Origin of the sequence: Neorhizobium sp. CSC1952, assembly GCF_030378245.1 — a bacterium.
Classification (GTDB): domain Bacteria; phylum Pseudomonadota; class Alphaproteobacteria; order Rhizobiales; family Rhizobiaceae; genus Neorhizobium; species Neorhizobium oryzae_A.
In genome coordinates this window covers 2557844-2784142 of the sequence record NZ_CP128416.1, presented here as the reverse complement: position 1 = coordinate 2784142, position 226299 = coordinate 2557844, and the positions used below count along the sequence as shown (strand labels likewise).

210 protein-coding genes, 3 pseudogenes and 1 riboswitch (2 of these 214 only partly in view) are annotated in these 226299 nt (G+C 63.4%); of the genes and pseudogenes, 95 read left to right on the top strand and 118 right to left on the bottom strand.

The window, feature by feature from the left end:
• The 8 genes and pseudogenes from QTA58_RS13550 to cysG form a co-directional block, all read left to right on the top strand.
• Positions 1–520: the 3' end of a CmpA/NrtA family ABC transporter substrate-binding protein gene (locus QTA58_RS13550; RefSeq protein WP_289669244.1), read on the top strand. Its footprint begins 779 nt before the window's first position; 520 of the gene's 1299 nt are visible here — the last part of the coding sequence; its start codon lies off the left edge, out of view; it ends in the stop codon at positions 518–520.
• Between the two features lie 182 nt (positions 521–702).
• Positions 703–1593 carry a nitrate ABC transporter permease gene (gene ntrB / locus QTA58_RS13545; RefSeq protein ID WP_289669242.1) on the top strand — a complete coding sequence of 297 codons (891 nt, stop codon included), beginning with the start codon at positions 703–705 and terminating at the stop codon, positions 1591–1593.
• Positions 1594–1662: 69 nt separating this feature from the next.
• Positions 1663–2460, top strand: coding sequence for an ABC transporter ATP-binding protein (locus tag QTA58_RS13540; RefSeq protein WP_289669240.1), 798 nt, complete (start codon positions 1663–1665; stop codon positions 2458–2460).
• 7 nt (positions 2461–2467) lie between these two features.
• The gene (nirB, locus tag QTA58_RS13535) at positions 2468–4918 is read left to right on the top strand and encodes a nitrite reductase large subunit NirB (RefSeq protein WP_289669239.1); all 2451 of its coding nucleotides are present in this window, start codon (positions 2468–2470) and stop codon (positions 4916–4918) included.
• 5 nt (positions 4919–4923) lie between these two features.
• Complete coding sequence (gene nirD, locus QTA58_RS13530) at positions 4924–5259, top strand: nitrite reductase small subunit NirD (RefSeq protein ID WP_085420488.1); 336 nt, start codon at positions 4924–4926, stop codon at positions 5257–5259.
• Between the two features lie 237 nt (positions 5260–5496).
• Positions 5497–7104, top strand: a pseudogene (locus tag QTA58_RS23975) (molybdopterin-dependent oxidoreductase); the annotation flags it as partial.
• 201 nt (positions 7105–7305) lie between these two features.
• Positions 7306–8322 (top strand): annotated as a pseudogene (locus tag QTA58_RS23970) (molybdopterin dinucleotide binding domain-containing protein); the annotation flags it as partial.
• Positions 8294–9919: a siroheme synthase CysG gene (gene cysG, locus QTA58_RS13520; RefSeq protein ID WP_289669237.1), complete on the top strand. Its 1626-nt coding sequence runs from the start codon at positions 8294–8296 to the stop codon at positions 9917–9919. The pseudogene QTA58_RS23970 and the gene cysG, both read left to right, overlap by 29 nt.
• A gap of 31 nt (positions 9920–9950) precedes the next feature.
• On the opposite strand, the gene QTA58_RS13515 is transcribed toward cysG, so the two are convergent.
• The 9 genes from QTA58_RS13515 to QTA58_RS13475 all read right to left on the bottom strand — a co-directional run bounded on the left by QTA58_RS13515 (position 9951) and on the right by QTA58_RS13475 (position 21298).
• Positions 9951–12305 (bottom strand): polysaccharide biosynthesis tyrosine autokinase, encoded by a 2355-nt coding sequence (locus tag QTA58_RS13515; protein ID WP_085420489.1) that lies wholly within the window; start codon positions 12303–12305, stop codon positions 9951–9953.
• A gap of 71 nt (positions 12306–12376) precedes the next feature.
• Entirely contained in the window at positions 12377–13282 is a 906-nt protein-coding gene (locus QTA58_RS13510; protein WP_289669236.1) for a UTP--glucose-1-phosphate uridylyltransferase, read from the bottom strand.
• Positions 13273–14286, bottom strand: coding sequence for a glycosyltransferase family 2 protein (locus QTA58_RS13505; protein ID WP_289669235.1), 1014 nt, complete (start codon positions 14284–14286; stop codon positions 13273–13275). The genes QTA58_RS13510 and QTA58_RS13505 overlap by 10 nt, the downstream gene beginning before the upstream one ends.
• Positions 14283–15212: a glycosyltransferase family 2 protein gene (locus tag QTA58_RS13500; RefSeq protein WP_289669234.1), complete on the bottom strand. Its 930-nt coding sequence runs from the start codon at positions 15210–15212 to the stop codon at positions 14283–14285. Before QTA58_RS13500 ends, QTA58_RS13505 begins: the two co-directional genes overlap by 4 nt.
• Complete coding sequence (locus QTA58_RS13495) at positions 15212–16222, bottom strand: glycosyltransferase family 2 protein (protein ID WP_289669233.1); 1011 nt, start codon at positions 16220–16222, stop codon at positions 15212–15214. The genes QTA58_RS13500 and QTA58_RS13495 overlap by 1 nt, the downstream gene beginning before the upstream one ends.
• A gap of 8 nt (positions 16223–16230) precedes the next feature.
• Positions 16231–17424 (bottom strand): glycosyltransferase, encoded by a 1194-nt coding sequence (locus QTA58_RS13490; RefSeq protein ID WP_289669232.1) that lies wholly within the window; start codon positions 17422–17424, stop codon positions 16231–16233.
• Between the two features lie 75 nt (positions 17425–17499).
• The gene (locus tag QTA58_RS13485) at positions 17500–18297 is read right to left on the bottom strand and encodes a glycoside hydrolase family 16 protein (RefSeq protein ID WP_289669231.1); all 798 of its coding nucleotides are present in this window, start codon (positions 18295–18297) and stop codon (positions 17500–17502) included.
• 2 nt (positions 18298–18299) lie between these two features.
• Positions 18300–19409: an acyltransferase gene (locus QTA58_RS13480; protein ID WP_289669230.1), complete on the bottom strand. Its 1110-nt coding sequence runs from the start codon at positions 19407–19409 to the stop codon at positions 18300–18302.
• A gap of 404 nt (positions 19410–19813) precedes the next feature.
• Positions 19814–21298: a lipopolysaccharide biosynthesis protein gene (locus QTA58_RS13475; RefSeq protein ID WP_289669229.1), complete on the bottom strand. Its 1485-nt coding sequence runs from the start codon at positions 21296–21298 to the stop codon at positions 19814–19816.
• 100 nt (positions 21299–21398) lie between these two features.
• On the opposite strand from QTA58_RS13475, the gene QTA58_RS13470 reads away from it, so the two are divergent.
• Together QTA58_RS13470 and QTA58_RS13465 are read left to right on the top strand one after the other, a co-directional pair.
• Positions 21399–22367 (top strand): glycosyltransferase family 2 protein, encoded by a 969-nt coding sequence (locus QTA58_RS13470; RefSeq protein ID WP_289669228.1) that lies wholly within the window; start codon positions 21399–21401, stop codon positions 22365–22367.
• A 43-nt stretch (positions 22368–22410) separates the two neighbouring features.
• A complete protein-coding gene (locus QTA58_RS13465) occupies positions 22411–23361 on the top strand; it encodes a polysaccharide pyruvyl transferase family protein (protein WP_289669227.1) in 951 nt (316 codons plus the stop codon).
• Here QTA58_RS13465 and QTA58_RS13460 read toward each other — a convergent pair.
• Complete coding sequence (locus QTA58_RS13460) at positions 23352–24356, bottom strand: glycosyltransferase family 2 protein (protein ID WP_289669226.1); 1005 nt, start codon at positions 24354–24356, stop codon at positions 23352–23354. The genes QTA58_RS13465 and QTA58_RS13460 overlap by 10 nt on opposite strands.
• A gap of 106 nt (positions 24357–24462) precedes the next feature.
• Positions 24463–24753 (bottom strand): exopolysaccharide production repressor protein, encoded by a 291-nt coding sequence (locus tag QTA58_RS13455; RefSeq protein ID WP_085420499.1) that lies wholly within the window; start codon positions 24751–24753, stop codon positions 24463–24465.
• A gap of 729 nt (positions 24754–25482) precedes the next feature.
• Here QTA58_RS13455 and QTA58_RS13450 point away from each other — a divergent pair.
• From QTA58_RS13450 to QTA58_RS13435, 4 genes are all read left to right on the top strand, one after another.
• Positions 25483–26163: a sugar transferase gene (locus QTA58_RS13450; RefSeq protein ID WP_085420500.1), complete on the top strand. Its 681-nt coding sequence runs from the start codon at positions 25483–25485 to the stop codon at positions 26161–26163.
• 110 nt (positions 26164–26273) lie between these two features.
• On the top strand, positions 26274–27530 hold the full coding sequence (locus tag QTA58_RS13445) for a polysaccharide biosynthesis/export family protein (protein WP_085420501.1): 1257 nt from the start codon (positions 26274–26276) through the stop codon (positions 27528–27530).
• Between the two features lie 7 nt (positions 27531–27537).
• Complete coding sequence (locus tag QTA58_RS13440) at positions 27538–28812, top strand: O-antigen ligase (protein ID WP_289669225.1); 1275 nt, start codon at positions 27538–27540, stop codon at positions 28810–28812.
• Positions 28813–28867: 55 nt separating this feature from the next.
• On the top strand, positions 28868–29881 hold the full coding sequence (locus tag QTA58_RS13435) for an acyltransferase (protein WP_289669224.1): 1014 nt from the start codon (positions 28868–28870) through the stop codon (positions 29879–29881).
• Between the two features lie 5 nt (positions 29882–29886).
• On the opposite strand, the gene QTA58_RS13430 is transcribed toward QTA58_RS13435, so the two are convergent.
• The 3 genes from QTA58_RS13430 to QTA58_RS13420 all read right to left on the bottom strand — a co-directional run bounded on the left by QTA58_RS13430 (position 29887) and on the right by QTA58_RS13420 (position 33424).
• On the bottom strand, positions 29887–31524 hold the full coding sequence (locus QTA58_RS13430) for a GMC oxidoreductase (protein ID WP_289669223.1): 1638 nt from the start codon (positions 31522–31524) through the stop codon (positions 29887–29889).
• Between the two features lie 213 nt (positions 31525–31737).
• Positions 31738–32427 (bottom strand): superoxide dismutase, encoded by a 690-nt coding sequence (locus tag QTA58_RS13425; RefSeq protein ID WP_289669222.1) that lies wholly within the window; start codon positions 32425–32427, stop codon positions 31738–31740.
• An 88-nt stretch (positions 32428–32515) separates the two neighbouring features.
• A complete protein-coding gene (locus QTA58_RS13420) occupies positions 32516–33424 on the bottom strand; it encodes a LysR substrate-binding domain-containing protein (protein ID WP_085420506.1) in 909 nt (302 codons plus the stop codon).
• Positions 33425–33722: 298 nt separating this feature from the next.
• On the opposite strand from QTA58_RS13420, the gene QTA58_RS13415 reads away from it, so the two are divergent.
• The 4 genes from QTA58_RS13415 (at position 33723) to QTA58_RS13400 (ending at position 38115) form a co-directional block, all read left to right on the top strand.
• Positions 33723–35327 carry an ABC transporter substrate-binding protein gene (locus QTA58_RS13415; protein WP_289669221.1) on the top strand — a complete coding sequence of 535 codons (1605 nt, stop codon included), beginning with the start codon at positions 33723–33725 and terminating at the stop codon, positions 35325–35327.
• An 82-nt stretch (positions 35328–35409) separates the two neighbouring features.
• Positions 35410–36519 (top strand): FAD-binding oxidoreductase, encoded by a 1110-nt coding sequence (locus QTA58_RS13410; protein WP_289669220.1) that lies wholly within the window; start codon positions 35410–35412, stop codon positions 36517–36519.
• Positions 36520–36604: 85 nt separating this feature from the next.
• The gene (locus tag QTA58_RS13405; RefSeq protein WP_085420509.1) at positions 36605–36955 is read left to right on the top strand and encodes a RidA family protein; all 351 of its coding nucleotides are present in this window, start codon (positions 36605–36607) and stop codon (positions 36953–36955) included.
• A 5-nt stretch (positions 36956–36960) separates the two neighbouring features.
• Positions 36961–38115 carry an alpha-hydroxy acid oxidase gene (locus QTA58_RS13400; protein WP_289669219.1) on the top strand — a complete coding sequence of 385 codons (1155 nt, stop codon included), beginning with the start codon at positions 36961–36963 and terminating at the stop codon, positions 38113–38115.
• Between the two features lie 3 nt (positions 38116–38118).
• Here the strand turns inward: QTA58_RS13400 and QTA58_RS13395 are convergent, their stop codons facing one another.
• Positions 38119–39954 carry an ABC transporter ATP-binding protein gene (locus tag QTA58_RS13395; RefSeq protein WP_289669218.1) on the bottom strand — a complete coding sequence of 612 codons (1836 nt, stop codon included), beginning with the start codon at positions 39952–39954 and terminating at the stop codon, positions 38119–38121.
• Positions 39955–40234: 280 nt separating this feature from the next.
• Positions 40235–41431 carry an aminotransferase class V-fold PLP-dependent enzyme gene (locus tag QTA58_RS13390; protein WP_289669217.1) on the bottom strand — a complete coding sequence of 399 codons (1197 nt, stop codon included), beginning with the start codon at positions 41429–41431 and terminating at the stop codon, positions 40235–40237.
• Positions 41432–41560: 129 nt separating this feature from the next.
• Between QTA58_RS13390 and QTA58_RS13385 the strand changes: the two genes are divergently transcribed.
• Positions 41561–42400 (top strand): IclR family transcriptional regulator, encoded by an 840-nt coding sequence (locus QTA58_RS13385; RefSeq protein ID WP_289673157.1) that lies wholly within the window; start codon positions 41561–41563, stop codon positions 42398–42400.
• Between the two features lie 10 nt (positions 42401–42410).
• Here QTA58_RS13385 and QTA58_RS13380 read toward each other — a convergent pair whose 3' ends face one another.
• The 8 genes from QTA58_RS13380 to QTA58_RS13345 all read right to left on the bottom strand — a co-directional run bounded on the left by QTA58_RS13380 (position 42411) and on the right by QTA58_RS13345 (position 51023).
• Positions 42411–42923 (bottom strand): RidA family protein, encoded by a 513-nt coding sequence (locus QTA58_RS13380; protein ID WP_289669216.1) that lies wholly within the window; start codon positions 42921–42923, stop codon positions 42411–42413.
• A 31-nt stretch (positions 42924–42954) separates the two neighbouring features.
• Positions 42955–44163 (bottom strand): amidohydrolase/deacetylase family metallohydrolase, encoded by a 1209-nt coding sequence (locus tag QTA58_RS13375; protein WP_289669215.1) that lies wholly within the window; start codon positions 44161–44163, stop codon positions 42955–42957.
• Position 44164: 1 nt separating this feature from the next.
• Positions 44165–45043, bottom strand: a complete 879-nt coding sequence (locus QTA58_RS13370) for an ABC transporter permease (protein ID WP_289669214.1) — start codon at positions 45041–45043, stop codon at positions 44165–44167.
• Positions 45044–45056: 13 nt separating this feature from the next.
• On the bottom strand, positions 45057–45998 hold the full coding sequence (locus QTA58_RS13365) for an ABC transporter permease (protein ID WP_085420515.1): 942 nt from the start codon (positions 45996–45998) through the stop codon (positions 45057–45059).
• A gap of 82 nt (positions 45999–46080) precedes the next feature.
• Entirely contained in the window at positions 46081–47607 is a 1527-nt protein-coding gene (locus QTA58_RS13360) for an ABC transporter substrate-binding protein (protein ID WP_289669213.1), read from the bottom strand.
• A 167-nt stretch (positions 47608–47774) separates the two neighbouring features.
• A complete protein-coding gene (locus QTA58_RS13355; RefSeq protein WP_289669212.1) occupies positions 47775–49127 on the bottom strand; it encodes a hypothetical protein in 1353 nt (450 codons plus the stop codon).
• Between the two features lie 172 nt (positions 49128–49299).
• Positions 49300–50244: an ABC transporter substrate-binding protein gene (locus QTA58_RS13350; RefSeq protein WP_289669211.1), complete on the bottom strand. Its 945-nt coding sequence runs from the start codon at positions 50242–50244 to the stop codon at positions 49300–49302.
• On the bottom strand, positions 50241–51023 hold the full coding sequence (locus QTA58_RS13345; RefSeq protein WP_289669210.1) for an ABC transporter permease: 783 nt from the start codon (positions 51021–51023) through the stop codon (positions 50241–50243). The genes QTA58_RS13350 and QTA58_RS13345 overlap by 4 nt, the downstream gene beginning before the upstream one ends.
• Positions 51024–51155: 132 nt before the next feature.
• Positions 51156–51258: riboswitch (TPP riboswitch) on the bottom strand.
• 430 nt (positions 51259–51688) lie between these two features.
• Between QTA58_RS13345 and QTA58_RS13340 the strand changes: the two genes are divergently transcribed.
• From QTA58_RS13340 to QTA58_RS13270, 15 genes are all read left to right on the top strand, one after another.
• Positions 51689–53473 carry an IucA/IucC family protein gene (locus tag QTA58_RS13340; RefSeq protein ID WP_289669209.1) on the top strand — a complete coding sequence of 595 codons (1785 nt, stop codon included), beginning with the start codon at positions 51689–51691 and terminating at the stop codon, positions 53471–53473.
• On the top strand, positions 53457–55193 hold the full coding sequence (locus QTA58_RS13335; RefSeq protein ID WP_289669208.1) for an IucA/IucC family protein: 1737 nt from the start codon (positions 53457–53459) through the stop codon (positions 55191–55193). The genes QTA58_RS13340 and QTA58_RS13335 overlap by 17 nt, the downstream gene beginning before the upstream one ends.
• Positions 55190–56470, top strand: a complete 1281-nt coding sequence (locus QTA58_RS13330) for an AMP-binding protein (protein ID WP_289669207.1) — start codon at positions 55190–55192, stop codon at positions 56468–56470. Before QTA58_RS13335 ends, QTA58_RS13330 begins: the two co-directional genes overlap by 4 nt.
• On the top strand, positions 56467–57777 hold the full coding sequence (locus tag QTA58_RS13325; protein WP_289669206.1) for a DUF6005 family protein: 1311 nt from the start codon (positions 56467–56469) through the stop codon (positions 57775–57777). The genes QTA58_RS13330 and QTA58_RS13325 overlap by 4 nt, the downstream gene beginning before the upstream one ends.
• Positions 57778–58024: 247 nt before the next feature.
• A complete protein-coding gene (locus tag QTA58_RS13320; RefSeq protein ID WP_289669205.1) occupies positions 58025–58540 on the top strand; it encodes a sigma-70 family RNA polymerase sigma factor in 516 nt (171 codons plus the stop codon).
• Positions 58541–58638: 98 nt separating this feature from the next.
• On the top strand, positions 58639–59613 hold the full coding sequence (locus QTA58_RS13315) for a FecR family protein (protein ID WP_289669204.1): 975 nt from the start codon (positions 58639–58641) through the stop codon (positions 59611–59613).
• Positions 59614–59810: 197 nt separating this feature from the next.
• Entirely contained in the window at positions 59811–62066 is a 2256-nt protein-coding gene (locus QTA58_RS13310) for a TonB-dependent receptor (RefSeq protein ID WP_289669203.1), read from the top strand.
• Positions 62067–62189: 123 nt separating this feature from the next.
• Positions 62190–62489: a DUF2218 domain-containing protein gene (locus QTA58_RS13305; protein WP_289669202.1), complete on the top strand. Its 300-nt coding sequence runs from the start codon at positions 62190–62192 to the stop codon at positions 62487–62489.
• Between the two features lie 53 nt (positions 62490–62542).
• Positions 62543–63430: a siderophore ABC transporter substrate-binding protein gene (locus QTA58_RS13300; RefSeq protein ID WP_289669201.1), complete on the top strand. Its 888-nt coding sequence runs from the start codon at positions 62543–62545 to the stop codon at positions 63428–63430.
• Positions 63427–64404 carry an iron chelate uptake ABC transporter family permease subunit gene (locus QTA58_RS13295; protein WP_289669200.1) on the top strand — a complete coding sequence of 326 codons (978 nt, stop codon included), beginning with the start codon at positions 63427–63429 and terminating at the stop codon, positions 64402–64404. The genes QTA58_RS13300 and QTA58_RS13295 overlap by 4 nt, the downstream gene beginning before the upstream one ends.
• A complete protein-coding gene (locus QTA58_RS13290; RefSeq protein WP_289669199.1) occupies positions 64397–65338 on the top strand; it encodes an iron chelate uptake ABC transporter family permease subunit in 942 nt (313 codons plus the stop codon). The genes QTA58_RS13295 and QTA58_RS13290 overlap by 8 nt, the downstream gene beginning before the upstream one ends.
• Positions 65335–66093, top strand: a complete 759-nt coding sequence (locus tag QTA58_RS13285) for an ATP-binding cassette domain-containing protein (protein ID WP_289669198.1) — start codon at positions 65335–65337, stop codon at positions 66091–66093. Before QTA58_RS13290 ends, QTA58_RS13285 begins: the two co-directional genes overlap by 4 nt.
• Positions 66094–66220: 127 nt before the next feature.
• Positions 66221–66808 (top strand): cupin domain-containing protein, encoded by a 588-nt coding sequence (locus tag QTA58_RS13280; RefSeq protein WP_289669197.1) that lies wholly within the window; start codon positions 66221–66223, stop codon positions 66806–66808.
• A gap of 74 nt (positions 66809–66882) precedes the next feature.
• Positions 66883–68190: a 4-aminobutyrate--2-oxoglutarate transaminase gene (gene gabT / locus QTA58_RS13275; protein WP_289669196.1), complete on the top strand. Its 1308-nt coding sequence runs from the start codon at positions 66883–66885 to the stop codon at positions 68188–68190.
• Between the two features lie 45 nt (positions 68191–68235).
• Positions 68236–69789: an acetolactate synthase large subunit gene (locus QTA58_RS13270; RefSeq protein ID WP_289669195.1), complete on the top strand. Its 1554-nt coding sequence runs from the start codon at positions 68236–68238 to the stop codon at positions 69787–69789.
• Here the strand turns inward: QTA58_RS13270 and QTA58_RS13265 are convergent, their stop codons facing one another.
• The 11 genes and pseudogenes from QTA58_RS13265 to QTA58_RS13215 form a co-directional block, all read right to left on the bottom strand.
• Positions 69790–70170: a RidA family protein gene (locus tag QTA58_RS13265; RefSeq protein ID WP_289669194.1), complete on the bottom strand. Its 381-nt coding sequence runs from the start codon at positions 70168–70170 to the stop codon at positions 69790–69792. It abuts the gene before it with no gap.
• A 15-nt stretch (positions 70171–70185) separates the two neighbouring features.
• Positions 70186–71250: an ABC transporter ATP-binding protein gene (locus tag QTA58_RS13260; protein ID WP_289669193.1), complete on the bottom strand. Its 1065-nt coding sequence runs from the start codon at positions 71248–71250 to the stop codon at positions 70186–70188.
• Positions 71251–71265: 15 nt separating this feature from the next.
• Positions 71266–72069 carry an ABC transporter permease gene (locus tag QTA58_RS13255; RefSeq protein ID WP_085420534.1) on the bottom strand — a complete coding sequence of 268 codons (804 nt, stop codon included), beginning with the start codon at positions 72067–72069 and terminating at the stop codon, positions 71266–71268.
• Positions 72070–72075: 6 nt separating this feature from the next.
• Positions 72076–72924, bottom strand: a complete 849-nt coding sequence (locus QTA58_RS13250; RefSeq protein ID WP_289669192.1) for an ABC transporter permease — start codon at positions 72922–72924, stop codon at positions 72076–72078.
• A 194-nt stretch (positions 72925–73118) separates the two neighbouring features.
• The gene (locus tag QTA58_RS13245; RefSeq protein WP_289669191.1) at positions 73119–74159 is read right to left on the bottom strand and encodes an ABC transporter substrate-binding protein; all 1041 of its coding nucleotides are present in this window, start codon (positions 74157–74159) and stop codon (positions 73119–73121) included.
• Between the two features lie 15 nt (positions 74160–74174).
• Complete coding sequence (locus QTA58_RS13240; RefSeq protein WP_289669190.1) at positions 74175–75146, bottom strand: membrane dipeptidase; 972 nt, start codon at positions 75144–75146, stop codon at positions 74175–74177.
• The gene (locus QTA58_RS13235; RefSeq protein ID WP_289669189.1) at positions 75143–75910 is read right to left on the bottom strand and encodes a hypothetical protein; all 768 of its coding nucleotides are present in this window, start codon (positions 75908–75910) and stop codon (positions 75143–75145) included. Before QTA58_RS13235 ends, QTA58_RS13240 begins: the two co-directional genes overlap by 4 nt.
• Positions 75907–77616 (bottom strand): hypothetical protein, encoded by a 1710-nt coding sequence (locus QTA58_RS13230; protein ID WP_289669188.1) that lies wholly within the window; start codon positions 77614–77616, stop codon positions 75907–75909. Before QTA58_RS13230 ends, QTA58_RS13235 begins: the two co-directional genes overlap by 4 nt.
• Positions 77617–77621: 5 nt before the next feature.
• The gene (locus QTA58_RS13225; RefSeq protein WP_341850261.1) at positions 77622–78380 is read right to left on the bottom strand and encodes an IclR family transcriptional regulator; all 759 of its coding nucleotides are present in this window, start codon (positions 78378–78380) and stop codon (positions 77622–77624) included.
• A 291-nt stretch (positions 78381–78671) separates the two neighbouring features.
• Complete coding sequence (locus QTA58_RS13220; RefSeq protein ID WP_289669186.1) at positions 78672–80279, bottom strand: ABC transporter substrate-binding protein; 1608 nt, start codon at positions 80277–80279, stop codon at positions 78672–78674.
• A 68-nt stretch (positions 80280–80347) separates the two neighbouring features.
• Positions 80348–81489, bottom strand: a pseudogene (locus QTA58_RS13215) (enolase C-terminal domain-like protein).
• A 283-nt stretch (positions 81490–81772) separates the two neighbouring features.
• Between QTA58_RS13215 and QTA58_RS13210 the strand changes: the two are divergent.
• Both QTA58_RS13210 and QTA58_RS13205 read left to right on the top strand, forming a co-directional pair.
• Positions 81773–82558: a FadR/GntR family transcriptional regulator gene (locus tag QTA58_RS13210; protein ID WP_289669185.1), complete on the top strand. Its 786-nt coding sequence runs from the start codon at positions 81773–81775 to the stop codon at positions 82556–82558.
• Positions 82559–82624: 66 nt separating this feature from the next.
• Positions 82625–83743, top strand: coding sequence for a glycoside hydrolase family 88 protein (locus QTA58_RS13205; RefSeq protein WP_289669184.1), 1119 nt, complete (start codon positions 82625–82627; stop codon positions 83741–83743).
• Here the strand turns inward: QTA58_RS13205 and QTA58_RS13200 are convergent.
• The gene (locus QTA58_RS13200; RefSeq protein WP_085420544.1) at positions 83740–84759 is read right to left on the bottom strand and encodes a 2-dehydropantoate 2-reductase; all 1020 of its coding nucleotides are present in this window, start codon (positions 84757–84759) and stop codon (positions 83740–83742) included. The two genes, QTA58_RS13205 and QTA58_RS13200, sit on opposite strands and share 4 nt — an antisense overlap.
• A gap of 214 nt (positions 84760–84973) precedes the next feature.
• Between QTA58_RS13200 and fdxA the strand changes: the two genes are divergently transcribed.
• Positions 84974–85318 (top strand): ferredoxin, encoded by a 345-nt coding sequence (gene fdxA, locus QTA58_RS13195; protein ID WP_289669183.1) that lies wholly within the window; start codon positions 84974–84976, stop codon positions 85316–85318.
• On the opposite strand, the gene QTA58_RS13190 is transcribed toward fdxA, so the two are convergent.
• The 17 genes from QTA58_RS13190 to QTA58_RS13110 form a co-directional block, all read right to left on the bottom strand.
• Complete coding sequence (locus tag QTA58_RS13190) at positions 85315–86718, bottom strand: amidohydrolase family protein (RefSeq protein WP_289669182.1); 1404 nt, start codon at positions 86716–86718, stop codon at positions 85315–85317. The genes fdxA and QTA58_RS13190 overlap by 4 nt on opposite strands.
• Entirely contained in the window at positions 86715–87638 is a 924-nt protein-coding gene (locus QTA58_RS13185) for a LysR family transcriptional regulator (RefSeq protein ID WP_085420547.1), read from the bottom strand. Before QTA58_RS13185 ends, QTA58_RS13190 begins: the two co-directional genes overlap by 4 nt.
• A gap of 33 nt (positions 87639–87671) precedes the next feature.
• Positions 87672–88448, bottom strand: a complete 777-nt coding sequence (locus QTA58_RS13180) for an enoyl-CoA hydratase-related protein (RefSeq protein ID WP_289669181.1) — start codon at positions 88446–88448, stop codon at positions 87672–87674.
• Complete coding sequence (locus QTA58_RS13175) at positions 88445–89617, bottom strand: CoA transferase (RefSeq protein WP_289669180.1); 1173 nt, start codon at positions 89615–89617, stop codon at positions 88445–88447. The genes QTA58_RS13180 and QTA58_RS13175 overlap by 4 nt, the downstream gene beginning before the upstream one ends.
• Positions 89614–90972, bottom strand: a complete 1359-nt coding sequence (locus QTA58_RS13170) for an FAD-dependent oxidoreductase (protein ID WP_289669179.1) — start codon at positions 90970–90972, stop codon at positions 89614–89616. Before QTA58_RS13170 ends, QTA58_RS13175 begins: the two co-directional genes overlap by 4 nt.
• Positions 90973–90998: 26 nt before the next feature.
• Positions 90999–91829: an ABC transporter permease gene (locus tag QTA58_RS13165; RefSeq protein WP_085420551.1), complete on the bottom strand. Its 831-nt coding sequence runs from the start codon at positions 91827–91829 to the stop codon at positions 90999–91001.
• Positions 91826–92641 (bottom strand): ABC transporter ATP-binding protein, encoded by an 816-nt coding sequence (locus QTA58_RS13160; protein ID WP_085420812.1) that lies wholly within the window; start codon positions 92639–92641, stop codon positions 91826–91828. Before QTA58_RS13160 ends, QTA58_RS13165 begins: the two co-directional genes overlap by 4 nt.
• Positions 92642–92646: 5 nt before the next feature.
• Positions 92647–93681 carry an ABC transporter substrate-binding protein gene (locus tag QTA58_RS13155; protein WP_289669178.1) on the bottom strand — a complete coding sequence of 345 codons (1035 nt, stop codon included), beginning with the start codon at positions 93679–93681 and terminating at the stop codon, positions 92647–92649.
• Between the two features lie 627 nt (positions 93682–94308).
• Entirely contained in the window at positions 94309–95193 is an 885-nt protein-coding gene (locus QTA58_RS13150) for a DUF2865 domain-containing protein (protein WP_289669177.1), read from the bottom strand.
• Entirely contained in the window at positions 95190–95459 is a 270-nt protein-coding gene (locus QTA58_RS13145; RefSeq protein ID WP_289669176.1) for a hypothetical protein, read from the bottom strand. Before QTA58_RS13145 ends, QTA58_RS13150 begins: the two co-directional genes overlap by 4 nt.
• A 12-nt stretch (positions 95460–95471) precedes the next feature.
• The gene (locus QTA58_RS13140) at positions 95472–95795 is read right to left on the bottom strand and encodes an SH3 domain-containing protein (RefSeq protein WP_234810937.1); all 324 of its coding nucleotides are present in this window, start codon (positions 95793–95795) and stop codon (positions 95472–95474) included.
• Between the two features lie 303 nt (positions 95796–96098).
• Complete coding sequence (locus QTA58_RS13135; protein ID WP_289669175.1) at positions 96099–96401, bottom strand: hypothetical protein; 303 nt, start codon at positions 96399–96401, stop codon at positions 96099–96101.
• A 37-nt stretch (positions 96402–96438) separates the two neighbouring features.
• On the bottom strand, positions 96439–99213 hold the full coding sequence (locus QTA58_RS13130; protein WP_289669174.1) for an autotransporter outer membrane beta-barrel domain-containing protein: 2775 nt from the start codon (positions 99211–99213) through the stop codon (positions 96439–96441).
• A gap of 596 nt (positions 99214–99809) precedes the next feature.
• Entirely contained in the window at positions 99810–100610 is an 801-nt protein-coding gene (locus QTA58_RS13125) for an SDR family NAD(P)-dependent oxidoreductase (protein ID WP_289669173.1), read from the bottom strand.
• An 11-nt stretch (positions 100611–100621) separates the two neighbouring features.
• The gene (locus QTA58_RS13120; protein WP_289669172.1) at positions 100622–101791 is read right to left on the bottom strand and encodes a zinc-dependent alcohol dehydrogenase; all 1170 of its coding nucleotides are present in this window, start codon (positions 101789–101791) and stop codon (positions 100622–100624) included.
• A 164-nt stretch (positions 101792–101955) separates the two neighbouring features.
• Complete coding sequence (locus QTA58_RS13115; protein WP_289669171.1) at positions 101956–102483, bottom strand: DUF4142 domain-containing protein; 528 nt, start codon at positions 102481–102483, stop codon at positions 101956–101958.
• Between the two features lie 115 nt (positions 102484–102598).
• Entirely contained in the window at positions 102599–102886 is a 288-nt protein-coding gene (locus tag QTA58_RS13110) for a hypothetical protein (protein ID WP_085420560.1), read from the bottom strand.
• 121 nt (positions 102887–103007) lie between these two features.
• Here QTA58_RS13110 and QTA58_RS13105 point away from each other — a divergent pair, with 121 nt between their 5' ends.
• Positions 103008–103163, top strand: a complete 156-nt coding sequence (locus QTA58_RS13105) for a hypothetical protein (protein ID WP_200814026.1) — start codon at positions 103008–103010, stop codon at positions 103161–103163.
• A gap of 79 nt (positions 103164–103242) precedes the next feature.
• On the opposite strand, the gene QTA58_RS13100 is transcribed toward QTA58_RS13105, so the two are convergent.
• The 4 genes from QTA58_RS13100 to QTA58_RS13085 are packed head-to-tail and all read right to left on the bottom strand — an operon-like array spanning position 103243 to position 104204.
• Entirely contained in the window at positions 103243–103377 is a 135-nt protein-coding gene (locus tag QTA58_RS13100) for a hypothetical protein (RefSeq protein WP_289669170.1), read from the bottom strand.
• Between the two features lie 41 nt (positions 103378–103418).
• Entirely contained in the window at positions 103419–103616 is a 198-nt protein-coding gene (locus tag QTA58_RS13095) for a hypothetical protein (RefSeq protein WP_289669169.1), read from the bottom strand.
• 58 nt (positions 103617–103674) lie between these two features.
• On the bottom strand, positions 103675–104007 hold the full coding sequence (locus QTA58_RS13090) for a four-helix bundle copper-binding protein (protein WP_289669168.1): 333 nt from the start codon (positions 104005–104007) through the stop codon (positions 103675–103677).
• A 47-nt stretch (positions 104008–104054) separates the two neighbouring features.
• Positions 104055–104204: a hypothetical protein gene (locus QTA58_RS13085; protein WP_289669167.1), complete on the bottom strand. Its 150-nt coding sequence runs from the start codon at positions 104202–104204 to the stop codon at positions 104055–104057.
• Here QTA58_RS13085 and QTA58_RS13080 point away from each other — a divergent pair.
• Positions 104192–104683, top strand: coding sequence for a nuclear transport factor 2 family protein (locus QTA58_RS13080; RefSeq protein WP_289669166.1), 492 nt, complete (start codon positions 104192–104194; stop codon positions 104681–104683). The two genes, QTA58_RS13085 and QTA58_RS13080, sit on opposite strands and share 13 nt — an antisense overlap.
• 163 nt (positions 104684–104846) lie before the next feature.
• On the top strand, positions 104847–105254 hold the full coding sequence (locus QTA58_RS13075) for a low affinity iron permease family protein (protein ID WP_289669165.1): 408 nt from the start codon (positions 104847–104849) through the stop codon (positions 105252–105254).
• A 142-nt stretch (positions 105255–105396) separates the two neighbouring features.
• On the opposite strand, the gene QTA58_RS13070 is transcribed toward QTA58_RS13075, so the two are convergent.
• From QTA58_RS13070 to QTA58_RS13060, 3 genes are all read right to left on the bottom strand, one after another.
• Entirely contained in the window at positions 105397–106389 is a 993-nt protein-coding gene (locus QTA58_RS13070) for a TIGR03885 family FMN-dependent LLM class oxidoreductase (RefSeq protein WP_289669164.1), read from the bottom strand.
• Positions 106386–108029: an alpha-amylase family protein gene (locus tag QTA58_RS13065; RefSeq protein ID WP_289669163.1), complete on the bottom strand. Its 1644-nt coding sequence runs from the start codon at positions 108027–108029 to the stop codon at positions 106386–106388. Before QTA58_RS13065 ends, QTA58_RS13070 begins: the two co-directional genes overlap by 4 nt.
• A 167-nt stretch (positions 108030–108196) precedes the next feature.
• Positions 108197–109105, bottom strand: coding sequence for an AraC family transcriptional regulator (locus tag QTA58_RS13060; protein WP_289669162.1), 909 nt, complete (start codon positions 109103–109105; stop codon positions 108197–108199).
• A gap of 165 nt (positions 109106–109270) precedes the next feature.
• Here QTA58_RS13060 and QTA58_RS13055 point away from each other — a divergent pair, with 165 nt between their 5' ends.
• The 9 genes from QTA58_RS13055 to QTA58_RS13015 all read left to right on the top strand — a co-directional run bounded on the left by QTA58_RS13055 (position 109271) and on the right by QTA58_RS13015 (position 119142).
• Positions 109271–110677 carry an alpha-galactosidase gene (locus tag QTA58_RS13055; RefSeq protein WP_289669161.1) on the top strand — a complete coding sequence of 469 codons (1407 nt, stop codon included), beginning with the start codon at positions 109271–109273 and terminating at the stop codon, positions 110675–110677.
• Positions 110674–111558 (top strand): sugar ABC transporter permease, encoded by an 885-nt coding sequence (locus QTA58_RS13050; RefSeq protein ID WP_289669160.1) that lies wholly within the window; start codon positions 110674–110676, stop codon positions 111556–111558. The genes QTA58_RS13055 and QTA58_RS13050 overlap by 4 nt, the downstream gene beginning before the upstream one ends.
• A gap of 3 nt (positions 111559–111561) precedes the next feature.
• On the top strand, positions 111562–112470 hold the full coding sequence (locus QTA58_RS13045; RefSeq protein ID WP_289669159.1) for a carbohydrate ABC transporter permease: 909 nt from the start codon (positions 111562–111564) through the stop codon (positions 112468–112470).
• A 5-nt stretch (positions 112471–112475) separates the two neighbouring features.
• Positions 112476–113588 (top strand): ABC transporter ATP-binding protein, encoded by a 1113-nt coding sequence (locus tag QTA58_RS13040; protein WP_289669158.1) that lies wholly within the window; start codon positions 112476–112478, stop codon positions 113586–113588.
• A gap of 32 nt (positions 113589–113620) precedes the next feature.
• Positions 113621–114877 carry an ABC transporter substrate-binding protein gene (locus tag QTA58_RS13035; RefSeq protein WP_289669157.1) on the top strand — a complete coding sequence of 419 codons (1257 nt, stop codon included), beginning with the start codon at positions 113621–113623 and terminating at the stop codon, positions 114875–114877.
• A gap of 5 nt (positions 114878–114882) precedes the next feature.
• Positions 114883–116397 carry a glycoside hydrolase family 28 protein gene (locus tag QTA58_RS13030; protein ID WP_289669156.1) on the top strand — a complete coding sequence of 505 codons (1515 nt, stop codon included), beginning with the start codon at positions 114883–114885 and terminating at the stop codon, positions 116395–116397.
• Positions 116398–116402: 5 nt separating this feature from the next.
• Complete coding sequence (locus tag QTA58_RS13025; RefSeq protein WP_289669155.1) at positions 116403–117548, top strand: glycoside hydrolase family 88 protein; 1146 nt, start codon at positions 116403–116405, stop codon at positions 117546–117548.
• Positions 117549–117577: 29 nt separating this feature from the next.
• Positions 117578–118426, top strand: a complete 849-nt coding sequence (gene kduI / locus QTA58_RS13020; protein ID WP_289669154.1) for a 5-dehydro-4-deoxy-D-glucuronate isomerase — start codon at positions 117578–117580, stop codon at positions 118424–118426.
• 137 nt (positions 118427–118563) lie between these two features.
• Positions 118564–119142 carry a helix-turn-helix transcriptional regulator gene (locus tag QTA58_RS13015; protein WP_289669153.1) on the top strand — a complete coding sequence of 193 codons (579 nt, stop codon included), beginning with the start codon at positions 118564–118566 and terminating at the stop codon, positions 119140–119142.
• A 4-nt stretch (positions 119143–119146) separates the two neighbouring features.
• Here QTA58_RS13015 and QTA58_RS13010 read toward each other — a convergent pair whose 3' ends face one another.
• Positions 119147–119482 (bottom strand): LysR family transcriptional regulator, encoded by a 336-nt coding sequence (locus QTA58_RS13010; RefSeq protein WP_289669151.1) that lies wholly within the window; start codon positions 119480–119482, stop codon positions 119147–119149.
• Between the two features lie 671 nt (positions 119483–120153).
• Between QTA58_RS13010 and QTA58_RS13005 the strand changes: the two genes are divergently transcribed.
• Positions 120154–122124, top strand: coding sequence for an EAL domain-containing protein (locus tag QTA58_RS13005; protein WP_289669150.1), 1971 nt, complete (start codon positions 120154–120156; stop codon positions 122122–122124).
• Positions 122125–122145: 21 nt separating this feature from the next.
• Here QTA58_RS13005 and opgC read toward each other — a convergent pair whose 3' ends face one another.
• The 3 genes from opgC to QTA58_RS12990 form a co-directional block, all read right to left on the bottom strand.
• Positions 122146–123336, bottom strand: a complete 1191-nt coding sequence (gene opgC, locus QTA58_RS13000; RefSeq protein WP_289669148.1) for an OpgC domain-containing protein — start codon at positions 123334–123336, stop codon at positions 122146–122148.
• Positions 123337–123477: 141 nt separating this feature from the next.
• Positions 123478–124947: a flagellar hook-associated protein FlgK gene (gene flgK / locus QTA58_RS12995; RefSeq protein ID WP_289669147.1), complete on the bottom strand. Its 1470-nt coding sequence runs from the start codon at positions 124945–124947 to the stop codon at positions 123478–123480.
• A gap of 108 nt (positions 124948–125055) precedes the next feature.
• Complete coding sequence (locus QTA58_RS12990; protein WP_289669146.1) at positions 125056–127626, bottom strand: DUF1217 domain-containing protein; 2571 nt, start codon at positions 127624–127626, stop codon at positions 125056–125058.
• A 271-nt stretch (positions 127627–127897) separates the two neighbouring features.
• Here QTA58_RS12990 and QTA58_RS12985 point away from each other — a divergent pair, with 271 nt between their 5' ends.
• Positions 127898–128617, top strand: a complete 720-nt coding sequence (locus QTA58_RS12985) for a response regulator transcription factor (protein ID WP_289669145.1) — start codon at positions 127898–127900, stop codon at positions 128615–128617.
• Here QTA58_RS12985 and QTA58_RS12980 read toward each other — a convergent pair.
• Entirely contained in the window at positions 128614–128982 is a 369-nt protein-coding gene (locus tag QTA58_RS12980) for a hypothetical protein (RefSeq protein ID WP_289669144.1), read from the bottom strand. The two genes, QTA58_RS12985 and QTA58_RS12980, sit on opposite strands and share 4 nt — an antisense overlap.
• Before the next feature lie 190 nt (positions 128983–129172).
• On the opposite strand from QTA58_RS12980, the gene QTA58_RS12975 reads away from it, so the two are divergent.
• A complete protein-coding gene (locus QTA58_RS12975) occupies positions 129173–130609 on the top strand; it encodes an ATP-binding protein (RefSeq protein WP_289669143.1) in 1437 nt (478 codons plus the stop codon).
• Between the two features lie 109 nt (positions 130610–130718).
• On the opposite strand, the gene QTA58_RS12970 is transcribed toward QTA58_RS12975, so the two are convergent.
• Positions 130719–132584 (bottom strand): TRAP transporter large permease subunit, encoded by a 1866-nt coding sequence (locus QTA58_RS12970; protein ID WP_289669142.1) that lies wholly within the window; start codon positions 132582–132584, stop codon positions 130719–130721.
• Positions 132585–132658: 74 nt separating this feature from the next.
• Positions 132659–133717 (bottom strand): LacI family DNA-binding transcriptional regulator, encoded by a 1059-nt coding sequence (locus tag QTA58_RS12965; protein ID WP_289669141.1) that lies wholly within the window; start codon positions 133715–133717, stop codon positions 132659–132661.
• Positions 133718–133825: 108 nt separating this feature from the next.
• Here QTA58_RS12965 and QTA58_RS12960 point away from each other — a divergent pair, with 108 nt between their 5' ends.
• From QTA58_RS12960 to QTA58_RS12945, 4 genes are all read left to right on the top strand, one after another.
• The gene (locus tag QTA58_RS12960) at positions 133826–134842 is read left to right on the top strand and encodes a TRAP transporter substrate-binding protein (RefSeq protein ID WP_085420586.1); all 1017 of its coding nucleotides are present in this window, start codon (positions 133826–133828) and stop codon (positions 134840–134842) included.
• Between the two features lie 77 nt (positions 134843–134919).
• On the top strand, positions 134920–135459 hold the full coding sequence (locus QTA58_RS12955) for a VOC family protein (protein WP_289669140.1): 540 nt from the start codon (positions 134920–134922) through the stop codon (positions 135457–135459).
• Positions 135460–135469: 10 nt separating this feature from the next.
• Positions 135470–136741, top strand: a complete 1272-nt coding sequence (locus QTA58_RS12950; protein WP_289669139.1) for a RuBisCO large subunit C-terminal-like domain-containing protein — start codon at positions 135470–135472, stop codon at positions 136739–136741.
• The gene (locus QTA58_RS12945; RefSeq protein WP_289669138.1) at positions 136738–138000 is read left to right on the top strand and encodes a four-carbon acid sugar kinase family protein; all 1263 of its coding nucleotides are present in this window, start codon (positions 136738–136740) and stop codon (positions 137998–138000) included. Before QTA58_RS12950 ends, QTA58_RS12945 begins: the two co-directional genes overlap by 4 nt.
• Before the next feature lie 113 nt (positions 138001–138113).
• Here QTA58_RS12945 and QTA58_RS12940 read toward each other — a convergent pair whose 3' ends face one another.
• Complete coding sequence (locus QTA58_RS12940) at positions 138114–138791, bottom strand: GntR family transcriptional regulator (RefSeq protein ID WP_085420590.1); 678 nt, start codon at positions 138789–138791, stop codon at positions 138114–138116.
• 340 nt (positions 138792–139131) lie between these two features.
• Between QTA58_RS12940 and QTA58_RS12935 the strand changes: the two genes are divergently transcribed.
• From QTA58_RS12935 to atzF, 10 genes are read left to right on the top strand one after another with little or no spacing between them, the layout of a single operon-like run.
• A complete protein-coding gene (locus tag QTA58_RS12935; RefSeq protein WP_289669137.1) occupies positions 139132–140259 on the top strand; it encodes a BMP family ABC transporter substrate-binding protein in 1128 nt (375 codons plus the stop codon).
• Between the two features lie 20 nt (positions 140260–140279).
• Complete coding sequence (locus QTA58_RS12930; RefSeq protein ID WP_289669136.1) at positions 140280–141410, top strand: ABC transporter permease; 1131 nt, start codon at positions 140280–140282, stop codon at positions 141408–141410.
• Positions 141410–142336: an ABC transporter permease gene (locus QTA58_RS12925; protein ID WP_289669135.1), complete on the top strand. Its 927-nt coding sequence runs from the start codon at positions 141410–141412 to the stop codon at positions 142334–142336. Before QTA58_RS12930 ends, QTA58_RS12925 begins: the two co-directional genes overlap by 1 nt.
• 12 nt (positions 142337–142348) lie before the next feature.
• Entirely contained in the window at positions 142349–143365 is a 1017-nt protein-coding gene (locus QTA58_RS12920) for a formamidase (protein WP_289669134.1), read from the top strand.
• A gap of 28 nt (positions 143366–143393) precedes the next feature.
• Positions 143394–144095 (top strand): isochorismatase family cysteine hydrolase, encoded by a 702-nt coding sequence (locus tag QTA58_RS12915; RefSeq protein WP_289669133.1) that lies wholly within the window; start codon positions 143394–143396, stop codon positions 144093–144095.
• Positions 144095–145150, top strand: coding sequence for a ring-opening amidohydrolase (locus QTA58_RS12910; RefSeq protein ID WP_289669132.1), 1056 nt, complete (start codon positions 144095–144097; stop codon positions 145148–145150). Before QTA58_RS12915 ends, QTA58_RS12910 begins: the two co-directional genes overlap by 1 nt.
• A gap of 1 nt (position 145151) precedes the next feature.
• Positions 145152–146702, top strand: a complete 1551-nt coding sequence (locus QTA58_RS12905) for an ABC transporter ATP-binding protein (RefSeq protein WP_289669131.1) — start codon at positions 145152–145154, stop codon at positions 146700–146702.
• Entirely contained in the window at positions 146702–147370 is a 669-nt protein-coding gene (locus QTA58_RS12900) for an isochorismatase family cysteine hydrolase (RefSeq protein ID WP_289669130.1), read from the top strand. Before QTA58_RS12905 ends, QTA58_RS12900 begins: the two co-directional genes overlap by 1 nt.
• The gene (locus QTA58_RS12895; RefSeq protein ID WP_085420598.1) at positions 147363–147716 is read left to right on the top strand and encodes a cupin domain-containing protein; all 354 of its coding nucleotides are present in this window, start codon (positions 147363–147365) and stop codon (positions 147714–147716) included. The genes QTA58_RS12900 and QTA58_RS12895 overlap by 8 nt, the downstream gene beginning before the upstream one ends.
• Positions 147713–149545 (top strand): allophanate hydrolase, encoded by a 1833-nt coding sequence (atzF, locus tag QTA58_RS12890; protein ID WP_289669129.1) that lies wholly within the window; start codon positions 147713–147715, stop codon positions 149543–149545. Before QTA58_RS12895 ends, atzF begins: the two co-directional genes overlap by 4 nt.
• A 67-nt stretch (positions 149546–149612) precedes the next feature.
• Here atzF and pqqE read toward each other — a convergent pair whose 3' ends face one another.
• From pqqE to QTA58_RS12850, 8 genes are all read right to left on the bottom strand, one after another.
• Positions 149613–150710, bottom strand: a complete 1098-nt coding sequence (gene pqqE / locus QTA58_RS12885; protein ID WP_289669128.1) for a pyrroloquinoline quinone biosynthesis protein PqqE — start codon at positions 150708–150710, stop codon at positions 149613–149615.
• Entirely contained in the window at positions 150707–151009 is a 303-nt protein-coding gene (gene pqqD / locus QTA58_RS12880) for a pyrroloquinoline quinone biosynthesis peptide chaperone PqqD (protein ID WP_289669127.1), read from the bottom strand. Before pqqD ends, pqqE begins: the two co-directional genes overlap by 4 nt.
• A complete protein-coding gene (gene pqqC, locus QTA58_RS12875) occupies positions 151006–151761 on the bottom strand; it encodes a pyrroloquinoline-quinone synthase PqqC (RefSeq protein WP_289669126.1) in 756 nt (251 codons plus the stop codon). Before pqqC ends, pqqD begins: the two co-directional genes overlap by 4 nt.
• Entirely contained in the window at positions 151758–152696 is a 939-nt protein-coding gene (pqqB, locus tag QTA58_RS12870; RefSeq protein WP_289669125.1) for a pyrroloquinoline quinone biosynthesis protein PqqB, read from the bottom strand. Before pqqB ends, pqqC begins: the two co-directional genes overlap by 4 nt.
• A gap of 66 nt (positions 152697–152762) precedes the next feature.
• A complete protein-coding gene (locus QTA58_RS12865) occupies positions 152763–152963 on the bottom strand; it encodes a hypothetical protein (protein WP_289669124.1) in 201 nt (66 codons plus the stop codon).
• A gap of 102 nt (positions 152964–153065) precedes the next feature.
• Complete coding sequence (locus QTA58_RS12860) at positions 153066–153923, bottom strand: substrate-binding domain-containing protein (RefSeq protein WP_085420604.1); 858 nt, start codon at positions 153921–153923, stop codon at positions 153066–153068.
• A 4-nt stretch (positions 153924–153927) separates the two neighbouring features.
• On the bottom strand, positions 153928–154449 hold the full coding sequence (locus tag QTA58_RS12855; protein WP_085420605.1) for a c-type cytochrome, methanol metabolism-related: 522 nt from the start codon (positions 154447–154449) through the stop codon (positions 153928–153930).
• 176 nt (positions 154450–154625) lie between these two features.
• Positions 154626–156506: a methanol/ethanol family PQQ-dependent dehydrogenase gene (locus QTA58_RS12850; protein ID WP_085420606.1), complete on the bottom strand. Its 1881-nt coding sequence runs from the start codon at positions 156504–156506 to the stop codon at positions 154626–154628.
• Positions 156507–156951: 445 nt separating this feature from the next.
• Here QTA58_RS12850 and QTA58_RS12845 point away from each other — a divergent pair, with 445 nt between their 5' ends.
• Entirely contained in the window at positions 156952–157302 is a 351-nt protein-coding gene (locus tag QTA58_RS12845) for a hypothetical protein (RefSeq protein ID WP_143531495.1), read from the top strand.
• 6 nt (positions 157303–157308) lie between these two features.
• Here the strand turns inward: QTA58_RS12845 and QTA58_RS12840 are convergent, their stop codons facing one another.
• From QTA58_RS12840 to QTA58_RS12830, 3 genes are read right to left on the bottom strand one after another with little or no spacing between them, the layout of a single operon-like run.
• Entirely contained in the window at positions 157309–158058 is a 750-nt protein-coding gene (locus QTA58_RS12840; protein ID WP_289669123.1) for an ATP-binding cassette domain-containing protein, read from the bottom strand.
• Positions 158018–158794, bottom strand: a complete 777-nt coding sequence (locus tag QTA58_RS12835; RefSeq protein ID WP_289669122.1) for an ABC transporter permease — start codon at positions 158792–158794, stop codon at positions 158018–158020. The genes QTA58_RS12840 and QTA58_RS12835 overlap by 41 nt, the downstream gene beginning before the upstream one ends.
• Positions 158795–158833: 39 nt before the next feature.
• Positions 158834–159778: an ABC transporter substrate-binding protein gene (locus QTA58_RS12830; RefSeq protein WP_289669121.1), complete on the bottom strand. Its 945-nt coding sequence runs from the start codon at positions 159776–159778 to the stop codon at positions 158834–158836.
• Positions 159779–160372: 594 nt separating this feature from the next.
• Here QTA58_RS12830 and QTA58_RS12825 point away from each other — a divergent pair.
• Positions 160373–160762 carry a cytochrome c family protein gene (locus tag QTA58_RS12825; RefSeq protein ID WP_085420611.1) on the top strand — a complete coding sequence of 130 codons (390 nt, stop codon included), beginning with the start codon at positions 160373–160375 and terminating at the stop codon, positions 160760–160762.
• 62 nt (positions 160763–160824) lie between these two features.
• Here the strand turns inward: QTA58_RS12825 and rpe are convergent, their stop codons facing one another.
• Genes rpe through QTA58_RS12785 form a run of 8 tightly spaced genes read right to left on the bottom strand, consistent with a single transcriptional unit; the run spans position 160825 to position 169450 of the window.
• Positions 160825–161514: a ribulose-phosphate 3-epimerase gene (rpe, locus tag QTA58_RS12820; protein WP_289669120.1), complete on the bottom strand. Its 690-nt coding sequence runs from the start codon at positions 161512–161514 to the stop codon at positions 160825–160827.
• Positions 161511–162446, bottom strand: a complete 936-nt coding sequence (gene cbbX, locus QTA58_RS12815) for a CbbX protein (protein ID WP_289669119.1) — start codon at positions 162444–162446, stop codon at positions 161511–161513. The genes rpe and cbbX overlap by 4 nt, the downstream gene beginning before the upstream one ends.
• A complete protein-coding gene (locus tag QTA58_RS12810; RefSeq protein ID WP_289669118.1) occupies positions 162439–162858 on the bottom strand; it encodes a ribulose bisphosphate carboxylase small subunit in 420 nt (139 codons plus the stop codon). The genes cbbX and QTA58_RS12810 overlap by 8 nt, the downstream gene beginning before the upstream one ends.
• A gap of 10 nt (positions 162859–162868) precedes the next feature.
• Entirely contained in the window at positions 162869–164329 is a 1461-nt protein-coding gene (locus QTA58_RS12805; protein ID WP_289669117.1) for a form I ribulose bisphosphate carboxylase large subunit, read from the bottom strand.
• A gap of 34 nt (positions 164330–164363) precedes the next feature.
• Positions 164364–165443, bottom strand: a complete 1080-nt coding sequence (gene fba / locus QTA58_RS12800; RefSeq protein ID WP_289669116.1) for a class II fructose-bisphosphate aldolase — start codon at positions 165441–165443, stop codon at positions 164364–164366.
• A 15-nt stretch (positions 165444–165458) separates the two neighbouring features.
• Positions 165459–167501: a transketolase gene (gene tkt, locus QTA58_RS12795; protein WP_289669115.1), complete on the bottom strand. Its 2043-nt coding sequence runs from the start codon at positions 167499–167501 to the stop codon at positions 165459–165461.
• 10 nt (positions 167502–167511) lie between these two features.
• A complete protein-coding gene (locus tag QTA58_RS12790; RefSeq protein ID WP_289669114.1) occupies positions 167512–168384 on the bottom strand; it encodes a phosphoribulokinase in 873 nt (290 codons plus the stop codon).
• Positions 168385–168400: 16 nt separating this feature from the next.
• Complete coding sequence (locus QTA58_RS12785; protein WP_289669113.1) at positions 168401–169450, bottom strand: class 1 fructose-bisphosphatase; 1050 nt, start codon at positions 169448–169450, stop codon at positions 168401–168403.
• Between the two features lie 117 nt (positions 169451–169567).
• On the opposite strand from QTA58_RS12785, the gene QTA58_RS12780 reads away from it, so the two are divergent.
• Entirely contained in the window at positions 169568–170512 is a 945-nt protein-coding gene (locus QTA58_RS12780) for a LysR family transcriptional regulator (RefSeq protein WP_289669112.1), read from the top strand.
• A 21-nt stretch (positions 170513–170533) separates the two neighbouring features.
• On the opposite strand, the gene QTA58_RS12775 is transcribed toward QTA58_RS12780, so the two are convergent.
• The 5 genes from QTA58_RS12775 to QTA58_RS12755 all read right to left on the bottom strand — a co-directional run bounded on the left by QTA58_RS12775 (position 170534) and on the right by QTA58_RS12755 (position 175429).
• Complete coding sequence (locus QTA58_RS12775) at positions 170534–171346, bottom strand: formylmethanofuran dehydrogenase subunit C (RefSeq protein ID WP_289669111.1); 813 nt, start codon at positions 171344–171346, stop codon at positions 170534–170536.
• Positions 171343–172251: a formylmethanofuran--tetrahydromethanopterin N-formyltransferase gene (gene fhcD, locus QTA58_RS12770; RefSeq protein WP_289669110.1), complete on the bottom strand. Its 909-nt coding sequence runs from the start codon at positions 172249–172251 to the stop codon at positions 171343–171345. Before fhcD ends, QTA58_RS12775 begins: the two co-directional genes overlap by 4 nt.
• On the bottom strand, positions 172239–173870 hold the full coding sequence (locus tag QTA58_RS12765) for a formylmethanofuran dehydrogenase subunit A (protein WP_289669109.1): 1632 nt from the start codon (positions 173868–173870) through the stop codon (positions 172239–172241). The genes fhcD and QTA58_RS12765 overlap by 13 nt, the downstream gene beginning before the upstream one ends.
• The gene (locus tag QTA58_RS12760) at positions 173864–174955 is read right to left on the bottom strand and encodes a tungsten formylmethanofuran dehydrogenase (protein ID WP_289669108.1); all 1092 of its coding nucleotides are present in this window, start codon (positions 174953–174955) and stop codon (positions 173864–173866) included. The genes QTA58_RS12765 and QTA58_RS12760 overlap by 7 nt, the downstream gene beginning before the upstream one ends.
• A gap of 81 nt (positions 174956–175036) precedes the next feature.
• Positions 175037–175429, bottom strand: coding sequence for a 4a-hydroxytetrahydrobiopterin dehydratase (locus QTA58_RS12755; RefSeq protein ID WP_085420624.1), 393 nt, complete (start codon positions 175427–175429; stop codon positions 175037–175039).
• 114 nt (positions 175430–175543) lie between these two features.
• Between QTA58_RS12755 and QTA58_RS12750 the strand changes: the two genes are divergently transcribed.
• The 7 genes from QTA58_RS12750 to fae all read left to right on the top strand — a co-directional run bounded on the left by QTA58_RS12750 (position 175544) and on the right by fae (position 181955).
• On the top strand, positions 175544–176548 hold the full coding sequence (locus tag QTA58_RS12750) for a beta-ribofuranosylaminobenzene 5'-phosphate synthase family protein (RefSeq protein WP_289669107.1): 1005 nt from the start codon (positions 175544–175546) through the stop codon (positions 176546–176548).
• Positions 176545–177441 carry an NAD(P)-dependent methylenetetrahydromethanopterin dehydrogenase gene (locus QTA58_RS12745; protein ID WP_289669105.1) on the top strand — a complete coding sequence of 299 codons (897 nt, stop codon included), beginning with the start codon at positions 176545–176547 and terminating at the stop codon, positions 177439–177441. The genes QTA58_RS12750 and QTA58_RS12745 overlap by 4 nt, the downstream gene beginning before the upstream one ends.
• Positions 177419–178546: an ATP-grasp domain-containing protein gene (locus QTA58_RS12740; RefSeq protein ID WP_289669103.1), complete on the top strand. Its 1128-nt coding sequence runs from the start codon at positions 177419–177421 to the stop codon at positions 178544–178546. Before QTA58_RS12745 ends, QTA58_RS12740 begins: the two co-directional genes overlap by 23 nt.
• Positions 178543–179502, top strand: a complete 960-nt coding sequence (gene mch, locus QTA58_RS12735; protein WP_289669102.1) for a methenyltetrahydromethanopterin cyclohydrolase — start codon at positions 178543–178545, stop codon at positions 179500–179502. The genes QTA58_RS12740 and mch overlap by 4 nt, the downstream gene beginning before the upstream one ends.
• Entirely contained in the window at positions 179495–180427 is a 933-nt protein-coding gene (locus QTA58_RS12730) for a RimK family alpha-L-glutamate ligase (RefSeq protein ID WP_289669101.1), read from the top strand. Before mch ends, QTA58_RS12730 begins: the two co-directional genes overlap by 8 nt.
• Entirely contained in the window at positions 180424–181287 is an 864-nt protein-coding gene (locus QTA58_RS12725; protein ID WP_289669100.1) for a triphosphoribosyl-dephospho-CoA synthase, read from the top strand. Before QTA58_RS12730 ends, QTA58_RS12725 begins: the two co-directional genes overlap by 4 nt.
• A gap of 161 nt (positions 181288–181448) precedes the next feature.
• Complete coding sequence (gene fae, locus QTA58_RS12720; RefSeq protein ID WP_085420818.1) at positions 181449–181955, top strand: formaldehyde-activating enzyme; 507 nt, start codon at positions 181449–181451, stop codon at positions 181953–181955.
• Between the two features lie 249 nt (positions 181956–182204).
• Here the strand turns inward: fae and QTA58_RS12715 are convergent, their stop codons facing one another.
• Positions 182205–182906: a HisA/HisF-related TIM barrel protein gene (locus tag QTA58_RS12715; RefSeq protein ID WP_289669099.1), complete on the bottom strand. Its 702-nt coding sequence runs from the start codon at positions 182904–182906 to the stop codon at positions 182205–182207.
• A 31-nt stretch (positions 182907–182937) separates the two neighbouring features.
• Between QTA58_RS12715 and QTA58_RS12710 the strand changes: the two genes are divergently transcribed.
• Complete coding sequence (locus QTA58_RS12710) at positions 182938–184002, top strand: hydantoinase/oxoprolinase family protein (RefSeq protein ID WP_289669097.1); 1065 nt, start codon at positions 182938–182940, stop codon at positions 184000–184002.
• Positions 184003–184024: 22 nt separating this feature from the next.
• On the opposite strand, the gene QTA58_RS12705 is transcribed toward QTA58_RS12710, so the two are convergent.
• From QTA58_RS12705 to QTA58_RS12685, 5 genes are read right to left on the bottom strand one after another with little or no spacing between them, the layout of a single operon-like run.
• Positions 184025–184588 carry a DUF447 domain-containing protein gene (locus QTA58_RS12705; RefSeq protein ID WP_289669096.1) on the bottom strand — a complete coding sequence of 188 codons (564 nt, stop codon included), beginning with the start codon at positions 184586–184588 and terminating at the stop codon, positions 184025–184027.
• Positions 184585–185982, bottom strand: coding sequence for a DUF6513 domain-containing protein (locus tag QTA58_RS12700; RefSeq protein ID WP_289669095.1), 1398 nt, complete (start codon positions 185980–185982; stop codon positions 184585–184587). Before QTA58_RS12700 ends, QTA58_RS12705 begins: the two co-directional genes overlap by 4 nt.
• Entirely contained in the window at positions 185975–186526 is a 552-nt protein-coding gene (locus tag QTA58_RS12695) for a flavoprotein (RefSeq protein WP_085420633.1), read from the bottom strand. The genes QTA58_RS12700 and QTA58_RS12695 overlap by 8 nt, the downstream gene beginning before the upstream one ends.
• Positions 186523–187161: a hypothetical protein gene (locus QTA58_RS12690; RefSeq protein ID WP_085420634.1), complete on the bottom strand. Its 639-nt coding sequence runs from the start codon at positions 187159–187161 to the stop codon at positions 186523–186525. The genes QTA58_RS12695 and QTA58_RS12690 overlap by 4 nt, the downstream gene beginning before the upstream one ends.
• Positions 187158–188342, bottom strand: coding sequence for a (5-formylfuran-3-yl)methyl phosphate synthase (locus tag QTA58_RS12685; RefSeq protein ID WP_289669094.1), 1185 nt, complete (start codon positions 188340–188342; stop codon positions 187158–187160). The genes QTA58_RS12690 and QTA58_RS12685 overlap by 4 nt, the downstream gene beginning before the upstream one ends.
• Before the next feature lie 233 nt (positions 188343–188575).
• Between QTA58_RS12685 and QTA58_RS12680 the strand changes: the two genes are divergently transcribed.
• The 6 genes from QTA58_RS12680 to QTA58_RS12655 all read left to right on the top strand — a co-directional run bounded on the left by QTA58_RS12680 (position 188576) and on the right by QTA58_RS12655 (position 193573).
• On the top strand, positions 188576–189724 hold the full coding sequence (locus QTA58_RS12680; protein ID WP_289673154.1) for an ABC transporter substrate-binding protein: 1149 nt from the start codon (positions 188576–188578) through the stop codon (positions 189722–189724).
• A 21-nt stretch (positions 189725–189745) separates the two neighbouring features.
• The gene (locus QTA58_RS12675; RefSeq protein WP_289669093.1) at positions 189746–190720 is read left to right on the top strand and encodes a YVTN family beta-propeller repeat protein; all 975 of its coding nucleotides are present in this window, start codon (positions 189746–189748) and stop codon (positions 190718–190720) included.
• Between the two features lie 32 nt (positions 190721–190752).
• Positions 190753–191220: a hypothetical protein gene (locus QTA58_RS12670; protein WP_085420637.1), complete on the top strand. Its 468-nt coding sequence runs from the start codon at positions 190753–190755 to the stop codon at positions 191218–191220.
• 78 nt (positions 191221–191298) lie between these two features.
• Complete coding sequence (locus QTA58_RS12665) at positions 191299–192087, top strand: ABC transporter ATP-binding protein (protein WP_289669092.1); 789 nt, start codon at positions 191299–191301, stop codon at positions 192085–192087.
• Positions 192084–192953: an ABC transporter permease gene (locus QTA58_RS12660; RefSeq protein WP_085420639.1), complete on the top strand. Its 870-nt coding sequence runs from the start codon at positions 192084–192086 to the stop codon at positions 192951–192953. The genes QTA58_RS12665 and QTA58_RS12660 overlap by 4 nt, the downstream gene beginning before the upstream one ends.
• The gene (locus tag QTA58_RS12655; protein ID WP_289669091.1) at positions 192950–193573 is read left to right on the top strand and encodes a hypothetical protein; all 624 of its coding nucleotides are present in this window, start codon (positions 192950–192952) and stop codon (positions 193571–193573) included. Before QTA58_RS12660 ends, QTA58_RS12655 begins: the two co-directional genes overlap by 4 nt.
• Before the next feature lie 54 nt (positions 193574–193627).
• Here the strand turns inward: QTA58_RS12655 and QTA58_RS12650 are convergent, their stop codons facing one another.
• The 8 genes from QTA58_RS12650 to QTA58_RS12615 all read right to left on the bottom strand — a co-directional run bounded on the left by QTA58_RS12650 (position 193628) and on the right by QTA58_RS12615 (position 202096).
• Positions 193628–194995 (bottom strand): aminomethyl transferase family protein, encoded by a 1368-nt coding sequence (locus QTA58_RS12650; protein WP_289669090.1) that lies wholly within the window; start codon positions 194993–194995, stop codon positions 193628–193630.
• A 39-nt stretch (positions 194996–195034) separates the two neighbouring features.
• Complete coding sequence (locus QTA58_RS12645) at positions 195035–195748, bottom strand: ABC transporter ATP-binding protein (protein ID WP_289669089.1); 714 nt, start codon at positions 195746–195748, stop codon at positions 195035–195037.
• A complete protein-coding gene (locus QTA58_RS12640; protein ID WP_289669088.1) occupies positions 195741–196490 on the bottom strand; it encodes an ABC transporter ATP-binding protein in 750 nt (249 codons plus the stop codon). The genes QTA58_RS12645 and QTA58_RS12640 overlap by 8 nt, the downstream gene beginning before the upstream one ends.
• Positions 196487–197500, bottom strand: a complete 1014-nt coding sequence (locus QTA58_RS12635) for a branched-chain amino acid ABC transporter permease (RefSeq protein ID WP_289669087.1) — start codon at positions 197498–197500, stop codon at positions 196487–196489. The genes QTA58_RS12640 and QTA58_RS12635 overlap by 4 nt, the downstream gene beginning before the upstream one ends.
• On the bottom strand, positions 197493–198359 hold the full coding sequence (locus tag QTA58_RS12630) for a branched-chain amino acid ABC transporter permease (protein ID WP_085420644.1): 867 nt from the start codon (positions 198357–198359) through the stop codon (positions 197493–197495). Before QTA58_RS12630 ends, QTA58_RS12635 begins: the two co-directional genes overlap by 8 nt.
• Before the next feature lie 92 nt (positions 198360–198451).
• The gene (locus QTA58_RS12625) at positions 198452–199648 is read right to left on the bottom strand and encodes an ABC transporter substrate-binding protein (protein ID WP_289669086.1); all 1197 of its coding nucleotides are present in this window, start codon (positions 199646–199648) and stop codon (positions 198452–198454) included.
• 228 nt (positions 199649–199876) lie between these two features.
• Positions 199877–200686, bottom strand: a complete 810-nt coding sequence (locus QTA58_RS12620; protein ID WP_289669085.1) for a GntR family transcriptional regulator — start codon at positions 200684–200686, stop codon at positions 199877–199879.
• Between the two features lie 168 nt (positions 200687–200854).
• Positions 200855–202096, bottom strand: a complete 1242-nt coding sequence (locus tag QTA58_RS12615; protein WP_289669084.1) for an ROK family transcriptional regulator — start codon at positions 202094–202096, stop codon at positions 200855–200857.
• A gap of 304 nt (positions 202097–202400) precedes the next feature.
• Between QTA58_RS12615 and QTA58_RS12610 the strand changes: the two genes are divergently transcribed.
• From QTA58_RS12610 to QTA58_RS12600, 3 genes are all read left to right on the top strand, one after another.
• Complete coding sequence (locus QTA58_RS12610; protein ID WP_085420647.1) at positions 202401–203426, top strand: sugar ABC transporter substrate-binding protein; 1026 nt, start codon at positions 202401–202403, stop codon at positions 203424–203426.
• Positions 203427–203601: 175 nt separating this feature from the next.
• The gene (locus QTA58_RS12605; RefSeq protein ID WP_085420648.1) at positions 203602–204681 is read left to right on the top strand and encodes an ABC transporter permease; all 1080 of its coding nucleotides are present in this window, start codon (positions 203602–203604) and stop codon (positions 204679–204681) included.
• Positions 204681–205472, top strand: coding sequence for an ATP-binding cassette domain-containing protein (locus tag QTA58_RS12600; RefSeq protein WP_085420822.1), 792 nt, complete (start codon positions 204681–204683; stop codon positions 205470–205472). Before QTA58_RS12605 ends, QTA58_RS12600 begins: the two co-directional genes overlap by 1 nt.
• 43 nt (positions 205473–205515) lie before the next feature.
• Here the strand turns inward: QTA58_RS12600 and QTA58_RS12595 are convergent, their stop codons facing one another.
• The gene (locus tag QTA58_RS12595) at positions 205516–206418 is read right to left on the bottom strand and encodes a LysR family transcriptional regulator (protein ID WP_289669083.1); all 903 of its coding nucleotides are present in this window, start codon (positions 206416–206418) and stop codon (positions 205516–205518) included.
• 107 nt (positions 206419–206525) lie between these two features.
• Between QTA58_RS12595 and QTA58_RS12590 the strand changes: the two genes are divergently transcribed.
• From QTA58_RS12590 to QTA58_RS12580, 3 genes are all read left to right on the top strand, one after another.
• On the top strand, positions 206526–207251 hold the full coding sequence (locus QTA58_RS12590) for an SDR family oxidoreductase (protein WP_085420650.1): 726 nt from the start codon (positions 206526–206528) through the stop codon (positions 207249–207251).
• Positions 207252–207288: 37 nt separating this feature from the next.
• Entirely contained in the window at positions 207289–207744 is a 456-nt protein-coding gene (locus QTA58_RS12585; RefSeq protein ID WP_234810941.1) for a carboxymuconolactone decarboxylase family protein, read from the top strand.
• Between the two features lie 74 nt (positions 207745–207818).
• Entirely contained in the window at positions 207819–208091 is a 273-nt protein-coding gene (locus QTA58_RS12580; RefSeq protein WP_289669081.1) for an Atu4866 domain-containing protein, read from the top strand.
• Positions 208092–208145: 54 nt separating this feature from the next.
• On the opposite strand, the gene QTA58_RS12575 is transcribed toward QTA58_RS12580, so the two are convergent.
• Positions 208146–209087: a dihydrodipicolinate synthase family protein gene (locus QTA58_RS12575; protein ID WP_289673152.1), complete on the bottom strand. Its 942-nt coding sequence runs from the start codon at positions 209085–209087 to the stop codon at positions 208146–208148.
• A gap of 175 nt (positions 209088–209262) precedes the next feature.
• On the opposite strand from QTA58_RS12575, the gene QTA58_RS12570 reads away from it, so the two are divergent.
• Genes QTA58_RS12570 through QTA58_RS12555 form a run of 4 tightly spaced genes read left to right on the top strand, consistent with a single transcriptional unit; the run spans position 209263 to position 213592 of the window.
• Positions 209263–210126 carry an ABC transporter substrate-binding protein gene (locus QTA58_RS12570; protein ID WP_085420653.1) on the top strand — a complete coding sequence of 288 codons (864 nt, stop codon included), beginning with the start codon at positions 209263–209265 and terminating at the stop codon, positions 210124–210126.
• Between the two features lie 57 nt (positions 210127–210183).
• Positions 210184–210879 (top strand): amino acid ABC transporter permease, encoded by a 696-nt coding sequence (locus QTA58_RS12565; RefSeq protein ID WP_234810895.1) that lies wholly within the window; start codon positions 210184–210186, stop codon positions 210877–210879.
• 17 nt (positions 210880–210896) lie between these two features.
• Positions 210897–212027 (top strand): hypothetical protein, encoded by a 1131-nt coding sequence (locus QTA58_RS12560; RefSeq protein ID WP_289669080.1) that lies wholly within the window; start codon positions 210897–210899, stop codon positions 212025–212027.
• Positions 212024–213592, top strand: a complete 1569-nt coding sequence (locus tag QTA58_RS12555) for an amino acid ABC transporter permease/ATP-binding protein (protein WP_289669079.1) — start codon at positions 212024–212026, stop codon at positions 213590–213592. Before QTA58_RS12560 ends, QTA58_RS12555 begins: the two co-directional genes overlap by 4 nt.
• 46 nt (positions 213593–213638) lie before the next feature.
• Here QTA58_RS12555 and QTA58_RS12550 read toward each other — a convergent pair whose 3' ends face one another.
• The 5 genes from QTA58_RS12550 to QTA58_RS12530 form a co-directional block, all read right to left on the bottom strand.
• Positions 213639–214004 carry a hypothetical protein gene (locus QTA58_RS12550; RefSeq protein ID WP_085420656.1) on the bottom strand — a complete coding sequence of 122 codons (366 nt, stop codon included), beginning with the start codon at positions 214002–214004 and terminating at the stop codon, positions 213639–213641.
• 131 nt (positions 214005–214135) lie between these two features.
• A complete protein-coding gene (locus tag QTA58_RS12545; protein ID WP_289669078.1) occupies positions 214136–215443 on the bottom strand; it encodes an FAD-dependent oxidoreductase in 1308 nt (435 codons plus the stop codon).
• Positions 215443–216807, bottom strand: a complete 1365-nt coding sequence (locus tag QTA58_RS12540) for a dihydroorotase family protein (protein WP_289669077.1) — start codon at positions 216805–216807, stop codon at positions 215443–215445. Before QTA58_RS12540 ends, QTA58_RS12545 begins: the two co-directional genes overlap by 1 nt.
• A gap of 11 nt (positions 216808–216818) precedes the next feature.
• Positions 216819–217481: an aspartate/glutamate racemase family protein gene (locus tag QTA58_RS12535; protein WP_289669076.1), complete on the bottom strand. Its 663-nt coding sequence runs from the start codon at positions 217479–217481 to the stop codon at positions 216819–216821.
• 44 nt (positions 217482–217525) lie between these two features.
• A complete protein-coding gene (locus QTA58_RS12530) occupies positions 217526–218632 on the bottom strand; it encodes a M14 family metallopeptidase (protein ID WP_289669075.1) in 1107 nt (368 codons plus the stop codon).
• Positions 218633–219234: 602 nt separating this feature from the next.
• Here QTA58_RS12530 and QTA58_RS12525 point away from each other — a divergent pair.
• The gene (locus tag QTA58_RS12525) at positions 219235–219984 is read left to right on the top strand and encodes a GntR family transcriptional regulator (RefSeq protein WP_289669074.1); all 750 of its coding nucleotides are present in this window, start codon (positions 219235–219237) and stop codon (positions 219982–219984) included.
• Positions 219985–220037: 53 nt separating this feature from the next.
• On the opposite strand, the gene QTA58_RS12520 is transcribed toward QTA58_RS12525, so the two are convergent.
• The 5 genes from QTA58_RS12520 to QTA58_RS12500 are packed head-to-tail and all read right to left on the bottom strand — an operon-like array spanning position 220038 to position 224956.
• A complete protein-coding gene (locus QTA58_RS12520; protein ID WP_289669073.1) occupies positions 220038–221102 on the bottom strand; it encodes a DUF2218 domain-containing protein in 1065 nt (354 codons plus the stop codon).
• A complete protein-coding gene (locus QTA58_RS12515; protein ID WP_289669072.1) occupies positions 221099–221935 on the bottom strand; it encodes an ABC transporter ATP-binding protein in 837 nt (278 codons plus the stop codon). The genes QTA58_RS12520 and QTA58_RS12515 overlap by 4 nt, the downstream gene beginning before the upstream one ends.
• Positions 221932–222966, bottom strand: coding sequence for an iron ABC transporter permease (locus QTA58_RS12510; protein WP_289669071.1), 1035 nt, complete (start codon positions 222964–222966; stop codon positions 221932–221934). Before QTA58_RS12510 ends, QTA58_RS12515 begins: the two co-directional genes overlap by 4 nt.
• Before the next feature lie 2 nt (positions 222967–222968).
• Positions 222969–224012 carry an iron ABC transporter permease gene (locus QTA58_RS12505; protein WP_289669070.1) on the bottom strand — a complete coding sequence of 348 codons (1044 nt, stop codon included), beginning with the start codon at positions 224010–224012 and terminating at the stop codon, positions 222969–222971.
• Positions 224009–224956, bottom strand: a complete 948-nt coding sequence (locus QTA58_RS12500; protein ID WP_289669069.1) for an iron-siderophore ABC transporter substrate-binding protein — start codon at positions 224954–224956, stop codon at positions 224009–224011. Before QTA58_RS12500 ends, QTA58_RS12505 begins: the two co-directional genes overlap by 4 nt.
• A 388-nt stretch (positions 224957–225344) precedes the next feature.
• Here QTA58_RS12500 and QTA58_RS12495 point away from each other — a divergent pair, with 388 nt between their 5' ends.
• Positions 225345–226299 carry the 5' end (the start) of a TonB-dependent siderophore receptor gene (locus QTA58_RS12495; RefSeq protein ID WP_289669068.1) on the top strand. The gene runs 1211 nt beyond the window's last position, so only the first 955 of its 2166 coding nucleotides appear in the window; it begins with the start codon at positions 225345–225347; the stop codon falls past the right edge of the window.

The window sequence follows — 226299 nt, the reverse complement described above, 5'->3', positions numbered from 1 at the left end:
CCTTCGCGCCGACTGGATCGAGAAGAACCCCAACGCTGCGAAAGCCCTGCTGATGGCCGTCATGGAGGCCCAGCAGTGGTGCGACAGCATGGACAACAAGGCGGAGATGGCCGAGATCCTCGGCAAGCGCCAGTGGTTCAACGTGCCGCCGAAGGATGTGCTCGGCCGCCTCAAGGGCGACATCAACTACGGCAACGGCCGCGAGGTCAAAGGCACCGACCTCTACATGAAGTTCTGGAAGGACGGCGCGTCCTATCCCTATCAGAGCCACGACGCCTGGTTCATGGCCGAGAACGTCCGCTGGGGCAACCTGCCGGCCGATACGGACATCAAGGCGCTGGTGGGCCAGGTGAACCGCGAGGACATCTGGCGCGAAGCGGCCAAGGATCTAGGCGTCGCCGCGGCCGATATCCCGGCTTCGCCCTCACGCGGCAAGGAGACCTTCTTCGACGGCAAGGTCTTCGATCCCGAAAATCCCTCGGCCTATCTCGAAAGCCTGTCGATCAAGGCTGCGTCGTGATGCGTGGAACTTGCCCCTCACCCGCCTGTCGGCACCTTCTCCCCGGGCACGGGGAGAAGGATGGAAGCCGCAAAGGCCCCTTCCCCGAACCCAAGCGGAGCGCGTCCCCTCTCCCCGCTGGCAGGAAGAGGCCGGGTGAGGGGCACTTTTACGCCAGGCCATTGAACTAGAAGGAACAATCCATGTCCGCATTGGCAAGGAACGAAGCCGCCGTCGCAAAGACGGCGCCCAAGACGGCAGATATCGTGCATCTGGCGAAACAGCCCGAACGGCGCATCGACCCCAGGCAGCTTGCATTGGCCGCGTTGCGCGGCATCGCGCCGCCGGTGGTCGTATTGGCGCTGATCCTGCTCGTCTGGCAGGTCCTCTGTTCCGCGCCGGATGCGTCGCTTCCCTCGCCGCATGTGGTCTGGACGGAAGCCTATGACCTCATCGCCTACCCCTTCTTCAATTACGGCTCGCAGGATATCGGGCTCGGCTGGCGGGTGCTGGTCTCGCTGCAGCGCGTCGCCTACGGCTTCGGGCTTGCCGCGGTGACCGGCGTCATCGTCGGCGCGATTATCGGCCAGTCCGTCTGGGCGATGCGCGGCCTCGACCCGATCTTCCAGGTGCTGCGCACCGTGCCGCCGCTCGCCTGGCTGCCGCTGTCGCTCGCAGCCTTCCAGGACTCGAACCCCTCGGCGATCTTCGTGATCTTCATCACTTCGATCTGGCCGGTGATCATCAATACCGCGGTCGGCGTGCGCAACATCCCGCAGGATTATCGCAACGTCGCCGAGGTCCTGCGGCTCAACCAGTTCGAGTTCTTCTTCAAGATCATGCTGCCTTCGGCCGCACCCTACATCTTCACCGGTCTCAGGATCGGCGTCGGGCTTTCCTGGCTCGCCATCGTCGCGGCCGAAATGCTGACCGGCGGCGTCGGCATCGGCTTCTTCATCTGGGATGCGTGGAACTCCTCGCGGCTTCCCGACATCATCGTCGCGCTCGCCTATATCGGCATCGTCGGCTTCGCCCTCGACAAGCTGGTCGCCGCGCTCGGCAAACTCGTCACCCGCGGCGCTTCGGCCAGCTAAGCAATTCCAGGAAAAGTGGAGACCGGTTTTCCGTCCGGAATTGCGTCACGAAACAAGAGGGAAACAATCATGACCGCCTACCTCAAGCTCGACCATATCGACAAGCATTTCGACCGCGGCGGAAACCGCTCGGAAGTCCTGAAGGGCATCAGCCTGGCGATCTCCAAGGGAGAGTTCGTCTCCATCATCGGCCATTCCGGCTGCGGCAAGTCGACCCTGCTCAACCTCATCGCCGGACTGACGCGGGTCTCCGCCGGCGCGGTCCTGCTCGAAAACCGCGAGGTGAACGAGCCCGGCCCGGAACGCGCCGTCGTTTTCCAGAACCACTCGCTGCTGCCCTGGCTGACGGTCTACGAAAACGTCAACCTCGCGGTCTCGAAGGTCTTCAGGAACACCAAGAGCAAGGCCGAGCGGCATGACTGGGTCATGGCCAATCTTGACCTCGTGCAGATGGCGCATGCCAGGGACAAGCGGCCTTCGGAGATTTCCGGCGGCATGAAGCAGCGCGTCGGCATCGCCCGGGCGCTTTCGATGGAGCCGAAGATCCTGCTGCTCGACGAGCCCTTCGGCGCGCTCGACGCCTTGACCCGGGCCCATCTTCAGGACGCGGTGATGGATATCCATGCCCGCCTCGGCAATACGATGGTGATGATCACCCACGATGTCGACGAGGCTGTGCTGCTCTCGGACCGCATCGTGATGATGACCAACGGGCCGGCGGCCAAAATCGGCGAAGTGCTCGACGTGGCGATACCCCGCCCCCGCAATCGCATCGAGCTCGCTTCCGACCGCACGTATCTGAAGTGCCGCGAGGCCGTCCTCAAATTCCTCTACGAGCGCCACCGCTTCGTCGAAGCCGCGGAGTAAATACCCAATGACTGAGAAACTCGTCATCATCGGCAACGGCATGGCCCCCGGCCGCATGCTCGAACATCTCTTCGAACAGGCGCCCGGACGTTATCAGGTCACGATCTTCAACGCCGAGCCGCGCGTCAATTACGACCGCATCATGCTCTCGCCGGTGCTTTCCGGCGAAAAGACCTACGAGCAGATCGTCATCCATGGCGACGGCTGGTACATCGATCACGGCATCACGCTCTACAAGGGCCACAAGATCGTCGCGATCGACCGTGCCGCGAAGACCGTGACCTCCGATCACGGCGTCACCGAAAGCTACGACAAGCTGGTCATCGCCACCGGCTCGGTGCCGTTCATCATCCCCGTCCCCGGCAAGGACCTGCCGGGCGTCATCACCTATCGCGACCTCGACGACGTGCAGGCGATGCTGCTCGCCGCCCAGTCGCGCGAGAAGGCGATCGTCATCGGCGGCGGCCTGCTCGGCCTCGAAGCGGCGGCGGGTCTCGCCCAGCGCGGCATGGACGTGACCGTGCTCCACGTCATGCCGACGCTGATGGAACGTCAGCTCGATCCCGCCGCCGGCTACCTGCTGCAGAAGGCCGTCGAGGAACGCGGCATCAAGGTCATCTGCAAGGCCAATACCAAGCAGATCGTGGGCGACGGCAAGGTGGAGGGCGTCGAACTCGACGATGGCCGCATCATCCCGGCTACCCTCGTCGTCATGGCGGTCGGCATCCGCCCGAATGCCGGCCTTGCCAAGGAAGCCGGCCTTGCCGTCAATCGCGGCATCGTCGTCGACGCCGGCATGCAGACCTCGGACGGCGACATCTTCGCCCTCGGCGAATGCGCCGAAGTGGGCGGCATGGTCTACGGCCTTGTCGCGCCGCTCTACGAGATGGCCCGCATCGCTGCCTCGCATCTCGCCGGTGATACCAAACCGGCCTTTGTCCATTCCGATACGCCGACCAAGCTGAAGGTCACGGGCATCGATCTCTACTCGCTCGGCGATTTCGCCGACGGCGACGACCGCCAGGAGATCGTGCTCCGCGATGCGACCGCCGGCATCTACAAGCGCCTCGTTCTGAAGGACAACCGCATCATCGGCACGGTGCTTTACGGCGAGACCTCGGATGGCGCCTGGTTCAACGACCTGAAGAAGAAGGCCGTCGACATTTCCGACATGCGCGAGACGCTGATCTTCGGCCAGGCCTATCAGGGGGGCTCTCCGCTGGACCCTATGGCGGCCGTTGCAGCCTTGCCGGATGATGCGGAAATCTGCGGCTGCAACGGCGTCTGCAAGGGCAAGATCACCTCGACGATCACCGCCAAGGGCCTGACGACGCTCGACGACGTGCGTGCCCACACCAAGGCGTCCGCCTCCTGCGGCACCTGCACCGGCCTCGTCGAGCAGCTGATGTCGCTGACCCTCGGCGACGGCTATAACCCGAAGGCCGTGCAGCCGATGTGCACCTGCACCGAGCTCGGCCACGACGACGTGCGCCGTCTCATCAAGGCGAAGAAGCTGAAGACCATTCCGGCCGTCATGCAGGAACTCGAATGGAAGACCTCCTGCGGCTGCGCCAAGTGCCGGCCGGCGCTCAACTACTATCTCGTCTGCGACTGGCCGGACGAATATGCCGACGACTACCAGTCGCGCTTCATCAACGAGCGCGTCCACGCCAACATCCAGAAGGACGGCACCTATTCCGTCGTGCCGCGCATGTGGGGCGGCGTCACCAATTCGCAGGAGCTGCGCGCCATCGCCGACGTGGTCGACAAGTTCGCCATCCCGATGGTGAAGGTGACGGGCGGCCAGCGCATAGACCTCTTGGGCGTCGAGAAGGAAGACCTGCCCGCCGTCTGGGCCGATCTCGGCAAGGCCGGTTTCATCTCCGGCCAGGCCTATGCCAAGGGACTGCGCACCGTAAAGACCTGCGTCGGCTCCGACTGGTGCCGTTTCGGCACGCAGGATTCGACCGGCCTCGGCATCCGCATCGAGAAGTTCATGTGGGGTTCCTGGACGCCGGCCAAGCTGAAGATGGCCGTCTCGGGGTGTCCGCGAAACTGCGCCGAGGCGACCTGCAAGGATATCGGCGTCATCTGCGTGGATTCCGGTTTCGAGATCCATTTCGCCGGCGCCGCCGGTCTCGACATCAAGGGAACGGAAGTCTTGGGCCTGGTGAAGACCGAGGACGAGGCGCTCGAACATATCGTCGCGATCACTCAGATGTACCGCGAGCAAGCCCGCTACCTGGAGCGCATCTACAAATGGGCAAAGCGCATCGGCCTCGACGAGATCCGCCGCCAGATCATGGAGGATCACGAAAAGCGCAAGGCCTATTACGAGCGCTTCGTCTTCTCTCAGAAATTCGCCCAGGTCGACCCCTGGTCGGAGCGCGTCTCCGGCAAGGACAAGCACGAATTCAAGCCGATGGCGACCATTGGTTATCCGCAGGCAGCTGAGTAAAGGAGATGACGGTGAACTGGCACCCGATCGGCGAGATTTCGGACATTCCGCTGCGCGGCGCACGTTGCGTGAAGACGCCACACATGAACATCGCCGTCTTCCGCACCGGCGAGGACGAGGTCCATGCGATCGAAAACCGCTGCCCCCACAAGGGCGGCCCGCTGTCAGAGGGCATCGTGCACGGCAACGCCGTCACCTGCCCGCTGCACAACTGGGTGATCTCGCTCGAGACAGGCAAGGCGCTGGGCGCCGACGAGGGCGAGGTGCGCGTCATTCCGGTGCGCAATGAGGGGGGGCGGCTTTCGATCGCGCTTGAAACGCTGATGATGGCGGCGGAGTAAAAAAACACCCGATGTCCTGCTGGTCGATACCCCCCTCTGTCCTGCCGGACATCTCCCCCTCAAGGGGGGAGATCGGCAAGACGCTACGCCGCACCCCTTCCTCCATTGTTTGGGGAAACCGCTCCTTCATTGTCTGGGGAAGCCGTTACGCCGATCCAATCTCCCCCCTTGTGGGGGAGATGTCCGGCAGGACAGAGGGGGGTGCTCGGCTAGCTCGGCCCCGTGTGGGAGGCAAGCTTGCCCACTGAAACCAAAACCACCTGCCCCTATTGCGGCGTCGGATGCGGCGTCATCGCCACAGGGACGAAACACGGCGCCGTAACGGTCGGAGGCGATCCGGAGCATCCGGCCAATTTCGGCCGGCTGTGCTCCAAGGGATCGGCATTGGCGGAAACCGTCGACCTCGACGGGCGCATCCTTTACCCTGAAATCCGGCGACATCGGGCAGATTGGGACGAAGCACTCGATCTCGTCGCCGAAAGGTTTTCTCGATCCATTGCCGAGCACGGACCGGATTCCGTCGCCTTCTACGTCTCCGGCCAGCTGCTGACCGAGGACTACTACGTCGCCAACAAGCTGATGAAAGGCTTCATCGGTTCCGCGAACATCGACACCAATTCCCGCCTCTGCATGTCCTCCTCGGTCGCCGGCCATCGCCGTGCCTTCGGCTCGGATACGGTACCCGGCACCTATGAAGATATCGAACTCGCCGATCTGGTCGTCCTGACCGGCTCAAACCTCGCCTGGTGCCACCCGGTGATCTACCAGCGTCTGGCGGCGGCAAAAGCCGCCCGGCCGTCGATGAAGGTCGTCGTCATCGATCCGCGCCGCACCATGACCTGCGACATAGCCGACCTCCATCTTGCGGTCCGTCCTGATGGCGATGCGGCGCTGTTCATGGGCCTGCTCGCCCATCTTGCCGCCAGCCGGGCTATCGACGAGGCTTACATCGGCGCCCATACCCAAGGTTTTGAAGAAGCGCTCGCCGCCGCATCGGCGCTCTCCTTCAATGAACTGATCGAACGCACCGGCCTGCCGGCGATACAGCTTCGTGAGTTTTACCGCCTGTTCGAGACGACGGAAAAGACCGTCACCTGCTACAGCCAGGGCGTCAACCAGTCCTCCTCCGGCACCGACAAGGTCAACGCGATCATCAATTGCCATCTGGCGACCGGCCGCATCGGCCGTCCGGGCATGGGTCCGTTCTCCCTGACCGGCCAGCCGAACGCCATGGGCGGACGCGAGGTCGGCGGGCTCGCCAACATGCTCGCCGCCCATATGGCGATCGAAAGCCCGGCGGATCGCGATCGCGTGCAGCGTTTCTGGGCCTCGCCGGCGATCGCGCCGAAGCCGGGTCTGAAGGCGGTCGACATGTTCCGCGCCGTCGCCGACGGACGCATCAAGGCGCTCTGGATCATGGCGACCAATCCCGTCGTCTCCATGCCGGATGCCGATGCCGTCGAAGCCGCGATAAAGGCCTGCCCCTTCGTCGTGGTCTCGGACGTCCTGCGCGACACCGACACGGCCCGCCATGCGCATGTGCTCTTGCCTTCGCTCGGCTGGGGCGAAAAGGACGGCACGGTCACCAATTCCGAGCGCCGTATCTCCCGTCAACGCCGCTTCCTTGCAGCGCCCGAAGAGGCCAAAGCCGATTGGTGGCAGCTTGCCGAAGTCGCCCGCCGCATGGGTTTTGCGGGCTTCGACTATCGGTCGCCGGCCGAGATCTTTGCCGAACACGCAGCCCTTTCCGCCTTCGAGAACAACGGTGATCGCGATTTCGATATCGGCGCCTATGCGGATATCGATCGAAAGACCTACGACACCCTCATGCCCTTCCAGTGGCCGGCACCATTCGAAAACACCCCCCTCTGGCCTGCCGGCCATCTCCCCCTCAAGGGGGGAGATTGGCTGGACGCCAACTCCTCGCCCCCGGTTACCGATAGAGGAAGCCGCGTCGTCGCTTCTGGAGCGATGGACGCGCCGCGAGTGATCTCCCCCCTTGAGGGGGAGATGGCCGGCAGATCAGAGGGGGGTAGCGCCCACAAACGCTTCTTCGCCGATGGCCGTTTCTACCACCCGGATCGCAAGGCCCGCTTCATCGCCGTGCAGGCACCCGCAACCGGCAGAACCGACGAAAAATACCCGCTGACGCTGAATACCGGCCGCATCCGCGACCATTGGCACACGATGACGCGGACCGGCAAAAGCGCAAGGCTTTCCGGCCATATCGCCGAACCCTTCGCGGAAATCCACCCGCAGGATGCGATGGAGCTTGGCATTCACGGCGCCGGCCTGGTCGAACTGGAAAGCCTCCACGGCAAGGCGGTGGTCCGCGCTCTCGTGACGGAGCGGCAGGTCCGCGGCAGCATTTTCGTACCCATGCACTGGAACGATCAATTCGCCGCTCGGGCGCGCATCGATGCGCTGGTCGCGCCGCTCACCGACCCTCATTCCGGTCAGCCCGCTTCGAAGAATGTCGCGATCGCCGCTCGCCCCTTTTCCGCTGCGTTTTATGGCTTTGCGGTCTCGGCCGCCAAACCCCATGCGCCAAGGGCGGACTACTGGGCATTGGCCAAGGCCGATGGCGGCTGGCGGACCGAACTCGCCTTCCAGGATACCGTCGAGGACTGGGCAACCTGGTGCCGCGAGACCTTCGCCATCCCGGCCGAAATCGAACCGCTCGGCTATGCCGACCGTCAGACCGGGGACCTGCGCCTCGCCTTCTTCGATGGCGAAAAACTGCGCGCGGCGCTCTTCCTCGCCCGAGAGCCGGTCGCTGTCGCCCGCAACTGGGCGATCGGTCAGCTGACCGCCAGGCATTCCGACTTGCGCAAGCGTTTCGCGATCGTCGCCGGCCGCCCGGGCGCCGACCAGCCCGATCCGGGTGCCACCGTCTGCTCCTGCTTCTCGGTCGGCGTCAACCGCATCGTCGCGGCGGTGCGCGGCGGCTGCCACAGCGTCGAAGCCGTCGGCAAGGAAACCAATGCCGGCACCAATTGCGGCTCCTGCCGCGCCGAAATCAGGGGGATCATCGATGGATGCCTTGCAGCAGCAGCGGAATGAAACGCCCGCCCGCATGGCGCCTCTCGCCAAGCTCCCGGTCTTCTGGGCGCTGGAGGGCAAGCGGGTCGTCGTCGCCGGAGGATCGGATGCGGCGGCGTGGAAGGCCGAACTCCTGGCCGCCTGCGGCGCCGAGGTGCATGTCTACGCGGAAGAGCTTTCCGAGACCTTCGGGAGGCTGATTGGGGCAATATCCATGGAAGAAGAGCCCCTCATCCGCCTGCCGGCACCTTCTCCCCGTCAAAACGGGGAGAAGGCCGAACGCGCACTGCCGGTGTCCCCTCTCCCCGTTCACGAGGAGAGGGCTAGGGTGAGGGGCAATTTCCGAACTCCACATAGCCGCTACATCCATCACCCTCACACCTGGCATCCTGGCATCTTCTCCAACGCCGCCCTCGCCGTCGGCGATTGCGCGGAAGACGAGGACGCAGACGCTTTTTTCGATGCGGCGCGTACGGCCGGCGTTCCGGTCAACGTCATCGACAAGCCCGCGTTCTGCCAGTTCCAGTTCGGCTCGATCGTCAACCGCTCGCCGGTCGTCGTCTCGATCTCGACCGATGGTGCGGCGCCGATCCTCGCACAGGCGATCCGCCGCCGCATCGAGACCCTGCTGCCGCAATCCCTGAAGGGCTGGGCGGAACTCGCCCAGGCGCTGCGGGAAAAGGTCAACGCGCGCCTGACGCCCGGGCCGCAACGTCGCGCCTTCTGGGAGCGCTTCGTCGATCGTGCCTTTGCAGGTTCGAATACGCCGGAGGAGGGCGTCGGCGGGGTGCTTCTGAGCGAAGCCGAAAGGCTCTCGCAAGCCCCCTCCACCGGCCGGGTTACCCTCGTCGGCGCAGGTCCGGGCGATGCCGAACTGCTGACGTTGAAGGCCGTACGCGCGCTGCAGGCGGCAGACGTCATCCTGTTCGACGACCTCGTCTCGGACGAGGTGCTGGAGCTTGCCCGGCGCGAAGCCAGGCGCATGCTGGTCGGCAAACGCGGCGGCCGCGTGAGCTGCCGCCAGGAAGACATCAACGAGATGATGGTCAAGTTCGCCAGGGCCGGCAAACGCGTGGTCCGTCTGAAATCCGGCGACCCGATGATTTTCGGCCGCGCCGGCGAGGAGATCGATTGCCTGGAACGCGAAGGCATTGCGGTCGATGTCGTACCGGGCATCACGTCCGCAAGCGCCATGGCATCGCGGCTCGGCGTGTCGCTCACGCATCGCGACCACGCGCAGGGCGTGCGCTTCGTCACCGGCCACTCCCGCAAGGGCATCCTTCCGGATGGTTTCGATTGGAAAGGCCTCGCCGACCCGCGCACCACGACGATCTACTATATGGCCGGCCGCACCGCAGGCGAGATCGCGGCCAAACTCGCGGAAGCCGGGATGACGCCGGATATGCCGGTCGTCATCGTCAGCGCCGTGACCCGGCCGAACGAGCGGCGCTGGGCCGGGCCGCTCGGCGGCATGGCAAAGGCCATGACGGAAATCGGCGTCGACGATCCCGTCCTGATCGGCATCGGCGACGTCTTCCGCAAGGCTCGTCCGGCCGCCGGCGCGGATGTCCTGCCGGCCGATCGGACGGCGTTCGGCGGCTCACGCCTCACAGCCTGAACCGCCGAACAAAGAGCAATCGTCTCTCGGATTACCGCGAAACCGTCACGCCTTCCTTGTCCTTGTAGTAGGAGGCATAGCTGCTGCGCAGCCGCTCCGGGGCACCCGGATCGGCATAGCGGTGCAGTTCCGACATCTCGGTCTTGTTGAGGATGACGCCGACCGTCTTCGAAGCGATCTGCGGTTCCGAGCGCAGCACCGACTGTACGGCCTTGGCGGGCGTCACGCCCCATTCGGTCACGAAGAGGAAGCCGTCGACATAGGGTTCGAAGGCCTTTGCGTCGATCACCGGGATCAGCGGCGCAAGGTCGACGACGATGACGTCGAACGTTTCCTTGATGCTCTCGAGGAACTGGCTCATGCCGGAGGATGCCAGAAGCTCGCTCGTATGGGCGAGATTGCGGCTCCGCATGGTCATCGGCAGGATCGTCAGCCGCGACCTGCGGTCAACGCGCGCCGCGCTGGTCCAGGATGTCTTCTGGAGGATGACTTCCACGAGACCGACGTCCGGCTCGCTGCCGAGCATGCGGCTGAGGCCCGGATTGCGCAGGTCGGCATCGATGACCAGCGTCCGCACGCCGGTCGACGCGAGCAGGCCGGCGAAATTCGCGGCGACCATGGATTTGCCCTCGCCCGGCAGGCAGGAGACGACGCCGATCACCCGGCACTTCCGGTCCTGGAGCATGATATCGCAGGCAAGCTTGGCGTTGCGCAGCGTTTCGGCGAAGTGCGACCGCGGCGCCTCCACTGCGATCCGCATCAGGCGGCGGAACGAGATGGGATTGCCCGGCGGAGCGGGCGCGGCGGCCTCTCCCTCGCCCGCCGGCGGGGGTGCCGGTGGTGCCGGACTTTCTTCCGCAAGGGCCGTATTCACCTTGGGCAGATAGCCGAGGAACCGCTGGCCCAGCTTCTCCTGCACGTCGTCGCCGGTGCGGAAGAACCGCTCGCGGAATTCGAGCAGCGTCGCCGCCGCCCCTCCGATCAGCAGGCCGAGCACGATGGAGAGCGCCATGGTCAGCGTCTTGCGCGGGCTTGACGGGGCGGTCGGAAGGCCGGCATCCGAGATCACCCGCGCCTTGGCGATCGGGAAGGATTGGCGCTGCGTCGCCTCTTCGAAACGGCCGAGATAGGATTCGTAGAGCGTCTTCAGCGCCGCCGCCTTCTGCTCCAGTTCGCGAAGCTGAACCATCGAGACATTGGCCTGCGAGTTGCGGCCCGCAACCCGGTCGATGCTCTCGCGCAGCGATTTCTCGCGCGAGCTCGCCACCTCGAACTCGTTGCGGAAGCTGCCGGTCAACTGCTGCAGCTCGCGATAGATCTGCTGGGAGACATCGTTCTTTTCCGCCTTGAGGGCGACGGCCTGCGGATGGTCCGCGCCGAACTGCTGGACGATCCCCTGCTCCCGGTCGTTGATCGCGATGAAGCGCTTCCGGAGATCCTGTATGACGGTATTGTCCGTATCGCGAGCCGAAACCACGGCATTCTGGACGGCGGCGTCCGGCCCCTTGTCGATGATCGTCTGATACTGCTGGTAGCGCGCCGAAGCGCTCGCGGCATCCGCCTGGGCGACGATCAGCTGACTGTTGAGGTCGGAAAGCTGTTGCGCCGAAAGCAGCTCGCCGCGCGGCGAGACGAGATTGTGCTCGACCTTGTACTGCTCCACGGCGAGCGCCGCCTGCTGGGAGCGGGTATTGAGGTCGTTGAGGCGTTCCTGAAGCCAGAGCGACGCCTTCTCGGACGCGTCGAAATTGGCGTTGAGCTGGTCGGTCAGGTAGGCATCCGCATAGATCCGCGCGACCGATGCCGAAAGCTGCGGATCGAGCGAACGGACCGAAAGCGCGATCACCGAGCTTCGGCCGACGCGTTCGACCGTCAGCGACTGCTGCAGGATGGCGGCTGCCTTCTCCCGCCGGCCGAGCCGCTCGAGCTCTTCCGACGGCGGAGGGCCGCCGGGCGTCAGCATGGTGACGACGCTCTTGATCGCCCCTTTGGCGAGATCGACGGGCGATTGCGGCGGGTTCACCAGCGTCTCGTTCTGGTCGAGCTTGCCCTCGTCCACCACCCGCAGTGCCAAAGCCTTGGATTTCAGGATTTCCACGGCACTCGACATGCGGTTGTCGATCTGCTGCGCGGTCTGGCTGTCCTGCTCGTCTTCTGCATAACGCGAAAGATTGTCGTCGATGAGGATCTGCGTCGCCGCCGTGTACATCGGCTTGGCGGTGAAAAGATAAAGCCCGGCAAGGGCGACGGTCGCGATGAGGCAGATGACGATCACGCCAAGGCGGCGGATCGCCGCCGCCCAGAGCTTGTCCAGGTCGATGAACGTGTCGTTGTCGCGCGTCTCGCTCGGGAATATTGTTCTGGGTCTGAAGTTTACCTGATCCATAGGGCTCGCTTTCCGGAGCTTTGGGTAGCGGATGGCAGGCGCACTGCCATCCGCCTCGGATGATTGTGGTTTTATGCGGCTTGAACCCGCGTCTCGTGGGACATCAGCAGTTCCTTGATGGATACGTGGAGGTCGGCTCCCATATCGCCCCTGAGCAGGGCGAAGGCGACATTGGCTTCGATGAAACCGCGCTTGCTGCCGCAGTCGAAAGTGCGCCCCTTGTAGGGATGCGCATGGAACGGCTGAACCTGAGCAAGCTTGTGCATGCTGTCCGTCAGCTGAATCTCGTTGCCGGCGCCTCGTTCCTGTCGCGCCAGAAGCTCGAAAATTTCCGGCTGCAGAATATAGCGGCCATTTAGGTAATAATTGGACGGCGCTTCGGACGGTTTCGGCTTCTCGACCATCTGCGTAACCTCGAAGCCATGCTTGACGGAATGGCCGACCCCGACGATCCCGTAGCTCGACGTCTCTTCGGGCGAGCACTCCTCCACGGCGAAGACATTGCCGCCCACTTCCTCATAAAGCTCCATCAGGCCCGCCATGCAGCCCTGCGAACCGTAGGAGACCATGTCGGGCAGCAGGAGAGCAAAGGGTTCGTTGCCCACCAGTTCCCTGGCGCACCACACCGCGTGACCGAGCCCCAGCGGCACCTGCTGGCGCGTGTAGCTGACGGTTCCGGCGACCGGCAGCATCTTTTCAAGCTGGGTGACCTGCACGGTCTTTCCGGAGCGCGTCAGGGTCGCGATCAGTTCCGGCGCGCTGTCGAAATAGTCCTCGATCGCGGTCTTGTTGCGGCTGGTCACGAAGATGATGTTCTCGATCCCCGCCTGCATGGCCTCGTCGACGGCATATTGGACGACCGGACGATCGACGATCGTCAGCATCTCCTTCGGCATGGCCTTGGTAGCCGGCAGGAACCGAGTTCCGTTGCCTGCGACGGGAATCACCGCCTTTCGAACTGGTCTATTCATATCCATTCCTTCGTCCTTTCTGGAGGGCGCCCCCGCCCTAACCGATCGGATTTGATCTGACGCCAGCCGTTCCCCAGCAGCCGGCGCATGCGAACAGCGATCGGCATGCGCAAATGCTTGAGCGCGCGCGGATTTTCGATCGCTGTTTTCAGGAAGCCCCTGACGGAGCCTTTCTTGATCTCCTCGACAAGCGTGAGGAATGAAGCCGCCTCGACGATGCTGCGGGTGCGCCGGCGCTGGGCCGCCATGGCCTTCGCATCCAGCGTGTAGCGGGCAAGAAAGGCCCGGTCGGACGCCAGCATCGCATCGAGATGGGATTGTTCCAGGACCCGCGAGATCGAGCCGTGCCTCAGATGATAGACATAGCCGACATCCGGCACGACCGCGCACCGGCCGCCGCAGGCGAGTGCGGAGGCGAGCAGCAGATAATCTTCCCCCACCCTCAGCGTTTCGTCGAAGCTCAGCTCATGGCGGGTGAGAAAGTCGCGCTCGAAGACCGGCTTCATGTAGCCGAAGTTGAAGGTCGACTGGAAAATCACGTTGGAGCCGATGAAATCGGCCAGCGTCATGACCGGTCGCCGCCTGAGCTCCTCCCTGGAGAACATGGTGGTCGGCTCCCCGAGATCGAGCGGAACGACATCGATATTGTCGACCACGATCTGCGCCTCCGCCGCCTCGGCTCTTTCGAGCATCGCGAGAAGCCTCTCCGGATGGATCGTGTCGTCGGAATCGAGAACGGCGATCCAGCGGCCTATCGCCACGTCGAAACCGATATTGCGGGCGGCGGCCGGCCCGCCGTTCTTCTCCCGGGTAACCAATCTCACCCGTTCGTCGCGGTAGGCGCGCACCAGTTCCCGGGTGCCGTCGGTCGAGCAGTCGTCGACGACGATCACCTCCATGGTCACGCCGATCTGGGCGAGCGCACTCGCGATGGCGCGCTCGATCGTGTCCTCGGCGTTGTAGGCGGCGATGACGAAGCTGACGTCGGGTTGATGGACGAGCACGGTCATGTGGCTTCTGCTACCCCATATTGCCGGATCTCGCGCATGCCGAGCGTGCCCGACACGGCGCCCGCATGCAGCGCCGCGCGCAGGGCGTAGCGGTTGCGGGTGACCGGAGAGAAAAAGGTCGCGGCTATCATCGCCACACAGAAGGCGAATTTCAGGCCGGCCAGACCGGTCTGGCGAATCCGGCTCAAACCGGAATGCTTGGAAGCAAGGATGCGGCCATGCGTCTGGCCCGAACGGAAGCGCCGTTTGGCAAGCCAGGAAAAGCTCGCCCGCTTCTCCGGCACCTTTTCCTCGACCATTGCGTCGCGGGCGAACTCGATACGGCCGCCGGCATCGGTAAGCTCGGTGAAGAAATGCGTGTCCTCGCCGCCGCTCTGGCCGAGCGGCAGCGCAAACCGCCGTCCCGCGACGGCGGGCGAACGCATGTGCAGGAGCACATTGCAGGTATAGCCGGTCCTGATCCGCCCATCGACCCAGACCGGCATGGTGGAATGGAAGTCGCCCTTGCGCATCCAGGAAGCGCTCTCCGATCCATAGACCGCGCGGACGGGACCGAGAACCGCATCGGCTCCGGTGCGCTTCGCCTGGGCCAGGAGTTCGGACAGCCACTGAGGCTCGGCCGTTTCGTCGTCGTCGATGAAGGCGAGATAGTCGGCATCGCATTCGGCAAGGCATGCATTGCGGGCAATCGAGATGTTCGATTTCGGGCAATGGACATAATGGATTTCGAAAGGCGAGCGCTCGCGCAGGCTCTCCACCAGATCGCGGGCGCTCGGGCCGGCATCGTTATCGGCGACGATCAGGCGCAGTTCCGCATCCGCTGGGACGGTCAGGGCGAACAGGGACCTGAGCGTCGCCTGCAGTTCGGGCCGCCGGTAGGTGCAGATGCCGATATCGATGCGGATCGGCTTTCCCTCTTCCACCATCAGACGGTCCTCCGCGGGCGGATGCCGATCAGCTCCAGCCAGAAGCCCGCCGACCAGGCAAAGTGCATGATCATCGCCGACAGCGAAGCGAGCGGCCCGTAGGGGTTCTTCTGCCCGACGGCCAGCCAGAAGCCGTAGCCGATGCAGGCGGCGGCCCAGATGAGGATCGGCACGGCCGCCCACCAGTACAGCAAGGCGAGCAGCGCGCCGAGAACGACCGGGGCGACCGCAAGCGGAATGGCCTGGCGCAGTTTCGGGATCGAGCGATGCTTGATGAGGTTTTTCGCCCTTCCGCGGCCATAGGCCAAATATTGCCGGAAGAGCGCTGAAGCGCTCGCCCGCGGATAATAGGTCATGTAGGTCTTGCCGGTCATCCAGATGCGGAAACCGGCTCTCCGCAGCCGGAAATCCAGCTCCGCATCCTCGTTGTGGCTGAAGCCCTCGTCATATCCGCCCACGGCGCGGTACGCCTCGATGCGCATCAGCGCATGGTGGCCGTGATCCACCCATTCGCCGCCGCCGCCGGCGCGATGCTTGGAACCGCCATTGCCGAGCTTGGAGTTCTGTGCCACGGCGGTGGCTTTTTGAAACAGGCCGAAGCCCACCGTTTCCATGCCGACCACGACGGAATCAGCCCCCGTCTCCAGCGCTTCCCGCAAAAGTGCCCGGCAATAGTCGTCGGGATAATCGCCATGCGCGTCGATGCGGATCAGATAATCCCGTCCCTCGCCGAACCGATCCACCGCCAGGTTGATGGCGGCGCTCTGGATGCGCTTCGGGTTATCGAGAAGGACGAGGCGCGGAATGTCTGCCGTGAGCCGCTCCACGATATCACGCGTGCCGTCCTGGCTTCCGCCGTCCGCCACGACGATCAGCATGTCGAGTTCGCCGCGCTGCGCGTTCAGCTTATGCAGCAGCGGCTCGATCGTCGCCGCCTCGTTGAGGCACGGGATCACCAGGAGCGTCCGGATGTCGGAAAACTCGGCATCGGAGCAAGAACGCGGAACCATACCCCACCTCACGATTGCACGGTTGAGATCGCCGGCACGTCCGCCGGCGACGAGATGTTCAAATCCAGAGCGGCGAGCCTTGCGACAAGGGCGCGGCAGTCCGCAGGACCGGTAACCCACTGGCTCCGCTCGACAGCGGCAAGCCGGGAGGCGAGTTCGGAGTAGCGCGCGTCGGTCATGCCCTCGAACAGGGCCTGAAGCGTCTGAGGCGTCGCGCGGTCGAGCGTCATGCCGATGCCGCGCCTCTCGACGAACCGTCCGGTCTCCGTCGCCGAAAGCGCGATCGGCACCGCGCCGTAGAGTCCGCCTTCGTAAAGCCGGTTCGGCAGCAGCCAGCTCGAATTGAGGCCTTCCTCGAAGAAATCGATCGCCCAGGTGAAGTGCACGTCGTGATAGATCGCGGCGAGATCCTCCGGATTGCGGTAGGCGCCGTGAAATTCCACATGCGGAGCGGCATTCACCTTGTCGTCGAAGTCGTCGAACTCGCTGTAAGCGGGGCGGCCGCGCAGAACGATCTCGACCTTGCCCTCCATCCGCGACGCGAAATCGATGAGGATGTCGAGCGACTTGCGGCAGCGGATCGCGCCGAACCAGCCGATCCGCCAGGGCTTTCCGGCTTCCGGCAGACGCGGCGCGCGCGGTTCGGAAACAGGCTCAGGCTTGAGCGCGAGCACCTTGTTTTCCAGGAGCAGGATCGGAAGATCGAGCCCGGAGCGCGGCTTGAAGAAGTTCTCCACGAAAGCGGGCGAGCTGGTGATCAGCAGGCTCGCACGGCTGCCGAAATGGCGCTGCGCCTGCCGCATCAGACGGCCCTTGATGCCTTCGTCGAGGAGAAGTCGGTGAATGTCGAGGCATTCGTAGACGACGGGAATGTCCTGCCCGAAAAGCGAGGCGGCATGGCCTGCAAGCGCCAAAGTCTCCAGGTTGCGGGCGATGATGACGTCCGGCCTGACGATCCCCGCGAGCCCGCGCTTCAGCGTCATCCGGGCGGAGATGACCGCGGCGATGCGTTGGGCGAAACGGCCGTCCGCCGTCCGCCCCAGCACGATGGTCTGCACGTCCTGCTCGCCGGCCAGGACGCTTGCGCCGCGCTTGAAACCCGCGACCGTGACGTCGGCGCCGCCCGCCTTCAATGTCAATACCCGCCGCCGGATCGCCGCATCGGCGAGATCGTGGGCGAGATAAAGAACGTTCAAAGTCAAATCGTCCAACTCCTTTTTCGAGCCTTCCGGCTCTCGAAATCATTGTCGGGCAACGAGCCGCCGGGGTTGAGGGACTCAGTCGAGCGTGCAGAGCACGGATTCGGGAAAGCGGCAGTCTTCGCCGATCGCCGTGAAGGCGACGCGGTCGATCGTCATGGATGTCGGCTGGCTGTAGGAGAATGCCCCCATCCAGTTCTTCAGCGTATCCGTGCCCCAAAGGCTCAGGAATATCTTCTGGGCGTTCGACGGTATCTTCGCCTTGTCCGTTACTTCGTGAACGAGCTTGCCGTTGACGAAGTAGCGGATACGATTCTCTTCCCAGATGAAGGCGTAGTCGTTGAAACCCTGGTCCGCGCCGCCGGCGACAGGCACGAGCTTCTCGTTTCCGCCCTTCCCGCCGATATACTGGTTGACCTGCACTTCGCCGGCATTCTTGCCGAGAACCTCGAAATCGATCTCGTCATGCGGCTTCTTGTCGGTCGGACCGATATAGGTGAAGAACGCCGAGTTGAGCCCCGAGCCGGTTGCGGCCTTCATCCGCACCTCGTAGGTGCCGTAGCCGAACCGTGCTTTGGTCTGGATCTCGCCGCAGGCGTAATCGCGGTCCTTGGTCTTGCCTTCGGTAAATTCGAGCCGCAGAGCGCCGTTTTCGACGCGCGCCTGGTTCTTCGACCAGGTGCAGTTCTGATGCTTGCCGTTGTTCCAGCCGTCGGAGACATACCAGAAGGAACGGTCGAGGCTGTCGAAATTCTCGACGAAGGATTTGCCGGTCGCGTCCGGTTGAGCCTGCGCCGCTGGCGCAAGAAGCCCCAGCGCAACGGCTGCGGTGATGACCTGCCAGGTCCGCTTGGTCTGTCTGGCCGTCAGCGTCATGTTCACCTCCGCTGTTGTGTCATGGTCGGCTCCGCCGGACCGGGACGTCCGGCGGAGGAATAGGATTTCGCTGCGGCCGAGAGCTTGGCCTTCCGCCCGCGGCTGCCCGTCAGAACCTCGTAGAACCCCCGCAACGTGCGGGAGACGAAGAGGTTGGTGGCGGGAAGAATGATGAAGCTCGCGCCGATCGCGATCGCGTAGAAGAGCGGGTACGCGGCATCGCCCGCCGCGCGGTTCCACACCATCCACATCAATACGAGCAGCGGATAGTGAGCGCAGAAGATCCAGAAGCTCAGGCTGCCGGTGGAGGCCAGGCGCTGGCCGATCGAGGAGCGGATGGCGAATGCCGACATCAGCCAGAACCCTCCCGCGCCGACGATCGAGAGCGTGTTGCGCGCCAGATCGAGCACCCACGGAAAATCCGGACCTGTGCGGTAAAGACCGATGGAAAGCCCCGCGGCGGCGGCGAGAATTGCCGCCGTTCCCGCAACCGAGAACCTGTCGAGCGCCTTCAGGTCCAGCCTGTTGAGGGCCAGAAAGATACCGAAGGTGAAGCTGAAGAGGATCGACTTCTTGAGAACGATGCCGAGCGTCACCTCCGGCAGGATGGCCACAACGAACAGGACGCCGAGCGTCGGTGCGGGATAACGGCGCACCAGAATGGCGAGCACCGGCGAAAGGAGGATGCAGACGACCAGGTCGCGCAGGAAATAGAGCGGGATATTGATCGGCAGCCCTTCCGTCGCAAGCGCGTAACTCAGGAATTCCCGTATGGACGCGTTCCAGAGGTCGGGAAAATAACCGACGCCGATACCGACCCGCTGGAGAACGAGGACGGCGGCCAGCAGGGCGCCGTTCCACAGGAGGAAGGGGATGAGAACCGTTCTGGCCTTGGAACGCAGCGTCTTCCCGTAATTGAATGCATCCCGGCCGCGCTGGAACAACAGATAACCCGAAATGGCGCTGAGGCAGGGCACGCCGATACGGAACAGGCTGTCCCCCAGGAACACCCGCAGCCAATCGAAGAAGCCGTTCTGCCCCAGGAAGGGGCTGGTCTGGGGATCGTGCGGCACATGCACGAAGACAATGCCGGAGATCAAAAGAATGCGCATCAAATTGATACGGGAGGATATGTTCTGATCAACAGTCAAACGAGTCACCCCTTTTGGGCAGTGCCTCCCGTCACCGCCGTTTCAATCAGAGCAGACTTGGGCCCGCAATCCGCAAAAGGATCATTCCGAGTTTGGCGGAAAATGTGGCGACGCAGCAAAAAAGCAAGCGGGCGACAGTATTGCCGGCATCCCGCCCTCCGCATGCGGCCCCCCTCACGACGGCCACACGCCATTATGATTTCCAAGGAGTTCGACGTGATTCTTGCCGCAGAATATTGCGTTGCAGCACACGAAAAAAATTTTGTTCGTCACCAGCCGAAAAGCCGATCGCCGCTTACCGCTTTACCGCTTGCGGCGTCGCCCGGACTCAAATGTGGCGAGATTTGGGCAAATCTGCGACACAATCAGGCGGAGGAAGCGCCGGTCGCTCCTCCCATTCCCCGGCGGCGCACGAGCTCGATAATCTTCCTCAGGAGCAGACGCTCCGTCATCAGGAAGAGCAGTCCGTAGAGGACCGCCCCCACGGCGCCTCCCGCCAGCACTTCCAGGTAGGGATTGGTTAACCGGTCCGCGAACACATGCAGGAAGGCCCGCACTCCGAGCGCCATCGCAAAGGCGGTGATCATCGAGCGGCAGCTGGTCATCAGGCCCTGCAGGAACGGAATGTCGTCGACCCGGAAGACCGCCCAGGAATAGCCGATCAGGGTGACGGCATTGACGACGCAGAGCGCGATCATCGCGTCCACCAGGTCGCCGTAATAAGCGGCGATGGCGATGGCCGCCGTCGTGCCGACCGCCCTCAGCACCGCCGACCAGAAGAGGACCCGGCCGTGGCCCGTGCCCTTGAGATAGGGAATGAAGGTGCTGCAGGGGGTCACGATCGCCTTCGAGAGCGCCAGCAGCCCGAGGACCGGCCAGGCATAGGCCCATTGAGGCCCGAACAGCACCAGCATCGCCGGTTCCGCGATCGCCCAGAGACCGAACATTGCCGGAGCGAGGACGACCGTCATCACCTGCGTGCTCAGCATCAATGCGTCGGAGCGCCGCTTGCGGTCGTCCCCCATCAGGCTGAAGGCGGGAAAGAGCACACCCATGACCGCCGACAGGACCACCTGGTTCGGAATGCTGGCAAAACGGTTCGCGGCCGAATAGGCGCCGGCGTCGGCGAGCCCCAGCATCCGCGCGATCACCACCATCGGCGATTGGAAAGTCACGAAATTCGCGATCTCCGACCCCATCAGGCCGGTGGTGAAGGAGAGCAGCGGGACGATCTTGCGCGGCCTCATCACCAGGCGCGGCATATAACCCGCCACGGCATAGAGCCCGACCAGCCGGATCAGCGCGGCGGAGAAAAGCTGAAAGACGAGCGCCCAGACGCCGAAGCCGAAAAAGGCCATCCCGACCGCGATGAGCGCGGCGGCCGATTCGGAAATGGTGCTGAGCACCGCATCCTTGCTGAAATTCATCTGCCGCGCGAGCAACGAATAGGCGACGTCCCCGGCAAGCTGAAGCGGGATGAGCAGCGCCATGATCCGCAACAGATCGGAACTTCCCGGCGCGCCCATCAGCGCCGCAAGATCGTTCGCGCCGAAGAAAAGCACGAGCGCCATGAGACAGGCCATGGCGAGATTGGCCCAGAAAACCGTGTGGACGGTATCCATGTCGCCCTCCCTGTCGACCACCAGCGCGGAGGTCAGACCGGCCCCGCCGATCATCGCCAGAAACTGCACCACGGTGAGCGCCACGGCGACCGATCCGAAGTCTTCCGGCGTCAACAGTCTTGCCAGAATGGGCACCGTGACAAATTTCAGCCCGAATGTGGCGGTCTTTGATAGCACGCTCCAACCGACATTCGTCGTGATCGTCTTCACGCCTTGGGTTGGGGCCATATGTAGAATCCCATTGCTGGAGGTCGGGGGGATACGGCAACGAATTGCCGCTGAAAATATCGGTGGCTTTCAACTCTTTGAAAAAAGCAGGGGCAAAAACATGGCGACGTTCACGGTTGTGATCCCATTTTTCCAGAAGGAAGCCGGCATATTGCGCCGCGCATTGAAATCCATCTTCGATCAAAGCTACCAGGACTTCGATATAGTCGTCGTCGACGACGAGTCACCCCTTCCAGCCGACATCGAGCTCCAAGACATTGACGAGACTTGGAAATCCCGCATCCGGGTGATCCGCCAGCAGAACGGGGGACCGGGCGCTGCGCGCAATACCGGGCTCGACAACGTGCCGGCCGCCACCCGCTTCGTCGCACTTCTCGACTCCGACGACGTCTGGCTGCCGGACCATCTGAAGAACGCCCATGACAGCATGACCCGGTTCGATGCCGAATGCTACTGGGCCTCCATGCAGGCGAGCGACGAGTTCTACTATCATTTCGGCATGGCCGAACTCGAACAGGCGGAGGGCGGCACGCGTCTCTCCGAGGACCCGCTCGTCATCGAGATGCCGGAACTGGCGAGCGTGATGCTGAAGAACTGGAGCTTCCTGCATCTCTCCTGCATGGTGATCGCGCGGCCGGTTTTCGAAACCATCCGCTTCGAGCCCTCGCTGCGGCTGGCGGCGGAAGACGTGCTGTTCTTCTGCGACTGCATCCTCAAATCGAAGCGGACCCTGCTCTGCGACGAGGCGGGTGCCGCCCGCGGCATGGGCCTCAACATCTTCCACAGCATCGACAACCGCTCTCCGCAGTTCCTGCGCCAGCAGTTCAACACCTGGGTGGCGCTCGACACGCTGGAGCAGCGGTTCCGCTCCCGGCCGAGCGACGTGGCGTCGATCGCCTCCTACAAGAACACGGCACGGCGGCAGGCGCTCTGGAGCCAGGCAGGACGGATGAAGCGGCGGCAGGCGCCGGATTTCGGCCTGCTCGCCCGCTGGGTTATGCGCGATCCCGGCCTGATCCGCGCCGCATTCGAACTCGGGGCCGGAAAGCTCGGCCGCAGCGCGCGCTGAAACCTCTTCCGCCCCATTCAATCAACATCCCACGGAGGCCCGCATGAAAGCGTACTACTGGGAATCGCATCACGGCAATTTCGGCGACGATCTCAACCTCTGGCTCTGGGACGCGCTGCTGCCCGGCTTCCGGGACGTCCATCCCGAAATCCTGCTCGTGGGGGTCGGCACCGTCCTCAACCCCGTCCTTCTCCCCGCCGGACAGAAGAAGCTCGTCATCGGCAGCGGTTACGGCTACGGCACGCCGCCGGATGTCGGAGACTCCTCGGAATGGGACGTGCGGGCGGTCCGCGGGCCGCTGACGGCCGCGAAACTCGGCCTTTCGTCCGACAAGGCGATCACCGACCCGGCCGCGCTGATCGCCGACATGCCGGAATTTCGAGATCTCCCGAAAATCCACAGGAAAACCTTCATCCCCCACTGGGAGTCGGCCGAATTCGGCATGTGGGACGCGGTCTGCGAACCGGTCGGCCTCACCTATCTCGACCCTCGCGGTGAAGCCAAATCCGTCATCCGCCACATCGCCCAGTCGGAGATGGTGGTCGCCGAATCCATGCACGGAGCAATCCTTGCGGATGCCTTCCGCGTGCCGTGGATCGCCGTCAGCACGTCCCGTTCGATCAACAATTTCAAATGGAACGACTGGGCGGGCTCGGTTGGCGCCACCTACCAGCCCCATTACGTGCCGGTCTCCACCCGCGCCGAGGCGGTCGCCAAGCGCTCGCGCTTCTGGGGCGTGCGCTTCGACGGCCAGCAATCCGCCGGTGAAGCGGCACCGGATGCCGGGACCCATGGCTCGGAGGTCATCACCCGCAAGCCTCCGTCACAGACCGGACTGCGCGGCATGGCCAAGCAGTTCCTCGCATCCCCTTCCATCCTGGCGCTCTGGCAGGCGAGCCGCGCCGCGCCACGGCTGAGCCCGGACAGCGTTCTGGAAGAACGGAAGCAGAAGTTCCGCGCTGTTCTGGACGAGATCCGCCGCGATTATTTCTGAACGGCGGGGATGCCGGGCAGCAGATAGCGCATGCGCATCGGCTCGGCCGGCGCCTTGGACGACCTGGCGCGCAGAAGGTCGAGCTTGTCGAGGAAGATGCCGGTCGCGACGGCGGGCAGGACCTGCGGACGGGCGAGCAGGCGGCGGATCGCCGCAAGCTTCCCGGACTGCGATTTGACGTCGAGGAAGGCGCGCAGCTCGTAGCGGTCGCGGATATGATCGCGATGCCGCGCTATCACGGCCCGCGCCTCTCGGCTGAGCGCCGGATCGGCAAGGATCGCCTCGTCCGCCTCGTAGAACTTGCGCAGGTCCTCGGTGCGGTGCCGGCCGCTCAGCGAATCCTGCCGCACCACGGCGCCATAGCCGCAATGCTCGATCACCTTGTAGCGGGCGCCCTTCGCCAGCGCCCGGACGTAGAAATCGTAATCCTCGCCGAGCCGCATCTCCTCCTTGTAGCGTAACCCGTGCGCTTCCAGGAAATTCCGCCGGATCACCGGCTTCAGGAAACCCGTCTCGCCACGCTTCACGCCGCGTTTCGAGATATTGCCTTCGACGAATTCCGTCAGCGACATGGTCTTCGCCCGCGCCTCGAACCGCTCGGGATGAGGGATTTCGCTCGGCTCGTAGATGAAGGCGATGTTGTCGGCGATGAGGTCCCAGCCCTCTTCCGCCAGCATGGGCGCGAAGCGGCCGGGGAAGAAGAAGTCGTCGGCATCGAGGATAGCGATCAGCGGCGCGCTGGATATGGCGATCGCATGGTTGCGGGCGGCGGAAGGACCGCGATTCTTCTCGAACGAGACCACCGTCAGCCGGCCCGATCCGTCGTCCGTCTCCCGCGCTACCGCGGCAGTCCCGTCCGTCGAACCGTCGTCGACGACCACGACTTCGCTGACATGCGCCTCGTTCAGCGCCGATTGGATCGCGACGCCGATTGTATCTGCAGCGTTCTTGGCCGCAATGATGACGCAGATCGTCTGGTGAGCGGTGTCAGCCATAGTCCTCTTCATCCTTCATCCATCAGGTTGAGGGGCAAGTTAGAGAACTATGGGCTGAGGAAAATGGCCCTGGTGTGAAATTCGCAGAAAAACCTGTAAGGGACGTTCACGTGTCGCCGGCGGGCAGGTTGGGCGCGGTATCGGCACGAAGACCGTCACGCCGGCTTTCCTTGGAACTCTTGGCGGACGTCATGTCTGCGGGCAGTCTCTCGTCGCGGAGTTTCTTTTCGCGGCGCACCAGATAAAGAACGCCGACGAAATAACCGGCCTGCAGAAGCACGGCACAGATGAGCGTCTGTATAAACGCCGTATAGAACGAGCCGCTCATAAAATACGCAGACACCGCAAACACGATCAGAACCCCTGTCATGCTGACAAAGACACGCGGTGCGTACATGATCCTTCCTCCCGAGGGATGATTTATTAATTCGTCGGTCTTTCTGCTCCTCTCCCCATCGGACAACCATATGAGCCTGCAGGAGAGGATTCAAGTTTCCCTATCTCAATTATGCCAGGCCACTAGTGAAACTTTCGTAAGGTTCCCGAGGTTCCCCGCAATACTGCGGGCTCATAGCGCTCTTTATTCCTGTACCACAAGCCCTTGCGCCTCCTTTTTGCCATATTTCTGCCCGCATTCGCCGTGTTTGGAACAACCGCCCCACTGCCAGCCGGAAGCCGGCCCGTTCCCCGATCAACTTTTATTACAAAGGTCTCACGAAAGCGCCGGCGGTTTTTGCGGCGCAGCATTGTATTGCGATGCAACAGAGCTGGGCCTTTGGTCCTAGCTGCAAGATACTTTGGTCCCACCGCCAAAGATCGGGAGGCGAATATAGCTGGCCAGACGGAAAGAACGAACGGCAGAAATAGAATCGCGCGGCCTATGAGTATTGACTACAAGGCAAATTTTACACTCGAGATTTAGTATTTATAAACATACGGACCTGCCCTGCCGAAGCTTATCTTGATCGCTTCCGCTGCTGGCACCCCATGGCGGCGGCCCACCGGAGGCGAGCACACAGAAAATTTGACTGGCATCAAATTCCGAACACAGACTTATTATCCCATGCCTCGGAATGACGCGCCGTAATGGCACCGACTATCGCAAAACCTAAATGGAGTTCACTCTATGAAGTCAGCGACACGCTCGGCAGGTTCGCCGTTTTCAACATCCGACCAAGCCGGCATGACTCTCCCGACCGGCGGCTTGGCGAAGCGTACCTTCGATATCACCGCCGCCGCCCTCGCCCTGATTCTCTTCAGCCCGATTTTCCTGATGATCGCGGCGCTGGTGAAATTTACCGACAATGGCCCCGTCTTCTACGGACATCGCCGGATCGGCCATAACGGCCGCACCTTCAAATGCCTCAAGTTCCGCACGATGGCCGTCAACGGCGAAGAGATCCTGCGGGACTATCTCAGGGCCAATCCGCAGGCTGCGGAAGAATGGCGGGCTACCCGCAAGCTCAAGGTCGACCCCCGTGTGACGGTCGTCGGCACCGTGCTGCGCAAGCTCAGCCTCGACGAACTCCCGCAACTCATCAACATCCTCCGGGGCGAGATGAGCGTGGTGGGACCTCGGCCCGTCGTGGATGAGGAGCTGCACCTCTACGACAGCTTTGCCGCCTACTACCTGCGGACGCGTCCGGGCCTGACCGGTCTCTGGCAGATCAGCGGCCGCAACGATGTCTCCTATGAAAGCCGCATCGCCTTCGATACCCACTACGTCCAGAACTGGTCGCTTGTCGGCGACTTCGCAATCATCGTGAAAACGATCCCCGCCGTTTGCCTGGCACGCGGCAGCTACTGATCGTTTTATCTTCTCATGCCATTGAAATCCGAAGTCTGTCGCAATGACGGATTCGGCAAAATGATGAGCCCGAGCGTGGAGCAATTCCACGCTGTTTGAAGGAAAAATCCATGCAGATACGAACCGCCTCCGCAAGGAGTTTGCGTGTTTTGTGCTTTCTGGCAGGCGCGATCCTCGTCGCGCTGACCGGGAATGCCGCCGCAGAGGAGACCGGCTATCGCCTCGGCGTCATGGACAAGCTGCGCATCCGGGTGGCCGAGTGGCAGCCGGCCGAGGGCACGGTGCGCAATTGGGATGCGGTGAGCGGCGATTATACCGTCGGACCGACGGGCTCGCTTTCACTGCCCTTCATCGGCGACCTGCCGGCGGCCGGCAAGACCACGGCCGAAGTGGCGAAAGCCATCGGCGAGGAGCTGCGCAGCCAGTTTGCGCTGCGCAACCTGCCCTCCGCCTCCGTCGAGATCGCCCAGTTCCGTCCCGTCTTCGTGGCCGGCGATGTGCACACGCCCGGCGAATACCCCTATGCGCCCAACCTCACCGTTCTGAAGGCCGTAAGCCTTGCCGGCGGACTTCGCCGGTCCGATGCGGGGCAGCGTTTCGCCCGTGATTTCATCAACGCCCGCGGCGACGCCTCCGTCTACGATTCCGAACGCGGACGGCTCATCGCCCGCCGCTCACGGCTGCTTGCTGAAGTCGCCGGCGCCACCGAACTGAAAGTGCCGCCGGAGCTCCAGGACGTCCCGAACGCCGACCAGCTCATCGCCAGCGAAGCCTCGCTCATGAAATCGCGGCGGGATCGCTACGAGCTTCAGTTGAAGGCGCTGACGGATTTGAGAAGCCTTCTCGAAAGCGAGGTCCAGTCGCTCGCCCAGAAGTCCGAGACCCAGAAGCGTCAGCTTCAGCTCGTCAGCGAAGACCGCGAGAAGATGGCGCGATTGACGGAACAGGGCCTGGCGACCTCCAGCCGGCGCCTGACCGCCGAGGAACGGGCAGCCGACCTCGAATCGAACATGCTGGATACGGATACGGCGGCACTTCGTGCCAAGCAGGATATCAACAAGGCCAATCAGGACGAGATCAACCTGCGCAACGACTGGGAAGCCCAACGCGCCCAGGAATTGCAGGATACGGAAGCCGAACTGGAAAAGCTCGGACTGCAGCTCGGCACCAGCCGCGAATTGATGTCGGAAGCGCTGGCGCAGTCGGCCGAAGCCCTGAAATTCGATCCCTCCGGCAAGAACGCCACCATCAAGTATGTCGTGGTGCGCGACGAAGGCCAGGGACCGAAGGAGGTCACGGTGGACGAAAACGCCCGGCTTCTGCCCGGCGATGTCATCAAGGTCACTTCCGAGCTCCTGATGCAGTGAGGACCGCATGAGGATCGCCAAATCTGCGCTGATCGATCCGGCCCGCAACGAGATGTACGGCGTGGCCGCGGTCGCGCTGTCCTTCTTCGTCTTTGCCTATTCGAGCCGGTTCGGGCAGGTTTCCGTCCTCGCCTATTACGGCCTCTGGTTTCTGCTGGTGCTGGTCGATTATCGCCGCGTCCTTGGCAACTCCTTCAGGTACCTGTGGGTTTTCGCCTTCGCGCTGTTCTGCTTCGTGTCGGCCTTCTGGTCTCCGGCCTTCGCCATATCGCTGCGCACGGCGATCCAGTACCTGACGCATATCGTCTGCGCCCTGATCGCCATGCGCACGATCAGCGTGCTGACGCTGTCGCGCGGCGCCGTCGTCGGCTGCGCCATCGTGCTGATGTACTCCATGCTGTTCGGCACCTATCTCTACGATTCCATCGACGGCACCTACAGCTTCGTCGGCGCCTTCTCCTCCAAGAACCAGCTTGGCCTTTACGCCTCGCTCGGCGTCTTCTTCTCCTACGCGGTCGTGATGGTCTTTCGGGCACGCGGCCTCTGGCTCATCGGTTCCGGACTGATCGGCCTGCTTTCGGCCTATTCGCTGCTGGCGTCGCAATCGGCGACGTCCGTCATCACGACGCTCGGCGTGGTCGCTCTTTGCCTCGGCATGCAGGCCATGATGTCGCTTACGCCGAAGACCCGGCGGATATTCTTCGCCGCAGCCCTGGTCCTGGTGGCGATCGCGGCTGTCGGCGCACTGCAGTTCGGCGCCATGGACGCCATCCTTGCGATCTTCGGCAAGGATTCGACGCTGACCGGCAGGACCTATCTCTGGCAGCAGGGCATCGCCGCGGCCGGCGAAAATCCATATTTCGGAACGGGGTATCAGGGATACTGGGTGCCCGGCTTTACCGAAGCGGAACGGTTGTGGCAGGAATTCTTCATTGCCGGCCGAAGCGGCTTCCATTTCCACAACACCTATATCGAGACCATGGTGGAGACCGGCGTGGTCGGCACGGTTCTCCTCACCCTCATTCTGCTGGCGACCCTCTTTGGCCATCTGAGACGCCTGCTCACCGTCGGCAAGAATCCGGAAGCGCTTCTCCTCGTCGGCATAGCCGGCCTGCTGCTGATCCGTTCCTTCGTCGAGATCGACATCATGCATCCCTATCACGTCGGCTCGTTCCTGCTCTATTTCGCCGCCGGCAAGCTGGCGCTAGCACAGTCCCATCGCGTCCGGCGGACCTATTTCGATCAATTCGTTTCCAGCCCCAGCGGCGTGCACGCGGGCTGAATGCCACCGATCCCGCGTATCGGATCATCCCGGTCGCGCTGAAGGACATCAGAAGATGCAGACGCTCTACTCCATCCAGTATCTGCGGGCATTCGCGGCAATGGCCGTCGTGATCTTTCACGCCGGCGAGCGCAGCGGTCTGCACTTCACGATCGGCGCCGCCGGCGTCGATATCTTCTTCGTGGTCAGCGGCTTCATCATGATGGTCATCGGCGACAGCCGGCCGGTCAGCCCCGCGGGCTTCTTCCGCAACCGCCTCCTGCGCATCGTGCCGGCCTATTGGGCCGCGACGGCAGCCATGGTCCTCGGCGCGGCCGTCGGCCTCTTTCCGAACCTGAAACTCAGCCTGGACCACACGCTCGCATCGTTCTTCTTCTTGCCCGTCGCCTCTCCGAGCAGCGGAAAGCTATGGCCGGTCCTCGTGCAGGGATGGACGCTGAACTACGAGATCTTCTTCTACGCCGTGTTCGCGCTGATCCTGTTCCTGAAACCCGCCTCCCGGCTTCCGGCCCTGGCCGTCCTCTTCGGCCTGCTCGTCGCCGCCGGAGCGTTGCTGCAGCCGGAAAACCCGGTCGTCGATTTCTACACGGCGCCCGCGATCCTCGAATTCGTCGCCGGGGCCGCACTTGCGAAACTGTGGCGCCACCGGCGCCTGCCGTCTCCCTTGCTCGGCCTTCTGCTCATGGGGGCGTCGATAGCAGGCTTTGCCGCGATCCATTTCCTGAAGCTCGAATTCGACGCCTGGTCATGCGGGCCGCTGGCGGTGATGCTCGTGCTGGGAGCGCTTGCCGTCGAAGCCGGCGGCAAGCTGCCGGACCTTCCGGCGGTCGCCTATCTCGGCGACAGTTCCTATTCCATCTATCTCTGGCACACCTTTGCCGTTTCCGTCGTCGTGCAGGTCGGCGCCCTGCTTTCGCTCTCCGCCCCGGCGACCCTTCTCGCGGCCGTCGTTCTCGGCACGATAGCGGGCGTCGCCGGTTACGAATGCCTGGAACGGCCCGTGCAATTCCTTCTCAAGGGAAAGAGGTCCGCCCTCTGGCGTCTGCCGATCCGCCGGCCGGCAAGATGATCAGTTCATTCGGCTCGGGCCCTTGAAGCCGCGGTAACGATCGTCTTCAGATGCTCGGCCAGCCGGAGGGCCAGCGCCACGGCCGGCAGCGTCGGATTTGCATGCCCTCCGGTCGGAAACAGGCTGCTGCCCGCGAGATAGAGGTTGGCGATGCCATGCACGCGGCAATCGGCGTCTGCGACGCCATCGGCCGGCGTCTTCGCCATTCTGCTGAGACCGATCTGATGATAGCCGTCGAAAGCCTGGTCGAGCACCGCCTGGCGCCGTGTGGGCGCGTCATGCAGATATTCGAGCCGGCCGACCCCGTTCCGGCGCAGCCACAGGTCAAGGATCTCATGGGATTTGAGGACGGAATCCAGGTCCTGATCGACCACCCGGTAATCGACGGCAAGGACGCTGCGCTTGCCCGATTTCCCGTGGGGCTGAAGGATGACCCGGCTCTCCGGATTGGGCACCTGTTCGGCATGGTAGCGCAGGAGATAGCGCCCCTTCGGATTGATCAGCGTGCGCCAGCGGCTGACGCGGCGCTGCAGGAGATTGCGCACCGAACCGACCAGATCCAGCACCGCTCGGCGGTCCGAGCGGATATTCCGCCAATGCTCCCGAAGATCGATATTGCCCGATCCTTTCGCCGTCGGCGCCAGGCCATGCGAGAGACGGCGGTAGAGACCGAGCGTCTTGAGGAAGAGATAGGCGAGCGACAGCGCACCCGAGCCGTGCACGGGATCGGCGATCGAGATCGCATCTATCCAGAAGACGCAGTTGAGAAGCTTTTCCTCGGTCTGGACCGCCGGAACGATCTGCAGGCGGCGGCGGAAAATGGAGCCCTTGTCGTCGAGCTGGAACGCAAATTGTTTCGCCGCGCCGGGATTGTCGAATTGCAGCACCGCGACATAGCCGGTGAGGTGTCCCTGATAGAAACGTCCCAGAGGACCGTCGGTACCGCCGCATGCTTCCGGGCGGTCCTGCTGCAGCGAGAGCAGCAGACGGGCATTTTCCAGCCCTCCTCCGGCAAGGACGAACGTCTTGGCGGCGATCTCGATTTCCCCGCCCTCGTGCCGGGCCACGAGACCTTCGACCCGCTTGCCGGAAGGATCGAGAACGATACCGGTGGCCGTCGCGTTCAGCAGGCGGATGCTCCGTGAAGCCTGCAGACGCTTGCTGTACACCGGCCCGAGATCGGGAGAGCTGCTCCACCGTTCGAGGGCATCGGTGGCGATCATGCCGTCGGAAACGCCGACGTCCCCGAGGGCCGGCTTCCCCGGATTGCAGTTGAGGAACGTCAGCGCTTCCGGATAATGACGTCGAAGCGCCTCGTGAGGGATCGGCCAGCCGGAAAAAGGCACGTGGCTGCGCATGTCGAAATCGAGATCGTCGAGGGCGACGCAGCGGCCGCCCCAAAGCGCCGAGGCGCCGCCGATGCCGGGACGGGAGATTGCCGGCGACAAGGCATGGCGGCCGTTCGTGAATTCGATGCCGCCGGCACCGGCGTCGTTGTCGGGTCCGCCCGCTCCCATTTCCAGGAGCGCGACCGTAAGCCCCAGCGCCTCCAGTTTGAAAGCCAGCGCCAGACCGACAGGCCCCGCGCCGACAATACAGACATCTGTTTCGGCCGATTTCGTATTCCGATCCGCTGGTATCATGAATGCCTTTTAGCATGCGCCCCGTTGGTCGGCAGATAGCGCGAGCCCGCGGAAATGGAACCATCTCCTTTCGATCGAAGCCCATGACGGATTCGGGTTTTCGCCGCCGAAAACTACGTCTTACGACGGATATTCCGAAGTTTCCGGCCGTGGCGACATCACCTGCGACAATCGGGCGCATGGGCGATTATGTGGCCGAGACGCGGACGATCATTACCGTCCGACGCGGTCGGCGACGACGCGCCAGTTCACTGCCTTGTCCAGCACGGCGCGGATATGCTCCGGTTTGCGGTTTTCGTAATCGAGATAATAGGCGTGTTCCCAGATATCGATGCCGAGATAGGCCGGGCGTCCGACCGCAAGAGGGTTGTTGCCGTCCTCATAGCCGACCACGGTCAGTTCGTTCCGGTCGTCGCGCGTCAGCCATACCCAGCCGGTTCCGAACACTTCGTCGGATACGGCAATCGCCCGATCGACAAAGCCGTCGTAGCCGTCGAACCTGTCGTTGATCATGGCGCCAAGATCGCCATCCGGCCGGTTCGGGCCGCCCGGCACGAACTGTTCCCAATAGGCCACATGGTTCCATGCCTGAGCGGCATTGTTGAAGATTTTGGCATCCGCGTCGGAATCCGCAGAAGCCTCGACGATGCCGGCGAGGTCCATGTCCGCATAGCGGGTACCGACCGCAAGCTGGTTCAATTTGTCGAAATAGGCCTTGTGGTGCTTGCCGTAGTGCAGCGATACGGTCTTCGCCGATATGGCCGGCGCAAGCGCATCCTCCTTGAAGGGCAAGTCTGGCTGGGCGAGCGGCAGCGCCGCCCTGGCGATGTTCGGCGTGGGGAAAACGGCAGCGGCGGCGGTGAGCGCACTGGCAGTCAGAACGGCGCGTCGTGTCATATCCATCGGAAAACCTCCTGGAAGCGGGTGATGACACGCGAACCCGGGAAGGCTGCAAATGTTTCCTCAAAGAGCCGTTATCGTCCCGCCCCGATCACTGCCTGGAGGCGAGGCGCTGGTCGAACGGCGAAACCGCCGCCCGGATGAAATCCACGAGCTTCTGGGAAGCGAGCGACAGCGGCCGACCGTTCGGCGTCAGCAGCCAGACGTCCATGAAGGTTTCGGGCAGCAGCGCCCGCCGGACAAGCCGGTCCTCGGAATAATCGAGCCCGACGAACGGCGGCACGATCGATACGCCCACGCCGTTGGCGACGAAGCTGCAGGCGGTTTCCGAAAGGGGCACCTCGATGCGGTTGCGCTTCTGCACGCCCTTGAGCTGGAAAGCCCGGTCGATCGTCATCAGCGAACAGTCGTCGCGGAAGAGCGAGATGAAGCTCTCGTTGCGCAGGTCGTCGATCTCGATCACCTGCTTTTCGGCAAGCGGATGCCCGGCCGGCAACACGCAGACCATGGCAAAGCGCATGATAATCTCGGCGCCGACATTCGGGTGGTCAAAGGGCAGCACGCTGAGCCCGATGTCGATCTGCCCGGCCGCGACCAGTTCGCCGATCCGCGGCGAGGTCCTGCTCTGCAGGGTGAAATGGATGTCCGGCTGTTCGGCGAGGAAGGGCGAAAGCGCGTTCGAAAGATAAAGCGTTGCCAGCGCCGGCGGGGCCGCGATCGTCACCTCCCCCCATTCCCGGTTGCGCACGGCTTCCGCAAGCCTGGCGATCCGCTTGGTACCGGAAAACATCCGCTCGACCTCGACCGCCAGCATGCGTGCCTCGAGCGTCGGCACCAGCCGGCCGCCGCTGCGCGTGAAAAGCTGGAAACCGCAGGCTTCCGAAAAGCTGCGCAGGAGCTTGCTGACGGCCGGCTGCGAAATGCCGAGCCTTTCGCCGGCACGCGTCACCGATCCGGTTTCGATCGTGGTGTGGAAAGCTTCGAGCTGCCTGATGTTCATGATCGGTCGCCCCCCGAATGCCGCGATATTCAACATGAGTTTTGGTTATAATGATTGGATAACAAGCTATTTGACAATCATATTGTCAAGGCGCTTTATCATATGAGCGATACCGGTTGCAGACCGAAGAGGGGCGATATTCGGAAGAAAAGAGCGCCGCTCCGTCAGGAATCCGGCTCCGCAAACAATCATCTGCAGGCCCAATCCGGTCCGGCAGGCGGCTTCTCGTGAGGCCGGCTGGTGCACATGCATGCGAAGGCCGCGTAAGGCGGCCCATCAAAGAAGGGAACGACGACACATGAAGAAACTCCTCGGCTTGTCCATTCTGGCTCTGATGGCGGCAGCGCCCGCCAATGCCGCAATGCTTTCGGTCTGCATCGAAGGTTCGCCGGAAGTCTTCAACCCGCAGCTCACCAGCAACGGCACGACCTCCTATGTCCTCGGCCAGATCTACGACGGACTGGTGTCCGTCAAAGCCGGGTCCTCGGACATCGAACCGGCGCTTGCAGAGAGCTGGATCGTTTCGGATGACGCCCGCACCTACACGTTCAAGCTGCGCCAGGGCGTGAAGTGGCAGTCGAACGACAAGTTCACGCCGACCCGCGAATTCAACGCCGATGACGTGATGTTCACCTTCGAGCGGATGATGAAGCCCGATCATCCCTATGCCAAGGTCAACGGCGGCAATTTCATCACCTTCAGCACCAAGCTCGCCGACGCGCTGGAATCGGTGAAGAAGATCGACGACTACACCGTCGCCTTCACCTTGAAGAACCCGCTCGCCCCCTTCATCGGCATCATGGCCCACCAGTCGCTGGCGATCACCTCCGCCGAATATGCCGACGCCCTGTCGAAGGCCGGCACGCCGGAACTCATCGACCGCCAGCCGATCGGCACCGGTCCCTTCCAGCTGCAGGCCTATCAGCAGGATGCCGTCGTCCGCCTCGTGCCCTTCAAGGACACCTGGGGCGCCGCGATCAACAACCCGGCCCGCACGCCGATGGTGGATGGCGTCGTCATGGCGATCAGCGCCGACGCGTCGGTCCGCCTGCAGCGCGCCATGGCCGGCGAATGCCAGATCGCGCTTTATCCGAACCTTGCCGACCGCCAAATGATCGAGAAGAGCGAAACTCTCGACCTCGTCCAGACCCCGGTCGCTTCCACCGGCTTCATCACCTTCAACTTCAGGGAAGACAAGTTCAAGGACAAGCGCGTCCGCGAGGCGCTGGCGCACGCGATCAACATCAAGCCGCTGGTCGATCTCGTTTATGACGGCATGGGCACCGTCACCGGCGCGGTCATCCCGCCGTCGCTCTGGGGCTATGACAAGGATGTCGGCCCTTACAGCTACGATCCGGAACTGTCGAAGAAGCTGCTGGCCGAGGCAGGCTTGCCCGAGGGTTTCTCGACCCAGCTCTGGGCCGTGCCGGTTTCGCGTCCCTACATGCCGAACGGCCGCCGCGCCGCCGAGATGATCCAGGCCGACTGGGCCAAGATCGGCGTCAAGGCCGAAGTCGTCTCCTACGAATGGGGCGAATACATCACCCGCGCCCGCAACGGCGAAGCCGAAGTCGGCATGTTCGGCGGCATCTACGACTTTCCGGATCCGAGCCAGATTCCGAACAACTACTTCACCTGCGATTCCGCCGGAAAGCCGAGCCCGTCGAACATCGGCGCCTGGTGCGACAAGGAATTCATCGGCCTGATGAACGAGGCCGGCACCGTGACCGACCAGGCCAAGCGCATCGAGCTCTACAAAAAGGCGCAGGAGGAATTCCATGCGGAGGTGCCGGCCGTCATCCTCGGCGGCGCCGACACGATCACCGCCGTCTCCAAGAGCGTCAAGGGCTACGTCCCGGCGATCTTCGGCACCAGCCGCCTTTCCGGCGTGACGGTGGAATAAAAGCCGACAAATGCCGGCGGCTCGTGCCGCCGGCATTCCCCGGCCCTGGCTGGGCCCAAGTTCGAAATGCAGGAATGGAATAATGCGTGTCTTGATCATCGGCGCCGGCATCCTGGGCGCCAGCGCCGCCTATCATCTCGCCTCTCAGGGCGTCGAAGTGGAAATCGTCGACGAGGCCCATCAGGGCAAGGCGACCATGGCCGGCGCGGGCATCGTCTGCCCCTGGGCCACCAAGGCGGACGAGCCGGACTGGTACAGGATGTACGCCGCCGGTGCCCGCTTCTATGACGGCCTGATCGAAGGACTGAAGGCGAAAGGCGAAACCGATCTCGGCTACGGCAAGGTCGGCGCGCTGGTCGTCGCCGAAGACCGCGCCGAATTCGATGCCGCCGCCGAACGCGTCGCACGCCGCGTCAAGGACGCGCCGGAAGCCGGCAATGTCCGCCACCTGACGCCGGCCGAAGCCCGCGCACTCTTTCCGCCGCTGCGCGAAGACCTCGACGCGATCCACATTCCGGGCGCCGCCCGCGTCGACGCCCGCCTGCTTTCCGCCGCCATGGTGCGCGCCGCCGTCGCCATGGGCGCGAAATTCCGCAGCGACTACATGACCCTGAAGCTCGACGGCGATCGCGCCCGCTGCCTCGACAGCAACGGCACCGAGATCGCGGCCGACGAGATCATCGTCACCGCCGGCGCCTGGGCCTCGCAGATCCTACGCCCGCTCGGCCTTGACCATCCGGTCGTGCCGCAGAAGGGCCAGATCGTCCATCTGCGCCTGCCGGGCGTCGCGACCGCCAAATGGCCGGTCGTTCTGCCGATGAGCAGCCATTACATGCTCGCCTTCGACGATTCCCGCGTGGTGATCGGCGCGACCCGCGAGAACAATTCCGGCTTCGACTACCGCGTCACGGCGGCAGGCGAGTATGAGGTGCTCGGTGCCGGCCTCAACATCGCGCCGGGCCTTGCCAACGCGACGCTGATCGAAACCCGCATCGGCTTCCGCCCGGCCGGCGAGACGATGAACCCGATCCTCGGCCGCGTCCCCGGCATCGCCAACCTGACGCTCGGCAACGGGCTCGGTGCCGGTGGCCTGACGATCGGCCCCTTCGCGGGCGCGCAGCTCGCCAGGGTCGTGACCGGCCAGGCGACCGATATCCCGCTCGACCGCTACGCTCCGCAAGGCCGCGGCTGAGCCGCCCTGCCCCCTTAAGCTCCACCCCGACCTGCCGCGACGATGCGGCGGGCATCCCCTCCCTTTGTCAAAGGAATACTCGAAAATGATCAAACGCCACCGCAAACACCGCATCATGCACGGCGCCGTCGAACACAACGGCGTGCTCTATCTCGGCGGCCACGCCGCCGGCGACATCTCGGTCGGCATGAAGGAGCAGACGCAGCAGACCTGCGCCAAGCTCGACGAAGTGCTTGCCGAATGCGGCTCCGACAAGAAGCACATCCTCTCGGCCCGCATCTATCTCTCCGACATGTCCCGCAAGGAGGAGATGAACGAGGCCTGGCTCGAATGGATCGACGGCGACGACCTGCCGTCGCGCGCGACGATCGGCGTCGCCGACCTCGGCGATCCGAAGCGGCTGATCGAGATCGTGCTGATCGCCGCCAAGAAGTAGGACGAATGACGGGCGGGCTCAAGCTCGCCCGTCTGCATTTTCAGGACTGGAGGACGGATATGACGGACAAGCTGAACCGGATCGACGATCGCTACGCCACCAGCGAGAAATACACGACGCTGCGCGGCATCTATAAGGACGCCAAGCGCCGGCTTTCGGAGATCGACTGGAACTATCTTTCCTGCGGCACGGGCGACGAGGTGACGCTCCGCGAAAACACCGCCGTCTTCGACGAGATCCGGTTCGAGGTGCCGCTCTTTGCCGGCATCGGCAATCCCGACACGCGCACGAAGGTGCTCGGCTTCGACCTGAGTTTCCCCGCCTTCATCGCGCCCTTCGGCGGCGGCGAGGCCGTCTTCCATCCGGAAGGACATCTGGCGATCGGGCGGGCCGCCGCGTCCGTCGGCATACAGCAGATGGTGCCGGTCGCCGCCGCCCATTCGCTGGAAGACGTCGCCAAGGCCTCGCCCGTCGCCTCGGTCTTCCAGATGACCTTCGTCGGAGACGAAGGGGCCGTGCTCGACATGATGGAGCGCGCCAAGGCCGCCGGCTACAAATATATCTGCGTCACCTATTCGCCGATCCGCCAGTGGCGCGAGCGGATGATGGAGGACCGCTTCTCGATCCGCGGCGAAACGGGACCGTCGAACTTCGGCCCCGGCAAGTCCGATCCGGCGGCACTCACCGAGCTTCTCGATTTCACGCAGCCGCGCTGGACCTGGACCCAGGCCGCAAACGTCATCAAGCGCGCGCCCCTGCCCTGCATCGTCAAGGGCGTATCGAGCGTGCGCGATGCCAAAGCCTCGCTCGATGCCGGTGCCGCCGGCCTCTACGTCTCGAACTATGGCGGCCGCACCATCGACCGCACGCCGCCGGCGCTGGAAACGCTTCCCGCGATCCGTGAAGCCGTGGGCAAGGATGTTCCGATCGTCTTCGATTCCGGCATTCGCCGCGGCAGCGACATCGCCGCCGCCGTGGCGCTCGGCGCGGATGCCGTGGCGCTCGGCCGCATCGTCGCCTACGGGCTTGCTGCCGACGGCGAATACGGCGTCAGGCGGACGCTGGAGCTCTTGCAGCGGGAATTCTGGACGACGCTCGGCCACCTCGGCTGCTCGACCGTCGCGGAACTGTCCGGCGGTGTCATCGCCCCGAAGCGCTGAACCTCACGCGATCTGCACGAGATGACCGGGAGAAACCTCGCGATATTCGCGGGGTTTTGCCACGTAGTCGGCGGGCCGGATCGGGCTCTTCAGCTCGTCATTGGCGGCCATGCGCTTTTCGCGACGGCGATCCGGATCCGGCACCGGCACGGCGGCCATCAGCTTCTTCGTATAGTCGTGCTGCGGATTGCCGAAGACGGATGCGCGCGGCCCGATTTCGACGATCTCGCCGAGATACATGACCGCCACGCGGTGGCTGACGCGCTCGACCACCGCCATGTCGTGGGAGATGAACAGGAAGGCGAGGTTGAGGCTTTGCTGCAGGTCGAGCATCAGGTTGATGACCTGCGCCTTGATCGATACGTCGAGCGCCGAGACGCTTTCGTCGGCGACGATGACCTTCGGCTGCAGGGCGAGCGCCCGGGCGATGCAGATGCGCTGCCGCTGGCCGCCGGAGAATTCGTGCGGATAACGCTTCGCCATGTCCGGTGTCAGCCCCACCTTGCGCAGCATGTCGGCGACGACCTCCTTCGCCTCCTTCCCCGTACCCATCTTGTGCTCGAGATAGGGCTCGGCGACGGCTTGGCCGACCGTCATGCGCGGGTTGAGCGAGGCGAACGGATCCTGGAAGATCATCTGCACGGACTTTCGCATCTCGCGCATTTCCCGCTTGTCGAGCGACACCATATCGCGGCCTTCGACGATCACCGAACCGGCATCCGGCTCGATCAGCCGCATGATGGCACGGCCCGTCGTCGATTTGCCGCAGCCGGATTCACCGACCAGCGAAAGCGTCTCGCCGGCTTGAAGATCGAAGGAGACGTTCTCCACCGCGTGCACCCGGCCGCTCAGGCGTCCGAACAGGCCGGAATGAATGTCGAAACGCTTGGAAAGGTTCTTCACCTGAAGGATCGGCTTGTCCTTCGCGACCGTGTCCGGCACCTCCACCGGCGTGTTGGATTCGCCCGTCGCGGTGTTGACCACCGGAAAGCGCAGGGGCCGCTTGTAGGCCTGCATCGACCCGAGCACCGGCACGGCGGAAAGCAGCGCCCGCGTGTAGGGATGCTTGCCGCGATGGAAGATGTCGGCGGTGGCGCCCGTCTCCACCTGCTCCCCGCGATACATGACCACCGTCCTGTCGGCGATCTCCGCGACGACGCCCATGTCGTGGGTGATGAACAGCACCGAGGTTCCCTCCTCGTCCTGCAGCATCTTGATGAGGTCGAGGATCTGGCCCTGGATCGTCACGTCGAGCGCCGTCGTCGGCTCGTCGGCGATGAGAAGCTTCGGCTTCGAGGCCAAGGCCATGGCGATCATCACGCGCTGGCGCATGCCGCCCGAAAAGCGGTGCGGATATTCGTCGAAGCGCGAGGCGGCCGAAGGAATGCGCACCTTTTCGAGCAGCCGGATCGTCTCGGCTTTCGCCTCCGCCGATGACATTGCCTTGTGGCACAGCAGCGCCTCCGAAATCTGGTCGCCGATGGTGAAGAGCGGATTGAGGCTCGTCATCGGCTCCTGGAAGATCATCGAGACGTCGTTGCCGCGCACCTTGCGCATCTCGTGTTCGGGCAGCGAAAGCAGATCGCGCCCGCCGAGCACGATCCTGCCCTCGATACGGCTCGAATCCGCCTGCAGCAGCCGCATGATGGAGAGCGACGTGACGCTCTTGCCGGAACCGCTCTCGCCGACGATCGCCACCGTCTCGCCCGGCGCGACCGAAAAGGAAACGTCCCGCACCACCGGCTTCCATTCGCCGTCCACGTTGAACGAGGTGGTGAGGTGCTCGACGGACAGAACCGGTTCGAGGGCTTGGGCGATTTTGGCTTCGGCGGTGGTCATGGTCGTTCCCTTTCTTATTATGTTACCCTTGAAACTATCGCTATGCGCTGGCTCGCCTCCAGCACGCAGGCCATCGCATTAGAAAAATGCGGATCAGGAGGCTTGCTCCCTCTTCTCCCCAGCGGGGAGAAGTGCCGAGCGCATGCGAGGCGATGAGGGGGCCGCGGGCTCCACCCCCTCATCCGACCCTTCGGGCCACCTTCTCCCCGCTGGGGAGAAGGGAACATCGTCGCCGGCAGCCCACCCAAAGCAGCGATGGCGTCAAGTGCAATCATCTTGCTCAATCCGGCCAGCGCAGCACGCCGTCGAAGCGGTGCCTGCTGCGGTCTTCGATCGGCGTGGCGATGATCTCGTTGGAGGCGCGTGCCTTGTCGAGCTCCTCGGCAAGACGCGTTGCCACGATCGTCTCCTGCCCCGGATGCAGATTGCACGGGTCGAGGTAGAAGTGATTGTGCTCCACCTCGTGGTCGCGGACGATGACCGGCGGGTTGCCGCGGGCGAGGGCTGCGGCAAGGTCCCAGGCGGTGATATGCGCTTCCTGCGGCGAGAGGACCACCCGCATGCGGTCGAGCGGGTTGTTGGTCGGGTCCGGCTCGATCAGCGCCGTAACACCCGGCCGGCCGTCCAGAGTCCTTTTCCAGAGATCGAGATAACCCGTCTCGCGTTCGCGGATGCCCGCGTGGTCGCGTTTCTCCCAAGCTTCCAGCGCCGCCATGACGCCGTAGACGCTTTCCTTGCCGACCTTCATGCCGCGGCCGATGCCCATGTTCTGCAGGAAGGCGCTGCGCACCAGGTCTTTCTTGCCGGCGACGATGCCGGAGGTCGGACCGCCGAGGAACTTGTGGCCCGAATAGAGCGCGATGTCCGCCCCCTGCGCCAGGAAGAGCTTCAGGTCGTATTCCGAAGCCGCGTCGACGATGACAGGCACGCCCCTGGCATGCGCGATCTCGACGAATTCGGTGAGATGCAGCAGTCCGTAATCGACCACGTGATGCGACACGACGTAGACGGCGGCGGCGGTCTTCTCGGTGATCGCGTTTTCCAGGTGGAAGCGGTGCGTGGATGTCGCCTGGCCGATCAGCACGACCTTGGCGCCGGCAAGCCGGATCGCCTGGTCCACCGGCGCGCCGTAGCTCACCACATGGCCCGTCTGCACGATGACCTCGTTTTTGTCGGGCGTCACGTCCGGCAGCCTCTCGATGGCGAGCAGGTTGTCGCCGGTCATGGCGCCCGCGACCGCGAGCGTGATGCCGGAGGAGCAGGAGGCGGTGACGAAGCCCGCCTCGCCGCCCGTCAGCCGTGCGATGACCGCGCTCGCCTTGCGCTGCAGGTCGTTGATCTCGACGAACTGCGGCAGGATCGCCGCCATCGCCTCGATCGCTTCGGGAACGACGATCGAGGCCCCGAGGCTGGTCATCGTGCCGGAAACGTTGATGACGGGCCTGAGGCCGATCTTGGTGCGGATATCATCGGACATTCTGTCTCTCCAGGGTGCTGTCTCTTCAAATGAATGGCGGCTGCGGATTGCCATCGACAGCTATGCCATAGTAATGTAATAGCCTCTCGAAACCAGACGAGGAGCCCCGCAAGGCCCTCCAAGAGGAACATCGAGTTGGACGCCAAGACTTCATCCGCAGCATTCTCCGAAGACACGGTTTCGGCGGAAGAAACCCGGGCCAAGGGCGCGCGCCGCTCGCGCGTGAGCGGCATCGATCGTGCGCTGCAGGTGATTGACTATCTTTATGAAACGGGTTCGCCCGCAGGCGCTTATGCGATCGCCAAGGCGGTCAAGGCGCCGCTTTCCACCGTCTACGTGATCATCGACGACCTGGTCGAAAAGAACATGCTGGCCCGCAATGCGGACGGCTCGATCTGGCTCGGTGCGCGGCTCTATCACTATGGCCTCGCCTATGCCCGGTCGCTGGATTTCATGAGTATCGCCACCCACGAGATGCACGACCTCTGCCGGCAGGCGGGCGAGACGGTACAGGTCTGCGGCCGCGACGGCGACTACATGCTGGTCCTCGCCATGGCGGACGGCCCGAGCCATTTCCAGGTCGCCTCGCGCGTCGGCACCCGCGTGCCGCTCAACTGGACGGCGTCGGGCCGCCTTCTGGTCGGCCATCTGCCGGAAGGCGAACGGATGGAGCTCTTCAGGCGCTGTGCCCGCACCTCGCCGACCGGCCGGGCCGAGATCGACGCCCGCACCCTTTCCGACTCCGCCGGAAAGGCCTTTCAGGAGCGCCTTTCGATCCAGGTGGCGGAATCCGATTATGCCGTGGCCTGCATCGCCTCGCCGGTCGTCGACCGGGACGGCCAGTGTGTCGCGACCATTTCGATCGTGCTGCCGGAACAGAAGGTCTTTTCCGACGGCAACCACTACGGAGAGCACGTTCGTGCGTCTGCGGAGCGGATCGAAAAGCTGATGGGCTGGCGCAGCCACTGACCTTGTCTCCTTAATCGTTGAGCGAGACGATCGCCTCGATCTCGACCGTGATATTGCCCGGCAGCGATCCGAAGCCGACGGCGGATCGGGCGTGTTGGCCCGCCTCGCCGAAGACCTCGATGAAGAGGTCCGAGCAGCCGTTGATGACGCTCGGATGGTCCTCGAAATGCGGCACGGCGTTCACCATGCCGAGCAGCTTCACCACCCGCTTCACCCGCGACAGATCGCCGAGCGCCTCGTGCATGACGGCGAGCAGGTTGATGCCGGTGAGCCTCGCATGCTGGTAGGCCTGGTCGACGCCCACCTCGCCTCCGACCTTGCCGGCGTGAAGGTGGCCGTCCATCTCGCGCGGACCCTGACCGGAGAGATAGAGCATGTTGCCTTCGCGCACATGCGTCACGAAATTGGCGATCGGCGGGGGCGACGGCGGAAGCTTTATTCCGAGGGCGGCCAGCCGCTCGTAAGGCGTTTGCGCCGCGGGAGCGGCCTTTGCTGGAGACGTGTTCACGTAAACCCCTGTCATGCTATTTCCTGGGCGATTTCAGTATGTCCGCTCACCGCCACGAATAACCGTGGCTGTGGCGGACGAGCTTGCGGGCGCGCGGGATGTAGCGGCTGGCCGCGATCGCTTCCGAACCGATGACGGCGTAGCGCGGCTCGAAAAGCTTACTGAGACGCGAGACGTCGCCGTTGGAATCCGTCGCCTCCAGATCGGAATCGACGAGATCGAAAACGGTGAAATCGGCGCGCTCCCCGACCGACAGCCGGTTTTCCATCGAAAGCTTGATGACCGAAGCCGGATGATGGGTCACAGCCTCCACGACCTTGTCGAACGGCATGCCGACCGACAGAAGCTTGGACATGGTGGTCGCCAGATCCCAGACCGGGAAGTTCATCGAATGACCGTGCAGGTCCGTCGAGATCGAGTACGGCAGCAGGCCGCGCGCGATCGCCGCTTCCGCGACCTTGAACGAGAAGGAGGCGCCGCCATGGCCGATGTCGAGGCGGATGCCCTCGCCTGCGCAGCGCTCCGCGAGATTGTAGAGGTCCTCGTCCTCCATGATGCTCGAACCGGCCTTGCCGTTGAAGCAGTGGGTGACGACGTCGCCGGGGCCGAGGATTTCCAGGACCTCGTCATAGAGCGCCGGCGGCTCGCCGACATGCACCATCATCGGCACTTTCAGGATCTTGGCGATCTTCTTGCCGAGCTTGACCGGCGTGACGCCCCAGGAACCGGTGATCACGTGGCTCGCCCGCACCTTGATGCCGACGATGTGCTCCTTGTTCTCGGCGTAGCATTCGAGGATGCGGTCGAGGTCGATGTCGCGGATGTCGCGCAGCTCTGCGACGCGATTGCAGGCGACGAGGCCGATCGAGCCCAAATTCAGGAAGGCCTTGATGCGCTCTTTCGACGGCTCGATGATGTATTCGCGAAAACCGTGGAAATTGGCTTCGCCCGCCGAGCCTGCATCGACCAGCGTCGTGACGCCGCGTTCGGCGCCGCATTCGGACGGACGGATCGAGATGTCCGTGCCGCCGTGCCAGATATGCACGTGCAGATCGACCCAGCCCGGCGAAATCCAGGCGCCCTTGCCGTCGACGCGCTCCGCACCGGCAGGTGCGGCAAGCGAGGAGCCGATCGCGGCGATCCTGCCGTCCGCGCCGACGAGGATGTCGGTCGTGCCTGCCGGCGTATCGGTGCCGAAGGCCATCGGCTTCACATTGGTGAGGAGGAGCGGCTTGCCCGCCTTTTCACCGGTCATCTTAGAGGTCCTTTCGAAGTCTTGGATCGAGCATGTCCCTGAGCCCGTCGCCGACCATCTGCAGCGAGAGCACGGAGAGAATGATGGCGAAGCCCGGGAAATAGGTCATCCAGTCGGCCTGGCCGATATACTGGCGGCCGGCGGCGATCATGGTTCCCCAGGTCGGGATTTCAGGACTTACACCCAGTCCGAGGAACGAGAGCCCCGCTTCGGCGAGCATGGCGCTGGCGAAGAGGAACGTGCCCTGCACCAGGATCGGCGAGACGAGATTGCGCAGGACGTGCCGCGTCATGATGTGGAAGGTGGAGATGCCGAGCGCCTTCGCCGCCTCCACATAGGGCAGTTCCCGGATGACCAGCGTCGAGGCACGGACGATGCGCGCGAGCCGCGGCGAATAGACGATAGAGAGCGCCACGATGACCGTCACCAGCGATGGGCCGAGGGCCGCGACGAGCGCGATCGCCAGCAGGATGTCCGGGAAGGCCATCATCGCGTCGATCAGCCGGGCGATCGGCGTGTCGAGCTTCTGGAAGAAGCCGGCGAGCAGGCCGAGCGTCACCCCGATCAGCGCCGACAGCGTCACGACCGCCGCGCCGACCAGCAGCGACAGCCGCCCGGCATAGATGGTGCGCGAGAAGACGTCACGGCCGAATTCGTCGGTGCCGAACCAGAACATCTCGCTCGGCGGTTTCAGCCGGTTGACGATCGAAAGCTTCGACGGCGAATAGGGCGCGATCCATGGCGCGAGGACCGCAAGCAGGACGAAGATCGTCAGCACGATGACGCCGGCGGCAACGGTCTTGCGCTTCAGGAGACGCCGGAGGAATTTGCCGCGCTCGCCGACGGCCGGCTTTTCGGTGGTGGTTGCGATATCGGCCATCGGCGCACCCCTTTTAATAACGTACTCGGGGGTCGACAGCCAGGTAGAGCATGTCGATCGCGAAATTGATGAGGACATAGAGGCCGGCGATGACCAGCAGCGCGCCCTGGATCACGGGATAGTCGCGGCGAAGCACGGCGGAGACGACGAGATTGCCGACGCCCGGCAGGCCGAAGACGGTTTCGGTGACGACGGCGCCGGAGATCAGCACGGCGGCCGTCAGGCCGAGGACGGTGAGGATCGGGATCAGAGCGTTCTTCAGCGCATGTTTCAGCACGACGCGGCGCTCGATGAGACCCTTGGCGCGGGCGGTGCGGATATAGTCGTCGCCGAGCACGTCGAGCATCGAGGCACGGGTGAAGCGCAGGATCAGCGCCGAGGAGACGAGGCCGAGCGCGAAGGCGGGCAGCGTCAGGTGGTACATCCGTTCGGCGAAGGAAGCGCCAGGCCCGCCATAGCCCGAGACCGGGAAGACGTTGAAGCGCACGGCGAAGAACTGCATCAGGATGAGGCCGAGCCAGAAGCTCGGTATGCTCGCCGCCAGCATGGCGACGGTCGTCGACAGCTGGTCGATGAAGGAGCCGCGCCGGTAGGCGGCATAGATGCCGATCGGCAGCGCGATGACGCTCGCGATCAGAAGCGAGAAGATCGTCAGGAAGAAGGTCGGCTCGGCCCGCTCCATCAGGGCGGAAGTGACCGGCATGTTGAGGAAGATCGACTGGCCGAGATCGCCCTTCAGGAGCTGGCCGATATAGAAGACGTACTGGATCGCGATCGACTGGTCGAGGCCGAGTTGGGTCCTGAGTTGCGCAATGTCCTGCGGCGTCGCATCGGGGCCGAGCATGACGGCGGCGGGATCGCCCGGTGTCACGCGCACGATCACGAAGACGATGGTGACGACGAGGAACATCACCACGATCATGCCGGCGACGCGCTGAAGGATGTAACGTATCATTGGGTCGGTTCCTGCGTCCGCAAACGGACAGGATCGAGACCGGGCGCCGGCCACGGCCGGCACCCGAACTCATCGAAGCGGCTTACTTCTTGATCGACGCGTTCCAGAAATAGGGCCACGGCGCCGGATCGACACCTTCGAGCTTCGTGGACACCGCAGCGACCGCGTTGAAATCGCCGATCTTCATGAACGGAACGTCGGCATAGATGGCCTTCTGGACATCGGCCCAGAGCACGACGCGCTTGTCCGGATCGACTTCCGAGGTGAACGCATCGACCGCCGCCTTGCGGGTCGGCGTGTCCCACCAGCCCGGCGAACTGGTGGAAAGCGAGCCGATCAGCGCCGGTTCCGGCAGGAAGGGGCTGTGCGTGATATAGATGTCCCAGAGCGCCTTGTCGGCGCGGCGCTGGGTAAGCGTCGCCCAGTCGACCACCTGCATGTCGACAGTGAAGCCGGCAAGCTTCAGGTATTCGGCGGCGACCTGCGCCATCTTGTAATGGAATTCGTACTGGCGGCTGGTCAGGATGCGGATCGGCTCGCCGTTGTAGCCGGCGGCCTTCGCCGCAGCGGCGGCACCTTCCGGATCGGCGGCGTTGTAATTGCCTTCGACGCCGGCATCCGTGCTCCAGACGTAGTTGCTCGGATAGATATTGCCGTTGAGCGCATAGAAATCCGTGCCGCCGAAGGCCGCTGCCATCATGTCTTCCATGCTGAGCGCCTGGCGGATGGCCTTGCGGACCTCGACGTTCTTGGCCGCACCCTCGGCCGTATTGAAGACGAAGACCGGATAGCCGAAGGGCTTCAGGAGCAGCGGCTGGGTAGCCGTGGACGCCTTGAGCTTGTCGAAGGATTCGACGGGCAGGGAGTCGACATAGTCATACTGGCCGGAAACGGCCGCCTCGACGCGCGTGTTGGGATCCGGGACCGGTACGAAGCGGATTTCGTCGAGATACTGGTGGCGGGCTCCGCCGTAACCGTCGCTCTCGCCTTCACGCGGCTTGTAGCCGTCGAAGCGGGCGAGCTGGATATACTGGTCGGCCTTGCGCTCCTTCAGCATATAGGGGCCGGTGCCGACGAAATCGATCATCGTGTCGGCCTGCTTCTCGGCCGGGATGATGATGGCGGCGGAGTTGTTGAAGGCGAGCAGCGAGGCAAGCGGCGCATAGGGCTGCTTCAGCGTGATGGTCACGGTCGCCGGGTCGGCGGCGGCGATCCCTTCGATGAAGCCCGCAGCCTGCTTGCCGCGCGAGGCGAGCTTCTTCCAGCGCTCGAGCGAGGCGACGACGTCTTCCGAGGTCATGTCGCTGCCGTCGTGGAACTTGATGCCGGTGCGCAGCTTGATCGTGTAGGTTTTGCCGTCGGCGCTGATCTCCGGCAGGCTTTCCGCCAGAAGCGGCGTCACCTTCCAGTTCTTGTCGAACGTGTAGAGCGTTTCGAAGATGTGCTGCGTGACGATCCCCACCAGGTCGGCGGTGGAAACCATCGGGTCCAGCGTCGGCGGCTCGCCGATCGTCGCGACGTTGATCACCCCGCCCTTTTCCTGAGCCATCAGGAACGACGGCGTGGCGACGAGCGCGGTGGCGACAAGGAATGCAAGTTTCAATCGCATGTAGGTGGCTCCCGTTTGAATGTTCCACAATTATGTTATAACGACTTTTATAACAGAATAGCGAAGTGGGAAGCTCTGTCAATGGCATGCGCAACGGCCATCCGGAATAGGCGAAGCCGGCCGCGCAAGGCGCAACCGGCTCCCGAAAGCATTGTTGCCGGCGGATCCTATCGCGCCACATCCACATGGTGGACGCCATGCGGCAGCGGAATGCGCCCAAGGCGTTCGAGCGAAGGCCGCTCGTCCTTCACGACCCGGAAGACCTCGAGCCCCGGCCCGGTCTCCGCACCGGCGCCTTCATGGCCGTGGAACACCGTGGCAAGGAAATGATCGCCCGTCAGATCGAAGGTCCCGCCTTCCGGCAGCACGCCCTCGAAAGGATAGTCTCCCATCTTTTCGATCGCACCGGTTTGAGGATCGAAGGTCAGAAGCGTCACCGTCGCCTCGCGCTGGAAGCGCGGCGTTCCGGGCGGAAAGGCGGTATCCCGCATGTTGACGGTCGCGACCAGCCGCCCGTCGCGGCTGATCGCAAGGCCCTCGGCCGACCAGTCGGTCGTCGCGGTCGCCACCCGCTCGTGGCGGGCCGTTTCCCCATCCGCGGCCGTGTCTGCGAGACGGATGACGCTGATGCCCGACGGCGTCTGCGGAATGCGGCCTTCGAGCGTCGGCGCCTGCAGGTCGCGGCCCCAGTCGGAGGTGATGTAGAAACGGCCGTCCGGCGTGAACCGGCCAACCATCGGATCGCGCCCGGTTTCGACGACATTGCCCCAGGGCGCGAGCACTACCGCGCCATCGGCCTCCGTCACCTCGAAGAAGGCGATACGGTTCTGGGAGTTGATGTTGACGGCGAGGAAACGGCCGGACGGATGCCAGTGCACGTTCGTCGCGGTGACGCCGCCGCGCGGCCCGGGAGCCGTGCCGGCAATTCCGAGATCGGCGAGATCGAAGCGCATCACCTCGCCGAAGCTTCCATCGCGATAGGGCACGATCTGAACGAAACTCGCTTCCGGCGTGTTGGAGACGACAGCGATCCGCATGCCGTCCGGACTGATCGAAAGCGCTTCCGGAAAGGCCTCGATCTCGACCGTCGCGGCAACCCGCGGGGCCGATTTGTCCGACAGATCCACCGCGAAGAGACGCCGGCCGGGCGGCAGGTCCCGGATGGTCTCGCCGCTCTCGGGCCGTTCGCCGAGGCGCTCCGCGACGAAGGCCGTCCGGCCATCCGGAGTGAGCTGCAGGATTTCGGGCGCTGCCGTCACCGAATTCGAGACGGGGACCTCGCTCACGGCCACCTGGCCGTCCTCGATGGAGAGCACCGTCAGCACATCCCGGAAGCCCGCAGAGCGAGGAGTGAGCTGTCCGGTTCCGTAAGTGCTGCCGAAGAATTCTCCGTCGGAGATGGCGGCGATGGTGCCGGCGGAAATGCCGCCGACGAAATCCGGAAGCGAAGCGGCCCCGGCCTGCGGCATGACGGCGGCCAGGAGCATCGCGGAAAGGGTAAAGGTCTTGGTGATCTTCATCTTGCGGCCCGTGTTCGAGGTTTGCACGGGCGCAAGGATGTCGGCGATGCTGATTGGCGTCCAATCGGAAGTTTAGCCTCTGTGATAGGCGATACCGATCACACGAATGCCTGCCTGCCGCCGACATGCGAGGCGAACCGCGCCGCCTCGCATGGTGTCGCTCGTCATTTGCTCAATGGATTTCGATGGCAATGTCTTCCGGGGAAGGCGCGGTCTTGATCAGACCCATCTCCTGCATGAACGCGCCGAAGCGGGCGTAACGCGTCCGGTCGAGCGCGGCCGGGCGCTTGGCGAAACGCGGCAGCGTGTCGAAGAAGGCCGTACGGTTCAGTTCGTCGTCGAGGTTGGGATAAGCCTTGATGAAGAGCTGCCACGCTTCCTGCGGGTGGTTGGTGATGAAGATCGACGCCTGCTCCACGGCCGCCAGGAACCGCGGCAGCCTGCCGTCCTCGGCAAGATCACGGCGGGTGACGAAGATCAGCTCGTCATAGGCCGGGACGCCGTGCTCTTCCGGAAAGAAGGCGCGCCCCTGATGGCCTTCGAGCTTCATCTGCGTCAGCTCGAAATTGCGGAATCCGCCGAGCGTCGCATCCACCTTGCCGCCGATCAGCGAGGGGGAGAGCGAGAAATTGACGTTGATCAGCTCCACGTCGTCGTTGCTCAGCCCTTCCGACGCCAGCATCCGCTTCAGCATGGCGTCCTCGAAGCCGGTGACCGAGAAACCGACCTTCTTGCCTTTCAAGTCCTTGAGGCTCTTGATCGGGCCGTCCGCAAGCACGGTCACCGTGTTGAGCGGCGTTTCGACGAGCGTGCCGAAGCGGACGAGCGGCAGGCCCGCTTCGTGGTCGAGATAGAGATTGGGCTGGTAATGGACGCCGATATCCGCCTGACCGGCGGAGACGAGGCGCGGCACGGCGGAGGGATCGGACGGCGGGATGAGCTCGACGTCGAGCCCCGCTGCGGCGAACAGCCCCTGTTCCCGGGCGACCACCATCGGCGCATGGTCCGGATTGACGAACCATTCCAGGAGCACGGTGAGCTTGTCGGCCGCCTGCGAGGAAACGGGTGCCAGCGCGCCTGCGAGCGCGACGAAGGAGGCAAGAAGGATGCGGATCATGATCGGGATTTACTCCTTGATGTGAACGGGGATGCCGGATCGGCTTCGCTGGCCCACGGGGCGAGGCTCGCCGTCAGCCGGTCGATGAGAAGCCTGAGGATGAGGGTGAGGATCGCAAGCACCGTCATCGCCGCGAAGACGACATCGGTCTGCATGCGGGCATTGGCCTGGACCATCACGAAGCCGAGGCCGCCGGAGGCGCCGACCCATTCGCCCACGACCGCGCCGAGCGGCGCCAGCGGCGCAGCGACCCGGAGGCCGGATACGAGATGGGGGATCGCCAGCGGAACGCGCACCCGCACCAGCGTCTGCCAGTGCGTCGCGCCTTCCAGTGAGACGGCGTCGAGGATTTCCCGGTCGGTGCGGCGAAGGCCGTCAGCAAAGGCAGAGGCGACGGGGAAGAAGATGATGATGGTCGTCATCGCCACTTTCGAGGCCAGGCCGAAACCGAGCCAGAGAACGAGGATCGGCGCCAGCACGAAGACGGGAAACGCCTGGACGACGAGGACCATCGGCCAGACGAGACGGCTGAGCCGCGGCAGCGCCGCAACGCCGAAGGCGATCGCGATGCCGAGGACGGAGCCGATCACCAGCCCCAGCGCGATCTCCGTCAGCGTGACGGCGCTGTTCTCCAGCAGAAAGCCCGGCTGGCGCAGGAAGGCGGAAACCACCGCGACCGGCGACGGCAGGATGTAGCGAGGCGGAGAGAAGACCGAGATGCCGGCCTGCCAGAGGGCAAGGAGCACGGCAAGGCCGACGGCCGCATGGGAGGCGCGCATGGGTTTGTCAGGCGCGGCGGCGGGCGGCCGGCGAATGTCCGACGCGGGAAAGATGCATATGTGTCATCGGTCGATCTCCAGATGTGCCAATCACGGAGATCCAGGTGAAGCGGAGAAGAGAAAATGCCGTCGGGTGACGTCCGTTTCCGTTCCTACGCCGGCATGACCCGGATCAGGTTCAAGGGTCCGGCTCACCGCCATCTCAGCATCGTAGGATGCCCCCCTCGGAATTCCGCGAAACTGTCGGTTTTCCTGAGAACTGTCAATGGGTGTGGCCGATCACCGGCCGGACGGGAAAGCAGGCCGGCATGGACGGTCAGCCGCCGGGCCGGAGAAAAATGAGAGAAAACTCGAATGTGATGAAAAAAGATCGCGAGCTCGTCGTCTTTGGCATCGGAGCGCATCCAGGACGACATAGACGGGTTAAGACGAGTTCGCTTCCATGAGACATCAACTCCATCTGCCGCCGGGCGAGGCAATGTTCATGCCTTTCGCCGATCGAAAACCCTTCTTGCCGAAACCGGCCACCTAGAGCCCTACCCGACCAGCGGCACACAGGTGCCGGCACCGACCGGGAGCGGATGGCTACGCCCGTTCCCCGTCATCGAAGCCGAAACAGACGAGCAATGCGCGATCCTTTTTATCGCGTGCCGGGGATGGAGACCATGCAATCGTCCAGGCAAGCCGCCGAAGCTGCCACGTTCCAGAGTTTTGCAAACTGCTACCTGCGGGAGGTCAATCCCGGCACGCCGGTCGTGCACCGCATTCCTGCCGGATCGGTCGAATGCATCGAATGGTCCCTGCCGCGGCAGCAGACGCTGCTGCGGGCGGAAATCCTGTCGGCCTCCCTTTGCGGTCCGCAGCATTTCGGCAGGCTATGGGTGCGGGCCGTGTCGGACGCGGCCTGGCGGCAGGCCGAACCGATGTCCGCCCTCCACCTCCTCATCCATGAGGCCTACCGCCAGATGGAAGACGGTCGGACCGATGCCCTGCGCACGTTCGAACTCGAGCTTCTGATGCGCGTTCTCGACAGCTACCAGCAGATGGCGCTCTATATCGAGAAAGCCTCTCCGCCGCCGCAGGACGAAGGACATTTCATCGAGGCGGAGCAGTCGCTCGTCTTCGGTCACTGGCAGCACCCGACGCCGAAGAGCCGGCAGGGCATGACGTTCTGGCAGCAGGAACGGTACGCTCCGGAACTGCGCGGCCAGTTCAGGCTCCACTACTTCGCCGCAAGGGAAAGCCATGTGCGCCAGGCTTCGGCGCACGGGGCGGACGTGCAGGAGATCGTCCGCTCGCAGCTCGGCAGGTCCGGCAGCGATGTCGGGGCCGGCAGCGATGAATGCCTTATCCCCATGCATCCGCTTCAGGCGGAAGCGCTGCTTCTCGACCCGGACGTGCAGGCGCTGCAGCGCCGCGGCAGCCTGCGCCATATCGGCCCCGCCGGCCCCCTCTTCACCGCGACCTCCTCCGTCCGCACGGTCTACAGCGCCCACGCGGACTGGATGCTCAAATTCTCGCTTCCCGTCAGGATCACCAATTCCGTCCGCATCAACCGCCGTCAGGAGCTGGAAGCGGGCGTGGCGATGGCAAGGCTGATGCATCGCATCGGCTTTGCCGAACGGTCGGCGAATTTCCGCATCATCCACGACTCCGCCTATGTCACGCTCGACATGCCGGGTCGAGAAGAAAGCGGCTTCGAAGTTATCCTTCGCGAAAACCCGTTCAGGGGCGACGGCGCGCGCGGCGTGGTCACCGTCGCCGCACTGACCGCCGACCCGCTTCCCGGAGAGATCTCGAGGCTGGAGCGCCTTGTCCGCAGGTTTGCCGCCAGACGTGCCGACAGCCTGTCCGACGCTGCGCTCTCCTGGTTCCGGCATTATTTCGATTGCGCCGTGGAGCCGCTGATCCGGCTCTACGACGACTACGGCATCGCGCTGGAAGCCCATCAGCAGAACAGCCTTCTCGACATCGGCGCGGGTTATCCGACAGCCGGTTACTATCGGGACAACCAGGGCTTCTATCTTTCCGAGCGTTACCGCAGCCTGCTTGCCGGCCATGTGCCGGAGACGGAAACGATCGCTTCCCTGTATTTCCCGGACAGCGAGATCCGCGACCGCTTCGCCTATTACCTGATCGTCAACCAGGTCTTTTCGGTCATCAGCCGCATGAGCCATGACGGCCTCTGCGACGAGAGCGTGCTTCTATGCGCTTTCAGGGGCCATCTGGAACGATGCGCGGAAAAGATGACCGGAGCCGGGAAGGATTTCGCGCGGCATGTCCTCGACCTGCCGACGATCGCCTCCAAGGCCAACCTGACGACGCGCCTCTTCGATATCGACGAGCTGCAATCCGACGGCACCCATACCCTTTACCGGCAGGTTCCGAACCCGCTGAGGGTTCCGATGGTGCTGGCGGCCCCGAGGACGAGCCATGCCATTGCCTCTTGAGATACCGGGACGGCCGCATGACCGCGTGCTGCGCCAGCTCGTGGCGGCGCTGCTTTTCGAAGGCATCGCCGATGCGCGGGAAAGTGCCGGCGAAGGCCCGAGGCAATTCCACTGGTCGCTCGGCGGCCGGCAGTTCCGGTGCCGCGGCACGGTCGGCCCCTTCGGGCGGATCCGTGTCACGGAAGGCTCCGTCGAAATGCAGGCCCTTCATGGCGAATGGGAACCCGCCTCGCTCGGCGCGATCGTCACGTCGCTTCCCGGCACCGGCATCTCGCGCGGGAAACTTCTTCGCGAACTGGAAGAGACGATCGCCCTCTGCGAATGGAACCATCGCAATCTTCCGCCGCGCGTCCGCCGTCACATGACCTTTACGGAGCTGGAAGGCGCGTTGGACGAAGGGCATCCCTACCATCCCTGCTACAAGGCACGCACCGGTTTCTCGATCGCCGATCACGCGGCGTACGGGCCGGAGACCGGCAAGGCCTTCCAGCTCGTCTGGCTGCTTGTCGCACGAAAGCATCTCCGCCAGGCGCTTCCCGGCAGCGAAAAAGCCTTTTGGCTGGCTGAACTTGGCCAGGAAACGTGGGAAAAAATCCAGATTCGGCGGCAGGAACTTGGATTGCCCGACGAGGAATTCGGGCTTGTGCCGCTGCATCCCTGGCAATGGCAGAAGTTGCGTGAAACCCTGCTTTCGGACTGGATCGCCGTCGGCGAAGCCCATCATCTGGGACCGATGGGCGACCGTTATGTCGCGACCCAATCGGTGCGTTCGCTGCTCAATGTCGACCGGCCGCTGGCGGCGAGCGTCAAGCTCCCGATGAACATGGTCAACACCTCGTCGAAGCGCATCCTCGAACCGCATTCGGTCTGCACCGCGCCGCCTCTCTCGAACTGGATCGCCGGCATAGTCCAAAGCGATCCGGCCTTCGTCAAAGAATATCCACTCGTCATCCTGCGGGAATATGCCGGGATCATCGCCGATGCCGGAGGGCCGCTGGCGGGCCAGATCGGGGCGATCTGGCGCGAGAATGCGGAAGCCTCGCTTCTGCCCGGCGAGGAGATCGTTCCGTTCAACTCCCTGATGATGGTCGAGGCGGACGGACGGCCGTTCGCGGACGAATGGATAGAGCGCTTCGGCCTCATGCCGTGGATGAACCGGCTCCTGGAAATCGCCGTCCTGCCCGTCTGGCACCTGCTCGTATGGCACGGGATCGCGGTGGAAGCGCATGGACAGAACATGCTGCTCGTGCACCGGGACGGTTGGCCCGTGCGCCTCATCCTGCGCGACTTCCACGAGAGCGTGGAATTCTCCCCCGGCTTCCTGCGCGAGCCCGAGAAGGCGCCCGACTTCCTGTCGATCAACCCGCTCTATCGCGAGGCGGAGCCGGATCAATACTACTGGACGGACAATCTCGATTCGCTCCGCGAACTCGTGATGGACACGCTCTTCGTCTATAACCTGAGCGAGATATCCCACCTACTCGATGTCTGCTACGGCCTTCCGGAATTCCGCTTCTGGCAGCGTGTCGAAAGCCTGCTCACGTCCTATGCGAACGAGCGGGGCATGCGGCGGCGCCAGGCCGAGCTCGGGCACGACCGCCCACTCATCCTCACCGAATCCCTGATCACCCGAAAGCTCCTCGCGCTGAAGGCGGAATATCACCACGCGATATCCAACGCCTTGGCCGAAAGGACGTCCGAACGAAGGAGGAAGCCATGATCCGGATCGACGGGCGGCTCTATGACCGCCCCTATTTCGACGATGCATCGAACCGCATCGCCGAACAGATAGGCCTCCACGAGAACAGTACCGGCCGCTACGCCGTCTGCTTTGGCGACACCACGGAATGGCTGTCCTTCTTCTTCGCCATCCGCAAGGCAGGCGCCAGCGTCCTGCCGATCCATCCGGGCACACCCTATGCCGCGGCCCGCAAGCTTGCGCTGACCGCGAACTGCGACCGGCTTTTCCATAACGGCATGACCGCCGAAGTGCTCGACGCACGGGAAGAGCCGCCGTCACCGGGCCGGCTGCTGCATATGAGCTCCGGCACGACGGGGGCTGCGAAGTGCATCGCCCGCAGTTGGGAAGAGATCGACCGGGAGGTCGAAAGCTATGTGCGCACCTTCCGCGAGCCCGAGGGCATGACGCCGGTCATCGCCTGCCCCACCACCCATTCCTACGGGTTGATCTGCGGCATTCTCGTCGCCCTGAAGCGCGACCAGGTGCCGGTCATCGTCGAGACGGCCAATCCCAAATATCTCCTCAAAGTGCTGCGCGAGACCGATCGCCCGCTGCTCTATTCCTCGCCGGCGATCCTGCATACGCTCTCCCGGCTTCTGCCCGAGGGGGAACGGCTTTATGCGGCCATGACCTCCGGCACGCTGCTGCCGGACCCGTGGTTCACGCAGATCCGTGCCAAAAGCGAGCATCTTTTCCAGCAATACGGCTGCTCGGAATCCGGCTGCATCGCCATCAATCCGGATGTCCGCGCCGCCGGCGACATGGGCTTCGTTCTGCCTCACCTGACGGCCGCCGCCGGAACGGGCGCCGAAGACGCCGGCGAGATCGTCGTGCAGAGCGAAGGCGGCGCCCCTATCCACACCCGCGATCTCGGCTACCGCCGGGAAGACGGCATGCTGGTCTTCGTGTCGCGCATGGACGACATGATCAACGTCTCCGGCCTCAACGTCTATCCCAAGGATGTCGAGGACGCGGTCATGGCCATGCCGGCCGTCACCGACGCCGTCGCCTTCCGCAAGAGCGACCGGTTTGCCGGGGAACGCGTTGCGCTCCTCTACAGCGCCAGCCGGCCGGTTCCGGCGCAGGACATCCGCGAATGGTGCAGCCGCCATCTCGCCAGCCATCAATTGCCGATGGAAATGATCCAGGTCGCGGAAATCCCCCGCCAGGCGAACGGCAAGATCAGCCGCCGCGAGGTGGCGGCCCGCCATGCGGCGGGCGAATTCAATACAACGGCGGCAGGAGTTGCCTCATGACACGCGAAGACGTTCTCGATGCGATCCGGATCGTGCTTTCCGAGCACATGTCGCATGCGCATATGCAAGGTTTCGGTCCGGAGGCGCGCCTCAACGAGGATCTTTACCTCGATTCCGTGCTGATCCTGCAGATCTTCCTCAACCTGGAGCTCGAATACGGCCTCGCCATGCCGGAAGAGGCGATCGCCCGGCAGGAGATCGAGACCGTGGCCGACCTCGTTTCGCTCTACGTGCCGAAACCCTCCGCCACGCCCGTTCCCTCCTTCCCCCTGACCGGCGGCACGACGGATGAAGGCGTGCATGGCGAGGCCTATTACGACATCAAGGTACACTGCTTCGTGAGCTGCGTCTGCGACGGCCTGAAGCGGCGGAGCCTCGATCAGCGACCTTTCTATTTCGGCGTCTGGGATGCGAAATTCACCGTCGGCGACCGCTTCCAGCTTCTCTACCATTCGCCGGAGATCACCCAGGAGTTCTTCCGGAGCTGGTTCCAGCGGCTCTACGGCGTCACCGTCCGCGAATGGTACGACCCTCGAAAAACCAAGCTCGAAAATCTCGCCGTGCTTCTCGATCTGGTGAAGAACCGTCCAGATACCGGCTCGGTTATGGTCATGCTCGACATGTTCCACCTCCCCGAGCGGGAGAACAAATTCAACCAGAACCCCTTCCCGCATTACCTGATGCTGCAGGAAACCGCCGATCCTCAGAAATGGTTCGTGCACGATCCGGACTACCGCTGGGAAGGCGAGATCGAACGGGAAAAGGTGATCCACGCGATCATGCAGCCGACGGTCGGCGGCGGTTACGTCTTCGACAATGCTGAGGCGCGGACACCGGACGCGGAAGACATCAAGGCCTATTTCGAGGCCTGCTTCGTCGAGGACAGGAACCCTATCGTCGATGCCGTCCGCGATATCGTCGCCGCCCATCTCGGAGGCCGGGATGGCCTGACGCTTGCGGACCTTGCGGCGGCGGTGCGCGAACTGCCGGTCATCACCATCCGCAAATACGCCTACGAGCATGGCTTCGCCTTCTTCTGGCGCGCCCTCAAATTGCCGGCGGCGGAATTCGAAACATGGTGCGAGGAGATCGAAGCGCTCGTCCAGTCGTTGAAGGGCCTCCACTATGCCTGCATGAAGCTCGGCCAGACGGGCGACGGGGAGCAGGCGGATGCGGTATTCGAACGGCTGGACGAGGCCGATCGACTGGAGCGGAAGCTGAAGGGCAGGCTCGGAGAGGTCTCCGCCCTGTGGTGCGACCGGAACGTCGCGGCACCCGTTACCGCACTCAAGAGAGCCGCTGGTTGAACGCAAGCCCGGGCGGCCTCTTCGCTCTTCCTGTCCATGCCCCGCCGCTGACGCACCCGCGGCGGCGGGCCGTCATGTCTTTTCCATTGTCATCTTAATATGACTATTGTAATCAAGTTTTTGATGATAGATATGCGTTCCGCATGGCAAACCATCCGGACGTGTCATTCGTATCACGAACTCAGCTCCCATACGTCTCGGCGCGTGGACTGGCCGCATATTGAACGAAAACCGATACTCCAATCAGATGACTTTGGAAGCAGACAACCGACACAGCCTCTATCTCGCCCACCGGTCGGCCCTGGTCGACTATGCAGCGCGTATCCTGGGCTCTCGGGAAGCAGCCGAAGACATCGTGCAGGAAGCCTATCTGCGTTTCGCCCCCGGCCGGGCGACGACGGAATCGGCGCGCCAGAAGGTTGCCTACCTCTACCGCATCGTCCGCAATCTCTCCTTCGACGTGCTGAAGCGCCGCAGGATCGAGCATCGCGGGCATGCGGAGGATCCGCCTTTCTGGACGGTGCCGCAGTCGGCCGAGACGCCCGAACAGGCGGTGATGTTCTGCGACGAGGTGCGCATCGCGGCCGGCGTGCTCGCCTCGCTTCCGAATGAAGTCCAGGTCGCGGTGGAAATGTACCGCTTCGGCGGCCATACGCTCGAAGGCGTCGCGGACCATCTCGGCATCTCGGTCGCGACGGCCCATCGCCATGTACGCACCGCCATGGTGAAGATCGCAACGGCGCTCGATAGAAAAAATTCCTGAACAATCGCGGCCGACGAAAAATCCGCACGGGTCAATCGTTCCTACGCATGGAAGAAAAATTCGGATAGAAGCGACGGGACATCCGAAGCAGGTACGATTTGACACGCAACGGCGAAACAGACGAAGAGATTCTCGAAGAGGCGATGGACTGGTTCCTGCGCCTCAGGGCGTCGTCCCGTGCGGCGGATGGCGACGGCGGTTTCGCCGTCTGGCTCAACCGGTCGCCGGCGCACCGGGATGCCTGGCTGAAGGCCTGCAGGACCTGGGAGCTGATGGGCGAGACGACGCCGATCCACGAGGATCTCTGGCGTCCGGGACGCCAGGCGAAGACCCTGGCCGCCCGCCGGCGGCGGCGCGCCTTCGGCGTCGGTGCGGCGATGGCTCTGGCGGCCTGTCTTGTGCTGGCGCTCGCCGGCCCCTCCCTCCTCCTCCGTTACCAGGCCGATTTCAAAACGGCGACGGCCGAGCTCCGCACGGTCACTCTGGAGGACGGCAGCACGGTCGAACTCGGGGCGGCGAGTGCGATCGACACGGATTTCGCAGGCGGATCCCGGCATGTGACGCTGCTTGCCGGCGAAGCGTTCTTCGACGTGACCCACGATCCGGCCCGCCCCTTCGTGGTCACGGCAGGCGGCGTGAAGGTGACCGTGCTCGGCACCGCCTTCGACGTCCACATGACGCCTGAGGACACCACGGTCGAACTCGCCCGCGGCGTTGTCGGCCTCACGGTGACCGGCGCGCCGCATACATTCGAGCTTTCGCCGGGAGACACGGTGACGGTCCGCCGCGACGACGGCCGGATATCGCGCGGCAGGCTGGCGCCGGAGGACATGGCCGCCTGGCGGAACGGCCGGCTGTTCGTCAACGACGTGACCATCGCCTCCGTCGTCGAGGCGCTGCAGCGCTACCATCCCGCCTGGATCAGCATCCCGAGCGGCGATCTCGCCGGCCGCCGCGTCACCGGACTTTACGACCTGTCCAACCCCGACCGGGCGCTCGAAGCGCTCGTCCAGCCCTATGGCGGCAAGGTGCACCGCATCTCACCCTATCTCCGGGTGCTCGCGCTCTTTTAGCACGATTAAGATTTTCTGAATTTTTTCGGGCAGCGGTGAAAAAAGCGCCGGGCGTGGTCGTCTTTACGCTGAACGCAGGCCGGGGGGCCTTGGCGGATAAAGCGTAGCAGGAGACGGGGCGGATGATTTTGCCGGTAAGCGGAGTGGCATGCGGAGTTCGGACGAAGCGCAGGTATAGGGCCATCGCCTTGCGATTGATGGCGACCGTGGCAACCGCCGCGATCTTCGGGGCACCTGCCCTCCTCTCTTCCGCCATGGCGCAGACCGCGACGCGCAGCTTCGACATCCCCGCCCAGCCGCTTGCCTCGGCTCTGAATGCCTTCGGCCGCCAGTCCGGCCTGCAGGTGACACTCGCCGCCTCCACGTCGCGCGGCATCAGCGCGCAGGCGGTCAGCGGCAGTCTCACGCCCGACCAGGCGCTCGCCCGCCTGCTGGCCGGCACCGGCGTCTCCTACCGGATCGCCAACGGCACGGCCGTCATCGGTGCTCCCGCGCCCTCCGCAGGTAACCTCCCGGCGGAAGGCGCAACCACCCTTCGCCCGATCGTCCTGCAGGGCCAGCCGGGCGCGGAAGGCGACATCGGCGAAACGGTCATCGGTCCCGAACAGCTCGAACGGATCAATCCGACCGACCTTGCCGACGTTTTCCGCCAAGAACCCGGCGTGCAGGTCGGCAGCTCGCTTCCCATGTCGCAGAAGGTCTATGTCCACGGCGTCGAGGAAACCAATCTCGCCGTCAGCATCGACGGCGCCCGTCAGAACAACAAGGTCTTCCACCACAACGCCACCAACCTCATCGACCCGTCGATCCTGAAGGCCGTGGATGTCGATGCCGGGATTGCGCCGGCGGATGCCGGGCCTGGCGCGCTCGCCGGTGCGATCAACTACGAGACCAAGGATGCGATCGACCTCCTGGCGCCGGGCCAGTCGATCGGCGGCTTCGTGACCTCCACCTACAATTTCAACAGCGAGACGGTGACGACTGGCCTCTCCGCCTATGGCCAGCACGACGGTTTCGAGTTCCTCGGCTACTTCACCTTCGGCAAGGGCAACGACTTCCATGCCGGCAACGGCGACGAGGTGCGTGGTACGAGCACCGATCTCCTGAGCGGTCTCGGCAAGATCGCCTACGAATCCGAAGAAGGCCACCGCTTCGAGATCAGCCATGACCGGGTCGTCGACGACGCGCCTCGCCCGTTCCGGCCGAATATCGGGGAAATCCCCGGCCGCCCGATGTGGGAACCGCGCATCCGCGACATCAGGATAGACCGGCAGAATACGGTCTTTACCTATACGGATACATCACCCGAAGGCTGGTGGGACCCGACGATCATGCTGGCCTACAGCGCGACGGAGGTCGAGACGCTGGGTTATGCCTGCCCGCGCGGCTGCCCTCCCCCGTCGATCCCCACGACCTATCCGTCGATCGGCGAAACGTCGAGCTTCAACGGAAAGTTCGAGAACAAGTTCTCGTTCGATATCGGCAATATCGTCGCGGGCGTCGACTTCTACAGTGACCGCGCCAAACTCGATGCCGAGAGCACCGCGCTCGGCTTCTCCGATTCCGGGCGCGAAAAGGCGAGCAATGTCGGCATCTACGCGCAAGCGAGATTGGAACCCTGGGAGCGGACGAAGCTTTCCTTCGGCGCACGCGCCGATCATCAATGGTTCACCGGCGTCGACGGGTCCGAGTTCGACCATGGCGGTCTCAGCGCCAACATCTCCGGCGAATACGACCTGACGGATTTCCTGACCGCCAAGGCGGGCTTCTCGCATGTCTGGGCCGGCATTCCGCTTGCCGAGAACTTCATCATCAACCCCGCATGGGACTACGGGCCGGACGGTCCGGACGTCGTCACCGCCAACAACTATATGTTCGGCCTCGAAGCCAGACATGAAGGCTTCACTGCCGAGGCCAGCGTCTTCCGGACCGACATCTTCAATGCCCGTGACGCCAGCTACAACCCCGCGGCCGGGGGAGCGCTGGTGAGCCGGGACGTGGAATCCAGAGGCTTCGAGATCGGCGTCGGCTACGAGTGGACGAACAGCTACGTGAAGATCAAATATGCCCATATCGACGTCGATATCGACGATGCTCCGGCTGATTCCGATGCGGGCAATTATCTTGCGACACCGGTCGGCGACATCATCACCATTACGGCCGCGCATACTTTCGCCGATTGGGGCCTGACGATCGGCGGCGATATCGAGCTCGCACCGAAATACGATCACGTCGTGGCCGGCACACCCGCTTACAAGGCTTACGAAGTGGTCAACGTCTTCGCCGAGTGGAAACCGGAAACGCTGCCGAACTTCACCTTCCGGGCCGAACTGAAGAACGTCTTCGACGAAACCTATGCCAACCGCGCCACCTACGGTCAGGAATTCGGCACGGTCAACCCGCTCTACGAGCCCGGCCGCAGCTTCCTCCTGACGGCGAAGGCGACGTTCTGATGGCGGAGGGGTGCTGCTTCATATGGCGGCACCTCTTCTTCCGGTTTTCGATTCCGGTTTTCGATTGTGCGGCGCCTTCCGGCGAGTATAAGTGGAGCGTGAAATTCAAGAAGGAGTGCGACCATGCTTCAGGCATCTGCGGAATGGCACACGGAACACGGCCACAAATATCTCGTCCAGTTGTGCAAGCATTTCGCTCACAAGATCGAGACCTCCTATTCGGAAAACCATGGGGAGTGCCGCTTTTCCTGCGGCACCGCCATCCTCGATTCGGACGATTCCGGCTTGAAGATCCTGGCGACGGCCGCCGACGAGGACCAGCTCGCCGAGACGAAATCGGTGATCGAAAGGCATCTCGTGCGCTTCGCCTTCCGTGAGAATCTGGAAGGCCTGCAATGGAAGACGCTGGGCCGGGCCGCCTGACGCCCCTTTCCGCCGAACCATATCCACAAGACGGTGAAAGAATGAATTTGAGAATGATCGCGGCATCTGCCGCTTTTGTGTTTTCGGCAATCGCCGTTGACGCCGCGGAAATCTCGACCGCCAAGGGGCCGGTCACGATCGCGGAGACGCCCGAAACGGTGGCTGTTTTCGACATCGCCGCGCTCGACACGCTCGACCGCCTCGGCGTCAAGCCGGCCGGCGTGCCGGAAAAGCTGTTCGTCTCCCAGCTGGAAGACCTCAAGCAGGGCGCCGAAATCGTCGGCGATCTCTTCGAGCCCGATCTCGAAGCCCTGAGCGCCCTCGGACCCGACCTCATCATCGTCGGCGGCCGATCCTCGACCAAGGCGGAAGCGGCCGCGCAGGTGGCGCAGACTATCGACATGACGATGAACGGCGACGACCTGATCGCCCAGGCCAAGGAAAGGCTGGCGACCTATGGCGCCCTTTTCGGCAAGGAAGACGAAGCCGCCCGGGCAGCCGGCGAGCTCGATGCCCAGGTCCGGGCAGCAAAGGCAGCCGTCGCCGGCAAGGGAAAAGCCCTCATCGTCATGACCAACGGGCCGAAGGTCACGGCTTACGGCCCTGGTTCGCGCTTCGGCTGGGTGCATGCCGCCCTCGATCTGCCGCCCGCCGTTCCGGATGTGGAAGCCGCAAATCATGGGGAGGCGGTCTCCTTCGAGTTCATCCGCAACGCCAATCCCGACTGGCTGCTGGTGCTCGACCGCGCCTCCGCCATCGGCTCCGGCGAACAGGGCGCCAAGGCGACGCTGGACAATGAGCTCGTCGCCCAGACAACCGCCTGGAAGAAAGGCCAGGTCGTCTACTTGCCGGCCGCCGAATTCTACATCGCCGCCGGCGGCGTGCAGTCGCTGCAGCGGGTCATGGCGACGGTCGCGGAGGCCTTCGCCGCCTCCGAATGAGCGCCGCAACCGAAAAACATCCTTCCGGAACGGCGGCGATCGCGGGCCTCGGGCTCGCGATCCTCTTCGTCCTGAGCCTCTTCGTCGGCGTCGGCGACATGCCTCTCGGCCGCCTGCTGTCGGACGCTGATGCTCTCGAACTTCTGCTGGTGAGCCGCCTGCCGCGGACCCTGGCCGCGATCCTCGCGGGTGCCGGCCTCGCGATCGCCGGCCTCATCATGCAGACGCTCGCCCGCAACCGTTATGTCGAGCCGTCCACCGCCGGAACCGCCCAGAGCGCCGAGCTCGGCATCCTTCTCGCCACGCTTCTCTGGCCCTCGGCAAGCCTCGCCCTCAAGAGCCTCGCGGCCGGCGCGGCCGCCCTTCTCGGCACCTCCGTCTTCCTGATGACCGCGCACCGGCTGCCGCCGACCCAGCCGTTTCTCGTACCGCTCTTCGGCCTCGTCTACGGCGGCGTCATCGGCGCGGCGGTCACTTTCATCGGCTGGCAGGCGGATCTTCTCCAATATCTTGCCGTCTGGACCAATGGCGATTTTTCCGGCGTGCTGCGCGGCCGCTACGAGCTTTTGTGGATCGGCGCGCTCATGGTCGCCGTCGCATGGTTCATTGCCGATCGCCTGACGATCATGACGCTCGGCCGTGATGCCAGCGTCGGCCTCGGCATCGATTACGCCCGCATGATGCAGCTCGGGTTGCTCATCGTCTCGATCGTCTCCGCGCTCGGCGTCGTCGTGGTCGGGATGATCCCCTTCGTCGGCCTCGTGGTGCCGAACATCGTCTCCCGGCTGATGGGCGACAACCTGCGCGGCACGCTTCCCGTCGTCGCGCTGAGCGGCGCGGCACTCGTGCTCGGCTGTGACATCCTCGGCCGGCTGATCCGCTATCCTTACGAAATCCCGGTCGGCACGGTCATGGGCGTCGTCGGCGGTTTCATCTTCCTCTGGCTCCTTTTCCGCCGCCCCGCCCATGCCTGACCGCCGCCTCCTCTATCTCGGCCTGGCCGCCCTCCTGTGCGTCGCAGCCTTCATGACGATCGGGCTTCGCGGCAATATCGGCTTCGTGCTCGGCCTGCGCGCCGCAAAGCTTGCCGCACTCCTGCAGGTGAGCGTGTCGATCGCCGCCTCGACGGTGATCTTCCAGACCGTCACCGGCAACCGCATCCTCACACCCTCGATCATGGGGCTCGACGCGCTCTACCTCTTCGGGCAGATGCTGCTGGTCTTCCTGCTCGGCGGCATGGGCTATGCCGCGCTCGACCCGCAATTCAAGTTCGGCGGCGAAGTGCTGGTGCTGATGGCGCTTGCGACGGGCCTCCTGCTGCCGATGCTCCGGCGCCGTGTGGACATGGGGCTGATGCTGCTCGCCGGCGTCATCTTCGGCGTGCTGTTCCGCAGCCTGCATTCGCTGCTCGCGCGCCTGATCGACCCCAACGACTTCGCCGTCGTCCAGGGCGCGAGCTTCGCCAATTTCAACGACGTGCGCACCGACCTGCTCGTCTTCGCAGCCGTGCTGACGCTCGTGGGCGCCGCCATCGCCTGGAGGGCACGGCACGTTCTCGACATCGTCGCCCTGGGACCCGATGCCGCGACCGGGCTGGGAGTGACATGGGCAAGGACGGTCACCGGCCTGCTGCTCCTCGTTTCCGCGCTCGTCGCCGTCTCGACGGCGCTCGTTGGACCCGTCGCCTTCTTCGGGCTGCTGGTCGTCGCCGTCGCCGAACGCCTCGTCGATACGCGGCGCCATGCCGTGCTGTTGCCGGCGGCGGCGCTGACGGCCGTCTTCATCCTGGTCGGCGGCCAGACGCTTTTCCAGCACGCCCTCGGCAACAGCTCGACGCTCGGCGTCGTCATCGAGTTCGCCGGCGGCCTCGTCTTCCTTCTTCTGCTCGTTCTCGGGAGCCGCAAATGATCCGGATAGAGAATGTCTCCTTTCGGCATGGCCCGACAAAAATCCTGCACGACATCTCGCTCACCATTTCGAAAGGCGGCATAACCGCCCTCGTCGGGCCGAACGGCGCCGGAAAATCCTCGCTGCTGTCGCTGATTTCGCGGCTGCAGACGCTCCAGGAAGGAAGCATCACCATCGACGGCCTTCCGGTCGATACGACGCCGAACCGGGAGCTCGCGAAGGTCATCGCCATCCTGCGGCAGGATTCGATCGTCGCGAGCCGGCTGAGGGTCCGCGAACTCGTGGGCTTCGGGCGGTTTCCCCATGGCCGGGGCAGGCTCACCGAAGAGGATCGGGCGATCGTCGGCCAGTCCCTGCAGCAATTCGACCTTGCCGATCTCGCCGACCGCTTCATCGAAACGCTGTCCGGCGGCCAGCGGCAGCGGGCGCTCGTCGCCATGGCCTTCTGCCAGGGCACGGACTACCTGCTGCTCGACGAGCCGCTCAACAATCTCGACATGTATTACGCCCGCGAGCTGATGCGGTCGCTGCGCGCGATCGCCGACGAAAAGGGAAAGACGATCGTCATCGTGCTGCACGACATCAACCAGGCGGGCGCCTATGCGGACCGGATCGTCGCGATGAAGGACGGCCGCCTCATCGCCGACGGAGCGCCTGCGGAACTCCTCAACACGGACATTCTCGAGAGCGTGTTCGGCTTCCGCATGCCGGTTGAGGTCGTCGATGGCAAGCCGGTGGCATTGCATTTCCGGTAGGAGGAAGCCGTGCCGAAGCCGGTCATGCCGACTGCCAGAACGACGGTCACAACGCTCAAAATATGAGCCAGTTGATCATCCGGGGCATCCACGGCATAACCGGTCTTAAGGAACCGGGATGATGCAGATGGACCAGACATTCGATATCGGCGCGCGGCTCAACGCCATGCGTCTGGCGGCGGGCCTTTCACAGCGTCAGCTTGCGGAGCGGGCGGGCGTGCCGCATGCTCAGATCTCGAATGTGGAGACCAACAAGGTCAGCCCCTCCGTCGCGACGTTGCGGAAGATCCTGAGCGGCCTCGGCGTCGGCATGGGCGACTTTTTTGAACCGGAGCGCAGCCCTCCCAAAGGTCCGTTCTTCTCGGCGCATGAACTCGTAGACCTGACCTCGAAAGTCGCTGCCTTGCCGATTTCCGGCGGTGGGGACGGCGCCCTCGTCTTTCGACAGATCGGCGATGCGCGGGCGCACAACCTCCAGATCCTTCATGAGGTCTACGAACCGAATGCGGATACCGGCGACACGCTTCTGCAGCATGCCTCGTCCGAGGGAGGTTATGTGGTCGAAGGCGAACTGGAGGTCACCGTGGGCGAGGAAGTCCGCGTGCTGAAAGCCGGCGAAGCCTATCTCTTCGACAGCCGCGTGCCGCATCGCTTCCGCAACCTCTCCGGCCGCCGCACGGTCGTCATCTCCGCCTGCTCCCCGCCCTATCTGTAATTCCTCGACGGCCCTCTTGCTCAAAATAATGAGCATCGCTATAGCTTGATCATCGACATCAGGGGAATTTTGCGATGACCGTTTCCAGTGATCTTCATTCGCGTCAAAAGGCTGCCGTGGCGGGCGGCGTCGGCACCCGCGCCATCTTCGCGGAAAAGGCGCTGAACGCCGAGCTCTGGGACGTGGACGGCAAGCGCTTCATCGATTTCGCGGCCGGCATCGCGGTCAACAACACGGGTCATCGCAATCCCGTCGTGATGAAGGCCGTCGCCGAACAGGCCGAGCGCTTCACCCATACCTGCTTCCATGTCGCGCCTTACGAAGGTTATGTGAAGCTTGCCGAACGGCTGAACGCGATTGCGCCGACAGGGGCGGAAAACCGCACCATGCTGGTGACGACCGGCGCCGAGGCTGTCGAGAACGCCGTCAAGATCGCCCGCGCCCATACCGGCCGCGCCGGCATCGTCGCGTTTTCCGGCGCCTTTCACGGCCGCACCATGCTCGGCATGGCGCTGACCGGCAAGGTCATGCCCTACAAGAAGAATTTCGGCCCCTTCCCGGCCGATATCTACCACGCCCCCTTCCCGAACCCCTATCTCGGTTTGTCCACGGAAGAGGCGATCGCCGGCCTTGAGCGCCTGTTCGCGGCCGATGTCGATCCGGAGCGGATCGCGGCCTTCATCGTCGAGCCGGTCCAGGGCGAAGGCGGCTTCAACGTCGCGCCGAAGGAATTCCTCGTTCGCCTGCGCGAGATCGCCGACAAATACGGCATCGTGCTGATCGCCGACGAAGTCCAGGCCGGCATGGCGCGTACGGGAAAGATGTTCGGCTTCGAGCATGCGGGCGTCAAGCCCGACCTGGTGACGATGGCGAAGGGCCTCGCCGGCGGCTTCCCGCTGTCGGCCGTCACCGGCAGGGCGGAGATCATGAACGCGGCCCATCCGGGCGGGCTCGGCGGCACCTACGCCGGCAATCCGCTCAGCGTCGCCGCCGCCAATGCCGTGCTTGATGTGATCGAGAACGAGAAGCTTTGCGAACGGGCCGCCGAAGTCGGCCGCAGGATCACCGATCGCCTCAATTCGATCGCGTCGCGCCAGGGCATGGAGCGGATCGGCGAGGTGCGCGGCCTCGGTACGATGGTCGCATTCGAACTGGTCGAGGATCGCCAGTCGAAAGCCGCATCTCCGGCGATGACCAACCGGATCGTCGCCGAAGCGGAAGCCCGCGGCCTCATCCTGCTCTCTTGCGGAACACGGCTCAACGTGATCCGGTTGCTGCCGCCGCTGACGATCGAATGGGATGTCCTGGAGGAAGGATTGAACATTCTCGAAGCTTCGATCGAGGCCGCGTTTTCGGATACCGCCGCTTCGGCGGCAGCCTGACCGGCTATCCCGAAGACAAGGCGGAAACCAGAAAGGGAAAAACGCATGAACGGCGCCGATATGCTGTGTGATGTCCTGCTCGCGAACGGTGTCGATGTCTGCTTCGCCAATCCGGGAACATCCGAAATGCACTTCGTCGCGGCGCTCGACCGCAAGCCGGAAATGCGCTGCATCCTCGGGCTTTCGGAGGGCGTCGTGACCGGAGCGGCTGACGGCTATGCCCGCATGGCGGACAAGCCGGCTGCGACGCTTCTCCATCTCGGGCCCGGTCTCGCCAACGGCCTTGCCAACCTCCACAACGCGCGCCGCGCCCGCACGCCCATCCTCAACGTGGTCGGCGATCACGCCTCCTATCACCTGCAGTACGACGCGCCGCTGACGAGCGACATCGAAAGCCTCGCCCGCCCCATGTCCCACTGGGTCGGACGCGCCGCCGGCGCCCACGACATCCGCCGCTGCACCGAGGAAGGCTTTGCAGCCTCGATCGCCCGGCGCGGCGTCTCCACCATGATCCTGCCCGCCGATGCCGCCTGGGGCGAGGTCTCGCCGGAAACGCTTTCCCTCGTGGATATCCCTGCGCCGCCGCCCGTCGATCCGGAGACGTTGAAGGCCGCAGCAGCAGCACTGCGCAGCGGCAAGCGGACGGCCATCATTCTTGCCGGACGGGCCATGCGCGAAAAGCCGGTCTCGACGGCCGGACGGATCGCCGCCGCCACCGGCGCCGCCCTCTTCTCGACCTCCTCGGCCAGAAGCGCACGCGGTGCCGGGCGCGCCCTGGTGCGGCCCGTCCCTTATAATATCGAGCTGGCCATCGAGGCGTTGAAGGAATTCGAGGTGGCGATCTGCATCGGCGGGCCGCGGCCCGTCACCTTCTTCGCCTATCCGGGCAAGCCGAGCACGACGCTGCCGCCCTCCTGCGAGGTCATCCAGCTTGCCGAACACGAGCATGACCTCGCGAACGTCCTCGACGCGCTGGCCGACGAGCTGGGCGTCAGGCCGAATGCCGATTTCGCGCGCAATCCCTTCCGGCAGAACGACATCCAGGTTCCCGGCGGCGCCTTGACGCCCGACGCGATCAGCCTCGCGATCGCCCGCCATCTCCCGGAAAACGCCATCGTCATCGACGAGGCTCTGACCTCGATCGGACAGCATTCCGCCCTCGCCCCCGGCCTTCATCCGCACGATCATCTGCCGATCACGGGCGGCTCGATCGGCATCGGCATCCCGCTTGCGACGGGTGCGGCGATCGGCGCGCCCGACCGGAAGGTTGTGGCGATGCAGGCGGACGGCAGCGGCATGTACACGGTCCAGGGCCTCTGGACGCAGGCCCGCGAAGCGCTCGACGTCGTCACCATCGTCTTCGCCAACAGCGCCTACAAGATCCTGCAGGGCGAGATGGTGAATGTCGGCGTCAACTCCTTCGGTGTGAACGCCCGCAAGATGCTCGACCTCGACCAGCCGAAGCTCGACTGGTGCTCGCTCGCCAAAGGCCTCGGCGTCGAATCCGGCCGCGCCACGACCGTCGAGGAATTCGTGAAGCTCTATACCGGCGCGCTTTCCCGCAAGGGACCGTTCCTCATTGAAGCCGTCATGGCGTGATCACGCCGTCGCGGTCGCCGCGACCATGATCATCTCGACCTTCATGTCCGGGCTTGCGAGCCGCGCCTCGAAACAGGCGCGCGCCGGCGGAGCCATGCCGGAGACCCACTCGTCCCAGACCTCGTTCATCGCGGCGTAATCGCCCATGTCCGCCAGCATGATCGCGCAGAAGATCAGTCCCTGCTTGGCGCTGCCGATCTCCGCAAGCCGGCCTTCGGCCTTGGCGAGAAGCTGCCGCGTCTGCTCCGCGACGCCGAGCGAACCGTCATAGGGCGCCTGCGGCGTGCAGGCGAAGTAGCCCGTGCCCTGATGGACGACGGCGAGGCTGCCGCGCTTGCCGACGCCGAAGCGCTCGATGATCGAGGAGAAATCTGCGGTCATGATCTTGCTTCCTGCTTACTTGGTGATGACGAAGACGGATTCGGGCGTCCAGCTGATGCAGCACTCTTCGCCTTCCTTGATGATGACGACGTCGGCGCCGAGCACGCGGACCCGCATCGTCACCTCCCCTGCGCGGCCGATGACCAGCGCGTTGTCGCCGTAGTTGACGATCGTCTCGACCGTCATGCGGACGTTCCTGCGCCCCTCGATCGGATTGCGCGACAGCTTGATATGCTCCGGGCGGATCAGCAGCGTCACCTTCTGGCCGTCGGACAGGGCGTTGTCGGCGCCCGCATAGTCGAACGCGCCGAGCGCCGGGTTTTCGGCGGTCTTCCCCGCCGCGCTGGAGATCGTCGCGGGAATGAGGTTGCTCTCGCCGATGAAGGCAGCGACGAAGGAGGTCTGCGGCCGATGATAGATGTCGAGCGGCGCGGCCGCCTGCTCGATCCGGCCTTTCTCGAAGACCACGATGCGGTCGGACATGGACATGGCTTCCGACTGGTCGTGCGTGACGAAGATCGTGGTCACTCCAAGGCTTCGCTGGATGCGCTTGATCTCGATCTGCATCTGCTCGCGCAGGTTCTTGTCGAGCGCGCCGAGCGGCTCGTCGAGGAGCAGGAGCGACGGTTCGAAGACGAGCGCGCGGGCGAGCGCGACGCGCTGCTGCTGGCCGCCGGAAAGCTCCTTCGGATGGCGATGGCCGAAACCCTTGAGGCCGACGAGCGACAGCATGTCCTCGGCTTGGCGGAGGCCCTGGGTGCGGCTGACGCCGCGCATCTGCAGCGGAAAGTAGACGTTCTCGACCGCCGTCTTATGGGGAAAGAGCGCGTAGTTCTGGAAAACGATGCCGATATTGCGCTCATGCGGCGCGAGCTGTGAAATCGACTGCCCGCCGACCTCGACCGTGCCGGCGCTCGCCTTTTCGAAACCCGCGATGATCATCAGGGTCGTCGTCTTGCCGGAACCGCTCGGCCCCAGGAAGGTCACGAACTCCCCCTTGTCGACCGAGAGGCTCACATTGTCGAGCGCCGTGAAATGCCCGTAGGTCTTGGTGATGTCGGAGAGTTGCAGATAGCTCATGGAAAGTCCTTGGGATCAGTGTGCGCCGGCAGGCCGGCTCGGCTTGGGAGCGCGGCTGCGAAGCGCGCTGACGAAATAGGGAGCGGCGATGCCGATCAGCACGAGGAAGAACAGCAGCGTCGAGATGACGGCGATCACCGGATCGGCCTCCTGCCGGATGCTGTCGAACATCTTGCGCGGCAGGGTCGCCGCATCGCGGCCGGAGATGAAAATCGCCACGACGGTTTCGTCGAACGACTGCACGAAGGCGAAGAGCGCGCTGATGATCAGGCCGGGCCTGAGGATCGGCAGGGTGATGTGCATGAAGGTTTTCGTCGGGCTGGCGCCGAGGCTCTGGGCCGCGCGCTCCAGATTGCGGTCGAAGCCCTTCAGGTTGGCGGAGAGGACGAGGAAGGCGATCGGCACCGACAGGCAGGTATGCGCCAGGATGACGCCGAGATGGCTGTGCACCAGCCCGAGATCGCCCAGATAGGAATAGTAGCCGACCGCCATGACGATATGCGGCACCGCAAGCGGCATCAGCATCATCAGGTCGGCGAAACTCTTGCCGCGGAACTTGTGGCGCACGAGCGCAAAGGTGGCCGGCACGACGAGGATCATCGTCAGGATCGTGGTCGCCGTGGCGATCAGGATGCTGTTCCAGGTCGGGATCAGCCAGTCCGGATTGGTGAAATAGGCACGGTAGTAACCGAGCCAGTATCCCGGCGGCGGGAACTGCAGCGAGTTCGCGCTCGAAAACGACATCGGCACGACGATGACGAGCGGCGCGGCGATGAAGATCACGACCAGAATGCCGGTCCAGCGCATGAAGAGGTTCATGATCGGTCAACCCCAGAGTTTGTCGAGGCCGAAGCGGCGATGATAGATGGTGAGGATGATGAGCGTGACGACCAAGAGCACCATCGCCATCGCCGAACCCATGCCGAATGCCAGGAATTCGTCGATCTGGTGTCCGATCAGGCCGGCGATCATCTGCTCGCGCGGGCTGCCGAGCAGCACCGGCGTCACGTAGAAGCCGAGGCAGATGACGAAGACGAGCACCGATCCGTTGGCGATGCCCGGCGCCGTCAGCGGCAGGTAGACATGCCGGAACAGCGACCAGCCCCTGGCGCCGAGGCTTTCCGCCGAGCGGATCAGCACCGGATCGATCTTCTTCATCACCGAATAGACGTTCATGATCATGTAGGGCGCGAGGATGTGCACCATGGCGAGCGTCGAGGAAAAGCGGGTGAAGAGAAGCTGCGGCGGCTGTTCGATGCCGATTATCTGCAGGAAGGCGATCAGCGGGCCGTTGTTGCCGAGCAGCACCATCCACGAATAGGTGCGCACCAGGAAGCTCGTCCAGAAGCTCATGGTGACGAGCAGCAGGATCAGCATCGCCGTGCGCGGCTTGGAATGCGCCATCAGATAGGCGAGCGGGTAGCCGACCGCGAGGCAGCAAAGGGTCACGAAGGCGGCGGTCAGGAAGGTGTTGACGAAGACGCGCTGATAGAGCGCTCCGGTCAGCACCCGCTCGTAATTCGCGAGCGACACGCGCGGCTCCGTGAAGCTCATGATCGCCACGTCGGCGAGCGGCACGACGAAAAAGATGAGCATGTAGATGCCCAGCGGCGCCAGCAGAAGCCAGGGCCAGAGATTCGTCTTTTCCGTCAATTTTGAAAGGCTCATGCCCATTGCCGTTCCCTTCTTGGCAGGCAAGGTCGTTACGGCATCGCGCGGTCTTGGAAGCGATGCGCCTTGTGGACGCACGAATGATGCTCCAGCTCTTTTGAATCCGCGCATCGGCCCGAAATCGGTTTCGGTTTTCGGGCCGATGCGCTTGTGAGCGCGATGCCGGTCAGCAGATCACATCGATCCGGGAGAGCGGATCAGCTTGCGACCCACTCCTCGAAGCGTTCGGCAAGCTCTGCCGGGTCGATGCCGAAGTTCGCCATGTCCTGCTCGAACGTGAGCGGATAGTTCTCCGGCGAAGTCGGCATGCGCTTGGCGTCCTCGGCGCTGACGAACTCGTTCGAAGCCGGGTTCAGCGCGCCGTAATCCGCCGCCTTCGAGAAACCGGCGAGTGGCTTGGCGCTGGTGGCGAACTCGACGAACTTCTTGGCGTTTTCCAGATTGGGCGTGTCCTTGGCGACGACCCAGTAGGCCCGCTCGATCTCGCCCTGATTCCAGGTCATCGCCACCGGCGCACCCGCCTTCTCGGCCTCGAAATAGCGGCCGTGCCAGATGCCGATCATGTCGATCTCGCCGTCGCGCAGGATCTGCGTCGACTGGGCGCCCGCCGTCCACCAGACACGGACATGCGGCTTGATCTTGTCGAGCGACTTGAAGGCGCGGTCCACGTCGAGCGGATAGAGGTCCTTCACCGCGACACCGTCGGCCAGAAGCGCGATCGGGATGACGCGCGAGGCGTAACGCTGCAGCGAGCGGCCGCCCGGGAATTTTTCGACGTTCCAGAAGTCCGCCCAGGTCTTCGGGGCTTCCTTGTACTTGTCGGTACGCCAGGCGAGGATCGTCGCGAAGGCGTGCGAAGCGACGCCGTTTTCGAAGAGGCCGCCTTCATAGGGCGCCTCCAGCTCCTCGATGATGCCGGCCTGGTTGGCGCGCACCAGTTCGCCGCCGCCGAGCGTGGTGACGTCGAATTCATAGGTGCCCGTCTTCACCTGCTGGGCGAGCTTGGCGAAGGAGACCGGAGAAACGGTCTTCACCTGGATGCCCGTTTCGGCGGTGAACGGATCAATGAGATTGGCCTTGGCGGCAGCCTCCCAGGGGCCGCCCCAGGTGTTCACGTACAGGATCTTCTCCTGGGCGCGAACGATATAGGGCGCGGCAAGCGAGGCCGTGACGGCGGCGCCGGCCGTCTTCAGGAAGCGTCGGCGGCTGGGCATGAAAAAGGTCTTCATTCCGGTCATGGTCAGTTCTCCTCTTTATGGTTTTCTGAAAGTGGCTTCGTAGAGCCGGAGCCAGTTCTTGTGGGTGATCTTCGCGACCTCTTCTTCCGAGAAGCCCACGGCCCTGAGGCCGTCCGGGATCACCTTGATGTCCTCGACCTTCTGGAACCATTCCGGCGGTGCGGCCTTCAGCGGCTTGCCGGCGGCGCTCGCGCCGTAGTCCTCGCCGCGGGTCCAGCGGCCCTTGCGCATCCAGGCGTAGTCGGGGGCGGTGAAGTTGTGGCTCTTGTCGGTGCCGATCGCGACGGAATCGATGCCGGCGATATCGACGGTGCGGGCGACCATGGTGCACCAGGCCTCGATCGACGCGCAGAACTCGTCGCCGGTGATGTTGCGGTAGGCCGCGCAGCCGATCACGCCGCCGGTGTCCTTCAGCGCCCGGATGACGTCGTCCGACTTGTTGCGCTTGTGCATGAAAAGCGACTGGGCGTTGGCATGCGTGACAGCGATCGGCTTTTCGGAAACCTTGATGGCGTCAAGCGTCGTGCGGTCGCCGACATGGCTGCAATCGACCAGGATGCCGGCCGCATTCATCTCGCGCACCACTTCCCTGCCGAAGCGGGCAAGGCCCGAATCCTCGGCCTCGTAGCAGGAGCCGCCGAGCTCGTTCTGGTTGTTGTAGGTGAGCTGCACGACGCGCACTCCGAGTTCCGCGAACATCTCGACGAAGCGGATACGGCCTTCGAACAGGTTGCTGTTCTGAAAGCCCATGATGATCGCGAGCTTGCCGGCATCGGAAATGCGGGTGATGTCGCCGGCCGTCAGCGCGATCTCGGCGATGTCGGAATTCTCGCGGACGAGATCGCGCCAGCGGCCGATCGAATCCATGGATTCCACGGTGCCTTCCCAGAAGCCGCAGGTGTTGACGACGCCGCCCACCGTTCCCTTGAGCAGGGTTTCAAAGGCTGCGCGATCGAAATGCCCGCATTGCAAACCGTCGATGATCATGATCTCGCACTTTCTTTTTGGGGCTGGGCTTTTTGAGGCTGGGCTTTTTCAGGCTGGGCCTGTTCGCGTTCGGAAAGCCTGGATGCCAGGAAGCTGACATCCGTTTCGTCGTCATTGTCCTTGCGGCCGATGATCGTGCCGTCCTCGTTGATGATCATCGGGCCGGCGTGTCGGCGGGAGACGACGCTGTCGGTCGCAAGCGCCTGCTTGGCGAGATGATAGATGCGCCACCACAGATCCGCCTCGATATCGGCGCCGTTCTCCAGCAGCGACCAGAGGAGCGGATCATCCTTGCGGACATCGCCGGTAACGGCCGCGGGAGCCGCCTTGAGCACGTTGCCGGCAACGGTGATCTGAAGCCCTGTCCGCCCGCCGAGGCTGGCGGCGATCGCCAGTTCCGCCGAATCTGCGGCACTGGCCACCGTAAGCTCCGCCGATCCGAAACGCCGGGCGAGCTCGCCCAGAAGATCGATCGCCGTCGGCACCACGAACCACGCGTGTTCGCCTGCCGCATCGAGGCTCACCCGGTTGCCATCTTCGGCCGCGATCGAAATCCGGGCCGGATCGGCGTACTTGAAGCTTTCGAAACGCTCCTCGAACAGGGCGAAACCGCCAAGTCCGAGTTTCTGCGAGTACATCGGGAAATCGCCGACGGTGAGGAAGAAGCCTTTCGGTAGGCTGGTGAGCGAGAATATGCGCTCGGACATCAGCCGCATTTCGCGGGGCATCACGCGCATGGAGGTATTGGAATGCGAAGAAGTCATAGAACAGGTTCCGCCGGATAGTACCAGGTGCCGGTGTAGCCGGAGCGCAGATCGTCCGGCGTCGGCGCGCCGTGATAGAGCACGCCGCGCAGGTTGCGGCTCAGGAAGTCGCGGGTCTTGTCGATGCCGTGGATGCCGACATTCATCAGCCGCACGAGGTCGATCGGCACGAAGGCTTCCGCGTTGATGTTGGCGCGCGGCGTGTGATAGCCGAGGCCTCTGAGGCTCTGGACGCGCGCCACCATGAAGCGATGTTCCGGATGTTTCATCAGGAAGCGGGCGATGCTGAGCGCAGGCGCCGCCTTGGCGAGATCGCCATGAAGCGCCTGGATGCCGCCGCAGACGTCGAGGCCGAGATCGAGCGCATCGGGCACTTCCTCGCGCGCGCCGCGGCGGGGCTCTTCCGCCGTCTCGGATTTGTACCAGACATATTTGTAGGCGTCGGGACCCGACATGTCGGCATCGAGCGCCCACCGGTATTCCTCGCGGATGAGGTTTGCGAGGCTCTCCACGGTTTCCGCCGGCGAGACGTTGAATTCGTCGGGCGCATGAACCGCCTCCAGCAGGCGATCGGCCTCCTCCGGAACGAGTTCGATCAGCAGCGACAGGAAGGTCTCGTAGGCTTCCGGAACCAGTTCGGCTTCGAACTCGAAAGCCAGGATGTCGAGCGGATAGTCCGCCTTGCGGCCCAGCACCGTCCCGCTGCGGCGGAACTCCTCCAGCGCGTCGACGAGCTTTTCGAGATCGGCCGCCACCTCGGCGCTCGAGGCGAAGGTTTCGTAGACCATCCGGTCCTGCTTGCGGAAGACGATCGCCTGGGCGAGGAGTTCGACAAGCCTTGCAACGCGCGGGTCGGCTGGCGTGAGCTTCAGCCCGCGCGCCATGGCAATCGCGTTTTCGCGCGCCGCGATCAACCCGTCGATCAGCCGCGGATGCTTGTGCACGAAGAAGATCAGGCCGAGCGCGGAACCGTTGCCGACGCCGATATAGCGGCGCAGTTTCGGATCGAGCCGTACCGCCTTGTCGGACCGCTTGGCAGCCAGGTGCTCCACGAGATCGCAGGAGAATTCCCGCATCAGATAGGCGGTCAGAAGCTGCGCCTGCAGGACGCCGCCGAGCGCATGCCGGGCGCCGAGGGACGGGAACGAGCGCGTCCCGAACGTGCCGTTGCCGTCGAGCCCGGTATTGCGCATCAGGTAGCAGACCTTGGCGAGATCGGCCACGTCGGGCTGCCGGCTTCTAGCGAGCGCTTCGAGCGTCTGGTCGAAGACGCGCATCGAACGGTTGGAGCGGCACCAGATCAGCGTGCCCGGCGTTGCCCGGCCCGTATAGAGCTTGGGGATTTCGCGCCGGGCGGTTTCGATCTCCGCCTCCGTCGCCGGTCCCTCGATCAGGGCTCCCATCATGTCCCAGGCCTGGCCGATGATACGGCCTGTGCGCGCGGTGCGGCTCGGAGGCCGGGAAAAGCCGATGAAGGAGAATTCCTGATCCGGCGCCTTGATGGAATAGACGACCGTGCCTTCGGCGTTTCCATCCACGTCGAAAAGGACGTTGGAAATGTCCCAGCGCTCGCGGATCATCTTGTTCATGAAGGCCCGTGTGCCGCTCAGGCGGCTCGGCTGGATCGCCGCCAGCCGCGCGGTCTCCATTACCTTGTGGCCCGGTCGTGGCAGCGGCTTCGCTGCCTGTTCGGAAGTCGCGGTCATGACCGTCAACGTTCTCCCTGCTGCATTTTCGTGATTGTGCGGGCCGCATCGAGAAGCGGCTCGCGGAAGGTTTCGAGATCGAAGCGCATCTCCGGCATGACCAGCGAGACGGTCGACGTGCATTTGCCGTTGAGGTCGAAGATCGGCGCCGCGATCGCGATGACCCCGCTATGGGTGTAGCCGCTCGACAGTGCGTAACCGTTGGCGCGCGCTTCCTGAAGAAGCGCGTCGGCAGCAAGCGGCTCGCCGCTTTCTTTGAGGCGCGCAAGCGTCAGATCGTCCGCGAACGCGGTGAGGATACGGCCGGATGCGGAGCCTTCCAGCGACATGGTCGTGCCGATCTTCTGTTCCGCACGCAGCACGCTTTCGGACTCGACACGCGAGACGATGCAGGGAACTCCCCGGTCGAGCACCGCCAGCGAAGCGGTCTCCTTCACCCGATGGACCAGCATTTCGAGCACCGGCTGGACGCGCGTGCCGAGACTGGCCTGTTCCAGCGCCGCCGCCGCGATCCGGCAGGCATGCATCGAGAGCCGGTAGCGCATCTCCTGGTCCTGTTCGACCCAGCCCGCCTCGATGAGCGTCAGGAGGCGCTGATAGGCGGTCGGCCGCGACAGTTCCATGGCGGCGGCGATCTCCGGCAGCTTCATGCCGCGGGCGCTCGACGCGAGTACGTCCAGAACCGCCATGGTCTTCAGCACCGTCGAGAGGGGACGGACGCCGCCACTTTCCTCTTGTATTCTATTTGAATATTCTGTATCCATAGAGAATATGATTTGCTGAGAATTGCTCTCTGTCAACCGCGCTGACGGAGGTTTTGCCGCGCTTTTGCCGGGCTGCGGCCCTAAGCTATTATTTTTCTTGGAAAATTTTTCGCCTCATATGCGTGTTGGAGGCATGGCTTCTCTTGTGAGAGGCGAATTCGGCAGCAGCTGAGGAGAGGTTTCGCGGCTGGCGTCGGAAGCCCTTCCTGGATTTCAACGGCCGAAAGCCCGCCGCGAAGGTCCGCTGGCGGGCTTTGGCAGATCGGATTGCGACCTATCGATCGATCGCCGTCAGCGATTTTTCCGGACGGTTTCCAGCTTGGTCTGCCAGACGGGGCTGATCTGGAACCCTTCGATGTCCGCCCGCTGGGCGACCGAATCGGTGACCTGCGAGATCGGCTGGATTGCCGGAATGCCCTCGGCATAAAGCTGCTCGATCTCGTGATAGAGCTTTGCCTGGGCGGCAGGATCCGGTTCCTGCAATGCGGCCTCGATTTTCTGATTCAGCTTGTCGTCCTTGAAGGATACGCGCCAGCCCTGAAGACCGGTCAGCTTCGCCTCGTCCCGGTTGTCGGGATTGTAGGCAAGGCTGCGCATGTCGCCGTCCGGATGGGAGATCTGGCCGCCGCTGCGGCCGACGATCAATTCGAAGTTCCGCTCCCGCATCGGGCCGTAGACCTGTTCGCCGCTGCCGGTCAGGATCTTGGCCCTGATGCCGCCCTGGGCCAGCATGCTCTGCAACGCCACCGCCAGATTGTCGAACGGCGGCTCGGAGAGCGTGCGGATCGTCAAATCCAGGCCATCGGGATATCCCGCCTCCGCAAGCAACCCCTTGGCCGCCGCCACATCCATCTTGATCTCGGGTTCGTAAGGCTCTTGCGCAAGACCGACCTGGATCGGGCTGAGATGCCTGACGCCGTAATAGGGCATCACCGTCCTGTTCAGCCCGTCGTAGTCGATGAGCTTCAGAATGGCTTCGCGAACCTTGGCTTTCGCGAGGTTCTCGTTCTTCAGAGACATCGCGAGATAGTAGAGCCCGTTGCCGGTCGCCGTCGTGACCTTGACGTCCTTGTTGCTCTCCAGCGATTTGAGATCGGCGGCGCCGAGCGAATAGGCGATGTCGAGATCGCCCTTCTCGATCAGCAGGCGCTGGCTCTGCGCCTCCGGAATATGCCGCATCAGGACACGGGTCATGGCCGGCGCCGGCCCCCAGTAATTGTCGTTGCGGGCGAGGATCGCCATTTCGTTCGGCCGCAGGGATTGCATGGTGAAGGCACCGGTGCCGGCGGAATTCGTGGTAAGCCATGCCGCACCGAGGTCTCCCGCCTTCTCGTGGCCGAGGACTTCCTTCTTGTCGAGCACGCTTCCCGTTCCGGCCATCGCGAGCGTCATCAGGATGATCTGCGGATCGATCGGCTGCAGGATGGCGATCTCGACGGTTTTTTCGTCGACGGCGCGGAAACTCTGCGCTGCATTCTCGGCGGTATAGCCGCGCAGCCGAAGGTTCGTCGCCTGCGCCTGGTTGAGCTTCAGGACGCGCTCCAGCGACCATACGACATCGTCCGCAGTCACCGGATTTCCCGAGGCGAAGCGCAGGTCCGGCCTGAGACGAAACCGGATCGACCGGCGATCGGCGGCGACTTCCCAGCTTTCCGCCAGGGCGGGGATGACCTTGGACCGCTGGACCGGATCGATGCCCACCAGCCCGTCGTAGAGATTGGCGAGGATCTGCACCCTCTCCTTGCTCGACGATCCCGCGGGATCGAGGGTCAGCACGTTGGACATGGAAAAGCCGATCACGAGCTGGTTGGCCGGCGTTTCAGCCGAGGCCGCTCCGTGCATGGACGTGAATGCGATGATGGCGCAGGTCGCGCCGAGAAACAGGCTGCGTCGTTTCATGTTACCTCCCGTTGATGTAAGGCGCAGCAGACCTCCCCCTGCGCCGGATATCGGGCCGGCCGGCCCGGCTATTCCGCCAGGTTGGCGTCGATATATTCGAAGTTGATATCCTCCCCGATGCCGGGCGCCTGCGAGAGCCAGACGAAGCCCTCCTCGTCCATGGGATCGGGAATGGAGTTCAGATATTCCGGGCACGCATCGTAATCGAGGAATGGATGGAGCAGGCCGCGCTCATACCAGCGGCATTCTTGGTGCGGCCGAGACGATCGAGGTTCGGCGCACCATTCCCGTGGATTTCGCAATTCATGCCGAAGCTCTCGGCCAGATGCATGGTCTTGATCGCCGGGGTGATGCCGCCGACATCCTCCACGCCGGTGCGCAGGATGTCGCAGGCTCCCGCCTTGATCCACTCGGCGCGGTGCTTGTACTTGCCGCCCATGGATTCCGGCCCGATGACGGGGATCTTCAGTTCCGCGGCGAGCCACGCATAGGACGACATGGACTGCTCGTCCATCACCTCCTCGATCCAGTCGAAACCGAGCTTTTCCAACCCTTTGCCGAGTTCCAGAGCTTCGGTGCGGGTATACCAATGGAAGGCGTCGATCATCAGATGGATGTCCTGGGTCCGACGGCTTCGCGAACGCCGCGCAGGCCTTCAGGTCCATCTCGACGTTCGGCGACCAGCTCACCGGCGGCATCCAGGTGTGGAGCTTGATGGCCTGATAGCCGCGCGCGACCAGTTTCTCGGCAAACGGCCGTAATCCTCCGGCGTCGCCAGGCCGCCTTCCAGTTCGTCGCCGCACATGATCGAGCCGTAGGCGGGATCCTTGTCTCGCTAGGACCCGACGATCTTGTAGACCGGTGCCCGGAGCAGATGCCCGGCGAGATCCCAGAGGGCGCAGTCAACGATGGCGAGCGTGCGGTCGCTGAGCTGCCCGCCGCTGCCGCGCTGCCAGTGAGCGAGATCCTGCCAGAGCATTTCCCGCGCGAGCGCGTCCTGGTTCAGCACGACGGGGCGGATGAAGCGGTCGAGCAGATGCGGCCGAAGCTGTTCCGGGCTGCCGAATGCATGGCCTTTCGTGCCGTCCTCGCAGGTGAGCGTCAGCAGGGATTTTTTCACCCGGCGCGCCGGCCCCGGATGCGCATGCCCGTCGCTGTCGAGCTCCTCGTGCGTCGTATACCAGAAGGTCCGGACGCTGGCATCGATGATCTACTCACTTGTCAGCTTGGAGGCGACGTAGTCAGCCTGCATCGCCGAGACATCAGACTACATGACCCATGTAATATGACAACGCTAAGTCATCGTTGAGAGTGCGTCAAGACCGGAAAAACGCAATGAGAGACCGCCGCCCTGCGAAGGATGCGCGCTATTTCACCGATCTTCATGTTACGGAAAGCGATTCGCCATGTTTCGATTGCACTCGCGCGGCAATCTGCAGTATGACAAGTGGCACACGCAGTCAGCTAGGTTATCAAGAAGTGGAGGAGAGCGGATGAGGGATTTGATCGAGCAGGAAAGCGACAACGACCTAGTCGATCTCGTCGGCCATTCGCTCGTCATGCAGATCGTCACGGCGCTCCGGCGCGACATCGAGCGTGGAACGGTCAAGCCGGGCGACAAGCTGCCGAGCGAGAACGAACTGACGCGGCTTCATTCGGTCAGCCGCGCCGTCATTCGCGAGGCCGTCGCCATCCTCCGCTCGGAAGGGATGCTGGAAGCGCGCCGTGGCGTCGGCGTTTTCGTCGTCGATGCCGAACAGCGGGGCCAGCCTTTCAGCGGCCTGTCTCTGGAGCGGATTTCCTCGGTTATCGAGCTTCTGGAATTGCGCGCCGCCTGCGAAACCGAGGCGGCCGCTCTGGCCGCGGCACGCCGCTCGCCGGCGCAACTGGAGGCGATCCTCGAACTGCACCGCAAGATCGGCGCCAATCTCGAAAAAGGCCTTTCGACCCGAGAGGCCGATTTCGCGCTTCATCTGGCGATCGCCGATGCCACCCAGAACCGCCGTTTTTCCGAACTCCTCCGGCTCATCAAGCCGGGTATCATCATGAACCGCGACCTTCAGGGCGGCCGCCATCCCGATGCGCTGCCGCCGAACCGCCATCTGCAGGAAGAGCACGGCCTGATCGTCAATGCCATCTTTGCGGGCAAGCCTGCGGAAGCGCGTGAAGCCATGAGGGCGCATCTGCAGGGAAGCCTCAGCCGCTACAAGACCCTGCTGATCGAACGGGTTTCCGACCCCATCCGGCCGGCTGCAGGCCGCCTCGATCACGGCGGCTGACGCCGGCACACAACGGCAAGCCATCCCTGAAAATATCGAACCTGCGGCTCATCCCGGAGAATGCCCATGCACCCACAGCTTCGCCAGCCGACGCGTTTCCTTTCCCGCGACGAAGTCACCGCTCTGATCAGGCGCCTGACCGACAACCTCGTCAACATAAGGGACGAGACGGGCGAGTTCCTCCTGCGCCTCGAAGACGGACGCGTCATCGACACCAAGGGCTGGGCCGGCTGGGAATGGACGCACGGCATAGGCCTCTACGGGCTCTATAAATTCTGGCAGCTGACCGGCGACACAGCGACGCTGGACATCATCACCGAATGGTTCGACGCGCGCCTGAAGGAAGGCACGCCCACCAAGAACATCAACACCGTGGCGCCGTTTCTGACCCTCGCCTGCCTCTACGAACGAAACCCCTCGCCGGCATGGGCGGCCTATCTCGAAACCTGGGCGGAATGGGTGATGCACGACCTGCCCCGCACCCGGGAGGGCGGTTTCCAGCACATCGTCTACAATTCCTTCAACGACCAGCAGATGTGGGACGACACGCTGATGATGAGCGTCCTGCCGCTCGCCAAGATCGGCCTCGTGCTCGGCCGGCCGGACTATGTGGAGGAAGCGAAATACCAGTTCCTCGTTCATGCGCAATATCTGGCGGATCGCAAATCCGGCCTCTGGTTTCACGGCTGGACCTTTGACGGCAACCACAATTTCGCGTCCGCGCTCTGGGCGCGCGGCAATTCCTGGATCACGGTCGCCATCCCGGAATTCATCGAACTTGTCGATCTGCGGGAGGGCGATCCGCTGCGCCGCCACCTGCTCTCCGCGCTTGAGCGGCAGGCGGCCGCCCTGAAAGCCTGCCAGCATCCGTCCGGCCTCTGGCATACCCTGCTCGACGATCCCGACAGCTATCTTGAGGCTTCCGCCACGGCGGGATTCGGATACGGGCTGATGAAAGCCGTGAGGAAACGCTATCTGCCCTCGGAATACCTCGAGACCGCCGAACGCGCCGTGAAGGCCGTGGTCGCCAATATCGACCGGAACGGTGAACTGAAGCAGGTCTCCTTCGGCACGGCGATGGGCGACACGCTCGACTACTATCGCAATATCAAGCTGACATCGATGCCCTATGGTCAGGCCATGGCGATGCTCTGCCTTTCCGAACTGTTGCGCGCCTATATCTAGGCCGCAGCCCTCGCAAGCTCGTCGATATTCGCAAGATCGAGCGGCCGTTTGCCGTCTTCGATCTCGTGGATCATCTCGATTAGACGGGCAGTCATAGGCGTCGGCACACGCGATTCCCGGCCGATCTCGACGACCGGCAGCAACTGCGCGTCGACCTCCGTCCGGCGTTTGCGGATCGCCAGATCCCGCCAGATTCCGGTATGGGATTTCACAGACTGGCGGTTATGCGCGACCATCTCGTCGAAGGATGCCTTCGTCTGCTCCGGCGTGGCCAGCGGACCGAAGGCCGCGGGATCGAAACCGTCGAAGGCTTCCGGCCTGACATTGTTGATGGCGGCGACCGTCGCCACTTCCAGCGCGAGCCTGCGCAGGACCGGCCGAGCGGCCGGATTGCCGAGCACGTCCGCGATACTGTCATTGGTGAGTGCCGTGCCGAACAGCAATGCGCCGTAGATCAGCTTGCCCCAGAGGAAGCCCCATATGTTGTTGGTGATCAACGCCTTCGGTTCGAGATGCCTCATCAACTGGTAGATATCTTCGGCGCGGTCCGTGAACCGCCCGTCGAGCTCGCCGATGACGACCGCGCCGCGGCCGCTATACTGAACGACGCCCGGCTCCAGATAATCCGCGCCGAAATTGACGAAGCAGCCGATGACGCGATGGTCGCCGGCAATGCGGGCGATCACCCTCTCGTTCAGTCCGTTCTGGGCCGAGACGACGTAGCCGTCGGCGGCGAGATGCCGGACGAGCGCCTTTGCCGCCTCTTCCGTGTGATGGGCTTTGACGCATAGGAAGGTGCGCTGATACTCGCCCTCGACCTCCTCCGGCAGGCAGGCTTTCGCCCTCACCACCTCCTCGAAGACCGGCCCGACGATCTTCAGGCCTTTCCCGTTGATCGCGTCCACATGCTCCCGGGCGCTGTCGACGAAGATCACCTCTTCGCCTGCCCGGATGAGGGCGGCGCCAAGCGTTCCGCCGATCGCGCCGGCGCCCCAGATCAGGATCGGTTGGCTCATGCCCAAGCTCCTCCAGCAATGCGCGCGGCTCGTGATCGCTGCCGATCTGCGCAGCTACGAGGGTTATCCCGCACCCTGTAGTCGGGTCAAGCGGGTCGCCGCGAGAGGCTGCCGGATTGCCGAAATTCGAACGAAGCGGACGAAATATAGCGCTTTTCGGCAACGCCCGAGCTTGCGATATTGCGCAGGAAATTCCCTGCGGTATCGAGACCCCATGGCCTATATCATTACCGAACCCTGCATCGACGTGAAGGACGGCGCCTGCACCCAGGCCTGTCCCGTCGATTGCATCTACGAGGGCGGGCGGATGTTCTACATCCACCCGGACGAATGCATCAATTGCGGCCTCTGTCTTTCCATCTGTCCCGTCGATGCGATCGCCTATGACGAAGAGGCCACGGAGGCCCAGACGGCCTTCATTCCGGTGAACCGGGATTATTTCGGGCCGGCGGTCACCGGCCTCGGCTCTCCCGGCGGCTGGGACAAGAGCCGCACGCGCGCCGTCGACCATCCGTCCGTCGCCGCAGTTCCCGTCAGGGCGGCAGCACCCTCACATTAGCTTTTCGCCCAGCCCGAGTAATAGGCGCGGGTGGCGGCGATGAGCTTGCCGCAACGCTCCCGTTCCGCCGTCAGCCGCGGCAGGTCGGCTTTCGCCTGTGCCACGAGATCCCTGCGCGCCGCATCGAAATCGACCGTCAGGAGCTTGCCGTCCCGCATGACAGGACGGCCGGCGACATACAACCCTCTGGCGCGGGCTGCCGACATGCGGGTCAGCAACACCTCCGCCTCGTCGAGATCATCGAAAAGGCTGTCCTCGATCAGCCCGGCGTAATCCACCACCGCGAAATCCTGATCCAGCGGCGCATTGACCACGACCGAACCGGTCTGGATCGCGGCATCGAAGATCGCCGCGGCGGTGAAATCCCTCGTCAGCCCGCGCCCGCCATGGAGGAAATAGAGAAGGCGCATTTCCCGCCAGAGGTCCTGGTCGTCGTCGAAGGCGCTGCCGTCGAGGCCGATGCCGAAGCGAAGGCCGCTCCGGGCGGCGTCCGCCAGGGGCGCGACGCCGGAGCGCAGGCGCAGGTTGGCGGAAGGGTTTGAGACGAGCTGGACGCCGCGCTCCGCCAGCAATTCGTACTCCTCCGGCCGGAGCTGCACGCCATGCGCCACGGCAAGCCGCGGCGAGAGGAAACCGATCTCGTCCAAATGCCGGACTATCCCTCGCGGAAAGCGGCGGTCGAGCCACAGCCGCTGCCGCGGGCTTTCCAGAAGATGCATGTGTATCCGCCGGCCTTTGGCTGCGGATGCCTCGGCGATCGCCTCGAGCAACGCATCGGAACACCATTGCGGCCCGACCGGACCATATTGAACGTCCACCAACGGATTGGCGTTAGCCGCGGCAACGGCATCCACCGCCGCCATCTGCTCCCGGAAGGGAGCATAACGGGGAGCGGTCGGCGACAGCGCCTCCCAGTCCGCGGGACCGAGGAACGGCCTCAGCCTTTCCGGGCCGCCGCCATAGGCCCAGGCATCGTGATCAAGCAGCGGACAGGAAAGACCGACGCGAATGCCGACCTCGCCCGCTGTGCGGATCACCTGCAGAGCCTCGTCCACCAGCCGCGCCGCGTTCAGCGAATTGTGGCAGTGGATCGTCGCGCCGATCCCCGTTTTCGCCAGCCGCGCAAAGGCGACCAGCGTCTCCAGATAGGGATCGGTGCGGGGCCTCAGCCGCATCGTCGGTATCCAGGCCTCCAGCGCATCGTCGACGCTGCCGAAATCGAGCGTCCGGATGCCGTAGCCATGATCATGGGCGTTGACCGGCATGGGCAGGATCAGATCGCCGGAAGCAAGTGGAATGTCCGCCGCAGCCGCAGGCAGGGCTGCGAGCGCCGCCTCGCTGCGGAACGCCTTTTCGTGTCCCGGCCGGGGCAGGAAGCGTATGTCCCCCTTTGCCGTCAACGTTTTATCACCTCCGCGATCTGTTCGGCGAATTTGCCGAGATCGGCGCTCATGGCCTCGATCACCGCCTCGGTGGCATGGGTGAGCTGCCTCTGGCGCGGCGCCACGATGCCGACTTCCATGTTCTGCAGGCGGGAGCCGGCGATCGGCAGCGCCACCACGTCGCCTGCCTTCAGCTCCTTCAGCAGGCCGAGCGGCGTGAAGAAGGCCACCCCTTCCCCCGAAAGGATCAGCGGTTTCAACATCATCTGGTTGTTTGTGGCGACGAAGGTGCGTCCCACACGGTCCAGCGAGGCGAGTTCGACGGCGATCATCGAACTCATCACCTCGTTGTCGAGCTGCAGCAGCAGCTTGAACTGCGCGCATTCCTGCAAGGTGGCGCTCTTCTGCCGGGCGAGCGGATGATGGCGCGCGACTATCACCATCAGCGGCATGCGCACGCCGTAGACGAGCTTGATGTCGTGCGGCCGCGCCAGATCGAAGGTGATGCCGATGTCGCAATCCCCGTCGGCGACGAAATGAAAGATGTTGTTGAAATTGTCCGCCCGGATGCGGAAGTCGACCGCCGGGTTCTTCTGGTGGAAACCCGCGACGAATTCCGGCAGGAACTGCACCGCAAGACTGTCGAGACAGGCGATATGGACGCGCCCCGTCCGCTTGCCCAGAAGGTCGCCGAGATCGGACTTCATGATCTCGTAGTGCTGCATGGTCTCCTTGGCATGTTTCAGCACCACCTTGCCGGCGGCAGTCAGCCGCAGGCCGTCGGAAAAGCGCTCGAACAGCGGCATGCCGAGCTCGTCCTCCAGCTTGCGGATCTGCCGGCTGACGGCGGAGGTCGCCACGTGCAGTTCCTCGGACGCCTTCCGGATCGAACCGGAGCGAGCGACTTCTATGAAATATTTCAGGATACTGGCGTGCATGAACATCCCCCGATCCTGAAACTCATATCATGCTCAGCGACCTCGCCAAACGGGTGCCCGCTTCTCGCGGAACGCCGTCACGCCCTCGACCGCATCCTCGCTCTGCAACGCCCGGATCAGCGCCGGCGTGCGCAACCCCTGCGCTTCGGCGGGGCTCAAATGACCGGTGCGGTTCACCGTCTGTTTGATAGCCTTCAGGGAAAGGGGAGCGCAGGCGACGATCTCGCCCACCCACCGGTCCACGGCCGCGTCGAGTTCGTCATAGGGCACCGTCTCGTTGACGATGCCGAAGCCCTGCATCTCGGCCGCGGTGAACTGCCGGCCGGTCAGCATCACCGCCATCGCCTGGTTATGGGCGATTTTCCGCTGCAGCAGCACCATGCCGCCGTCGAGCGGCATGCGGCCGACGCGGGCCTCCGGCAGGCCGAACCTCGCCGTATCCGCCGCAATCACGATATCGCAGCCGAGTACCATCTCGAAACCGCCGCCGAGCGCGTAGCCATTGACGCGGGCGATCACCGGCACGTCGAGCGACTTGCGGAAGGCGAGGCCCCCGAAACCGTTGGCGCGGCTTTCCGCCCAATATTCCAGCCCCGTCTTCGTACCGCTGCCCTTGAGATCGGCGCCGGTGCAGAAGGCCTTCTGGCCCGCACCGGTCAGCACCACGCAACTGATGTCGTCGCGGGCCTCGATCTCCAGCCAGATGGCTTCGAGCTCCCGCTCGGTCTCGGCGTCCACGGCATTCATCCGCTCCGGACGGTCGAGCGTGACGCGCGCCACCCGGTTCTCGACGGAAAACCCGACGGTCATGCCGCATCTCCGCGCGTCGCTTCCAGCGATCGGGCTTCCAGCGAAGTGAGGATCTCGTCATTGTGCTGGCCGAGCCGGGGCGGCGGGATGCGGACCGAAACCGGCGCCGACGACATGTCGATCGGCGACCCGATCAGCCGGATCGGTCCTGCCGCCGTCTCGCCGGCCTCCAGGATCATCTTGTTGATGATCGTCTGCTCGTCTTCCAGCGCCTCCGCGAGGTTGCGGACCGGTGCGCAGAGGATATCCACCTCTTCCAGCCGCTTCAGCCAATGCGCGGTGCTGTTCTTGGCGAAATTCTCGCGGAAGATCGCCTGCAGCTCCGGCCGGTGCGCCATCTGGGCATCGAAATCCTTGTAGCGCGGCTGCTGGGAGAGGTCCTCGATCTCCAGCGCGTTGCAGATGTCCTGAAGCGGGTTCTGCTTGAAGGCGCCGACCATGACGATCGCGCCGTCCGTGGTGTCGAACACGCCGGTGAGCGGGAAGGCGCCCCAGTTCAGGTCCTTCCCGCGCATCATGTGCGCGGCACCTTCCTGCATCTGCATCGCCAGCATGGAGTTGTAGAGACTGACGGCCACCTGCTGGCCTTCGCCTGTCTTTTCCCGGTGCAGCAGTGCCAGCAGGATGCCCTGCACGAGATGCATGCCGGCGGAATAGTCGGCAAGCGGCGTCGCGTAGATCGAGGTCGGATGGGTATCGTCCGACTTGCGGCGCATGACGCCCGAAAGCGCCTGGGCGAGGATGTCCTGGCCGCCCTTGTGCTGGTAGGGGCCGGTGAGGCCGAAACCGGTGCCCACCGCATAGATCAGCCGCTTGTTGATCTTCTTCAGGTCCTCGTAGCCGAAGCCCATCCGCTCCATGACGCCGGGGCGGAAATTGTTGACGACCACGTCGGCGCCTTCGATCAGCGTCAGCACGGCCTCACGCGCTTCCTTGAGCTTGAGGTCGAGCGCCAGGCTCTTCTTGTTGCGGTTCAGCGAGCAGAAGACGGGGTTGTTGAGCCCGTCCGGATCGGAGCCGAGCGACCACCGCGAAAGATCGCCGATCCGGCTCTTTTCGATCTTGATGACCTCCGCGCCGTAGTCGGCGAGCGTCTGGGTGCAGCAGGGGCCGAGCATGACCTGCGTGAAATCGATCACGCGGATGCCGTCGAGTGGGAGAGAAGTCATTCTGCAGCCTCAAGGAATGTTGCATTTTCGGAGGGGATGTCGCCGGGATCGGCGCCCTGTGCCCGCATCTGTTTCCGGACCTTGGCGATATCGGCGTTCCTGACCGTCGTTCCCGCATTGAGCGCGACGACGGCGGCAACGCCCGCTGCCTCGCCCATGGCCATGCAGGGCGGGATCTCGCGGCTCGATTTCTGCGCCTGCGGCGTCGCCGAATAGTGCCGGCCGGCGACGATGAGCTGGTCCACCTCCCGCGGTAGCATCGACCGGTAGGGCGTGTAATAATCGCGGCCGCGGCAGACGGTGTCGGCAAAGTGGATGCGGTTCATCACGTCGTCCTTGGTCACGACGTATTCGCCTTCCAGGAGACGGGTCTGGCGCACGCCGGTCTGCGGCGCGAAATCCACCACATAGGCCTTTTCAAAACCCGGCATCCTTTCCCGGGCGAAATCGAGCAGCCTGCCGATGCGGGCGCGGCCTTCGAACTCCGCCTTCGTCAGATCCTCGGTCCTGAGGCCGGAGAGGTTCGGCATGTGCGGGCAGTTGAGCCACACCACGCCCGGCAGCGGCGTCTTCAGCCACCAGAAGGACCAGCAGCCGCCGATCAGGCGCTTCGCCTCGTGATCGAGTTTCTTGAAGGCTTCCGGCTCCTCGAATTCGAAGCGCTCGGCAGCGTCCGTGTCGACCCCGCCCCAGCGGGAGACGGTCGTCAGGATGAAGTTCGATTCCACATGCGAGGCGCCGGCCGAGGCCGCCACGTCGAGATCGCCGGTCGTATCGATCACGACATCGCCGAGGATCGCCTCCAGTCCCGGTTTCGTCTGGCAGACGACGCCCTTGATGGTCTTGCCATCCATGATGGCGGAGGAAAACCAGCTGTGCGTCCTGAGCTTCACGCCCGCTTCGGAAAGCATGTCGTAGGAAGCCCGCTTGAAACCGTCCGGATCGAAGGCGGCCGAGAAGCAGATCGGGTGCGGCATGGATTGCGTGTGGAAATCGAACAGGCCCCAGCGCGCCCATCGCCGCCAGGCCTCCGGCGTCTCCCGGATGTCGAGCTCGCGGTCGCGTCCGGTCGGCGTGACGCAGAGATCCCATTTCTTCATCCGCTCGATCATCTCCATGCAGATGCCCTGCACGGTGATCTCCAGGCCGTTGATCATGTCGTCGAGCACCAGCACCATGCCGCCGGCGGCAAGCCCGCCCACATAGGGATAGCGTTCCAGAAGGGTCACCTTGGCGCCGTTGCGGGCCGCCGAAACCGCCGCCGATATTCCGGCCGGCCCGCCGCCGACCACGACCACATCGGATCGGTCGACCACCACGGCGTCGCGCGCCGCCTGAATGATTGTCTGCTGCATGTTCAAAACTCCCAGAGAGCTCGGGCTCAGTGCGTGCCGGCCGGCTTCCACCGGACCATCTTCGCTTCGATCACCGAGACGATGAAGAAGAGGACGACGGCAAGTGCGGCGGCGACCACGACCGTTGCGTAGAGCAGCGGCGAGCGGAAATTGTAGGTGGCCTCGATGATGAGGGCGCCGAGACCGAAGCTCGAACCGATCCATTCGGCGACGATGGCGCCCATGACGCTGCTGGTCGCGGCGATCTTCAACGCCGCGAAGAGAAACGGCATGGAGCTCGGCAGCCGGACCTTCCAGAGGATCTCGGTATTGCTGGCCGAAAGAACCCGCATCAGATCGAGCATGGCCGGGCTCGCGGATTTCAGGCCCTGCACCATGTTGACCAGCGTCGGGAAGAAGCAGATCAGGCCGGCGATGATGATCTTCGGCGCAAGTCCGTTCCCGAAGATCAGGACCAGGATCGGCGCGAGCGCGATGATCGGGATCGCCTTGATGAACACGGCGATCGGATAGAAGGCCTTTTCCGCGGTCGAACTGTGCACGAACCAGATCGCCAGAAGGATGGCGACGAGATTGCCGAAGACGAAACCGAGGATCGTTTCGAGCACCGTCGGCAGAAGGTTGGCCCAGAGCATTCCGGCATTGTCGCGGAAGGCGAAGAAGACGTCGACCGGGCTCGGCGCCATGAAGGTCGGGATCGCGAAGAACCAGACCACGAACTGCCACAGGACCACCAGGCCGATCGCGGCAAGGATCGCCGGCATGTGCCTCGCGAAGACGCCGGCCGTCGCATCGAGGAGTGCGATCTTGCGGTCCGGCAGAGCCTCGGCCTTCCTGGAAGAAACGACGTGGCTCATAGGCACTCCTCCAGGCGGGCGCGCAAATGCGCGGTGACGCCGATGAATTCCACCGTGTCGCGCACCGAAAGCGAGCGGGGAAAGGGAAGATCGACCTTGGTGAACTCCTTGACGCGGCCGGGATGGGCCTGGAGCATCAGCACCTTCTGGCCGAGGAAGGCCGCCTCCGGGATGGAATGGGTGACGAACAGGATCGTCGTCCCCGTCTCCTGCCAGACGCGCAGCAGTTCCTCGTTCAGCCGGTCGCGGGTGATCTCGTCGAGCGCTCCGAAAGGCTCGTCCATCAGCAGGATGCGCGGCCGGGTGATGAGCGCGCGGGCGATCGCCACGCGCTGGCGCATCCCTCCCGAAAGCTCGTGCGGCAGCGCCTTCTCCCGCCCCTTCAGCCCCACCATTTCAAGAAGGGCATGCGGATCGGCATGGTCGCCGGTCTCCGACCGCCTGCCGACTTCCAGCGGCAGACAGATATTGTCGAGGACGGTCCGCCAGGGAAGCAGCGTCGCATCCTGGAAGACGAAGGCGAAATCCCGCCCCTCGCGCGCCTCCCGCGGGCTGCGCCCGAAGACGGAGATCGAGCCCTCGCTGATATGGACGAGGTCGGCGATGCACCTGAGAAGGGTCGATTTCCCGCAGCCCGACGGCCCCAGCATGGTCACGAAGGCGCCTTCCGGAATATCCACGGAAATATCGGAAAGCGCCGTGAATTCGTTGCTCCTGTCGCCGAACCGGACGTGCAGGTTCCGGACCGACACCGCCGGAGCGGCCGGTTCGGGCACCGGGACATTCGGCTTCAACTTCACCGCTCCCTGCATGACGGTCACCCCACCTGTTTGCGGACGTCGGACGTGGCTTCGAGGATCGTGAAATCCGCGACGTCGTCCACCGTCGGAACGGTGCCCTTGAACTGTCCGAGATCGGCATAGGCCTTGATCTGGGCAGCCCAGTTCTCGCGCGACATCGTACCCCAGCCGGCAGCCTTGGTGGTGTCGCCGAAGGAGAAGTCGACGCAAGGGCCGACCGCCCTCAGTTCGCTCGGCTTGTCGAGGTTCGGATAGGCGCCGCAGAGATATTCCACGGCCTCCTGCTGGTTGTCGCGGACATAGCCCCAGCCCTTGGCGGCTGCGCGCGTGAAGCGTTGAAGGACATCGGCATGTTCGCCGATCTGCTGGTCGGTCGTGTAATAGACGTTGGCATAGAGCTGCAGGCCGCTGTCCCACAGCATCATGTCGATGCGGTTGTCGCCGAGCACGTCGAGCGCATTGACGTTGGTGAGCCAGCCGGTGACCGCATCGGCCTGGCCGGTGAGGAGCTGGTTCATGTCCGAGCCCATGTTGACCATCTTCACCTGGTCCTCGGCGATACCGTTCCTGGCAAGCAGGGCGCGCAGCAGGATGAAGGCGGTCGGCTGGGTGGCGATCGTCTTGCCGATCATGTCCTTCGGCTCGCGGATCGGTTTGTCCTTCAGCGAGAAATAGGTGAACGGATGCTTCTGGTATCCGGACAGGAACGCCTTGACGGGCATGCCCGCCGACCGCGCCAGCATGACCGAAGGGCTCGACGAGATCTGGCCGATGGCGGACTGGCCGGACGCGACGCCCGCCACGCCGTCGACGCTCGGTCCGCCGGGCACGATCTCGAATTCGATACCCTCCTCCTCGAAGAAGCCTTTCTTCACCGCCGTCACCTCGCCCAGCACGCCGTTCGAGGCGAGCCAGCCGAGCTGCATCCTGACCTTGGCCACGTCCTTGGCGAGGCCCGCCCTGATGCCGACGAAACTGGAGGCTGCGGCGAGGCCGCCGAGCGCAGCCGTCCGGGTCATGAAACGCCGGCGATTCATCATCAAATTGGACATCTTGTTCCCCTTGTTCTGCTCCGACACCGGATGTGCCGGCTTGGCTGCGCCCGGTCTCGATCGCCGGATTGAGGGGAGGATGGCGCAATGTGGCGTTCTAATAAAGAACAATATTTCGTATCTCTCGTTGCCGATAAGGCAACGCCATTGCCGACAGCGAGACGTCCTGACCCATCCGGCCGCAGCACGAATGTCCGCGGCGGAGGGGTCTCCGCCACGGCCTGGTCCATCGGGATGGGCAGGCAGTAGGTATCGGGTTGTATGGGTGTCAGGCTTGTCCGCCTGCCCGGCCGCCTCGGCTTTTCCGCAAGACATGGGTTCCGCGCCAAGAAACCCTTCCTTCCGGCGGTTGGCGCCCTGACGGCGCGTCCCCTGCCTCAACGACCATCATCGGACGCCGGATTGCTCCCCAGATGGGTGACCGGTTCGCGACCCGGCTCCCTGCCCGATGACGCGGTCAGGATAGGCCCTGCAGACCGGGCGTGGACGACGCGGGGATATTTTTCCGCTCCTCCCGTTGAAACGGAAGCAGGATTTCTTTCACCACCGCCGGTTTCGTCCCCGCCTTCAGGCTGCCGGGATCCGGCGGCATGGCTGCTCTCGTCAGACACGGGGCAGCGCCATGCCCTACGGTTCCGGCAGGAAAGGAGGGCCGACGATCCTGACCGGTCTGTCGGTCAAAGGCTTGTCCTCTCCGCTGATGCTCGCCGTCGCCTCGTCCGATATCTGGTCCTGCTCCGTCTCCGGCCGCCCCACGGGGATCGGCACTACGCCCTGCGGAAGGTTTTCCGACATCATCCGTGCGAGCTGAACTTCCTGGATCCGGTCCACATAACGCTCCCAGTCGCACCGCCGGAAGTTTCCGTCGTCGCGATACCGGAAGGCTGTCCGGAGATCCCTGTAGCTCGTGCCGTCACGGACCGAAACCATCTCCTCCGTCTCGAGCGTCGGGTCCTGCCGAACATAGACCTCGATACCCTGATCCTCGCAGATGTACTGGCACTGCCTGAGGGTGACCTCCGCCGCAGCGGTACCCACGAATTGCGAGTTGGGCGCAGGAAACAGATAGCCGTCCGAAAGCCGGACGCAATAAAGCATGGCATTGCCGTAGCCGGATTTCTTCGGCGCCGGTTGCTTTGGCTCCGCGCTTTTGCTTCTGGCTGGGGCGCGGCAGGCTGCGGAAGCGGTTTTCCTGCCGCCAAGGTCTCTGCCGCCCGCGGATCTTCGCGCCTCTTCGATCTGGAACTGGACCTTTTTCCGCTGACTGGCGAGGTCGCGGCAGGCGTTGAACAGGCCGCCGCCCTTCGACACCTCCTCCGTGCATTCGCGCTTGCGCTCCATCGACCGGATCGCCGCCAATTGTCTGGCGAGCTGGGCGATCTGCGGATCGTTGACGCTTTTTGCCGAGCGGCTCTGACCTCCTGAAGGGGCGCAGCTTTCCGCACGTGATGCCGTCTGATCGACAAGCAGCGTAAGCGGGACGATAAGCGCTGCAAACCAGAAGCGGATCATCGTCGGCGATCCACGTCGCTCGGCCGCTCCTGACCGACGGCCTTCCTTCCCTTATGGAGATAGGCGGCCGCAGGAGCAGGCTTCAGAACGGAATCGGGATCAAGCCCTGCCACGAGGGCTGCCAGGGCCAGGCGCAGATAGGAAGGCGGCACCGGCCCGTCCAGGGACCTCAAAGCCGCCACGGATAGCCCCAGCTTGTGGGCGATCTCCTTGTCCGACAAGGAAAGAGCCTTTGCCGCACTTGCCAGGTACCCCTTGGAGTTCATGGGCGTTTCCACTCAACGCGGTTGAGGTCTCGGCGGACGCCCGTGATGGGGAGGTCTGGGACGATGGCCCCAATGGGGAGGCCTCGGACGATGGCCCCAATGGGGCGGGCGCGGCCGGGATATGATGGGCAGGCCTATGATCGGGCCGACATGGATGATCGGCCGGCGCCGGTTCTGGTACAGCGCCTGCAGGTAGTTGCTGGACGCCCAGCCCCGCCGGCCTGCGAAACTGACATCGCACCAGCTGTAGCCGGTAAGGCATCCCCGGATTGTGACCGTCGCCCCCGCCGGGATGGTGCCTATCCGCGCATACTCCGTCCCCGGGCCGGTTCTCATGTTCACCGAGCCGGTGGCATAGGCATTCGCTGCTTCGGCCAATGAGGGGAGCGATATCCCCATGAAAAGGGCAAGAGCCGCCGTAATGACTTTGGTTCGCATCGTTTCCTCGATCCGCTACGCTTTGCGTTGACGCTATAAATGCTGCAAATTACCAATAATCTCTCGGAGATCGGCGGGATGTCCCGCCGCCTCGATAAGCTCTCAGGAGGGCTGTGCGACGCCCTTGTCGGTTACGGAAGAAAGTTGGACTGCCGGATCGGTTCGAGCTCCTTTGCCGATTTTACGCCTGTTCCGGGCGGGTTAAGACCGTGCCACCAGTCTGTTCTTGATGAGCCCGACGACGATCTGGACGATGGCGCCTGCGACGCCGCCGCCCACGAACTGGCCCGCGAGAGCCGCTATGTCGAACCCGGCCGTGGCGGCCGTGGCGTCGCCGGTTGCTCCGCCCAGCAGGGCTCCCAGCAACTGGCCTCCGCCGACCCCTCCGGCCGCGCCGGCAATCAGATTGCCGATATTTCCGAGATCGGAGTCCTTCAGAACCTTGCCGCCGGCAGCTCCGCCGACAGCACCACCGATTATTTGTGCGAGAATGGCTTCCATCATTTCCTCCACTTCCACCGGTCCGCTGACCGCCAGCGGACTACCACTTGATGCTGATGCCTATATTCCCTTCCCAAATGCGGGTTTTCTCACCTCCAAGGTTGGTCGTGTAATCCACCGTCGCGAACAGGCTGACCTTCTCCGTCAGATTGGCGATGACGCCGCCCCCGATTTCGAGCGATGTTCCGCCGATCTCGGTGGTGATCGGATCGCCATCGAAACGGATCGTCTGGTCGGACGAGAAGTTGTGCCAGAGATTGGCCTTGAGATAGGGCTGGATGAGCCCCGCGTCCGTCTGGTATTTGCCCTGCAGCCGCAACCCGAGCCTGCCGGTAACGGCATTGTCGGAGTCGAACGAGACCGAAGAGAAACGATCGGAGGAATCGTCCAGCGAGAGGCGCTGCCAGACGATCTGTCCCTGAGGTTCGAGGCTCCATTGATCGTCGAGAGCGATCGGATAGCCGCCTTCCAGCGAGGCGGTCAGACTGGTTCCGTCGATGCCGATCGATTGGCCGGCATTTGACGAAGCGCTGCCGTCGAACCAGGTCCCCATCAGGATGGCGTCCACATACCAGCCCTGCGGCCCGATATGGCTCCAATAGCCGCCGAAGCTCGTGCCGCTGATGTTGATGTCGCCCACGGCAAGATCGTTCCAGCCGAGCGCCTGTCCCTTCACGTCGCCGTCCATCTTGGCATAGCCGAAGAAAAGGCCGAACCGGTCGAAATGACCGCCGCTTTCGTAACCGAACAGGTCCTGGCCCGCCTGGAAGCCGAAGAGGTTGCCGTCGAAGCTCGGCGAGACGGTACCGTCCCATCCCATCTCGGCATCCTGGCCGAAGGCGCGTCCCCAGGAGGTGGGCAGCCAGCCGCCGTCCTGGAGCAGGATTTGCTCGCCGCGCCGCTCGTGGAACGTGCCGAGCGTCGAGAGCGCCAGATGATGGGCTGCCGGCGGCACGACGGAGTATGTGGGAACCTCCATGCGATAGAGCGGCACGACCTCGGCGATGACAGGCGTCGCTCCGGGCGTCGGCGGTATCGCAGTCCCGCCCGGCACCGGCACAGGCGCCGGTGCCGTGGGCGGTGCCGGCGGCGGAGGAGGAGGTTCCGCCGGTTCGGCTGGAGGAGGTGCGGGCGGAGCTTCCGGCTCCGGATCGCTCGGAGCGACCGGAGGCGTGGGATCCACCGGTTCCGTCACGGGATCGCCTTCCGTCGGAGGATCGACGGCGGGAAGCTCCGATGCCGGCGGCGGCGGGGCCACTTCCGGCTCTTCCGGTTGAGGCTCCTCGGCCGGCGGGGATACCGGATCGGGCGCCGCAGCCGGCTCGGGCGGCGGTGCCGCCGGCGGCGTGACGAGCGTCGAGCGGAGATACCAGTTATCTTCCGTGTTCGCGGAAACGCCGCCCTTGAACAGATAGTATTCGTAGGCGCCGGCTGCGACACGTCCGTTGAGGGCGAAGGCCCCGTCCGCGCTCGTGCCGCCGACGTCCACCACCATGATGCCGTCCTGGGTGGTGACGTCGCCGGCGCCGCCGGCGTTGACGATGTTGAGACCCGTGGTGCCGGACGCATCGCCCCCGACGATCAGCCTGTCGGATGCGGAGGAATCGTCGCCGAGCACGGTGTTGAGGAATATCTGCCCGCCATTGCCGGTGTAGTTTCCGCCGATGGTGAACGTGTCGGTCGCGCCGTCGCCGCCATTGGTCAGGTCCAGGCGTCCCGCGTTGACGACCTCCACCAGCTGGCCGGCCGTGAAGGCGGCGATGCCGCCGTTGGCGCCCCCGCCGTAAATGGTGCTGGCCGCATCGACCGTAAGCGATCCCGTGCCGGTCCCGCTGTCGCCGAGCGTCAGGGTCTCGTCGAAGATGAGCTGGGTGTCGTTAGTGAGATCGATCGTTTCCCAGCTGTCGAAACGGGCGACGTCACCGGTCTTCACGTTGTCGAAGGTGATGGCATCCGTTCCGAGCCCGCCGGTGATCTGCGGCGTTGCCCCGATATTGGAATTGGTCAGGTTACTGAGGGATGCGGTGTCGTTGTCCCCGCCGAGATCGACCAGGCCGTAGATGATGCCGCCGCCGTTCCAGGTGAAAGTATCCGAGCCGACACTCAGCCGCACCTCGCCGCCGATCGTGCCGCCGGTGACCGTCACGCTGTCCGTGCCGCCGCTGACGCTGATATTGCCGCCGATCGTACCGCCGGAAAGAATGATCGTGTCGTTGCCGAAGCCGGTCACCAGGTTCTTGTCGATGATGCCGCCCGACATGTCGAACGTGTTGTCGTCGAGCTTCATGTTGACCCGGCCGATGCGGCCGCCGGTCATCTCGGCGTAATCGCCGTCTTCGAAGGAATCGATGATGCGGCCGCCGGTCATGCGGAAGGTATCGAGATTGTCGCCCTGGCTCAGCGAAAATATCTCGCCGCCGCTCATCTGGAAGTCGTCCGCGCCGCTGCCCTGCTGGACATTGCCGGTCACGCTTCCGCCGGAGATGATGAAGGTGTCGGCGCCGTCGCCCTGATTGACCGTACCGCTGATCGTGCCGGAGTGAATTTCGATCGTATCGGCTCCGGCGCCGAACACGACGTTTCCTGCGATCGTGCCCGTACCCGACGGCGGCAGAAGGAGCGTGTTGTTACCCCCCGTATCCGTCAGGCCTCCGATCGAGGTACCGCTGTCGCAAACATAATTGTCGTTTCCGACAGGGGCTGCGAAGGAACATGCCTGGGCGGGATCGGCTGAGAAGAGGACTGCGCCTGAAATCACACCGGTTCCGGAGAGCAGGAACCGCCTTAACACCTTCAAATCAGTACGATTGTTCATCGTCCCCCCGTCGATAGATGTGAAATGCCTACCCCGAGCAAATCCCCCGACCCATCGAGTACGCCACAGCAGCAACCGAAGCGCAACCCTGAGCCGAGCCCGCCGCATTCTCGCGGACATGGCGGAAGTTAGGGCGCTAACTAGAAAGTTGAAGGCCGCGTTCATCAAGTCAGTATATGCGAGGTTAACTCGGGAAAGTTTTTGCGGTTTTTGAAGGTTTTATTGCGCAGGAATCTCACAGAAAGCGAGTAGACTTGCCTGCCAGCGGCGGCGGACAAAACATTACTTATGTCTAAATTATCACCTAAAAATACAATGGGATGAGCATCTTACGGTTGAATGAGCAAAAAATTGACAAATATTCACCAAGATGTAACGGCGACGACCGGCTTCTCCTGCCCCCGCGAACACAAAAATGTGATCGAAAATTTAGTTTTCCCCTCCAATTCGACCTTCACCGAAGCGTTTCAGAGAGATTCTTCGAGGCGAATCAGTGCCCGGGCGGCGTCCTGTTCGCGCATTTTGCGGATGCCGCGGTGCCCGCTTCGAGGATAATCCCGGCCTGCGCCTGACGTCTTCCTCGCGCAGCGTCGCCGTCAATTCTTGGCCGAGCCCGGCTCCGCCATCTTGCGATGCTGCTTGGCGAGCATGCCGGCCGGCGTGACGTTGGCGGCAGCCGACATCAGCTTGTTCTTCCAGCCCGAAACGACATCGCCCTCGCCGTCCATCATCGCGTCATAGCCGATCTTCGCCACGAAGGCGGGATCGTCCTTCTTCGCTTGGCCGAGTTTTGTGTCCGTCAGGTCGGCGCGTTCGAAGAATTCGGTGTCCGTCGCGCCGGGCATCAGGCAGGTGACCGTCACGCCGGTATCCTTCAGTTCCTCGCGGAGCGCCAGGGAGAAGGAATTGATGAAGGCTTTCGTGCCGTTGTAGACCGCCTGAAACGTACCGGGCATGAAGCCCGCGATCGAGCCGGTGAAAAGGATACGGCCGCGGCCGCTCGCCCGCATGCGGTTGCCGACGTCATGAACCAGCGCGAGCGTGCCGCTGATATTGGTATCGATAACCCGTTGCACATCATGGATGTCTTCGTCGAGAAAGCCTTTGCCGAGGCCCCGGCCCGCATTGGCCATCAGAAGATCGACCGGCCGGCCGAGCGCGGAAATACCGGCCACGAAACGGCGCACACCGTCCTGGGTCGAGAGATCCGCCTGCATGGCTTCGACCTCTACTCCGAACTCCCTGAGTTTCATGGCCGCTTCCTGAACCTGCGGCTCGTCGGCGGCGATCGCAAGGTCGTAACCGTTCTGCGCGGCGCATTTCGCCAGTTCGTAACCGATGCCGGTCGAGGCCCCGGTGACGACCGCAAGACCCTTGCTTGTTTCGGCGGAGTTCATGGTCTTCTCCTTTACGGTTTCATGACGACCTTGATGCAGCCGTCCTGCTTGTCGCGGAAGGTCTTGTAGAGTTCGGGACCCTCGTCCAGCGTCGCGCGATGCGTGATGACGAAGGACGGGTCGATCTCTCCCCGCTCGATACGGCCCATGAGGACCGGCAGGTAATGCTGCACCGGCGTCTGGGCCATCCGGAACGTCAAACCGCGGTTGATGGCCGAACCCATCGGAATCTTGTCGAGAAAGCCGCCATAGACGCCGACGATGGAGACGGTGCCGAAATTGCGGCAGCAATGGATCGCCTGCCGCAGGACATGCGGCCGGTCGGTGCCCATGAAAGTGGCGACCTTGATCCGGTCCCAGCGCGAATCCCAGCTTGCCGACGCTTCCGCTTCCGTGCCGACCGCATCGATGCAGGCGTCCGCGCCGCGGCCATCGGTCAGTTCCATGATCCGGTCGTAGATGTCCTCTTCCATGAAATCCAAGGGCAATGCACCCGCCGAGGCGGCAAGCGCCAGCCGTTCCGGCACCGTATCGACCGCAAGCACCCGCTCGGCCCCGAGCAGGAAGGCGGAGCGGATCGCCATCTGGCCGACCGGACCGCAGCCCCAGACGGCGATCGTGTCTCCCGGCTGGATATTGCAGAAATCGGCGGCCATATAGCCGGTCGGAAAGATGTCGGAGAGAAAGAGCACCTGTTCGTCCGACAGCCCCTCCGGAACCTTGACCGGCCCCACATCCGCATAGGGAATGCGAAGATACTCCGCCTGGCCGCCGCTGTAGCCGCCGAGCAGATGCGAATAGCCGAACAGGCCGGCGGGCGAATTGCCCCAGAGCTTCGTGACCTTGCTGCGGTCGGGATTGGAACGCTCGCAACCCGAATAGAAGCCGCGCTGGCAGAAGAAGCATTCGCCGCAGGAAATGGTGAACGGCACCACCACCCGGTCGCCCACTTTCAGCTTCGCATTGTCCTTGCCGACTTCGACGACCTCTCCCATGGTCTCATGGCCCATGATGTCGCCGCTGTGCATGTCGGGCATCACGCCGTCGTAGAGATGCAGGTCGGAACCGCAGATGGCGCAGGCGGTCACCCTGATGATGGCGTCCCTGCCGTCCTGGATTTCGGGATCGGGGACGCTTTCGCAGCGGATATCGTGCTTGCCGTGCCAGGTAAGTGCTTTCATCGGGAGGTCCTCTGATCGAGCGCCCCGGGATGGGGCCATCGGGTGTTACAGGCCCGGCATCGGACGCGATCTGGACGCGAACCCGTGCAGAACCCGTCCTTGGTGCGACGGCGATGGCCACGGCTGCCGTGGCCATCGCCCGGAACTTCGTTCCGAAACCGAGGCTATTTATCCAGGTCTCTGGCCATCTGGAGATGATGCTCCAGGGCCGGAGCGGTCTTTGCGGCCCAGCTCTTGAGGTCGGTGTTGTCGCCTTCCTCGCCGTAGCGCTTGAAGAGATCGACCGCATCCTCATGGGCATCGACCTGATCCGAGCGGTATTGCTCCGTGAATTCCTCTCCCTGCAGGCCCTTCAGCTTGTCGAGCATCTCCTTATGGTCCGGGATCATGGCAGTCGGCACGGCCGCCTTCACCTTCCCGCCATCGACGAGCTGCTTGAGTTCCGTCGTCGTCTTCTGATGATCCTGGATCATCTGCTGCGCGAATGCCTTGGTCGCGTCGTCGGCGCGCTCGGCGGCGAGCTTGCTGGATTCGATCTCGAACATGTCGCTGCTGGCAGCTTCCGTCACGAAGTCCTCCGTCTTGGGAGGGATGCCCGCAAGCGAGTTGACGCCCGATTTTTCCGCTGCCGACTGGGCAAACACCGAGGTTGCCGCCAGGACCATGGCAGCCGTTAAAGCGATCTTTTTCATAAGATTCTCCTTTCGCCCCAGCACGAACAAGGCATCTCCCGCATAGTTCCAGGCGGCCCATGAAAATCTGGCCGGATGCCCATGCCGAGAAGCCGGCGGCGACCTCGACGCCGCGTCAATGCCGCTCGCATTTCTCCTGCGGCTGCGGCTCGTTTGCGCCTGCGGTCGCCGGCCGCTCGCCCGAAACGGTGCCCGTCATCTTCTCGCAATCCTGACCGTGCTTCTTGACGCTGTTGGTGACGGCGTTGTCCGGCCGGGGAATTGCCTGAGTGCCGACCGGGCCGCCCGCATCCGCTCCCGGCGTCGGGGACGTATCGGGCGTGAACGTGCCTCCCTGCTGCCCGAGGGCCGGCCCGGCAAGAACCGCAAGGAAAACAGCGGCTGCAAAATTCCGATTGAGCATGATTGAGCCTCCATTGACGGCCCAACCTTCTGTCGCGGCAATAGTTCCTTGCCCGATCAGCGTCGGCTTTTGGAACTTCGCGCTTCCATGAAAGTTGGTCTGGCACGAAAGTTGGTCTGGCATGAACGACGAAGACAAACGGCAGGAAAGTACCGAGCGGAAAGCGAGCTTCAACATGATGAAGTTCGTCGCGACCATCTTTGCGATCGCGCTCATCGTGGCGGCAATCTGGTTTTTCTTCCTTACGCCGGGCGATCCGTCGGCGGTCGCAGGCTAGGCGACAAGAACTGACAGGAAGAGCTGCTGAAGCCGGGAACGGCCGACCCATGATTTTCCCTGCATGAGGTTTCCCTCCGTCATTGGTCGATGGCGTGCGGGGAAGCCGTTCCGGCCTCGTCGTTTACGGACGCCCGGAATGGTCTGGAGCCGAATACGGCAAGGAGCGCCACGATCACGACGATGCCCAGAATGTAGATATTGCGCTTGCTCATGCTGCACTCCGAATTCGTGTCCGCAACCATGAACGGGTGCTTCAAATGCTCGGAAGGAAAATCGCGACCTCCCTCCGGCGCTCCTCATCAAGCGGCTCGATCCGTTCGCTCCAGAATCTATCCGCCTCCGGAGGCTCGTCCTCCCACAGGCGGGTATTGACGATGTTGTCGTCGATCTTGGACTTTCGCCGACCACCGAGCCGCAGATATTCCTCTGCCAGTTTCTGTGCCTCCGTCATCTTTGTCTCCTGAAGTAGAGCGTAGCCGTGGCAAGGCCTTTCTGGCTATCATCGGCTCTCATGCCGCCATACGGCGGCAGCTTTCCGCGCACTTGCGGCAGGCCTCGACACACTCGTCCATGTCGCCCACCTGCTCGCAGTCGGCTGCGCACTCTTCGCAGATCTCGGCGCATTCGCCGCAGGTGTGCTTGTGATGTGGCGTGCCGATCAACATGAAATGCGCCGCCGTCCGGCAGATTTCGGCACAAGCCATCATCAGCCGGAAGTGGGCAGGCTCCGTATGCCTGCCGCCCGTTTCAAGACAATGATTCATCGCCGTCGAGAGGCAGACGGAATAGCAACTCAGGCAGTTGTCGATACATTCCTTCATCTTCGGATCGATATGCATCATGTGAAATCCTCCATGAGCCGGGCTTGGTGACGTCGGCGGCGGGCCTCTCAGGTCGAACGCGGCTGGGCCGGTCCCTTCTGTTTCGATCCGTCATCCGGGCGGTCGGATCCCTTGTCGGTCGATCCTTTGCGCTTCAGCTCGTTTTCGATGGTCCGGCGCGAGCCTTCCGCCGGATCCTTGTCTTTTGGATCTGCCATCTGGTCCTCCTGTATCGGCCGTCAAACCTGCGGCGGTCGAAGATGTTCCTGCAATCGGCGGCAAGTTCTGGAACTATCGTCGTTCCTCCCGGTTGGTTGCCTGGCGACAGATGGTGAAGATGATGCGTTCTACCGAAGACGTATTCGAGGATCACCTGAGGCTTCGGCTCGACGGTGATATTGAGGAGGACCTGCGCCGCAACTACGCGCCGGACGTCATCTTGCTCACGTGCAACTCCAACGAAGCGGGACACGACGCAATCCGGAAATCCTCCCTCCGATTGAACGACCAGATGCCGGAAGCGACGTTCGAGTTTCTTTCCAGGCAGACCCGTGGGCAGTTCGCGCTGCTTATCTGGCGAGGAACCTCCCCGCATTTCCAAGCTATCGACGGCGCGGATACTTTTGTCATCGAGAACGGCAAGATCGTCTTCCAGTCCATCCACTACCGGCTGCTCGAGCCGTCGGTGCGGCAATAAGCCGGCGACCCGTGCGGAAATGATGTCTCCGGTTTCTTGAGATGACTCTCATCGAAGCCGGTACGAGCATGCCGCGACCTCCCGGGACAGCGCGGGAACATTGAACCGGCGAAAGCATTTTCGCATGTGCATGGGTACCCAAACCTCGTGCACACGGTGCGTCATGAACAAGTTCTTTACCCGCTTCGCAGGAAACATCGCCTCTTTCGCCGGTTCGCCGGTCGCCTTCGTCGCGGCACTCGGCGCCGTCCTCGTATGGGCCATGACCGGCCCGCTCTTCGGCTTTTCCGAGGTCTGGCAGCTCGTCATCAACACCGGGACGACGATCGTCACCTTCCTGATGATCTTCCTGGTGCAGAACTCGCAGAACAGGGATTCCGCGGCCATGGAGGCCAAGCTGGACGAACTCTTGCGCGCGGTCGAGCAGGCCCGGGCGGACTTCATCGGCATAGAGCATCTCACCGACGGCGAGATCGAGAAGATTCGCGCCCGCCTCGAAAAGGACACCGGGCCGGGAAACCAAAAGCCCCCGTCGCAGGATGCCGTCGGCCGCCTGCTTTCCCGCCGCTGAGGCGGCGAGCCGCTACGGCTTTTGCCCCTTCATCACCATGGCCTGCGGCGGAATTCGCACGGCGGCGCATGTCCCTCTCCTCCGCTCGCGGATCGAGCCGGCCTTTCGAACTGCAAGGGGAAAGAAGAGTTCCCGAAGACGGTTATTTCGGGTTTCCGCGCCCGTCGTTCTTCAGCCGGGGCAAAACCTCCCGCCCGAAGACATCGATGAACTCCCGCTGGTTGCGCCCGACGTTGTGGACGTAGATCTGCTCGAAACCCATCGCGGCATCGGCTTGCAGCCATTCGATGTGCCGATGCGGATCGGCCGAAATGCGCACATGCCGGTCCATGTCTTCCGGCCGCACCTTGACGCAAGCCTGATCGAACTCCTCCGGCAGACGGAGCGTTTCGGAGACCGCGGCCGTGGTGGCGTTGCTCCGCCACTGGTCGAAGGCATTCGCGCGGGCCTCGTCGTCGGAACGGGCGTAGGACAGATGCACCTGCAGATAGAGCGGCTTGCCTTTTCCGCCGCCGCGCCGGAAGGCGCCGACGATCTCCTGCAGGCTCTCCCGCGGCTGGTTGATGGTGATCAGCGCATCGGCCCAGCCCGCCGCCCATTCCGCCGTCCCGGGCGACAGGGCGCCGGCAACGAGGCGGGGCAGCGCCTCGGGCAGAGTGTGGATGCGCGCCTCGTCCACCCTGATCGGCCCCTCGCGGCTCACCAGTTTGCCGGACCACAGATCGCGGACGATCCCGACCGCCGCCTGCAGCCGTTCGTTCCGCTCCCGCTTCGAAGGCCAGCGTTCGCCGGTGATGTGCTCGTTCATCGCCTGGCCGCTGCCGACCGCCATCCAGGGGAACCGTCCCGGAAACATCTCGGCAACCGTCGCGGCCGCCTGCGCCGTGACGACCGGATGGTAGCGCCAGCCGAGGGGCACCGTGATGATGCCGAACGGAATGGCTTGCGTCGCCTGCAGCGCCGCCCCGAGCCAGGCCCAGGCGAAACCCGACTGGCCCTGCCGCTCGCTCCACGGTGTCAGGTGATCGGAAGACATCACCGCCTCGAAACCTGCCGCCTCCGCAGCCTGCACGCAGCCGAGGAGCTCGCGCGGCGAAAACTGTTCGTGGGAAGCGTGATAGCCGACGAGCGTCATGAGCCATTCCCTTCGGAAATCAGCCACCGGTAGGAATAGGGTTCGAGTTTCAAGCGCGGGTTTTCCGTGACCTCGAATTCGGCGTCGTTCATCAGATCGCGAAAGCGCTTGGGCTGCATGCCGCCGAAATGGATTTCCGTCTCGATCCGCCGGCCCGCCAGATTATGGACGAGCAAGAGCAGGTCGCCGGCGTCTTCGAAGCCATGCACGAGGACCGCGGGATCGCCCGCGCTCAGCCTGACCGGCCGCCCTTTGGTGAAAATCGGCTGGCTTCGGCGAAGGCTGACGAACCGCTTGATCTTGTTCAACAGAGAGTCGGGGTCCTTCTGCTGGTCGGCGACATTCACCTTCCTGTAGGAGAAAGGGCCTTCCGCCACGACCGGTTGGCACAGCTTTCCGGCATTCGCCGCCGAAAACCCGCCGTTCTTCTCGGCCGACCATTGCATCGGCACCCGGACGGAATTGCGTCCGGGCTGGGAGAGGTCCTCGCCGATGCCGATTTCATCGCCGTAGACGATAAGCGGCGGCCCCCTGAGCGAGAAAACGATGCTGAAGGCAAGCTCGATCCGCCGCCGGTCCCCGTTCAGCATGGGTGCGACGCGGCGCCGGATGCCGCGCCCGAAGACCTGCATTTCCTCCTTCGGAGCGAAGGCATCGAACGCCGCCTGCTTCAGATCCGGCGGCACCCGGGAAAAATCGAGCTCGTCGAGATTGCGCAGGAAATTGACCCAGCCGCAGCCCGGCGGCGGTTCGGGAAGAAGGCTCAGTCCCTGGTTGATTGCGGATGCGTCCTCTCTGGCGAAGCCGGCGAAGATGTAGCAGGCCAGCATGAAGTTGAGCAGAAGCTGGAGCTGGTCGCCTTCGCCGAAGAAGGCGTCGGACGCCTCGGGCGGAAGATTGACTTCTCCGAGAAGCACCCCGCCCGGGCGGCGGCCCTGCAGATAGGCGCCGATCTGCCTGAGGATGCCGTGCGGATCGCGAGGATTGGCATGTTCGAGCCCCTTGTCCGCGATGATGAGCGGGGCCGCGTCCAGCCGGAACCCGCTGACGCCGAAGGCGATCCAATAGTCCACGATCCGCAGGATTTCCTCCCGGACCTGGGGATTTGCGGCGTTCAGCTCCGGCTGAAAATCATAGAAGTGATGGAAGTAATAGGCGCGGGCGATCTCGTCATAGGTCCAGAGACTGTTCACTTCGCCCGGAAAGATCGATTTGGCGCCGGCAGCGACAGGCGGGGGATCGGCGCTCCAGACATAGTAATCGCGATAGCGCGTCTTGTCGTCCCGCCGCGCGGCCTGGAACCAGGGATGCTGGTCCGATGTGTGATTGACGACCAGATCGATCACCACGCGGATGCCATGCTCTCCGGCGCTGTGCAGGAATGTCAGGAAGTCGTCGAGCGTCCCGACCTTGGGATTGACGGAATAGAAATCGCTGACGTCATAGCCGTTGTCGCGGTCCGGGCTGCGATAGAACGGCAGGAGCCAGATGCAGGTGATGCCGAGCTCCGAAAGATAGGTCAGCTTCTCCGTCAGCCCGATGAAATCCCCGATGCCGTCGCCGTTTCCGTCGGCGAACTTCTCGACATCGATGCTGTAGATGACCGCTTCTTCATACCAGTTGCTGCTCGGATTCTGCACTCCCACGGATCTCCTGCCATTTCTGCCCGCAGGCACATAAACGGGCAGAGGATGGGCAAGTTCCGTCAGGGCATCCGATCGGTTCAGGCTTTTGCCGTACCGGCTGTCACCTGACGCCGTTCGTCACCGGCCGCGGCTCCGCCGCCGGGTGGCTTGGTCCCGCACGGTCAGCGGGTCAGCGGATAGAGGAGCTGCCCGTCCTCCTCTCCACGCGGAAATGCGCCCTCCCGGTTGCGTTTTTCCGCCTGGCGGTATCCGAGCGGGCTGATGCCGATATAGCGCTTGAACATGCGCGAGAAATAATAGGCGTCGGAATAGCCCGAGAGCTCCGCCGCCCGTTTCACGCTGCAGCCGCCGGCCATCAGGCCCATCGCCCGTTCCATCCGCTTGAACTCCTGGAACTTGTCGGGGGTCCAGCCCACGCGCTTGCGGAACTCGCGCTTGAAATAGTCGGAGTTATAGGGCGCGGAACTCAAGGCCCGCTCCACGATGGAGTCGTTGAGCGGATCGGCGGCGATCTGGCTCGCCACGACCATGATGGAGAGCGAAAGCGCATCGGGATTGTTGACGTTCCCGACCGACTGCTCCCGCCAGCCGATATGCGCCTGTTCGAGGAACTCGATCAGCAGGAACATGAAGAGGTGGTGCTGCAGGAGCGTCGTCGAATAGGGCGGCGAATTGTCGTGGTAGTAACGGGTGAGCGGCTCCATCATCTCCCAGCGGGCAAGGGTGACGGACCGTTTCAGGTGCATCTGGGAAATCATGTCCAGCCGGCCGAAAAGGTCCAGCGTGAAATGCTGTGCGATCCCCGTATAGGGCTCCCTCGAGGTCGAGTAGCCGGTGAAGCGCACTCCGGCCGGCAGGAGCATAGCCCGCCCCGGCTTTATCTCTACGGTTTCGCCCTCGACCTCGTAATTCGCCGAGCCCGTCAGGCAGATGATGAGATCATGCACGCTGTTCGATTTGTCGACGCTCCAGGTGTGGGAATGCTGCATCCTTATGGTTGAGCGCGTCAGCGTCAGCGCCAGCGCGCCCATGGGAATCCCGGCCAGAAAGCTACCTTCGATTTTCTCCATCCTTTTCCCCGAATTTGTCGATTTGATCTCCCAGGCAACGTGAGAATATCAACGCGGGAGCTTGGACCTCAACAGATCTGAGATATCAATGGGAGGAATTGGCGGATTATTTGCGGGACATTGCCGGGGAAGGCTGGTCCGCATGTCGAAACGCCAGACATTGCGATGCACAATAACGGAAATGGCTCTTCGTTCAATATTGCCTATGTCGGAGGCGGCTCGCTCAACTGGGCGACGAAACTCATGGGCGACCTTGCCTATGACGGGACGGCCGCGGCGCATGTCCGGCTCTACGATCTCGACCAGACGGCGGCCGGGCGCAATGCCCGCATCGGCATGCGCTACGCCGAACGGGCGGGCCAGACGGAGCGCCTGCGGTATACCGCGGAGCCTTCGCTGAAATCGGCGCTCACGGGAGCGGATTTCGTCATCATCTCCATCCTGCCCGGAAGCTTCGACGACATGGCGCATGACATCGCCATCCCCGAGCGCTACGGCATCCGGCAATCGGTCGGCGACACGGTGGGTCCCGGCGGCTTCATCCGTGCGCTGCGCGCCATCCCGCAGCTTGCCGAGATCGCGGCGGCGATCGCCGAGTTCTGCCCGAAGGCCTATGTCTGCAACCTGACCAACCCGATGTCGGTGCTGACCGGAACGCTCTACAAGGTCTTTCCGGAAATCCGCGCCTGGGGCTCCTGCCACGAGGTCATCAAGATCCGCAAGCTGATGGCCTTCCTCGCCAATCGCCGCAGGGGCGAGGTGGCGTTCGGATACCGGGACGCCAAGGTGAACGTCCTCGGCATCAACCACTTCACCTTCGTCGACGCCGCCTCCGTCGGAGGCATGGACATGATGGCCGACTACATGGCCTTCGCGAAGGAACACCATGCCGCCGGGTGGCGCGAAAGCCCGATCGACCCTGCGGACGAGCATGCCCGCTATTTCGAGGACATGAACCGCGTGAAGTTCGATCTCGCCTGCCGCTTCGGCATCGCAGGCGCCGCGGGTGACCGGCATCTGGCGGAATTCATGCCGCAGTCCTGGTACCTGGACGAAAACGAAAGGTGGAAGTTCGGCCTGACCCCAGTCGATTACCGCATTCGTGAGCGTACCGAAAAACAGGCCGCCGCGGCTGCGCTCGATGCCGGTGCACCCCTCCCCCCGCCGGCGCCCTCCGACGAGGCGATCGTCGAGCAGATCAAGGCGCTGACCGGCGGCCCGGAACACATCAGCAACGTCAACCTGCCGAACATGGGCCAGATGCAGGGCCTGCCGTTTGGCGCGATCGTCGAGACGAACGCGCGCTTCAGTGGCCTCGGAGTCCAGCCGGTCCACGCGGGCCGCCTGCCGGCGGCGCTGGAGGTGATCGTCCGGCCGCATACCGAACGGCAGACGGCGCTGGTCGAGGCCGTTCTCGCCCATGACGGCGATGCGCTCCTGCCGTTGTTCCTGTCAGACCCGCTCGTCGCCGCGCTCTCTCCCGATCGCGCTGCCGCCATGTTCCGCGAGATGGTTGCCGCGACGATGCACCGGCTGCCGGAAGCCCTGGCAAAAGCGGGGAAAGCTGCATGAGCGGAGACAACCGGTTCCTGGGGCTTTTCTACCTGTCGCCCTATATCATCGGGCTGCTGGTCTTCACGACCTTGCCCTTCGTCGCCTCGCTCTACCTGAGCTTCACCAACTACAACCTGATGAACGAGCCGATCTTCACCGGCCTGGCGAACTACATCAAGCTCTTCACCAGCGACCGCACCTTCCGCAAGTCGCTCTGGGTGACGCTGGTCTACGTCTTCACGACGGTGCCGCTGAAGCTCGCTTTCGCGCTCTTCATGGCGGTGATCCTGAATTACAAGCTGAAGTTCATCAATGTCTTCCGCACCGCCTATTACGTGCCTTCGATCCTCGGTGGTTCGATCGCGATCGCCGTCCTCTGGCGCTACATCTTCGCGGATGTCGGCCTGGTCAACATGGGCCTGCAGCTCGTCGGCCTGGAACCCGTCAACTGGTTCGGCGATCCGACCAACGCGCTGTTCACCATCACGCTGCTGCGCCTCTGGCAGTTCGGCTCCGCCATGGTGATCTTCCTCGCCGCGCTACAGAGCATCGACAGAACGCTCTACGAGGCGGCCGCAATCGACGGCGCCGGCAAATGGACGAGCTTCGTCCATATCACCCTGCCGCTCATCACGCCGGTCATTTTCTTCAACCTGATCATGCAGATGGTCCAGGCCTTCCAGGAGTTCAACGGCCCCTACATCATCACGCAAGGGGGGCCGCTGAAATCCACCTATCTCCTGCCGATCTACATCTATGACGAAGCCTTCAAGCGTTTCGACATGGGTTATGCCTCGGCGATCGCCTGGGTCCTCTTCGTCATCATCATGGCACTCACCCTCGTCGCCTTCTGGTCCTCGCGCCACTGGGTCTACTACGCCGGCGACAAGAGGAGCTGACCGATGGCCGAACACGTTCTTTCGCAAAGCCCCTCCCCGGCTCAGGATATCGAGGCCGTTCGCGCCCGGGAAATGCGCCGCCACCGCATCAACGTCGCCCTGCGTTACGTCCTGCTCGCCGGCGTCGGCCTCCTGATGCTCTATCCGCTGATCTGGCTGATCGGGGCTTCCTTCAAGACCAATTCCGAGATCTTCTCCAATCCCGGTTTCTGGCCCGAAAACCCGACGCTCGACGGCTATATCAAGGGCTGGCAGACCTCGACGCCCTATTCCTTCGGGACATTTTTCCTGAACACGCTCTGGATCGTCATCCCGAAGGTGATCGGCACGGCGATCTCCTGCACCGCGGTCGCCTACGGCTTCGCGCGCTTCGACTTCCCGTTCAAGAAACTGCTTTTCGCTTCGCTGATCGCGACGCTGCTCCTGCCGAACGTGGTCACCCGCATTCCGCAATACCTGCTCTTCCGCGACCTCGGCTGGCTGGACAGCTACCTGCCCCTCTGGGTTCCCTCGGCCTTTGCGGGAGACGCCTTCTTCGTCTTCATGCTGGTGCAGTTCCTGCGCGCCATCCCGCGCGACATGGAGGAGGCGGCCCGCGTCGACGGCGCCACCACCTGGCAGACGTTGATCTTCATCGTCGTGCCGCTGCTCATGCCGGCGCTGATCTCGGTCTGTCTCTTCCAGTTCATGTGGACGATGAACGACTTCCTCGGCCCGCTGATCTACATCTCCTCGGTCGACAAATACCCGGTGTCGCTGGCGCTGAAACTCTCGATCGACACCACGGAGGCCTTCGAGTGGAACCGCGTGCTCGCCATGTCGGTGCTCGCGCTGACGCCGGCGCTCGCGGTCTTCTTCCTCGCCCAGAAATACTTCATCGACGGCATCTCGTCCGGCGGCATCAAGGGATAATCGAAATGGCGCGTCTGCAACTGAGAAACCTCGAAAAGGACTACGGTTCGTTCCGCGCGGTGCACGGCATCAATCTCGATGTCGAGGACGGCGAGTTCATGGTGCTGGTCGGCCCGTCGGGCTGCGCCAAATCGACGACGCTCCGGATGATCGCCGGCCTCGAACGGGTGACCGGCGGCGAGATCAGGATCGGCGGCGAACTCGTCAACGACAAGACGCCCGGCGACCGGGGCATCTCCATGGTCTTCCAGAACTACGCCCTCTATCCGCATATGAAGGTGCGCAAGAACCTCTCCTTCAGCATGCGGCTGAAACGGCGGCCGGGTGCGGAAATCGAGAAGGCGACGGAACATGTCTCCGGCATGCTGGAGATCGAACCGCTGCTCGACCGGCTGCCGAAACAGCTTTCCGGCGGCCAGGCCCAACGTGTCGCCGTCGGCCGCGCGCTCATCAAGAAGCCGCAGGTCTTCCTGTTCGACGAGCCGCTCTCCAATCTCGACGCCAAGTTGCGGGCTTCCATGCGCGTGCGCATCACCGACCTGCACAAGCGGCTGAAGGCGGAAGGCCAACAGGCGACGGTCATCTACGTCACCCACGACCAGACCGAAGCCATGACCATGGGCGACCGCATCTGCGTGATGAAGGACGGCCGCATCATGCAGGTCGCCGATCCGGTGACGCTCTACAATCGTCCCGCCAACACCTTCGTCGCCGGCTTCATCGGCAGTCCCGAGATGAATTTCCTGGATGCGGAAATGGAAGGCGCCGGCAATGTCAGGGCAGCAGGCCAGACGATCGCCCTCGGCAAAGACTTCGCCCATAGGCTCTCGGCGGGCTCACACGGCGAGATCACGCTCGGCATCCGGCCCCAGCATCTGCGCATCGCCCTGCCGGAGACGCCCGGCACGCTCAAGGGCAAGCTCAACCACATCGAGTTCATGGGCCACGAAGTCTACCTCTATATCGACATCGGCCCGAAACGACTGATCGCCGTCGTGCCGTCCGCATCCTACGACCGCGGCGCGCTGCGCGACGACTGGGTCTGGCTGAGCGCCGATCCGAAGGGAGTTCACCTGTTCGACCGCCAGACGGGAGAGAACATCAGCCTGGCGGCCTGAAACTTCATCGTTCCAACTTGGGAGGAGCCAAAATGAGAACCATGATCATAACGGCGGCGCTGTTCGCCGCAACCAGCCTTTCGACGGCATCCGCCGCGAACCTGCGCATGTCCTGGTGGGGCAGCGACGACCGGCACGTCGCCACGCAGGAGGCGCTGAAGATCTGCGGGGCCAAGTTCGGCCACACGATCGCGCCGGAATTCTCCGGCTGGACGGGCCATCAGGAGAAGATCGCCACCCAGCTCGCCGGCGGAACCGAAGCCGACATCATCCAGATCAACTGGCCCTGGCTGCCGCTCTTCACCAAGAACGGCACCGGCTTTGCCGATCTCTACCAGTACAAGGACGTCATCGACCTGAGCCAGTGGACCAAGGCCGACCTCGACAGCGGCACGGTCAAGGGCAAGCTGAACGGCATCCCCGTCTCCACCACCGGCCGCGTCTTCATGTTCAACAAGACGACCTACGACAAGGCAGGCGTCCCCATTCCGAAGACCTGGGACGATTTGATCGCCGCCGCCCCGAAGATGAAGGAGAAGCTCGGCAAGGACTATTATCCCTTCGAGGGCGCGGCACTCGACGCGCGTCTCGTCGTCATCCTGCGAACCACGCAGAAGACCGGCAAGGACCTGATCGATCCCGCCACCAACCAGGTCGCCTGGACGGAAGACGAACTCGTCGAAGGACTGGAGTTCTATCAGACGCTCGTCGACAAGGGCGTCATCGAATCCTGGAAGCAGGTTGCCGCCGGCGGCAACACGCCGCTGCACGAGAACCAGAAATGGGCGAAGGGCCAGATCGCCGGCAGCTATCAGTGGGACAGCACCTACGGCAAGATTTCCACGCCGATGGAAAAGGGCCAGGAACTCGTGCCCGTCAAGCTGCTGACCGTGGACGGCGCCAAGACGGACGGTGTCTACCGCAAGCCGTCCATGCTCTTCGCGATCTCCAGGAACAGCAAGGACCCGAAGGCGGCGGCACAGATCGTCAATTGCCTGCTCAACGATCCGGAAGCGGTGAAGGTGATGGGCGCCACGCGCGGCATTCCCTCCAGCAAGGCCGCGCTCGACATCCTCACCAAGGAAGGCAAGATCAAGCCGGTCCAGTTGGAGGCCTACAAGCAGGTCATGGAGCCGTCGAGCCCCGGCGTTTCGCCGCTCAACGAGCATCCGCGCGTCACCGAGGTCTTCGACAGCAATTTCGAAGCCTTCGCCTACGGCCAGCAATCGGCCAAGGATGCGGCGGCGGAGATCATCGCCGGCATCAACGAAGCGCTGACGGGAATCTGAGCGCCGTGACGATCGCCGCCATCGAACTCCTGGCCTCCGGCCCACGCAGCGCGACCTTCAGCGTCGATGCCGAAAGGCATCTTTATGAACGCGATGCCGCGCTCGGCTGGCAGGTGCGAAAGCCCGATGGCGGCCTCGCGGCCGAGGGGGCGACCCGCTGGGTCGTCTTCACGGTCGTTCAGCTCGAGCCGGACGAAGCCTATATTCTTCATGCAGGCGGCGCTCGCTTCGAATTCCGGACGCGGCCGGAGGCCGCCCTGGCCGACATCCGCGACTTCGGCGCCTCCACGGAAGCGCCGAACAATGCCGACGCGATCCAGCGTGCTATCTCGGCCCTTCCGGAGGGAGGAACGCTGAGGATACCGGTGGGATACTGGCCGAGCGGACCGGTCTTCCTCAAGAGCGACATGACGCTGCTCTTCGAAGCGGGAGCGGAGCTCGCCGCGGTTTCCGAACGGGAGGCCTTTCCCGTCCTGCCCGCGCGCCATCCGGACGGCCGCGTGCTCGGCACCTGGGAGGGCGTGGCGGAGGCCTGTTACGCAAGCCTGATCAATGCGATCGACTGCAGGAACCTCTTCATCGCCGGCAAAGGCACCATCGACGGCGGCGGCGACCGCGGCGACTGGTGGTCCTGGCCGAAGGAGACGCGCGAGGGCGCGCGGCGGGCGCGCACCGTTTTCCTCTCCGGCTGCGAAGACGTGGTCCTTTCGGGCCTCACCATCCGCAACTCGCCGTCCTGGACGGTCCATCCGGTCCTGTGCAGGCGATTGCTCGCGGCGGACCTGACGATCGAGAACGATCCGCACTCCCCCAACACGGACGGCTTCAATCCCGAGAGCAGCGCCGACATTCGCCTGCTCGGCCTCTCCATCTCGGTCGGAGACGATTGCATCGCCCTCAAGGCCGGCAAGCGCAGCCCGGACGGCGGCCCCGACCGGCCGACGCAGCATGTGCGGATTGCCAATTGCCTCATGGAGCGGGGGCATGGCGCGGTGGTGATCGGCAGCGAGATGAGCGCCGGCGTCCGCGACATCGCCATCCGCAACTGCCATTTCAAGGGCACCGATCGTGGCCTTCGCATCAAGACCCGGCGAGGCCGGGGCGGCATGGTTTCGGATATCAGCCTCGCCGACAGCCTGATGGAGGATGTCGCCACCCCGGTCGCCGTCAATTCCTTCTATTTCTGCGATGCCGACGGCCGATCGGACTACGTCCAGTCCCGCTCGCCGCTGCCGGTGTCCACCGAGACGCCGAGCATCCGGTCCATCGCGATCAGCAACGTCACCGTCTCCGGCGCGCGCACTGCCGCCGCTGTCTTCTACGGCCTGCCGGAAGCGGCGATCCATGACATCGCCTTCGAAGGCTATTCCGTTTCCTTCGCGCCCGACGCGGAAGCCGAGGTGCCTGAGATGGCCTGCCTCCTCCCGCCGCTGCGCCATGCCGGCATCGTCGCGGAAAACACCGTCTTCAGCCGTCTTGCGCGGCTGTCTCCCGCTTCCATTCATCCAGCACAAGACTGACCCCGATGCTTCAAGACTATTTCGAGACCTATGTTCGCGACTACGAATATTACAAGGGCGGCGCCTGGTGCTATGAAGACGGATGCCTCTATCGCGGCCTGATCGCGCTTCACCAGGCGACGGGCGACAAGCGTTGGCTGGATCACCTCGTCCGGCTTGTGGGCGGACAGATCGACGGCCAGGGCCGGCTGGTCGGTTATGAGATCGAAGAGTTCAACATCGACAATATCCTCTCCGGCCGCGCGCTCGTCTTTCTCCATACGCTGACCGGCGAGAAAGCCTGGCTCGATGCCGCCGCGCTGCTGGCAAGGCAGCTCGAAACCCACCCGCGCACGGAAAGCGACGTCTATTGGCACAAGCTTCGCTATCCGCACCAGATCTGGCTCGACGGGCTCTACATGGCGCTCCCCTTCAAGGTGGAATATGCCCTGGCCGCCGCGAAGCCTGAGATGGTGGACGAGACGCTTCGCCAATTCTCCACCGCGCTCGATCTGACCTATGACCGCGATGCCGACCTCTATCGCCACGGCTATGACGAGGCCCGCCAGCAGCCCTGGGCGGATGCGCAAAGCGGTCTTTCGCCTGCCCATTGGGCAAGGTCGATCGGCTGGCTGGCCATGGCTTTGGTCGATGTCGTCGAAAACCTGGCCCCCGGGCCTCAGCGGCAGGAGCTTGTCGATCGCGCCTCGGCACTGGCATCCCGGCTGCTTGCCTTACGGACATCGGATCACCGCTGGCTGCAGGTCATCGACCAGCCGGACGCCGCCGGAAACTATCCCGAGAGCTCCGCGACCGCCATGTTCTCCTACTTCCTGCAGAAGCTTGCCCGCCTCGGCGGGCCGGCTGCCCTTGCGGAGATCGGGGAGACCAGTTTCCGGTCGCTCGTCCGCCACGAGCTGCGGCCCGATTCGCATGGGCGGCCTCAGCTTCACAATATCTGCTGCGTCGCGGGGCTCGGCGGCTTCAACGGCCGTTACCGGGACGGCACCGTCGGATACTACCTCTCGGAGGAAATCCGCCCCGACGATATCAAGGGTGTCGGCCCACTGATGATGGCCTATGCGGAAACATTGCGGAATGCGCAATCTGTCGGACTGGCATCCCCGCGGACGGACGAATACGTTGAACTCACCGCCGCTGCCAAGCGATAGAGCACGCAACAGAAAATCGAGGACTACCCATGAGCACCAACGTCCGGACCCGCCATGCGATCCACTACTCCCAATCCGAACGCATGACCGGCACGGAGCTGCGCGAGCATTTCCTGATCGAGAACCTTTTCGCAGAAGGCACGTTGCAGGCCGTCTATACGCACTACGACCGGATGCTGGTGGCCGGAGCGACGCCGGCCGGGGATGCCGTCGGTGTCGGCGGCGAGCTGGCGAAGCTGGTCGGCACGGATTACCTGCTGGAACGCCGCGAACTCGGCCTGATCAATATCGGCGGCGCCGGGCGCGTCATCGCCGACGGCAAGGCCTATGAACTGCAGCCGATGGACGGCCTCTATCTCGGCCAGGGCACCAGGGAAATCTCCTTCGAGAGCCTCGATGCCTCGACGCCCGCGAAATTCTACATCAACAGCGCGCCGGCCCATACGACCCTTCCCTCACGGATCGTCAGCAGGACGGACGCGATCGAGAACAATCTCGGCGACGGCGCCACCTCCAACAAGCGCAAGCTCTACCAGTACCTGCATCCCAAGGTCCTGCCGACCTGCCAGTTGCTGATGGGCCTGACGCGGCTCGAAACCGGGAGCGTCTGGAACACCATGCCGGCGCATCTGCACGACCGGCGCATGGAGGCCTATCTCTATTTCGAAGTGCCGGAAAACGCCTTCGTCGTGCATCTGATGGGCCGGCCGCAAGCCACGAACCACCTCATCGTCCGCAACGAGCAGGCCGTGCTCTCTCCGCCCTGGTCGATCCATTGCGGCGCCGGCACCGGAGCCTATGCCTTCATCTGGAGCATGGCCGGCGACAACCAGTCCTTCACGGATATGGACATGGTCGACATGAAGAGCCTGAACTGAGGCTATCAGGCCAGCAGGAAACTCGCGGGAACGATGATCGCGCCGGGCTCGAAGCCCGGCCGAACGCCGAGAATTCCGGACCTTGGCGGCATGCGTCGCTGGTTTCGGCATCGGCCGGCACCGCGCCCAAATAACCCTTGATCGACAAGAACGCCTGCATCGGCTGCCCGCCCGTGAGCCGGAGCCCTACCGCGATGGCAACAATTCGCGGCTTTCCCGATGTAGCCATTATGCTATATCGGACCTGTAAGAAGCCAGGCGGGGTTGTTCGGCTGCCCGCTCCAAAAAGGGCAGCAAGCGGATTGGGCGGTATGGGGTCATTGGTTCGAAATCAGGCGCATGTGGTCAATATGCATATCGGCCACCATATTCGCCTCGCGCGTCAGATGCGGAAAATGACGCAGGGGCAGCTTGCAGAACAGATCAATCTGACCTTCCAGCAGGTGCAGAAATACGAGCGCGGCAGCAACCGCGTATCCGTCTCGACACTTGTGCTGATCGCCCATGCGCTCGCCGTTCCCGTCACCTATTTTTTCGAGGGATTGCAGCCGGACGACAAAGCCGCCGACACGACCGGTTCCGGCCTGTCGGCGGAAGGATGGGAGATTGCCGCTCTGGTCACGGGCATTTCGCGCCGCGCCCTGCGCCGGCGGCTTCTGTCGATCGCCCGCGAAATCGCCGATATCGATGCGGAACTGAACGATCCGCAGGAATAAAACCTCAGGCCGCCAACGCCAGGAGCTTCTGCAGCTCTTTCGGCCGGGATGCGGCCGCGGTCAGGATGGCGCGATAGAGCGTCATGACCTCCGCGCCCATATCGGTGAGGATGGCTCCGCCGCGGCGGTCTCCGCCCTTGGTGGTGCTGACAAGCGGCTTCTTGAAGGACGTGTTCAGCCGGTCGATCATGTGCCACGCTTTCTTGTAGCTGATGCTGCTCGCCCGCGCGGCCGCCGTGATCGAGCCGGTATCGGCAATCGCGGACAGCAGGCCGATAGTATCCGGCCCGATCGCGAGGCCGGGTTTCAGAAGGACGTTGATTTGTACCTCAGCAAGCATGCGCGCCACGCACCCGGAAAGAATTCCGAGCCCTTTCGCGGGGTTCCTGCGGGAGCCTCCCAACACCTCGATAAGCGTTCATGCATTATACTCTGTTTTGACGCGTCTTACCTGCGAATACGCAGCCCGGCGGCTGGCAGTCGGTCTGCGGGAACACCACCGCCTCCCAGATAGCGCGTTGTTCTCGTGAGGCGAGAATGGGAACTAAAAATGTATAGACAGTTGTCGAGGGGGCGCCGCAGCGGATAACGTCGAAACATGGGTAAATTTGAGTCATGCAGCGTCGGAAAATGCGAGCTTCCGGTTTAAGAGACCGTTCACCATATCCCGCCGGTCTGGCCGGCTTCTGATAAGGAGCATGCTCCTGACGCTAGAACAGCAAGCAAATAAATCCTCAAAATAGTATTCGTACGCAGCAATGCTCGATTTGCTCGAACATTAATTTGACGTTTACAGACGAAACGGCACGGTCCGGGCGGGCATGAGGCTCCAAAGATTTCTCCCGTCTTGCGCTCGCGGATAGCGGTGCGGCGCAAGCCTATTTGCAAGTTGCTGTCCCGATGCGTGTCGTCTCATGTCTCGTCAACGAGCATAATCTGTGGCTTGTCTGCCTCGCGCTCACAACCTGCCTCAGCGGGTCATGGACCGCCTTGCGCCTTTTCTCGCGGGTCATGCAGACGGGGGGATCGCAGCGGCTCGGATGGACGTTCCTCGCGGCCGTCGCCGGCGGAGCGACGATCTGGTGTACGCATTTCATCGCCATGCTGGCCTATCAGGGCAGCACACCGGTCGTCGTCGAGCCGATCTTGACGCTCTTCTCGCTCGTCATCGCCATCGCCGGAGTGGGTGCCGGCTTTCTGTTCGTCGCATCTTCCATTGGCCGGCGCATGCCCCTGATCGGCCCCCCGATCGGCCCTGGGATCGGCGGCGCCATGGTCGGGCTGGCGAGTTCGGCGATGCATTACATGGGCATGGTCGCCTATCGGATCGAAGGGATCGTGACGTGGGACGGCGGCTATGTGATCGCTTCCGTCGCCCTCGCCGTCCTGATCGGTTCGGCCGCGATGACCGCGGCAAGCCGGAAGGCGCAAGGATGGAACGCATTGCTTGCCCCCGGCCTGCTTGCCGCGGCGACCCTGAGCCTGCATTTCACGGGCATGGCCGCGGTCTCGGTCGATCCGCTGTCGCCGGCCGCCGGCGCATCGTCCGATGTCTTCACCAGCATGGCAGCGGCCGTCGCGGCTGTCAGCCTCATCATCGTCGGCGCCGGCGCGACGAGCTACGTGATCGACGACAGCGAGCGGGCAGCCGCCCTCGAACGCTATCAGCAGCTTGCGCTCCACGATTCGCTGACGGGCCTGCCGAACCGGCGCAGCTATCGCGTTCACCTCGACGACGAACTGGCAGGGCTTCGCGAGAGTGCCGGCAAGCTGGGCGTGGTGGGCATCGATCTCGACCGCTTCAAGGAAATCAACGACACGTTCGGCCATGCCGCCGGCGACGACGCCCTGAAGGTGATCGCGGGGCGGCTTTCAGGCATACGCCGCCCGGGTGAATTCATCGCCCGGCTCGGCGGCGACGAATTCGCAGCCGTCAAGCGCTTCGAGAACCAGGCGGACGTCCTGGACTTCACCTCCCGGATCGAAGCGGCGATCCTCAAACCCATGACCCTGGACGGGTGGGAAACGTCGGTCGGGGCAAGCATCGGCGTGGCGATCTATCCGGAAGACGGAACCGACAAGGACGCCCTGGTGAGCAATGCCGACCTCGCGATGTATCGCGCCAAGGCGAATATCGGCCAGACCATCTGCTTCTACGAACCCGGGATGGACGAGGCGGCGCGCGATCGGCGCAATCTGGCCAACGATCTGCGGGCCGCCGTCGAAAGGAAGCAGCTTGAGCTGCACTATCAGGTGCAGAGCGGCGTGAAGGACGGCGAGATACGCGGCTACGAAGCGTTGCTGCGCTGGCACCATCCGCAACGCGGCATGATCCCGCCTGCCGAATTCATCCCGATCGCCGAGGAATGCGGCGCGATCCTGCCGATCGGCGAATGGGTGCTGCGGACCGCTTGCCGCGAAGCCGCGCGCTTTTCCGGCGACATCAGGATCGCCGTCAACCTGTCGGCCGTCCAGTTCGCGCATGCCGATCTGGCCAGCCTCGTCCAGGACGTTCTGACCGAAACCGGCCTGCCGGCGCATCGGCTGGAACTCGAAATCACGGAATCGACGATCATCGTCGACAAGCAGCGCACCCTGGATATGCTGCGCCGGATCAAGGCGCTCGGCGTGACGATCGCCATCGACGATTTCGGCACGGGATATTCCTCGCTCGATACGTTGCGATCGTTTCCGTTCGACAAGATCAAGCTCGACCGCTCGTTCATGGCGGAAGCACCGCGCGATCCACAGGCGAAAGCGATCGTCTGCGCGGTGCTGACGCTCGGGCGCAGCCTCGACATTCCAGTCCTCGCGGAAGGCGTCGAAACGGAAGACCAGCTCTCGTTCCTGCGGATGGAGGGCTATGACGAAGCGCAGGGCTATCTGCTCGGCCTGCCGGCGGCGATCGACAGGTACCACAACCTGCCTGGCGGCCGTGAGGATTTTGCCGAACAGCGCCGAAGAGGGTGGATCGCCGGATAGCCTGGCTAGCCGTTGGCAAGTCTAGCTGTTGGCAAGTTTTGCGGGAGGTCCGCCCATGAAGCGGTCCCGCTCGCGCCAGAGCGCCGGCAGCGAGAGCAGCATGATCGAGATCAAGGCGATCAGCGTCTTGGTGAGCTGAGAGAATTCAGGCGTCCGCTGATCGACATAGAAGACCATGTAGACGATCACCACATGCCAGACGTAGACGTGCAGCGAGTGCCGGCCGAGAAGGCGCAGGAAGCCGGCCGAAAACAGCCAGGTCAGTCCCGCCGCCAGCCGGCGCACGTAGATGTTTTCGTGTCGCGGGCCCGCCATCAGGAGCCAGACGAGGCCGATGGCGACAGCCAGGAAATTCGCGATGTAGACCGGTCCGAAATCGGCGCGGATTTCCATCGTCGTGAATTTGGCGAGCACGAATTGCGGCAGCAGGTCGTGAGCGGAGGCGATCCGCAGCGGCAGGAAGAAAAGGCAGACCGCCAGGCATAGTTTCGGGATGAGCGTCGCTTCCGGCCGGAAGATTTTCGACCAGTCGATCTCCCGATTGGCCGTCAGAACGCCGATGATCAGGCCGGAGAAGAAGACGATCTGCCAGCCGAACAGGTTGAAGCTCGCGCGCACGCCCTGCTGGTCGCTGCCGATGATCCAGCCGTTGACGATCTCCGTGGCCAGCCGCTGCAGGCCGAGCTGGCCCGCCATCCACAGGATGAGGGAACCGACGACGACATAAGCCCATTTGCCGTTGAGGCAGAACCAGATGATCGGCGGCGCGAAGATCATGTACACGACATATTGGGGAAGGATGTCCATGAAGGTCGGCTGGAACAGCAGCGCGCCGATGGCAGCAAGACGAAGCGGCTCGTCGAAGGTCGTATATCCCAGCCAGGCATGCCAGATCCGGTAAGCGTCCGGCAGCACCATCTGCGCCACAAGGACCACCATGACGATCAGCATCGCATAGCGATAGATCTCGAAGGCGCGCGCCCAGAGCTGCTGGCGTGCCTGCCTGTAGCCGTTCTTGCTCATCTTGCGGCTGTAGACCATGCCGACAAGCAGGCCGGACAGGAAGACGAAACCCTGCGCATCCTCCACGAAGGCAAGCTGGTTGTGATTGACGAGCAGCATCCAGTAGCCGCCGACGAAGACAAGATGATTGATCAGCATGAAGACGAGGAAATAACCGCGCAAACCGTCGATGATTTCATATCGCTTCATGTGATGGCCTTGGGCAATGTCTTCTGTGGTCACGCCTTTTTGGCGTGACGGGTATGGATGTCAAATGAAAGAAGGCTGATATGCAGTGAGTTTTCGCTCTCGGAATCGTGAGAGCCCTGCCGGCAACCCACGCCCGCCGGATCAGCGCCCCATCTTGAGAAGTGCTTCCACCATTTCGTCGGTCATTCGCAGCAGCTTGGCGGCCGCCTTGTAGGCCTGTTCGATGTCCAGGAGCAGCGACAGTTCCTCGTCGAGGCTGACCCCCGTCGCGCTCGAATAGGCATTCAGCGAACGGCTGAGCATCGCATATTTGGCTTCGTCCGCGTGCGTGGCGGAACTGCGCAGCTGCTCCAGCCATCCGACCGACATCGTCGCGAAGGAAAGGAGGTTCCTGGAATCGCCGATCGCCGTTGCCGGGTCGAAGGCCATCGGCGCCTCCAGATTCCGGTTATATTGATCGATCAGGCCGGCATAGCTGCTGCCGCCCGTGTTCACCCTGTATTCGGCCCCGTTCATGCCGCCATCCCGCAGCGCGTCCATGCTGCCTACCGGCGGCACGACGGCCGGATTGATGACCAATCTGGAGGCTAGGCCGGGAACGATCGCACCGGCAGCAGGCACGGCCGTCTGCAGGGCGCCCGTCTCGTCCTTGTAGGTGAACAGCCCCGCCATGGGCACGAGCGTGCCGTCCGGCCCGGTTTCCGCGAACGCCGTAACGAGCCCTCGTGCGATCTCGTCGAGCTGGCTCTGGAAGACGGGCGCTATCTGGTCGCGCAGTTGAAGCAGGGCCTGCAGCGAACCTTTCGCGGTCGTGTCTCCGCCCTGCCCTGCCCTCAGCGGAACGCCGTCGATGGCAATGCCGTTGCCGGGTGTCGACGCATCGAAGCTGGCCGTCGGCTGAAAGGTCACCTTGCGCGGCACGGTCTCGAACAGCGTGGTGCCGTCCGACGTGTAGAGAACCATGTCGTTGCCGTCGCGGAGCGACGCGGTGACGCCGACGATCTCCGATATCTTCTTGAGCAGGCCGTCGCGGGTGTCGAGCGCATCGTTGGGATCGCCGCCGGTCGCCGTCAGGTTCTTGACCCGATCGTTCGCCTCCTGGAACTGGGAAAGCAGGGCATTGAGCTCGCCGACCTGGTTCCCGATCTCTTCGTCGGCCTGCTTGCGCAGCCCCTGCAGCTGGTCGGAAGCGGTCTTCAGACCCGCAGCAACATCCTGGGCGCTGGCAAGCACCGCAAGGCCGAGCCCGATGTCATTGGCCTTGGCGGCAAAGGCATCGAGGTTGTTCTGGAGGGCGGCTATGAGCTTTGCGGGAGAAAATTCGTTGTCGTTTCCTCCCATCAGGTTCTTGATGGCGTTCAGCCCGTCGAGAAGCGTCCGCTGGCCGCTCGCGGCGGAAGAGCTCTCAATCGTCTGCCGCAAGAGCGCCGGATTGCCCGCCCTGACGATATCGCCCACCACCGCACCGTTGCCGCCAGCGACGATCGGGGCGGAGCGGCGGACATAATCCGGGTTCTGAGCATTCGCGAGGTTCTTCGCGACGACCGCCGCCTGCGTTCCCGTATTGCTGAGGATCGCCTGTGCGGTGGAAAGGGTCGATGACAACGACATCTGGGCTCCTGATTGGTTGCGGGATCTCCGTGTCTGTGAAATCCGAGGTACCGGGGATGTATCGCCTGGCGCCGGTCAAAGAGGTCGCCTGTTTTCTTCCAAGACTTCCTACCTGCGCCTGATCTGGGAAAGCGCCCACAGCGTATCGGCACTGATGCCGCCTCCCCCGCCGAGGAGTAGCGCTGCCGATGGCTGGGAAGAACCGTATTCGAGGTCGTACATGATGGTGAACCGGTGCACGAGCTTCGCGAGCTTGGCCGGATCCTTGAGGTCCTTCAGGTTGATGTGCTTCTCGACGACCTTCGCCTGCTTGTCGACATTGACGGAGCTGAACTCGCTCGGCAGGCTGAAGGTCACGCGGAAGAACTCGAGAAGCGCGTCGTCGCCAAGGATGCCGTAAGCGTCCGTGATCGTCGGAGCGACACGCTGGAAATAAAGCGCCAGGCGGACGCCCGGATTGTCTTCTCCCTGCTGCGTCTCCAGCACCTGGTTGAGATAGGCCTGCTCGGTCGCCATGACGCTTCCCATGTTTTGTGCGCCCGTGGCCTTATCGCGCGAGATGTTGCCCTGCCCGTCGAAATTGAAAGAACCCAGCATCTGCGCAAACCGCTTGTCGCTCTGCTGGTTGACGAAGCTCTTCGGATCATTGAGATCGGACGAAAAGATCTTCTTCAGAAACTCGTCATTCACCGCCTTGGGGTCGAAACCATTGGCCGTGAGCACGATATCGACCAGTTTCCTGTCGGCAAGGAATTGGGAAAGCGTCTCCACCCTGGCGATGCGGTCCGTGTAATATTTCGATTCCTCCTCGGCCTGCTTGCGTGCCTCCTCCTTCTCGCTTTTGCTCAGAAAGCGCGTCTTTTCGACGATGTAGTCGCGAGCCGTCTGGGTGATGGCCGTCGAAGACTGCGCGAGTACCGGCGTCGTGACGTCACCCTTGGCAGTGAAGTTGAAGGCCTTGGCCAGCACCAGGAAACGTTCGTCCTTGAACTGGTTGACATAGCTCTTCGGGTCCGAAAGGTCGCTCGTCAGAACCTTCTTGATGGCGAATTTCGACACCTCGGAAGGATCGATCCCAACCGCGCGAAGCGCCAGGGAATAGACGTTGCCGGTTTTCAGGAAATCGTCGAGCGATGCGACGCTTGAAAGAGCGGTCTTATAGAGCCTGATCGCCTTCTGGTCCGCCTCTTCCTGTTTGTCGTCATACCTGCTCATGTAGAAGCGGGCGGTCCGGTCGGACTGCTGCTTCGTCTGCGCCTGTCCGTCCACGCTTCCGTCGGCATTGAAGTTGAACGCCTCGTAGAGCTCCTTGTATTGGGGCCGCGCGTCGAGGTTTTTCCCGACGATGTCGCCGGAATTGACGAGGATCTGCTCGATCGTGGCGGGGACGATGTAGGACTCGTTGAGATCGAAGGCGGAACGGATGTAGTCGAACAGCCGCTTGTCCTGCGACAGGTTGAGGTCTGCGATGCTCGTCGCGGTGGCAAGCCTCTGAATAGCATAATCCCGGATCATTTCGGCCTGCGTCTGGGTCAGACGCGGCTGCTTCATCAGATAGGCCGAAACCGTCTTGTCCAGCTTCTCGGCAGTCTGGGCGCCACCGGCCGGCACCGAGCCGTCGGCGTTGAACTGGAAATCCTCGACAAGGGCAAGGAACCTCTCGTTCGACGTTATCTCGGCCGTAAGACGCGTCTGCAGCGTTTTAAGCTCGGCCCTGCGCTGATCCGTCCTGTCCAGCGGCACGAGGCGCGCGTTCAGGTCGTCCAGGCGCGATTGGGAGCTTTCGAGGTTCGTCCGGTCGGTCTCCAGATTTTCCTTGAGGGCGTCCATCTCCTCCTGTTTCGCATCGATGAGCTCCTGAAGCTCGGTTTCGTCACCTCCGTCGTCCAATTGCGCCCTGAGATCGGCAAGTTCGGCCTCCAGGGCAGCGATCTTCGTTTCCTTGGAGGCTATGGTCGCCCGCAGGCTTGTCACGGAGCCATCGAGGTTTCGCCGTTCGAGCAGATCGGCGTCTTCGCTCTTGGCAGCCGCGAGCGTGGCCTTGGCCTCCGCGGCAGCATTGCCCCAGGTCAGATTGTAATAGCTGCTCGGGTCTCCGAGGTCGCTGGTCAGCGCGCCGCGGAGGTCCTTGTAGATGAAGTACTTGCCGTCGATGCCGTAGGATTCGAACATGTAGTTCCGCAGACGCTCGTTCTGAAGAAACTGGTCGACGTTCTTCACCTGGGAGACCATCGCCTTGTAGTAGCGCGTCTCCTCCTTCGTATGTTCGGCAAAGGCCGAGATGCTCTGGTCGTAAAGTCCCAGAAGCTTGTCCCGCTGCGCTTCCGACTGGGCGATGCCCTGCGCCGACATCGTCTTGCCGAAGTTGAAGGCGGCCGCGAAGTTCTTGTACCGGTCATCGGTCAGGCGGTTGGCATAGCTGTTCGCGTCGCTGAGATCGCTCTCCAGAACCTTCTTGATGAAGGCCTTCGCATAGATCATCTCCTCGAGGCCGTAGGCGGTCATCGCATAGGAATAGAGACGGTAGTCCGCGACGAATTCGTCGATCGTCCTCACCTTTCCGATATTCTGGCGATAGTATTCCGCGTCTCTCGCGACGGTCGCCTGTGTCGCGACGCGACCGAGGCTCTTTGCAATATCGCGGTTGACCAGATCGAAAGTCAGATAGGTCGATACCATCGTAGCGATCTCCGGCGGAACATCCGTGTGTCAGCGACTTTCGCCGCTTGCCCATTGCCCAACCACAGTACGCAAGACTTGCGATCCGCCTCTGGCATCCCGATGAATCAGCCGACACGTCCCATTTCGCATGAACGGCCGCTTCGGTGTTTTTCGTGAAAGTTAAAAAAGTGTTTCCGAATTGTAACGGCGGCAGGTCTGCCGCTACGAAGGAGTGGCGAACGCGTAAGGGGTATTCTAATGACTTACCAGCCCAATGGGATTCCCGGCCTTGAGTTCTGTTCCTCATATCCTGATCGTGGACGACAATGCGGAAATACGGTCGCTGCTGAAGGACTTTCTTCAGCGCCGCGGAATGCGCGTGTCGCTTGCCAAGGACGGTAACGAGCTCGCTCTGGAACTGGAGCGGACGAAACTCGACCTGATCGTGCTCGACATCATGCTGCCGGGAAGGACCGGGCTTGAGCTCTGCCAGGAAATCAGACGGCGCTCGCGGATTCCGATCATCATGCTGACCGCCATGACGGATACGAGCGACCGGATCGTCGGGCTGGAGGTCGGCGCCGACGACTATATGTCCAAACCCTTCGACCCTCGCGAGCTTCTGGCGCGAATACGCGCCGTGCTTCGCCGCCACGGCGGCACCGCTCCCCCGGAACCGTCCGCCGCAGCCGCCGTCGTTCGGTTTGCCGGATGGACCCTGGATTTCGGCCGCCGCCGGCTCACCGACGCTGCCGGCGTTCGGGTGGAGCTGACGCGCGCGGAATTCAATCTGCTCGAAGCGCTCGTCGAGGCTTCCGGGCGCGTCCTCAGCAGGGAGCAGTTGATCGAGCGATGCGGCGGAAACGCCAGCCAGAGCTTCGACCGCAGCATAGACATCCTGGTCAGCCGGCTGAGGCGCAAGCTTGACGACAATCCCAAGGCACCATCGATGATCGAGACGGTGCGTGGCGGCGGCTATCAATTCGTGGCGGATACGTGCCGCGACTAATCGGGATATTCCGGTTCGAAGTCGAAATTGGGTGCCAGTTCGACGAGCATCATCAGCGCCAGCATGGAAATTCCTATGGCGACCGATCCCGCGACCAGATATCTGCGCCGCCTTCGCGCGACCGCGACGGCTTCCTCGGCATCGGCTGACGCGGCGATTTCGGAGATCAGCACCATCAACTCGGCCTCTTCGTCCGAGGGAACGAAGAACTCCGCGACTTTGCCATCCGCCTCGATCCGCAGATGTCCGCATGCACGCGGGTCAGCGGGGCTCTTCTTCCTCGAAAAGGCATTGTCGTTATGTCCGTGCCATCGCGTCCGGTCATGAAGCTTGCCGGTCCTCGTGTCCGGCGGTCTTTCAAACATGATGTTCTCCATTCGCTGCCGTCCCGTTTGGAAGACGCGACGTTATCGCACGCAACGATCCGCAGCATTTTTCACCACCGTGCAAATCGTGTTTCCGGATTGTAAAAACCGGAGACAAGGTCGCTGACGAACGGCTGCACGGATGGTATCGGCTGACATGGCATGGAGTTGCTGGAGGCATATCACGACTATGCGCGATCTAGGGTGGTCTACTGCACGGCGTCTCATTCCACGGACGCTTCCGGCCTGGGTGCTGATCGTCCTGATCGCCGTCCTGCTCGTCTCGCAAACCAGCCTTTTCGTCATCATGTCGCGTGACCGCGTGGCATCGAACGAGACCGTGGACTTCTACCGGATCAACGAAAGGGCTTTCTGGCTCGCCAAACTCATGACGCCGCTTTCGCCCGAGGAGCGCAAGCGCATCAGCGGCGAGCTGACGGACCCCACGGTCGTTCTGACCCTTTCTTCGTCACCCGGCGTCGCCCTCATCGCGGCCTCCAGCGATCCCCTTGCCGAACTTGAGGATATCCTTTCCGCGCAGCTTTCGAGATTTGGCATAGAGGACGTCCGGGTTCGTCTCGAGGAACCGCAGCTGCCGGACGCCACGGCGAGAAGGGCGCAGAACCCCGACCAGACCAGCGACGTGCAGGAAAACCTTTCGGAAATCGCCAGCGATTTTCTGAAGAGCCCGCGTTACCGGGTGTCGCTGAGGTTCCAGGACGGACAGTGGCTGAACATCGTCACCCCCGTGACGCCGACGGGGCCGCTTCTCTCGCCCGACAGCCTCCCCACGTATCTCGCCGTCAGCGCCTGCGTCGTGATGATTGCATTCTGGGCGGTGTGGCGTATCGCAGCTCCGTACCAGCTCCTTGAAGCAGCGGTCAGGAGGCTTGGAGACGATCTCAACAGCCCGCCTCTGCCGGAGAAGGGCGGACGGGATTTCCGCAGCGCGGCCCGCGCGCTGAATCAGACACAGGCAAGGCTTCAGGAACACTTCGAGGAAAGGGAGCTGCTCGCGGCAGCGCTCGCGCATGACCTGCGGACGCCTTTGACCAGGATGCGGCTGCGCCTCGCGCTGCTCCGGAACTCCTCGTTGAAGAAGGCCCTGGCGGAAGGCATCGCCGACATCGAGGAAACCGTCGAATCGGTGATCGGGCTGGCGAAACTGGGCGCCAATACCGAATCCATGGAACTGATCGATCTATGGAGCATGGCCGATGCGATCGCCGACGAATACGAGGAGGCGACCATGGAGCCTCTGAAGGGCGAGACACCACGTCTCATCTGCCTCGCGCCTCCGGTGGCACTGCGGCGATCGATCCGGAATGTCGTCGAGAACGCGATCAAATACGGTCACAGCGCCAGGCTCGCGCTACGGCATGATGAGCGGCACGTCATCCTCGCGGTTATCGACGAAGGCCCCGGCATCGGGGATGCGGAAATCGACCGGGTATTCAAGCCGTTCATCAGGCTCGAGCAGTCGCGGAACCGGGAAACCGGCGGCTCTGGCTTGGGCCTGACCATCGCGCGAAATCTCATCCGCAAGCTCGGAGGCGAGATTTCGCTCAGAAACAATCCCGGCGGCGGGCTGGAGGCGAGGCTCATCCTCCCGCGCTCTGCGGCATAACGCTGGCCCTTTCCTGTGCCGCAGCCAAGGGGTTACCCGTCAGCTACGGCCGCAATGCTCGGATCAGCGCGCAGCTATCCGGCCGGCAAACATCGCCCGACCGCCTGTTTCAGAGAAACGCCGTCGAGAAGATCGGGAAGACCGCGATCAATACGAGGCCGACGAGCAATGCGCCGATATACGGCCAGATCGCCTTCATCGCCTCGTCCGGCGACACGCCGCCGATCTTGCAGGCGATGTAGAAGCCGATGCCGATCGGCGGCGCGATCAGGCCGATATTCATCGCGGTGACGACCACCATCGAATAATGCACGTCGTTGATGCCGAGCGTCTTGGCGATCGGGAACATGATCGGCGCCATCAGCACGATCGCCGGCAGGCCCTCCAGCACGCAGCCGAGCACCATGAAGATCGCCACCGTCACCGCCATGAAGGTGAGCCAGCCACCCGGAAGCCCCGTGACGGCCTGGGCCAGCTGGAAGGCGAAACCGGTCTGGGTGAGCGCCCAGGCCATGGCCGACGCACAGCCGAGGATCATCAGTATGGCGCCCGACAATGCGGCCGTCTCGACCAGCATGCCGTAGAGCTTCTTCAGGCTGATGCCGCCATAGAGCGTCGCGCCGATGATGAGCGCGTAGAGTACGGCGATGGTGGAGACCTCCGTCGCCGTCGCCACGCCACCGCCGACCGCGCTGCGGATGAGGAAGGGCAGAAGCAGGGCCGGCGCGGCGACGATCACCGCCTTGCGGATCGTCCCGAAAGAGGCGCGCCTGACGCCTTCCATCGATTCGTGCCTCGATTTCCAGCGCGCCAGAACCGCAAGCGCCAGTAGCAGGACCATGGCGATCGCGAAACCGGAGGTGAACAGGCCGGCGATAGAGACGCCTGCCGTCGAGCCAAGCACGATCAGCACGATCGAGGGCGGCACGGTCTCGGCCATGGCAGCGCCCGTCGCCAGCAGCGCGATCATTTCCGGCGGCTTGTGGCCGCGCCGCTTCATTTCCGGAAAGAGCGCCGGCGCGACCGTCGCCATGTCCGAGACCTTCGAGCCGGAAATGCCGGAGACCAGGAACATGGAGCCGAGCAGGACATAGGACATGCCGGCGCGGACATGACCGAGCAGCGAGGCCAGCACTTCGACGATCGCCTTGCCCATGCCGGTGGCGTCGAGAACGCAGCCGAGCAGCACGAAGATCGGCACGGACAGCAGGATGATGCTCGACATGCCCTCGTCCATGCGGCCGACGATGACGAAGATCGGCACGGAACTGGTGAAGGTGAGGAAAGACAGCGCGCCAAGGCCGAAACAGAAGGCGATCGGAACGCCCATCGCAAGCAGGATGCCCACCCCGAACACGAGGAACAGGACGATGTTCCAGTTGCCGAGGAACGCAAGCGCCGGCTCCAGCGCGAAGAGCAGACCGCCGACGGCGCCGACCAGCACCGCCGCGCCGAGCAGCATGCGGGCATTGCCGACCCGGACGCCGTGGAGAATGACGATCGCCAGCATCAGCCCTAGGCCGACCGGCAGCGCCGAAGCGCGCCAGCTCATCGGGATCAGCAGGGCCGCCGAGGTGACGTAGCTTTCCTCGATCGCATAATCGATCGCCGGATAGAGGAGGCTCCCCAGGAAGACTGCCGTCAGCAGCAGGCCGACCGTGGTGACGAACTTCTGCTTCCGCTCGCTGATGAGATGCAGGAAGACCGTCAGCCGGAGGTGTTCGTGCCGGTCGATGGCGATCGCCGATCCCAGCATGGCGAGCCAGAGGAAGGCGAGAGACGCCGTCTCGTCACCCCAGATGATCGGCGAGGAAAAGACATAGCGTGCCGTCACCCCGATCAACAGGATCGCAATGATGAAGGTGAGCAGCGCCGCACAGATCATCTCCACCGGCCGCATCCATAGCGAGCCGGGCGCCGATTGCTGCAGCTCCATCAGCGGCAGGTCGTCGAGCACTTCGGAATTCATTGCCATATTGTCCTCCCCGACGGCGGTCTCGGCGCCATCGTCTCCTCGAAACTCAAACTAAAGATACGGTACGGCGCTGCTCACGGCAGGTTTTCCCGGAAGATCACTTCGCTGCGCAGCGGCTCGACATCCTCGTCGGCCGGCAGGCCGTCGCGCAGGTTCTTGAACACCCGCGCGGCGCGGGCGATCGTGTCGTTGGGGTTCTGGGTGATGACCGCATCCATCGTGCCCTCGATCAGGAACGCACGCGTATCGGGCGTCAGGCCATGACCGACGAAGACCAGCGAATGCTCGCGTCTCGCATCCTTGATCGCCTTGCCGACGCCGCTCGCGCCGCCGCCGATATTGTAGATGCCGGCGAGATCCGGATGCTGGCTCAGGAGCATGCGCATCTGCCGGTAGTTCATGGTCTCGTCATCATGGCCTTCGCGGATACCGACGACCTCGATATGCGGATAGCTTTCCTTCAGGACGTGAAGAAAGCCCATCTCGCGTTCCTCATGGGCGCGATAGCTGAGGCTGCCGGCGATCATCGCCACCTTGGCGGGCGCCTTGCCGACGAATCGGGCGATCAGATAACCGGCAAGCCGGCCGGTCGAACGGTTGTCGAGCCCGAGATAGGCGGAACGTTGCGCGTTGGCGATGTCGGAGATCAGCGTGACCGTCGGCACGCCTCTGGCGGCCAGCTTGTTCACCGCTTCCCGCACCGCCGGATGTTCCAGCGCCATGAAGGCGATACCCTCGGCCGAACGCCCATGCTTTTGAAGCGCCGTCGCGAGAGCTTCCGGGCTGAAGCTTTTGATGTATTCCACCGTCGGCTTGATGCCGTGCTTCTGGAAGAGCGACGTGTGTTCGATGATCGACCGGCCGAGATGTACGAGGTAGCGGTTGGTGCCGGCGGGCAGCAGGAAGGAGATGTTGGCAAGCGTCTGCGGCGTCGCGGCGCTCAGCGCACCCTCCTCGACATATCCCAGCTCGGCGGCGGATTTCATCACCCGCTGCACGGTTGGGGCGCGCACGCCTTGGCGGCCGTTCAGCACGCGATCGACCGTCGCGGTCGATACGCCGGCATGGCGCGCCACATCCACGATGGTCGGCCGGCGACCGGTTTCAGGGTGTTCGAGTGCTTCGCCCAACATCGGATTACATCAAATTACATCAGATTTCATATTTGACTTCATCATTCATATGATCGAATTTCCGGCTTGGGAAGTGACTTTTTTCATCGGGAGGGAACAAAGATGACAATGACACTCAACCGCCGCACCCTGTTGAAGGGTCTGGCCGCAGCGCCGGCAGCCGGCGCCGTATTTTCGATCCCGCGCTTTGCCAATGCCGCCGAGATTCAGCTCCGTTACGGCAACAACCTGCCGCTCAGCCATCCGCTGAACATCCGCGCCAAGGAAGCGGCCGACCGCATCGCCAAGGAAACCGACGGCAAGGTGGAAATGCTGATCTTTCCGGCCAACCAGCTTGGCGGCGACACCGACATGCTGTCGCAGGTCCGCAGCGGCGCGCTCACTTTCTTCACGCCGTCCTCGCTGGTCATCGCGACCCTGGTTCCGACCGCGGCGCTGAACGCCGTCGGCTTCGCATTCAAGGATTACGAGCAGGTGTGGAAGGCGATGGACGGCCCGGTCGGCAAGATCGTGCGCGACAAGATCGCCGACGCCCGTCTCTATGCGATGGAGACCATGTGGGACAACGGCTTCCGCCAGACGACCACGAGCGGCGACCCGATCACCAATGCCGACGGCATGAACGGCCTGAAGATCCGCGTGCCGGTGAGCCCGCTCTCGATCGACATGTTCTCGGCGCTCGGGGCCTCGCCGACCAGCCTGCAGTTCAGCGAGGTCTATTCCGCCCTGCAGACCAAGGTCGTCGATGCCCAGGAAAACCCGCTGCCGATCATCCAGGTCTCGAAGCTCTACGAAGTTCAGAAGAACTGCGCGCTGTCGAACCACATCTGGGACGGCTACTGGTTCATCGCCAACGGCCGCCAATGGTCCGGCCTCGCGGACGACGTCAAGACGGTCGTTTCCCGCGCCATCAACGAAGCGGGCCTCAAGCAGCGCGAGGACATCGCCGGCCTGAATTCCGGTGTCCAGGCCGACCTCGAAAAGGCCGGCCTCGCCTTCAACAAGGTCGAAACGGACAGCTTCCGCGCCAAGCTGAAGGAAAACGGCTTCTATTCGAAGTGGAGCAAGGAATTCGGCGACGAGGCCTGGAGCGCGCTCGAAAGCGTCGTCGGCTCGCTCGCCTGATCTCGATCGAACAGGCGGCGGAATAGTTTCCGCCGCCTCCATCAAAATCCATCATAAAAATGAAGTAAAGACATCACATGAGCCGTTTTTTCGGGAAGGTCCGCCAGGCGGGATATGTCGTCGACGATATCGAGGCGGCGATGGATTACTGGACGCGCGTGCTGGGCGTCGGCCCCTTCTTCTACAATGAGCGGGTTCCGATCGTGAATTACCGCTATCGCGGCGAAAGCTATCGGCCGCACAATTCCGTGGCGCTTGCCAATTCCGGAGAATTGCAGATCGAGCTGATCCAGACCCGCAACGACGTGCCGTCCATGTACAAGGATTTTCGCGACGCGGGCCATCGCGGCCTGCAGCACGTCGCCTACTGGACCGACACGTTCGATGCCGATCTCGACCGTCTGGCCAGAGAGGGTTTCGAGGTGGTCATGGCCGGTGAAGTCGGCGAGAACGGCCGCTTCGTCTATTTCGACACCCATTATCATCCGGGAACCGTGATCGAACTTTCGGAGGTGGCTGGTCCCAAGGGCCGCATGTTCGATGCGATCCGCAAGGCTTCCGAAGACTGGGACGGCAAGGATCCGGTCCGCCCCTTCCCCGACCTTTCGAAGATCTGAGGCGCGCCCGGTGACGGATACGCATTTCACCGCCGATTACCTGGTCGAAACGCCGCTGCCGCTGGCGAAGGTGGCCGAGATCATGGCGGGCGAACAGTCTTCGGGAACCTTCATCAGGGTGGAAGGCGAGACGGACGACCTGCGCGCCCGGGCGCGCGCCGAGGTGATCGCTATCGAGGATCGCGGCGAAGTGGAAAACGCGACATTGCCGAGCGCCTGGCTGAACCGCCGCGGCATCACCGCCCGGCCGCATCGGGCGACGGTAAAAATCCGCTTTCCGATCGACAATATCGGCGTCAACCTCGCAGCGCTCGCCTCGACCGTCGCCGGCAATCTCTACGATCTCGGCGAGGTCACCGGCCTGAGGTTGGAGAACATCGCGCTGCCGGCCTCCTGGCGGCGGCAATATGCCATGCCGAAACAGGGCATTTCCGGCACCCGCAGGCTGACGGGCGTCGCGGAAGGGCCGATGATCGGCTCGATCATCAAGCCGAATGTCGGGCTGACGGCGGAAGACACCGGCAAACTGGTCGAGCGGCTCTGTGCCGCCGGCATCGACTTCGTCAAGGACGACGAGATTTCCGCCAATCCGGTGTATGCGCCGCTCGCCGAGCGCATCCCGGCCGTCATGGCGGCGGTGAAGCGCGCCGAAGACCGGCTCGGCCGCCGGGTGATGATCGCCTTCAACATCACCGATGAGACCGACGCCATGCGCCGGCATGCGGACCTCGTCGCGGAAGAGGGCGGCACCTGCGTGATGGCCAATCTCAACTGGTGCGGCTTTTCCGCCGTCGAAACGCTCAGGCGCTCGACCGATCTGGCGCTCCACGGCCATCGCAACGGCTTCGGCGCCCTGTCGCGCTGCGACGTGCTCGGCATCGGCTTCCCGGCCTATCAGGTTCTCTGGCGGCTCGCGGGCGTCGATCACATGCATGTGCATGGGCTCGACGGCAAGTTCGCGCAGGAGAACGGCGAAGTGATCGAAAGCACGGCGCTCTGCCTCACGCCGCTCGACGACAGGTCCGACGACCGCGTCCTGCCGGCCTTCTCCTCCGGCCAGTGGGCGGGCACGGTTCCGGCCACCTGGAAGGCCGCGGGCGGTGACGATTTCCTGTTCATGGCGGGCGGCGGCATCATGGGCCACCCGGGCGGACCGGCAGCGGGGATAGAAAGCATCCGCGCGGCCTTCCGGGCGATGCGCGAAGGAAGGTCGCTCGAAGAGGCGGCCCGGTCTTCGGAGGCGCTTCGCGAGGCGCTGGATTTCTTCGGGAAAGCCGGATGAGCGACGGGACCAGGATGCCGTTCTACGGCTGGTACGGGGATGACTTCACCGGCGCGACGGACACGCTTGCGACGCTCTCGATGCGCGGGGTCAGGTCTTTCCTGTTCCTCGCTCCCCCATCTGAGCGCCACCTTTCCGAGGCCGGCGAGCTCGACGCGATCGGCATCGCCGGCTCGGCCCGCGCCATGGCTCCCGCCGGGATGGAAAAGGCGCTCGCGCCCGCCGGCCGTTTCTTCGGGAAATGCGGTGTGCGGGTTCTGCATTACAAGTGCTGCTCGACTTTCGACAGTGCCTTGAACATCGGCAATATCGCGACGGCGATGAAGGTCCTCCGCGGCTTCGTCAGGCAGAAACAAGCCTTGATCCTCGGCGGCCAGCCCTCGCTCGCGCGCTATTGCGCCTTCGGCAACCTCTTCGCCGCGGCGGGATCCGGCGGCACGGTCCATCGCCTCGACCGCCATCCGACCATGAGCCGGCATCCCTCGACGCCGATGACCGAGGCAGACCTGCGCAGGCATCTGCAGGCCCTGGGCGCGGGGGAGGTCGGCCTCGTTGCCTGGCCGATGCTCGATGGCGGCGGCATCCCGACCGCCTCGGAGCCGAACATCCTGTTCGACGCGCTGACCGAGGACCATATCGCAGCCATCGGCCGGGAACTGAACCGCCGCGCCCGCGAGGGCTCGTTTCTCGTGGTCGGCGCCAGCAGCGTCGCGGAGGCCGTCTTTTATGACCGCCCCATCGGGCCGGCGAGATTTGCCGCGAGAAACCATGGACCGGTACTTGCGGTCGCGGGTTCGCTCTCGCCCCTCACCCGCATGCAGGTCGAGGCCGCGACGTCCTTCATCCGCATCCAGGCGGATGCAGCCCGGTTCGTCGGCGAAGACACCTACCGCGAAAAGCTGGCGACCAGGATTTGTCTCGCACTCCGCGAAGAGCGCAACGTGCTGCTTTCGACCGCCCCGGACGATCCCGCTTCGATTTCCGGAGCTGATGTGCGGCTTGCAGAAACAACGGGCCGCTTCGTCGACCGTCTGCTCGCTGAAGTCCCGGCAAGGAGGCTGATCGCCGCCGGCGGCGATACGTCCAGCCATCTCGTTCAGAATCTCGGGCTTTGGGGCCTCGCCTATGGCGGGCAGATTTCGCCCGGCGTGGCGATCTCGGCCGGCCGCAGCGACAATCCGGATCGCGACGGCATGACGCTGATGCTGAAGGGCGGCCAGATGGGCAGCGTCGATCTCTTCGATCGTTTCGCGGCCTAGAGCGCCGTGCGTCCGAACGGACGCACAAAGGACGCTCTAACTTATTGAATCTACGCATCGTGCTTACCGAAAATCGATTCCGATTTTCGGGCCGATGCTGTAGCCTCCAGCGGCTACTTCTCGTTTGCCTTGGCAAAGACGGCGCTGGCGTCGCTGACGATTTCCACGTGGGAATATGCCGCTTGGCCCGCGGCCGCGCCATCCGCCCGCATGATCGCCGTGACGATCTGGCCGTGCTCCTCGTAGGATTTCGTCAGGCGCCCCGGCAAGCGGAACTGCGCCCGCCGGAACGGAGCGAGCCGTGCACGCGTTTGCGTCACCATTTCGAGGATATGTTCGTTATGCGCCCCGCGATAAAGCCGTGTGTGGAATTCGGTATTGTAGGCCGAATAATCCTCGTCCGCGCCCTGATGGACGAGCGCCATCGAGGCCCGGTGATCGAGCTCCAATGCGCGCCGCTCGTCGACGGTCATCCGCTCGGCCGCTAACCGGGCGCAGATCGCCTCGAGCTCCGCCATCGCCTCGAACATCGAGTGCAGATAGGCCTCCGTCACGTTGGTGACGACGGCGCTGCGGTTCGGCTCGCGCGCCACCAGCCCCATGGCGCCCAATTCCCGCAACGCTTCGCGTACGGGCGTGCGCGATACGTCGAACCTGGCGGCCAGCGAACCCTCGTCCAGTTTTTCGCCCGGCAGGATCGCTCCGGTGACGATCATATCGGCGATGGCCCGCACCATCTGCTCGACGGTGGTTCCGGGACGGATGACTTCTCGGCGCCTGACCTGTTTCACGGGTGATTCTACTCAATTAAGCACTTTGCATACAGATGACGCTACGCTGTCGATAAGTCAAACCTTACGGCTAATCGTCGGATATAATTCCATATTTTTACCATTTGAAGGAATGGTTTGCGTTCACCACGCGCCCAACCTGCCTTTTATTTTCATGCAGGTACCGACAGTGTCTATTTCTTAGTCAAAGCGCCGGTCAATCTGCATGCACTTTTGCAAATGCGGTTGAACACTCCAGATAAAATTCAATTATTTCAACGTTTTATATTTTGGCACGCGCATTGCATGCACTTTCATGTATTAGCCCGAAACTGGCCCAAGCGCCGCAAGGAGCATCCCGATGACCAAACTCCTTTCCATGAATCGCCGCCACTTCCTGCAGGCTTCCGCCGCCGGCGCCCTGACCGGTCTCGCACCGGGCCTGATCGGCTCGAAAGCCGCCGCCCAGACGGCGCTGACCGTCGGGTTCATCTATGTCGGCCCGAAGGACGATTACGGCTACAACCAGGCCCATGCGGAAGGTGCCGCCGTCATCAAGGGCATGCCAGGCGTGACACTCGTCGAGGAGGAAAACGTCCCCGAAACCGTGGATGTCCAGAAAACCATGGAATCCATGATCAATCTCGATGGCGCGACCCTGCTCTTCCCGACGTCTTTCGGTTATTTCGATCCGCACATGCTGGCCATGGCCGCGAAATATCCGGATGTGCAGTTCCGCCACTGCGGCGGGCTTTGGCAGGAAGGCAAGCACCCGGCCAATACCGGTTCCTATTTCGGCTATATCTTCCAGGGCCAGTATCTGAACGGCATCGCAGCGGGCTATGCCACCAAAAGCAAGAAGATCGGCTTCGTCGCCGCAAAACCCATTCCGCAGGTTCTTCAGAACATCAACGCCTTCCTGCTCGGCGCACGCTCGGTCGATCCGACCATCACCTGCCAGGTGATCTTCACCGGCGAATGGTCGCTCGCCGTCAAGGAGGCCGAAGCCACCAACGCGCTGATCGACCAGGGCGCCGACGTGATCACCTGCCATGTGGACAGCCCTAAGGTCGTGGTCGAGACGGCGGCCGGCCGCGGCGCCTTCGTCTGCGGCTACCATGCCGACCAGAGCGCGCTCGCCAAGGACAAATATCTCACCGGCGCCGAATGGGCCTGGGGCAATGTCTACACGAACTTCATCAAGGCGGCCCAAAGTGGCAGGAAGCTCGGCAATTTCGTCCGCGGCGGCCTGAAGGACGGTTTCGTCAAGATGAGCCCGCTCGGGCCGGCCGTTTCCGACGAAGCCCGCAAGAAGTTCGAGGCGACGCTGGCCGAGGTCATGGCCGGCAAGTTCTCGGTCTTCAAGGGGCCGCTGAAGGACAACAAGGGCAATGCCGTGATCGCCGCCGACAAGGCCTATGCGGAGGATGCGATCGATCTCGAAAGCATGGCTTACCTGGTCGAAGGTGTCGTGGGGTCGACCTCCTGACCGGGAGAGGGAGAAGCGCCATGACGGTCGAAGCGAACGATCCCGGAATGTCCATTGCGGCGGGCGGCGGCACCTCGTTCCGCCCCCTCCTCGAATGGCTGGCTCGACGCGCCGAGCCTGTAGCGATCGGGCTCGTGGCGATCCTGATCGGCATGGCGCTTTTCTCCATCTTCATTTTGGTGATCGGCAAGTCGCCGGTCACCCTCTTCCAGCTCATGTACACGGGCGGTTTCGGAAGCTGGTTCTCGATCCAGAACAGCCTTTCCCGCGCAGCGCCCCTCCTGCTGACGGCGCTTTGCGTGGCGCTTCCCGCCCGCCTCGGCCTCGTCATCATCGGCGGCGAAGGTGCCGTCGTCCTCGGCGGCGTCGCGGCGGCGGCGATCGCCCTGCCCTTCGTCGGCACCGTCCCGCCCATCCTGCTGTTCGTTTTCATGGGCCTCGCCGCCATGCTCGTCGGCGGTATCTGGATCGGGCTCGCCGGGTTTCTCCGCCACTACCGCGGCGTCAACGAGACCATCTCCTCGCTGCTTCTCGCCTATATCGCGATCGCGCTGATGAACCAGTTCGTCGAGGGGCCGCTGCGCGATCCGGCGAGCCTCAACAAGCCGTCCACGAAGCCGCTGCCTGCCGAGTACATGATGGGCGACATTCCCGGCATGGACGTCCACTGGGGTCTCGTCATCGGCGTCATGGCCTGCATCGTCTCCTGGGCGCTGATCGAACTGACGAGCTACGGTTTTGCGGCCCGCATCTCCGGCGGCAATGTCCGTGCAGCGCAGATCCAGGGCCTGCCGGTCGGCAAGCTGATCGCCGGCTTCACGGCGGTCGCCGGCAGTTTCGCTGGCCTCGCAGGCATGATCGAGGTGGCCGCCGTGCAGGGCAGCGCCAATGCCTCGCTCGCCGCCGGATACGGCTATACCGGCATCCTCGTCGCCTTCCTCGCCCGCCACAATCCGCTGGCGATCATTCCGGTCGCGATCCTGCTCGGCGGCATCGATGCCTCGGGCGGCCTGATCCAGCGGCGCATGGGCCTGCCGGATGCCACCGTGCTGGTGCTGCAGGGCACGCTCTTCGTCGTCATCCTCTTCTGCGAGACTTTCTACGGCCGCTTCAGGATCTTCAATCCCGACCTCTGGAAAAGGAGCCAATGATGGAAGAGACAGGCATCGGCATCTGGGGCGTGCCTCTGGCGATTTTCGCGGGCGCCATCCGCGTCTCCACCCCGTTCATCTTCGTCTCGCTCGGCGAGACGATCACCGAACGCTCCGGCCGCATCAATCTCGGGCTTGAAGGCACGCTCGTCTTCGGCGCGATGACGGCTTACGCGGTCGCCGTGCTGACAGGCTCCCCCTGGCTCGGCGTGCTCGCCGCCATGGCAACCGGTTCGGTCTTCGGCCTGATCCACGGCTGGATCTGCAAGTTTCCGAAGGTCAACGACATCGCGATCGGCATCGCCATGATGCAATTCGGTCTGGGCCTCGCGTTTTTCCTCGGAAAACCATTCATCCAGCCGGCCGCGCCGAAACTGCCCTCGATCCCGCTCGGGGGCTGGTCAACGGTCCCTCAGGTACAGGCGGCACTCAACATCAACGTGCTGTTCTTCCTCGGAGCAGCACTGGCGCTTTTCCTCTTCTGGGCGTTCAGGAACACGCGGATCGGCCTGATCCTGCGTGTGGTCGGCGACAGCACGGATGCGGCCCGGGCCATGGGGATCAATCCGGATACCGTGCGCTTGCTGGCAACCGCGGCCGGCGGCTCTCTGGCGGCGATCGGCGGCGCCTATCTCTCGCTTTATTATCCGGGCTCCTGGAACGAAGGCATTTCCTCCGGGCAAGGGTTGATGGCCGTGGCGCTCGTCATCTTCGCCCGCTGGAACCCGATCGGCTGCTTCCTCGCCGCCCTGCTCTTCGGCGGCGCCGGAGCGCTCGGCCCCGCGCTGCAATCCATCGGCGTCACGCAGGGCTACTACCTCTTCTACGCGGCGCCTTACGTGCTCACCCTCATCATCCTGATCGTCACGTCCTCCCCCACCCGCTCGCTGACGGGTGCGCCGGGCGCGCTGTCGCTCACGAAATAAAGGAGTTTTCCAATGAATGGCTTGGGCGGCCTCAACAAATCCGAACATGGCGTCGGCATCGGCCTCGTGCAGCTCCAGCTGCCGGTGACCGTCACCAGGGCGGACCTCGCGAGGCAGACGCAGGTAATCGTCGATCTGGTGGCCAAGGCGCGGCGCAACCAGTCGGGCATGGACCTCGTCGTCTTTCCCGAATACGCGCTGCACGGCCTTTCCATGGACATCAATCCGGAGATCATGTGCAAGCTCGACGGGCCGGAGGTCGCAGCCTTCAAAAAGGCCTGCAGGGACAACGCGATCTGGGGCTGCTTCTCGATCATGGAGCTGAACCCCGGCGGCATGCCCTATAACTCCGGCATCGTCATCGACGACCAGGGGGAGCTCAAGCTCTATTACCGCAAGATGCATCCCTGGGTGCCGGTCGAGCCCTGGGAACCGGGCGATCTCGGCATCCCGGTGATCGACGGACCGAAGGGCGCCAAGCTCGCGCTGATCATCTGCCATGACGGCATGTTTCCGGAAATGGCCCGCGAATGTGCCTACAAGGGCGCCGAGATCATGATCCGCACCGCCGGCTATACGGCGCCGATCCGCGAAGCCTGGCGCTTCACCAATCAGTCGAACGCCTTCTGCAACCTCATGGTCACGGCAAGCGTGTGCATGTGCGGTTCGGACGGCACGTTCGATTCCATGGGCGAAGGCATGATCTGCAATTTCGACGGCACGATCATCGCTCACGGCACGTCGGGCCGGGTCAACGAGATCATCACCGCCGAGGTGCGCCCCGACCTGGTACGCGAGGCGAGGCGCGGCTGGGGCGTCGAGAACAACATCTACCAGTTCGGCCATCGCGGCTACGTGGCCGTCGCCGGCGGTGCGGGCGATGCGCCCTACAGCTACATGCACGATCTCGTCGCCGGCAAATACCGCCTGCCCTGGGAGGAGCATGTGAAGGTGACCGACGGCACGTCCTGCGGTTTCGACAAGCCCGTACGCCGTTACGGCGAAGCCCTCAAACCTGCTGCCGAATAGGTCGGCTCGCGAAACAGGAGAAAAGACGATGGACGCGATGGCCGAGACCAAAGGGCATTTTATCGACGCCGATCCCTATCCGTGGCCCTATAACGGCAAGCTGAGGCCCGACAACACGGCGCTGATCATCATCGACATGCAGACCGACTTCTGCGGCAAGGGCGGCTATGTCGACCACATGGGCTACGACCTCTCGCTCGTTCAGGCGCCGATCGAGCCGATCAGACAGGTCCTCTCCGCCATGCGCGGAAAAGGCTACCACATCATCCACACCCGCGAGGGCCATCGCCCCGATCTCGCCGACCTGCCGGCCAACAAGCGCTGGCGCTCGCAGCGCATCAACGCCGGCATCGGCGATCCCGGCCCCTGCGGCCGAATCCTGGTGCGCGGCGAGCCCGGCTGGGACATCATTCCGGAACTCTATCCGATCGAAGGCGAGGCGATCATCGACAAGCCGGGCAAGGGCTCGTTCTGCGCCACCGACCTCGAACTGATCCTCAACCAGAAGCGCATCGAGAACATCATCCTCACCGGCATTACGACCGATGTCTGCGTCTCCACCACCATGCGCGAGGCGAACGACCGGGGCTTCGAATGCCTGCTCTTGGAAGACTGCTGCGGCGCGACCGACTACGGCAATCACCTCGCTGCGATCAAGATGGTGAAGATGCAGGGAGGCGTCTTCGGTTCGGTTTCCAATTCCAAGACACTGATCGAGGCCCTGCCCTGATGCCGTCCTTGCGTGCCCATGTCTATCGCGTGCCCGCCGACGGGCCGGATGACGTCTCCGGCGTCGAGGCGCTGTTCGCCGCCGGGCTGAAGCCGCAACACGTCGTCGCCGTCCTCGGCAAGACGGAGGGCAACGGCTGCGTCAACGATTTCACCCGCGGCTATGCCACGCGCAGTTTCGAGAACCTGTTCGCGCGCTATGGCGTCGAGGGCGTCTCGCTCGTCATGTCCGGCGGCACGGAGGGTGCGCTGTCGCCGCACTGGACCGTCTTTGCCCGCGAAGCCAGCGATGCGCCGGCCGAACGCGCGCTTGCCATCGGCACCGCCCGCACCCCGCCGCTTCCTGCCCGTCATCTCGGCCGGCGCGAGCAGGTTCTGCTGGTCGCCGAGGGCGTCAGGGCTGCGATGAGGGATGCCGGCATCGACAATCCTTCCGACGTGCATTTCGTGCAGATCAAATGCCCGCTCCTGACGCTTTCCCGCATCGCCGCCGCCGAGGCCGCCGGCGAAACCGTCGCAACCCGCGACACGCTGAAATCCATGGGCCTGTCGCGCGGCGCATCGGCGCTCGGCGTGGCCGTGGCGCTTGGCGAAGCGGATCCGGAGACGATGGCGGATGAGGACATCTGCACGCGCTACGACCTCTTTTCCCGCTGCGCCTCCACATCGGCCGGCGTCGAACTGACCGACCACGAGATCGTCGTGCTCGGCATGGGCGCAGGCTGGTCCGGTCCGCTGTCGATCGACCACGCCGTCATGCGGAATGCCATCGATTCCGCCTCCGTTCGCCAGGCCCGCGACCGCCTGCCCGAAAGGGCACGGCTGATGGCGGTGCTTGCCAAGGCCGAACCCGATCCGTCCGGCAAGATCGCCGGCCGCCGCCACACAATGCTGGACGATTCCGATATTTCCGGCACGCGCCATGCCCGCGCCTTCGTCGGCGGTGTTCTGGCCGGTCTCTTCGGCATGACCGACCTCTATGTCTCGGGCGGCGCCGAACACCAGGGACCCTCCGGCGGCGGTCCCGTCGCCATCATCGTCGAAAAGGAGAGTTGACGTGAACACCGTCCGCGATACGCCCCTCCCGCAGACCGGCAAGGCGGTCGGCATCGAGACGCTCGGCATGACCATGCGTTTCGGCAGCTTCACTGCTCTGGATAATGTCTCGATCAGCGTGCCGGCCGGTTCGTTCCATGCGCTGCTCGGCGAAAACGGCGCGGGAAAATCGACGCTCGTCAAATGCATCATGGGCTTCTATCACGCGACCTCCGGCTCGCTCTCGGTCGACGGCCGCGAGGTGGCGATCGCCTCGCCCAGGAACGCAGCGACCTATGGGCTCGGCATGGTCTACCAGCATTTCACGCTGGTTCCCTCCCTGACCGGGGCGGAAAACCTCGTCATCAGCCGCGCCGAGGTGCCCGCCGTCATCAACTGGGCGAAGGAACGCAAGGAACTCGCCGCGTTCATGGAGCGCATGCCGTTCAAGATCCCGTTCGATCGGCCGGTGAGCGAGCTTGCGGCCGGCGAAAAGCAGAAGCTGGAAATCGTCAAGCAGCTCTATCTCGGCCGCTCCTTCCTCGTGCTCGACGAGCCGACCTCGGTGCTGACGCCCGCCGAAGCCGACGAAATGCTCGGTCTGGTGCGCGGCATGACCGAGCGCGGCCAGCTGACGGTGCTGATGATCTCCCACAAATTCCACGAGGTGACCAAGTTCACCGACGCGGTGTCGATCCTGCGCCGCGGAAAACTGGTCGGCACCGGCAGGATCGGCGAGCTTTCCACCGCCGACATGGCGGCGATGATGATCGGCGACGTGAAGCTCGCCGAGCTCGACAGCCGCCTGCCCGTGCCGGAAACCGCAAAGCCCGTCCTGAAGGTCAGCCGGGTCAAGGCGCCGGATCGCTCCGGCCTCAAGACGATCGAGATCGATGACCTGACGGTGCGCTCCGGCGAGATCGTCGGCATCGCCGGCATTTCCGGCAACGGCCAGAAGGAGCTCACCGAAATCCTCGCCGGCCAGCGTCCGGCCGATACGGGCCGCGTCGTCGTCAATGGCGGGGCCTATGGCGCGACGCGTCCGGAGACCCGCAGGAACAACGTCCGCTTCATCCCGGAAGAGCCGCTGCAGAACGCCTGCGCGCCGAAGATGACGGTGAGCGAGAATCTCGCCTTCCGCACCTTCGACCTCAAACCGGACGGCAAGGACGCGATCTGGCTCTCCAAGCGCGCGATGAAGAAACGCGCGGCCGCACTCATCTCCGATTTCAAGGTGAAGACGGCATCCTCGTCTTCACCGATCGCAGCACTTTCTGGCGGCAACGTGCAGCGCGCCGTGCTCGCCCGCGAGCTGACCGGCAAGGTCGATCTGCTGATCGTCTCCAACCCCTGTTTCGGCCTCGATTTCTCGGCCGTGGCGGAAATCCGCGCCCGCATCATGAAAGCCCGCAACTCCGGCACGGCCGTGCTGCTGCTCTCCGAAGACCTCGACGAACTCCTGGAAATGTCCGACCGCATCATGGTCATTTCCGAGGGCAAGCTCGTCTACGAGACCCCGGCGCGCGGGGCGGATATCGGCGTGATCGGCGCCCATATGGCGGGGCATCACTGATGGCCGGGATCAAGGCGAAACCTTTCACCTTTCTGGCGAGGCCCAGGGAACTGGCGCTGATCGTCATCGACATGCAGCGGGATTTCGCGGAGCCCGGCGGGTTCGGCGCAAGCCTCGGCAATGATGTGAGCCGCATCACCAGGATCGTGCCGGACGTCAAGCGCCTGATCGAAGGCTTTCGTGCTGCCGGGCTGCCGGTCATCCATACGATGGAATGTCACCGCCCGGACCTTTCCGACCTGCCGCTCTCAAAACGTAATCGTGGCAACCCCTCGCTCCGGATCGGCGATGAAGGCCCGATGGGGCGCATCCTGATCTCCGGCGAGCCGGGGACGGCGATCCTTCCCGAACTGGCACCGGCCGACGGCGAAGTGGTGATCGAAAAGCCCGGCAAGGGCGCCTTCTACGCGACCGAGCTTGGCGGCGTGCTGAAGAAAAAGGGCATCACGCAGCTCGTCTTCGCGGGCGTCACGACGGAAGTCTGCGTCCAGACCACGATGCGCGAGGCCAACGACCGGGGCTACGAATGCCTTCTCGCCGAAGAGGCGACGGAGAGCTATTTTCCTGAGTTCAAGGCGGCCGCCATCGCCATGATCCGGGCGCAAGGCGCGATCGTCGGCTGGACCGCCCATGTGGACGACATTCTGGAGGCGATAGCCCATGCCTGAATCGACCCGCGAACTCCTGACATCGGGAGGCTGGAAGGATTTGGAATTCGGTCCCTTCCGTGATGAAGTGACGATCCACTGGATCAGGCCGTTCGAGGACGACCAGCCGGGCGTGGCGCTTCTGAAATACGAGGCCGGCGCATCCGTGCCGCGCCACCGGCATGAAGGGCTTGAGACGATCCTGGTGCTCGACGGCGTGCAGTCCGACGAGGCCGGCGACTACGGCCGCGGCAGCTACATCGTCAACGCGCCCGGAACGGAACACTCCGTCTGGAGCGATACCGGCTGCGTCGTACTGATCCAGTGGGACCGGCCCGTGAAAATACTGGAAGAGGAAATCGCATGAGCCTGAAGACACCCGCGTTTGATATCGCCTCGCTGCGCACGTTCTATCGCAGCGGCGGCAGCGTCACCGATATCGTGGAGGCCGTCTTCGCGCGCATTGCGGAGGTGAACGATCCCGGCATCTTCATCCACCTGGCGGAAAAAGCTGCGGTCCTCGCGGAAGCGGCGAAACTCGGCGCCTTCGATCCGAAAAAGCCGCTCTGGGGCATCCCTTTCGCGGTGAAAGACAATATCGATGTCGCCGGCATGCCGACCACCGCCGCCTGCCCGGACTATGCCTATAGACCGGAAAGGGACGCGACCGTCGTCCGGCTTCTGAGAGGGGCCGGCGCGCTCGTCATCGGCAAGACCAATCTCGACCAGTTCGCTACCGGCCTGGTCGGTGTGCGTTCACCCTATCCGATTCCGAAAAACGCGATCGATCCGAAACTGGTGCCCGGCGGCTCTTCCTCCGGCTCGGCGGTGGCGACGGCGCAAGGCATCGTCAGCTTCGCGCTCGGCACCGATACCGCCGGCTCGGGCCGCATTCCCGCCGGACTCAACAACATCGTCGGGCTGAAGCCGAGCGTCGGCGCACTTTCGACGGCGGGCGTCATTCCTGCCTGCCGGACGCTCGATTGCGTCTCCGTCTTCGCGCTGACGGTGGACGACGCGTGGGCCGTCTTCTCCGTCGCATCGGAATACGACGAGGCCGACGCCTATTCGAAATCCATCCCGGCAACCGGCTTCGGCTCGGCTCCGCCGGTTCTCACCATCGGCGTGCCTGCGAGAGCCGACCGGCAATTCTTCGGCGATACGCTGATGGAAGCCGCCTATGACGACGCGCTGTCCGCTCTCGCAAGGCTCGGCCACAAGCTGGTCGAGATGCCCTTCGGCGATTTTTACAGGGTTGCCAACCTGCTCTACGAGGGCGCCTGGGTGGCCGAACGTTACGCTGCTGTGAAAGATTTCTTCGATACGAAGGAAGAGAGCTTTCACCCGGTAACGCGCAAGATCTATGGCGGCGCGAAAGCGCTCTCCGCCGCCGATGCCTTCAACGGCTTCTATGCACTGCAGGCTTTGAAAAGGAAGCTGGCGCCGCTGATCGCCTCGGTCGACCTCCTCTGCGTGCCGACCGCGCCGTCGCATTATACCGTCGCCGATCTGGAAGCCGAGCCGATCCGGGAAAACTCCCGTCTCGGCACCTATACCAACTTCGTCAACCTGCTCGACATGTGCGGCATCGCGGTACCGACCGGCAGCCGCGCCGATGGTCTTCCGGCCAGCGTCACCCTGCTCGCCCGCTCGGGCCGCGATGGTCTGACGGCGACGATCGCCCGCGACCTGCACCAGGCAAGCGGCGTGACGCTCGGCGCCACCGGCTGGCCCCTCCCCGCCTCTGCTGAAACCGCCCCGAGGTCCGACGACCGCGACCTGATCGATATCGTCGTGGTCGGTGCGCACCTCTCCGGCATGCCGCTGAACCAGCAGCTCACGGAGCTTGACGGAAAGTTCTCCCGCGTGGCCCAAACCTCGGCCGCCTACAAGCTCTACGCGCTCGCCGGCACCGTGCCGCCGAAACCGGGCATGATCCGCGTCGAGGAAGGCGAGGGCGGTGAAATCGAGGTGGAAGTCTGGAAACTGACGCCGGCGGCCTTCGGACTGTTCGTCGCCGCCATCCCCGCACCGCTCGGCATCGGAACGGTCATGCTCTCCGACGGCACTTCGGCAAAGGGGTTTCTCGCCGAGCCGCTGGCGCTCGAAGGAGCACTCGACATTACAAGCTATGGCGGCTGGCGGGCCTATCTGAAGGAGCTTTCGTCGCTTCAAAGAGTCGGCAAGACCGGCTGAGGGCCGTATCGGGCAGCAGCATGCGGCCGCATGTTCTCTTATGGCTCCGCATGGAGGCCGAGGACATTTATGCCCTTCCGATGCGGCGATACCGGAAATCGTCGGCATCGGAGACGGAATTGGCCTCCCCGATCAGCGTCGCCATACGGCTGTGAAGCGGCGACCTGATGCAGGCCGGGTCCGTCGCGGCCGCATCGCCCGCAATAGCCATGGCCTGGCACCGGCAGCCGCCCCAGTCGACCTCCCGGCGCTCGCAGCTCCTGCAGGGTTCCAGCATCCAGCCGTCGCCGCGGAAGGCATTGAAGGCCGGTGAATTGACCCAGATGTCCGTCAGACTCCGGTCCCCGAACCGTTCGAAGTGCAAGGTCGGGATGGTTCCCGCCGCATGACACGGAAGCGCCGTGCCATCGGGGGCGACCATGAACGCATCCCGCGCCCAGCCGCCCATGCAGGCTTTCGGATAGATGGCGAAATAATCGGGCGCGACGAAATCGATCGCCAGAATTCCCCGCAGCCGCGATTGAGCCTCCTCGACGATCTCGACCTGGCGCTCCACCGCCTCGCGACCGGGCATGAGGGCATTGCGGTTGAGAAGCGCCCAGCCGGCATATTGCACATTGGCGATCTCCAATCTCTCCGCCCCGAGGGAAAGGGCAAGATCGATGAAAGCGGGAACTTCCTCTATATTGTGCCGATGGATGGGCGCGTTGATCGTCAGCGGCAGGCCGAGTTCCACGACCCGTCTTGCGGTTTCGAGCTTCTTCTCGTGCGCGCCGCGGTTATTGCCGATTTTCTCCGTCGTCGGCGCATGGGCTCCTTGGATGCTCAATTGCACGTGGTCCAGGCCTGCATCCCGAAGCCTCTCGATCCAACCCTCGGCAATGCCGACCCCGGCGGTGATGAGATTGGTATAGACGCCGCGCCGCGACAGACAGCTTACGAATTGCTCGAGATCCGGCCTGAGCGTCGGCTCTCCGCCGGAGAGGTGGATCTGCAGCACCCCCAGATCGGCCGCCTCTTCGAAGAGAGCAAGCCATGCTTCCGTCGAGAGCTCCTTGTCGGCCTTCAGGAGTTCGAGCGGATTGGAACAGTAGACGCATTGCAGGGGACAGCGATGCGTCAGTTCGGCCAGCATGCCGATCGGAGGCAGAAGTGCATCACTCATAGCGTCACCAGAAACCTGTCGGACCATTCCTGCAGGAACTGTTCGACATCGGGCGCGATATCCTCGCGCGCCGCATCATACTGGCCGGCAAGCTCGTCGACGATCTGAAAAACCGTGTGCCGGCCGTCGCACAGTTTCAGTATATCAAGACTGACCTCGTCCGGCCAGAAAACCCTTTCCGGCGAAAGCACCGCCCAGGCACTGCGCACCGGATCGTATTGCAGCCGCACATAGCGCTTCAGATGCGGCCTCGACTGCTCGGACAGGACGGCGCGCTGACGGCTGCTGCTTCCCATCATTGCGCCTCCGGCACGAAGGCGCCCGGCGGAATGCTGCCGCCCTCTCCGTAAGCGTAGTCCAGCGCGTCCAGCATCGCCCACAGGATATCGCACTTGAAGACGAGGGCATCGATGACCGCTTGCTGTTTTTCCGGATCGGTCGCATGCCGCAGGACATAGGCGAGCGCGAAGTCGGAGTCCCGCGGAGCCTGCGTCAGCCTCGGCATGAAATAGGCGAGCGTATCCTCCGTCACATAGCTGTATTTCGCCAGCATGGCCGGAACACGCTCGCCGATGATCACCGGAGAAAACAGCTCCGTCAGCGACGAGGCGACGGCTTCCAGCAGGCTGCGATTGGTACAGAACGACAGATATGCTCCGACGGCGAAGCGGGTCGCGGGCAGCGCAAACCGCTCGCTCTTCACCATCTCTCCGTCGAGCCCCAGCCCGGTCGCAAGCTTGATCCAGCGGGCGATGCCGCCGTCCCAGCCGGTCGTCCCGTCGTGATCCTCGATCCTGCGGCGCCATTCGACGCGGAATTCCGGATCCGCCGCCCGCGCGACGATCGTCGCGTCCTTGCGGGGGATCATGGCCTGATAACAGTACCGGTTGAGCGCCCAGGCCTGAAGTTCGGCCTTGGTCAACGTCCCCGCCGTCATCCTGTGATGGTAGGGATGGCGATTGTGGTATCGTTCGGCCCCGACCTGACGGAGTACCTCTTCGAGCCCGGCGGACGTCAATCCGTTTCGCGCCGCGTCTGCAAAGTCGCTCATAGGCGGATCTCCATCCCGTCATAGCCGATCTCCCACCCGCCTGCCCTCACCGCTGCCGTTTCGGGTGAATTCTCGTCGAGGATCGGATTGGTGTTGTTGATATGGACATAGACGCGGCGAGCGGGCGCGACTTCTGCAAGCAGGGCCATGGACCCGTCAGGACCGGCAATGTGCAGGTGTCCCATGCGCCGGCCCGTCTTTGTGCCGACGCCGGCGCTCGGCATCTCGTCGTCCGTATAGACCGTGCCGTCGAAAAGCAGACATGCCGCGGCGGCAATACGTTCTTTCAGGTCGGCATCGATGGCGGCACAGCCCGGTACATACAGCACCGGAGAATCATGTCCCTCGTGCAGAATGCGCACTCCGACCGTATCGCCTTCCTGCGTGCCGAAACCTTCTTCCGCCTTGCCGGCATCCTCCAGAAACAGGGCCACCTTGCCGGGAACCGGAAAAGCCTCGATGACGATGGAGGTCGGCTTGCCCTGCCAATCGGCAATCGGCGTCGGAACGTCAAGGCGAAGCTCGCGGCGCTCGACCAGTTCCCTGTCCAGAACATTGAAAATGCTGTTTTCGGCAAGCACGCGAAGCACCCGCGCCGTTGCGTAGATGACGAAGCGATGCCGCTCGCGTAGGCTCAAAAGCCCGGCGATATGATCGACATCCGCATTCGTCAGGATGACGGCCCGGATGGGTGAGGCCCGCAGGGGACCGTCTTCGCTCGGCTGCAATTCCGCAGTCGCCGCAATCTGCTCGCGAATGTCCGGAGACGCGTTGAAGAGGATCCAGTCCTTGCCGTCGGCGGACACGCCGAGACTCGATTGCGTCCGCGGCCGGAAGCCGCCTTCACCCTTGCGTGCGGAACGGCTCAGCCGATAATTGCAGTTCCATTGGGGGAATCCCCCGCCTGCCGCGGAGCCGAGGATCTTCAGCCGCATGTGATGATGCTTCCTTCCGACGGCAGCCGCTCCATGCGGACATGCCGCATGGAGCGGTGGATGCGCTTATTTCTTAGCCTTGAGTTCGGCGGACTGGTAACGTGACATTTCCATTCCGACGGCAACCGTGCACATCGTCGGCTTTTTCCAGCTTTTCTTCATAAGCTTCTCCTCTCGCTCTTTGCCCGAGATCAACGATTTGATCTCCTCCGGCATCGTGCGCCCACCGGCGCAAGCTCTGAAATTCGAACGTTTCGCGCCTGCCATTCTGAAGCAGTCCGAAGGCTACCACAGGCCGAACCTCGTCCCAACGCAATCGCCCTTCACATCGGCGACATCAGGGCATCCGGCAGAATGCCGGGAACGTCGCTACCCCTTGATCTCGTTGCCGGCCTCATCGATCAGCGGCACCTGATATTGCAGAAGAATCCGGTTAATTTCCGGCTGGCTTTCCCTGATGACGGTGTTCAGCGTGCGCTTCCATTCCTGATCGGACGGACGCACGCCCATGGTGATGCGGTAGGACATATGGCTGCCCTGCTCCTTGAGAAGCGGCACCACGACGAAATCCGGATTGATCTCCTTGACGTAGTAACCGGCCATCGGTCCCCACAGGAAAGCAACGTCGATCGCGTCGTTCTGGAGATCCTTCAGCATCACCTCGGCCATGGAAGGCATCGTGCGCGTATCCACCATCAAAGGATAGGTCTTGGCGGTCCGCATCAGGTTGGCTTTTGCCAGGTTTGCGCTTGGCGGCGTTCCCGCAACGACGCCCACCCGCTTGCCGGCGAGCTTGGGGTCCTCGATGGTGTCCACGCCCTCCAGGCCGCTTCCCTTCTTGAAGACCATGACATAGGTCGAGCGGTAATAGGCATTGGTGTTCTGCACGAGCTCGTCGCCCTGGGCATAGCCCATGATGATATCGCAGCGATTGGCCCTCAGCGTATTGCGGACGAAGCCGGTCGCCATCGGGTACCATGTATAGGCAACCGACTTGCGACCGGTCTTCGCCGCCACAAGCTCCGCCAGCTTGTTTTCGAAGCCTTGCCCGCTTTCATCGGTGAACGGCATGTTCGAGGGATCGGCGCAGACACGCAGCACGTCCGGATCGACCAGCTCGCCCGCGGCGCCGAGCCCGGCGGTCTGCGCGAATGCTGCGGCCGGGACCGCGGCGATCGCCGCGATCAGGGAGAGTATGTAAAGACCGCAGGATTTGCGTGCAGACATATGCTCAGCTCCCCATGCACGATGCTTCTTGGTCTTTGGCCGCCTGCGGCTTGTCCGCTTTCTTGGGAGGCCTGCCGCGCGGGATCCCGTCGACCGCACGCGCCCGCAGGTAGATGTAGATATCGTCCATATAGCAGTAGACGTTCTTGTTTTCGCCGAAGGCGGGCATGACGTTTTCCTTGCCGCCGCCGACATTCTTTCGCCCCTCTGCGACGATCGAAAGAAACGTCGGATAATCCATCGTCTTCAACGAGTTGACGAGCGCCGGCGCATAGCTGGAACCCATTCCGTCGGGACCGTGACAGGTATGGCAGTCCGAATGATAGCGGCGATATCCGCTGAACGTGTACCAATCCACGGTTCCGTCATCCTGGAGCTTGAACGTGGGGGTTCCCTCGGCATCGAAATATTTGCCGTCTTCTTCGGTAACGGCTGCGGCCTTCTGCTTGTCGTCGGCGGCAAGGGTGATGCTGGAACCGATAAGAAGAGCCATGGCGATAACCGAGACTGTTTTGCGGACAGACATTCCTACCTCTTTCTCATTTCGCCACGGACACAGCTTTGCTGTCGCGATGCGGCGTTGACAGGTGGGTTGTGGATTGCGTGGCGAAATCGAGGGCCCGCCCGGGATTCCCGGCGATCCGGGCCCTCGTTTCTCTGCATCACCGACTCCTCGAGATCGGCGTGCCTATACTCCCGCTATCAATCCGGGAGGCCGAAGACGGTGAGCTGACCGCCCAGCGTCGTGTAGTCGGCAAGAGCGGCGTATCCGCCGACCGCGCCGAGACCTGCCGTGGCAATCGACTGCTGTTCGTCAGTCGGCGCCTTCTGGCCGGCAACCGCGGTCTGCCAGGCAGCCGCGCCTTCGGCCTGGAGCAGACCGCCTGCGAGGCCGATACCTGCCCAGCCGCCGACACCCGACAGCACGGCGATATACTGCTTGCCGTTGTGCTCGAAGGTGTTGATGTTGCCGATGATGCCGGACGGGGTCTTGAACTTGTAGAGTTCGTTACCGTCGTGATCGACAGCCTTGATATAGCCTTCGAGCGTGCCGTAGAAGACGACGTCGCCATCGGTCGACAGCGCGCCCGACCATACCGAGAACTGCTCCGGCTTCGACCAGACGATCTCACCCTTGGCGGCATCCCAGGCGATGAAGTTGCCCATCCCGCCATGGCTGTTGGGAGTGGGATACATCGATACCGTCGCGCCCACATAGGGCTGACCGGCGGTATAGCTTACCTTGTACGGCTCGTAGTCCATGCAGACATGGTTGGTCGGCACGTAGAACAGCCCGGTCTTCGGGGAATACGTGGCCGGCTGCTGGTCCTTGGTGCCAAGCGCCGCGGGGCATACGCCCGTGGTGTTGGTGTCCTCGCCGTTCTGCTGGGTCGAATACTGAGCCACGACCTGCGGACGGCCATACTGCTCGCTCTTCGGGTCCATGACGACTTCCGTCGCCCAGTTGACCGTCGGATCGTACTTCTTGGCGACAAGCAGCTCGCCATCTCCGCGGTCCAGCGTATACGCGAAGCCGTTGCGGTCGAAATGGACCAGAACGTCATGTGCCGCACCGTTGACCTGCATGCCGTCGACGAGGATCATCTCGTTGACGCCATCGTAGTCCCATTCGTCATGCGGGGTCATCTGATAGACCCACTTCGCCATGCCGGTGTCGGCGTCGCGGGCGAAGATCGTCATCGACCACTTGTTGTCGCCGGGCCGCTGGACCGGGTTCCAGGTCGAGGGGTTGCCGGTTCCGTAATAGACCAGGTTCAGCTTCGGATCGAAGGCATACCAGCCCCAGGTCGTTCCGCCGCCCTGCTTCCACTGCTCGCCTTCCCAGCTGCTGACGCCGGAATCCTTGCCGACCGGCTTGCCGAGCTGGGTCGTCTTCTCGCCGTCCATCAGGGTTTCGGAGTCGGGACCGGTCGAGTAGGCCTTCCAGGCGACCGAACCGTCCTTCAGGTTATACGCGGTCACATGGCCGCGGACACCGAACTCGCCGCCGGAGATGCCGATCAGCACCTTGTCCTTGAAGACCATCGGAGCGGAGGTTCCGCTCTCACCCTGGCCGCCGGCGGTGTTCTCGCCGTTTTTCGCCTGCCAGGCGACCTTGCCCGTCTTGGCGTCGAGGGCGGTTACCGTCGTATCGGCCTGGTAGAGGATGATCTTGCCGTCGCCATAGGCGACGCCGCGGTTGACCGTGTCGCAGCACATGATCGGAATGACGTTCGGATCCTGCTTGGGCTCATATTTCCAAAGGATCTTGCCGTCGTTGTTGAGGTCTAGGGCATAGACCGTATTCGGGAACGGCGCATGGACGTACATGACGTCGCCGATCACCAGAGGTCCACCTTCATGGCCGCGCAGCACGCCGGTCGAAAACGTCCACTTGACCTGAAGGTTCTTCACATTGTCCTTGTTGATCTGGTTCAATTTCGAATAGCGGGTATTGGCATAGTCACCCGTCGGAATCGCCCAGTTCTTGGAATCGGAGATCAGCTTCTGGACCTCGTCATTGGCAAATACTCCTCCCGCCAATGATAGAGATACCGCAGCCGTCACCAATGCCGATGTCATGAAGTTTGCACGTACACGCATTTAGTCCTCCCTAAGTTCGCATGGATGACATGTTGCGGCTGCGCCCGTTTCATAACAGGAGCCCCGCGTCACCAGTTCAGCGTGTGGGAAGTATTTCCGGCAGCGTGTCACGACCTAAGCCAGGCGCGCGGAGGGCACCGTTACCGCCCACCCGCTTGGCCTACGAAGACTGTCACCACTCCCTTGACGGTAACGTCCTTGAAGCCGGAAACAACCTAACCATAAGAGATAGAATTGTTTTCCGCAAGCGTGTTTCTCAATCAATATTCGCTGCACTGCACCATATTTTTATTGCGATGCGATAAACTATACTCGGAAAATTATCCTATGTTACTGGATATCGATGTTATTTTTAAATTATACTTAGACAATTAGTTGCACCCGCTGTCGAGGCGTGCACTGCGCCGCACGGAAAGGATATGCCATGGTCACGCTTGAGAAGTTTCCCATAGCCCTGATTGCATCCGCAGCAATCGGCTTTGCCGTTCCGGCAGCGGCGGCGACCAGCTATCCGACCAATGTGGTCGCCGAATACGTCTACGCCTGCATGAAGGCCAATGGCGAGAATCGCGCCATCCTTGATCGCTGCTCCTGCTCGATCGACGTCATCGAATCGATCGTTCCCTATGACCGTTACGAGGCAGCCGCCACCTTCAGGCAAATGGGGCTGGTCGCCGGGGAAACCGGTGCGCTGTTTCGCGAAAGCGCCCCCGCCAAGGCGGCGATAGCGGAACTGAAAAGGGCGCAGGCCGAAGCCGATATACGCTGCTTCTAATCCGGCCTAAGATTGCGCCGGAAATCTCTCGCGGAACGAGCGCAGGATATCGCTGCAGATCTGCGCGTTCCTCGCCTGCCGGGGGACGCGCACCAGAAACGATCCGATGACATGCGCCGGACGCGGCGACAGAACGACGATCCGGTCCGCCAGCATGATCGCCTCGAGCAGGTTGTGCGTCACCATCAGGACCGTCGTCGGATGCGCCGACCATATTTCGAGCAGCAGATAGCGAAGCTGCTGTGCGGTCGCTTCGTCGAGGGAGACGAAGGGTTCGTCGAGAACCAGGAGGTCCGGCTCGATCGCAAGCGCCCTCGCAAGGGCTGCGCGGCGCGCGAGCCCCAGCGAAAGTTCTCCGGGGTAAAAGGCCCGCATTCCGGACAGACCGAGTGTGTCGAACAGTCGATCGAGGTTCTTGCCCTGAAGGCTTTTCGGTAAGACCAGACGCACGTTTTCCTCGACCGTTCGCCACGGCAGAAGGATGGGTTCCTGGAAAACCATGCCGATGCGCGGCTCCCTTTCTCCCGGCAGCGCTATGCGCCCCTCGAAGGACCGGTCCAGGCCGAGGAGCAGCCGCAGCGTCGTGGTCTTGCCGCAGCCGGAAGGGCCGACAAGGCAGACGAACTCGTTCGGCTCTGCTGCAAAACTGAGATCGCGCAGGACTTCGATGCTGCCGCCCTTCGACGACTCGAACGATTTGTGCCTGACTTCGATTTCAAGCCGCGCGTCTGCGCCAGCGGGTTGAGGTGTGTTCAAGGGGCTGCACCAGAAGGAATTCGATCAAGAGCATCACGCAGACGAAGGCCAGCGTGTAGGCGAGGATGGAGGCAACGTCGAAGAGCTGAAAATAAAGGTTGATCTGGAAGCCGACGCCGTTCGAACGGCCGAGAAGCTCGACGACGAGGACGATCTTCCAGATCAGCGAAATGCCGGAGCGGGAAGCCGCGGCCAGATAGGGCTGCAGCTGCGGCAGCAGGACGTGGCGCAATCGCGCAAGCGGCCCGAACCTGTAGACCTTCGCCATGTCGGTATAGCGCAGATCGAGCGCACGGGTCCCTTCCCGCATGGTGACGATGACGTTCGGTATCTTGTTGAAGGCCACGGCGCCGATGGCCGCCACCTCGTTCAGCCCGAACCAGATATAGGCAAGGACGATGACCACCAGGGCCGGAACGTTCAGGGAAAGAATGACCCAGGGATCGAGAAACCGGTCCGCCCGCGGATAGCTTCCGAGGAAGATGCCGATCGCCGAGCCGATGACCATGGCCAGCAGGAACGAAGCAGCCACACGGCCAAGGGTTATTCCCAGATGATAGGGAAGATCTCCCTTAGCCGTCTCACGAGCCATGACGCGCAGGACATCGAGCGGTAGCGGGAAGGCACGACTGGGCCAGAGGGTTGCCGACAGATGCCACGCGACGGCCAGAACGACGACCGATGCGATGACCGTCAGCAACGGTCCGAAACTGCGTCTTCGCGCGGCCTTCTCCATTTGCACCTGCGACGATGAGCCAAGAGAAACCGAACTCACCTATTCCGCCCCCCAGAACGTACCCGGCACCAGTTCCTTCGAGGGGCCGACGAGCTCTTCGCCGCCTATCGTGGCCAGGACGGAATAAAGCGCTTCCGCATCCTTTTCCGCGTCCTCGGGCGGTCGTTTGGGAATGCCTTCGCGATAGCGGTCGCGCATGACCTTCTGCTCGGCTTCGTCACCCCGAAGCATCGGAGCGAGCGCCGTCCATTCGTCGTCGGAACTTTCGAGCAGCGCCTTCGCATCGGCGCTTGCCTCCACGAAGCCGTCGATCGCGGCCCGGTGGGCCTTGGCCCAGGATTCGTGGAAGATATATCCCAGAGCGACGATCGGTCCCGAGGCGCCGAGCGCGGCAGCCGCCTCGTGCCCGCCGATGACCCTGCGATAACCCTTCGCTTCCAGCCGCGCGCAATAGTTCCAGAAGTTGAGCACCGCATCGAGCTCGCCCTGCTGCACCTTTTCCGTCAGCAATGGCGGAGCGCCGTAGACGATCGTGTTTGTCTCGGCGAGATCCCTGGAATAGTCCTTCTTCGCCATCGCCTGGATCAGAAGCCAGTTCTTGTCCAGAGGGCCGCCCGCGACGCCTATCTTCTTGCCGCTGAGATCGCCGAGGGTTCGGATGGGGGACTGGTCCGGAACCATGATGGCGCCGACCGCCGTGGAATAGGGAACGAACGTCAGGTCGGCGCCTGTCGCGCGCTGCCGCGAAACCCACAGCCAGTCCGAAACGATCACGTCGACCGCTCCGGCCATCAGCGCGACATTCGTGGCGTCCTCGCCGGCGAATTCCTGCACATCCACGGTGATCCCGTGTTTTTCGTCCAGCTTATGCCGTTTGATCGTATCGAGTTCCCAGCTCACCGTGCCGAACTTGAGAACGCCGACACGAACGACCTCCGCAGCCGCGGCCTGCCCCACCGTCTGGGTGAAGAATGCCGCCAGCAACAACAATCCGATCCGGAACGATCGGCCAATCCCGCCTCCCATGAGTCCTTCCTCCCATATGCCCCATCCCGTGTTCCGATTTTTTAGATATCCTTGCCCCTCGTCGGATATTCGCACCGCCATTTGACGACGCGCAAACGCGGATGCTCCGCGGACCATTTCGCAATCTGAGGCGGTGCCTGGAGCATGCAGGTTACCGGACCTCCCCTGTCTTCGAAACGAAGGTGCTCCTCCCGGCAGCTCGCAGGCTGGTCCGCAAGACAGATCGTCAGAACGAGTTCGATAAGAGGCATGTCGCACCTTTCAACGGCCTGCCGCAGCCGCTTCCTCCTGCTCAGGCAGCCGCATGCGCAACCGCCGGCCAATCGCAGCCTCTTCCGGTGCCGGGAAGAGATAATAGTGAAATTAGGAGCATCCCGTGCGCCCGTCAATCGCAACTTCCGATCCGTATGGCCGACGACGGCCCCCGGGGGCGCAGCAGAGGCTTGACTTACATCCTTCCGCAGGTAGATTTTTTCTATGGCAAGTGCCGGCGGAGGAAATAACGGCGCCTGTCTTCGTCAAAGGGCACCCTTGGCGAAATGAGGAAATACCATGAAATGTCCTATCCTTCTGATCGCTGCATCAGTTGCGATTTTCTCTGCCTGCGGAGCCAACGCTCAGGAGGGCGATGCGAACGCGGGAGCGACGGTGTTCAACAAATGCAAGGCCTGTCACGACGCCGAAACGGATAAGAACAAGGTAGGCCCGTCTCTGAACGGCGTGATCGGCAGGGTCGCCGGCACCCATCCCGGATTTGCCTATTCCAAGGCGATGGTCGATGCCGGCAAGGCCGGCCTCCAATGGGACGAGGCATCGTTGCGCGACTACCTCCACAATCCGAAAGCGAAGGTGAAAGGCACCAAGATGGCCTTTGCCGGCCTGAAGGACGACGGCGAGATCAGCAATCTGCTGGCCTATCTCGAGCAATTCAAGAAGCAATAAAAACAGAGAGCCGCCGGTCGTCCCGGCGGCTCTTCATCCGCTTCGCTTCACCACAACCGGATCTACGCCGCCCGGCGCGCAAGCGCGTTGTCCGCCTGCCTGCGGATCGCTTCGATATTGCCGGCATAGGCGGACGCATCATTGCCCTTGAATATGGCCGAGCCGGCGACGAGGACATCGGCGCCGGCAGCGGAGACCAGCGGCGCGGTTTCGGACGTGACGCCGCCGTCGATCTCGATATGGATCGGCCGGTCGCCGATCATCGCCGCCACCCGGCGCACCTTCTCCACGACCGCCGGGATGAAGGCCTGGCCGCCGAAGCCGGGATTGACGGTCATCAGCAGCACGAGGTCCAGACGGTCGAGCACATATTCGATGACGCTTTCGGGCGTCGACGGATTGAGCGCGACACCCGCCTTCTTGCCGAGATTGCGGATCGCCTGAAGCGTCCGGTCGAGATGCGGCCCGGCTTCGGCATGGACCGTGATGACATCGCAACCGGCATCCGCGAAGGCCGCGATATAGGGGGCCACGGGCGCAATCATCAGATGACAGTCGAAGACGGCTTGCGTCCGGTCGCGGATGGATTTGACGATCTGCGGCCCGAACGTGATGTTGGGCACGAAATGACCGTCCATGACATCGAGATGGACCCAGTCGGCACCCGCCTTGACGACGTCTTCCACTTCCTCGCCCAGCCGGGAGAAATCGGCGGAGAGAATGGAAGGCGCGATGATCGTCTTCCGGCTCATGATGCGGACTCCTCTTGTGTCGCCTCGCCGAACACACGGCTGGCCCGGATATCGGCGGCCACGATGGTCGACAGCGCATCGGCGTCGACCGGTCCGTCGGACGTTTCGAACAGCCGGTTCGCCTGGCGCAGGCGCGCCCTGTCGAGCGCATTGCGGATGGAACGGGCATTGGCGAAATGCGGCCGGCGGCGGCGAAGCGCGATATATTGCTCCATGGCGGCCCGCCCTTCCGCATCGAATCCGTAGTTCTGGTTGGCGAGCATCACCTCGGCGATCCGGAGCAGTTCGTCGTCGGTATAGTCCGGGAAGTCGATATGATGGGCGATGCGCGAACGAAAGCCCGGATTGCTTTCGAAGAAACGATCCATCCGGTCGGCGTAACCCGCCAAGATGACGACGAAATCCTCGCGCTGGTGCTCCATGACCTGCAGGAGTATCTCGATCGCCTCCTGGCCGTAGTCGCGCTCGTTTTCCTGCCTGTAGAGGTAATAGGCCTCGTCGATGAAGAGCACGCCGCCCATCGCCTTCTTCAGGATCTCCTTCGTCTTCGGCGCGGTGTGGCCGATATACTGCCCCACCAGATCATCGCGCGTCACCGACACCAGATGCCCCTTGCGGATATAGCCGAGCCGGTGGAGCAGATCGGCCATGCGCAACGCGACGGTCGTCTTTCCCGTCCCCGGATTGCCGCTGAAGCTCATGTGCAGCGTCGGGGTCTCATGGGCGAGGCCGAGCCGCTTGCGGGCACGCTCGACCAGGAGAAGTGCGGCGGTCTCCTTGATCCGCTGCTTGACCGGCGCAAGGCCGATGAGCGAGCTGTCCAGCTCGTCGAGCACGTCCTTGACGCCGGATTCGACATATTCCGCCCTGAGATCGATGGCGGAGGGTATATTGTCGGCGGCCTGCGGCCTCATGGGAACCGGCTCAGCCATAGCGTTCTCCTGTCGGCCGGTCCGCCGCATAGGAGCGGGCGGTGTAGCGGACTGCCCTGCCCGCGGCCTCCTGCCTATCGAGCCGGAAACCGGGCTCCGCCGCAGGCCGGTTGACGATGAAGGAGAGGCGGACGGATTCCCAGCCGTGGCTGCCGTCGAAGGCCACGAAGCGGATATAGCGGTCGCCATAGACCTTGCGGCACTCCTTCAGCTCCATCATCAGCGCAGCCGCATCCGGATTGTCGAACATCGGGTGGCCCCACATGTCCCAGTAGGTGTTGCGGGGGTGGGGATCGTCGGTAAATTCGAGGCTCATGGCCCAGCCCTTGTCGATGCAGTACTGGGCCTGCCGGGCGATCTGCTCGTCCGTCAAAGGCGGCAGGAACGAGAATGCTCCCTGGGTGATATGCATGTCGCGTCTCCTATTCTGCTGCGGTGGCCGTCGGAACGAAATCCGGCGTGTCGGTCGAGGTGTAGTCGAAGGTCACGTCCTTCCAGACCTCCAGCGCCTGCTGCAGAGGCTGGCAGTGGCGGGCGGCATCGCGCAGGATCTGCGGCCCTTCGCGCACGATGTCCCGTCCCTCGTTGCGGGCGAGCACCATGCATTCGAGCGCCACGCGGTTGGCCGTGGCACCGGCGGCGATGCCCATCGGGTGCCCGATCGTGCCGCCGCCGAACTGCAGCACGACGTCCTCGCCGAGCAGGTCGAGGAGCTGGTGCATCTGCCCGGCATGGATGCCGCCGGAAGCGACCGGCATCATCCGGTTGAGCGAGGCCCAGTGCTGGTCGAAGAAGATGCCGTTCTCCAGCCGCATCGGATTGAAGTCCTCGCGGCAGACGTCGTAATAGCCGCGCGTCGTCGCGGGGTCGCCTTCCAGCTTGCCGACGACGGTGCCGGCATGGATGTGGTCGACGCCCGCAAGCCGCATCCATTTGGCGATGACGCGGAAGGACACGCCATGCGTCTTCTGCCGCGTATAGGTGGAATGGCCGGCACGGTGGAGATGCAGCACCATGTCGTTGCGGCGCGCCCATTTCGCCATGGACTGGATCGCCGTATAGCCGATGACGAGGTCGATCATGACGATGACCGAGCCGAGCTCCCTGGCGAATTCGGCGCGCTCGTACATGTCCTCCATCGTGGCGGCCGTGACGTTCAGATAGGTCCCCTTGATTTCGCCGGTCTCGGCCTGCGCCTTGTTCACCGCCTCCATGCAGTAGAGGAAGCGTTCGCGCCAATGCATGAAGGGCTGCGAGTTGATGTTCTCGTCGTCCTTGGTGAAATCGAGCCCGCCCTTCAGCGCCTCATAGACGACGCGGCCGTAATTGCGCCCCGAAAGGCCGAGCTTCGGCTTCACGGTCGCCCCCAGCAGCGGACGGCCGAACTTGTCCAGACGCTCGCGCTCGACGACGATGCCGGTCGCGGGTCCCTGGAAAGTCTTCACGTAGGCGATTGGAAACCGCATGTCCTCCAGCCGCAACGCCTTCAGAGGCTTGAAGCCGAACACGTTGCCGATGATCGACGCGCTCATGTTGGCGATCGAGCCCGGTTCGAACAGGTCGAGGTCGTAGGCGATATAGGCGAAATACTGCCCTTCCGCATTCGGCACGGGATCGAGCCGGTAGGCCTTGGCGCGATATTTCTCGCTCGCCGTCAGCCGGTCGGTCCAGACGACCGTCCAAGTGGCCGTGGAGGATTCCCCCGCGACGGCCGCGGCCGCCTCGACCGGATCGACGCCTTCCTGCGGCGTGATCCGGAAGAGCGCGATGATATCGGTATCCTTCGGCTCGTAATCGGGCTCCCAATAGCCCATCTTCTTGTATTCCATCACGCCCGATCTGTAGCGCGCCGCGCCCTTGACGGTTTGGGATTTGCTGTCCATGGCCTGGTCCTTTCGTTGTGTTTCGGACCGCCGCTCAGGCGGCTTTCGCGGTTGAGGTCTGCGGATCGAGCTCGCCGGCGGCATAACGCTTCGCCATCTCGTCCAGGGCAATGACCTTGATTTTGGAGGCTTTTCCCGCCGTGCCGAAGCGTTCGAAGCGGTCGCGGCAGAGGTTGCGCATGGCGTCCATCGCCGGTTTCAGGAACTTGCGCGGATCGAATTCCTCCGGATGCTCCATCGCAATCCTCCGGAATTGCCCGGCCATCGCCATGCGGCAGTCGGTGTCGATATTGACCTTCCGGACCCCGCAGCGGATGCCGCGCTCGATTTCCTCGACAGGAACCCCATAGGTCTGCGGCATCTGTCCGCCGAAGCGGTTGATGATGTCCTGCATCTCCTGCGGCACCGAGGAAGAGCCATGCATGACGAGATGCGTATTCGGCAGCTTGCGGTGGATCTCCTCGATGACGCTCATCGCCAGGATCTCGCCGTCCGGCGCCCGGGTGAACTTGTAGGCGCCATGCGACGTGCCGCAGGCGATCGCCAGCGCGTCGACACCGGTGCGGGCGACGAAATCGACCGCCTGATCCGGGTCCGTCAGAAGTTGGTCGTGCGACAGAGCGCCTTCGGCGCCATGGCCATCCTCGGCTGCGCCGGTGCCGCTTTCCAGAGAGCCCAGAACACCGAGCTCCCCTTCGACCGACACGCCCACCCAATGGGCGATGCGCGCCACCCTTTCGGTGATCGCCACATTGTACTCATAGGAGGCCGGCGTCCTGGCATCCGCCTCAAGGGAGCCGTCCATCATCACGGAGGTGAAGCCGTGGCGTATCGCCGTCATGCAGGTCGCTTCGTCGCTGCCGTGATCCTGGTGGACGCAGACCGGAATGGCCGGATAGATCTCCGTCAGCGCCTCGATCATCCGCGCCAGCATGATATCCTTCGCGTAGGACCGGGCCCCTTTCGAGGCCTGGAGAATGACGGGCGCATCGCAGGCGGCCGCCGCTTCCATGACCGCGAGGCCCTGTTCCATGTTGTTGATATTGAAGGCCGGAACGCCGTATCCGTATGCTGCCGCGTGATCGAGCAGCTGGCGTAATGTGATGCGGGCCATGGTCCTCCTCCTTTCCTACCAATCCGTCTGGTCTGTGCCCGATCCCCGGGCGACGAGTTCGAGAGCCGCGTTCACCGCGGCCTTGGCGGTGATGCCGAAATGCTCGTAGAGCGCTGCGGCCGGAGCGCTGGCGCCGAAGCCGTTCATGCCGATGAAGACGCCGTCTTCTCCGAGATAGCGGTCCCAGCCGAGGCGTGCCGCCGCCTCGATGCCGATCCGGGGTGACGTCCCGAGCACCGCCTTGCGGTATTCGGGCGATTGCCGCTCGAACAGCTCCCAGGAGGGCATGGAGACGACCGCGGCGGCTATGCCATGTTCGGCAAGCAGCGTGTCGGCGGCGCCACAGGCAATCTCGACCTCGGAACCGGTCGCCAGCAGGGAGAGGGTGCGTGGTCCCGAGGTCGCGCGCAGGACATAGGCTCCCTGCGCGGAAAGGTTCTCTTCGCCTTCGCGCGGGCGGCACATCGGCAGGTTCTGGCGCGACAGCACGATGAGGCTCGGACGGTCCCGCTCCTTAAGCGCCAGTTCCCAGCACTCCGCCGTCTCCACGATGTCGCAGGGCCGGAAGACGTTGAGGTTGGGCGTCGCGCGCAGCATCGCCAGATGCTCGATCGGCTGATGGGTCGGCCCATCCTCGCCAAGCCCGATCGAGTCATGCGTCATGACATAGATCACCTGCTGCCCCATCAGCGCCGACAGGCGGATCGCGCCGCGGGCATAGTCGGAGAAGACGAGGAAAGTGCCGCCATAGGGAATGAACCCGCCATGCAGGGCGAGACCGTTCATCGCCGCCGACATTCCGTGCTCGCGGATGCCGTAATGGATATAACGGCCGGCATAGCTCCCCGGCCTGATGGGCGACATTCCGGCCGTCAGGGTCAGGTTGGAATGGGTGAGGTCCGCCGACCCTCCGATCGTCAGGTCCGTCGCAGCGTTGATGACGCCGAGCACCATTTCGGAAGCCTTGCGGGTGGCGACCTTCGTCGCCTTCGCCTGATGCTCCCGGCGGAACTCGGCGAGCGCGCCTAACAGCGATGCCGGGATTTCCCGCTCCATGGCTCCGATGAAGGCCGCACCCTCGGGTGCCGCGGCAACCCGGTTGAGCCATTTGCGCCGCTGCGCGGCCCCGCGCGCGGCGACCTCGCTCCAGCGCTCCAGAATGGGCTCCGGAACCTGGAATGGCGCATAGGGCCAATTCAGCTCCTGTCTCGCGGCCGCAACCTCGCTTTCGCCGAGCGGCGCTCCGTGGGTCTTCTCCGACCCCTGCAGGTTGGGAGCGCCCTTGCCGATCACCGTCCGGCAGGAAATGAGGGACGGCTTGTTCGAAACCCGCGCCCGGGAAATCGCGCGGCCGATCGCATCGAAATCATGCCCGTCGATCTCCTGCACGTCGAAGCCCGCCGCCTCGAAACGGGCAAGCTGGTTCATCGAGGTCGAAAGGCTGGTGGGACCGTCGATCGAGATGGAATTGTTGTCCCAGAGCACGATCAGCCGCGACAGCTTCAGATGGCCGGCAAGGTCGATCGCCTCATGGCTGATGCCTTCCTGCAGGCATCCGTCGCCGGCAATGACATAGGTATGATGATCGACAAGCCCGTCGCCGTAGCGCGCATTGGCAATGCGTTCGGCAAGCGCCATGCCGACGGCCGTGGCAATCCCCTGTCCCAACGGACCCGTCGTGGTCTCGATGCCGAGCGCGTGGCCGTATTCCGGATGGCCGGCCGTCCTCGCACCGAGCTGTCGGAACCGCTGCAGCTCCCCGATCGTCATGTCCTCGTAGCCGATCAGGTAATGAAGCGCATATTGCAGCATCGAGCCGTGGCCGGCGGAAAGGACGAAACGGTCGCGATCCGGCCATTTCGGATCGGACGGATCGATCTTGATGAAGCGGCTGAACAGGACCGTCGCGACATCGGCCATGCCCATCGGCATGCCGGGATGACCGGAATTGGCCTTCTGGACGCCGTCCATGGCAAGCGCCCTTACGGCGTTCGCCATGTCGTGCTCCGTCACGGTGCCAAACTCGATGATGTCCTGCGGCTGAAGTTGCGTGTTCATTGCTTGCTCCTCACGAGGCGCGGTTCTTGCGTTCGATCAGTTGCATGATCAGGGGTGTCAGGATCAGCTGCATGGCGAGATCCAGTTTGTTTCCCGGCACCACGATGGAATTGGCCCGCGACATGAACGAGTCGTGGATCATCGACAGCAGGTACGGGAAATCGATGCCGCGCGGCCTCGCGAAACGGATGACCAGCATCGATTCGTCAGGTGTCGGGATCCAGCGCGCGATGAACGGGTTGGACGTGTCGACGATCGGCACCCGCTGGAAGTTGATGTCGGTCAGCGTGAACTGGGGCGTGATGTAGCGGACATAGTCCGGCATGCGCCGCAGGATGACGTCCATTACCGCTTCCGTGGAATAACCGCGCGTTTCCCGATCGCGATGGATCTTCTGGATCCATTCGAGATTGATGACGGGCACGACGCCGATCTTCAGATCGGCATGGCTGGCGAGGTTCACCTTGTCCGTCACCGCGCAGCCATGCAGCCCTTCGTAAAAAAGCAGGTCGCTCGGTGGAAAATCGCGCCAGTCCGTGAGGCTTCCGGGCGGAACATTGTGACAGGCGGCTTCCTGTTCGTCGTGGATATAGGTCCGGGTGCGGCCAGTGCCGTACCGGCCGTATTCCTCGAAGACGGATTCGAGGATTTCCAGCTCGTTGGCTTCCGCATGGAAATGCGTGAAATTCGGATTGCCGTTCCGCTCCTCCTCGGCGACCTTTTCCTTCATCGCCTGCCGGTCGTAGCGGTGGAATGCGTCTCCCTCGATGAAGGCCGCCTCGATTTTCTCGCGCCGGAATATCTGCTCGAAAATGCGCTTGACCGAGGTGGTCCCTGCGCCGGACGATCCGGTGGTCGAAATAATGGGATGTCTTGCCGACATTGCCGCTCCCTCCCGGTCAGGCTCTGAAGAGGCCGCGATTGCTGAAAAGCGGCGCCCGCTCGGCGATGCTGCTGGGCTCGGCATGGTAGCGCCCGACACGGGCGACCTCCCGTGCCGAGCCGAAGACGAGCGGAACGCGCTGATGCAGCGCCGTCGGCGTCAGGTCCAGAATGCGGTTGACCGTATCCGTGGCGGCTCCACCCGCCTGTTCGATAAGGAAGGCGATCGGGTTGGCTTCGTAGACCAGCCGCAGCCGGCCGTCGCCATATCCCTTGCGCCGGTCGCCGGGGTAGAGATAGACGCCGCCGCGCATCAGGATGCGGTAGGCATCGGCGGCGACGGCCGCGACCCAGCGCATGTTGAATTCCTTTTCGCGCGGCCCTTCCGCCCCCTTCAGGCAGTCGTCGACGTAAAGCCGGACCGCCTCGTCCCAGTGGCGGTAGTTCGCCGCATTGATCGCGAATTCCTGCGTCCGCGGCGGGATGACCAGATTTCCGTAAGCCTGGACGAACACGCCGAGCCGCGAGGAAAAGACGAAGACATGGGTGCCGCTCCCGACGCTGAGAACCAGCGCAAGCTGAGGGCCGTAGATGAAAAAGCCGGCGGCGAGCTGAGCGTCTCCCCGGTGGAAGAAGGAGGCGTCAGGCTCGCCGACCGGATCACCAGCCGCTGGGAGGATGGAGAAGATGGTCCCGATCGAGACGTTGATGTCGATGTTCGAGGAGCCGTCCAGGGGATCGACGGCCACCGCGAGCGGGCCTGCCGGATCGAGAAGGGCAGCCTGTTCGAGTTCCTCGGAGGCATAGAGGCAGACGGGCGCCTGCCGCATGGCTTCGATGAAGAGAGCGTCGGCCAGAACGTCGAGCGCTTTCGGTATGTCGCCGCCCGGTCCGGCATCACGGTGCTCCTCGGAAGAAGGAATGCCGAGCGCACCCTGGTTGATGGTGCTGCGCAGGATGACAGCGGCCGCTGCCAGCCGCCGAATGGTGAGGGCGACAGCCTCGGCGAGGGAGGCGCCGCTCATGACATGGAAGTTCAAGAATGTTTCTAACGTCGGCGAACTCATGGCCTGCCTCCCTGCCCGCTCATTGCCTGGGGCATGGAGGTATCGAACCAAGAATCTCGCGCTAAGTAAAATTTATTGTATTTACCGAATAGATAAATTTATTTAAGCTAAGATCAAATGAAAAATCTGACGCTCAGGCATCTGCGCGCGGCGCAGGAAATCGCAAGACACGGGACCATCGTCCGGGCGGCGAACGCGCTTGGCCTCACGCCGCCGGCGATCACCATCCAGTTGAAACAGGTCGAGGAGGATGCAGGCGTCGTGCTCTTCGACCGGACCAATGACGGGCTGCGCCCGACCGCAGCGGGCCTTGCCTTCATCGATGCGGCTCAGATGGTCGAGGAGAGGTTGCGTCAGCTGGACGACGAGATCGATGCCATCAAGGGCGTGCGCACGGGCACGCTCGCTCTCGGCGTCGTCTCGACCGCGAAATATTTCGCGCCGCGCCTGATGGCCACCTTCAAGAAGAGCCATCCGGACATCGCCGTTTCTCTGGCGATCGGCAACCGGGCGGAGATCATCGCGAAACTGAAGAACCACGACGTCGACATCGCCCTGATGGGCCGCCCGCCCAGGGATCTGCCGTTGCACTCGGCGGTGTTCGGAGACCATCCGCTGGTGATGATCGCACCGCCGGACCATCCCCTGGCGAAGAAACGCGATATCACCAAGGAGGAAATCGCCAGGGAACACTTCCTCATCCGCGAGCCGGGGTCGGGCACGCGCATATCGCTGGAAATTTTTCTCGGAGAGATTCCGGGAAGGCTCGATGATCTCGGCACGGAAATGTCCTCGAACGAGACGATCAAGCAGGCCGTCATGGCGGGGCTCGGCATCGCCTTCATCTCGGCCCATACCATCGCCATGGAACTGGAGTTCGGCAAGCTCGTCACGCTCGACGTCATCGGCATGCCCATCCGCAGGCAGTGGTTTTCGGTGAGGCGGACGGACAGGACGGTCTCCCCCGCCATGAACGCCTTCCAGGTTTTCCTGCGTCAGCGGGGAGCCCAATGCCTGCCCTTCTTCCACCAGCTTTATCCGATTCAGCAGCAGCCGGGTTGAAGGCTTTCGGGCGATCACGGCTCAACCTTTCGGAAACATGATTTCGCCCTTGCCCAGCACGGCATTGTCGCCGCCGAAACGGTAGGGTTTTGCACCGAGCAGCGGCCGGTCGAGGATCTTTTCCTCCATCAGGTAGCGATCGAACAGCGCCGGGAAGGCGATGTCGACCCGGCCGCAATCCATGAACGTGGGCGAAAGATCGGCCGGTCGCCGGTCGAACAGAAGCGAGCCGCGTTTCATCAGGTGACCGGGGTAGCGGCCGACGCGGCCGGTGGCGACGATCGTGCCGGCGATCATCCCGAGGCCCGCATAGTCGCCGCACCCCCTCAGAAGCGCGATGATGCCGCGCCGCATCCTCTCACCGGGACGATGCCCCGCCTTGCCGCGCACGATGATGAGACCGCCGGTCATGCCGTGGATCTCTCCCGCCATCGGGCCGCCGATCCCTTCGCCTGCATCGCCGTTGATCTCGATGCGCCCGTTCTTCATGCCGGAGCCCGCCTGCAATCCGGCCTTACCCTCGATCACCAGCGTACCGCCGGCCATGCGGCGGCCGGGTCGCGCGCCGACATCTCCTTCGACCCGGATGCGCCCCGCACCCATCTCCGCTCCGACGAGATCGAAACGCCCGCTGCCGCCGGCGAAGACGATATTGGAGGCATCGGTGCCGGTGATCTTGAAGACGTCCCCGACGGACGCCGGACGCCGGCTCAATCCGATCGTCAATCCGGCGATCTCGGCAACCGGCATGCCGGCGAGTTTGTCGGGCGTAAGGCCGGAGAGGTCGAGCCTCTCCTCCGGCTCGGAGCGCAGGGTGAAGGTCAGCGGCTTCATGGCAGAAGATCCTTCAGATGATAATGGAACTTGCCGAGCTTGCCGCCGTAGTTTCCCGCGCTGATGCGGAGCGCCCCGCGTTTCGGCCCGAAATCGATGACGGCCTTCAGCCCGGCCCGCATCGCGGCGGTCACCGCGTCGTCGTTCTCGCCGTCGATGACGATCTCCAGGACCGCATTGATATCCGGACCGACCGCGCTCTTGACGACGCCGCGAAGCGTCGGCGCATAGGCATCGTTGGTCGAGGCCATCATGCCCTTGTACTTGCCGCCGACCTTCGAGCCCGATCGCACGATGCCGCCGGGGAAAGGCATGATCGCGCCGGGAACCTTCCCGATCGCCGCCACGGCGCGCTCGGCCGCGGCAAGCGCCTTTTCCGCATCGGCGGCGAGCAGCAGGAAATTTCCCCCGCCGACCGCCTCCTTCGTCAGGCCGGTCTTCGCCTCGCAGAGGAATTCGCCGTCCATGACCGGCACGCGCCAATAATGCCTGCCGCCGAACTTCTTCGAGATCTGCCACCCGTCGCCGAAATAGCGGAGAGACGAACCGAGATCGAGGGACGCGCTGCCTTCGAGGCCTGCGAAACAGGCACTGCCGGGAGACGTGAGAACGCACTGGCCGAGCCTCGTCTTCAATTGTTTCTGCAGCTCGTCCGTGCTCATCGCGAAGATCATCACGCGGCAGCCTGGGCGCCCGTCCGGCGTCTTGGATGCCGGAATGTCGATGTCGATCGCCGCTTCGCAGCCGCAGCCGATGACGGAGGTGGCGAAGCCTGTCATGGTGATCGCCGCCTGACGCGCCCATTTCAGGGTGGGCGCCGTGATGATGATCGCCGTCGCGCGCATGCCGAACGCTTCCGCGAAGGTGTCGTCAATCTCGATGCCGTTCCGGATCAGCTCCTGCATGCGACCTCCGCAAACGGGTTTTCCCGGGCAATCGCCGAATCCGGAAACGTGAACCAGTCGAGCGACAGCCCGTAGCGCTCCTCGTGATAGGCCTGCATGCGCTTGATCATTCCCTTGTCCGGCGGCGGATTGAGGCGCAGCGCCCGTCCCCAGCGATAGTGCGTCACGACGCCATCCCGAACGACGAGATCGCCGTCCTTGAAGACCAGCGCGGCGTCCCGGAACATCTTCTGGATGTCCTGCCCTTTCCGGTAGACGGCGATATCCGCGATCGCGCCTGGACCGAGATGACCGCGGTCGTCGAGCCCGAGCAGCCTGGCCGGCGCCGCCCGCGTCATGACGGCGACCTCTTCAAGCGTGTATTCCCGGGAGATCGAGCCGAGCGTGGTCAGCTCCAGCGCCGACCGGTCGAGTTCCGCCATCTTCGCATTGCGCGCGTCGCGGCTCATCAGCAATTCGAACAGTTCCGGATAGGCGGTGAAAGGAGCGCCGTTCGGATGGTCGGTGGTGAAGAAGACCCGCCACGGATCGTCGATCAGCAGGAAAAGCTCCAGCCCCACCGCCCATTGCAGCGAACCGTAATAATCCTTGCGATAACGATAGGGCACGATGCCGCCGCCATTGCCGTCCCCGTCGAAGATGATGGACTTCTTCGGATGCGCGGTCCGCATTCCGGCATATTGCCGCGTGACGTCGGACGAGATCGTCACGGTCTGGCCGAACATCACCTGGCCGACATCGATCGTCACATCCTTGTTGCCGTTGACCAGCTCGGCAAGACGGGCGGCCTCGGAGGAAAAGCCGCGTTTGCCCTCGGTCCCGTAACCGTAGAATTGCAGATGCGCGAGATGGAGCGGCCTGCCTCCCGACGCCTGGATGGTTTCCGCGGCCGTCGCGGCGTTTCCCGCGATCCCGAGATTGTTGGCATGGACATGCAGCGGATGGGGGATTCCGAGACGTCCGACGGAAGCCTGCAGCGTTTCGACGATCCTGCGGGAACTGACGCCGTAGGACGGAACCACGTCGTCGAAGGCGAAATTGCGGACATTCTCCTTGAAGGCCGCTGCAGCGCCCGCATTGATGACCTTCACCCCGAGCGCCCTCGATCTCGACACGGTCCAAGCCACATAGTCGTCGATCATCGCCGGCGAGGCATCGTCCCGGATCATCGACAGGAGGAAATCGTCGTTGCCGAGGATCGCGAGCGTCGCCTTGTCGATGATAGGAATGTCGGCGAGTTCCATATGGGTATGGAGCGCGTTCGACGGCGACATCGCCGGCTCGACCACGGTCGTGAACCCCATCTGGGCATAAAGGCATCCCGTGCTGAACGTCGACCATCCGGCGTTCGAAAGCGACGTGTGCAGCGGCCGCTTGAGGTGTGCGGCATGCTGTTCCGGCAGCAGAAGACGCGCGGTATTCACATTGCCGCCGCCGATATGGGAATGGATGTCTATCGCGCCCGCCATGATGAGGCAGCCGGAAACGTCGTAGGTCTTGTCCGCTCTCTTCGAGACAGGCTTCTCGACGATAAACCCGTCCCTGACCCAGACGTCGCGCTTGCCGGTCAAGCCGTTGGCCGGATCCACCACTTCTCCCCCTGCGAGACGGATCAGCATGAGGCCAGGTCCTCGCTCTGCAGGGCATGCTGGAGTTCGCCCGCGATGGCCGCAACGCTCGGAAGATCGGACGGGGCCGCTGCCGCTGCGGCTCTCAAGGTTCCGATACGGCTCGAATAGACCACGCCGTCATGGTCGAGACCTGCCTTGCCGATACGAACCGTGACCGCCGCCCCGCTGAGAGGCCGGTCGCTCCTGGCCAGCGCGATCGTCGGCAAACCGCCTCGTCTCGGCGGCCGCGCCTCGTCACGCTCGGAGACCCACAGATGGAGATCAGCTTCCTTTGCGGCGATCATCCGGTCTATGTCGCAGAGCCACGGGTCGTAAACCGGCGAGCCGGTCGAAAAGCCGGTCCGCGGCGGAAACCCCGTCATCCATGTCGAGGCGAGCACCATGCCCCAGGCATCGTCGTCGGAGGGCAGGAAAAGAGCGCTCGCGCGCTGCTTCCTGTTGATGTCGATGAGCATGCCTTGCAGCATGGCCAGGCTCGCAGGGTCCGTAGGGTGGGAGAAGACGAAGACCGGAAAACTTGCCTTTCCCAATGCACCCAGCAAGGCATCGATATCGGTAAGCGCAGCGGGTGTCCTTCTCCCGCCCAGCGATGCCCTGAGGACCCCGAGCACCGCATCGATGGGCAGATCGGGCGCACCGACCTCGACGACCTTCGCACGCCGCCGCAATTCGTCCCCTAGCGCCGGCCCCCCTTTGCCGTTGATCCGGAACCAGCGACGCCTGCCCGGCCGAGGGAGATCCGGCGTCGTGGCCGCAAGAGAGAGAAGCAGATCGTGATGCGCGGCGGGAATGTCGCCGACGATGACGATCACGTCCGCCCGGCGGCGCACTTCCGTCGCCGTCGCAAAGAACCCGCCGATATCCGTATGAAGCGCGACCTCATGAGCGAGATCGCGGCCGTTCACATGGTCATAGGTCGCACCGACCCGCTCCGCCAGGGCAATCAGGCTGCGGCATCCATGGACATCCGAATCGAGGGAAAATACCGGGCAGCGGCTTTTCGCCAGAAGCTTTGCCACATGCTCGATCGCAGCCGGCAAAGGAACCGTTCGGCTGCCGATCCATGCAACCATCACACTCCGAAACTTTCTGGTGCCGCGTTGAATTTATCTTTTCTTCGCCAAATGTGAAGTCCGTCCGGCGAAAAATGCGGCTCAGTTCTCGTATTTCAGATAGGCAAATCGCTGATCGGCATTGGGTGTGCCTTCAAGAGCACCGCCCTCCCTGCCGGGCTGCCACTGGACGACGTCCTCGATCTTCCTGGCGAGTTCGAAATCCTTGTCGGTCACGCCTTTGGCCGCGTGGTTCATCAAAAGGACCTCCACCCAGGCATAGGACGCCTTGATGTCCGGATGATGCCACGCCGCTTCTGCCAGATGCCCCACGGTGTTGATCACCATGAGCGTGGATTTCCAGCCATGCGTCTTGTATTTGCGGCGAATCCAGCCGTTCTCGTAACGCCAGTGCGGCAGCTCGGCCTGCAGCTTCGAGACGATTTCCTCCTCGGAATAAACGCGCTCGCGTTTGCGTTCCTTCTCCTCGTTCATCGCGGATGCTCCTCGCTTCTTTTTCTCCTGCTCCCTCACCCAGGCTTGCGCCGGTAACAAAATAGGATAACATGAACTCAGGGCCCGATTATCAAAAAGTTCAGAATAGAACCGATGTCGGACTCCGTCTCCATTCAAGTTCCTGGACGCTTGCACCTCGGGTTTTTGGACATCCCCGGAAAGGACAGCTCGCGCTTCGGAAGCATCGGCCTGCCACTCGACGGCATATCGACCAGATTGGAAGTTTCGAAGGCCGCCGAGACCAGCGTTCATGGCGATGAAAGCGCCCGCATATTCGCGCACCTCACCGCTCTCCGGCCGCATCTCGATCTTGCCGATCATCATCAGGTCACCGTTTTCGAGACCATTCCCGCTCATGCCGGGTTGGGATCGGGAACTCAGCTCGCGCTTGCCGTCTCGGCGGCACTTCGGACATTGCACGACCTGCCGTTCCACGTCCGCGACGACGCCACCTTTCTCGGACGCGGCGCGCGATCGGGGATCGGCATCGCGGCCTTCGAGGAAGGCGGCCTCATCCTCGACGCCGGCAAGACCAAGGACGACCTCACCCCGACCGTCGTCTCCCGCATCCCGTTTCCGAGCGAATGGCGCATCATCCTCATACTGGACGGCCATGCCGAGGGCATTCACGGAGACGCCGAGATCAAGGCGTTCCGCACGCTTCCGCCGTTCCCTGCCGAAAGCTCGGCCTCGATCTGCCGCCATGCCCTGATGGAGATCATGCCCGCGGTGATCGAAAAGGACATTGCGACCTTCGGCAACGCCGTGACGTCCATCCAGCAGAAGCTCGGCGACTATTTTTCCCCGGCCCAGGGCGGCCGTTTCACCAGCCGCGCAGTGGAGGAAACCCTTCTGAGGCTCGGCGAATGCGGTGCGGTCGGCATCGGGCAAAGCTCCTGGGGACCGACGGGATTTGCTTTCGCGGAATCGCAGGCGGCGGCCGAGCGCATCGTCGCCGCCGCTGCGCTGGAGGACACCGGCACCACGATCCGCATCGTCGCCGCCAGAAACCAGGGAGCGCTGATCACGCGAAGGACGGAACCGGTCGAATTCAAGCTGGAATACAGGAAAGCGCTGTCAGGAAAGGCGAGGCAATGAGCCGGAAAACGATTCTCCACATGCTCACGCCGTTGAGACAGATGAGCCCTTTCGACGTCAACATGGCCCTCGATGCCGGCTTTGACCATGTCGTTCCCTATACGGATGTCGCGCTCGCCGACGTAACCGGCCTCGTCCAGGACGCGATCTTTTCGCGCCCGCCGGATGCCGGCACCGCCACCGGTGTTTTCATCGCCGGACGCGATACGGTCCTGGCGCTCGACATGATCGACGCGGTGAGAAAGGCGATGGTGCCCCCTTTCGGGATTTCCGTCTTCGCCGATCCCGCCGGTTCGTTCACGACGGCTGCGGCGATGGTCGCCAAGGTCGAGACGGCGCTCGGAAAGCTGCATGGCCGGAACCTCGAAGGAACGAAGGTGACGATCTTCGGAGCGACCGGCGTCGTCGGCTATTGCACGGCCGTGATCTCGGCCAAGGAAGGCGCGGACGTCACTCTGGCGGGCCATGACGGGGTCAGCCGTGTCGGGAAGATTTCCGAGGCCATCAAGGCCCGTTTCGGCGTCACGGTGAAGGCCGCCGACGGCTCCACCGAGGAGAAGAAGACAGTATTGCTTCAGGACGCCGAGGTGGTCTTGGCAGCCGCCAAGGCCGGCGTCAGGGTGCTCTCGGCCGAGCAGCTTCGCTCGGCGACGAACCTGCTTGTCGCGGCGGATGTCAATGCCGTGCCGCCCTCCGGCATCGAAGGTCTGGCGGTCAATGCAAAGACCGACAAGCTGGGGGAGACCTCGGCGACCGGCATCGGCGCTCTCACCATCGGCAATCTCAAATACAAGACGCAGTCCGGCCTGTTCAAACAGATGATCGGCGCCGAAAAACCGGTCGTGTACGATTTTCAGGATGCTTTCGCCCTTGCCCGCAGCATCGAAAAATAACCCCGCCCTTCTGATCGCGGCCATTTCCGGCCGGTCACTTGCGGCAGCAGCACGCCGCGCCGGCTACAGGCCGCTGGTGGCGGATCTCTTCGGCGATTCCGACACGGTTGCCCTGGCCGACCGGATCGCACGGCTTCCCGGCAGCATACGCGACGGTATCGGCGGCGAGAAAATCGTCGACACACTGACGGACCTGGCACGCGGCGAGGAGCCCGTTGCGCTGGTCTACGGCTCGGGCTTCGAGCGCCGGCCCGATATTATCGATACGCTTGCCGGGACGTTCCGGATTGCCGGAAACAGTGCCGCGGCGATCCGCGCCGTCAAAGATCCGATCGCCCTCTCCCGGCTCTGCTGGGATATCGGCATCAGGCATCCGGCAATCCGGTTCTCGCCGCCGTTCCAACAGGAAGGCTGGCTCACCAAGCTCGGCGGCGGCGCGGGAGGATCGCATGTCAGACCCGCCGGGACAGCCCCCCTCGAAGAGGGTTATTATTACCAGAAGTTCGTCGAGGGCTGCAGCATCTCGGCCCTGTTCCTGGCACAGGCGGGACGCGCGCATGTCGTAGGTTTCAGCCGGCAATGGTCTTCGCCCTCGCAATCCTCGCCGTTTCGCTATGGCGGTGCGGTGCGGCTCATGCGCTTCGATCGGGAGAAAAGGGCCGAGATCGCCTGCTGGCTCGACAGATTGACGAAGCGGACCGGCCTTGTCGGCCTCTGCAGCGCCGATTTCATCGACGGACCGGACGGCCTGCACCTTATCGAAATCAATCCGCGGCCGGGGGCCACGCTCGATATCTTCGACAACGAGGACGCGCCGCTGCTCGCCGCGCATCTGAACGCGGTTCGGGGTGACGACATCACTGTGCCGACCTATAGCGGCACGACGGCTTCGGCGATCGCTTACGCGCCCCGCGCCATCTCCCGTTTTCCGGATGTCGATTGGCCGAACATGACCGCAGATCACCAGAATCCCGGATCGGCGCTGAGTGCCGACGATCCCGTTTGCACCGTTCTGGCAAAGGCACGATCCGCCACCGCCGCCGAACGGGCCGTGAAACGCCGCGTCAACGAAATGGCGGAGCATTGGAAGGAGAATTTCCAATGATGAACGGAAAAGCCTCTCTCAACAGAAACGCCCAGCGCATCGTCGATCAGATCATTGCCGACAGCGAGCGGTTCGGCATCACCTACGCGCGCGGCCCCCTGGGCGAACACCTTATCGATGCCGGCGCTGCCACCGCCGGCGGGCTCGAAGTGGGCCTCCGGATGACGGAAATCTGCATGGGCGGCCTCGGGACCGTCTCCATGGCACTCGACCGCGATAACGAGAAATGGCCGCTGAGCGTCACCGTCCACTCCTCGCAACCGGTCATCGCCTGCCTCGGCAGCCAGTATGCGGGCTGGCGGCTCTCGCATGAGAAATATTTCGCCATGGGCTCCGGCCCCGCGCGCGTGCTGGCGCGGGTGGAGCCGCTGTTCGAAGAGATTGCCTATAGCGAGACCGACGCTTCCACGTCGATCCTCGTGCTGGAAGCGGACAAACCTCCGCCGTCCGCCGTCGTCGAGAAGGTGGCGGCGGCCACAGGGCTGGCGCCTGGCGCCCTGACCTTCATCTACGCGCCGACGCAAAGCCTTGCGGGCTCCGTGCAGATCATCGGCCGCTCCCTGGAAGTGGCCCTTCACAAGGCGCATAGCCTGCATTTCCCCCTGGATGCCATCGTCGACGGGGCGGGATGCGCACCGGTTCCGGCCCCTCATCCCGATTTCCTGCAGGCCATGGGGCGGACGAACGATGCCATCATCTACGGCGGACTGGTGCAATTGTTCGTCCGCGGCAGCGCGGCGGCGGCCCGCGAACTCGCCGAACAGCTGCCGAGCAACAGGTCTCGGGACTACGGGCAGCCGTTTGCGGAGATTTTCAAGAAGTTCAACGGCGACTTCTATGCGATCGATCCGCATCTCTTCAGCCCGGCCGAAGTGATCGTCACGGCCGTCGAGACGGGCGACACCTTCCGCGCCGGCGAATGGAACGGGCAGATGCTGGAGCAATCTCTTGGCTGAACAGGTGGTGACGTCTGACAAGGTTCTCATCGTTTCCGACAAGCCGGACGGTCAGGTGAAACAGTTGCGGCGCTCCTTCAAGGAGCTCGGTTCGGAAACGATCTTCTGCCCGCTCAGCGATATCGCCTTCGATACGCGATATCCTTCGGGTATCGCCATCCCGGCGCTGGACGGCGCTCTTCCGGCCGGCGTGATCGTCCGCTCCATTTCCGGCGGCACCTTCGAAGCGATCACGCGCCGCCTCGGCATTTTGCACGCCCTCACCCATCTCGGCGTGCCGGTCTGGAATTCGGCCAAGGCGATCGAACGTTGCGTCGACAAGTCGACGACCACGTTTCTGCTTGCGAATGCCGGAATTCCGACGCCGGAGACCTTCGCGGTCGAAGGTCCCGACAACGCCAGGGCCATCGTCGAGCGCGAGGTGCCGCAAGGCCCGCTCGTCCTGAAGCCGCTGTTCGGCTCGCAGGGGCGCGGTATCCGGCTCGTCCGTTCGATTGCCGACCTGCCCGGTCCCGACGAGGTCGACAATGTCTATTATCTGCAGCGTCTCGTCTTGCGCAACGGCCCGCCCTACCGGGATTACCGGGTGTTCGTCAGCAACGGCGAAGTCCTCGGCATGATGGGACGCTGCGCCGACGGCTGGATCACCAATATCGCGCAAGGGGCAAAGGCAGAACCCGTCGCCGGACTGTTGCGCCAGAAGCTCGAGGACCTCGCGCTCGCCGCTGTCGCGGCCATCGGAACCAATTTCGCGGGCATCGATATCGCCCAGAGCTGCGAAGGCAATCTCCTGGTGCTGGAGGTCAACAGCATGCCCGCCTGGGCCGGCTTGCAATCCGTCGTCCCCGTCCGCATCGCCGATTGCATCGCCGGATCGATGGTCGAGCTTCTCGATCCCGGTTTGAAGGAAAGACCCGCCGCATGACGCTGACGCAGCAGCAGATCATGACCGCATATTTGGATGCCTGCCGGGCCGAGATCGAGGCCCTGAAACCCGGCAACGTCCACCGCTTCGCGGACGGTCACCGGATGACGGCCGGCCAGTTCCTCGAAAGCGCCGAGGTTAGCGCGCCGCTGGTTTCCGAACCGCATGCATCGGTCGGCCGGCGCGTTCTGGGCGCCGTGGCGGCGACACGGGAAAGGGTGGGAACGAACACCAATCTCGGCATCCTCCTGCTTTGCGCGCCGCTCGCCAAAGCGGCGGAAAGTATTTCGGCACATTTCCGCGACGACCTGCGCCGAACGCTGGACGGGATGGATGCGGACGACGCCCGCGACGTCTTCGCCGCCATCCGGCTCGGCAATCCGGGAGGACTGGGGAGCGCCGAAGAGCAGGATGTCCGGGAGGAGCCGACCGTGCCGCTTCTCGAAGCCATGCACATGGCCGCCGGCCGCGACATGATCGCGAGACAGTATGCGACCGGCTTTTCTGATATTTTTGCCGGCGGCCTTACGGCATGGGAGCAAGCGGCCGGCCGCGGCGAAGACGGCATGTGGCCGACGGTCTTCGTCTACCTTCACTTCCTGTCTTCATTTCCCGACAGCCATATCGGACGCAAGCACGGCACCGGTCTCGCCGAAGAAGTCAGGAAGGAAGCGGAGACGATACGCCGGACGGTGACGGAGGAGACGGACCTGACAAGGCGTGAAGAGGTCCTGCTGAGCTTCGACAAGCGGCTCAAGGACAGGGATATCAACCCCGGAACCTCCGCCGATCTCACGGTTGCTACGCTTTTTGTCCGCAACATGAACTTCGGCTTGCATAATTCCGACTTAAATGCTTGAATTTGATCGGCGAACAAATCTTACTCGCTGCTATCTGGCCAACCGACCCGATCAAAGGGTGCTGCGAACAAGGATAGCTGTCCATCGAGCCTCGTGTCTCGTGGTACGGCTTCTTTGGACAAACGCATTTTTGACCACAGGGTACATGGGAGGAATTGGCCGTGGCAAAGATTAGCAAGGTAATGGTTGGTGAGTCTCTCGTTGGTGAGGGAAATGAAGTCGCTCATATCGATCTTCTGATCGGACCGCGCGGAAGTGCTGTGGAAACGGCGTTCTGCAACGCACTTACGAACAATAAGGACGGTTTTACGTCGCTGCTGGCGGTCATCGCACCGAACCTGGCGTGCAAGCCGAACACGATATTGTTCAACAAGGTCACCATCAAAGGTGCCAAACAGGCCGTGCAGATGTTCGGCCCGGCACAGCATGCGGTGGCAAAGGCAGTGCAGGACAGCGTTGCCGAAGGCATCATCCCGGTGGAGGAAGCCGATGATGTCTTCATCTGCGTCGGCGTCTTCATCCACTGGGAGGCCGAGGACGACGCCAAGATCCAGGATTACAACTACCGGGCAACGAAGGAAGCGATCGAACGTGCCGTGACGGGCAAGCCGACGGCCGCGGAAGCAACCGCTCAGCGGGATTCCGTCAAGCATCCTTTCAGCGCTTAGACAAGAAGCAACCCCGCACAGAACGAGCCCCCCGTGGAAACAGGTGGCCTGTTGCGCCGGTTGTCGAGGCTCTTGGGCTTCAGCAGCGCGTCATCTTCACGCGCGAACCGTTGAAGGTGGCAACGCTTCGGCTTCGGATCGAGAGAATGGAGCTGGGGGTTGGACAGCCAGTCCTTTCCCCACTCCAAAATCAGCGTCGTGCGAGGTTGAGAAACCGGAAAAAGAGACAACCTCTTCTCCCGGATGTCCTCATCTACCCATGAAAGCGGAGATTTCGGCGCTGCCGAGCTCGCCGCTATGCAGCGACGTCGCAACCAGGGCGCCCGCGACACCCATGCCGTTCAGCCGTTTTAGATCGTCCACATTCCGGACCCCGCCCGCGGCGATGATTTCGCGGTCCCCGGCGACATTCTTGATCGCCTGCAGGCGATCGAAATCGGGCCCGCGGCGGGCGCCGACCTTGTCGAGCGTCATCACGATGATCCGCTTCGGCCAGAGCGCCGGCTGCGAAAGGATGGCCGGCGGCCCCAGGAAGGCATTGCCGCGAAAATCGAGCGAAAGGATCAGCCTCGGATGCGTGCCGAATGCGCGAAGGACATCCGTATCCGCCTGGCTTTCCGAACCGAGAACCGCGAAGGTCCGCGTATTGGCGAGCGCCTGCTCGACGTCCTTCGTGTTTCGAAAGCCCGCATCGAGCCAGACATCCGGCTTCGGTTGCAGAAGAAACAGAGGGTCGGCGGTCGCCAAAGCATTCGAGCCGTTCTCGATCGCATCAAGGTCGGCCACGTAGAAGACCGGGAACGGGTGGATCGAGCGCAGCCCTTCGGCGACGCTTCCGATTGCCGATGTCGGGCTGAGCGGCGTTTCGATGGGCTTGTAGGTCTCGCGCATGCCCATCTGCGCGCGCACCACATGGCCGTCTTTGACGTCGAGAACGGGAATGATAAGCAATGGTCGAACCTCGGCAAGAACGATGACTCACATGAAAGCCGGAACTGCGGAAGAAGAAAAGCAAGTTATAGGCTGGGACATCGGCGGGGCGCACCTGAAGATGGCGCGGGCCGAAAACGGCCGGATTACGCATGCCAGCACCGTCAAGGCGTCGATGTGGCTCGGGCTTGATCAGGTGCGCGATGCGCTGAACCGGCTGCGGCCGCTTTTCGCACCGGACGCAACCCATGTCTTCACGATGACGGGCGAACTGTCGGACGGCTTTCCGTCACGGGAAGCCGGCATTCGCGGCATCCTGGATTTCATCGGAACGGAGTTCGGCCACGACAATATCCATATCTACGCCGGCCGTACGGGTTTCGTCGGTCTTTCCCGTGCCTACGATCTCGGCCCCGACATCGCTTCTGCCAACTGGCACGCGACGGCTGAATGGAGTGCCAAAACCGGAAGCGACGGCCTTTTCGTCGACATGGGTTCGACGACGACCGACATCATTGCATTCGGTGGCGGAAAGCTCCGCAACAGCGGCTATTCCGATGCGGAGCGCCTGCTGACCGGCGAGCTCGTCTATACCGGCTTCACGCGCTCGGCACTGATCGGCATCTCCGAACGGGTTCCGGTGCGCGGCACGATGACGCCGCTGATGAACGAATATTTCGCCAACACGGCCGATCTCGGGCGCGTTCTCGGTACGCTGGACGAGGCCGACGACCATTATCCCGCTGCCGACCGCAGAACCAAGTCGCTTGCCGGATCGATCGGGCGTATCGCCCGCATGGTGGGGCGCGACAGCGCCGATCTCGATGAAGGCGAGTGGATCGACATCGCCCGCTGGTTCAGCGAGCACCAATTGCGGATGATCTACGACGGCGCGTTCATGGTGGCCGGCAATGCGAGGCTGAACCCTGCCGCACCGGTCATAGGCGCGGGGATCGGCCGCCCGCAGATCATGCAGCTCGCAAAACGCCTGGAGCGGCCCTACGTGGATTTCGGCACCCTCATCGCAGCAGCCTCGGAAGATGCGCGAGATGATGCAAGCAAGGCAGCACCTGCCGCTGCCGTCGCCCTGCTCTGGTCCACGCGCGAAACTCTGTAAGGACGGCCTTCCCAACCGATCGTCAATGCGCGGCGCGGTGTTCGTCCACCCGCTCCATCAGCCAATCCCAGGCCTGCCGTTCGTCCGGCCCGGCCGTCTTGTCGATTGCGATCGTCAGGTAGGCGATCTCGGAATCGATCTTTTCCTTCGGCAGCATATGCAGCCTGCTCACCAGGATCGCGAGTTCGAGCACGGCCGCCTTGGCCCGGTTCATCCCGGTGAAGGGGGCGTGCATGGCCTCCGCAACGACCTTGCAGAAGAAGCGCGGACGCAGTTCGTCCTCCCTGACGGACGCGACCTGCAGAACGGAATGGCTGAGCGCCGCCTCGAGACGCGGAACGGGACAGCCCTCGACTGGAACGACGGGCCAGTCCCGCCGCCCGGTCAGACAGCCCGCGAAGATCCGCATGTCGTCCGTATAGTTGGCGACGGCGAACGGCACGGCGGTGAGGTTTTCGAGCGTGGTGGAGGGCCGGAACGGCGCGATGATCCATCCGTCGTCCTGCGCGATGATCCCGAGCGGCGCGATATGCACCCGCCCCTCGGCGCTTACCGTCGTCACGATCGTTTCCCGGATGAAGGTCATGGGGCATCCTTCTTCGCCTTGAGCGTATGCCCGGCCTCGGCGAGGCGGGTGCGGTCCTCGCTGGTCCGCAGGCTCGCCACGCCCCAGGCGAGCGGCTCGTCCTGCGAGTAGCGCTTGCCCAGCTTCCAGGCGATCTCCGCCTTCATCAATTCCGCGCCGAGATAGAAGGCATGTGCGCCATCCTGCGCGACATTGAGGGAAGGAAAGAGATCGAAGGCATCCTTGGCCGTCCAATGTCCCTGATTGTTGAAGACATGGATGCCGTCCGGAGCGGTCATGATCCGAAAATTGGCGTCGCGCACGGTCCCGGCCAGCGCGTCGATATCCGCGATGCTGCCCGTGAAGGGCGAACGGTCGTGGATCTGCAGGAGGCCGGCATCGTAACCGCGCGGCAGCGCATGATCGTTCCTTGCGGCAAACATGATGCGGCGCGCCCGGTCATGCTCCTCCACCGTGCGCACCGTATGCGGGCTGACATTGACGACCAGCACGTTCGCGATCGCAAGCTCCGAACACAGGCCCGCAAGGATCGCCGTCACCCCTGACGAATCCGCATCGGTCAATTCGGTCAGGTTGCCGGTGCCCATCATCATCTCCACATCCGGCCAGCGGCGACGCGCCTCGATGAAGCGCCCCAGAGAAGCGGCAAAACCGAAATGGATCGGATCGAGAACCGGATCGGCAATGAAGGATATGCCCGCTTCCTGCGCCGCCTCGATGGCACGGCCGAGAGAGTCGAGGTCGCCCGGCACGGCCGGGACCAGAATTGGTGTCACCTTGTGACGGGTGGCGATATCGATGGTCTTTTCGTTGAGGCTCAGGAGATAATCGACGCCGGAGCGGGCGGCGAGCTCCAGCTCGTCGGGATTGGCCGAGTCGACGCTGACGGAAAGCCCTTCGGCCTTGAGCCATCCGATCGCCTCCGCCAGATGGGCGAAGGGCGTGTCGGGAAGACAGCCGAGGTCGATCACATCCGCACCGGCCTCCGCAAGGGCTTTGGCCCGTTGCAGCAAGGCTTCCGGCGAAAGGACCGATGCGTCGACGATCTCGGCGAAGATGCGCATGTCGTGGCGCGAGAGGTCCGGCAGTTTTCCGGCTCGGCCGAGATAGGTCGGCAGATCCGCAACCTCGTCCGGCCCGCGGACGAAGGGGATACCGAACGTCTCGCTCAGCCTTTCCAGATGCCCCCTGAAGCGGCCCGGCAGCACGATCCGGTCCGCCTTCAGCGATCGGGACAGGCGCCGGCTGACGATCTCTTCCGTCATCAGGGCTGCGACCTTCACGCCGATATCGATGATTTCGTAGGTGAATGGCGTCGCTCCCAGTCCGGCGAGAACGTTTTCGAGCCTGGTCTTTGCCAGGTGTCCGGTCAGGAAGACGAGATGTTCAGCCACTGCCCTCGATCTCTCCTTTCCGGCGCGCCACCGCCAGCTTCAGATCGGCGAAGGATTCGACGACTTCGGTGTATTCGAACGTCTTGAGACGCTCGGTATTCTCCAGATCGATCGGCCGGGGATAGACTTTCACCATGCCGTGCGGCGCCATCGTCTCCAGCTCCGGCGCGGTATCGCAGGCGAAGACGATCGACGGCAGGCGACATTTTCCGGCCTGCGCATAGACGTTCGTGGCGATCGTGTCGGAAATGCCCGCGACGCATTTGGCGACCGTGTTCGACGTGGCGGGCGCGATCACCACGCTGTGGTAGACGCCGTGATAGAACTCACCGACCGGAACCGCGCTCGCCGTCTTGTCGTGCAGCACGCGCGTCGTCTCCGAAAAATCGAGCTTCAGCCCATACATCCTGAGCACCTCGTCGGCGGCCTTCGTCACGAAGACATCGCAATGGTCGAGCGAGCGGATCAGCTCGAAACATTCGACGAAGAAGTGGCCCGATCCGGTGAGAACCCAGGCCCAGCGCGGCGTATGAAGCCGCGTCATCTGCGATCCCCTCCTCCGGCCTTCGCGTGCATTCCCACGCGGCGTCCCGGTATGCGGCTCATGGGCAGCTCCATCAGCTGCGAGCGCAGCGACGATGGTCCGGCGATATACAAGCTTGTCTCCTCCCCAAGCAGTTCCGGCAGCATGGCATCCACCACGCCGTTGTCAACCAGCGCTTGCAAGCCTTCTGGAAAGGCTTCCGGATCGACCTGCTTGCACAGCAGGAGATGCCGGCCGCCGATCTGCCTGCTCAGCCAGGCGGCGAGCGAATCGGACGTGATGTCCCAAGACGGAGCGATGTCGGCATTGCGGGTCATCTGCGATGGAAGCCATACCGGCACTCCGCCTTCCACAAGGATTGCTTCGAGCTCACCGATCGAGCGGGCCGGCTGAAGGCGCGGATGCCGTTCCGCGATCACGATGCCGAACTGCTCCATGGCGAGTATGGCCATCTCATGGGCTGCGGCGTCCGAGAAATGCATCTCCCGTTGCGAGGACCGCACCTGGTCCGCGAACGGCCCGCCGCCGGGGACGATCACCAGCGGAAAGGTCGCCGACGCCAGCACGGTGATCCACTGCTCCATCTCGATGCGGCCGGCCGTGCTTCCTCCAAGCTTGACGACCAGCGGCGTCATCCCGCCTTCCTTCCTCCATCGGCCGACGACACGACCCGGAGCGGGTTCGACGAACGGGCGCTTTCCCTTTTTCGCTCGATCTGCACCCCGACGCCACCCGGCCCGAGCTCCAGTTTCTCCACCCGGACGACGACGCGCGCCACGCGCGGATTTTCAAGGATGAAGGCCGCCGTCTGCTCGGCGAGCGTTTCGACCAGGTCGACATGGCCATGGCTGACCAGAGAGCGGATGCCGTCCATGATGAGGTCGTAGGACACGATTTCGTGCATGTCCTTCGGATCGCGCGTGACGCGAAGAACGTCCGCCGTCACATCGAACCGCACCTTCTGCGGCTTGCCGTGTTCGAACCTGTAGGCGCCGATATCGACAGGCAGGACGAAATCCCGCACGAAGATCTGATCCGTCCCGAGACTGTCGTCGGCCGTACCGGGGAAATATCCGCGTGCCGCCAGGAGTTCGAGGCTGGCGCCGGCCGGCTTTTCGACAGGCCGCTCCCCTGGAATGAGAGCACGTATCTTCCCCGTCGCCTCGGCGTCGATGTCGCCGTTTCTGGCGAGATCTTTGCAGAGCGCACCCCGGAAACCGAGGAAATCCGGCTTGCCCTTATGTTGCGTGGAAGGCAACAGCCGCGGAATGTCCGGCGCTTCCAGCGATCCCGCCAGACCCGTCATCAACCCGTGCCGCCGTCCTTCGTCCACAAAGTCGGAAATCTCGTCCGGCGGCATATGATCCAGCAGTCTTCCCTTCGATTTGTCGTTGGTATCCAGCATGATGCCGTAGAAGCCGGCTTTCGCGAACGATGTCATGACGCTCTCCTCATATCGGTGATCGGCGAAAAGGACGGCTATCAGTCTTTTGCGGCCGGCAATGTCCGCCAGCGCCTCCACACCCGCCGCGATGCGATACGGCGGAAGAAACCCGATCTTGACGAAATCCACCCCCGTGGCGGCCACCTCCTCGACCCTTGCCCTGAGGGCCGCCGGGTCACCGGAAAATTCCCCGCAGGCGGCACTGACGGGCCTTCTGCCGGAGACGAAGCCGACCACATCGGTGATTTGCCGGATGTCTGCCGATCCGAGCGCGCCGCGCGCCGGGTCCTTGAGATCGATGATGTCCGCCCCCGCTTGCAGAGCGATCTCCGCTTCTTGGCGATTTTGGACGCTGGCCAGCATCAAGGTCATAGGCTCACTCCCCATGCACGGCATCTTTTCCAGCCGGGGCGAGAAAAGCTGAGTACAAGTATTGAGTTTATCGGGGATTTGGGTACAAACATAGTGGGCACCTTATCTGTACAGCGCAGCCGCCTTCGCTGAAGGCCGGCGCGGAGCGTGGTATGACGATGAAGAGTACGGTGCCGAATACTCTTGTATTTTTTGTCGCTTGTTTTTTCCTGCTCGTCAATGCGCCGCAGCCGATGGCGCAACAGAATCCGGCCACCAAGCCCGTAACGGAAATCCGCATAGGCTATCTCAGGGCCTATGAGCCGCAGCTGGCGCTTTCGGTCCTGGATATCCCTCCGGAGGATGAGGGCGTTGCCGGAGCCAACGTCGCCATCAACGACAACAATACAACCGGAAGGTTTCTCGGCCAGTCCTTCAGCCTGGACGTGGTCCGGACGAAACGGGAGGAGGATGTCGTCCCGGTTTTCAGGGAGATGCTGGCGCGTGGCGAGAAATATGTGCTGACCGATATCTCGGCCAAACAGTTGCTCTCCATCGCCGATCTCGCCAGGGAAAACGGCGTGCTCCTCTTCAACGTCGGATCGACGGACGATATCCTGCGCGAGCAGGAATGCCGCTCCAACGTCTTCCACACCGCTCCGACCCGCACCATGCTTGCCGATGGCCTGGCGCAATATCTGGTCTGGAAGCAGTGGCGCAGCTGGGTCCTTCTCTATGGCTCCCACGAACCGGACCGGCTCTTTGCCGACGCGATCCGGCGGGCGGCCAAACGCTTCGGCGCCAAGATCGTCGAGGAACGGCTCTACGAGGACACCGGCACGGCCCGCAGAACCGACAGCGGCGTCGTTCAGGTCCAGCGGCAGATGCCGGTCTTCACGCAGAACCTGCCGCAACATGACGTCGTCATCGTCGCGGACGAGAGCGAAGTCTTCGGCAGCTATGTCCCCTTCCGGACCTGGGACCCGCGGCCGGTTGCCGGAACGGCAGGCCTCATCCCCTCCTCCTGGCATCCGGCCAGCGAGCAATGGGGCGGTTCGCAGATCCAGAACCGTTTCGAGAAAGCGACCGGGCGGCGCATGCTCGGCAAGGACATGCAGGCATGGACGGCGGTGCGCATCCTCGGCGAGGCGGCGACGCGGGCGAACAGCAATGACACCGCAAAGATCGAGGCCTTCATAAAGGACGAGAATTTTTCGCTGGCAGCCTTCAAGGGGCAGAAGGTGAGCTTCCGCCGGTGGAACTGGCAGCTCCGCCAGCCGGTTTTCCTCGGCGACGGACGCGGAGTGATCTCCACGTCGCCGCAGGAGGGGTTTCTTCATCAGTTTTCCGAACTCGATACATTGGGAGTGGATCAGCCGGAGACGGCCTGCAAATTGAACTAAAAACGAAAACGGGAGGAGAGAATGCGCAGACATGCTTACCTGCTCGCGGGGGCCGTCGCCGCTGTCATCGATGCGGCGCCGTCGTGGGCAAACGCCGTCTATGTCTCAAACGAGAGGGACAATACCGTCACGGTCGTCGATTCCAAGACGATGGAGGTAACCAAGACGATCGACGTGGGGCAGAGACCGCGCGGCATCACGATTTCCCACGACGGGAAACATCTCTACATCTGCGCCAGCGACGACGACACCGTCCAGATCATCGACACGGCAACGCATCAGATCATCGGCACGCTGCCGTCCGGTCCCGATCCCGAGCTCTTCGTCCTCTCGCCGGACGGCAAGACGCTCTACGTCGCCAACGAGGACGACAATCTCGTCACCGTCATCGATGTCGAGAAGAAAAGGGTCATCACCGAGATACCGGTCGGCGTGGAGCCCGAGGGCATGGGCATCAGCCCCGACGGCAAGACGATGGTGAACACGTCCGAAACCACCAACATGGCGCATTTCATCGATACCTCGAGCCACGAGATCGTGGCCAACGTGCTCGTGGATTCGCGCCCGCGCTTTGCCGAGTTCAAGCCGGACGGATCGCAGGTCTGGATATCCTCCGAAATCGGCGGCACGGTGTCGGTCATCGACAACGCCTCCAAGGAGATCGTCAAAAAGATCACCTTCGAGATCCAGGGCCTGCGCTCGGAGGCAATTCAGCCCGTGGGCGTGCGGATCACCGCGGACGGCAAGAAGGCCTATGTCGCCCTCGGCCCCGCCAACCGGGTGGCGGTCGTCAACGCCGAAACCTACGAGGTGGAAAAATATATCCTCGTGGGCCAGCGCGTCTGGCAACTGGCATTCACGCCGGACGGCCAAAACCTGATCAGCACCAACGGGCTTTCGAACGATATCACCTTCATCGACACGAAGAGCGACGAGCCCATCAAATCCGTCACCGTCGGCGCACTGCCGTGGGGCGTGACGGTCGCACCAAACTGATCCGCATTTCGATTTTTCAAAGGGAGGAAGATATGTCGAAATTCACGGTTATTGCTTTTGCTGCACTCGTCAGCGCTCTTTCCATGCAGAACCAGGCCTTCGCCCAGGCTGCTGACAACGACGATGACGACGACGATGCGCCGAAAGTCACGCGGGCGAGCCAGAACGTCCCGGAACTGATCCTGGGATCGAAGGACGACAACTTCGCCGTGAACCAGAAGGACTTCGAACTCATCGCAGGACAGGGCTACCGGTGGAAGATCACCTCCGCGGCCGGGCTCGAATACAAGTTCATGACCGATCTCTTCCGCAATGTCTGGATGAACCAGATCGTCATCAACGACCTCGAAGTTCACATGAACGGCGCGCCGGCATGGCTGGAATTCGACGCCGAAGGAACGATCAACGTCCAGTTCACGACGGTGCGGCCGGGCGAATATACATGGTCGGTCCCCGACCTGGCGGACAAGGGAATGACGGGCAAGATCATCATCAAGTAGCCATCCCGGGCGTGGTCCGTTCGGGCCGCGGCAAGGCTGCCGCTTGTGAAAGGCAATTCGATGAAGCTGCAATCCCGTTTGACCGAAACATCCAAGAACGAGGAGAGAGCGGCAACCGCCGCTCTCGAACTCGCATCCGTCAGCTATAGCTACGGGCAGCGAAAGGCGCTCGACAACGTCTCGTTTTCCATAGAGCCCGCGCGGTTCACCGTACTCCTTGGGCTCAACGGTGCGGGCAAGACGACGCTCTTCTCGCTCGTCAGCCATCTCTTTTCGCCGCGGACGGGACGCATCCGCGTCTTCGGCCAGGATATAAACCGGAACTCGGGCCCGGCGCTCAGGCGTCTCGGCATCGTGTTCCAGGCCCGCACCCTCGACCTCGACCTGAGCGTCCGGCAGAATCTCCTCTACCACGCCTCGCTCCACGGCATAGGAACGCGTGTGGCGCGGCAGCGTATCGACGAGCTTCTTCAATCCATCGACATGGCCGACCGCATCGAGGAAAAGGTGCGCGGCCTTTCGGGCGGACAGGTGAGGCGCGTCGAGATCATCCGCGCCCTGCTGCATCGCCCTTCCCTGTTGCTGCTCGACGAAGCGACGGTGGGCCTCGACATCAAGTCGCGCGCGACCATTCTGAAGGACATCCGCGCGCTCGTTAAGGAGCACGGCATCAGCGTGCTCTGGGCGACCCATCTGATCGACGAGGTCGGCCAGGCGGATCAGGTCCTCGTTCTCGACAAGGGAAGGCTCGTCGCCGACGGCCGGGTTTCGGCCATTCTGTCCGAGACCGGCGCGGAGACCATCAATCAGGCCTTCTCGAAACTGACCGGGATCACGGACATGAACGTCCGGGGAGGAAAATCATGACCGACGCGGCCGGAACATTTGCCGGTTCACCGCCGGAGCGATCGAGAGGTTTCACCCCGGTCCAGTATCTCGTCTGTCTCAAGGGCATTCTTCTGCGCGAATGGCTGCGATACCTTTCGCAGAAGGAGCGCTTCGTCTCCTCGCTCGTCCGCCCCCTGCTCTGGCTCTTCATATTCGCGGCCGGGTTCCGGCAGGTGCTCGGCGTCTCGATCATACCGCCTTACGAGACCTACGTTCTCTACGAGGTCTACATCACGCCGGGATTGTGCGGCATGATCCTTCTCTTCAGCGGCATGCAGTCCTCGCTGTCGATGGTCTACGACCGGGAAATGGGCAACATGCGCATCCTGCTCGTCAGCCCCTTCCCCCGCTGGTACCTGCTGGTCTCCAAGCTTCTGGCGGGGGTCGCCGTTTCCCTCCTTCAGGTCTACGCCTTCCTGGCGATCGCCTGGTTCTGGGACGTCAAGGCCCCGCTCGAAGGCTATCTCCTGATCCTGCCCGCCCTTTTCTTTTCCGGATTGATGCTCGGCGCGCTCGGCATGCTGCTGTCGTCCCTCGTCAAGCAACTGGAGAATTTCGCAGGCATCATGAATTTCGTCATCTTTCCCATGTATTTCGCCTCCTCCGCGCTCTACCCGCTCTGGCGGGTTCAGGAAGCGAGTCCGCTCCTCTACAAGATCTGCATCCTCAACCCGTTCACCTATGCGGTCGAGCTTATCCGCTTCGCCTTTTATGGACGTATCGAATGGACGTCGCTGGCCGTCGTTCTGGCCGTCACGCTTGCCCTGCTCGGCGGAGCCATTCTGGCCTATAATCCCGCACGCGGTCTTACCGTCCGCAAGCAGGATATGGGAGGAAGCCAATGAGCCGATATCTTCCTGTGATCGCATTGCTCGCAGCGCTGCCTGCCGCATCGATGGCCCATGCCGCGGCCAATACCGATCCCGAATGGCCTTGCATTCAACGCAAGGTCCCCGAACTTTCGATCGGCCAGGTGTGGACCGGCGAGGAACTTGCCGAAACGGCCGGGCAATGGAACAGGGATCCGCGGGTGTCCGATCTCGCCGCCGAACTCGTCAAGCGCAGCAATCCGATCGAAAATGCCCGCAAGCAGATTTCGGATTATGCTGTAACCCTGCCGAAAGATCAGATGCACGAAAAGCTGGAGCAGCTTTTCATGGGTGTTTTCGACAAGATCAACATCGAGCGCGGCCAGATCATCTCCGGCATTGCGCGCTATGCCGAGAAGCAGAGGCAGCTCGCCGCCGATCTCAGAAGGAAAGCGGCTGAAATCGACAAGATGCGCACCACAGCCGATGCCGACCAGACAGTGCTTGCCAGAAATAACGAGCAGCTGACATGGGAGACGCGCGTCTTCGAGGAGCGGGTCCAGTCGCTCACCTATGTCTGCGAGGTTCCGACGCTCATCGAGCAGCGGCTCTACAGCCTCTCCAAGATCATCGGTGAGGTCATGCAAAAGAACTGACTTCCGAATTCCGTGGCGGCGAATGCGCTCCGCCGCCACGACAAAATCCAACTCTCAGGTCTGCGAGCGATAGAACTTCCGCGACGCTTCGTGGATCGGCCAGGGATGCACCGTCGCGCCGACGAAGACCTGCCGGTGGCGCTCGACATTCGGCTTGCCCGTGCCTCCGTTCGGTTCGCCCCATATGACATCCACAACTGTTTCGGGCGTGGCGAACTCTTCGGGAAGAATGGCAAGCGAAATCCAGGCCCGTTCGTTCGAAGAGAAGACCGGGCTGATCGAAATGCCGATATCCTTGCCGCCCGCCTGGACGCGGTCATAGGGGTGCGTGGCATAATAGGCCGAAGGCATTTCCATGTATTTCGGCGGATCGCCGTCTTCCATCATGCCGCCGAAGACTTTCAGGATGTCGTCCCTCTCCCAGACAAGCGTCACCTTGCGGCGGTGCGGTCCGTTCGCCATCTTTTCAAGCGCCGCGCGGCCGACGAAGTCGTGGTCGAACTTGACGACCCGGCCGTAGTCGAGATCCCAGGGAGTGAGATAATAATCCTCGATCCGCTCGCTGGAGAGGCTGCCTCCGAGCGAGGAGACGCCTTCGAAACTGTTTGCGGCAAGCCATTCGCGGTAGGGCTTCATCTTGTCGCCCGTATAGATCGCCGGAAGCGGCGACGGCACCCAGCCGGATTCGGCAGCCGCAGAGGAATAGGCGCGGGCGCCGACCTGTTTCAGTCCGAATTCCTTGCCGGCTTCGAGCAAGGCCGCCTTCACCCTGGCGCCGTCCTCGAACGGTCCCCAGAGCTCCAGCCCCTGCGCGCCGCCCATGCCGTGGGACAGCGTACGCGCCTTGCAGCCGGCAATGGTGATCTCGCCCATGTTGAAGAACTTCGTCGTCAGCGGCCCGCCTTCATTCACCTTTTCGAGGATCTTCAGCGCGTTCGGCCCCTGCACTTCGTAGCGATAGGTCTTGCGCGGCTTGTCCGGATTGTCGAGTTTCCGCTCGTCCCGCTCGATGGTGACGTTATAGCCCCCCGTCTCCGCATGGTACTGGATCCAGTTCGGCAGGACGGGGCGCCCGACGATATTGAACTCGTCGTCTTCCAGCCCGAAGATGATCGCGTCGCCGATCACATAGCCGTCGTAGTTGCAGCAGACGATCTGCTTGGCCTTGTTGCGGCCGAAATTGGCAAAACTGTTGACCGCAAGATCCGAGACGAGTTTCAACGCGTCGGGACCCCGGACATAAAGGTCGGTCATGTGGAAGGACTGGTCCATCAGCGCGGCTGCCTGACGCCAGGCCTGCTGCTCCTCTATCCAGTTGGTGAATTCCGGAGGAACCGGGAACTGATACCGGCCCGTCTGCGCGTTCAGCAGCATGGTCGCAGGATTGCCTGCCGCTCTAATTCTATCCTCAAGAGTTTTCATCTTGCTCCATCCACTTCTGGTTTCGATTGCAGGGAAAAGTCACGCGCCTTCGGCGCCGAGGCCGATCAGCGACGCCATCAGGTCCGGCGCGGCCTTGAGCTCCCGGCTCGATCCGCCCCAGGAGACGCGGCCGCGGTCGAGAACGATCGCCGTCTCGGCCATCTCGAGCGCCAGATCGACATAGTGTTCGACAACGATGGAAGCGATCGCCCCTTCGGTGCGGATTCGATTGATCGCATCGACAAGCAGATCAACGATGACCGGGGCCAGCCCCTCGAACGGCTCGTCGAGCAGGAGCAGGGAGGGGTTGCCGGCAAGCGCCCGGCCCATCGCCAGCATCTGCTGTTCGCCGCCGGAAAGCTGACCGCCGCCATTGCCGCGCCGTTCGTAAAGCCGGGGAAAGAAATCGTAGATGCGCGCGATCGTCCATTCTCCGGGCCGCGCCGCGACCTTGAGATTTTCCTCGACGGTGAGCGAGCGGAAGATCTCGCGCTGCTGCGGCACCAGCGCCATGCCCATCTGATTGCGATGATGCGGCTGCATGGCGCTGACATCCTTCCCCTTGAAGACGATGCGGCCGCCGGTCTGCGCGGTCAGACCCATGATCGTCTCGATCAGGGTCGTCTTGCCGACGCCGTTGCGGCCGAGCAGGGCAAGGGTGCTCTGCGCAGGCAGAGAGAACGACACGTCGTGCAGCACGCGTACGGTGGCGTAGCCCGAGTGAACCGCCTCGACGGAGAGAAGCTTATCCATGCCGACGCCCCAGATAGACGTCGCGCACGCGCTGATCCTTTCGCACTTCCTCCGGTGTCCCCGTGAGCAGCACCCGCCCGTCGACCAGAACGGTGATCGTCTGCGCAAACCGGAATACCAGGTCCATGTCGTGCTCGATGATCAGCACCGAGACCGTGTCCGGCAGCCCCTTCAGGAGGTCGAGCAGCATCTCCACGTCCTTGGCTGCAAGCCCGGCCGCCGGCTCGTCGAGCAGCAGCACGTTCGGCCGAAGTGCGAGCGCCAGCGCCATCTCGACGATGCGCTGCTGCCCATAAGAGAGATTTGAGACCAGCCGATCGGCGGTATCGGAGAGATTGAGGCGCAGGAGATGCTCCTCGATCCGCGCAGCCAACGCGGGGTCCCTGCTGATATTGCCGAGGACCCGCGCATCCGCACCGTCGTGTGCGACCATCGCCAGCGCCACGTTCTCGGCAACCGTCATCGTCGGAAAGAGTGAATTGATCTGGAAGGTACGGGCAAGCCCTCGCTTCACCCGCTCCGCCTGGGAAAGGTTGCCGATCCCGCTGCCTCCGAGCAGGATCTCGCCGCCGCTCGGTTTCAGGACGCCGGTGATCAGGTTGACCAGCGTCGACTTGCCGGCGCCGTTCGGGCCGATCAGCGCATGGCGCGCGCCGGCGGCCACCGTCAGCGACACGTCCCTCGTCACTTCCAACCCGCCAAAGGCCTTTTTCAGGTTACGGATCTCCAGCGCGAAGCTCATGACTTCCGCTCCCGGCCACGAAGTTGCTGGGTCAGTGCCGAGAAGCGCCCCGCGATACCGTCCGGCGCCAGCCAGACCGTGAGAACGATCAGGCCGCCGAGGATGAAGAGCCAGTTGAACGGGTCGATGGCGGCCGCGCGGTCGGACAGCACGACGAAGACGATCGAGCCGATCACCGCGCCGTAAAGCCGGCCGATGCCGCCAAGGATCAGCACGATCAGCACATTGCCCGAGAGCGTGAAGGCGAGCGTGTTGAGCCCGACGAGCTTGGTCACCTGTGCCGAAAGCGCTCCCGCAATGCCGGCAAGCGCGCCGGAAATCGCATAGAGGAGAACAAGGCGGTTCAGCACCGGCACGCCGAGCAATTGCATACGCTGCGCGTTGGAGCGGATGCCCCGGGCCGTCAGCCCGAAATTCGAGTTGGCGACGACACGTGCGATGAGGAAAACGACGATGAGGATGCAGACGCTGTAGATATAGGCCGTCCGGCCGAAGAGATCGAAACGGAAGAGGCCGAAGACCGGATCGATCCGGTAGCCGCTGAGGCCGTCGTCGCCGCCGGTGACCGCACGCATGCTGTTGGCGAATTCGTGCACCATCGTGGCGCAGGCGAGCGTCAGCATCACGAGCGTCAATCCCTTCGCCCTCAGCACCACGACGCCGCTGACGGTGCCGAAAATGCCGGCCGCGATTGCCGCCACCAGCAATCCGGAGATCGGCTCCTGCCAGACATGCAGCGCATAAAGTCCGGCCGCATAGCCGCCGATCCCGTAGAAGACAGTATGGCCGAGCGTCTCGATGCCGCCGTAGCCGAGGGCGAGGTCGAGCGAGATCGCGAAGATGATCATGATCGCCACCTGCGTTGCGAGCGGCAGATAGCCCGGCAGCAGGTAATAGACGGCGACGAAAACCACGAGCATGACGATCTCGAACCAGCCGAAGCGGTGGGTCCTGAGCGCCGAGCGCATCTCCGGAACCGAGGTCCCGATGGTATTTTCGGGCTTACGCATTTTGGAAAAGCCCCCTCGGCCGGACCAGCAGGAACGCGAAGACCGTGACGTAGATCACGAAGCCGCCGAACTCCGGCACGAAATAGCGCCCGAACGTATCGATCAGGCCGAGCGCCAGCGCCGCGACCAGCGATCCCTTGAGGCTCCCGAGCCCCCCGACGGTCACCACCATCAGGACCAGGACGAGATATTTGAGCGCGTAGAAGGGTTCGAGCGGCAGCATCTGGGCGCCGAGCACGCCGCCGAGCGCCGCAAGCCCGCAGCCGGCCGCAAAGGCGACCGAAAGCAGCCGGCCGACATCGATCCCCGAGGCCCGCGCCATGCGCGGATTGTCGATCGCGGCACGCAGCTTGGCGCCGAACATCGTCCATTCGAAGGTCGCCCACAGAAGCACCGCGACGCCGGCGCTGACCGCCACCAGAAAGATGCGGTATTTCGAAATGGTCAGCCCGCCAGCCAGCCAGACGCCGTTCAGCGCCTCCGGCACCGGAATGTTCTGCATCAGCGAGCCGAAGAGCAGATTGATCGTCGCAACCATCAGATAGGTGAGGCCGAGCGTCATCAGGATCTGCCCGAACTCGTGCGTCCGGTAGACGACCCGGTAGATCGTCTGTTCCAGCAGGAAACCGACCGCCATGGTGAAGAGGACGGCGATCGGCAGGGCGGCCAATAGAGGCAGCCCCATCGAGACGAGAGCCAGCGCCGCATAGCCGCCGATCATCGCGAAACCGCAATGCGACAGGTTGACGATGCGCATGATCCCGAGCGTGACGGTGAGACCCGACGCGATCAGGAACAGGATCATTCCGTAAGACGCGCCATCTATGAACAAGGATAACAAGGTCGATAGCGACGGCATCGATCTTCCCGCTCGTTCGAGTTCAATGATCGTTCGGCCCGGATCGGGCCGGCTCAAGTCTCCGATCCGGCCTATTTTGCCGGCCGGCCCTACTATTCCGGATTGAGCTCCTTCCAGGGGTCCTTCACCGCCTCCTGGGTGGCGAGCGTCTTGTTGTAGAGCACGCCGTCGGCCCGCTTCTCGACCACCCTCAGATAGACGTTCTGGATGATGTCGCGCGTCTTTGCGTCGATGGTGACCGGGCCGCGCGGGCTCTGGATCGTCAGACCCTTGATGCTGTCCATCGCAGCCGTCCCGTCCTTTTCGCCCTTCGTCGCCTCGATCATGTGATAGACGAGCGCGAGGCCGTCATAGGCGGCGACGGTCGCGAGATTGGGCAGGCCCTTCGCACCGTATTTCTTCGTCAGCGCCTCGACGAAGGCCGTGTTTTCCGGATTGTCCTGATAGGGACTGTAGGTGAAGACCGAATGGATGCCGACGGCGGCGTCACCCAGCGCCGGAAGGTCGGTCTCCTGCACCTCGGCGCCCACATAGACGTCGATCCCCGCCTTCAGGAGGCCGCGATCTACATAGGCCTTGAGGAACCCGACGGACATTGGTCCGACCGGCATGAAGACGAGAGCCACATCCGGCTTGGCTTCCTGGATGCGGAGCAGGTAGGTCGAGAAATCCGTCGTGCCGAGCGGCACCTTGATCTCTTCAAGGATCTTTCCGCCCTTCTTCTCGAAACCGTAGCGGAAGGAATCGAGCGCATCCTTGCCGGGGGCATAGTCGGCCGAGACGATGACGGCGGTCTTCTTGCCCTGGTCGAAAGCATATTCGCCCGCCGGTGCCGCCACCTGCCACTGGGTGAAACCGGTACGCGTCAGGAATTCCGAGGCACGTGTCACGGACGATGTGCCCGAATTGAGATTGATGATCGGGACTTCCGCTTCCGTGGCGATATCGGCGACCGCCAGGATGGTCGGCGTGAATTCAAGCCCGATGATATACTGCACGCCGTCGCGCACGACGAGTTCCTGCGCGAGCTGCTTGGCGCGGGCCGGTTCGTTGCCGCCGACGTCGCGATAGATCAGCTCGACGTCATGGCCGGCGGCCTTGCTCTGATGCTGCTCCTGATAGAGATCGAGCGCGTTGCGGAACTGCACGCCCCAGGAGGCGTAAGGGCCGGAAAACGAGCCGAGGATGCCGACCTTGATCGTGTCCGCCATAGCCTCGGCCGACAGGGCCATGCCCGCGGCGAAACACGCCATACCGACGAAATGTTTGAATCTGCCTGGAAATTCCATGAGGTCTCCTCCCCTCAATGTTCAAGACATAGCTCTTCGTTGCGGCTGCTCGCGCAACCACGGATATTCGCAGATCGAGATCGTATTCCTCCCGCAGGCACCTCTCACCGTCACCTGCACCGGCAGGCTACGACATTTCCATTTGGGATACAATAACGAAATTAGACGGCGGAAATAGGCGGATTTAATGCAAACTAATTGCATTAACGTATAGTTTGGATGCAAACTTTACGATTGCTTGTCCTTGTCCTGAAGGAATTCGTCGATATTGGACGCGCCCGCCCCCGGATCGACGATGGGAAGCAGGCGGGATGGCCCAAGGTTGAAAGGGCCCGGACTGAGGCCGAGGCTGATCTTGACGCCTTCCCCGTGTTCCTGGAACAGCCGGCCGACACGGGACACATCCCTGGCGATCAGCGCCAGGACCATATGGTGATGCTGCCAGTGCGCCTGGTGCAGGTGCTGGATGCGATCGCTCTTGGCGATGTCGTCGAACCGTATGGCGCCAGGAGCGCCGAACGGGACGCGGTCCAGCAACGAGATGATCTGCGGGACGATGCTGACGCCGGCCGCTTCCAGGATGAGGCCGTGGAATCGCGCGTTCATCCGCGCATAACGGGCTTCCCGCTCCTGCGGATCTGCATTGGAGCTGAAAATCTCGTCGCCCTCCAGAAGACAAGCCTTGAGGTCGGCAACCAGTTTCGGCGAGGGACCGGCGGCGGCGATCCTTTTGGCGGCATAAGCCTCGATGATCGACCGAAGCTCGATCGCCTCCTTCACCTCCGCGACCTTGTAGGTCCTGACGCGATAGCCGCGAGGCCCGGTTCGCTCGAGAACGCCTTCCTCGACCAGAATGGCCAGAGCTGTGCGGATCGGCGTGCGGGAAACCCCCAGGGCCTCCGCGAGACTGGCTTCGGAGAGCTTCTCGTCCGGACCGATCTTTCCATCGACGACCCAGGCGCGCAGGGTGTCGATGACGTGCTTCTGCCGGCTTTCCTGCCTCTCATCACCGGTCGGGACCCTCTCGAAAGGCACCATATCGTCTGCTCCACGGCATTTCGTATGCGATCAAACACGGCTCAAGAGCCGTACGGCAATCAGTTGCCGACGGCTTGAGGCGACGCCTCTCCGATAGCGTATGTAAGATGACAAGGTATTCTGTAGCAACACGAACCGCAGACCCGCAGTGACTGAGACGTTCGCCGGTCATGAGGAAAGGTCGTCGCGCACCTCTTTGAAAAGCACGCTCTGATCGGTGAGATATTTCGCGAAAATCGGCAGGCTCGCCCCGCCGATCGCCCGGGCATGCGAGCCGACCTTGCCTTCGATGATGTCGGGAATGATCACACCCTGAAGATCGAGCCGGGATACGGCCTCGATGGTCGAGGCCACGATGCGTTTGCGCACCCAGGCCGGAAAACCGCCGTCGATCACCGCCGCGCCGAAGTCGATGATGGAAGCCGCCGCGACGATCGCCTGCGCGAGAGCATTGGCGGTTTCGAGGATCCAAAGGTCGAGCGGCTCGCCGAAATCGATCCAGTCGTCGGCGGAATACCAGAGCGGCTGCGGATCGATGTTCCGTTCCCTCAAAAGGTTTTCGAGGACGAAGATCGAGGCGATGTCGAGCAGCTGGCGCGTCTCTCCGTCCTTGCCGCGCACGGGAAGCGGCCCCACCGCGCCGGCGGTTCCCGTGCGGCCGGAAAAGATCGCCGAATTGAGCACGATGCCGCCTCCGACGAAGGAGCCGATGAAGAAATAGACGAAATCCGGATAGGCAGGCCCGACCCCGAACACCAGCTCCGCCCCGCAGGCGCTCGTGGCGTCGTTCTGCAGGTAAACGGCGTGACGGACGCGGCTTGCGATCTCCGCCTGCAGATCCACGCCGCGCCAGGCGTCCATCGCGCCCTGCGGCGCGCCGACCTCGTCCGCCCAGTTCCAGAGTTCGAACGGCGCGGCAATGCCGATCCCGGCGATCCGGCCTTGCTGCACCTCGTCCAGTTGCCCCTCCAGCCGGTCGATGCCGGACGTGATGATGTCGATGATTTTCTCCGGCACCGGATAGGCGTAGATCTCGTGGTATTGCAGCCGGATGCGGCCGACGAAATCCATCAGCACGAGGTCGGCGCTGCGCCGGCCGATCTTCACGCCGAAGGAATAGACCGCGTCGGGATTGAGCCGCATCGGCACCGAAGGCTGACCGACCCGTCCGCGTACCGGTTCGCCGCGCAGAAGCAGCCCGTCCTTTTCGAGCGCGCGCATAATGACGGAAACGGTCTGCGCCGAAAGTCCGCTCCGGCGGGTGATGTCCGCCTTCGACATGGAGCCGTTGAGCCGCACCAGCGAAAGCACGAAGCGCTCATTATACGCCCTCACCCGCACCTGGTTCGAGCCGCCGGTGAAATTGCCCAGCGGCGCATGACCCGGCGCCACGCCATCCGATACCGACATCGGCCTTCCTCCCAGAAATCCTTCCCGGCGCGATACCGCTTCGCAAGAGCCCGACGCTTTTCGGATATCTCGGAGCGAAGCGCAAGCGGCGCAGCCGGCATGGGAATTCCACTTCAGGCGGCAGACTATGCCATGGTCGATAAATAATTCAATCGGAATTAATTATTGACAGCCAATTTGAACTCGTTCTTAATGGGCATGCAGGCACGGACGACCTTGGAGGAGGCATCTGCCGAATTCGATGGCACCTGTGTTCCACCTGCTGATCCGCATGACGGACAGATTTCACTCTCGGGAGGAGACCATGAAGAAAACCGTACTTTCCGCCGCATTCGGCGCGCTTGCCCTCGGCGTCGCTTTTTCCGCACCGGCCGAGGCTGCGGATACATCGGCCTGCCTGATCACCAAGACCGATACGAACCCATTCTTCGTCAAGATGAAGGAAGGCGCGACCGCCAAGGCCAAGGAACTCGGCGTGACGCTGAAATCCTATGCCGGCAAGATCGACGGCGACAGCGAAAGTCAGGTCGCCGCAATCGAGACCTGCATCGCCGACGGCGCCAAGGGCATTCTCATCACGGCCTCCGACACCAAGGGCATCGTGCCGAACATCAAGAAGGCGCGCGATGCCGGCATCCTGGTCATCGCGCTCGATACGCCGCTTGAGCCGATCGACGCTGCCGATATGACCTTCGCCACCGACAATCTGCTCGCCGGCAAGCTGATCGGCCAATGGGCCAAGGAGACGCTCGGCGACGAGGCCGAGGACGCCAAGGTCGCTTTCCTCGATCTCACGCCCTCCCAGCCCTCCGTCGACGTGCTCCGCGACCAGGGCTTCATGATGGGCTTCGGCATCGACGTGAAGGACCCGAACAAGATCGGCGACGAGGATGACCCGCGCATCGTCGGCCACGACGTCACAAACGGCAACGAGGAAGGCGGCCGTACCGCGATGGAAAACCTTCTCCAGAAGGACCCGACCATCAATGTCGTCCACACCATCAACGAGCCTGCCGCGGCGGGCGCCTATCAGGCCCTGAAGGCGGTCGGCCGTGAAAAGGACGTGCTGATCGTCTCGATCGACGGCGGCTGCCCGGGGGTCAAGAATGTCGCCGAAGGCATCATCGGCGCAACCTCGCAGCAATACCCGCTGCAGATGGCGGCCCTCGGCATCGAAGCGATCAAGAAATTCGCCGACAGCGGCGAAAAGCCGAAGCCGACCAGCGGCAAGGACTTCTTCGATACCGGCGTGACGCTCGTCACCGACAAGCCCGTTTCGGGGATCCAGTCGATCGACACGAAGGAAGGTCTCGGCAAGTGCTGGGGCTGATGATGCTCTGACAAAAGGGGTGGGGACGGAATGCCGTCCCCGCCGCAGTCTAAATTTTGGCGGCGCATCGGATAAGGTGTAGCCTGCAAAAGCCCTGCCCCGGATCGGCCCTCTTCCGGATCGGATGTCCGGCTGGCGGCCCCGTGGGAGCGGGATTTCATGCGGAGGAATTTCCATGAGCGAGCCAACGGCGGCTGCGCCGCATCATGACTATGAAAAGGTATTGAAGGACAGTGCGACGGAGGTCGCCTCTTTCGACACCGACGACAAGACCCTCGTCCAGAGATTCCGGCATTTCCTGCACACCAGCCCTTCGGCGGTCTCGCTGATCGTGTTGGTCGCCGCCCTGATCGTCTTCGGCGCCCTGCTCGGCACAAAGTTCTTCTCAGCCTTTTCGCTGACATTGATCCTGCAGCAGGTGGCGATTACCGGCATCGTCGGCGCCGCCCAGACGCTGGTCATCATGACGGCCGGCATCGATCTCTCGGTCGGCGCGATGATGGTGCTCTCCTCGGTCGTCATGGGCCAGTTCGTCTTCCGCTACGGCTTCCCCCCGGAGATCGCCATTCTCTGCGGTTTTGCCGTGGGAGCACTGTGCGGCTATATCAACGGCGTGCTGGTGGCGCGCATGAAGCTGCCGCCCTTCATCGTCACGCTCGGCATGTGGCAGATCGTGCTGGCGTCGAACTTCCTCTATTCGGCCAACGAGACGATCCGGGCGCAGGAAATCGAGGCGACGGCGCCGATCCTGCAATTCTTCGGCAACACGTTCCGCGTCGGAGGGGCGGTGTTCACCTACGGCGTCATTACCATGGTGCTCTTGGTGATGCTGCTCTGGTACGTCCTCAACCACACCGCCTGGGGCCGGCATCTCTACGCCGTCGGCGACGATCCGGAAGCAGCCGAGCTTTCCGGCGTCAACGTGAAGCGCATGCTGATCTCGGTCTACGTTCTGTCCGGCGTCATCTGCGCGCTCGCGGGCTGGGCGCTGATCGGCCGCATCGGTTCGGTTTCGCCGACGGCTGGCCAGTTCGCCAACATCGAATCCATCACCGCCGTGGTGATCGGCGGCATATCGCTCTTCGGCGGCCGTGGCTCGATCCTCGGCATGATGTTCGGTGCGCTGATCGTCGGCGTCTTCTCGCTGGGCCTCAGGCTGCTCGGCACAGACGTGCAATGGACTTATCTTCTGATCGGTGTGCTGATCATCGCCGCCGTCGCGATCGATCAATGGATCAGAAAGGCAGCCGGCTGATGGCCCAGGAAGCGAACATGCAACCCATTCTCGCCGCTCGGGGTCTCGTCAAGCGCTACGGCCGCGTGACCGCCCTCGACAATGCCGACTTCGATCTCTATCCCGGCGAAATCCTCGCCGTGATCGGCGACAACGGCGCCGGCAAGTCCTCGCTGATCAAGGCAATATCCGGCGCCGTCCGGCCGGACGAAGGCGAGATCACGCTGGAAGGCCGGCCGGTGCATTTCAAGTCGCCGATCGAGGCACGCGAAGCCGGCATCGAGACCGTCTACCAGAACCTGGCGCTTTCGCCGGCATTGTCGATCGCCGACAACATGTTTCTCGGCCGGGAGATCCGGAAGCCGGGCTTCATGGGCAAATTCTTCCGCAAGCTCGACCACGGAGCGATGGAGAAATTCGCCCGGTCGAAGCTTTCGGAACTCGGCCTGATGACGATCCAGAACATCAACCAGGCGGTGGAGACCCTCTCCGGCGGCCAGCGCCAGGGCGTCGCGGTGGCACGCGCCGCGGCCTTCGGCTCCAAGGTCATCATCCTCGACGAGCCGACCGCCGCCCTCGGGGTCAAGGAAAGCCGCCGTGTGCTCGAGCTCATCCTCGATGTGCGCTCGCGCGGCATCCCGATCGTGCTGATTTCCCACAACATGCCGCATGTCTTCGAGGTCGCGGACCGCATCCACATCCATCGGCTTGGAAGGCGGCTGACCGTCATCGATCCCAAGGAATACACGATGTCCGACGCCGTCGCCTTCATGACGGGCGCCAAAACGCCGTCCCAGCCGGTTGCGGCCTGACAGCTTCAGCATAGGGCACAACGGGCTCGAACCTGGCTTGATTTCAACGGTAGCCGCGCCCGGAGTTCCGCACGTGATCGACAAGCGCGCGAAGCTTCGGGGCCGCATTCCGGCGGCTGGGATAGTAAAGATAGAAACCCGCGAAAAAGGGGCAGTAATCCTCCAGGACGGGCACCAGTTCGCCCCGCTCGATCCATGGGCGAAAACTTTCCTCCATTCCGAAGGTGATGCCCGCACCGGCGACCGCCAGCTTGATCATCAGCGCCATATCGTTTGTGGCGACTTTCGGCCCGACCGCGACGCTGAATTCCTTGCCCCCTTCGGCAAATTCCCACCGGTAGGGAGCGGATTTCGGCGAAGGGCGCCAGCCGATGCAGGAATGGGATGCGAGTTCGGCCGGATGCGACGGCATTCCGCGCCGGTCGATATAAGACGGCGCGCAGACGGCCAATTGCCGCTCATCTCCCGCAACCGAAACGGCAATCATGTCCTGCGCGATGACCTCTCCCAGGCGCACGCCGGCGTCATATCCTTCCGCGACGATATCGAAATCCTCGTCCGTCACGGTTATGTCGAGGTCCACCTCGGGATTCTCCTGAAGAAAGTCAGCGAGAAACGGACCGGATAGAAAACGTTCGGCAATCGACGAGACGGCAAGCCGCAGGCGTCCGCGCGGGCGCCCTTTCAACGCCTCGGTCCTTTCAAGCGCGACCCGCATATCGGCGACGGCGGGAGCGATCCTCTCATAGAGCCGTTCCCCTGCTTCGGTGAGGCTGACGCTGCGGGTAGTCCTGAGGACCAGCGCGATTTCCAGGCGCTCCTCGAGCCGCCGGATTGTCTGGCTGACCGCCGAGCGGGTCACGCCCAGCCGCACCGCGGCTGCACGAAAACTCCGCTCCTCCGCCACGAGGGCGAAGACGGCGAGCGCATTGAGATCGGGCTCCATTGGTTAGCCTCTCTTTCCAATCTGATAAGAAGATGATGACTTATCGCAACAATGCCCGCCGCCTACATTCGGGGCAACACAAATTTCGATGATGAAAGGACCAGTCCATGCCCATCGGCAAAGTCGTACTCATTACAGGCGCCTCTAGCGGCATCGGGGCGGGCATCGCCCGGGAGCTTGCGTCCGCCGGCGCGAAAGTGGCGCTGGGCGCACGGCGCATCGAGCGCCTGGAAGCCCTCGCAGGCGAACTGACCGAAGCCGGAGGGACGGTTCTGGCTCATCCATTGGACGTCACCGACCGCGAGAGTGTCGCCGCATTCGCCAATGCGGCGCGCGACGCATGGGGCCGTGTGGATGTGATCGTAAACAATGCCGGTGTGATGCCGCTGTCGCTCATGGCGTCGATGAAGGTCGAGGAATGGGACCGGATGATCGACGTCAACATCAAGGGCGTGCTCTATGGCATCGCCGCCGTGCTTCCGGAGATGGTAGAGCGCCGTTCCGGTCACATCATCAACATCGCCTCGATCGGAGCGCTCGCCGTTTCGCCGACGGCCGCTGTCTACTGCGCGACCAAATATGCCGTGCGCGCGATCTCCGACGGGCTGCGCCAGGAGCATGAAACGCTCCGCGTGACCTGCATCCATCCGGGCGTCGTCGAAAGCGAACTCGCCGACACCATCACCGATCCCGTCGCCATAGAGGCGATGAAGACCTATCGCGCTATCGCGCTCAAACCGGACGCCATCGCCCGCGCGGTACGCTTCGCGATCGAGCAGCCCGACGATGTCGATGTCAACGAGATCGTCATCCGCCCAACCGCCACCACCTGAGGAGAACAGCATGACCAGACATATGCCCCTCCGTGCCATGACGACCGCCCTGCTTGTTGCAACGGCAGCCGCACCGGCCATGGCCAACACGACCGAAGAGCGCCTGGACCGGGGCGATGCGGTTGTCAGAAGCCTCAACCAGGGCCAGCCCCAGCAGGTGCTCGAGCGCATGCGCCAGGAGTTTCCCTTCCTGGCCGAAGCGACCGAGGCTTATGCACTCGGCGATGTCTGGTCGCGGCCCGGCCTCGACAACCGCACACGTCAGCTTGCGGCGGTTGCAGCCTTTGCGGCGACCGGCCAGACGGCCTTCATGAAGGTTCACGCCGGCTATGCGCTCAACATCGGCGTATCCGAGGAAGAGCTGAAGGAGATCGTCTACCTGATCACCGTGCCTGCGGGTTTTCCCCGGGCGATCTCGGCCTCGCAGACGCTCTCCGAGCTGTTTGCCGAACGGCGGGACACAGTCCCCGGAAATGAGGCCCCCTCGCCATGATCCGGTTCCGACACTTCGCGCTCGCGATTGCCATCAGCACCACAGTCATCATCACTTCGAAGGTTTCTGCCGAAATGAACAACCAACCAGTCACATCCGCCGGCGCACGGCAAAACCATCCCTATGCGGGGATGTGGATCACGGCCGACGGATACGTCCGTCATAACCTGCTGCCGAACGGCCGCTACGACGAAGCCCGCGGCAATCGCGAGAGCGCCTATCGGGGGCGTTACGAGGTCCGCGGCGATCACATCGATTACTGGGACGACACGGGCTTCACCGCCGACGGCGAGTTCATCGACGGCGTGCTCCATCACGGCGGCATGATCCTGTACCGCCAGAAGTAATCGCCCGGCATCACGAAACGTCACGGTGTTGGACGGGCAGGCCGAGAATGGCCCTTACCTCGCCGATGCCGCAACAACCGCGCGGGGATCGCGGATCGCCAGTCTTCTGAGCAGCAGCTCGATCTCGTCGATCGCCTTGCTGCTCAGCTTCCCGCCGGGCGCGCGCTGCGTGTCGGACGTAATCAGCCCCCGCCGCTTCATCACGTATTTGCGCACGGCCAGTCCCACGCCGGGCTGCTGCTCGTAGCGAACCAGCGGCAGGTGCGCGTCGAATATGTCGTGGGCTGCTTCGAAATCTCCGGCCCTCGCATAATTCACGACATCGACCAGCATTTCCGGAAAGGCGTATCCGGTCATGGCGCCATCGGCACCGCGGCTCATCTCGAAGTCCAGAAACAGTCCCCCGTTGCCGCACAGGATGGAGATCGGGCGCATGCTGCCCCGGTTTTCGTACTCCCGCAGGACCGAAATCTTTTCCAGGCCAGGCCAGTCCTCATGCTTGAGCATGGAGCAGGACGGATTGTCCATAACGATGCGCCGGATCACCTCCGGCGTCATCACGACCCCGAGCGCCAGCGGAAAGTCCTGGATGACGAACGGGATGTCGTCGCCTATCGCCTCCACGGCATTCCTGTAATAGCCGACGATCTGGTCGTCGGTGCGCAGCGACGGAGGCGGCGCGATCATGACGCCGGCCGCGCCGAGATCCATCGCGCGTCGGGAAAGGGAGCGCATCGACGCGAAACCCGGCGCCGAGACCCCCACGACCACGGGCAGGCCTTCCGCCCGCTTGATGTACCGCTCGGCGACCGCCTCGGCCTCCGCCACCTCGAGCTTCGCCGCCTCGCCCATCATTCCGAGAACCGTCAGCCCCGTCGCGCCGGCGGCGCGATAGGCATCCACGAGCCTGTCGATGGAGACGAAATCTATGGTGGCGTCGGGGAAGAACGGCGTCGGAGCGATCACGTAGACGCCGACCGCTTTTTCCAGGGTCATCATTGGCTTCTCCTTTGGGCGGTGGACCTGTTTATGCTTCAATGGAACTGAGCGGCGAAACCATGATCGATGCGCCACGAAGATATTTCTGATATATCTCGTAATATCACAATTGCAAGTCTGCTTGCTTTGTGGAACGATACGGAAAATCACGACGAAAAAGAAAGGGAACAGCATGTTGAAGAAAGCTATTGCCACGGCCATCGCGGCTTTGGCCGTGTTGGGCACCGCGTCTGCCCTGTCCGCCGAGGAGGCGCTTCCAAAGGATGCGTTGTCGACGCCCGGCACGCTTTCCATGGCGGCCGATTTCGCCGCTGCGCCGAACCAGTTCCTCAAGCCCGACGGAACGATGGACGGCCTCAACTACGACCTTTGCGGCGCCCTCGCCGCCAAGATGGGTCTGAAGATCGAATGGACCAATCTCGCCTTTCCGGGCCTTGTCCCGGGGCTGCAGGCCAAGCGCTTCGACGGGCTCTGCACGGCGATCTTCATCAATCCCGACCGCCTCAAGATCATGAACATGGTTCCCTACGTCCAGTGGGGCGAGGGCCTGATGGTCGCCAAGGGCAGCCCGCTCGGCCGGGGCTGCGATGCCGTGAGCGGCAAGCCCGAAACCTACGAGGCATGCTTCGCGACGCTTTCCGGCAAGACCGTATCGGTCGCCGCCGGCGGCACGACCAACAAGCATCTCGAAGAACAGAGCGCAAAACTCGCCTCCGCCGGCAAGCCGGCCATCAACATCCGGGCCTTCGACAGCAACGCGGATGCGATCCAGGCCGTCGTTTCCGGCCAGGCGGAAGCCGCCTATCTCAACGACCCGCAGGCGGCCTTCTTCATCAACCGGACGAACGACGGCTTCGAACTCGCCTTCAAGGGCTATAGCTCGAACCAGCTCGCGCTTGCCGTGCTCAAGGAAAATACGGCATTGGCCGACGCGCTCGTGAAAGGTCTCGAAGCGATGAAGGCCGACGGCAGCTATGCGACAATCCTGAAAAAATGGGGCGTCGCGGAAGTGCCCTCCTTTGCCTACGCCAAATAAGCATCGGGCGGCCGGCGAAAGCGGGCCGCCGACCGGAACTGAACGGAGCGTCGCGACGTGACCTGGGATTTCGAGGTCTTCTGGGCCTATCTCTTCGATCCGCGCATCATGGCCGGTGCCTTGACGACGATCATCGTGGCGACCCTGTGTCAGGCTCTCGCCACGGCGGTCGGCTTCCTGGTCGCATTGGGGCTGCGGGGGTCACCGGTCTGGTCGGCACCCGCACGGCTCTATATCGGCATCTTCCGCGGAACGCCGCCGCTCGTCCTCTTGCTGCTTTTCTATTTCGGGCTGCCGCAATTGGGGTTGCGGCTCTCCGTGCTCGAGGCCGGCGTGCTTGGCCTGTCCCTCTACGGTGCCGCCTATATGGCCGAGATCATCAAGGCGGGCCTGAACTCCGTCGACAAGGGACAGGTCGAGGCGGCCCGCTCGCTGGGCTTCTCGCGTGCCGGGACCATGCGCTCGATCCTGCTGCCCCAGGCGGTGCGGATCATCCTGCCCCCTTTCGGGAACGAATTCACATCCATGATGCGCACCACGTCGCTCCTGTCGGTGATCTCGTTCGAGGAGCTGCTGCGGGTTACGACGCTCGCCATCAACCAGACCTTTCGGCCGCTCGAACTCTATGCGGTCGCCGCCCTCTACTATCTCGCCATGACCACGGCCTGGATGATCGTCCAGCACTGGCTGGAGGCGCGCGCCTCCCGTGGAACGGCTCGCCCCCAGAATGCGCCCATGGCGCTGACCCACTGACAGAAACGGAACATACCATGCCAAAGGCCCGCCCCATGCCCGCCAACGTTATCCTCTACGGCGTCGGCGCACTCGGCACCCTCGTTTTGGATGCGCTTCGCAGCGGCTACCCGACAATCCGGGTGGTCGGAGCAGTAGACCATGCTCCGGACAAAGCCGGACGCCCGCTTGCGGAACTCTATCCCGGATATGCGGCTCTTGAAGGCATCGTCGTGGCGGGAACTCTCGCCGAGTGCCTGGCAGGCATCGAAGCGCCCGTGCATCTGGTCTATCATATGACCGAGTCCGTCCCCGCAGCCATCGAGACCCAGCTTTCGGAGATACTGGAGGCAGGCCTCGACGTCATCTCCGCCGCGGAATCGATGTTTCATCCCTGGCTGCGTCATGGCGAGTTCACGCAACGGCTCGACCGGATCGCCCGCGCGAAGGGCGTATCCGTGACGGGCGTCGGCATCAATCCGGGCTTCAGCTTCGACAGCCTGCCGCTGATGCTGGCGCGCGCCACCTGCGGCGTCACCCGCATCGACATAAGCCGCACCATCGACGTGACCGGCACGGGGCCGGGGGACATCGATCACGTCGGCTATGCGCTCTGGCCGAAGGAGTTCGAGGAGAAGATCGCATCGGGCCGCATCGTCGGCCATATGGGCATGCCGGAATCGATCGCCCAGCTCGCCGAGCGGCTGGACATGGCCATAGACACGGTCGAGGAGCGCTGGGAAACGGCAACCGCCGACTTTCCGGTGGACTCCGGCACCCCCGAACTCGGTATGATCGAACCCGGCCGCGTCATCGGCATCACCCAGTTCGGCGAAGGCAAGAAGGACGGCGAGACGAAGATTTCCATGCGGCTCGTCATGTATTACGAGCCGGAAGATCATGGGCTGGAAGTCGCCGATCGCATCGAGATCGTCGGCGATCATCATATCAAGGCAAGCCTGGTCCCGGCGGCACGGTCGCTGTTCGGCGCAGCCTGCACGATCGTCAACGCCACGCATGACGTCATCGCGGCCGCCCCGGGTTTTGCGAGCGTGCTCGATTTTTCGATCGGCGGCGCAGAGCGGGGCGGGTTCCGTTACGTGCTCGATCCGGCAAAACCGCCCCGCCCCGGCCATGTCGCGCTTGTGAAGGAGGCCATCGAGCCGTGACGAGCTGGGATTCGGCGCTGTTCCTGCAGGTCCTGGCCTCGCCGGTCATCGCAAAGGCTGCTTGGACGACACTTTGGGTCGCCACGCTGGCGCAGCTCTGCGGCACGCTCATCGGGATCGCCACGGCGCCGGCCATGATGGCCAAGGCCCGCCTGCCCCGTTTCATCGCCTTCCTTTACCTGTGGGTATTTCGGGGCACGCCGCTTCTTGCCCAAATCCTCTTCTTCTACGCAGCCCTGCCGCAGATGGGGATCAGGCTCAATGTCTTGACGACCGGGCTTCTGGCCCTGTCCCTCAACGAGGGAGCCCGCATGGCGGAAATCGTCCGCTCAGGCCTGCTTTCGGTGCCGCAGGAACAGCGCGAGGCCGCGGCGGCGCTCGGCTTTCGCAAGGTGCCGACCTTCTTCCTGGTGGTCATGCCGCAAGCCATGCGGGCCATCGTGCCGCCGCTGTGCAACAACTACAGCTACATGATCAAGGCCACCTCGCTGCTGGCGGCCATCTCGTTCGCCGAATTGTTGCGGACCTCCCAGCAACTGGCACAATCGACCGCGCGCCCGCTGGAAATCTATACGGTCGCGGCGATCTGGTACATGGCGATCATCTGCCTCGTAACCCTCGGCCAATATCTCCTGGAGCGGCGCATGGAGCGGACGAACCGGCAACGGACCATGAGGAATGTCGATCCCTCCCCCGTACCGGCGGCATCGGCCAGGACCGCTCCGCCTGTCGCCCGCGAACCCGAAGACGTGCCGGACACGCCGCCATTGATTGCCGCATCGGGCCTCGTCAAGCGGCTGGGAGCGACGCTGGCACTGGATCATGTCGATTTCTCCGTGCATTCGGGCCAGGTCGTCGCCGTTCTCGGCCCTTCCGGATCCGGCAAGTCGACTCTCCTCCGCTGCCTGAACCATATCGAGGTACCGGACGAAGGCGTGGTGATGGTCGAAGGCCAGCCGATGGGCTTCACCACCGATGCGGCCGGCCGGCGGCGACCCGTCGCGGAAGCCGAGCTCGACCGCCAGCGCCGGCGCATGGGCATGGTATTCCAGCGCTTTCATCTGTTCGAACACCTGACGGCTCGACGAAACATCACCATCGGGCTCGAACGAGTGCTGAAGATACCCCGTCGGGAAGCCTGCGAGCGTGCCGATGCGCTGCTCGCCCGTTTCGGGCTCGGCCAGCTTGCCGATCGCTATCCCGGCCAGCTTTCGGGAGGCCAGAAACAGCGCGTCGCGATCGCACGCGCGATCTCCATGGCACCGAGCGCCATCCTGTTCGATGAACCGACCTCCGCACTCGATCCGGAAAGCGTCAAGGATGTACTCGACGCCATGCGCGATCTCGCGCGACAGGGCATGACGATGGTCGTGGTGACGCACGAGATCGGATTTGCGCGCGCGGTTGCCGATCGCGTCGTCATCATGGCCGAAGGGCGGATCATCGAGCAGGGCAGCGCCGCCAGAGTGTTTGAGGACCCGCGCGATCCGCGCACGAAGAGCTTTCTGGCGCTCCTCTCCTCAAATCACTCCGCCGCGTCGTCGCCGCGAAGTGAAAGGGCATAGCGGGCTTACGCTTCCGCGCATCGCTGATGGAAGCCGGCCGGCGGCCTTACATGTCGCCGGCTTCCTTGCTGGGGTTCGCAGCAACCGCGATCACCAGCCCCGCCTCGCCTATGATGTGCCGGTAGCGGTAGTTCTTCGGCAGATACATCGCGTCGCCGGGCTTGAAGATATGCTCCTCGCCGGTTTCCTCGACGATCTGCCGCGACCAGCCGTGCAGGCAATAGAGGATCACCTCATGCACGCCGTCGCCTTCCACCATCACGTCGAAATGCGGCATGTAGGTGGTGATGTGGAACGAGATCGAGGAACCGTGAAGTTTCTTGGTGATCAGCCGGTGGCTGAATTCCTGTCCGGGATGGACCCAGGTGAGCGCCACGTCCTCTTGTCTCGACCATGCGATCTTTTCGCCCATTTGCCTGTCTCCTTGTCGTATGGCGTTGCGGGATGGGTGGGAAATCAAAGCGCGAGCCGCAGCCTCGAAACCGTCGAGGACAGCGGCCTCGATGTCGTGTGATGGAGAGGCGTCACGTATCCTTCAATGCATCAGGTATCTGCCGCACGCAGGTCGCGGCGGTCGCGGAACTCGCTCCAGCCAAGCCAGACATAAGGGGCGGCTTCCGCAAAGGTGCGCATGGGCACGGCTTTCGGCCTGACGTGAGGCAGGACGAATTCACCTGCCGTCACCCTGCCCGCCAGCAATCCCGCGATTTCCCGGCCGAGCGAAGTCGTCAGCGCCACGCCACGGCCATTGCAGCCGATCGCCGCGTCGAGGCCGGGCGCGAGCGAGAGAAACCGCGGCAGCGCGTCCAGCGTCGCGGCGATCACGCCTGTCCAGACATGTTCGGCGATCATATTCCCCGCAGCGGGAAAGAACTCCTCGAGCCGCCTGGTGAACACGGCCTCGGCCCGGTTCAGGCGGTTCGGCCCCGGCAGCACCAGACCGCCCGTCAGCAGCCGCCCGTCCGGCGACCAGCGCACCGCGAATGTGTGGCGGCGCGTATCCGCGATCGGCGAACGGGTTGGCAGGATGCGCGCCTGTTCTTCCGGGCCGAAACGCTGGCTGGCGATCTGGAAAACCCGGGTCGGTATGATGCTGCGGTCGAGTTCCGGAGCAAGACGGCCCGTCAGGGCATTGGTGGCAAGAAACACGCGGGAGGCCTCCACGCGGCCCTTCCGGCTGCTCAACAGCCATTTTCCGTCCCGCCGTGCGATGTTCGATACGGGGCTCTCCGCAAAGAGGGAAACACCCGCATCGAGACAGGCGCCGGCCAGCCCGCGCGCATAGGCGAGCGGGTTCAGCTGTCCGCCGGAGGGGACGAACAAGGCTCCGTGAAACCGTGTCGAACCGGTCCTGCGTGCCACTTCCGCGCCGTCCAGCATCTCGACGCCGCGCCCGCGCCGCTGCCACTCCGCCACCCGCCGCTCCAGGACGGAGGCGATGGCCGCGGTATGGGCGGGCTGCATCCAGCCGCTCTGCTCGGCGTCGCACTCGATGCCGACACGGCGGATGAGATCGAAAACGATGTCTCCGGACATGCCGACGAGATCCACCAGGCGCTCGCCGAAGACCTCGCCCAGCGACGCGCCGACATCGGCGGGGCCGAGCGCCGTCTTGAGGCTCGGGACGACGAAGCCGGTATTGCGGCCGGACGCTCCGAAGCCCGGAACATCGGCTTCGAGCAGCACGGTCCGGACGCCGAGCTCAGCCAGATGCAGGGCGGCCGAAAGCCCAAGAAAGCCGGCGCCGACGATAGCGACGTCGGCCGCCATATCCCCTTCCAGAACGGGCAGAGCCGGCCCCGGCCTGGAAAGCGCCGACCAGATGGATTGCTCGAAGGTCTCCGGCAGCATCACACCACCGGTTTCGCGTCGGGCAGTCTTGCGATGAAGCGGCCGGCGCCCGGTTGAGCCAGCACGTCCTTTCCGTCCCATACGATATTGCCGCGCAGCACCGTCATCGTGACCCTGGCCTCGAACGTCTCGCCATCATAGGGGCTCCAGTTGAGGCCGTCGAAAGTGCGCGAGGCGTCGAAACGGTAGGACCCCGGCGTCATCACCGCCATGTCGGCGTCGGCGCCGATCGTCAGCGCTCCCTTCTGCGGCCATAGGCCGAAGAAGCGTGCAGGCTTTTCGCTCAGATATTCCGCCATGATCCGCTCCGGCGCCCGGCCCTTCGCCTTCAGATCCGTATAGAATGAAGGAGCCAGCGTCTCCAGTCCCGGAATGCCCGCGCCCGCATCGAAAATCGACGGCGTATATTTGTTGTCGATCGGCCAGCTCGAATGGTCGGTCGAAATGAAATCCACCTTTCCCTCGTCGAGGCGGTGCCAGAGGTCGTCCAGCACGCCCGGCCGTATGGGAGGGCTGACCTTCATGCGCGCGCCCAGCCGCCCGATGTCGCGAGCGGCATCGAAATGGAGATAATGAACGCAGAGCTCCGCCGTCGCCCGAACGCCCTCTTCCCGGTAGCGGGAAACGAGATCGTAACCGCGCGGATGCGAGATATGCACGATATGGACATGCGCGCCGGTCGCCGCTCCCAGTTCCAGGAAATTGGCCGTCGCGGCCATCTCGGCGACCACGGGCCTGCTCGGCTCGTGCCATTCCGGTGTGATGCGGTTCTGCGACTTGAAGCGGGCGATCATGCCCCGCACGATCTCCTGGTCCTCGTTGTGGAGCCCGACCGGCAGCCCCGTTTCGACGGAAGCTTCCAGGATGTCGAGCATGTCGTTGGCCGGCAGCCGGGGAAATCTCACCGGATGGCTTTCCATGCTGGATATCTTGAAGGCGACGGCACCCTTGGCGGCGAGCCGCGCCATCTCGGCGGTCCCCTGCCCCGGCGCGATGGTCGCATAGAGCGCCACGTCGCAGCTCGAATGCTCGTTGACGGCGGCGACCTTCAGGTCGAAGCGGTCAACGGTGTTGAGGGGGTCGGGGTTATCATAGGGCATGTCGACCATGGTCGTGATGCCGCCGGCAAGCGCCGAACGGCTGGTCGCGGCAAACCCCGGCAACCCCTTATAGCTGGTCGCGTGCGTCTGGCCGTCAACGAAGCCGGGCAGGACGAGCGCATCGCCCACGTCCCGGAAGACCGAGGCGGCCGGGGGTACCCCCTCGCCGATCGCCGCGATCTTCTCACCCGAAACGGCAATCCAGCCGCCCTGAACTGTCCGGTCCGGCAGGACAAGCGTTCCGCGAAGGACCAAATCGTACATGCCTGCGCCTCCTATGCCGCCTTCGTGTAGCCGAGACGAAGCAGGCTCTCTGCCCGCATGACCGCCGCCTGCGCCGGATCGACCACCTGCAGGCCGAGCGCTTCCTCGATCTCACGGCGGTAGGTGCCCATGCTGGCGCAGCCGAGGATCAGCACGCCGGCGCCATCCTCGTCGCGCAACTGCGTGCCCACCTCGATGATGCGCTCGATGGCGCGCTCCTTCTGCGACATTTCCAGGACGCCCATGTCCAGTGCCCGGTCTCCGGCGAGGCGGTGTTCGAGGCCGAGCATCCGGATCGCACGCAGATGCCGCCCGATGGAACCGTTCTTGATCGACACGACACCGAAACTCTCGGCCAGTCCGGTCGCGGCCTGGTAAGCCGATTCCGCGATCCCCAGCACCGGTCTGCCCAGAGCTTCGCGGCAAAGGGCGAGGCCCGGATCGGAGAAGCAGCCGATCACATAGGCATCCGCGTCGTTCTTCCGAAAATAGTTGAGGACCGGCAGCACGACGGACTCCACGTCCTCCTGCGTCTCGATGCCGGCAGGCGTCCCCGTCAATGTCGCGCAGACGATCTCCGGCGCTCCCGGAATGCGCAGGACATCGAGGGCCCGGTCCATGCTTTCCGTGACATTGACCGAGCTGTTGGGGTTGAGCACAAGAATTCGCGTCATAATTTTCCTGACCTGCCGCAAGGCATTGTGATGAAAATGGGAAATCAGGCCGTCATGCCTGCAACGGCTTGGCCGATGACCTGACGGCTGCGAAGCAGAACCAGTCCCTTCCAATCCGCCGTGTCTGGATGGTAGAAACGCCGCAGCGCCCGCTTGATCGCCCGGGTTTCGGCGGAAGTCCAATCCACCGTTCCATAGGCATGCAGCCAATGATCGTCGCGCAATGCAGCCGCCCCCTCTTCCGCGGGGAAGGTACCGTATTCGAGCGCCACGAAGGTCAGCTTGTCGTCGCCCACGAAGCGGGCCCAGGCATATTGGGTCAGGCCGGCGATCGGCACCGACGACGACTTGCCGAGAAGCGGCTCTCCCAGACTGTCTCCATACCAGGCGCGGCAACGCATCTGCCCCGACGTACCGGGGCGATGCCCGCAGATCGGCTCGCCGTATCCGAAGGGGCCGAGACCGGTATGGTAATCGATCACGGCCACGTTGGCGCGATCGGCCAGTGCATGATCGGCACAGATGCGCTCCATGGTCCGGAGCGACCAGGTTGGCCTGGTGCCGCCATAATAAAAGCCTTCCGGATGGGTGTACTGGCCGCTGCTGCGCGCCATCTCGAAGGCGAAGGCTCCGTGCTCGGCGCGCCATTTCGCAAGCCTCTCCTGTGCCGCCGCCACGCACTGAGCGTCGAGACTGCGCGGCAGGAAAGCATCGGCAAGTTCGTCATAAGCCCTGTTTTCGGGAATGCCGTTCTCGAACAATATGCAGTTGCGGTTCAGATCGACGCCTTCTTCGGTCGTCCGCCTCAGCCAGGCGAAGCCGTGCGGATTCAGCGCGTGCACCATCATCACCGCAACGCCCTGGTCCATGATCTCGGCAAGACCGAAATCGATGCAATCGATCTGCGCGCCGGACCCGCAAAAGCCTTCCACGCCATGCGTGGCGGAAACCAGCACCAGTACATTCGAGGCATCGGCAGGGCCGAACCACGCCACATCCGTCGCCAGTTCCTCGCCATCCGGCCCGCTATTGGGGTTCACGTAATGATGCAGATCGGCTTTCCCGCACCCGGCCTTTTCGAGAAACCGTTCCCGCGCGGTGCGATAGTCCTGGGAAAAGGCCTCAACCGGGTCGATCATCATTCCGTACATTCGGAAATCCTCTGTCCTGCAAGCCGGGCGCCTCGAGTTGACATATGCCTGTTCGGATCAAAGATATATTACGAAATATAATTTACAAGCGCATATTTGGACACCCGGAGCGTCGGATCGCGCCGCGAAGCCGGCCGTCTCTTACGGCCTTGCGTGAAGCGTTGCGGTCGGGATCAGCGGAATGATCGGCCGGCACCCGTTTGCGGCGTAAAAGACCCTGCGGATTCCATCGTCGTTCTCTCTGAGCGCGCTCATTGCTGCGGAAACCACTATAACGGCCGTCCGCCATTGCGCATGCATATTGCGTTATATATCACGGGATATGCCAAGAGCTCGTCTGCCCGGATCGCCCATGCTTCGTAAAGACCATCACGGCTTCTATCCCGATGGATCGGAGCATAGAAATGCAGCGGAACGAGCGCGGTGGCATAAGGGCCTCCGTTTCCGGCTCTCGTTATCCACCGGAAAGCCCGCGCTACCGACAGGACCCGGCTTGAACTATACTATCGAACATATCAGTTTGAATCGGAAATCTGCAGCCCGAAAGCCCATCCCGGGTCGAGCACAGCAACGCCGGACGCGGGCCGGCGGGAGGAATGTTTATGAGTGACGTCTCCACCACCGATGCGGCGCCCAAGAAGGCGGCGGCCGACGGAAAGCGCCTGGCGACGCGCCGCAAATCGAAGAAAACGGAATCCCTCACCGAACGCGTCTACCAGATGCTGCGCACCGAAATACTGACATGCATTCTGGAACCCGGACAGGAGATTTCCGAAGCCGAGCTCGCCGAGCGGTTCGAGGTGAGCAAGACGCCCGTCCGCGAGGCACTGGCGACCCTCCGCTCGGAAGGCCTCGTCAAAACCTTCCCCCGCCGCGGCTACCAGGTGGTTCCCATCACGTTCGGCGACCTCAACGAGCTCTTCGACCTGCGAACGATCCTGGAGGCGGGCGCAGCCGAGCTTGCCTGTGAGCGGATTACCGATGCGGAAATCGCATCGCTCCAGAAGCTCGCCGAGGTCGTATACGACCGTTCGGAACAGCCGAGCCTGAAACGCTTCATCCAGGCGAATCGCGATTTTCATGTGGCGATCGCCAAGGCCTCGGGCAACGAGCGGCTGTACAACATCCTGGGCCGGCAGATCGACGAGCTCGAACGGTTCTTCTATCTCGGCGCAAGGCTGCGCGATGTCAGCGACGAGACCCGCGACGATCACAAGGCGATCGTGGAGGTTCTCAGGTCGCGTGATCCCGTCGCGGCGCGCAAGATCATGATACAGCACAACGATGTGACGCGGCGGGGATTGTTCCTCGCCCTGTCGCAATCACGGAACCTCAGCAGCATCAATCTGTAGTCGGCGCGCCCAACCGGTCCGCCGGCGGCTTGTGCTGCTTGAGCGAAACCGGTTCAGGCAGGATCCCGCTCCCAGTACCACGCCACATACATGTTCTTCCGGTCGTGCCGGCGGCTCTTCAGCAATGCGCGGATGGCCCGCACGTCTTCCTTTTCGCAGGCGAACCAGACAAAGGTTTCGTCATCGATGGCGGCAATCGCCTTTTTGGTCTCTTCCGCAAGAACGCCTTTCGCTCCGGAAGGATAACTCCTCCGGTGCAGCCAGCGGATGTCGAGCGAACCCGCCGACGCAAGAGGCTGCTCTTCCGCCGCATCCTCCACTTCTATGATCGCCTGCATGCGCGTGCCCGGCGGCACCTCGGCCGCAATCCGAGCAATCGCCGGAAGTGCGCTTTCGTCGCCGGCCAGAAGAATGGATCGTGCCGAAGGGAGGTTACCGCCGCCCGGGCCAAGAAGCGCGACCCGTTCTCCCGGCTGCGCATCCCGGGCGAAGTCGGCACCGGGAGTTTCGACGCCGGGCGCCGGGTGCTGCAGAAAATCGATCCACAATTCCCGGCTTTCGATATCGACGGCCCGGATCGTATAGACGCGAACCACAAGTTCGTCCTCGCCCTCCGGCCATGCGATGCGGCCATCCTCGCGCAGTCCCGGCCAGACCGGAGCCCTGCCCTTCGGCGGAATGAGGAGGCGGACATGCATGTCGCCGCCGATGAACGGCGTGACGTCGGCTGAGGCGAACTTCACCCTGCGCATGTGCGGGGTCACGTCCTCGGCGGAAACGACCGTGGCTTCGTGGATGTTGGGCAGCACGGCCAGCGCGGCGGTTTCCGACCAGCTGAGCTCGAGAGGATCGTCTCCGGCAAAATAGAACAGGTGCTCCGCGATGCTGGTGCGGCTCATCTGCAGCGCCTCTTCCGACGGACAGGCCAGTTCGATCAGGAGCCGGCGGTCCTGCACGCGAATGCTCGCGGTCCCGATCTTGCTCTTCAGCAGCGCAGCGTCCTGGGTTCGCTGGACCTCGGCGTGCTCGACGAAGTGCTCGCAGATTTCGCCAAGCATATGCACCGCGTCCTTCGGAATGGCAGTGCCCGAGAGTTTGAATTCCTGAACCGCGTTCATGGCCGGTCCTCCTTGAAATCCTGCGCTGTTGTCATGCGGTGCCTGCCGATCGGGAGCATGATCGGCCGGCCCGAAGTGGGGTCGGTAACGATGCGGCTTTCGAGGCCGAAGACCTGCCGCACATTCTCTTCCGTCAGCACGTCTTCCGGCTTGCCGGACACGTGCACGCGCCCCTTTGCCATCGCGACGAGATGGTCTGCGTAGCGGGCCGCAAGGTTGAGATCATGCAGCACCATGACGACGGTGGTGCCGCGCGCGTGGTTGAGATCGGTCAGCAGATCGAGTACCTCGACCTGGTGGCTGATGTCGAGAAATGTCGTCGGCTCGTCCAGCAGCAGGATTTCCGTCTGCTGCGCCAGCGCCATGGCAATCCAGACCCGCTGGCGTTGCCCGCCGGAAAGCTCGTCCACCGGACGTTCGGCGAGCTCCGTGGTTTTGGTTGCGGTGAGCGCGCCGTCCACCGCTTCGTCATCCTTGCGCGTCCAGCGGGAAAACAGGCCCTGATGCGGATGCCTTCCCCGGCTGACGAGGTCGGCCACGGTTATGCCTTCGGGAGCGATCGGCGATTGGGGAAGCAGGCCCAACGTCCGGGCGAGCTCTCTCGGCGGCGTCCGGTGGATCGACTTGCCGTCCAGCAGCACATGCCCCCGATGCGGCGAGAGGAGCCGGGACATCGTGCGCAGAAGAGTGGACTTGCCGCAGGCATTGGCGCCGACGATGGCGGTGATCCTGCCGGGCGGCACGGCGAGATCGAGCTCGTGCAAAATCTCCGTGTCGCCATAACCGGCCGAAAGCCGGCTGGCGATCAGGGAGTGGGCTGAGCGAGCGGTCATAGCGAGCCTCCGGTCCGGTTGACGCGCACGATGAGGAAAATCAGGTAGGGAGCGCCCAACGCGCCGGTCACAACGCCGACCGGATAGCGGCTTGAGAGAAGGAACTGGCCGATATAGTCGCCCGCCAGCACTAGCGTCGCGCCGACCAGGGCCGAGGGGATCAGCAGCGATCCGCTGTTTCCCACGAGGCGGGCGGCGATCGGCCCGGACAGGAAGGCGACGAAGGCGACCGGGCCGGTCACGGCCGTTGCCGAGGCGATCATGCCGACGGCTGCAACGATGATGATGACGCGCGTGGCCGGGACCCGGACGCCGAGGGCGGCGGCGGTATCCTCTCCCAGCCGTAGCGCCTCCAGGTCGCGCGCACGGCTCAGCAGCAGCCCGCCGAACACGGCAAGCGCCAGGAGAAGCGGAACCGCCTGGGAAAGCTGCGCTCCGTTGACGCTGCCGGTCAGCCAGCGGATCGCTTCCTGCAGGTTCCAGGCCGGCGCCTGGGAGAGGATATAGGCGATGAAGCTTTCCAGCATCGCCGAAACGCCGATCCCGACAAGGATGAGCCGCGTTCCGGCGACCCCATTTTTGGATGAAAGACCATAAACCAGAAGCGCGACGGCCAGGCCGGCCACGACGGCGAAGATGGAGACGACCGGACCCTTCATCGACAGGACGACGATGGCGAACACGGCGGCGGCGCTCGCTCCCCAGCTGATGCCGATGATGTCCGGGCTGGCGAGCGGATTGCGCAGCATGATCTGGAAAGCCACCCCGCCGAGCCCGAAGCTCAGGCCTGCAAGGACCGAAAGCACGGCCCGCGGCAGCCTGAGCTGGCCGACGGTAAAACTCGCGCCCGGCACATTTTCACCGAACAGCACGCGGATGACGTCCCCCGCCGGCGTGAAGGACTGGCCGAGCGACAGGGTGAGGGCGAAGATCGCGACCACCAGAACCAGAAGGATAACGACGACAAGCGAATGCCGGCGTGCACGACGGCGGCGGCTGGCGACGATGAGATCGAGGGTGGGAGAAAGCATCGTCACAACTCGCGGACCCTCTGGCGCCTGACGATCCAGATGAAGAACGGCGCCCCCACGAGAGCGGTGACGATGCCGACGTCAAGCTCCGCCGGCCTCGCGACGATGCGTCCGACGATATCGGCGGTGAGCAGCAGGCAGGCGCCGCCCAATGCGGAGAAAGGCAGCAGCCAGCGATGATCGACCCCGACCAGCAGCCGGCAGAGATGCGGCACGATCAATCCCAGAAAGCCGATCGGCCCGCAAACGGCGGTCGTTGCCCCGCACAGAAGGATCGCGCCGAACGCCGCGACGGCGCGGGCCAGGGCGACGCGCTCGCCGAGCCCGGCCGCCAGTTCGTCACCCAGAGCCAGCGAGTTCAGCTTCCGTGCCGACAGCAGGCTGATCGCGAAGCCGACCGCGAGAAACGGCAGCACCGGAAGAATGCGCTCGAAGGTCGCCCCGCCGACGCCGCCGACCTGCCAGGACCGGATGCCGCCCGCGATATCGGCCCGCGGCAGCACCACGGCAATCACCATCGAGGAGAACGCGACGGAAGTTGCGGCCCCTGCAAGCGCCAGCTTGAGGGGGGTCGCGCCGCCGCGCCCCAGCGAGCCGATCGTGTAGACGAAGACCGCCGCACACCCGGCACCGAGGATCGCCGTCCAGATATAGGCATCGGCGGAGGTGATACCGAACCACGCGACAGCCACGACGACGGCAAGCGACGCCCCCATGTTGACGCCGAGAATGCCCGGATCGGCGAGAGGGTTGCGCGTCACACCCTGCATGAGCGCCCCGGCAAGCCCGAGCGCAGCCCCGGCCAGCACGGCAAGCAGCGTGCGCGGAATGCGGACGTTGACCGCCGCCTGGCCGATGCTGTCGATCTGCCCGGCAAGGGCCGCGAGGATGTCTGCCCAGTCCACCTCGCGCGTGCCGACCGTGACCGAGAGCCCGCACAGGAGCGCGAGAAGCGCTACCATTCCCGCAAGCCAGAGGCTTCGGGTTCGGCTCGACCGCGCTGAGGCGGACCACTGAGGGGACGTCTTCAGGCTGCCGGCGATCATCGGGACTTTCTGGCGGCCTCGGCGAGCAAGGCCACGTAATCCTTCAACACCCAGGAGATGGAAAGCGGCGTTGGATTCGCCGCCGTGCCGACCGGGTTCATGCCCAACACGACAAGCGCACCGTTGCCCACCGCGGGCATTCTGGCCATCAGCGGATTGGCCCTCAGCGCATCGAGCAGCCTCCGGTCGCCGTAGGTTACGACAATGTCGACGTCGTCGAACGCGTCGATGCGCTCTGCGCTGATGGAGCCGGAGAATTTCCCCGGCGCCGAGGCCCCGACGACGCTCTTGGGCGATTTGAGCCCGAGATCGGCGAAGAACCTCACCCGGGTGTCATTCGTCGTGTAGAAGTTGACGGTGCTCAGATCCGTCGCGTTGAGATGGGTTATGAACATGGCCGATTTCCCCACGAGCTCGGGATGGCCGGCGACCGCCTTGCCGATATCGGCCTCGATCCTTGCGATCAGCGCCTCGCCTTCGGGGGCCATGCCCATGCCTGCGCTGTTCAAGCGGATCATGTCGCGCCAGTCGGTCGACCAGGGTGCTTCGGGATAGGCGACGACCGGGGCGATCTGGCTCAGCGTGTCGTAGTCGGACTGGCTCAGGCCGGAATAGGAGGCTAGGATCACATCGGGCCTGGTGGCGGCCACGGCCTCGAAATCGATCCCGTCCCCCTCGTCGAAAAGCACCGGCTTGTCGGCCTGGAGCTCGGCCAGCCTTTCAGCCACCCACGGCAGCAACCCGTCGCCGTCGTCGTCGCCGAAATTGGCCTTGGCAAAACCGACGGGCACGACTCCGAGCGCCAGAGGCACTTCATGGTTCGCCCAGGCGACCGTCGCCACCCGCTCGGGCTTTTTGGAAATGACCGTCGTGCCCAGCGCATGCTTGATGGTGATGGGATAGGACGCGCTCTCGCCCGCCCAGGCACTGCCGAATGCGGTCATCCACACGCATATCGCTGCCCATCGCAGGACGAGAACAAAAAACCGCGGCATTGCGCAAACTCCGCCTTTCAATTTAAGTGGACTTCCACTTTCAGGTTCAACGGGCGACGTCAACGGGTGAACCGGCGCTGGCGGGACGGTGACGCGAGATTCCCGTCGGTTCCTACAAAACCGGGGAAATTTACAATACTGGATAATCAAGCTCCAGTTAAGAACCGTTTCGGGGACTGCAAATCGAACCATCTGACGCCGGCCGGATCCGACGGGGAATTTCCCGTTCGTATCCTCTCGTCGAGATGCGTTCGCAAGTCGTCCCCGGACATCATCGCCGACAGCGGCGCTCACCGGCAAAGCCACCGGCATTCACGTAAACCTTTGGAATTTGAACATGGACATTGAAACAACAAGCGGCCGCTCGAGACAGACCCTTATCCGCTACCGGAATGCCGTCCTTCTGGGTTGCACGGCGCTTGTCGCTTTGATGCCGACTTTCTCCCTTGGCCAGGAAGCCGACAATTCCAGTTCCGACACCACGCTTCAGCCGATCGTCCTTCAAGGCAGCGGCAACGCCGGCGTCCTCAACACCGAGAACGACTCCAAGTCCATCGTCGCGACGCAGACGACGGGCGTCGGCAAGATGCCGACGGATATTCTGGAAACACCCGCCTCGGTCTCCGTCATCACCTCCAAGGAAATCGAGGAGCGCGGTGCAAGCAGCATCGAGCAGGTCGTGCAATACACCGCCGGCGTGGTCACCAATTTTTACGGTTCGGATGATCGTTACGACTATTTCGACATACGCGGCTTCACGCCCTACACATATCGCGACGGTTTGGCCATCGGCAGGACCTTTGGTGGAGTTCGGGAAGAACCCTATGCCTTTGAGCGCATCGAGGTGCTGAAGGGTGTCAGTTCTGCTGCCTTTGGAGCGGCCGAACCCGGCGGCTCGGTGAACTACGTGACAAAGCTGCCGAAAAGCGAGCGTTTCGGCGAGGTGTATGCTACCGGCGGTTCCTTCGCCCATAAGGAGGCGGGTTTCGATTTCGGCGACAATATTACCGAGGACGACACCCTTTCCTATCGTCTGACCGGCAAGTTCCAGCGGTCGGACGCCGAATACGACTATTCCCGGGATGACGAAAACTTCATCATGGGCGGCCTGACATGGCGCCCCACGGATATGACCAGCCTTTCATTCGTCTTCGATCACCTGGACAGGGATGGCGTTCCCGGAAGCGGTGGCCAACCGCTCGGCACGGACTTCGACAGGGACAAGTTCTTCGGCGAACCGGATTATTATTTCCTAACCACGAACCGCAATACCTACAGCCTCATGTTCGACC

What these genes read in the sequence shown, in the direction of transcription:
- QTA58_RS12580 (WP_289669081.1), top strand. Translation starts at nt 207,819, where the DNA reads ATGAACAACCAACCAGTCACATCCGCCGGCGCACGGCAAAACCATCCC.
- QTA58_RS12645 (WP_289669089.1), bottom strand. Translation starts at nt 195,748, where the DNA reads ATGGATAAGCTTCTCTCCGTCGAGGCGGTTCACTCGGGCTACGCCACC.
- QTA58_RS13135 (WP_289669175.1), bottom strand. Translation starts at nt 96,401, where the DNA reads ATGATGGAAGCCATTCTCGCACAAATAATCGGTGGTGCTGTCGGCGGA.
- QTA58_RS13130 (WP_289669174.1), bottom strand. Translation starts at nt 99,213, where the DNA reads ATGAACAATCGTACTGATTTGAAGGTGTTAAGGCGGTTCCTGCTCTCC.
- QTA58_RS13055 (WP_289669161.1), top strand. Translation starts at nt 109,271, where the DNA reads ATGCACAATAACGGAAATGGCTCTTCGTTCAATATTGCCTATGTCGGA.
- kduI (WP_289669154.1), top strand. Translation starts at nt 117,578, where the DNA reads ATGAGCACCAACGTCCGGACCCGCCATGCGATCCACTACTCCCAATCC.
- QTA58_RS12980 (WP_289669144.1), bottom strand. Translation starts at nt 128,982, where the DNA reads ATGTTTGAAAGACCGCCGGACACGAGGACCGGCAAGCTTCATGACCGG.
- opgC (WP_289669148.1), bottom strand. Translation starts at nt 123,336, where the DNA reads ATGAAGCGATATGAAATCATCGACGGTTTGCGCGGTTATTTCCTCGTC.
- QTA58_RS12855 (WP_085420605.1), bottom strand. Translation starts at nt 154,449, where the DNA reads ATGTCTGTCCGCAAAACAGTCTCGGTTATCGCCATGGCTCTTCTTATC.
- QTA58_RS13495 (WP_289669233.1), bottom strand. Translation starts at nt 16,222, where the DNA reads ATGGTTCCGCGTTCTTGCTCCGATGCCGAGTTTTCCGACATCCGGACG.
- QTA58_RS12595 (WP_289669083.1), bottom strand. Translation starts at nt 206,418, where the DNA reads ATGGAGCCCGATCTCAATGCGCTCGCCGTCTTCGCCCTCGTGGCGGAG.
- QTA58_RS12545 (WP_289669078.1), bottom strand. Translation starts at nt 215,443, where the DNA reads ATGCTGCCGGAGACCTTCGAGCAATCCATCTGGTCGGCGCTTTCCAGG.
- QTA58_RS13355 (WP_289669212.1), bottom strand. Translation starts at nt 49,127, where the DNA reads ATGAAGATCACCAAGACCTTTACCCTTTCCGCGATGCTCCTGGCCGCC.
- QTA58_RS12835 (WP_289669122.1), bottom strand. Translation starts at nt 158,794, where the DNA reads ATGGAGAAGGCCGCGCGAAGACGCAGTTTCGGACCGTTGCTGACGGTC.
- QTA58_RS13040 (WP_289669158.1), top strand. Translation starts at nt 112,476, where the DNA reads ATGGCGCGTCTGCAACTGAGAAACCTCGAAAAGGACTACGGTTCGTTC.
- QTA58_RS12535 (WP_289669076.1), bottom strand. Translation starts at nt 217,481, where the DNA reads ATGACGCGAATTCTTGTGCTCAACCCCAACAGCTCGGTCAATGTCACG.
- nirD (WP_085420488.1), top strand. Translation starts at nt 4,924, where the DNA reads ATGACGGTGAACTGGCACCCGATCGGCGAGATTTCGGACATTCCGCTG.
- QTA58_RS12910 (WP_289669132.1), top strand. Translation starts at nt 144,095, where the DNA reads ATGCCGTCCTTGCGTGCCCATGTCTATCGCGTGCCCGCCGACGGGCCG.
- QTA58_RS12500 (WP_289669069.1), bottom strand. Translation starts at nt 224,956, where the DNA reads ATGACCGCATTCGGCAGTGCCTGGGCGGGCGAGAGCGCGTCCTATCCC.
- QTA58_RS13200 (WP_085420544.1), bottom strand. Translation starts at nt 84,759, where the DNA reads ATGAGCCAACCGATCCTGATCTGGGGCGCCGGCGCGATCGGCGGAACG.
- QTA58_RS13235 (WP_289669189.1), bottom strand. Translation starts at nt 75,910, where the DNA reads ATGACTTCTTCGCATTCCAATACCTCCATGCGCGTGATGCCCCGCGAA.
- QTA58_RS13070 (WP_289669164.1), bottom strand. Translation starts at nt 106,389, where the DNA reads ATGACGCTCGTCGGCTATCACGCTTCCCACGAACAGTTTTCGCCGCGC.
- cysG (WP_289669237.1), top strand. Translation starts at nt 8,294, where the DNA reads ATGGATGCCTTGCAGCAGCAGCGGAATGAAACGCCCGCCCGCATGGCG.
- QTA58_RS12560 (WP_289669080.1), top strand. Translation starts at nt 210,897, where the DNA reads ATGCCAAAGGCCCGCCCCATGCCCGCCAACGTTATCCTCTACGGCGTC.
- QTA58_RS12610 (WP_085420647.1), top strand. Translation starts at nt 202,401, where the DNA reads ATGAAGAAAACCGTACTTTCCGCCGCATTCGGCGCGCTTGCCCTCGGC.
- fba (WP_289669116.1), bottom strand. Translation starts at nt 165,443, where the DNA reads ATGGCCCGCATCACATTACGCCAGCTGCTCGATCACGCGGCAGCATAC.
- QTA58_RS12510 (WP_289669071.1), bottom strand. Translation starts at nt 222,966, where the DNA reads ATGCTTTCTCCCACCCTCGATCTCATCGTCGCCAGCCGCCGCCGTCGT.
- QTA58_RS12725 (WP_289669100.1), top strand. Translation starts at nt 180,424, where the DNA reads ATGACGCTGACGCAGCAGCAGATCATGACCGCATATTTGGATGCCTGC.
- QTA58_RS13010 (WP_289669151.1), bottom strand. Translation starts at nt 119,482, where the DNA reads ATGCTTGCTGAGGTACAAATCAACGTCCTTCTGAAACCCGGCCTCGCG.
- QTA58_RS12780 (WP_289669112.1), top strand. Translation starts at nt 169,568, where the DNA reads ATGAAAAATCTGACGCTCAGGCATCTGCGCGCGGCGCAGGAAATCGCA.
- QTA58_RS13365 (WP_085420515.1), bottom strand. Translation starts at nt 45,998, where the DNA reads ATGATACGTTACATCCTTCAGCGCGTCGCCGGCATGATCGTGGTGATG.
- QTA58_RS12960 (WP_085420586.1), top strand. Translation starts at nt 133,826, where the DNA reads ATGACACTCAACCGCCGCACCCTGTTGAAGGGTCTGGCCGCAGCGCCG.
- QTA58_RS12805 (WP_289669117.1), bottom strand. Translation starts at nt 164,329, where the DNA reads ATGGACAGCAAATCCCAAACCGTCAAGGGCGCGGCGCGCTACAGATCG.
- QTA58_RS12590 (WP_085420650.1), top strand. Translation starts at nt 206,526, where the DNA reads ATGCCCATCGGCAAAGTCGTACTCATTACAGGCGCCTCTAGCGGCATC.
- QTA58_RS13170 (WP_289669179.1), bottom strand. Translation starts at nt 90,972, where the DNA reads ATGCAGCAGACAATCATTCAGGCGGCGCGCGACGCCGTGGTGGTCGAC.
- QTA58_RS12745 (WP_289669105.1), top strand. Translation starts at nt 176,545, where the DNA reads ATGAGCCGGAAAACGATTCTCCACATGCTCACGCCGTTGAGACAGATG.
- QTA58_RS13480 (WP_289669230.1), bottom strand. Translation starts at nt 19,409, where the DNA reads ATGCGCATTCTTTTGATCTCCGGCATTGTCTTCGTGCATGTGCCGCAC.
- QTA58_RS13120 (WP_289669172.1), bottom strand. Translation starts at nt 101,791, where the DNA reads ATGAAAGCACTTACCTGGCACGGCAAGCACGATATCCGCTGCGAAAGC.
- QTA58_RS13470 (WP_289669228.1), top strand. Translation starts at nt 21,399, where the DNA reads ATGGCGACGTTCACGGTTGTGATCCCATTTTTCCAGAAGGAAGCCGGC.
- QTA58_RS13420 (WP_085420506.1), bottom strand. Translation starts at nt 33,424, where the DNA reads ATGAACATCAGGCAGCTCGAAGCTTTCCACACCACGATCGAAACCGGA.
- QTA58_RS13310 (WP_289669203.1), top strand. Translation starts at nt 59,811, where the DNA reads ATGGCGACCGTGGCAACCGCCGCGATCTTCGGGGCACCTGCCCTCCTC.
- QTA58_RS13455 (WP_085420499.1), bottom strand. Translation starts at nt 24,753, where the DNA reads ATGTACGCACCGCGTGTCTTTGTCAGCATGACAGGGGTTCTGATCGTG.
- QTA58_RS12945 (WP_289669138.1), top strand. Translation starts at nt 136,738, where the DNA reads ATGAGCGACGGGACCAGGATGCCGTTCTACGGCTGGTACGGGGATGAC.
- QTA58_RS12655 (WP_289669091.1), top strand. Translation starts at nt 192,950, where the DNA reads ATGAGCCGATATCTTCCTGTGATCGCATTGCTCGCAGCGCTGCCTGCC.
- QTA58_RS13375 (WP_289669215.1), bottom strand. Translation starts at nt 44,163, where the DNA reads ATGACCGGTGAAAAGGCGGGCAAGCCGCTCCTCCTCACCAATGTGAAG.
- QTA58_RS13320 (WP_289669205.1), top strand. Translation starts at nt 58,025, where the DNA reads ATGACTTTGGAAGCAGACAACCGACACAGCCTCTATCTCGCCCACCGG.
- QTA58_RS13395 (WP_289669218.1), bottom strand. Translation starts at nt 39,954, where the DNA reads ATGACCACCGCCGAAGCCAAAATCGCCCAAGCCCTCGAACCGGTTCTG.
- QTA58_RS13460 (WP_289669226.1), bottom strand. Translation starts at nt 24,356, where the DNA reads ATGGCTGACACCGCTCACCAGACGATCTGCGTCATCATTGCGGCCAAG.
- QTA58_RS12760 (WP_289669108.1), bottom strand. Translation starts at nt 174,955, where the DNA reads ATGGTTGCATGGATCGGCAGCCGAACGGTTCCTTTGCCGGCTGCGATC.
- QTA58_RS13405 (WP_085420509.1), top strand. Translation starts at nt 36,605, where the DNA reads ATGATCAAACGCCACCGCAAACACCGCATCATGCACGGCGCCGTCGAA.
- QTA58_RS13165 (WP_085420551.1), bottom strand. Translation starts at nt 91,829, where the DNA reads ATGAGCCACGTCGTTTCTTCCAGGAAGGCCGAGGCTCTGCCGGACCGC.
- QTA58_RS12695 (WP_085420633.1), bottom strand. Translation starts at nt 186,526, where the DNA reads ATGACGCGGCTTCATACGCCGCGCTGGGCCTGGGTTCTCACCGGATCG.
- pqqB (WP_289669125.1), bottom strand. Translation starts at nt 152,696, where the DNA reads ATGCGGCTGAAGATCCTCGGCTCCGCGGCAGGCGGGGGATTCCCCCAA.
- QTA58_RS12925 (WP_289669135.1), top strand. Translation starts at nt 141,410, where the DNA reads ATGGAAGAGACAGGCATCGGCATCTGGGGCGTGCCTCTGGCGATTTTC.
- fhcD (WP_289669110.1), bottom strand. Translation starts at nt 172,251, where the DNA reads ATGCAGGAGCTGATCCGGAACGGCATCGAGATTGACGACACCTTCGCG.
- QTA58_RS12895 (WP_085420598.1), top strand. Translation starts at nt 147,363, where the DNA reads ATGCCTGAATCGACCCGCGAACTCCTGACATCGGGAGGCTGGAAGGAT.
- QTA58_RS13150 (WP_289669177.1), bottom strand. Translation starts at nt 95,193, where the DNA reads ATGATCCGCTTCTGGTTTGCAGCGCTTATCGTCCCGCTTACGCTGCTT.
- QTA58_RS13510 (WP_289669236.1), bottom strand. Translation starts at nt 13,282, where the DNA reads ATGGATATGAATAGACCAGTTCGAAAGGCGGTGATTCCCGTCGCAGGC.
- QTA58_RS13330 (WP_289669207.1), top strand. Translation starts at nt 55,190, where the DNA reads ATGATCCGGATCGACGGGCGGCTCTATGACCGCCCCTATTTCGACGAT.
- QTA58_RS13115 (WP_289669171.1), bottom strand. Translation starts at nt 102,483, where the DNA reads ATGAAAAAGATCGCTTTAACGGCTGCCATGGTCCTGGCGGCAACCTCG.
- QTA58_RS13035 (WP_289669157.1), top strand. Translation starts at nt 113,621, where the DNA reads ATGAGAACCATGATCATAACGGCGGCGCTGTTCGCCGCAACCAGCCTT.
- QTA58_RS12810 (WP_289669118.1), bottom strand. Translation starts at nt 162,858, where the DNA reads ATGCATATCACCCAGGGAGCATTCTCGTTCCTGCCGCCTTTGACGGAC.
- QTA58_RS13220 (WP_289669186.1), bottom strand. Translation starts at nt 80,279, where the DNA reads ATGAAACGACGCAGCCTGTTTCTCGGCGCGACCTGCGCCATCATCGCA.
- rpe (WP_289669120.1), bottom strand. Translation starts at nt 161,514, where the DNA reads ATGAGCCGGAAGACGATCATCGCGCCTTCCATTCTCTCCGCCGATTTC.
- QTA58_RS13340 (WP_289669209.1), top strand. Translation starts at nt 51,689, where the DNA reads ATGCAATCGTCCAGGCAAGCCGCCGAAGCTGCCACGTTCCAGAGTTTT.
- QTA58_RS12930 (WP_289669136.1), top strand. Translation starts at nt 140,280, where the DNA reads ATGACGGTCGAAGCGAACGATCCCGGAATGTCCATTGCGGCGGGCGGC.
- QTA58_RS12575 (WP_289673152.1), bottom strand. Translation starts at nt 209,087, where the DNA reads ATGACCCTGGAAAAAGCGGTCGGCGTCTACGTGATCGCTCCGACGCCG.
- ntrB (WP_289669242.1), top strand. Translation starts at nt 703, where the DNA reads ATGTCCGCATTGGCAAGGAACGAAGCCGCCGTCGCAAAGACGGCGCCC.
- QTA58_RS12845 (WP_143531495.1), top strand. Translation starts at nt 156,952, where the DNA reads ATGGTCACGCTTGAGAAGTTTCCCATAGCCCTGATTGCATCCGCAGCA.
- QTA58_RS13380 (WP_289669216.1), bottom strand. Translation starts at nt 42,923, where the DNA reads ATGACAGGGGTTTACGTGAACACGTCTCCAGCAAAGGCCGCTCCCGCG.
- QTA58_RS13285 (WP_289669198.1), top strand. Translation starts at nt 65,335, where the DNA reads ATGATCCGGATAGAGAATGTCTCCTTTCGGCATGGCCCGACAAAAATC.
- QTA58_RS13025 (WP_289669155.1), top strand. Translation starts at nt 116,403, where the DNA reads ATGCTTCAAGACTATTTCGAGACCTATGTTCGCGACTACGAATATTAC.
- QTA58_RS13045 (WP_289669159.1), top strand. Translation starts at nt 111,562, where the DNA reads ATGGCCGAACACGTTCTTTCGCAAAGCCCCTCCCCGGCTCAGGATATC.
- QTA58_RS13415 (WP_289669221.1), top strand. Translation starts at nt 33,723, where the DNA reads ATGAAGAAACTCCTCGGCTTGTCCATTCTGGCTCTGATGGCGGCAGCG.
- QTA58_RS12915 (WP_289669133.1), top strand. Translation starts at nt 143,394, where the DNA reads ATGGACGCGATGGCCGAGACCAAAGGGCATTTTATCGACGCCGATCCC.
- QTA58_RS13425 (WP_289669222.1), bottom strand. Translation starts at nt 32,427, where the DNA reads ATGGATATGACACGACGCGCCGTTCTGACTGCCAGTGCGCTCACCGCC.
- QTA58_RS13465 (WP_289669227.1), top strand. Translation starts at nt 22,411, where the DNA reads ATGAAAGCGTACTACTGGGAATCGCATCACGGCAATTTCGGCGACGAT.
- pqqE (WP_289669128.1), bottom strand. Translation starts at nt 150,710, where the DNA reads ATGAGTGATGCACTTCTGCCTCCGATCGGCATGCTGGCCGAACTGACG.
- QTA58_RS12935 (WP_289669137.1), top strand. Translation starts at nt 139,132, where the DNA reads ATGACCAAACTCCTTTCCATGAATCGCCGCCACTTCCTGCAGGCTTCC.
- QTA58_RS12975 (WP_289669143.1), top strand. Translation starts at nt 129,173, where the DNA reads ATGCGCGATCTAGGGTGGTCTACTGCACGGCGTCTCATTCCACGGACG.
- cbbX (WP_289669119.1), bottom strand. Translation starts at nt 162,446, where the DNA reads ATGGCTGAGCCGGTTCCCATGAGGCCGCAGGCCGCCGACAATATACCC.
- QTA58_RS13105 (WP_200814026.1), top strand. Translation starts at nt 103,008, where the DNA reads ATGAACGACGAAGACAAACGGCAGGAAAGTACCGAGCGGAAAGCGAGC.
- QTA58_RS13005 (WP_289669150.1), top strand. Translation starts at nt 120,154, where the DNA reads ATGCAGACGGGGGGATCGCAGCGGCTCGGATGGACGTTCCTCGCGGCC.
- atzF (WP_289669129.1), top strand. Translation starts at nt 147,713, where the DNA reads ATGAGCCTGAAGACACCCGCGTTTGATATCGCCTCGCTGCGCACGTTC.
- QTA58_RS13430 (WP_289669223.1), bottom strand. Translation starts at nt 31,524, where the DNA reads ATGATACCAGCGGATCGGAATACGAAATCGGCCGAAACAGATGTCTGT.
- QTA58_RS12605 (WP_085420648.1), top strand. Translation starts at nt 203,602, where the DNA reads ATGAGCGAGCCAACGGCGGCTGCGCCGCATCATGACTATGAAAAGGTA.
- QTA58_RS12660 (WP_085420639.1), top strand. Translation starts at nt 192,084, where the DNA reads ATGACCGACGCGGCCGGAACATTTGCCGGTTCACCGCCGGAGCGATCG.
- mch (WP_289669102.1), top strand. Translation starts at nt 178,543, where the DNA reads ATGATGAACGGAAAAGCCTCTCTCAACAGAAACGCCCAGCGCATCGTC.
- QTA58_RS12690 (WP_085420634.1), bottom strand. Translation starts at nt 187,161, where the DNA reads ATGACGCCGCTGGTCGTCAAGCTTGGAGGAAGCACGGCCGGCCGCATC.
- QTA58_RS12990 (WP_289669146.1), bottom strand. Translation starts at nt 127,626, where the DNA reads ATGGTATCGACCTATCTGACTTTCGATCTGGTCAACCGCGATATTGCA.
- QTA58_RS13290 (WP_289669199.1), top strand. Translation starts at nt 64,397, where the DNA reads ATGCCTGACCGCCGCCTCCTCTATCTCGGCCTGGCCGCCCTCCTGTGC.
- QTA58_RS12650 (WP_289669090.1), bottom strand. Translation starts at nt 194,995, where the DNA reads ATGAAAACTCTTGAGGATAGAATTAGAGCGGCAGGCAATCCTGCGACC.
- QTA58_RS12710 (WP_289669097.1), top strand. Translation starts at nt 182,938, where the DNA reads ATGAAAGCCGGAACTGCGGAAGAAGAAAAGCAAGTTATAGGCTGGGAC.
- QTA58_RS13440 (WP_289669225.1), top strand. Translation starts at nt 27,538, where the DNA reads ATGAGGATCGCCAAATCTGCGCTGATCGATCCGGCCCGCAACGAGATG.
- QTA58_RS12520 (WP_289669073.1), bottom strand. Translation starts at nt 221,102, where the DNA reads ATGAACGCGGTTCAGGAATTCAAACTCTCGGGCACTGCCATTCCGAAG.
- QTA58_RS12530 (WP_289669075.1), bottom strand. Translation starts at nt 218,632, where the DNA reads ATGTACGGAATGATGATCGACCCGGTTGAGGCCTTTTCCCAGGACTAT.
- QTA58_RS12750 (WP_289669107.1), top strand. Translation starts at nt 175,544, where the DNA reads ATGTCGGACTCCGTCTCCATTCAAGTTCCTGGACGCTTGCACCTCGGG.
- QTA58_RS13210 (WP_289669185.1), top strand. Translation starts at nt 81,773, where the DNA reads ATGAGGGATTTGATCGAGCAGGAAAGCGACAACGACCTAGTCGATCTC.
- pqqC (WP_289669126.1), bottom strand. Translation starts at nt 151,761, where the DNA reads ATGAGCGACTTTGCAGACGCGGCGCGAAACGGATTGACGTCCGCCGGG.
- QTA58_RS13500 (WP_289669234.1), bottom strand. Translation starts at nt 15,212, where the DNA reads ATGGTGGAAGAGGGAAAGCCGATCCGCATCGATATCGGCATCTGCACC.
- QTA58_RS13240 (WP_289669190.1), bottom strand. Translation starts at nt 75,146, where the DNA reads ATGATCATCGACGGTTTGCAATGCGGGCATTTCGATCGCGCAGCCTTT.
- QTA58_RS13410 (WP_289669220.1), top strand. Translation starts at nt 35,410, where the DNA reads ATGCGTGTCTTGATCATCGGCGCCGGCATCCTGGGCGCCAGCGCCGCC.
- QTA58_RS13175 (WP_289669180.1), bottom strand. Translation starts at nt 89,617, where the DNA reads ATGACTTCTCTCCCACTCGACGGCATCCGCGTGATCGATTTCACGCAG.
- QTA58_RS13205 (WP_289669184.1), top strand. Translation starts at nt 82,625, where the DNA reads ATGCACCCACAGCTTCGCCAGCCGACGCGTTTCCTTTCCCGCGACGAA.
- QTA58_RS12970 (WP_289669142.1), bottom strand. Translation starts at nt 132,584, where the DNA reads ATGGCAATGAATTCCGAAGTGCTCGACGACCTGCCGCTGATGGAGCTG.
- QTA58_RS12920 (WP_289669134.1), top strand. Translation starts at nt 142,349, where the DNA reads ATGAATGGCTTGGGCGGCCTCAACAAATCCGAACATGGCGTCGGCATC.
- QTA58_RS13335 (WP_289669208.1), top strand. Translation starts at nt 53,457, where the DNA reads ATGCCATTGCCTCTTGAGATACCGGGACGGCCGCATGACCGCGTGCTG.
- QTA58_RS13160 (WP_085420812.1), bottom strand. Translation starts at nt 92,641, where the DNA reads ATGCAGGGAGCGGTGAAGTTGAAGCCGAATGTCCCGGTGCCCGAACCG.
- QTA58_RS12705 (WP_289669096.1), bottom strand. Translation starts at nt 184,588, where the DNA reads ATGACCTTCATCCGGGAAACGATCGTGACGACGGTAAGCGCCGAGGGG.
- QTA58_RS12540 (WP_289669077.1), bottom strand. Translation starts at nt 216,807, where the DNA reads ATGTACGATTTGGTCCTTCGCGGAACGCTTGTCCTGCCGGACCGGACA.
- QTA58_RS13230 (WP_289669188.1), bottom strand. Translation starts at nt 77,616, where the DNA reads ATGACCGCGACTTCCGAACAGGCAGCGAAGCCGCTGCCACGACCGGGC.
- QTA58_RS12620 (WP_289669085.1), bottom strand. Translation starts at nt 200,686, where the DNA reads ATGGTGCCTTTCGAGAGGGTCCCGACCGGTGATGAGAGGCAGGAAAGC.
- QTA58_RS12515 (WP_289669072.1), bottom strand. Translation starts at nt 221,935, where the DNA reads ATGACCGCTCGCTCAGCCCACTCCCTGATCGCCAGCCGGCTTTCGGCC.
- QTA58_RS13085 (WP_289669167.1), bottom strand. Translation starts at nt 104,204, where the DNA reads ATGGCAGATCCAAAAGACAAGGATCCGGCGGAAGGCTCGCGCCGGACC.
- QTA58_RS13390 (WP_289669217.1), bottom strand. Translation starts at nt 41,431, where the DNA reads ATGTCCGATGATATCCGCACCAAGATCGGCCTCAGGCCCGTCATCAAC.
- QTA58_RS12585 (WP_234810941.1), top strand. Translation starts at nt 207,289, where the DNA reads ATGACGACCGCCCTGCTTGTTGCAACGGCAGCCGCACCGGCCATGGCC.
- QTA58_RS13485 (WP_289669231.1), bottom strand. Translation starts at nt 18,297, where the DNA reads ATGACGCTGACGGCCAGACAGACCAAGCGGACCTGGCAGGTCATCACC.
- QTA58_RS13245 (WP_289669191.1), bottom strand. Translation starts at nt 74,159, where the DNA reads ATGACCGGAATGAAGACCTTTTTCATGCCCAGCCGCCGACGCTTCCTG.
- QTA58_RS13075 (WP_289669165.1), top strand. Translation starts at nt 104,847, where the DNA reads ATGAACAAGTTCTTTACCCGCTTCGCAGGAAACATCGCCTCTTTCGCC.
- QTA58_RS13325 (WP_289669206.1), top strand. Translation starts at nt 56,467, where the DNA reads ATGACACGCGAAGACGTTCTCGATGCGATCCGGATCGTGCTTTCCGAG.
- QTA58_RS12550 (WP_085420656.1), bottom strand. Translation starts at nt 214,004, where the DNA reads ATGGGCGAAAAGATCGCATGGTCGAGACAAGAGGACGTGGCGCTCACC.
- QTA58_RS13435 (WP_289669224.1), top strand. Translation starts at nt 28,868, where the DNA reads ATGCAGACGCTCTACTCCATCCAGTATCTGCGGGCATTCGCGGCAATG.
- QTA58_RS13515 (WP_085420489.1), bottom strand. Translation starts at nt 12,305, where the DNA reads ATGGATCAGGTAAACTTCAGACCCAGAACAATATTCCCGAGCGAGACG.
- QTA58_RS12570 (WP_085420653.1), top strand. Translation starts at nt 209,263, where the DNA reads ATGTTGAAGAAAGCTATTGCCACGGCCATCGCGGCTTTGGCCGTGTTG.
- QTA58_RS12630 (WP_085420644.1), bottom strand. Translation starts at nt 198,359, where the DNA reads ATGCCGTCGCTATCGACCTTGTTATCCTTGTTCATAGATGGCGCGTCT.
- QTA58_RS12525 (WP_289669074.1), top strand. Translation starts at nt 219,235, where the DNA reads ATGAGTGACGTCTCCACCACCGATGCGGCGCCCAAGAAGGCGGCGGCC.
- QTA58_RS12615 (WP_289669084.1), bottom strand. Translation starts at nt 202,096, where the DNA reads ATGTCGGTATCGGATGGCGTGGCGCCGGGTCATGCGCCGCTGGGCAAT.
- QTA58_RS13250 (WP_289669192.1), bottom strand. Translation starts at nt 72,924, where the DNA reads ATGGGCATGAGCCTTTCAAAATTGACGGAAAAGACGAATCTCTGGCCC.
- QTA58_RS12675 (WP_289669093.1), top strand. Translation starts at nt 189,746, where the DNA reads ATGCGCAGACATGCTTACCTGCTCGCGGGGGCCGTCGCCGCTGTCATC.
- QTA58_RS12965 (WP_289669141.1), bottom strand. Translation starts at nt 133,717, where the DNA reads ATGTTGGGCGAAGCACTCGAACACCCTGAAACCGGTCGCCGGCCGACC.
- QTA58_RS13225 (WP_341850261.1), bottom strand. Translation starts at nt 78,380, where the DNA reads ATGGATACAGAATATTCAAATAGAATACAAGAGGAAAGTGGCGGCGTC.
- QTA58_RS13265 (WP_289669194.1), bottom strand. Translation starts at nt 70,170, where the DNA reads ATGACCGCAGATTTCTCCTCGATCATCGAGCGCTTCGGCGTCGGCAAG.
- QTA58_RS12640 (WP_289669088.1), bottom strand. Translation starts at nt 196,490, where the DNA reads ATGAGCTTCGCGCTGGAGATCCGTAACCTGAAAAAGGCCTTTGGCGGG.
- QTA58_RS13370 (WP_289669214.1), bottom strand. Translation starts at nt 45,043, where the DNA reads ATGGCCGATATCGCAACCACCACCGAAAAGCCGGCCGTCGGCGAGCGC.
- QTA58_RS13255 (WP_085420534.1), bottom strand. Translation starts at nt 72,069, where the DNA reads ATGAACCTCTTCATGCGCTGGACCGGCATTCTGGTCGTGATCTTCATC.
- flgK (WP_289669147.1), bottom strand. Translation starts at nt 124,947, where the DNA reads ATGTCGTTGTCATCGACCCTTTCCACCGCACAGGCGATCCTCAGCAAT.
- QTA58_RS12955 (WP_289669140.1), top strand. Translation starts at nt 134,920, where the DNA reads ATGAGCCGTTTTTTCGGGAAGGTCCGCCAGGCGGGATATGTCGTCGAC.
- QTA58_RS12505 (WP_289669070.1), bottom strand. Translation starts at nt 224,012, where the DNA reads ATGATCGCCGGCAGCCTGAAGACGTCCCCTCAGTGGTCCGCCTCAGCG.
- QTA58_RS12785 (WP_289669113.1), bottom strand. Translation starts at nt 169,450, where the DNA reads ATGAGTTCGCCGACGTTAGAAACATTCTTGAACTTCCATGTCATGAGC.
- QTA58_RS13450 (WP_085420500.1), top strand. Translation starts at nt 25,483, where the DNA reads ATGAAGTCAGCGACACGCTCGGCAGGTTCGCCGTTTTCAACATCCGAC.
- QTA58_RS12680 (WP_289673154.1), top strand. Translation starts at nt 188,576, where the DNA reads ATGGCGCAACAGAATCCGGCCACCAAGCCCGTAACGGAAATCCGCATA.
- QTA58_RS13100 (WP_289669170.1), bottom strand. Translation starts at nt 103,377, where the DNA reads ATGAGCAAGCGCAATATCTACATTCTGGGCATCGTCGTGATCGTGGCG.
- QTA58_RS13295 (WP_289669200.1), top strand. Translation starts at nt 63,427, where the DNA reads ATGAGCGCCGCAACCGAAAAACATCCTTCCGGAACGGCGGCGATCGCG.
- QTA58_RS13360 (WP_289669213.1), bottom strand. Translation starts at nt 47,607, where the DNA reads ATGCGATTGAAACTTGCATTCCTTGTCGCCACCGCGCTCGTCGCCACG.
- QTA58_RS13125 (WP_289669173.1), bottom strand. Translation starts at nt 100,610, where the DNA reads ATGAACTCCGCCGAAACAAGCAAGGGTCTTGCGGTCGTCACCGGGGCC.
- QTA58_RS12900 (WP_289669130.1), top strand. Translation starts at nt 146,702, where the DNA reads ATGGCCGGGATCAAGGCGAAACCTTTCACCTTTCTGGCGAGGCCCAGG.
- QTA58_RS13300 (WP_289669201.1), top strand. Translation starts at nt 62,543, where the DNA reads ATGATCGCGGCATCTGCCGCTTTTGTGTTTTCGGCAATCGCCGTTGAC.
- QTA58_RS13110 (WP_085420560.1), bottom strand. Translation starts at nt 102,886, where the DNA reads ATGCTCAATCGGAATTTTGCAGCCGCTGTTTTCCTTGCGGTTCTTGCC.
- QTA58_RS12635 (WP_289669087.1), bottom strand. Translation starts at nt 197,500, where the DNA reads ATGCGTAAGCCCGAAAATACCATCGGGACCTCGGTTCCGGAGATGCGC.
- QTA58_RS12755 (WP_085420624.1), bottom strand. Translation starts at nt 175,429, where the DNA reads ATGAACGAGGAGAAGGAACGCAAACGCGAGCGCGTTTATTCCGAGGAG.
- QTA58_RS12765 (WP_289669109.1), bottom strand. Translation starts at nt 173,870, where the DNA reads ATGCTGATCCGTCTCGCAGGGGGAGAAGTGGTGGATCCGGCCAACGGC.
- QTA58_RS13185 (WP_085420547.1), bottom strand. Translation starts at nt 87,638, where the DNA reads ATGCACGCCAGTATCCTGAAATATTTCATAGAAGTCGCTCGCTCCGGT.
- QTA58_RS13505 (WP_289669235.1), bottom strand. Translation starts at nt 14,286, where the DNA reads ATGACCGTGCTCGTCCATCAACCCGACGTCAGCTTCGTCATCGCCGCC.
- QTA58_RS13180 (WP_289669181.1), bottom strand. Translation starts at nt 88,448, where the DNA reads ATGACCGTCGGGTTTTCCGTCGAGAACCGGGTGGCGCGCGTCACGCTC.
- nirB (WP_289669239.1), top strand. Translation starts at nt 2,468, where the DNA reads ATGACTGAGAAACTCGTCATCATCGGCAACGGCATGGCCCCCGGCCGC.
- QTA58_RS13050 (WP_289669160.1), top strand. Translation starts at nt 110,674, where the DNA reads ATGAGCGGAGACAACCGGTTCCTGGGGCTTTTCTACCTGTCGCCCTAT.
- QTA58_RS13305 (WP_289669202.1), top strand. Translation starts at nt 62,190, where the DNA reads ATGCTTCAGGCATCTGCGGAATGGCACACGGAACACGGCCACAAATAT.
- QTA58_RS13350 (WP_289669211.1), bottom strand. Translation starts at nt 50,244, where the DNA reads ATGATCCGCATCCTTCTTGCCTCCTTCGTCGCGCTCGCAGGCGCGCTG.
- QTA58_RS13060 (WP_289669162.1), bottom strand. Translation starts at nt 109,105, where the DNA reads ATGGAGAAAATCGAAGGTAGCTTTCTGGCCGGGATTCCCATGGGCGCG.
- QTA58_RS12625 (WP_289669086.1), bottom strand. Translation starts at nt 199,648, where the DNA reads ATGGAATTTCCAGGCAGATTCAAACATTTCGTCGGTATGGCGTGTTTC.
- QTA58_RS13155 (WP_289669178.1), bottom strand. Translation starts at nt 93,681, where the DNA reads ATGTCCAATTTGATGATGAATCGCCGGCGTTTCATGACCCGGACGGCT.
- QTA58_RS13090 (WP_289669168.1), bottom strand. Translation starts at nt 104,007, where the DNA reads ATGATGCATATCGATCCGAAGATGAAGGAATGTATCGACAACTGCCTG.
- QTA58_RS13140 (WP_234810937.1), bottom strand. Translation starts at nt 95,795, where the DNA reads ATGAGAACCGGCCCGGGGACGGAGTATGCGCGGATAGGCACCATCCCG.
- QTA58_RS12860 (WP_085420604.1), bottom strand. Translation starts at nt 153,923, where the DNA reads ATGTCTGCACGCAAATCCTGCGGTCTTTACATACTCTCCCTGATCGCG.
- fdxA (WP_289669183.1), top strand. Translation starts at nt 84,974, where the DNA reads ATGGCCTATATCATTACCGAACCCTGCATCGACGTGAAGGACGGCGCC.
- QTA58_RS13145 (WP_289669176.1), bottom strand. Translation starts at nt 95,459, where the DNA reads ATGAACTCCAAGGGGTACCTGGCAAGTGCGGCAAAGGCTCTTTCCTTG.
- QTA58_RS13345 (WP_289669210.1), bottom strand. Translation starts at nt 51,023, where the DNA reads ATGCGCGCCTCCCATGCGGCCGTCGGCCTTGCCGTGCTCCTTGCCCTC.
- QTA58_RS13445 (WP_085420501.1), top strand. Translation starts at nt 26,274, where the DNA reads ATGCAGATACGAACCGCCTCCGCAAGGAGTTTGCGTGTTTTGTGCTTT.
- QTA58_RS13400 (WP_289669219.1), top strand. Translation starts at nt 36,961, where the DNA reads ATGACGGGCGGGCTCAAGCTCGCCCGTCTGCATTTTCAGGACTGGAGG.
- QTA58_RS12865 (WP_289669124.1), bottom strand. Translation starts at nt 152,963, where the DNA reads ATGGCAGGCGCGAAACGTTCGAATTTCAGAGCTTGCGCCGGTGGGCGC.
- gabT (WP_289669196.1), top strand. Translation starts at nt 66,883, where the DNA reads ATGACCGTTTCCAGTGATCTTCATTCGCGTCAAAAGGCTGCCGTGGCG.
- QTA58_RS12600 (WP_085420822.1), top strand. Translation starts at nt 204,681, where the DNA reads ATGGCCCAGGAAGCGAACATGCAACCCATTCTCGCCGCTCGGGGTCTC.
- QTA58_RS13095 (WP_289669169.1), bottom strand. Translation starts at nt 103,616, where the DNA reads ATGACGGAGGCACAGAAACTGGCAGAGGAATATCTGCGGCTCGGTGGT.
- pqqD (WP_289669127.1), bottom strand. Translation starts at nt 151,009, where the DNA reads ATGATGGGAAGCAGCAGCCGTCAGCGCGCCGTCCTGTCCGAGCAGTCG.
- QTA58_RS13270 (WP_289669195.1), top strand. Translation starts at nt 68,236, where the DNA reads ATGAACGGCGCCGATATGCTGTGTGATGTCCTGCTCGCGAACGGTGTC.
- QTA58_RS12850 (WP_085420606.1), bottom strand. Translation starts at nt 156,506, where the DNA reads ATGACATCGGCATTGGTGACGGCTGCGGTATCTCTATCATTGGCGGGA.
- QTA58_RS13540 (WP_289669240.1), top strand. Translation starts at nt 1,663, where the DNA reads ATGACCGCCTACCTCAAGCTCGACCATATCGACAAGCATTTCGACCGC.
- QTA58_RS12790 (WP_289669114.1), bottom strand. Translation starts at nt 168,384, where the DNA reads ATGTCGGCAAGACATCCCATTATTTCGACCACCGGATCGTCCGGCGCA.
- QTA58_RS13280 (WP_289669197.1), top strand. Translation starts at nt 66,221, where the DNA reads ATGGACCAGACATTCGATATCGGCGCGCGGCTCAACGCCATGCGTCTG.
- QTA58_RS12775 (WP_289669111.1), bottom strand. Translation starts at nt 171,346, where the DNA reads ATGAAGCCGCTGACCTTCACCCTGCGCTCCGAGCCGGAGGAGAGGCTC.
- QTA58_RS12825 (WP_085420611.1), top strand. Translation starts at nt 160,373, where the DNA reads ATGAAATGTCCTATCCTTCTGATCGCTGCATCAGTTGCGATTTTCTCT.
- QTA58_RS12670 (WP_085420637.1), top strand. Translation starts at nt 190,753, where the DNA reads ATGTCGAAATTCACGGTTATTGCTTTTGCTGCACTCGTCAGCGCTCTT.
- QTA58_RS13260 (WP_289669193.1), bottom strand. Translation starts at nt 71,250, where the DNA reads ATGAGCTATCTGCAACTCTCCGACATCACCAAGACCTACGGGCATTTC.
- QTA58_RS12685 (WP_289669094.1), bottom strand. Translation starts at nt 188,342, where the DNA reads ATGACCTTGATGCTGGCCAGCGTCCAAAATCGCCAAGAAGCGGAGATC.
- tkt (WP_289669115.1), bottom strand. Translation starts at nt 167,501, where the DNA reads ATGAACACGCAACTTCAGCCGCAGGACATCATCGAGTTTGGCACCGTG.
- QTA58_RS13475 (WP_289669229.1), bottom strand. Translation starts at nt 21,298, where the DNA reads ATGGCCCCAACCCAAGGCGTGAAGACGATCACGACGAATGTCGGTTGG.